Below are 230,686 nucleotides of genomic sequence, written 5' to 3' on the forward strand. Positions count from 1 at the left end.
CGGCCGCGGCGTCGGTGCGGGCACGGTCACCGGTGAGGTACCGGTCGTGGGCGATCCCGCGCAGCCCGCTGACCAGGGCGGTGGCGCGGGCCTGGGCCTGGGCGGTGCTGAGGCCGGCCCGTCGCAGGGCGTGGGCCACCGGTTTGACCCATGCGTGGATGGCGGCGGCGGCCAGAGCGCCGTACTGGTCTGGTTGGGTCAGCGCCAGGCCCATCACCTCGAGCAGCAGCCGCACCCGTGGCTCCTGCTCGCCGCCGCACATGTCCTGCCAGACCATGCGGGCAAGCGCAGTCAACGACTCTGCGCCTTCGCCCGCCGAATCCATCAGTGCCTCGATGTCCGGGCGCACGGCGGCCAGCGCCTGCGTGACGAGTTGCTCCTTGGTCCCGAAGTAGTGCACGAGCATGCGCGAGCTGGTGCTCAGCGCCGCCGCGAGCGGTCGCAGGGACAGGTCGGCGAGACCGTGTTCGACGAGGTAGTCGAAGGTCTGGCGCAGCAGTTCGGCGCGCTTGGCGGCATCGGCGGGTCGGGCCACGGGTTTGACTGTACCACTCGCTACAGTTATTGTCCCAGGCATGCCTGAAGCACTTGCTACAAGAACCGCTCGGTGGGTAGTCGTCGTCGAGCTGACGGCACTGCCGGCCTGGCTGGCTCTCGACCGGCCCACGCGTGAGTCCACCGTGGAACGCGAGGTCCACCCGGTGCTCGCGTCGGCGCCGGAGGTCGACGTTCACTGGCTCGACGTGGAGTCCTTCACGGCCAGCTGCAGCGATGTCCTGCTCGCGCAGACACCCGATTTGCTGAGCTGGAACCGGCTGTGGGAGCGGATTCGCGACACGCCGATGTTCACGGTGCCGTACTTCCGGGTCGAGCGAATCCTGCCGGGCCTGGTCGAGGGGTACCGGGACGTGACCCGATGAGGCGATGGCCGCATCGGCGTTCGAGGTCGACACAAACCTGCTGCACGTCTGGCCGGTGCCCAGCGACTCGCTAATCCTGGTCTCAGGTTGGTCGGGGACAATGAGCGGCGAAAGCATCGGCTGGTAGGGGGCGACGTGCGGATCATGATTGCGGATGATGACGTGGCTATCCGTGAATCGCTGGAGCGGGTGCTCCGGGTCGAGGGTTACGACACCAGCACGGTCGCCAACGGTCTTGCCGTGCTCGACGGGGTCGGTGGGGCCGGCGGTGAGACGCTGGATCTGCTCATCCTCGACGTGATGATGCCCCGCCTCGGCGGGTTGGAGACCTGCCGGCGGTTGCGGGCGGCGGGTCGGGATCTGCCGGTGCTGATGTTGACCGCTCGGGATCAGGTCTCCGACCGGGTCGCGGGGCTGGACGCGGGTGCCGACGACTATCTGCCCAAGCCGTTCGCCACCGAGGAGTTGCTGGCCCGGGTGCGGGCCCTGTTGCGCCGGCGTACGCCGATCGACGGGGAGTCACAGGTCCTGTCGTTCGCCGACGTCCGGCTCGATCCCGACAGGTTTGAGGCGTGGCGTGGCGGGCGGGCGCTGCGCCTGACCCGGACCGAGTTCTCCCTCCTACAGGTCCTTGTACGCAACGCGACCCGAGTGTTGACCCGCGAAGCGCTGTTCGAGGCGATCTGGGGCTTCGACATGAGCGCCACCGCCAACAACCTCCAGGTATATGTGAGCTACCTGCGCCGCAAGATGGAGGCCGAGGGTGAGCCACGATTGATCTACACGCTGCGCGGCCTGGGATACACGTTGCGGGAGACTCCTCCGTGAGTAGGCACGCGGCCCGGGAACCGCGTCGGCTGACCCGATGGTGGCGCCGGCGGTCCCTGCGGACCAGGCTGACGGTGATCGCGGCGACGGCCATCGCCGTCAGCGTGTTCATGGCCTTCCAGGTAGCCAGCGAACTGCTGGACTGGCAGCTGCGGGACACCGCCGAGAATCAGCTACGCTCCGATGCCCGCGTCGTGGCGACGAACGCGGAGCGCGCCGGTCTGGCGCAGGTACCGCTATCGCCGTACCCCGGATCCGGTCAGCTGGTGCGGGTCATCCTGCCCGACGGGTCGACCCGGACGCCGGCCGGCCAACCCGCGCTGCCCCCGGTCAGCGAGCACGCCGGGCTCGTAGCGCAGGGCGGCTTGGCCGACCTGATGGAGTCGGACGACAGCGACGAGGACGGCTACCTCGTCTACACGCTGCGGGCGGGCGACGGCGCGGTCCAGGTGGCCCGCGTCGTCGACGACAGCCCGGTCAACCAGTTCGGGTTCGGTATGCTGCTGATCGGACTGCTCTGCGTGGTCGGCGGCGCCCTTGTCGGGCGGGCCGTGGCGCGGACCGGGTTGGCACCGATCGACCGGCTGACCGCCGCCGCGGAACGTGTCGCGCACACCCAGGATCTCGACGCCCACATTCCGGATGAAGGCGGTGGGGAGATCCGGCGGCTGATCCAGTCGATCAACGACATGCTCGCCGCGCTCCGGGACTCCAGGCAGGCCCAGCGGCTGCTCGCCGAGGACGCCGCCCACGAGCTCAAGACCCCGCTCACCAGCCTGCGCCTCAACGTCGAGCTGCTGATCCGGGTCGATCGGCGCGGCACCCTGGACAGCGCACTGCCGGCGGAGAGCCGGACCCGGCTGCTCAACGATCTCGGCGCCCAGGTGGCCGAGTTGAGCACCCTCGCCGCCGAGTTGACCGACCTGGCGCGCGGCGACGTCAGCGACGAGAGCACCGAGCTGCTCGATCTCGCCGACGTGGTGGTGGCCGCCGCGACCCGGGCGCGTTCCCGCATGCCCGACGTCGAGGTCGCGCTCGACGTGACCTCCGTGTGGGTGAGCGGCCGTCCCGCTGCGCTCCAGCGGGCGGTGCTCAACCTCATCGACAACGCCGGCAAGTGGTCCCCTGCGGACCAGCCGGTCCAGGTCCGGCTCCGGGCCGAGGGCGCGTCGGCGGTGCTCGAGGTCGACGACGCCGGGCCGGGCATCGACGCCGCCGACGTACCGCGGGTGTTCGACCGGTTCTACCGTGCCGACAGCGCCCGGGCGTTGCCGGGATCCGGTCTGGGGCTGTCGATCGTGCAGCGGGTCGTTGACGCCCATGGCGGCCGGGCCACCGTCGCCCGCTCCGCACGCGGTGGCGCGCTACTTCGGGTCGACCTTCCGGTTGCAGCCCTGCCCGCCCCGATCGCGCGGCTCACCGCCGGGGAGGACACCGCGGTACGTTGACCCGCCCACGGTCTCCTCCCGGGCGGCCCGGCTGGCCAGGAAGATGTTGTAGTCGACGCAAAGCGCCGTCAGGAACACCCGCTGCCGCCGAAGGAGAGCGAGCAGCAGCGGGATCACCAGCTACCCGTCGCGGCTGGGGTCACCTCGGTGTCGAGGTTCTCCGCATTCGGCCCGCCGACGCAGGAATTGGTCCTGTTCCCGCAGTGCGCCGGTGTTGCCGGCCAGCCCGATGGCGAGCACGCCGAGGATTCCGAGCGAGCTGAGCGTCGCCACCCACCGGCGGCGGCTGATGGCGGCGCTATGCCGTCCGCACAGCCCTGGCCTCTCCTCCACGGCCCTGCTGAACCGCAGGATGGCCGGCAGACTCCGCCTGCCAAGCACCACGAGCACCGCTGGGAACAGCGTCAGCATGGCCACCAGCGCGCATCGGATGCTGGCAGCGCCACACGTAGCGGAACAGTTCGCCGAGCGCGGTGATGGACAGGGCGAGACCGAGGCCGAGGGCCAGGCCCAGCGTCGGGTTGGATTCGAAGGCGGCGCCGCCGAGGTAGCCGATCAGGCCGGAATAGCCGGCCCAGGTGACGGCGGCGATGGCGGTGAACAGGGTGAAGCGGGCAAGCGGGTAGCCGGTGGCACCGCTGGCGGTCACGATCGCGGTGCGACCGCCGGGGACGAACCGGCCCGCGATGATCAGGGCGCCGCCCCGGCGGTGCAGGTGCGGGGCGATCCTGTCGGCGGCGCGGATCAGGCGGCCGCCCGGACTGCGCTCGCGCAACAAGCGCCCGATGAGGTAGCCGATGTGATCACCGACAAAGGCGCCCAGCGCGGCGAACACGATGATCAGCGGAAGCGACGGGATGCCCGACACGGCGAAGACCGCCGCCGCGATGACGACCGACTCCGACGGCAGAAACGGCAGGAACGCGTCGAGGAGCGCCAGTGTGAGGATCGCCAGATAGATGACCGGAGAGGCCATCGCGTTCTCGATCATGGCCATCAGGTCCATCGGGGCCGCTCCTCGCCTTCGAGCACCCAGGCGCAGAGCCCGACTACGACGAACACGAGCGCCAGCAGAACCCGTTCGGCCAGGCCAGCGAACGGAAGATAGCCTTGGCCGAACAGCACCGCCGGCCCGTTCACCGCCGCGAACGCGACGCACGCGGCGAGCGCGGACCACCCGGCCGCGCGTAGCCAGCGGACCCGGGCCGGGTCGGCCCCGTGCCCGGCCCGCTTGGCGATGAGCAGGGCGAAGAGCGGCGGCAGCGCCGCCATCAGCGCCGCACCGATGCGGTGCACCCCGGCGGTGACGCCCGGTTCGGTCCCCGGCAGGTTCGTGGGGAACACCACCACCGCGACCAGGGACACGCACCACACCGACAGCAGCACGGTGAGGGGCCAGGCCGGTGGCAGCACACGCCGGGCGCCGGCCAGGAGCCAGGCGCCGGCTGCCGCGAGCCCACACGCCGCCAAGGCCAGCAGAACGGCGCCTGGCACGGTCCGGATCGATTCGCTGACCATCTCGTCCACCGGGTCGACATCGCCGACCATCAGCAGGCCCGTCCCGGCCGCCGTGCCCACGCCCAGGCTCAGCTGGACGTTGCGGTACCAGCGGGAGGTGCCCGCCCGGACGATCGTCGCTGTCATGCGGCGACCTCGACGGGCGCGGGCGCCTCACGGGCCGAACGGAGCTGGTAGAGCTGCTCGAACGCGGACACCGTGCGGGCCTGGTCGTGCTGCTCGGCCACGGCACGGGCCCGGCGCCCCAGCTCTTCCGCGTGCTTCGGATCGCAGAGTACCCTCAGCAGTCGCTCGGCGAGCGCGACAACGTCGCCGGGCGGGAACAGGTAGCCGGTCTCCTCGTCCCGTACGAGGTGGGGCAGGGCTGCGGCATCGGCACCGATCACAGGCCTTCCACTGGCCATCGCCTCGAGCGTGACCAGGCTCTGCAGCTCGGCGGTGCCCGCGTTGACGAACACCGCCGACGCCGCGTAGGCGGAGGGAAGGTCCTCGTCAGGAACGAAACCGGTGAACGTGACATGCTCGGCGACGCCCAGTTCCCCGGCGAGCGACCGCAGCGTCCGGTCCTCGGACCCGGTGCCGACCAGGAGCAACTGGACGTCGAGGGAGCCCCGCACCAGCGCGAACGCCCGCATCACGACGTCGAGGTTCTTCTCGGCGTCGAGCCGGCCCACGTACGTGATGGTGGGCTTGTGCGCAAGGCTGTAGGCCCATCGGAACTCGGCCGCGGGCGCCTGCTCGCGGAAGCGGGTGAGGTCGATGCCGCACGAAATGGGCAGGACCGGCCCGGAGACACCGGAGAACTCGGCGAGCGCCGCGGCGTACGGGGTCGGTGCCGTGACGATTTCTGCCTTGGCGAACACCCGGGCGGCGTCGCGCCATGCCCACTCGTGCGCCCTCGTCCGGCCGGCGTTGCCGATGGGCAGGTAGTGGATCAGGTTCTCGGGCATGAAGTGGTTGGTGGCGATGACGAACAGGCCGCGCTCGTGCGCCGCGTCGACCAGCGCTCGGCACAGCGGGAAGTGGCTCTGCACGTGCACCACGTCGGGCTGGACCTCGTCCAGGACCCGGCGGGCTGCCGCGCGCAGTCCCAGTGGCGGGCAGAACCGGAAAGGTGCGTGGCCCGGCACCGGCAAGGAACGCACGCGGTGCTCGACGACGCCGTCGCTGGACATGCCGGCATGGCTGCGGGTGTCCGTCGACGGCGCGGCCACGTGCACCTCGTGCCGGGCGGTCAGTGCCACGGCCAGGCGCTGGGCGAAGTAGGCCGCCCCGTTGACGTGCGGTGCGTAGGTGTCGGCACCGATGAGGATGCGCATGGGACAACTACCTTTCGTAGACGGTGGCGCTACCTTTCGTAGGTGGTAGCGCTTCATGACGAGGTGGAAGACAGCGACCGGCACGGCGACGGCCGCAGTGAGCAGGAGAATGCCGCCGGGCAGTGCGAGCAGGCCGGACAGCTGGCTACCGAGCAGAGCGCCGAGACCGATCAGCACCAGGCCGCGTACGGCGGCGGTGGCACCCACCCAGGCGACGAATCTCCGGTACGGAAGCCCGGCGAGCCCTGCCGACACGAACGCCGGGAGGGCGAAGACGTCGACGAGCTTGGCGGTGATCACCAGCCGAGGCAGTGACATCCCGGCCAGCCGGTCGAGCAGCGCCGTCGCCTTGAGCCTGTTCAGCAGGGACGCCACCCAGGGCCGCCGGGCCGACCGGCCGACGAGGTAGAGCAGGCTGTCGCCCACCACCTCGGCCAGCGCGACGATCACCCAGATCGGCCAGAACGCTGCTGCGCCGGCGCCGACCAGGGTGCCCGCAGTGATCGTCGCGGCCGGCCCTTCGATCAGCACGAAGAAACCGAGCAGCAGGTAGGGGTGATCGAGCACGGCCTGTGTCACTGCCATGCCGAGAAGCTCTGGCCGAGGGTTCCACATCGGTCGTCCCTACGCCGGGCCGACCGATGTAGCTCCGTGGTACTGAGTCCTGTCGCCAACCACGGCACCGACCAGCCGGCCAACCGACCAGCCGGTGCCTCCCCGGGCTGCGCTGCGTTGACTGCCATCACTAGCCCCCTACATACGGGTCACATCGCTTTGTCTGACGCCTAACTCCTACCGAGCGAACCTGAGGCAACCGTTAATGCGCTGCTCAGATCGGGTGGCCGAGCCAGGTGCCCAGCGCACGCACCAGCCCGGTGACGTCGAGGTCCTGCCCGGCAGACAAGGCCCAGGCGACACAGCCGTCCGGCCGGATGAGCAACGCGTCGACGTCGACCTGGTCCGTACGGACGGTGACGGTGCACGTGCATCAACAGGCTGCGGGGGGCTCGTAAAGAGGGGTTGAGGTGGGCCACAGCACCCACCACAGCAGGCCGACCCAGAGCGCGGTCAGGATCGCGGCGCCGAGCAGGTCGGTCGGTTGGTGCATGCCACGGTACATCCGGGACAGCGCGACGCCGGCCGGCATGACCACCGCGAGCACCACGGCGAGCCAGCGCCACCGGCTGCGCACCCGGCCCATGACCAGAACCGCGATCGTCACCCAGATGCACATCGTGGCGGCGATGTGCCCGGCCGGGAACGACGACGTGGGCATCGGGTCGTCGAGCTGCGTCACCGGCGGGCGGTCCCGCTGGACAGCGGCCGCAGTGCACAGGAACAAGGTCAGCTCGCCGACCATGGTAAGCGCCACGAACACCATTGGTCGCCACTGCCGCCACACGGCCAGCGCGATGGGGCAGAAGACCAGCGAGATGGCCAGAATGGCGTGGGTGTCGCCGGCCTTGCTCCACACCCAGCTCACGTCGTCCAGGGCGGGCGTACGGAACGCCTGCAGCCACCGGACCACGCCGTCGTCGAAACGCCCCAGCCAGGTGCTCTCGGTGTAGTTCTTCAGCAGGTAGCCGACGACGTACAGGATGCCGAATGTGAACACCCAGCCGGTCAGGATCTCGGCCGCCTTGACCCACCAGTGCGGGACCGGGCGGCTGGAGTCAGGCGCCGGCTTGATCGCCTCGGCGGCCGTGGGCTCCGGGCCCTCGTCGAGCGGCACCACCGGGTGTCCCGTCCCGCCTCCCGCCGCCACAACCGGAACGCGTACGCCGTGACAATCAGCCACAGTGCGCCGAGCAGCCAGCCGGCCAGCACGTCGGTCAGGTAGTGCACGCCGAGCGCGATCCGGGTGACGCCGATGGCGAACACGATCAGCCCGACCGCCGAGATGAACAGCCTGCGGTAGCGCACTGCGGGCAGGAACACCAGCAGCACGGCGCCGTAGACGACCATCGAGCCGAGCGCGTGCCCGCTCGGGAAGCTGTTGCCGGACGCGGCCGCCACCGGCACCTCCACCACCGGGCGCAGCCGGCCGACCAGCGACTTCACCGACGGGACGAGCAGCAGCGCGCCGGTGGCGGTGGCCAGCAGGTAGACCGCGAGGTGAAACCGTCGGCGCACCACCAGCAGCACCGCGGCGACGCCAACCAACCAGAGCATGACCGGCCACCCGCCCAGCCGGGTTATCCCGGTGAGCGCGTTCACCAGATACAACCGGGGCGACACGACCTCGTTGAGCTCCCGGACGACACCGCGGTCCACGCTCATCACCGGTTCGAGGTGCAGCCGGACGAGGAGCACCAGCAGCCCGAACCCGAACCCGACCGCGCCGACCACCAGCAGCGGCACCCACCGGCCGGCCGACCGACCGGGCGGCACTTCCCCGGACGGCGCCGCGTCGACTGCCATCAACAGCCTCCCAGGTACGAACTACATCGCTTTCCGATGCCGACTTCGTACCGAGCGAATCTGAGACCACGATTAATTGACATGCGGGCGGCGAAGGGGCCAGAGTCACCGCTGTTGAACAAGCGGAATACCTCAACCAGACCCCGATGCGTTAGACCTTGATGCCGAACAGATTCTCGGCATTTCGGAATGCGATCTTTTCCTTGTCCTCACGCGGAAGATTGACTGCCCGAAACCAGTCGGTCCCTTCCTTGATGCCCGCGAAGGGATAGTCGGTTGCGAACATCACTCGATCTACGCTGATGTATTTCAGCAAGAGATGGAGCAGATTATCTTGGAAGAACGCGCTGGTTGTGAACCAGAAGTTGTCCTGGAAGTATTGCCCGAAGGGCTTCTCGAGTGAGTCTTCGGTCGGCTCGCCCATGTCCCCGACGATCCGCTCGTAGTAGAAGGGAAGGCCCTCGCCCATATGGCCGATGATGACTTTCAGTTTGGGGAATCTGTCGAAAACCCCGTACGCGATCATCCGAATGCACTGGGTTAACACCTCCTGGTGCCAGCCATATCCAGACCCACTGAAAATGTAGTCCTGGTACTCTTCCGTGTATTTGGACCGTGTGGTGCTGTAGTAGATCTGGAAGATCTCGTCAGCTGGGTAGCCGGGATGCAGGTAGATCGGCACATCGAGAGCTTCGGCACGTGCCAGCACAGGCTCAAAATCGGGATGATCGAGATACTTCTTCGCGATGTGTCCGTTGGTCAGTGCGCCCAAGAAGCCGTCTTGCTTAACCGAGCGTTCCAGTTCGTCCGCCGCCGCCTCCGGGCTCTGCAGGGGCAAGGTGGCGAAAGCCTGGAAGCGGCCCGGATAACTGGCGATTGGACCGTCCACAAGTTGCCGGTTAAGACTATAGGCAAGGTCGATGCCCCTTTGCCCAGGGACGTTTTGTACGGACGGCGTATGAGCAGAGAGGATTTGAACATCAAGCCCCCCCTCGTCCATATCGCCGATACGGCGCTCGCCTAGATCCGAAAGACCAATTTCCTCAAGGAACGCTATGTGATCCTTATTGATGGAGTTCAGCTGCAACAACGTGGGAGTCGAAAAGGTCTCCTCCGTGCCGATGAACTTCAGATCTTGGTCACGAAGCGCGATGTCTTTCTCGCTGAGCGAGGTTTCCGAGTCTTCCTTGTCGTCGGTGCATGACGCGAGCGCCGTCCCGGACAATCCAACGCCAGCGCCGATTGCAGCCGCGCGAGTGATAAATCCGCGGCGCCCCATCAACGGTTTCGCTACGCCTTCTTTGATCGACCTCATGCCATGTGCTCCTTTGCTGTTTCGGTAGTGCGGGTCGGTGAGTTCGTGGAACAGGCCGAGGAGTTCGCCCTCAAGGGTCAGGACAGCTCCGCGCGGAGTTTGACGGTGCGCGGGCGTGGCGCCACATGGCCGGCCCGTTGCTGACCAGAGGTCAGGTGGTGGCGAGTGCTTCAGTACATGTCCCTTTAGTTAGGAGATGCCTTTCGGCTGTGAACGAGAACGCACGGATCGCCATCCGCCAGCGGTAGGCAGTCGGTACTCCTCCGGGAATATCTGGGCCGAACCGAACCTGGTCTCTTCGTATCCTGAACTCTAGGACCTGTTCCGTCGTATCTCGTCGTACCACGGTCGTCAATCTCGGGAGGGAGGCGGTACCGCGGTACTACCTTCACCGCGCGTACGTCCAATAGCCTCGATTCGCGCTTGACGCTGCCTCCTTTGCCTGGCGGAGCGGTTCATAGTTGATTGATGTGGCCTGGTTCCGGGCAGGGTGACGGGCCGTCTGTCGCGGCGGTGGCGGCTGCCCGCGGACCCGGCAGCGGAGCGATCGATCACGCAGAGCGGACCCGCCCGGAGCGGTGCGGTGCGGTGCGGCTGGGAACTACGGCCGTGCCCTCGACGGACGCGCGAGATGAAGCGCTATTCGGCCGGGCGATTCTCAGGTCGTAGGCGAGGGTGACGGCCTGGATCCGGTCCCGTGCGCCGATCTTGGCGAGGACCCGCCCGACGTGGGTCTTCACCGTCGACTCCGACAGCGTGAACCGTCGCGCGATCTCGCCGTTGGTGAGGCCGTGGCCGATGGCGACGAGGATCTCGCGCTCCCGGTCGGTCAGCGAGTCCAGCCGGGGATCTTCCCACGTGGGCCCGCAGAGGTCATCGTCGAGCCGGTCGGCGAACGCGTCGAGCAGCCGCCGCGTCAGCGCCGGCGCGATCACCGCGTCCCCGGCGGCGACGGCCCGGATGCCGGCGAGCAGCTCCTCCGGGCGGGTGTCCTTGAGCAGGAAACCGCTCGCCCCGGCCCGCAACGCGGCGAACGCGTACCGGTCCACGTCGAATGTCGTGAGGATCAGGATCCGCGAACGTCCACCGGCGGCGACGATGCGCCGGGTGGCCTCGATCCCGTCGACGCCCGGCATGCGGATGTCCATCAACACCACGTCGGGATGCAGCTCAGTGGCTCGCCGAACGGCGTCGGCGCCGTTCTCGGCCTCGCCGACGACCTCGGTGTCGGGAGTGCTCTCCAGCAGCATGCGGAACCCGAAGCGCTGGAGCGGCTGGTCCTCCACCACGAGCACAGTGATCATGAATGGCTGCCTTTCCGGGTCGCGTGCACGATCCAGCCGCCGTCCGGTGCGGGGCCGGGGCCGGGGCTGACCGTGCCGCCGGAGAGCAGCGCCTTCGGCCATGCCGCCGAGGCCGAGACCCGCGTCGCCCGGCGATGTCCACTTCATACCGAGCGAACCTGAGACGACTGTTAAAGCCAGTGACGTACGGTTCGCCTGCTCGACGTCGTACTCCCACACGTCTGGGTGACCGGAGCAATCTTTACCTCCACCACCAGCAGGACCTGGTGCTCTGTCGCCTGGGCCTTGCCCCCACCGGGCAGTCACCCGACGCCACCACGCTGATGAATGCGCTGGGCACCTGGTTCGGCCACCGGCCTGAGCTGCGCATTAACGGTCGCCTCAGGTTCGCTCGGTATGAATGAAGCAGGGCGTCTCGCCGGCACTGTGAACAGGGACAGCACGCGCCGGCTACCAACCCAGATCGCTCGCCGTATCCGGTTCCACGGAGCACCGTGTGAACCCTGACCAATCACTCATCGGAGATCTCGTGTCCTCACGTCCAGATTCCACGGTCGTCGACCGGCAGTCCGCGAGCGCGCTGTCAGCCAGTGTTGATGACGCTGCGGCTACGCTCGTCGGTGCCGTCAAGCGGTACGGCTCCGGCCGGTCGGCCGTCGTCGCGCTCGACGACGTCACCATCGCGTTCCCCACCGGGAAGTTCACGGCTGTGATGGGCCCGTCGGGTTCGGGAAAGTCGACGATGATGCACTGCGCCGCCGGGCTGGATCAACTGACGTCGGGCCGCGCATTCGTCGGCAGCACCGATTTGTCGACCCTTCACGATCGCGAGTTGACCAGGCTTCGCCGAGAACGGATCGGGTTCGTGTTCCAGGCGTTCAATCTCGTGGCTACGCTCACGGCCGAGGAGAACATCTGCCTGCCGATGACGTTGTCCGGGCGCCGGCCGAGTGCCGCGGTGCTCGATCAGGTCGTGTCGCTGCTGCGCCTCGGTGATCGCATGCGTCATCGGCCGACGGAGCTCTCGGGTGGGCAGCAACAACGAGTCGCCGTCGCCCGAGCGCTGGTCGCCCAGCCTCAGGTGATTTTCGCCGACGAGCCCACCGGCAATCTCGACACCCGGTCCGGCCAGGAGATCCTCGGATTCCTGCGATCAGCAGTAGACCTGCATCACCAGTCGATCGTGATGGTCACGCACGATCCCAACGCCGCTGCCTGGGCGGACCACGTCGTGTTCGTCGTCGACGGCCGAGTGCACGACGTGATGGATCACCCGTCGGCCGATTCGGTGATCGACGTGATGAAGGGTCTGGCGCGATGAGCCAGATGATGATACGGAGTGCGGCTCGAAGCGTGCTCGCGAGTCGAGGTCGCTTCGTGCTGACGGGCACGGCGATCACGCTGTCGGTGGCGTTCCTCGTCGCGACGCTGGTGCTGTCCGACTCGATGCGTGGCCGAGCGGCCGATGACATCGCCGAAGCGTTGGCCGGGACGGACGCCGTGGTGCAGGGCGTCGTCCTCGGCGAGCCCGGCGGAGGGCCCGGAGATCCGGAAAGGTCGGTTCAGCGATCACTGGATCCCGACATCACCGAGCGCGTGGCTACGGTCGATGGCGTCGACGGGGCAGCCTCGCAATGGGTCGGCTTCGCGAAGCTGGTCGTCGACGGATCGTCAGTCGGAACCGGTACGGCGAGCGACGTCGGTCGCAACTGGGTCGCCGACCCGGCGCTCAATCCCTTCCGGCTCACGAGCGGGCGAGAGCCGATCGAGGCCGGCGAGATCGTGATCGATCGGTCCCTCGCCGGTGACGCAGACCTGGCTCCGGGCGACGTCGTACAGGTCCTGACCACGACGGGGATACACGACGCGACGATCACCGGTGTCGCGACGTTCGCGTCGGCGGACGCGGCGCCGCTGCAGCGAACGGTGCTGTTGCCCGACGCAGCGGTGTCCGCCTGGCTCGACGCCGCAGCGCCGACGGAGGTGCTCGTCAACGTCGCGGAGGGCGCTGACCACGCCGAAGTGCTCGACCGATTGTCAGCGCTGACTGATGCCGAGGTCATCGACGGGCCCGACCACATCCGGACGATGCAGGACGCCGCGACGTCACCGCTGCAGTTCCTGACCGTGTTCCTTCTGGCCTTCGCCGTGGTCGCGGTGTTGATCGGTGTGACGATCATCTTCAACACGTTCACGCTCACCGTCGCCCGCCGCAGGCGGGAATCGGGGCTGCTGCGGGCGATCGGTGCGCAACGACGCCAACTGCTCGGCGCAGTGGTGATCGAGGCGGCGCTCGTCGGGACGATCGCCACGCTCGTTGGCCTCGTGTGCGGGGTCGCGGGAGTGGGCGCGCTGCGCTGGCTCGTCGGACTCTCCGGGATCACGTTGCTCACTGGGCCGTCGATCGTGAGCACCACCTCGATCGCGGTCGCCGCGACCGTCGGTATCGGCGCGACGATCCTTTCGGCATGGATCCCGGCTCGCCGCGCGGCGGCGACGCCGCCGATCGAGGCGCTGCGCGAGAGCGCGGCGGAACCCCGGCTCGTGAGCCCGGCGCGAACCGCGAGCGGGCTCGTGTTCGCCGCAGTGGCGATCGCTGGAGGAGTTGTCGCTGTGGTGCGCTCGAACGCGACGTGGGTCATGCTCGTCGCGTTCATCGTCCCGGCGCTCGTGCTGTGCGGCCCGGCGATCGTGACCGCCGCAGCGCGTGGGAGCGCTCGGGTGGCCCGCCGCGTCGCCGGTGTGGGTGGCTCGATCGCAGCGGGCAACCTGGCTGCGAGCCCTCGTCGATCGGCGTCGACGGCGCTCGCGCTCATGCTCGGCACCGCGATGGTGACGATGTTCGCGGTCTTCGCGAGCTCACTGACGAGCGCGGTCGGGACGGACGTTCGGGACGGACTGCAGGCGGACGTGGTGGTCACGTCGGCGACCGCCGACTTCGCGACGATCGACCCCACCCTGGCCGGCCGGATCGCAGAGCTGCCCGACGTCGACGCAGTCGCTGCGCTGTCCGTCACCGAAGGAATCGTGGCAGGCAAAGCCGAGGCGATCGGCGGCATCGACCCGACGACACTGCCCACCACGTTCGACCTCGACCCGATCGCCGGCGACCTCGCCGACCTGAGCGAGGGGGGCGTGGCCGTGGTCGGCGACGACCCGACGCTGCTCGGCGGCACCCTCGTGATCGAGTTCGAACGCTCGACACTCGAGGCGCCGATCGTCGCCGTGGTCGCGAGGAGCACCGGCGGTTTCGAGGCCCCTCTGTACTTCGTCGACCGTCGGACACTCGACACCCTGGTCGGTCGCCTGCTCGACGCTCGGTTGTTCGTCGACCTCGCCGACGGAGTAGGCGCAGACGCCGACGAGGACGTGCGGGCGCTGGTCCGAGCCACGCCCGGGTCGTTCTTCGAAACTCGGTCGGAACACGTCGTCAGCAGCGGGAGCGGAATCGCCGCGTTCCGGAACTTCATCGACGGGATGCTCCTCCTCGCGGGCTTCATCGCGCTGCTCGGGGTCGCCAACACCACGGCGCTCGCGATCCATGAACGCTCCGGGGAGCTCGGGCTGCTACGAGCGGTCGGCACGACTCGCCGCGAGTTGCGTCGGATCGTGCGGCTCGAGGTGGCGCTCCTGTCGTTCGTGGCAGCATCGATCGGCATCGCCGTCGCAGTCGGTCTCGGCTGGGCGCTGATCGACGTCGCCGGTGGCGCGGAGATCCCATCCGTCGTCGTACCGTGGCCCCGCCTCGCGGCAACGCTCGTCGTCGCGGTCGCAGCCGGCGTCGCAGCCGCGGCGTGGCCCGCGTTCCGGGTATCCCGGGTACCCGTGCTCAGCTGGCCGGCCGGGACCGCTGATGCCGCAGGTCCTGCGCCTGGACCGGGCGACCCTACGGATCAGAAGGTCAGGGGTTCGGGTCCCTGTGGGCGCGCGAGATCAGTAGGGGTCTGGGATCTGGAACCGCCGACTTTCAGGACCGGATCAGGCACCCAGCCGCAAATAGGTCCGTACGCCGAGCAGCACCGACAGGACGCTGATCGCCAGGGCGACCAGGACCGTCGAGAGTACGGTCAGGCTGAGCACCTCGCCCTGAAACGCGCTGCGCATCCCGTCCACGATGTACCGGAACGGGGTGAGCCGGGAGACGAGGTCCAGCCAGCGGGGGGCGAACGACATCGGCAGCAGCACCCCGGACAGCAGCAACAGCGGCATCAGGCCGGTGTTGAGCGTAGGCCCCAGCGTGTCCTCGCTCCTCACGGTCAGCGCGAGAGCGCAGGACAAGCAGGCCAGGCCCAGCGACAGCAGCGTGACCACGCCGAGAGCCACCAGTACCCCCGGTACCGACGCGCGCAGACCCAGCGGCAGCGCCACCACGATCAGCAGGACCGCCTGGACCACCAGCAGCGCGACGTCCCGCAGCACCCGGCCGAGCAGCAACGCCGCCCGGCTCACCGGAGTGACCCGCAATCGCTCGATCACCCCACCGCGCCACTCGGCGATCACACCGAATCCGACGAAGGCGGAGCCGAAGAGGCAGAGCTGCACGAGCACCCCCGGCACGTACGTCTGCCAGGCGCGCTCCGGAGCGACGCCGGTGATCGACAGGGTGCTGGTCATCAACGGGCCGTAGAGCACCAGAAAGGCTATCGGTTGGGAGAGCCCGATGGCGATCCACAGCGGGTTGCGCAGGGAGATGCGCAGGTGGCGCTGGAACACCAGGATGATGTCAACGAGCAGGGACATGATCCGCCCCCTCGGCGGTCGGGATGGGTGAAGGCCGGCCCTGCGGGTCGTCGCGCAGTTCCCGGCCGGTCAGGCTGAGGAAAACGTCGTCCAGGCTGGGACGTGCCAGTTGCAGGGCACGGACGTTGAAGCCAGCGCCGGACAGGGTGGTGATCACGTCGGTGATCCCGTGCTCGCCGTCGGCCAGGATGATCTGGATATCGCCCGCGCTCGTCACCGCTGCCTGTCGGACGCCCGGCAACCCGGCCAGGAGCCGCTGGCCGGCGTCCGGATCACCGGTCACCTCCACGGTCAGCATGTCCGCGGCCAACTGACGCTTGAGGTTCGCGGGGGTGTCCTCGGCGACGATCCGCCCGTGGTCGATCACGAGGATCCGGTCGCAGAGCGCGTCGGCCTCGTCGAGGTAGTGGGTGGTCAGGAAGACGGTGGTGCCGTTGTCGTCGCGTAGCCGGCGGGTGTGCTCCCACAGGTTGTTGCGGCTGTGCGGATCCAGGCCGGCGGTGGGTTCGTCGAGGAAGACGAGCTGCGGATCGTGGACCAGGCCCAGCGCGATGTCCAGGCGGCGGCGTTGTCCGCCGGACAGCGAGCCGACCGACCGGGCACCCAGCCCGCCGAGGTCCAACTGTTCGAGCAGGGCGGCCACCCGGCGTCGCGCCGGTGCGGCGGCGATCCGGTAGAGGCGCGCCTGTAGGAACAGTTCCTCCTTCACCAGGGCGTTGGGGTCGGTACCGCCGTACTGGGCCACGTACCCGATCCGGCGGCGTACTTCGCGGGGGGCTGTGGCCAGATCCGCGCCGACGATGCGGGCCGTGCCGCTGGTTGGGCGCAGCAGCGTGGTGAGCATCCGCAGGGTGGTGGTCTTGCCGGCACCGTTGGGCCCGAGGAATCCGACGATCTCGCCGGGCTCGACCCGCAGGTCGACCCCTCGGACCGCCGCGACGCTCTGCCGGCCGGCCCGGAACGTACGGGTAAGCCCGTTCGCCTCGATGATGGTCATGTCCCTGCCTCGCTTCCCGCCGCCGCGGACCGGCCGTTGCCCTCGGCCAGCACTGGCAGCTCCCGCCACGCCTGCGGATCGGCCGGATCGGCGGGGGCGCCCGGGTGCAGGACGTAGTGGTGTGGAGTGATCGCCGTGTATGAGTCGGCGAGCCGTCGCAGGCAGGCCAGGTGTGCCTGCGCGGGGTCGGTGATCCCGTCCGCAGCCGCCAGGTGGGCGATGATCGTCGCGCCGTCGGGCTCGTCCCCGCCGACCACGAAGGCCCGGGCAGGTCCGGTTAGCGCCGCCCGCAGCACCCGGTTGACCTCGCTGAGCTGGATCCAGCTGTGGTCGACGAAGTGCCAGTCGCCGTCGCGGGCGAACGGCTCGATGCCCGCGATGTCGCCGACGTCGTCCAGCGGGACGTTGCCGGTGGCCGCCGTGGCGAGTACCCGCTCGGTGCCGAGCAGCAGCGCCTCCATTTCCGCGTCGGGGAGGTGTCTGTTGTCACCGGTGATGAGTTCCAGGATCAGCGCCTGCTCGGTCCGTACCAGGTGAAACAGGAGCAGATTGGTGAAACCGGCCGGTGTCCACCAGTCGATGAAGGTCTCTGCTGTGGATACCTTCGGCAGGTCCGGCGGGGCGTTGCCGGAGATGTTGTTGAAAACGCCGTCACGGATCATCGGCATGCCCCGCTCGTGTGCGATGTGGTCATGCTCCCGCTGCAGCGCGTCGGCGTCGAAGACGCTGTTCCGGTTGGCCCGCAACAGCGCGGTTCCGGTGTGCCGCACCAGCGCGTCGTAGTCCGGCTGGTCGACCTCAACGCTGATCAGACCGTCCTGCGCCACGGTGCCGACATAGTCTCGGGGTCGCATGCCGAGCCGGTTGGCGGCGGGGGAATAGAGCACGACGTGCCGCTGGCCGCACCGGGTGGCGAGCACTGCGGCGAGCGCGGCGATCACCGCCATGGCCCGGCTTGCACCGGTACGTGCCGTGATCCGGTCCAGCGCTGCGGCTGCCCGTGGCGAGTAGAGGTCCGCGCTGCGCGGTGCGAGCGTCGTCGCGCCGCCGTCCTGCGCCGACGACTCGGCACCTGCGGCGCGCAGGGGCAGCACGCAGCGGGGGCGGCGCCACAGGATGCTCGACCAGTACCGCAGCGCCGCGTCGGCCTGCCGCAGGCCCTGCGGCGACCGTTCCCGCGCGGCCCGGTCCAGCGGCTGGTGGGGCGGCTCGTCCTCGTCGGTCGCGGACCCGGCGAGCAGCTCGGTGAAGCGCTCGCCCAGCACGGTCAAGCTCACGTAGTCGGCGGCCATGTGCGAGTAGACCGCGACCGCCGCGTGCACCAGATCCCCCTCGACCGCCACGGCGAACCGCAGTGGAAGATCCCTGGACAGGTCGAACGGGCGCTCGCGCAGCCGACTGATCAACTCCCGGGGCAGCGCCGTCCTGTCGGGTTGTGCCGGCCGCTGGTGTACCTCGATTGACAGTTCGACGGTGCCCGCCACACGCTGCACCGCACCGTCCGGCCCGTCGTGGTACGTAGTTCGCAGCGACTCGTACCGCCGAACCAGCGCGGCAAGGGCGGCGCAGGCACGCTCCAGTGAGGTCCCCGCCGGCACGGTGAAGATCCACTGAACCAGGCTGAGGAAATGGTCGTCGGAGAGGGCGGAGATCCATTGCAACGTGTTGGCCTGGCCCAGAGTCAGCGGGCCCTGAGCCTCGCGGTTGCCGTCGACCCGCAGGTGGACGGTCCGGACGGTCTCGCTCGGGGCGGTCATTGGTCAACCTCCGTGGATGCGCGGCCGTCACCGCTGGCCAGCACCGGCCGGGTACGCCAGGCCGCCAGGTCGGTGAGGTCGGCCGGAGCCGAGTCGTGCAGGACGTAGCGGTGCGGGGCGACCACGGCGTACCGGCCGCCGAGGCGAGCCATGCACGCCGCATGCGCCTGGCGCGGGGTCCGAACCCCGTTGGCGGCGACGAGGTGGGCGGTGAGCAAGTGCCCGTCACCGTCCGGTTCGGCGCTCGCGTAGGCCGGGGTTTCCAGTGCCTCGCGTAGCAGTGCCTGGACTCCGCTGAGCTGCACCCAACTGACTCCCACCCGGACCCAGTCGCTGTCGCGGGGCACCGGGGTCAGCCCACTGAGCTCGGGTACGTCCGCCAGACACACCTGCCCGGCACCGGCGGCGACGAGGACACGTTCCATCCCCCGCAGCAGTCCGGCGATTTCGGACCGGGGTACGTGTCGGGCGTCGCCTGTGCTGAGACCGAGCACGACGGCCGGCTGGACGCTGATCAGTTGGAGCACGAGGCGGTTGGGAAAGGGCGGCGTCGGCGTCCAGGTGAGGCTGCTTTCGCCGGCCCCGGACATGGGCGACCAGCGCAGGTCGGGGGGATCCAACGCCGGCAACTGGACATTGGCCGCCTCGCCGGCACCCGGGGGCAGGTGGGCGCTGATGTTGTTGAAGACGCAGTCCCGGCTGAAGTCCATGCCCTGTTCCTTGTTGATCTTGACGGCCTGTGTCACCAGATCGGCCACGTCGAAAATGCTGTTGCGGTTGGCTCGCAGCATGGCCGCACCGGTCCGCCGGACCAGGTCGTCGAAGTTCGGTCCGGCCACGTCCACCACCACGAGGCCGTCCTGGGCCAGCGTGCCGACGTAGTCGCGCAGACGGGCGGTGAACCGGTTGCTCGACAGCGAGGCAAACACGCAGCGGGACTGGTCGACTCGCACCGAGACCACGGCCGAGAACGCGGCCAGCACGGCGGCCACGGGTCCGGCCTGGGTCCGCGCGGCGATCCGGTCGAGGGCGGCAGCGGCAGAGGGAGAGCGCAGGGCTGCACTGGCTGGGCCGTCCTCCCTGCCGCCGGTCGGCGGCAACGCCATCAGACACTGGGGCGCCTGGCGCAGGTGCCCGGTCCAGTACCGCAGGGCCGCGTCGGCCCGGCGCCGCCCGCGCGGCGAGGCCTCCTCAGCCGCCTGGTCGAGCGGCTGGTGTCGGGCTGCCCCGACCGAGCGGTTGCCGACGGTGCCGATCAGCTCGGCGAACTCCCGGCCCAGAATGGCCATACTTCCATAATCGACTGCCATGTGGGAATAGATCGCAACAACCGAAACCACCTTATCTCCGGACAGTGCCATCGCCAAACGTACGGGCAGTTCGTTGGCCAAGTCGAAGGGCTTCTCGCGGAGCCGATCAATCATCCCCTGAGATACCACATTCGGGTCGACAGAGGTATTGACCTGGTAGATTTCGGCCGCGAGCACCCCGCTGAGCAGGACGCGTTGACGCATCTCCCCGTCGACTTCGTGGAACGTCGTACGCAGCGACTCGTGCCGGGCGAGGAGGATGGCGAAGGCATCCACAACGTCCGCTGCGGGGGTGCCGGATGGCAGCGGTAGCTTCCACTGAAGCGTGGCCATCGGGTTGGACACGTCTGCCCGCATCCACTGCCAGGTGTTTCTCTGACCGCAGGTGAGAGGCCCTTCACCGGCTCGGAGGCCGGCATACGCGATCTCCATCCGGTCGGCCAGCGTGGGACTGGACATCGTGCCTCCCGTGCGTCGGCGGTCCACGTCACTGCCGCCCCACCCTCGCCCGCACGGCACCGTTGTCGGTAGTCGGGAAAACCCCATTGTTATCCGCCCCCGGGAGTCAACCCGGCCCGTACGTCCCGTTCGGTATGGATTCCCGAGGGTTTGGCGACGAATTGCCGGCAAGCTCTTATATTGTCTGTCATGAATGACTATCGAACGCTTCAATCTTTTCTTCTTGCCTTTTCCCAGCCCTCGGGATCCTGGGGATTACCCCATTGCTAGCGCCATGATCGGCTTTTAACGTAGTGACGTCTGACGATCAGAAAGATCGGGGAGATGCTCTATGACCTCGCTGGCACCGATCCGGTCCGATGTCGTACTGCGTCGGATGGAGGCATACGCGCCGGAGCGCTCGGTCACCGTGGAGGAGATCGCGACAGGGCTGGGGCTCAACCGCTACCAGACCCGGCTGTTTCGCCGAATCCGCGGGCTGGACCGATTGCGCATCGACCCCGACCTCGGGCTCTTCGACCTGGTCCGCCCGCCCGCCGAGGCGCTGCTGGCTAGCGTCGACGAACGCGACCGCATCCGCTACCTGATCTTCGCGCACACCGCGCAGGACCTCACCCCGACCAATCTGATCGCGGCCGACGGGCTGCGTGAACGCCTCGGCCTCACCAACGCCGAGGCGTTCGCGGTGACCCAGCACGCCTGCGCCAGCGGCTTGCTCGCCGTCGAGGTCGCCGGCGAGCTGCTGCGCGCCGACGGTGAGCCGGACGCGCTCGCGCTGGTGCTCACCGGCGAACAGCCGTTCACCAGGGCGATCCAGGTGCTCTGGAACACCTCGATCATCGGCGAGGCATCCTCCGCCTGCCTGATCGGCCTTGGCGGTGCGGGCACCCGGGTGCTGTCGTACACCTCACGCACCGTGGGTGAGTTCTTCGACGGGTACCAACTCGCCGGGAAGGCACTGCACCGCTTCGGCAGCACCTACCACACCTACCTGGCAGAGGTGATCCGGGAGGCGCTGGACGCCGCCGCGCTGGAGCTGGACGACATCACAATGGTCATCCCCCACAACGTCAACGTCTCCTCCTGGGTCACCATCTGCGCCACGCTCGGGTTGGATCGGGACCGTGTCTTCCTGGACAACGTCGGCGAATACTCGCACTGCTCCTGTTCGGACCCTTTTCTCAACCTCGCGACGCTCGCCGACCGTGGCGCACTGGTCGAGGGAGGCCGCTACCTGGTGACCGCCGTCGGCCTGGGCGCCACCTACTCCGCCATGGTCGTCGAATGCGCAGGGAGTTGAGCATGTCCACCCGATACCTGCGTACGCTGAAGCGGGCCCTGACCGACTCGGCGGACACGCCGCTGGTGCTGTTGTGCAATTTCGAGGCCGAGGCGCAGTGGGCCCGAGGCCACGTGGGGCTGCCGGCGCCGCCAGCGGGTGCCACCCGTCCGCTGGTCGCCGCGATGGAGGAGTTGGGCGTACTGCTCGCCGGGACGGGCGATGCGATCGTGCTCAGCCGTCCACTCGACCCCGACTACCGGGACTACCTGACGCAACAGGGCCTGGCGTTGCCAGACGTGCTGGTGCCCGAGAACAGCCGACCCGAGCGCTCCACCACCGCAAACGCGCTCGACTCGCCGGTCTTGCTCGATCGTCTGCGCCGGCTCGGTGCGGCCGGCGCCCGTGTCCTACCCATGGGAACCACCGCGGACGAGGAAGAGCTGGCCCGCCGCTGCGGTCTCCGCCTGGCCACACCGGACTCCACTGTGGTAGAGCAGGTGAACAGCAAGATCTACGGTCGACGACTGGTTGAGGCGGCCGGCCTGCGGCCGGTGCCCGGAGCATGCTGCGAAACCCGGCAGGAACTGGCCGACGTGCTGGCCCAATACCGGCTCCGGTTGGAGTCGGGGGAGCCGCTGGTCGTCAAGGATGCCTACGGCGTCTCCGGCAAGGGACTGCTGGTGCTGGAGAACCCCGGGCGGGCGGCGCAGTTGTTGCGCATGGTGGACCGTCGGGCCGCCCGCACCGGCGACGACCGGATCCACGTGGTCGTCGAGGAGTGGTTACCCAAGCGGTGCGACCTCAACTACCAGGTCACCATCGCGCGGGACGGGCGGGCCGGGCTCGACTTCGTCAAGCAGGCGCTCACCGCGCAGGGTGTGCACCAGGGCCACCTGATGCCGGCCGAGTTGAGCGCCGAACAGTACCGGCAGATCGAGTACGCCGCCGGTGAGGTCGCGTCCCGGCTGCACGCCGATGGTTACCACGGCGTGGTGGGTGTGGACGCCATCGTTGGCGCCGACGAGACGGTCTACCCGGTGCTGGAGATCAACGCACGGCTGAACATGTCCACTTACCAGGGCGGGGTCACCGAGTTGTGCCAGCCACCCGGGGCGGTCGCGCTAGCCCGGCACTACCCTCTGCGGCTCGCCGCGTCCCTGGAGTTCGACGCCGTACGTCAGGCACTGACCACGGTGAGCGCCGCCCGGGACACGGAGCAGGTGCTGGTCACCTGCTTCGCCACCGCCAACGCCAACGCGCTGCTGCCTGTCGGCGCCGGCAGCCCGGCGGATCCGTTCGACGGCCGACTGTACGCCCTGCTGGTGGCCGCTGACCGCGACCGGCTCAGCCACCTCGACCGCGCGGTGCGCGCCGCCGTCGCCACCCTGTCCGTTCCGGAGGAGAGCCATGACTGAGCCGGCCATCGAAGGCCACACCGTCCAGGGCGTGCCCGTCGCCGAACTGGCCGACCGGTACGGCACCCCGCTGTACCTCTACGACGGTGAGGTCATCCGCGAGACGTACCGGCAGCTTCGCGGACTGCTCGACACGTCGGTCGAGATCTACTACTCGCTCAAGGCCAACCCCAACATCAGCATCTGTTCGTTGCTGCATTCCCTGGGCGCTGGCGCCGAGGTCTCGTCCCTGGCCGAACTGGTGACCGCCCGCCGGGCCGGGGTGCCGGCGAGGGAAATCATCTTCCTCGGCCCGGGCAAGTCGGCGGCGGAGCTGGCCGCCTGTATCGAGCAGGGCATCGGTGCGATCGTGTGCGAATCGATCGAGGAGGTCCACGCCGTCGACGCGATGGCGGGTGCGCTGCCCCGCAACGCAGGCGAGGCGGTACGGGTCATGTTGCGGGTCAACCCGGCGTTCGTCACCAAGGGATCGCGGCTGGCCATGGGGGGCAAACCGCGGCAGTTCGGCATCGATCAGGAACTGGTCGCCGAGGCCGGCCCGGCCCTGCGGGCGCTGCGCCACGTACGGATGATCGGCCTGCATGCCTACATGGGCACGCGCATCCTCGACGCCGCTGACATCGCGCACAACACCCGCAGCGTGCTCACCGCGGCGGCGGACCTCGCCACCGCGCTGGACCTGCGGCTGGACGTCGTCGACGTCGGTGGCGGCTTCGGCGTCCCCTACTTCGACAACGAGTCCCCCCTCGACATCGAGGCGGTGGCCGACGGCGTCAATTCCGCCGTGGCGCGGTTCCACGACGAGCACCCCCACACCCGGATCATCACCGAGCTGGGCCGCTACCTGGTCGGCGGGTCGGGGACCTACGTGGTCCGCGCGCGCTACGTGAAAGCGTCGCGAGGCGAGTGGTTCGTCGTCGCCGACGGCGGCACCAACCACCACATGGCGGCGGTCGGTATCGGCAGTTTCGTCAAACGGAACTTTCCCATCCGGTCGCTGAGCCGACCCACCGACCCGCCCGCGCGGGACTACACGGTCACCGGACCGCTCTGCACGCCCAACGACGTCGTCGGCAAGAAAGTGCCGCTGCCCGAGGTCCGCCCGGGCGACCTGATCGGCGTCGAACGCTCCGGCGCGTACGGACCCAGCGCCTCGCCGGTGCACTTTCTCAGTCACGGCCATCCGTCGGAGGTGCTCGTGCTCGACGGCCTAGCGCACCTGGTCCGCCGGGCGGACACCGTGGAGGACCTGCTCCGGCCGCAGAATCTCGTCGTTCCCGCCGCGCCGGTCCCGGGCACGCCGGCGCTGCCGGACCGACCGTCGGCTGCTGCCGTGCCGACGGTGCCGGACCCGCCGTCCATCCCGGTGCCCGCCGGACCGGCGGCCACCTGACCCGTCCAGTAGCCGTCGATGTGACCGCCGCCGGCTCAAGCAGTCCACGCCGTGTCACCCCGGTCTGCGGACCGGGTATCCCGAGAGGAAGAACCCATGGAACGTAACGAGATCGTCGAGAGCATCCAGGCCGCGCTGACCGAGGTGCTGATGCGTGACTCCGGCCCGCTGTCCGAGGGCACCCGGCTCTTCGAGGACATGCACCTCGACTCCACCGCCATCCTCGAACTACTCATGGCACTGGAGGACAACATCGGCATCGAGGTGGACCCGGAAAACCTGAACATGGACGACTTCCGCACAGTGGGCACCCTGACCGACTTCCTGGAGCGTGCCCGCAAGGTGAGTTCCTGACCGCCACGCCCACCGCCCACCATGGAGGACGTGGCGATGTCTCTGACCCTGCGCGGCGCGGCAGCCCTCGTACGTCCCGACGGCAACCCGTACGAACGTGACCAGGCGCTGTTGGCCTACCAACGGGATCTGCTCGCGCCGTACGGAATCGAGGTCGACGAGGACCTGATGAAGCAGTCCCGCAACATCGGGTTCCGCGAGATGGCCGAGGAGTTGATGGAGCGCTGCCCCAGCCCGTTCGGAACTCCCGACCTGTTGATCCTGGCCTACGGCCTGCCCGACCGCTATCCCCTCAAGACCGTCACCACCCGGCTGAACGCTCTGTTCGGCGGGCGCAGCCGCAGTTTCGCGCTCTCCGAGCAGGGCCTGCGGGCACCGTTCACCGCGTTGCGGGTCGCCGACGCATACGCCCGGTCCGGCAAGGCAGCCAGCCTGGCCCTGTTCGTCTGCGAGCAGACCACGCTGCCGTATCGGGATCCGCTGGTGCACGACACTCCCCTGCTGGACAGCGCCGTCTTGCTCTACTTCGACACCGACAACGACACCGGCGCGAGGTCCGGTTTCCGCTTCCGCACCGCCCGGGCGGCCGGCGTTGACGTACCGCTAAGTGATCTGCTGGCCGATCAACGTCCCGGCCTGCCGCCCGGGCTGGCGCTGCTGGTCGCCGGTCCGTGGCCGCCGGACGATCAGCTCGGCGGGGTCGGCCTGCCAGTGCACCGCTGCCAGCCCGGCGGCTACTCCACCAGCGTCTGGCTGGACCTGGCCCGTCACCACGACGAATGGGTCGACCGTTACGCCAGCCTGGTTCTGTGTGACACCGATCCGCGAACCGGCCGCAGCCAACTCGCCGTACTTACCAACACCTGCGCACCCGAGCTCAGGGAGGCTCGACTGTGAACCCCGCACCCCCGGCGTCGCCGAACCCGGCGGGCACGCCGTACCCGCTTGTTCTGGACGCGCTGCACCGTCGAGCGGCAGCCGGCCGGCTGGTCGCGTCTCCCACCGGCCATGTTCTCGCCTCCACTGTGGCTCTGCCCGACGCGCCGCCCGGGCCGCTGACCCGTTTCGGCCTCGCCGTCGCCGAGGCCACCCCCGAGTCCGCCTTCGGTGAGGGGCCTGCCGCCGACCGCTTCGCGTCAGCCCTGCTGCCGGCGCACCGCGAGCTGCTGGACACCACCCTCGGCCACGCACTGCGTCACCTCGAAGGCCGCACCTCAGGGGACACCACGCTGCTGGCCAAGCAGCTCGTCGTCGGCCAGCTGGCCGACATCGCGCTGCGGCTGGCCGAGGACGCGTTCGTTCCCGAGGTACGCCGGCACGCCGACCGGTACGCCCGGTGGCGCTGTCACCTGCGCCTGGTCGATATCGGCCGGGACCTGCTGCGGTTGCTGGGCGCCAGCGGCTTCCTCGCCGACGGACCTGCCGGTGACCTGCACCTCGCCGAGGTGGTCGGCAACGTCTACCTGCACCCCGATACGGAGAACGCCGATGACTGAGCTTCGCGAGGCCGCCCCGTCAGCGGGAACGGACCTACTCGACGAACGCACGCGAGAGCTGGCCGGCTACTGCGCGTCAATGATTGGTCGGCTGCGCGCGATCGGGCAGCGGCTGGACCGGGATCCGGACGCCATCACCGAGTTCCTCGACGAGCCGGAGGTGCGCTTTCCCGTTCAGGGGATGCTGCCGCCGCCGTACCGCTCGACGGGAGAGTTCCCAGCGCCGCTGGTGGAAGCGAGCAGCACCGTCCTCGGCCAGGTGGTCGCCACGGAGCAGGTGGCCTACGGCGATCCCAACGTGATCCTGGCCTCCCCCGGGCCGTCGCTGTCCGGCGGGGTCGTCCAGGCGCTGGCCGACGAGCAGCAGCGGCAGCGCTACTTCGGCCGGCTGACTGCCGCTCCCACCCACACGTTCTTCGCCCTGACCGAACCGGCCAAAGGCTCGGCTGCAGCGGAACTGGAAACAACGCTGGCCCCGGCACCGGATGGCGGCTGGCTGCTCAACGGGGTGAAGTGCTACATCGGCAACGGCGCACGCGCCCAGATCGGTGTGGTGTTCTGCCGGCGAGCACCCGGGCCATGGGGAATCGAGGCCGTGCTGCTGGACACCAGCGCGCCAGGGTTCAGCGGCGAACTGCTGCCCACCGTCGGCCTGCGCGGCGCGCGGATCAGCCGGTTGCGTTTCCAGGACGTCGTGGTGGCCCCGGAGGACCTGCTCGGCGCGCATCGGTCCCCCAGCCGGCGAGGGCTCTACGGCGCTACGTACATCCTCTACCGGTTCCGCCCTGGCATCGCGGCGATGGCGATCGGCTGTGCCCAGGCCGCCTGCGACTATCTGCGCACGCACCGCTCGACGCTGGCGCGGTGGGACCGGCACCGACTCGACGGCATTCTGGACCGCGTCGCCGCGGTCCGGCATCGGACGTACGCGGTGGCCGCCGGCATCGACGCCGGCGTGGTCGACGTGGCCGGCATCGGCGCGGTCAAGGCGCGCGCGGCGCGGATCGCCGAGGACGCCACCCGGCTGGTGGCCGAACTGTTGGGCCCCGCCTGCCTGATTGAGCATCCCTGGGTCGAGAAGACCTACCGCGACGTGCGGGCGTTCGAACTGATGGAGGGCACGACGAACCTACACGCCATGGCGGTCTTCCAGAGCCTGCTGCGGGGTCAGGCGGCCTCGCAGCCGGTGGCACAGCGGGCGGTCGACGGTGCGGCTCGGCATTGATCTGGTCGCCGTAAACGAACTGGACCGGCTCCTGCGCCGGGGCTGGTTCGTGCGGTACGTCTTCGCTGCCGAGGAACTGGCCCAGGCGGAGACGCTCGGCGACAGCCGACGCCGGGAGTACCTGGCGGGACGGTTCGCTGCGAAGGAAGCGGTGCTCAAGGTCCTGGGCACCGGCCTGTTCGAGGGGGTCGCTCCCCGGGACATCGCGTTGCTGCGCCGCCCCGGCGGGGCACCCCACGTCACGTTGCGGGGCAGCGCCGCCCAGGCAGCACGGTCGGCCTCGATCACCCACGTGACCGTCTCCGTCACCCACAAGCGGGACCTGGTCGCCGTGGTCGCTGCCGGATGGTGACTCGGCAGCGCCCGCTGGGCGATCAAGGTGACCAGCAGCGGAATCCAGGGTGGGCGTTGCTGTCCCGCCCGCCCGGCCGGTCAGCCGCAGCCGATGGCCACCGCCGGCCACTGGTGGGCCGGGAACGGGAGACCGAGGTGCTGGCGGCGGCCGTGACCGCTCTGCTCGACGGCGAAGGGCGGATCGTCGAAGTGGCGGGCGAGCCGGGGATTGGCAAGACCAGGCTGCTCGACCAGGTCGCCGTGGTGGCGCGAGGACACGGGGTGCAGGTGCTCGCCGGCCGAGCTCCGGTGCCCGGCTCGGACGTGCCGATGGCGGCGATGGTGGATGCGCTGGAGCCGTACCTGCCCCGGGTGTCACCGGCACGCCTGGCCGAGCTCCGGTCCGATCACGCGCAGTTGCTCAACGCCATCTTTCCGTCGCTGCGCTTGGCTGGCGCCCGTTCGCTGGCCCCGGCCGGCGTACCAGTGGGCGCCCGGCAAGTACGCGCCGTGCGGCTGTTGCTGGAGACGCTGGCAGCCGAACGGCCGCTGCTGATCATGTTGGACGACCTGCACAACAGCGACCGGGCCACCGTCGACCTGCTCTGCCACCTGCTCGACGCGCCCCCGCGTACACCGCTGCTTCTGGTCATGGCGCACCGCCGTCGCCAGTCACCGGCCCGGCTGCGCCTGGCACTGGACACCGCCAGGCAGGTGACCCGGATCGAGGTCGCGCCGCTCACCCGGGGCCATCTCGACGCGCTGACCGACGTGCCGCTCTCGGCCAACCAGCGTGCGATGCTGCATGAATTGTCGGGGGGCAACCCGCAGTACCTGTCGGCATTGTTGGCCGCGGTGCCACTACCTGGCACAGCGAGCGAACTGCCAGAACTGGGGACACTCCCAGCCGACGTGGATGCCGCGTTGGCCACCGAACTCGAACTGCTGTCCCGGCCGGCCGGCCTGGTGGCCTCGGCCGCCGCGGTGCTCGGGCCCGAGCCGGTCGACACCGGCCTGCTGACCGAGGTGGCCGGGATCGCCACCGAACAGGTGCCTGCGGCCATCGACGAACTCGTCGCCGCAGATCTGCTGCGCCCGGTAACCGGCAGCGGGTGTTTCGCCTTCCGGCACCGCGTGGTCCAGCACGCGGCGTACCTCACCACCGACGCCGGCTGGCGCCTGACCGCGCACGCCCGCGCGTTGGCGGAGTTGCGGCGTCGCCGGAGCCACCCCGAAGTTCAGGCACCGCACCTGCTGCGGCTGGCAGTGCCCGGTGACGTCGTAGCCGTCGAGGTGCTCAGCGAGGCGGCCGCCGCGGTGGTCGACCGGGCCCCTCACACGGCCGTCCGGTGGCTCGGCACCGCCATCCGGCTACTCCCGGGCACCGCAGAGCCCGCCGGACAGCGGGTAGCGCTCGCCGTGCAGCTCGGCCGGGCGCTGGGCGCGATCGGCCATCCGAGGGCCGGGCGAGCCGTACTGCACGACGCCCTGCGGCTGCTCGACGAGCACCCGTCCACGCATCGCACCTCGGCGACCCTGCTCTGCGCCCAGCTCGAACGTCAGCTCGGCCGCCACGGGGAGGCCGCGGCGTTGCTGCGCACCGCTTTGCCGCCACCCGCCGATGCCCGGCCGGCGGATCATGCGGCCCTGGCACTCGCGCTCAGCGCGGTGGAACTGACCAGCGGCCGGGCCGGGCAGGCGCGTCGGTGGGCGGCAGCCGCGCTGGGCGCCGCCCGCCGCGCTTCCGGAGTGCCGGGTGCGGTACAGGCGCACGCGTTGGGTCTGCTCGCGGCCGCGAACCATCTGCGGGGCAACCGTACCGCCGGAGGCGAGACCATCCGAGCGGCAGCGCTGCTCGACGCCACCCTGGACGCGGAACTCGGCGCGGAGCCGGAGAGCGCCCTGTGGGTGGGCTGGAGCGAGATCCTGCTGGACCGCTTCGACGACGCCGCACACCACCTCAGTCGTGCCATCGATGTCTCGCCCGGAGCCGCGAGCTACTTTCCCCTGTTGCACCTGTTGTGTACCCGGACCCTGGCCCACCGGTACGCCGGGCGGTTGACGGAGGCAGCCGACGACTGCGCCGAGGCGCTCCGGCTGGCGTCCGGCACACAGTTCCGCGAACTGCACGTTGCGGCCGAGGCGATGAGCCGGCTGCTGGCCGTTTGGACCGGAGCCGAGCAGGTCGGGCCGGCTGCGGATCCCGGCACCGTCGACGTGCCCGTCTCCGGTTGGCCGGGCAGGCTGGCGCTGAGCGCGTACGCCGAGACCCGGCTCGCGCTGGGGGACGCCGCCGGTTGCCTGGCCGTGGCAGCAACCGCCGGGCTGCCGGACCTCGAACCCTGGGCACAGGTCGGCTGGTACGAGATGTTGACCCGGGCCACGCTGGCCGAGGGCGACCCGGACGCGGCGGACGAGTGGGCGCAGCGCGCGTACGAGGTGGCCGAGCGACTCGGACGGCCGGGCCGCAGAGCGCTGGCTGCCTCCGCGGGCGCTCGGGTCTTGGCGCTACGGGATCCCACCGCCGCAGCGGTGGCGGCCAGGGCTGCCGCGGATGTGCTCACCCAGGTCGGAATGCCGCTGGAGGCCGCGCACGCCCACACAGTAGCCGCGAGAGCGCTGGTGGCCGACGGCGACCGAGATCGGGCCGGTGCGACGTTACGGGTTGCCGAGAAGTTCTTCGACCGTTGCGGAGCGGGGTTGTTCGCCCGCCAGGTACACACCGAACGACGGCGGCTGGCCGGTGCCTCGGGCGGCGCCCGGCGGGCCCGCCGCCAAGGCGGGTCCTCGGCCCTGACCCGGCGGGAGACCCAGGTGGCGACGTTGGTCAGCGAAGGGCTGACCAACCGGCAGGTGGCGGCCCGGCTGTTCGTCACCCAGAAGACGGTGGAGATGCATCTGTCCCACGTGTTCACCAAGCTGGGCGTCACCAACCGGGCCGCCCTGGTGCGCTGCTTCCACCTCAACGGGCTGGCCCCGGCGCAGTCCTTCTGACCTCGTCGACGCCACGGCGGCCAACGTGCGGCTTTGCCCAATCCGACGCCCATACCTACCTATTCGGGCAAGTCGAGATCGTAGGCGGCGAGCATGGCCCGGCCTGGCCTGGCAGCCGGTGTCTTCGAGGTCCCTGACCAGGTTCCGGACTACCTGGGTCGCCCAGGCTGAGGTCACGCTGTGAGCCGCCTTTGATCTCGGTAGGCGGCCTGCGGATTTCTCGAATTAGCATCAGGCTAACTGTGGGCTATGGTCTATTGATGGACGTTGTCAGTACTGCCGACGTCTCGCCGGGCGACCGGTTCGCCTTCTGGCGCGAGGTCAGCGCGAAACTCTGGGTGCCGTACGACCTGGCCCGGGAACGGCAGTCCGAGGCCGGGTTCGAGGCACGGGTCGTCATCTGCGAGTTCGGCCCGGTACAGGCGACCTTGATGACGACAAGGCCGCACTCGGTGCGCCGCACGCCCCGGCTGATCCGGCAGGCAGACCCGGAAGTGTTCAAAGTGAGCTGCATGGTCAGTGGCAGCGGCATGCTGACGCAGGACGGTAGACGCGCGGAGTTCGGCACCGGGGATCTGGTGCTCTACGACACCTCGCGGCCGTACCTGGCCGAACTCCGGCCGGACGATTCGACGAGCCGGATGCTACTCCTGCGTTTTCCACGGGCCCTGTTGCCGTTTCCTCCCCAGGAGGTGCGTGAGCTGAGTGCTGTGTGCATTACCGGCACCAGCGGCATCGGCGCATTGTCGTCGCGTTTCCTGCTGCAGCTTGCCGACCAGATGGACGAACTGACCCCGGCCGAGACCGCGCGTCTGGCCACCCTGACGCTCGATGTGCTGATCACGGCATTGGCCGATGCGCTGGACACCCAGAAGCTCGTCCCCGAAGACACGCGCCGGCAGGCACTGACCGCCCGCATCCACGCCTTCATCCGCGACAATCTCGCTGACCCGGACCTGACTCCGAACGTGATCGCCGCAGCGCACCACATTTCCGTTCGCTACCTCCACAAGCTGTTCCAGCAGGAGGAGCACACTGTCGCCGGCTGGATCCGCGAACAGCGCCTCGCAGGATGCCGACGCGACCTCGCCGAGCCCCGGCTCGCCCCCTACACGATCAACGCGATCGCCCGGCGGTGGGGATTCACCAGCAGCGCGCATTTCAGCCAGGCGTTCCGCGCCCGTTACCGCCAGTCGCCCACTGAGTTCCGCAATCAGCTCCCGACCGTACACGGAGACTAAACACCTGTGCGTCCAGGTACAACGACAGTCGTCGCCGCGGCAGGCAGTCTCGTCTCAGGAATGTCACCTCGTTCGAAGCGACAGCACTGAGAAAGGGAAGATCGTGCGCTCGTGGGCAAAGAGACTCTACCGGGCCACCGCGGTGGCTCTGGTACTCGTCATGATGCCGATCATGTCCGGACCGGCGCAGGCCGCCGACGTGGCCTACAACCAGAAGACCCAGCACCTGACTGCCATGCCCTACAGCGGGATGCCGATCGCGCTGGTGAGCCGCGAGATCAAGCTCGACGACGGCAGCTACGGCTGGTGGACCTTCCCCACATCGGCACCATGCCAGACCTACACCGGCCGCATCCTGCCCGGCACGTACACCTGGACGGATCAACTGTGGCCCGGGGTTCCCAGCGCCGGAACCTACCGGCACCACAGCTACCTCACCGAGAAGAACAACGGATGGTCATACCACATCCAGTGTGACTTCCAACTGTCCAGCACGGGTTCGTACACCTGGGGCAGCGGGCTCGATCCCCACTTCTGATCCCGCACCCACCGGCACGGCTTCAGTACATGTTCGGCCACATCGTCAAGGGAGATCCAGATGAGACTCGCAAGAATCACGATCGCCGCTGTCATGGTGGGCGGTGCCGCCGTGCTGGCGGTCGCCGCTCCGGCCCAAGCGTCCTGCCCGCAGGGGATCGCCAGCTTTGAGCCGCAGGTCAACGGCACGTTCGCCGGGACCGGCATCAACATCCGCACCGGACCCGGCACCGACTGCACCTCACTCGGCCACGGCCAGCCCGGTCAGACCGCGACGTTCCGCTGCTGGCGGACCGGGCACGATGGTGCCCGCTGGACCTACCTGCACAACCGCGCGACCGGCGTGTCGGGCTGGTCCCGAAACGACCTGCTCTCCGGCGGAGGTGCCACGGTCTCCTGCGGCATCTGATCCGCAGGACTCTGGTGTAGCTGCCGGCGGTGACCAGGATCGGTCCCACGGCGGTCGTCGACCGTCGACCTGGCGAGAATTCTGGCAGACAGCAGTGGGCCGGATCCCTGTCGAGATCCGGCCCGCCGCTTGTCCGTAGTCAACTGGTCCGGCGTGCGGCGACCAGGTCAGCAGCCCGACTGCTCCCACTTGCCCGACGACGGGCCGGCCTCAGGTCCGGCGCGGTCCGGTCCGGTACCGTTGTGCCACCGAGCTGGATGGGCGCGATTGCGGCACCCCACGGTCACGTCACGGTGCAGGACGCGCCGTTGAGGCTGAAGGATGTCGGCTTGGCCGTGTTGCCGGTGTGCGTGGCCTGGAAGCCGATGCTGACTGACGCGTTGGGTGCGATGGTGCCGTTGTAGGAGACGTTTCTGGCCGTCACCTGCCCGGAGCTGGGCGAGTAGCTGGCGTTCCACCCGTTGGTGATGTTCTGCCCGCCGGGCAGGGTGAAGGTCAGCGACCAGCCGTTGATCGTGGCCGTACCGGTGTTGGTGACGGTGATGTCCTCGGTGAGGCCGGTGTTCCATGCGTTGACGTTCGCGGTGACCCGGCAGGCTCCGCTGCCCGGCGGCGCAGTGGTCGGGCCAGGGGTCGTCGGACCGGGAGTGGTCGGACCAGGGGTCGTCGGGCCAGGGGTCGTCGGGCCAGGGGTGGCGCCTTGGAACTGGGCGAAGAACTGCCACGTCGCCTGCGGGAGCCAGGACCCCGGGGTGGGGGTGTGTCCGCCGTCGAACGCATGCCAGACGACCGGGTGGTCCGCCGTACAGCCGGTGTAGGTGGTGGTGATGTACCTGCCGCTGCCCGGTGACGGTTCCGGAGCGTTCTGCGGGGTGCAACCGTTGTTCCTGACGAACCTGTCCCGCATGGAACGCCCGCCGGCGATACTCAGAACGTTGTCACTGATGCCGTGGGCGTGCAGGTAGCCGATCGGGTCGTTACCGCCGCTGCATCCGCTGATGACGCCACCGGCGTAGACCGCCACGGCACGGAAGACGTTCGCCCGGGCGCACGCGAGCGCGTAGCTCATGCCCCCGCCGTAGCTGAAGCCCAACGAGAAGCGCTGCGAGGTGTCGACGCAGAGATCATTCTCGATCAACTGGATCATGTCGTCGGTGAAGGTCACGTCCCGGCCGCCGGAGTTGGCCCAGCCGGCGTTGAGGCCGTGGGGGGCAACGAAGATGGCACTGTTGTTCGAAAGCGGCAGCAGTCCGTAGTAGTTGCCGTTGACGACGTCTCCGGCGGAGCCGTTGAGCCAGTGGAAGCCAAAGATCAGCCGGTACTGGCGGTTCCTGTCGTACCCGTCGGGTAGCCGCAGGGTGAAGGTCCGCGTCTGGCCGCCGCTCTGAATGTTCCGCGTGCCGCTGGTCAGCGTCGGATTCTTACCGCAACCAGCACTCGCGGCGAACGCGCCGACATCGGTGGCCGAGGCGGTGGCGCCGAGGCCGCCGCCGACCATCACTGCACTCAACGCGAGGGCGATGGCCGCCACCGTCGCGACAGATCCGGCAACGGATCTCCGTTTGGACATGATCACTCCGATCCGTCGTTCGACGTGGCCGGCGAGCCCGCCACAGCCGTGAAACACAAGACACCAAGAGACTAAATAGTCAGAGACAAATAGTCAAGATCATCAATATATTCTTCCCAAAGAACCGCTGCACGACGACGTCTCAGGCGGACGCTACGCGGTGTCGCCGCTGCGGAGGCGGTCCAGCTCGGCGTGGTAAATCGCCTGTATCCGGTCGTAGTGCCGGACCAGCAGCCGGATCTCTTCGACGGTGTAGCCCTCGATGAGCCGCTGCGTCTGCTGGGCGAACCGCTCGTACGGCCGCTCCAGGTCGGCCATCCGCTCTGGCCTCAGGCTGACGATGACCCGACGCCGGTCGGCCGGATCGCGCTCGGCGCTGACGTAGCCGGCCTGCTGAAGCCGGCGGAGCATGCTGGTCACCGCCCCGGTGGTGAGGTTGGTGCGGTCGGCGATCTGCCCCGCGGTGACAGGTCCGCTGTCCGCCAGGTAGTCCAGGCATTCCAGGTCGCTCACGGTGAGGTCCAGCTGCTCGGCGATGGCGTACCGGAACACCATGGACAGCCGCGACGTCTCCCGCCCGGCGCGCATCAGGTCGGCGGTCGCGGCCGCACGGGCCGGCTCGTGGGACATGCCGGCAATCATGCCTCCGGCACGGTGACCCGGTGCAGCCGAGGTAGCACGCGGGTCAGCACCCAGTGCGGTGCGGCCGCGCCCCCGGTGAGGCGGCGCATCAGCCCGGCGGCGGTGTCGACGGCACGGAAGGCGTACGGCACCATCTCGTCCTGGTAGGCGGCGATCGCCTCCTCCACCGGGGTGCCGTCCGTCCGGGCGTCGACCAGTTTGCGGCCGAGCAGGGCGGCGTCGCGCAGCGCGGTGTTGCCGCCCTGGGCCCCGAACGGCGGCATGACGTGCACGGCGTCGCCCATCATCGTCGCCCGGGGCACCGCCCACCGGCGTGGGCGTCGGCCGGCGGCGAAGACGTTGAGCACCGTGGCGTCCAGTTCGGCCGTGTCGACCAGCCGCCGGATGAGCGGGTGGAAGTCGGTACTCGTCCGGGTGGCCAGGTCCCGCAGTGCCCGCAGGTCTCCGCGGACGACGGTGGGCACCTCCTCCTGCCGCAGCAGCACCCCCCACATGACGTAGTCGTCGCCGGTGGGCGCGTAACTGCCGGGTGCCAGGCGGGCGAACGCCTCCGGCGGGCGTTCGCCGAACCGCATGGAGGTGAAGAAGAACGCGCGGCCCGGCCGGTCGGCGATGGCCAGAACCCCGCTGGTACGCAGCGCGTCCGGGATGACGCTCTCGCCGCCCTGCCACAGTGGTGACCGGCCGTAGATGCCCACCATCGGGGTGGTCGCCGGGTCCGCGTACGGGATGAGCTGTTTGCGCAGCGCCGAGCCGACGCCGTCGGCGCCCACGACGACGGACGCCGGGGCGGACCCGCCGTCGGAGAACCGTAGCCGCAGCCCGGCCGGATCACCGTTGTCGACCGCGACGGCGGTCTTGCCGTAGTGGATGCGCCCGTCCAGCCCGTACTGCAGGATCGACCGCAGGGTCAGCCGGTCGACCTGGCGGGTCGCGTGCGGCTCGTCCTTGAAGGTGATGGTGAACGCGTCCCGCAGCCGGCGGTCGGTGAAGCGCAGGCGTCCGCCGGGCTCGTCACCGGTGGCCAGCGCCAGGCGGTACAGCGGGCGGGGCAGGCTCTCCCGCAGCGCCGCCAGCCCGTGCCGGTCGAGGATGATCCGGTAGCCCTGCCGCCTGACGTAGGGGCCCGAGTCCCGCTCGTAGACGTGCACGTCGATGCCGGCGCGCGCCAGGTACTGGGCGAGGCAGAGCCCGGCGAGCCCGGCGCCGGCGATCGCCACCGTGAAGTCAGTCGATACGCTCATCCAATTATCTTAATGACTAAGGCAATCTGGGCAAGGCCGTAGCACCGGTACGGGCCGCGCCGCTCAGGTTGAGCGGCGCGGCCCGTACGGCGGTTTCTGACTGCGGCTCGGCGCGGAACCGGCGGTGCTCAGCCCGGCATTGCCACCTGTGCCGGGGTCGACCGGTGGGTGGTGGTGCCGTCACCGAGCTGCCCGAACGTGTTGTCACCCCAGCACCACAGGCTGCCGTCGGTGCGTGCCACGCAGGCGTGGTAGGTGACGGAGAAGCCGTCCGTCCAGGTGGTCGCGGTGCCGACCTGTGCCGGGGTCGACCGGTGGGTGGTGGTGCCATCGCCGAGCTGCCCGGACGAATTCTTGCCCCAGCACCACAGGCTGCCATCGGTACGGGTCGCGCACGACGAGTCGAGGCTCGCGTCCACGCTTGCCCAGTTGCTGGCGGCGCCGATCCGCAGCGGGGTGGTCTGGGAGCCGACGCCCCCGCCGACCTGGCCGTACCCGTCCTCGCCCCAGCACCACAGCGTCCCGTCGACGCGGACCGCGCAGGTGTGTACGTAGCCGGCCGTCACCTCGGCCCACGTCGTCGCGGTGCCCACCTGCGTCGGTGTCGCCCGGTAGCTCAGGATGCCGAGACCGAGCTGGCCGTCCGAGCTACTGCCCCAGCACCACAGGGTCCCGTCGGTCCGCACCGCGCAGGTGTGGGCGTAGCCGGTCGTGACGCTCGCCCAGGTGGTCGCCGTGCCCACCTGAAGCGGGGTCGTCGCCTTGTAGGGAGACAAGCCGACGCCGAGCTGTGCGTGACGGTTCAGGCCCCAGCACCACAGGGTGCCGTCGGTCCGCACGGCGCAGGTGTGGTTGCTGCCGATGCTGACGCTCGCCCAGGTGGTGGCGGTGCCTACCTGCACCGGGCTGGTCCGTTTGGTGGTCGAGCCGTCGCCGACCTGCCCGCTGGAGTTGTTGCCCCAGCACCAGAGCGTTCCATCCGTGCGTACCCCGCAGGTGTTGCCGCTGCCGGCGTCGATACCCGCCCACGTGGTGGCGCTGCCGATCTGAACCGGACCGGTCCGGTTCGTGGTGGTCCCGTCGCCGAGCTGGCCGTAGAAGTTGTTGCCCCAGCACCACAGGGTTCCATCGGTCTGGGTCACACAGGTGTGCAGATTGCCGGCGGCGACCTGGGATACCGGCGCGGCGGCGATCGCCACCTCCCGCGCGTTCCGGTCGGCGGAGCCGACACCTGCCGTTGCTGCGCCCGCCGTGAACCCGATAGCCAATACGGTGATCCCGACGGAGGCCGCCACCGCGACGGCGGTTCGGGCTGTCCGCCGCCATCGCATCCGCAGCCAACTCTCCTTGTGTTCGTTCATGTCCTGTTCTCCCAGACATCGTCGGTTCCGGTGAGGCGGCGTTGCCCCGGCAGGTCACCAGCGACCCGCAACTACATGCCAGTGAACTATACATCGATGTACATCGAATCTTACCGAGGCCATGGGACACCGTTGCCAATGACGGGAACGCCCCGCATGAGAGCACTGTAGGAATACGTCTTATTAACGCGCTTTCCTGATGATGTACGGTCAGCCGCATCACCAGGATCACGGCGTAGTGCTGGCGGACCTGCCACTTCCACCAGTGCCTACGTGGACAGTGGCAGGCTGGTGGAGGACTGCACGACGGCACCGTCTGCCTGCCGTACGCTGAAAAATGCGACCTTGTCGGGGCACCGCGCTACGGTTTCTCCAGACACTCCCCGGACATCGACCGAATGGTCGTTGCCTGACAGGTTGGCCACTCCGTCCGGGTAACTGCGACGGCGGCGATGGTGGGCCGTGCCGGCTACCGCGCGCCGAGATGCTCGGCGGCGTACGCGGTGATCGTCTTGCCGAGGATCACGGCGAGTTCGGCGCACTCGTCGGTGCTGATGGTCAACGGCGGCAGCAGCGGCATCACGCCGTCGGAGTAGCTGGTCAGCAGCCCGTTGTCCCGGCAGGCCAGCCGGAGCCGGTAGACGTCGCGCACCGTCCACGGCGTACCGTCGTCGCGGTAGCGCAGCTCCAGGCCGAGCAGCATCCCCTCACCGCGTACGTCACCGACGTGCGGATCGTCGGCCAGCGTGTCACGCAGGATCTCGCACAGCTGCCGGCCACGGTCGCGGACGCCGTCGAGAAACCCGTCGGCGGTGAGGATCTCCAGGACGGCGAGGCCGGCGGCGGCACCGAGCGGGTGCCCGTCGGTGGTACTGCCGTTCGGGAAGCCGAGCCGGAACGGCGGCTCGGCGAGCGCGTCGAAGATCGGATCGGCGACCGCGAGCGCGGCGAGCGGGAAGTAGCCGGCGCTGAGCCCCTTGCCGAGCACGATCATGTCGGGCGGGCTGGGCAGCCGCTCGCTGACCGACATGGCCGCGACCCGGCCGGCGCCGGTGGTCACCTCGTCGGCGACGACATGGATGTCCCGGGCCCGGCAGTAGTCGATCAGCGCCGCCAACTGCTCGACGCTGGCGGCGTGCAGATAGTTGCCCATCACCGGTTCGACGATGACGGCGGTCACCTGCGACGCGCCGAGCCGGTCGACGACACCGGCGACGGCGTCGAGCAGTTCGTCGCCGCCGGCGACGTGCACCACGCGGTCGTCCAGCGGCGCCGACCACTCGTGCAGGATCTGCTCACCGGTGAGCGCGGTGGCCAACGGCCCGGTGCCGTGGTAGCTGCCGTGCACCGCGATGATCCGATCCCGGCCGGTCTCGCCGGTCATTCTGCGGTGGAAGCGGGACAGCATGCCGGCTGCCTCGGTCATCTGGCTGCCGGTGTTGCCGAACCGGATGTGCCGCAGGGTCGGCGGCAGCGTCGCGGCGAGGGCGGCGGCGTACCGCACGGTGACCCGGGGCGGATGCTCGTAGCGCATGACCGTGCCGGACGGCAGCTCGTCGAGCTGGCGGCGCATCGCCGCCTTGACCGGCTCGCACGAATAGCCGAGGGTGACGTTCCACATCGACGAGCGGGCGTCGAGGTAACGTCGGCCGGCCTGGTCGACGGCGTAGCTGCCGTCGCCGCCGACGAGGAACATGTCCGGGTCGGACTCGGCGAGGAACTCGCCCATCGGGGTGATGCCGTGCCAGGCGTGGTAGGTGGACCGGTCGATCATCGGGTGGCTCCTCGGCGGGCGGTGGACACGACGTGTTCCTCGTCCGGCAGCAGGGCGGCGCTCAGTGGCGGGCTCACCGGCGCCGGGACCGGCGCACCGGCGAGCAGGTCGAGCCGGTGCGGCGCGACCGCGCCGGCCCGCACCAGATGCAGGCCGAGCGCGGACATGACGCTGACGCCGGCCGGGGCCTCGTCGACCAGGATCACCTGACCACCGGCGGCCCGGACCATGGCGGTGACGCCGTCGAGGTCCAGCGGTGCGGCGGTACGCAGGTCGATCACCTGGGCGTGCAGCCCGTCCCGGTCAAGGACGGCGGCGGCCCGCAGGCAGGTGGCGACGGTGTTGCCGATGCCGACGAGGGTGAGGTCGCGGCCGGGGCGGGCGCGGCCGGCGACGCCGAACGGCAGTGCGGCGTCGGTCGGCTCCGGCTCGGGCAGCGACGCCCAGTCAGCGGCGTACAGCCGGGGCGATTCCAGCACCACCACCGGATCCGGGTGCACCAGCGCGGTGCGCAACAGCCCGGCGGCGGCGTTCGGTGACCCGGGCACCGCGACGACCAGCCCGGGAATCTGGCTGAGCAGGCCGTGCGCGGCGTGTTCGTGCTGCGCGCCGAGCTGCTCGCCGCCCTGGGTCAATCCGCGCACCACCACCGGTACGGTGAACTGCCCGTCGGACATGTACCGCCACTTGGTGGCCTCGTTGACCAGCTGGTCGAAGGCGGTGAACAGGAAGGCGGCGCGGGCGATGCTGACCAGCACCCGGCGGCCGAGCAGCGCCATCCCGACCGCCATGCCGAGCATGGTGTTCTCGGCGATCGGCAGCCGGACCATCCGCTCGGCGCCGAACAGCTCGATGAGGTCGGGCTGCTGGTAGGTGCAGAACATGCTCATCGTGGGCTGGTCGGCCAGGGCGCCGCGGACCGCCCCGACGGACGGGTGCCGGCGGGTCATGCCACCGGCTCCCGCACCGTGACGGCCTCCGGCCAGGTGGCACCGGGCGGCCAGGCCGCTGCGGTGACCGCGGTGACCGCGCTGGCCGGATCCGGTCGGTCGGCGGCCAGCGCGTCGGCGAAGACCTCGGCCAGCTCCGCGGTGACCTGCTCGCGGATCTCGGCGGCCCGCTGCCGGCTGGCAGCGGACGGGCTGGCGAGGGCCGGGCTGGCTGCGGACGGTCCGGCGAGGGCCGGGCTGGCGAGGGCCGCCTCGACGCGGGTCAGCGGATCCTGGGCCAGCCAGCGCTCCCGCTCGGCGGCCGGACGGTACTCACCCGGCGGCTGCGGCCCGAGCTGGGCGTGGAAATGCCGCAGGTAGGTGTGGGCGACGAGGACCTGCGGGCGGCCGGCCCGGCAGTGGGCCAGGGCCGCCGCCGCGGCCCGGTGCACCGCGGTCACGTCGTTGCCGTCCACCTCGTCGCAGTCCAGCCCCAGGCCGCGGGCGATCTCACCGGGGGTACGGTGCCGCACCAGGTCGCTCGGGGTGTGGTCCTGCCAGCCGTTCTCCTCGCAGACCAGCAGCAGCGGCAACCCGAGCACGGCGGCGACGGTGAGCGTCTCGTAGGCGGCACCGGCACCGAACGCGCCGTCCCCGCAGAACGCGACGACCGCCCGGCCGCTGCCGGCGGTCTTCTCGGCCAGCGCTGCTCCGGCCGCGATCGGCAGCTGCGCGGCCACAATAGAGCTGGCACCGAGCAGGTAGCGGGACCGGTCGGCGATGTGCATCGACCCGGCCTTGCCGCCGCAGACCCCGCCGACCCGGCCGAGGATCTCCCGGGCCAGCCCGGCGGCGGGCACCCCGGCGGCCAGCGCGTGCCCGTGGCACCGGTAGAAGCTCACCACCCACTCATCGGGCTGCCGGGCGGCCAGCACCCCGACCGCGACAGCTTCCTGCCCGGTGTACGGGTGGACCGATCCGGGCACCTGGCCGGCGGCGGCGCACCGCAGAACCTGCTCCTCGAAGACCCTGATCCGAACCATCTCGCGGTACGCGTCCGACAGGTCCATCGTCTGGGCGTTCCCCGTCCCTGCGCCGGTGGAGAACCATTCACCGGCCGCATCGGAAGCAATCATGATCACCTGCTGAATGTCGCCAATTATAGGTGAACGATCGACGCTGGTCGCAATACTGGAATTGGTCGGGGTCCGGTCAGGATGTGGTCAGGTTGTGGGTGGCCACCCGCCGGGAAACGACGGTGACGGTGCCGAGAAAAGCTATGGCAGCGAAGCAGATCAGGGTGGGCAGCACCCCCCAGAGTTGCGCCGCGACGCCAGCGAGCAGCGATCCGACCGGCACCGCCAGCACCGCGAGCGCCCGGCTCAACGCGAGCACCCGGCCCAGCAGCGGGCCGGGGACCACGGACTGCTGCAGCGACACCGAGGCGATCAGCCAGACCGTGGCGCAGTACCCGAAGATCGTCTCGTAGACGATCAGGGTCAGCACCGACGGCGTGACGGCGGCCAGCGGGATCAGCATCAGAGCGGCCCCGGCGAGCGGGGCGAACACCGGGACCACCCGGGGATGGCCGAGCCGGGCGATCACCCGTCGCGCGGTGGCCACGCCGACGACGGCGGCGACGCTGTTCACCGCGAAGGTCAACCCGAGCACCCACGGCGACAGGTCGAGGACCCGGTAGGCGTACAGCACGTAGAGGCCGCCGATCGCGGATCCGCCGAGGTTCAGCGCGGCGGCGGTGACCGCGATCCGGACCAGCTCCGGACGGCCGCGTAGCGCCGCCACCCCGTCGCGCAACGCCCGTAGTGGATGTTCCGGCACCGGCGGCGTCCCGCCCGGCCGGGGCCGCAGCGCGGCGAAACCGGCGGCGGCCAGCGCCTGCGCCGCGGCGTTCGCCGACATCGCCAGCGCCCCGCCGAGGGTCTGCACCAGCCAGCCGGCCAGCGCCGGCCCGGCGATCTGGCCGGCCGACTGGGCACCGGCCAGCGCGGCGTTCGCCGGCACCAGCCGGTCCGGTTCGACCAGTTGCGGCACGGTGGCCTGCAGGCCGATGGTGACCAGCCCACCGAGGATGCCGGACAGGCCGGCCACGGCGTACAGCAGCGGCAGCGAGAGCACTCCGGCCAGCGCGGCGACCGGTACGGCCAGCACCACGGCGGCGGTGCCGGCGCTGGCGGCCATGAGCAGCCGGCGCCGGTCGACGACCCGGTCGACGACCACCCCGAGCAGCGGTGCGGCGAGCGCCTGGGCGCCGTACTCGAGGGCGAACAGGGTGGCCGCCGCCACCGGCGAGGCGTGCAGCGCCACCACCGCGACGGTCGGCAGGGCCAGCGCGGCGACGTGGGTGCCGACGACGCTGGCGGCCTGAGCGGCGACGGCCGGGCGCAGCGGTCGATCCACCGCGATCGACGTGGCGAGACGGCCGGGCATGGGCACCACTCCTCGGCTCGGTCGGTCGAGTCACCTTCCCACAGCCGCGGCCACCATCGGAAGTCACGGTGATCAAGGTAAATACCCTTCGCCCGTTTCCCTGGTCGCGAACCGACCACCGGCCGGCACGGTAATGCTTGCCGTTCCGACGCTAGGTCATTTATGCTCATCACATCGTGCGCCGCAGACGGCGCGCATCCTCGCCGACGCACACGAATCAGCGCACCGAGAATCTCCTGCTTGTCGTAATCCCGTGACCGACGCTGGGCGGCAAGCCTGTTGGGGAGTTGCCAATGGCACTCATCGATGCCGATGATCTTGATCGCAACGAGTTGGCGTACCGCGTCTTCGGCGTGACCCGCGACAAGACGCCGTGGCGCGCCGCGGACATCATCGCCGACGGGCCGGCGGACCCCAGCTGGGAGCGGGCCGAGCTGGCCTGGCGGATGTCCTCGCGCGGCTACTACGCCGAGCAGGCCGGGCTGGTCGCCGCCGCGACGCTGGCCGCGCAGACCGAGGACGCGCCGCTGCGGTTCAGCCTCGCCCTGGCCACCGCCGACGAGGCCCGACACGCGGACGCCTTCTACCAGTACGCGAAGCTGGTCGGCGGCGGTGAGCCGGAGCCGGAGGCGCCCGAGCTGATGGAGCCGCTGGACACGGCGCTGACCCGGCTGCCGTACATGGGCCGGGCGCTGGTGCACACCATGCTGGAGGGGTTCGCCGCCGACGAGTTCATCCTGCTGCGCGAGGTGTTCGCCGGTGACCCGCTCGGCCTGCTCTACCACCACGTACGCCGCGACGAGATCCAGCACGTCGCGATCGGCCTGAACTACCTGGCCCGCGAGTCCGCCACGGGCGAGGGACGCGAGCTGTGGCGCGAGTACGGGTCGCAGTGGCATGAGATCGGCATGCGACTGACCTACCTGGACAAGATCTCGGTGTCCCTCGCCGATTTGACCGGCCGCGAGCCCGACCGGCTGCGGCACTGGTTTCTCCGCCGGCACCGGGCCCGCCTGAGCGCCGGTGGAGTCGACATGGACGGAGGGAGGTGAAGATCTTGACCATCAAGAAGGTCACCATCAAGACGCCGGCTCACGGCACCTGCAAGTACCTGGTCCCGACTCGGAAGGCCGAGAAGTGACCGCGGCCGGCGAAGCGCGGGTAAGACCGCGTGGAGGGCCGAAGACGTGATCGGCCGGATGGGGCGGTCCCGCCCCATCCGGCGCACCTCGGTACGACGCGCTCACCAACTGGAGGCCCGGCCGATGTCCGTATGTCTGGTCGCCATGCCCTGGCAGGCCATCGAATCACCATCACTGCCGATCGGGTTGCTCAAGGCGGTGACCGTCGCCAGCGGGCGGCCCGCCCCGACGGCGTACCACGGCAGCCTGCGCTGGGCCGAGTTCCTGATGGAACGCAGCGACGGCGAGCTGAGCCCGGCCGACTACACCGAGGTCGCCGAGGTGGGCCTGTTCGACGGCCTCGGTGACTGGGTCTTCGCCGGGGTGCTGCATGACGACCCCGAGTTCGGCGTGGAGACGTTGCGCCGCTACGCGGCCGAGTACGGCACCGGCATCGCCGGCCCGACCGCGATGCGCCAGTACGCCGCCGACTTCGTCGAGCTGGCCGCCGCCGAGATCCTCGCCAACGATCCCCGGCTGGTCGGCTTCACCACCACGTTCATGCAGAACGTGCCGAGCCTCGCGGTCGCCCGGCGGATCCGCCAGCTCGACCCGGGCGTACGGATCGCGTTCGGAGGTGGCAACTGCGACGGCGCGATGGGGATCGCCCTGCACCGCAACTTCCCGTTCGTCGACTTCGTGGTACGCGGCGAAGGCGAGGTCGCGTTCCCGATGCTGCTCGACGCGCTCGACGCTGGCGACGACAGCCTCGACGCCAGCGACAACCTCGGTGCCGACGACAGCCTCGACGCCCGGCTCGCCCGGATACCCGGGCTGTCCTGGCGCCGGGCCGACGGCACCGCGCGGCACAACCCGCAGGGCACGCTGCTGCCCCCGGCACGCATCCCCACCCCGGACTTCGACGACTGGTTCGACCAGCTCGCCGCCTCGCCGGTCGGCGAGTACATCGAACCCAAGCTGGTCCTGGAGGGCGCCCGGGGCTGCTGGTGGGGCGAGAAGCACCACTGCACCTTCTGCGGGCTCAACGGCACCGCGATGACGTTCCGGGCCAAGCCCGCCGAACGCATGATCGCCGAGATGACCGAGCTGGTCGGCCGGCACCAGACCCTAGACGTGATCATGGTCGACAACATCATCGACAACCACTACTACGCCGATTTCCTCCCCCGCGTCGCCGCGCTCGGCTGGGACCTGCGGCTGCACTACGAGGTCAAGTCCAACCTGCGCCCGACCGAGATCGACGCGCTGCGCGCCGCCGGCGTGGCCCACGTACAGCCCGGCATCGAATCGCTGGTCAGCCCGGTACTCAAGCTGATGGACAAGGGCGTCTCCGGCGTCCACAACGTACGGACCCTGCGCGACTGCGAGTCCGCCGGCCTCACCGTGTCGTGGAACTGGCTGTACGGGTTCCCCGGCGAACGCCGCGCCGACTACGACTCGGTGCTGCGTCAGCTCCCCCGGCTGATGCATCTGCAGCCGCCGGCCGGTTCGTCGCGGATCCTGCTCGAACGCTTCAGCCCGTACTTCGAGAACCCGGTGCTCGGCTTCCCGACCCGCCGGGCCGCCCGGCTCTACCAGCACGTCTACGACCTGCCCGAGAACGAGCTGGCCGACCTGGTCTACCTGTTCGACACCGAACCCGCCGGCCTGTCCGAGCAGGATGCCGAGCCGTTGAACGAGCTCCTCAAACGCTGGACCGACGGCTATCCGGCCAGCGCGCTGCAGCTGCTCACCGGCCTGGACGCCGATGAGATCGTGATCGCCGACCGACGCGTCGGCTGGCCGGACCGCGAACACCGCATCGCCGACCCCCGGCTGCGCCGCGCCTACGCCGAGCTGGAACACGGCCGTACCGTCCCGGCCCTGGCCGGGCGGCTCGCCGCCGCCGGGCTGCCGGTGGAGACCGACCGGCTGGCGCGGTGGCTGGCCGAACTCGACGACGCCGGGTTGGTCTTCGATGAGAACGGCCGCTGGATCACCCTGGCGACCGCCGTCGAGCCGGTCAAGGTGGCTTGAGATGGGTACGGCGACGCTGCTCACCGACCGTACTGAACTGGCCGCCTGGTCGCTGCGGACGGTGACCCTGCCGGAGCCGCTGGACTTCGGCCACTCTCCCGAGCAGGACCTGGCCCAGTTGCGGTTCCTGCGCGCGGTGACCAGCCACGCGGTACGGCTGCGCTGGACCCTGCGCGGGCGGCCGTCGTTCCCGCTGGACACCCACGTGCACCTGGTCGCGCCGTCGGCCGGCACCGATCAGGCCAGCCGGGCCTACGCCGGCGAATGGGGCCTGGCCTACCGGTACGGCAGCTGCTACTACCGTCGCGGGCCGGGAATGGTGGTGGTCAAGGACGTCCGGCCCGGGGTCGATGCCAGCCGGATGGTGATCACCGACGGCGCGGACGCGTTCCTGCGGCTGGCTGAGGACCCGTCCGGGGTGCCGGCGCCGGGCGACGTCGACGCGGCGGCCGTCGCCGTCGAAGCCGGGCTGGCCTGCGCCGCCGGCGACACGGTGCTGATCCTGCCCTACCGGATGCGGCACTGGCCGGTGCCGCACGTGGCAGTGTGAGGCGGCCCGACCGTGACCGCCTCCGCGCCGCACGACCCGCAGCCAACCGACCCGCAGCCGCACGACCCGCAGCCAACCGACCCGCAGCCGCACGAGCCGCCGCTGTACCCGTTCCGCGACTACGACGAGCTGGGGCTGGACCCGCGGCTGGCCCGGCTGCGCGCCGAGTGCCCGGTGTCCCGGATCCGGCTGCCGTACGGCGGTGACGCCTGGCTCGCCACCCGCTACTCCGACGTGACGACGGTGCTCGCCGACCCCAGGTTCAGCCGGGCCGCCGCCTGCGGCCCGGACGTGCCCCGGCAGACCGAGGCGCCGCCGGTGGCCACCACCATCCTGGACCTGGACCGGCCCGAACATGGCCGGCTGAGACGCATCGCGGCCAGCGCGTTCGCCCAGTGGCGCATCGAGCGACTACGCCCGTACGTCCGGCAGGTCGCCGCCGAACGGATCGACGCGCTGCTGGCCGGCCCGGCACCGGGCGACCTGTACGCCGCGGTCGCGTTGCCGGTGCCGCTGGCCGTGCTGTGCCACGTCCTCGGCGTACCGCTGGCCGACCGGGACCGGTTCCGCGCCTGGACGCACGCGCTGCTGATGCCCGGGCCGATGCCGGCCGACGAGTTCCGGTCGGTCGCCGCCGCGCTGGAGGACTATCTGCGGGAGCTGATCGCACACCGCCGTGAGTCGGCCACCGGCGACCTGCTGAGCATGCTGGTCCGGGCGACCGACAACGGCGACCGGATGACCGAGCAGGAGCTGGTGTCGTTCGGCGTGACCCTGCTCGCCGCCGGGTTCGAGACCACGGCCAGCCAGCTGGCCAGTTCGGCGTACCTGCTGCTGCGCCACCGCCACCTCTGGGAATTGCTTGGCCGGGAGCCGGACCGGGTGCCGGCGGTGGTCGACGAGCTGCTCCGGTTCGTGCCCCTCAACGGCGGCAGCGGGCTGCCCCGGGTGGCGACCGAGGACGTCGAGCTGGGTGGGGTGACGGTCCGGGCCGGGGAGGCGGTGTTCGCCTCGACCATCTCCGCCAACCGTGATGACGCGGTGTTCCCGGACGCGGACACCTTCGACCCGGACCGGCGCCCGACGGCCCGGCATGTCACCTTCGGCTACGGTCCGCACCGCTGCCTCGGGGCCTGGCTGGCGACGATGGAGATCCAGGAGGTGGTCGGCGCGCTGGTCGCGGCGGCGCCGGGTCTGCGGCTGGCCGACCCGGACGGGGTACGGTGGCGCGCCGGAACCATCGTGCGCGGCCCGCTCGCGCTGCCGGTCGACTGGCCGACGGGCCGGACGTCCACCGGTCAGTCCGGCGGCGCACCGCCGGCCTGACCGGTGTCAGTGGCCGACTCTGAGCTGCCCGGCGAGGGTGCCGTGGATCCGGGCGCTGGGCTGGTTCAGCTCGATGATCTCGGCGGTCTTGCCGCGACTGGCGTACTTGGTGGTGATGGCGTCGAGCGCGGCCACCGACGAGGCGTCCCAGATGTGCGCGTGCGTCATGTCGATGATCACCCGGTCCGGGTCGCCGGCGTAGTCGAACTGGTAGACGAGGTCGTTGCTGGAGGCAAAGAAGAGTTCGCCGTGCACCGAGTAGATCCGGGTGCTGCCGTCGGGGTCGAGCACGCTGGTGACCTCGACCATGTGGGCCACCCGGCGGGCGAAGATCACCATCGCGACGAGAACACCGATGATGACCCCGATCGCGAGGTTGTGGGTGACCAGCACCGCGGCGACGGTGGAGGTCATCACCGCGAGTTCCCCCCACGGCATTCGTTTGAGGGTGGCGGGGGCGACGCTGTGCCAGTCGAACGTCGACACCGCGACGATGATCATCACGGCGACCAGGGCGGCCATCGGGATCCGGGCGACGATGTCGCCCAGGGAGACGACCAGGATCAGCAGGAACACCCCGGCCAGGAAGGTCGACAGCCGGGTCCGGGCACCGGCCACCTTGACGTTGATCATCGTCTGGCCGATCATCGCGCAGCCACCCATGCCGCCGAAGAAGCCGGTGACGATGTTCGCCACCCCCTGCCCCCACGACTCGCGGGTCTTGTTCGAGTGGGTGTCGGTGATGTCGTCGACCAGCTTGGCGGTCATCAGCGACTCCATCAGCCCGACCAGCGCGATCCCGACCGCGTACGGGGCGATCACCTGCAGGGTCGCCCAGGTGTACGGGATCTGCGGCAGGACGAGCATCGGCAGGCTGTCCGGCAGGGCGCCCTGGTCACCGACGGTCGGCACGGCGAAGCCGGCGACGACCGTGACGACGGTCAGCACGACGATCGCGAACAGCGGCGCCGGCACCGCCCTCGTCAGCCGGGGCAGCCCGACAATGATCACCAACGCGACGGCGACCATCGGATAGACCAGCCACGGCACCCCGATCAGGTAGGGCATCTGCGCTGCGAAGATCAGGATCGCCAGGGCGTTGACGAAGCCGACCATCACGCTGCGCGGGACGAACCGCATCAGCCGGGCGACGCCGAGCACGGCGAGCAGCACCTGCAGCACCCCGCCGAGGATCACCGCCGCCAGCAGATAGCCGAGCCCGTGGTCGCGGGCCAACGGGGCGACGATCAACGCGATCGCGCCGGTCGCCGCAGAGATCATCGCCGGCCGGCCACCGCAGATCGCGATGGTCACCGCCATGGTGAACGACGCGAACAGCCCGACCCGTGGGTCGACCCCGGCGAGGATGGAGAACGAGATCGCCTCCGGGATCAACGCGAGCGCGACCACCAGGCCAGCGAGGACCTCGGTACGGAACACCTTCGGGGACAACCACGACGGGCGGGACAGACGCGGCCGGAACGCCGCAGGAGAGAACGCAGACATACAGCCTTTTCCGATCAGGGCGCGCGGCAGCGCGCGGGGTCTCGTGTCGGGATTCGCGGACCAGCACCGATCCCGGTGGTCGCGGCGGCACGATCCGTCACGATCACGGTGACCCGAGAAGATGACCTGGTTGTTTCCTGGCGTCGTCGCCTCGGAAACCATCCCCCGCCGTGCAGGTCGAACAGCACGGACGGCTGGGGGCAATCTACCGTCGCGGAGGGGTAGGGATGGTGCGGAGGTGGCAATCGTCACCACCTCTACGTGGTGCCGCAGCCACCCGAGCCGTGGTCGCCGCTGCGGCACTGCGCACCCTGGCCGCTCCCGGCGGGCCCGAAGCCGTCGATATTCATCTATAGTTGTCGATGTGTTCACGCGCGCGTCCCGTCCCATCCATCCGAGTCAGGACTAGACCGATGAAACGCATCCCCCTGAGAGCCATCGTCCCCGCCGGGCTCGCGGTCGCACTGATCACCGGTCCGCTGCCGGCACCGGCCGCCGCGCAGGCGACCGTCCCGATCACGCTGACCGGCACCAGCGCCACCAGCCCCAGTGCCGACGTCACGATCGCCGGGCGGGCCGTGACGATCACCGCACCGGGCACCTACGAGGTCACCGGCACCCTCAACGACGGCTACCTCGACGTCGACGCCTCGGGCACCGTCAACCTGATCCTCAACGGCGCCGCCATCACCAACTCCAGCAACGCACCGCTGCAGGTCACCGATGCCGACCAGGTCGTGATCACGCTCGCCGCCGGCACCACCAGCCGGCTCACCGACGCGACCAACTACGTCTATCCCGACCCGGACACCGACGAGCCGAACGCCGCCCTGTTCAGCCGCGCCGACCTGCGGATCACCGGCACCGGGGCGTTGACCGTACGCGGCAACGCGTACGACGGCATCACCAGCAAGGACGGCCTGGTCATCGAGTCGGGCACGATCACGGTGAACGCGGTCGACGACGGCATCCGGGGCAAGGACTTCCTCGACATCACCGGAGGGAACATCGACGTCACCGCCGGCGGTGACGGCATCAGATCCGACGACACCGAGGCGGACCGGGGCCGGCTCACCATCACCAACGGCACCGTACGGGTGAACGCCGGTGACGACGCCGTCAAGGGCGAGAACACCGTCGACATCTCCGGCGGCACGGTCACCGTCACCAACTCCTACGAGGCGATCGAGAGCCGGCAGGTGACCATCTCCGGTGGCACCGTCAACGTCACCGCCCGCGACGACGCGATCAACGCCGTCGAGGACGGGTACGGCGACTTCGAGGTGGCGCCGAACGCGTTCGCCCGGTTCACCGGCGGGACCACCCTGGTCAACTCCAGCATCGACGGCATCGACTCCAACGGCACGGTGACCTTCGCCGGCGGCACGGTCGTGGTCAGCGGGCCGAGCAGCGGCAGCCCTGGCGAGGGCGCGATCGACGCCAACGGTGCGGTCCACTTCACCGGCGGCACGATGCTCGGGGCGGGATCGACCGCGCTGGCGGTGCTGAGTCTGCCGCCGACCTCCGGCCAGGGCTGGGCCGCTCCCCAACTGTCCAGCAGCCAGCCGGCCGGCACCCTGCTGCATCTGGTCTCCGGCGGCCAGGTACTTGTCTCCTACCGCGCCCCCAAAACGTTCCGGGAGGTGGTCTTCTCCTCCAACCGGATTCAGAACGGGCAGAACTACGACGTCTACCTCGGCGGCAGCTTGTCCGGCCCGACGACCGGCGGCATGGCCACCACCGGCGGCAGCATCGCGGGAGCCAACCGGCTGATGACCGTCACCGCCGGGCAGTACCGCGGTGGTCTTGTCGGCTGGCCACCCGGCGGCCCTGGCTGGCCGCCGCCGCCGAACCCGACCACCCCGCCGCCGAACCCGACCACGCCACCACCGAACCCGACCACGCCACCGCCGAACCCGACCACGCCGCCGCCGGGCGCCGGCGGCTGCACGGCGACCTACTCCGTGGTGGGCCAGTGGCAGGGCGGCTTCCAAGGCGACGTACGGGTAACCGCCGGCTCGTCCGCGATCCGCGGTTGGCGGGTGACCTGGACCTTCGCCAACGGCCAGACGATCAGCCAGTCCTGGAACGCGACCATCAACGCCAGTGGCTCGGCGGTGACGGCGACCAACGTCTCCTTCAACGGCTCGCTCGGCGCTGGGGCCAGCACCACCTTCGGATTCATCGGCACCTGGAACGGCAGCAACGCCACTCCGAGCCTGACCTGCACCGCGACCTGACCGGAGAAACGCCGGCGCTCACCCGGCGTCCCGATCGGTGGGGCCCGACACCGCCTCGGTGTCGGGCCCCACCGGCACACCGACAGCGGATTGATTCTGCTGTGGAGGTACGCCAATATCGATCGATGGAGCAAACCCGTGAAGACGACGTGGCGGTACGGCAGTTCTACGAAACCTACGGCTGGCAGCGCGGCTCATCCGGTCAGTATCAGGACGCGGAGGCGTTCGTCGACCTAAGGCCGGTGATGGATGGCTATCATCGACGCCGTGACCAGCGGGTCGCCCGGCTGCTGGCAGGCGACGGTCCGCTGCTGGACCTGGGGTGCGGTGGAGCGCCGGTGCCGGTCGACGGCGGCGGCCTACGGGTCAATCTCGACTTCGCGGCGGCGGCGTTGCGCGGCGCACGGCAGACCCTCGGCGACACCGCCAGCTACCTGCAGGCCGACATCTGCCAGCTGCCCTTTCCGGCGGACACCTTCGGCCGGGTGCTGTGCGCCCATGTGCTCTACCACCTCACGCCGGAGCGACAGACGCTGGCGCTCACGGAGATCTGCCGGATCCTGCGGCCGGGCGGCGTCGCCGTACTCGTGTACATCCAGACGTTCGCCCGCCTCCAGAACCTGGCCCGCCGGCTACGGCTGGACTCCCGGCCGGTGGCGGACCTCCCACCGTTGCCCTACCACCCGGTCGACCATCGCCGGCTGCAGGCCGGGCTGCGGGACCGGGCGCGGATCGAGGTTCGGAGCTGGTCGGTTCTCGCGCCGGAGATCACCCGTACGGTGGTGCCCGGCGGGCGGGTCGGCCGAGCGATGGTGGCCGGAGTCGCGGCGGTCGAAGACCGGCTGCCCCGCTGGAGCGCACGGCTCGCCCGCTACCCGATGCTGATCGTCCGCAAGGACCCGGAGGGGTAGGTCCGGCAGATCCTCGCCAGGCAGCGGCGGCCCGCGATCGCGACGGTGGAGCTGCCGCGACGTCGGGGAGCGCCCCGGGGACGGTCAGGACCGCGGGTGCTCCCCGAGCGGGAGTGGTGGGGTGGCGGTGGATCGTCTACGCGACGAGCTGACCGTCTTTAACCACAATGGAGTCTACCCCGTCGTGCACCGCCGCGTCGGTAGCCGAGCTCCGTCCCGGACCAGACGAGCAGGCCCGCTCGATCGAGATCGCAGCAGCGGCCACCTCAACCAATGCGAGCAGCCAGCTCTTGACGGTACCCCGGCTGGACTGCGAAAAGGCACTATAGTCGAGCTCAGTCGCTGGCATCACTCGTGGCAGCCCAAGGGAGATAGATCGATGACTGGCTCACGCATTCTCTCCGTTGGGCACTACCAGCCCAGCCGGATCCTCACCAACGCCGACCTGTCGAAAATGGTCGACACCAGCGACGAATGGATCCAGTCCCGGGTCGGGATCCAGACCCGGCACATCGCCGAGCCGGACGAGACCGTCGACGAGATGGCGGCGCACGCCGCCCGCAAGGCACTCGCCCAGAGCGGCCTGTCCCCCGCCGACATCGACTACGTCTCGGTCGCCACCTGCACCGCCATCGACCGGTCGCCGAACATGGCCGCCCGGGTCGCCGCCCGCCTCGGGCTCAGCCACCCGGCGGTCATCGACGTCAACGTCGCCTGCACCGGGTTCACCTACGCGCTGGCCGCGACCGACCACGCAGTACGCGCCGGCGCGGCGCGTAACGCCATCGTCGTCGGGGTGGAGAAGCTGTCCGACTTCGCCGACTGGACCGACCGTACGACGTGTGTGCTGGTCGGCGACGGCGCGGGAGCCGTGGTGCTGACCGCCGCCGACCAGCCCGGGATCGGTCCGGTCGTCTGGGGCTCGGTGCCGGAGATGTCCGACGCGGTACGCATCGAGGGTCGTGCCGGCACGTTCCAGCAGGCCGGCCAGGCGGTCTACCGGTGGGCGACCACAGTGCTACCGACCATCGCCCGGCAGGTCTGCGAACGGGCCGGGGTGGCCCCGGCAGACCTCGCCGCGATCGTGCCGCACCAGGCAAACCTGCGCATCATCAGGTCGCTCGCCGAACGGATCGGCGCGCCGAACGCGATCGTGGCTGAGGACGTCGTCGAGTCCGGCAACACCTCCGCCGGCAGCATTCCGATCGCGTTGTCGAAGCTGGTGATGCGCGGCGACATACCGTCCGGCGCGCCGATCCTGCTGTTCGGCTTCGGCGGCGGCCTGTCCTACGGAGGCCAGGTCGTCCGCTGCCCGTGACCATCGACTGTCGCCGCCGGTACCGGCCACAGTCGACCCGCCGTCGGTCACGGTGCCGTTCAGCAACCGGGCCAGCTGCCGGCCAACGCCCGGACCGTGGTGCTCCCTTACCTGCGGCCCCGACGACGGGACCGGGCCAGCCGGAGCAGGCCGGCACCGGCCAGTAGCACGACCAGGACCGTGGCCAGGACGGCCGCCCCCGCCTGGTCGAGCGTGGCGGCCAGCCACCGCTGGACCATGCCGGCACCGTCGATCAGCGGGTCGCCGCCCGACCCGCCGCGCAGCAGCCGGATCTCGTACCAGCCGTACCAGGCGACGTATCCGCCGGCGGCCACCAGCAACGCGCCGCCGACGCGGGACAGCAGCGGGGCCGCGCGGCGTACCCGCCGCAGCAGCCCGTCGCGGGCCAGCGCGACGGTGACGGCCGCGACCGCGACGGTCAGCCCCATGCCGGCGGCGTACGCCACGAACAGGGCCACTCCGGACGCGACCGAACCGGCGCGGAAGCTGGCCGCCACGATCGCCAGAAATGGAGCGATCGTGCAGGACAGCGACGCGGCGGCGTATGCCATCCCGAACACCACCATGGACAGTAGTGACCGGCTGGTGGCCGGGGCACGGGACGGCATCATGCCGATCCCGGGCAGCTGCCGGCCGGCCAGCAGCACCCCGCCGAGCCCGATCAGCAGCAGCCCGATGCCGATGGTCAGCCACGGCAGGTGGCGCTGCACCGCCCCGGCCGCCGGTGCCACGACCAGGCCGAACACCCCGAAGACGACGACGAATCCGGTGGTCATCGCCGCCGTCGTGGTCAGTGCCCGACCGACGGCGGCCCCCCGACCGGTGGCGGCCGCGTCGTCGCCACTCACCAGGAAGGACAGGTACGCGGGCAGCAGCGCGAACCCGCACGGGTTGACCGCGGCGAGGGTGCCTGCCGCCAGGGCGAGTGCGAGGGGTGCGTCGGTCATCAGATTGGGTGGCGGAGGTCGGCTAGCCGGCGATCAGCCGGTCGAGCATGCCGGGCAGCGCGTCGACGTCGACATGTCCCTTGTCGACGACTTCGCCATCGGCGTCGAGGACGACGAAGGTGCTCTGCGCGGTGATCTCGAAGTGCCGCCACACCGCGCCCTGCTCGTCGGCCAGTTGCGGAAAGCCGGACAACTCGGCCAGCTCGACGAAGTCGTGCATGGCCGGCACCCCGTCGAGCCCGGCCACGCCGACCACGCTGGCGGTGTCGGCGTAGTCGGCGGCCAACGAGTTGACTCGGGCGGCCTGGCCGAGGCAGGTGGGACACCAGGGTGCCCAGAACCACAACACCGCCGGCTTCCCGGCCAGGCTGCGCCCGTCGAAGGTGTCACCGGCCAGGGTGTCTGCGGTGAAGGCATAGCTGGCGCTGACACCGCCACCGTCGGTGTCTGCACCGGTTTCGGGGTCGGTGTCCCCGGCTGGCGTGCTGGCACCGGTCCCGGTCCCGCCGGACGGTGGCGTGCCGTCCCCGTCAGCCGAAGTGGCGCAGCCGGCCAACGCCACCGAGCTGGCGACGACGAGGCTGATGATCATCGACCGCACCCGCATAATGTCCGCTCCGTCCCGACATCCGACGTCCGACGATGTTCCGGTAACCGTACCTGCCCGCCGGCTCGTTTCTCGCAGATACCCCCTGGGGGTTGCTAGCCTACGGAGATGACCAGCCAGACCACCCGCGGCTACACCGCCTCCAAGGACCAGCTCCAGGCCCGGCTGCGCCGCATCGAGGGACAGGTGCGCGGCATCGAGCGGATGGTCGACGACGACCGGTACTGCATCGACGTGCTGACCCAGATCTCCGCCATCCAGGCAGCTCTGGACAAGGTCGCCCTCGGCCTGTTGGACGGGCACGCCCGGCACTGTATGCAGGAGGGTTCCGCCGAGGGCCGGGCGGACGAGATGGCCGCCGAAATGATGGCGGCGGTCGGTCGGCTGATGAAGCGAGGTTGACCTCGTCACACCCGCTGCCCGACCCGTGACGATCTACCCCCTAGGGGTATGGTAGGTCCCGCCATCACCGCAGGCGAGGAGGACGGCATGAGCAGCACCAGACCGGGCCGGGCCACGACGGCGACCCGGATCGAGCTGAGCATCAGCGGGATGACCTGCTCGTCCTGTGCGGCAAGGATCGAGAAGAAGCTCAACCGGATCGACGGGGTGACCGCGACGGTGAACTTCGCCACCGAGAAGGCCAGCGTCACCGTCGAGAGTCCGACCGTGACCACCGACGAGCTGGTCGACGTCGTACGCCGGACCGGCTACACCGCCCAGCTGCCCGCTCCCCCGCCACCACCACCGGACCCCGACGGCGCAGCGGATTCCGACAGTTCGGCGGAAAACGCCCGGCCGGGCGTCTCCGACGACCTTCGTTCGCTGCGTACCCGGCTCTGGGTCGCACTGGCGCTCAGCGTGCCGGTGGTGGCCCTGGCGATGGTGCCCGCCTGGCAGTTCACCTACTGGCAGTGGGTCAGCCTGGCGCTGACCGTCCCGGTGGTGCTCTACGGCGGCCTGCCGTTCCACCGGGCCGCCTGGACGAATCTGCGGCACGGCGCGGCGACCATGGACACCCTGGTGTCGATGGGAACCCTCGCCGCCCTCGGCTGGTCGCTGTGGGCGCTGTTCTTCGGCACCGCCGGCACCCCCGGCATGACCCACCCGTTCAGCCTGTCCGTCGACCGGGGCATGGCCGCCGCCAACATCTACCTTGAGGTCGCCGCCGGGGTGACCGTCTTCATCCTGCTCGGCCGCTACTTCGAGAGCCGGGCCAAGCGCCGCGCCGGCGCGGCGCTGCGGGCCCTGCTCGAGCTGGGTGCCCGGGACGTCGCCGTGCTGCGCGACGGCGCGGAGAGCCGGATTCCGGTCGACCAGCTCGCGGTGGGTGACCGGTTCGTCGTCCGGCCCGGCGAGAAGATCGCCACCGACGGTGTGGTGACCGAGGGCTCCTCGGCGGTCGACGCCAGCATGGTCACCGGCGAGTCCGTGCCGGTCGAGGTCGCTCCCGGCGACCCGGTGGTCGGCGCCACCGTCAACGCCGGCGGCCGGCTGGTGGTGACGGCCACCCGGGTCGGCGCCGAGACCCAGCTCGCCCAGATGGCCCGGCTGGTGGAGCAGGCGCAGGCCGGCAAGGCGGCGGCGCAGCGGCTCGCCGACCGGATCTCCGGCGTCTTCGTGCCGATCGTCATCGCGCTCGCCGTCGGCACCCTCGGCTACTGGCTCGCCACCGGGGGCGGGGCCACCGTGGCGTTCACCGCAGCGGTCGCCGTACTGATCATCGCCTGCCCGTGCGCGCTCGGCCTGGCCACCCCGACGGCGCTGCTGGTCGGCACCGGGCGCGGTGCCCAGCTCGGGGTGCTGATCAGAGGCCCGGAGGTGCTGGAGTCCACCCGTCGGGTGGACACCGTGCTGCTGGACAAGACCGGCACGGTCACCACCGGCACCATGACGCTGGTCGACGTGCTGGTCGACGGCGCCGACCCGGATCCCGACGAGCTGCTCCGGTTGGCCGGCGCGGTCGAGGCCGGGTCGGAGCACCCGATCGGCCGGGCGGTCGCCGGGGCCGCCGCCGAGCGGGTCGGGCCGCTACCGGCGGTGACCGACTTCGCCGGCCGACACGGACTGGGCGTACGCGGCACCGTCGGCGGGCGTACCGTGCTGGTCGGTCGGCCGGCACTGCTGACCGACGACGGCCTGACCGTGGACGCGGCGCTGGCCGACCGGATGGCCGCTGCCGAGGCCGCCGGCCGGACCGCGGTCATGGTCGGCTGGGACGGCCGGGCCCGGGGCGTGCTGGCCGTCGCCGACCGGGTCAAGCCGACCAGCCGGGCGGCGATCGACGCGCTGCGTCGGCTCGGCCTGACCCCGGTCCTGCTCACCGGGGACAACGCCACCGTCGCCCGGGCGGTCGCCGCCGAGGTCGGGGTCGACGAGGTGATCGCCGGGGTGCTGCCCGCCGACAAGGTGGACGCGGTCAAGCGGCTGCAGGCCGACGGTCGGGTGGTCGCGATGGTCGGTGACGGGGTGAACGACGCCGCCGCCCTGGCCCAGGCCGATCTCGGCCTGGCGATGGGGACCGGCACCGACGCCGCCATCGAGGCCGCCGATCTCACCCTGGTGCGGGGCGACCTCACCGCCGCCGTGGACGCCGTCCGGCTGTCCCGCCGCACCCTGCGGACCATCCAGGGCAACCTGTTCTGGGCGTTCGCCTACAACGTCGCGGCGCTGCCGTTGGCGGCGGCGGGCCTGCTCAACCCGATGATCGCGGGTGCGGCGATGGTGATGTCGTCGGCGTTCGTGGTCGCCAACAGTCTGCGGCTGCGCCGGTTCCGGCCGGTGGTGCTCAGCCGGTGACCAGCTCGTAGCCGGCCTCCTCGACGGCGGCGGCCACCGCCTGGTCACTGACCGGCTGCTCGCTGGTGACGGTGACCCGGCCGGTGGCCAGGTCGACGTCCACGTCGGTGACCCCGGCGATCCCGCCGATCTCGGTGGACACCGAACCGACGCAGTGGCTGCAGGTCATCCCCTGCACGGTGTAGGTGCTGACCGCCATCGGTCTCTCCCTCGCTACTCGTTCCGATCCGACTCGACCGCCGAGCTTACCCCTACCGGGAATGCGTATGTTGGCGGATCCGGAACCGTCGTCGGCCGGCGACCGGCGAGCACCCCATAGCCAAAGACCGATCCAGCGGGTAGAAACAGATCATTCCCCGACGGCACCCGTGGGTGCCGTCGGGCGATATCGAGAGAGCGCTCTCACGCACCTCTGACCGACCCACCCCACGCCGCGCCCGGGGGCAGCCGCCACCGGCGTGACCGGAAGGAATCCGATGATCCGACGACACCCCGGCCGGCTCCGGCGGACCGCCGGCAGCCTCGCACTCGGCCTGGTCGTGACGACCGCCGCCGCCGGCCTGACCAGCGCCACGGCCGCCGCCGGCCCACCGCACCGGCCCGACCGGACCGACCTCGGCCCACACGTCACGGTCTTCCACCCGGGCATGCCGGTCGACGAGATCCAGGCCCGGCTGGACGCCGCGTACATCCGGCAGGTCGACAACGAGATGGGCCGGCAGCGGTACGCGTTCCTCTTCCGACCCGGTAGTTACGGCACCGCCGACCAGCCGCTGCACATCCGGGCCGGGTACTACACCGAGATCTCCGGCCTCGGTGCCAGCCCCACCGACGTGGTGATCAACGGCAAGATCGAGGCGTACAACCGCTGCCTGACCGACGGCGGCACCGGCAACTGCATCGCCCTGGTCAACTTCTGGCGAACGCTGTCCAACCTGTCCCTGCGCATCGACCCGACCGGGCAGGACGAGTGCCGGTCGACGGCGAACTTCTGGGCGGTGTCCCAGGCGGTCTCGATGCGGCGGGTGGACGTCAGCGGCGGCGGCCTGTCCTTGATGGACTACTGCACAGCCGGGCCGCAGTACGCCAGCGGCGGGTTCATCGCCGACTCCCGGCTGCCGGACGTCACCAACGGCTCCCAGCAGCAGTGGCTGACCCGCAACAGCGAGATCGGCAGCTGGTCCAACGGGGTGTGGAACCAGGTCTTCGCCGGCGTCGTCGGCGCACCGGACGACGCGGCGTTCCCCGACCCGCCGTACACCACCCTGGACACGACACCGTTGCGCCGGGAGAAGCCGTACCTGTTCGTCGACCGGCGCGGGGCGTACCAGGTCCGGGTGCCGGCCGTGCAGCGTGACAGCACCGGCATCTCCTGGGGCGCCGGCCTGACACCGGGCCGTACGCTGCCGATCCGCGACTTCTTCGTCGCCACCCCCGCCGACCCGGTGCACGTGATCAACAGCCAGCTCGCCCGGGGCCGCCACCTGCTGCTCACCCCCGGCGTCTACGACGTCGCCCGCAGCATCAAGGTCCGCCGACCGGACACGGTCGTGCTGGGCATCGGACACGCCACGCTGACCGCCCGGGACGGAGCGGTCCCGCTCGAGGTAGCCGGCGTACCCGGCGTGGTGGTCGCCGGGGTGACGATCGATGCCGGGGAAACCGAGTCGCCGGTCCTGCTGCGGGTCGGCCGCGAACACGGCCGCAACCTGAGTACGCCGCGCAACCCGGTCACCCTGTCGGACGTGTACTTCCGGGTCGGCGGCCCGCACATCGGCCGGACCGACACCGCGTTGCAGATCAACAGCGACCACGTGCTGATCGACCACACCTGGGTGTGGCGGGCCGACCACGGAGTCGAAGGGTTCACCGAGGGCGTCAACGGTGACACCGACCGCTGGCACACCAACACCGGACGGTACGGCGTCGTGGTCAACGGCGATCACGTGACCGCGACCGGACTGTTCGTCGAGCACTTCCAGCGGTACAACACGGTGTGGAACGGCGACCACGGCACCACCGTCCTCTACCAGAACGAGCTGCCGTACGACCCGCCGAGCCAGGCCGACTGGATGAACGGCGACACCCCCGGCTGGGCCGGCTACAAGGTCGGCGACCACGTGCGGCACCACCAGCTGTACGGCGGCGGGGTGTACGTGTTCAACCAGAACGACCCGTCGATCCGCACCCGCAACGGCTTCGAGGTGCCGCACCGTCCCGGCGTACGGCTGCGGCACATCATGACCGTCAACCTCAGCGCGGGCGCCATCGACCATGTGGTCAACGGGATCGGTGAGGCAGCCGACACGACCCGGGTCGGCGCGCCCGTCTACCTGGTCGAGTACCCGGTCCGGTAGCGGATACCCGGTCCTGCGGCGGGTACCCGGTGCCGCAGCGGGTACCCGCCCGGTCGAACGGTCACACCGAGTCGATCGGACAGGTTGCCACGAGGAGGCACGATGTCGGGGAAACGACCAGGCAGCAAGGGGTACGACAACCAGCGCGCCCGGCTGCGCAAGGACTTGGAGAATTCGGGTACGGCGAACGACGCGGGTGCCGACGAGCTCGCCAACGAGATCCTGCAGGAACAGGCCGACCGCCGGGGCGTGCTGCGTACCGAACGGGGTCTCGGCCCGAAAGGGGAACGGTCCTAGGCCGCAGACGGTGACCGGCGAGAGAGCCGACTGGTGTCGCCGGCACCTGTGAGCCGTACGGCGGTCGACGCTGTCATTATCTGCTGGTACGCACCCGGAGAGATTTCCAGGTGCGCATCCGGGGAGGATGACAGCTTTGACACAGGTCGCCGGCGAGCCGGCACGCTGGCGGGACCAGGCCGGGCAGTTGGGCCGGTCGGCGCTGATCGCGCTCTGCGTCGCCGCCGCGTACGCGCTCGGCTCCGGCTGCGCCTGGTTGCTGTTCCACGCCTCGGCCGTCGGCGCGGTGTTCTTCCCGCCGGCCGGGGTGACCCTCGGTGCGCTGGCGCTGACCCGCCGCCGACACTGGCCGTGGATCCTCGGTGCCGTCGGTCTCACCGAGTTCGGCATCGACCTGTGGCAAGGGCTCGGCCCGCTGAGCGCACTCGGCTTCGCGCTGACCAACGTCGTCGAACCGCTGGTCGGTGCCGCCGGGCTGCGGTGGCTGCGGCCGGGCCGGATCGACCTGACCCGGTACCGCGACGCGGCGGCGTTCCTGCTCTACCCGGTGGGCATCGGCCCGTTGGTCGGCGCGGTGATCGGGGCCACGACCAGCGCGGTCGGCACCGGCGGCGTCTGGTGGCCGGCGTTGGGCCGGTTCTGGGCCGGCGACGGGCTCGCGGTGCTCACCCTCGGTGCCGCCCTGGTCGGTCTCGACGCGATCCGCGGCCGGGTCCGACTGTGGCAGCTGGTCCGGGGCGGTACGGCGTTGGCCGGCACCGGAGCGCTCACCGTCGTCGGTTTCTGGCCCCGCGAGCTGCCGCTGGCCTACCTGCCGGTGCCGGTGCTGCTCGCGGTCGGCTTCCGGGGCCGGGTGGCGACCATCGGGGCGGCCGGGTTCGTGATGGCGTTCGCCGCGAACCTGCTCAGCGCCGCCGGGCACGGGCCGTGGTCGGTGCTGGCCGGACAGCCCCGGCTGGAGGCGGCATCGCTGCAGGTCTACCTGGCGGTGGTGGTACTCGGTGCCTGGGCGCTGGCGATCGCGGTGGCGGAGCGGGACCGGGCGCAAGCCGAGTCACGTCGTGAGGTGGCCGCCCGCCGGCGGTTGCAGGCGCTGCAGGACGTCACTGCCGGGCTGGCCACCGCCGCCACGTCCGACCAGGTGATCCGGGTGCTGGTCGACCGGGGCGTCGGCCTGGTCGCCGACCACGGCGCGGTGGCGCTCACCGATCAGGCCGGCGGCTCGGTCCGCTGCTGGCTGACGGCGGCCCTCGCCGAGCAGGTCACCGGAGGCTTCGCCACGTTCCCGCTCGACGGGCCGGACCGGTTGCCGGTCGTCGACGTGATCCGGACCGGCCGGCCGGTCCAACTGCCGACCCTGGCGGCGCTGGACGCGCGCTACCCCGTACTCGCCGACGCCCACCTCCGGACCGGCACCCGCAGTCTGCTGGCGGTGCCGGTCAAGGTCGGCGACCGCTGCCTCGGTGCGCTGGCGTTCGCGTTCCGTCGCGACGACGCGATCACCCCGGAGGTGGTTTCGATCGCCCGTACCCTCGCCGAACTCGCGGGTCAGGCCGTCGACCGGGCAGCCATGTACGAGTCCGAGCACGCCGCCGCGCACCAGTTGCAACGGGCGTTGCTGCCGCAGATCTCGCCGGACCTGCCCGGCGTCACCGCTGCGGTCTGCTACCGGCCGGCGGAGCACGGTCGCGACGTCGGCGGCGACTGGTACGACGTGTTCGAACTGCCCGGCAACCGGGTGGGTATCGCCGTCGGGGACGTCGTCGGCCACGGGTTGTCGTCGGCGATCACCATGGGCCGGCTGCAGCAGTCGCTGCGCTCGGTGGCGCAGACCGGTGCGTCGCCGGTCGAGGTGCTGGAGGCGCTGGACACCGCCTGCCAGACGATCGACGGGGCCGACTTCGCGACCGTCGGGTACGCCGAGTACAGCCCCACCGACCGGGTGCTCACCTACGCCTGCGCGGGTCATCTGCCGCCGCTGCTGGTGGCCGGCGGGACCAGCCGCTACCTGACCGACGCCCGGTCGCTGCCGCTGCGCCTGACCGCGCAGCCCCGGACCCAGGCCCAGATCGCGGTCCCCGACTCGGCGATGCTGGTCTGGTACTCCGACGGCCTGGTCGAGCGGCGCGGCCAGGTGATCGACGCCGGGTTGGACCGGCTGGGCCGGGCCGCCGCCGGGTTGTCCGGCACCGAGCCGCAGGTCTGGTGCGACCGGCTGCTGGACGCGATGACCGACGGCCAGGTGATCACCGACGACACGGTGGTGGCCTGCGTGCATCTGGACGGGCTGCCCACCGGCACGGACGGCTCTCCGGTGCTGCGGCTGACCCTGACCTCCCCCGCCGACCTGTCCGCCGCGCGCCGGGCGCTGCGGGACTGGTCCGCCGGAAACGACCTGACGTCGGATCAGGTCGACGCGCTGCTGGCCACCTGCAACGAGGCCCTGATCAACTCGTTGGAGCACGCCTACCACGGGCGGCCGGACGGCCCGGTCGCGTTGCAGGTGATGTTGCTGGACCGGCAGCAGGTCCGGGTCGAGGTCACCGACCGGGGACACTGGCGGGGCCACTCGCACGACGGGTCCGACCGGGGGCGCGGGATCGATCTGATCAACCGGATGGCCCGCCGGCTGGTGCTCGACCTCTCCGGTGCCGGCACCCGGGTCACCATCACCCTGCCGGGCCGGTAGTCGACCACCGGGTGGGCGGTCGACTACCGGCCCGGTGGTCAGCTCCGGTGGCCCGGTGGTCAGCTCCGGATCGCCTGGCGAATCCAGTCGGTGATGTTGTCGACCCGCGAGGTCGTCTCGACGTCGGAGTGCGGACAGCCCGGGCCGAAGCTCTCCACCGACACCAGCGCCGGGCCGTGGCGACCCCGCTCGACGAAGTACGGGGCACCGGAGTCGTACGGGCAGGCGCTGGTGTCCGGGTGCGGGTACCGGCCGGTCACGCCGATGGTCGAGTCGGCGACCTCGGTGACGGCGAACAGCCCGGTGCGCAGCACGGTCGACGGCACCGGGTCGACCGAGTTGTCGGCACCGTATCCGGTGAGCCGGACGATGGCGCCGACCCGCGGCGGCCGGTGGGCCAGGGCGATCGGCTTGATGCCGCGGACCGGCTGGTCCAGCTTTGCCAGCGCCAGGTCGTTGGTGGGCGACTGGCGTACCGCGATCACGGTGGCGACCTGGCCGCCGTCGCCGGTGAGGTCCGCCCGGCCGACGGTCGCGGTGGTCAGGTCGGCGACCGGGCGGTCGACCCGTACGCCGTCGAAGGTCCGGAAGCAGTGCCCGGCGGTGACCACCCACTGCGGGTGGATCAGGGCTCCGGAGCAGGCGCTGTTACGGCGGCCACCGTCGGCCGTCGGGATTCCGGTCATCGTCAACTTCACCGAGAACCGGTACTTGCCGTCGGGGACGATCGTGCCGTTGGCGACGGCACCGGCCGGCCCGGCGGTGACGAGGCCGAGGCCGGCCGTCACGGCCAGCGCGAGGGCCGCCGTGGCCAGGCGGGAGGCGAGGGTACGGGACACAGTGGTTCCTTGTCGGATGGCCGCACCGGACGACCGGGTCGCAGGCTGGGCGGTACCGGAGCCGGCGGGCAGCGGACGTTGGACGTCTCGACGCTAGGTCGGCCCCTGACCATCGGACATGGACATTTCCCTACATCTGTCCGGCACGCCGCGACGGCGATACCGATTCACTGTCCGGTCCTGACGGAATGGTGTCGTCAGGTGCACGCGCGGTAGACGTAGTCGGCCCGGTTGCGGTGCGGTGAGACGTCGGGCATGGTCCGGCGGGCCGTGTCGACCACGAAGAGTTTGGTGTCGGTCGGGCCGGTCTCGTCGAGGAAGGTGGTGCTGCCGTAGTTGAGGTTGTAGTGCACGGACTCGGTCCGGTTGCGCCACCCCCAGCGGCCGAGGTCCTGCCATCCGCAGTCGCTGAGCCGGCCCCGCGGATAGGTGTAGTTGGTGCCGTCGTAGAAGCAGAACCAGCCGCCGGGGCAGTCCGGTCCGGCGAGCGGCCTGGCTTCGGCGGGGCGGGCAACGCTGACGATGAACACCCCGCCGGAGTAGGCGATGTCGGTCTGGTTGATCTGGGTGCCGCCGGGGTGGGCTGCCAGGTAGGCGTCCACCCGTGACTGGACATTGGTGGGCCCGGCGGCGGCGACGCCGGACTGCAGTCCGGTGGCCAGCACGGCGACGGCCAGTAGAGCGGGCGCCAGCCGCCGGCTTAGCAGGCGGGTCCGAATGCGTTGCGTCATGGCGGGCTCCAGTTGGTCCGAGTGGCGGTCCAGAAGTGGGTTGGGCGTACCGGCCACGCCACCGTCACCCTCAGTGCTCAGTCAGAAACTTCTCGACACGACACCGCCGACGATAGCCAATCGACCAACGAGATCGCCATATCCGCGTCGGTAAATAAATGAACAGCAGTCACGTCCCTCCGACCCGGAGTGAGCTGCAACTTCCGGCCAGCAACTGCCACCACGCAAAGCGCGACTTTCTCATGTTCCACATCCTGGAACAATTGACCATGATCAACAAAAATCATCGGGCACGATCTGGCACGCTGACGCCTCTTATAAGACGGATGCCGGACCCGGCAGCTCCGATTGCGACGACGTCACCGTAACGAGCACCGAGGAGCATTGTGGATGCAGAAGATGCGGCAGAGCTCGATGCCTGGCTCGGGGAACAGGTGAGTCAGCATCATGCGCTGCTGTGGACGATATTGTTTCAGCGCCTCGAGGACACCGGAGTCGCCGAAGATCTTCTGCAGGAGACATTCGTCAGGGCATGGCTGCACCGTGCGGACGGTCACCAGATCCGGCATCCGAGGGCGTGGCTCTACCGGGTGGCCCGACGACTGGCCGAGAGACGCCTGGGCAAGGACCGTCGCAGCCAGCAGACCCGGCGTACCACCTCGCTGACCCTGGTGGTCAGCAACGACGGTGACCTGGGCGCCGGGATCCTGCGGCAGGACGTGGCCCGGCTCGGTCGGCGGCTCAGCGTCAAGGACCGGGAGTGCCTGCTGCTGACCAGCTACGGCGTCAGCACGGCCGACATCGCCGCCATGTTGCGGATGAGCCCGGCAGCGGTACGGCGATCGCTGCGCCGGACCCGCCGCGCGTTGCACAAGCTACGGGACGAGGTGCAGGGCCGGCGTACCCGGCGTACCTGGCGCATCCCGGCCAGACGTGGGAAGGACTGACCATGGATCAGGAGCCGGCCGAGGACGGGTTCCGCCGCGACGAGCTGGTGCAGCTGGCCGTCCGGGCGCTGCTGCCCAGACAGGGACGGATTCCGCCGCCACCCGAGATCGACGTCACGAACCTGATAGCCGTTGCGCATCAGCGCCGGTCGGCGCAGGAATCGACCCGCTGGCGGTGGCGGCTGTGGCGGCCGCAGCTGTGGCGGGTCCTGGTCCCCGCCGTCGTGCTGGTGGTGCTGCTGATCGTCGGGATCGAGGCCGTCCGCCCGTACAGCGTGCCCGGGACGGCCGGACCGGACCCGGCCGTGTCTGGGCCGGCCGGACCGGACCCGGCCGGGTCGGACACCACCGACCCGGTCCTCGCCGACCCGGAACAGCCGCTGCCGCTGACCGCCGGCCCGGGCACCGCCCCGGCCCGCCACCAGCTGGCGGCGATCGCCCGGCACGTCCACTCACTCGACCAACCAGCACTCGACCAACCAGCGCTGGATCAACCGGTGCCAGACCAGCCGGCCACCACCGACCGCTACACCTACGTCCACCTGCGGGCCTGGTGGCGCGACGATCCCGCCACCGGGCAGGACGGCGGAGCATACGACCGGCGACTGTGGTGGGCCGCCGACCGGTCCGGGCAGGAGACCCGGGTCGACCCGGCGGAACCGGACCGGCCCGCCGAGGTGGTCGAGTACCCGCCCGGCGCGCTCGGTGTCGCCGTACCCGCTCCCGCCGCCGACCGGACGGTGCTGGCCGGCCAGCTCGCCGAGGAGCAGCCGATGCACGAAGGCCCGCAGGCCGCGCTCCGGGCGGTGGTCGGCCTCTACCGGTTCCACGACCTGTCCCCGGCCCAGCGGGCCGCCGCTCTGGCTGTCCTCGCCGACGCGGAGCTGGTCACCCACGGTCCGGTGCTGGACCGCGTCGGCCGGTCCGGGGTCGCGGTCAGCGCGACCGGCGAGATGGACGGCCGACCGGTGCGGGACACCGCCGTGATCGACCCCGCTACCGGTCGGCTGCTCAGCTACGAGCGGGTGGCCCTACCCGCCGACGACCGCGCGGCGGCCGGCACGGTCACCCGCTACCTGGTGTTCCTGCGCTCCGGCCGGGTCGATCGACTCGGCGCCGAACCGGCCGACTGAACCGTCACCGGGTACCCGCCCAGGACGGCCGGCATGAACCTGCGGCGGGCGGGTACCCGGTGACGATGCCCGACATCGCCAGCTACGGGCTCCTCAGTGACTGCCAGGGAGCGGCGTTGCTGTCCGCAGACGGCTCCGTCGACTGGTGGTGCCCGGCCCGGTTCGACGCGCCGAGCGTCTTCGCCCGGCTGCTCGACCCCGACGCCGGACACTGGTCCATCACCCCGGTCGACGGGCACCGCACCGCCCGCCGCTACCTGGCGGACACCATGGTGCTGCAGACCGACTTCCGGACCACCAACGGCGAGCTGCGGCTCACCGACGCGCTGGCCCTCGGCCACGGCGAACGCGGCCACCACATCGGCGGTGCCTCGCCACATGTGCTGCTGCGCCGGGTCGACGTCCTCTCCGGCACGGTGGAGGTCGATGTCGACCTGGTGGTACGGCCCGAGTACGGCCGGGTCGTCCCGGTGGTGACCGGCGACGACGGGCGGATCGAGCTGGTCGGCGGCAGTGACCGGCTGATCCTGACCGGCGACCCGCTGCCGGCCGAGTTGTCCGCCGGGGTGGACCGGATCGGCGGCCGGCTCACCCGCACCGCCGGGCAGACCGTACGGTTCGCGCTGCGGCACCTGCGCGCCGACGACACCGCACCACCGGCCGACGACCGGCGGTGCGGCGTCGACGACACGGTCGCCGGCTGGCGGTCCTGGGCCGACGAGCACCACAGCTACCAGGGGCTCTACCAGGAGCAGGTACGGCGCAGCGCGCTGGTGCTGCAGGCGCTGACCTATCAGCCGACCGGTGCGGTGGTGGCCGCGCCGACCACTTCGCTGCCCGAGGAGGTCGGCGGCGGCGCGAACTGGGACTACCGGTACGCCTGGCTGCGCGACGGGGCGTTCACCATGCAGGCGCTGTGGGTGGCCGCCTGCCCCGACGAGGCGCACCGGTTCTTCGACTGGATCGCCGACTCGGTCGGCGAGTTACCGTCCGACCAGCCAGTACCGATCATGTTCGGGGTCGGCGGCGAGCGGGACCTGACCGAGCACGATCTGGAGCACCTACGTGGCTACCGGGCCTCGACGCCGGTCCGGGTCGGCAACGACGCCTGGCGGCAGCGGCAGCTCGACGTACTCGGCGAGGTGATGCACGGTGCCTGGATCCTGCGCGACCGGCTCGGCGACCTGGCGGCGGGCACCGTACACCTGCTTCGTGGCCTTGCCGAACGAGCCTGCCGCACCTGGTCCCAGCCGGATTCCGGGATCTGGGAGGGTCGGGAGGGCGAACGCCACTACCTCACCTCGAAGCTGATGTGCTGGGTGGCGCTGGACCGGGCCATCGGGCTGGCGCCGGCGCTGCACGCCGAGCGTGACGTCGACCGTTGGCAGCGGACCCGGGAACAGATCCGCGCGGCGATCCTCGACCAGGGGTGGAGCGACCGGCGCCAGGCGTTCACCGGTGCGTTCGGCTCCGACCATCTCGACGCCGGCGTCCTGATCATGCCGATCATGGGTTTCCTGCCCGGCACCGACCACAGGGTGGTCGCCACGATCGACGCCATCGAGGCGGACCTGACCCACCACGGCCTGGTCCAGCGATGGACCGGCGGCGAGGACGAAGGAGCCTTCCTGATCTGCTCCTACTGGCTGGCCGAGGCCCTCGCGCTGGCCGGCCGGCACGACCGGGCCCGCCAGGTCTTCGAGGTGGCCACCGCGTGTGCGAACGATCTCGGTCTGCTCGCCGAGGAGGTGGACCGCCGCGACGGCGGCCTGATCGGCAACTTCCCGCAGGGGCTGTCGCACATCGGCCTGATCAACGCGGCGTGGACGCTGACCCAGACCGGGGAGGCGTCGCGACCACCGGGCCCACCCGGCGGGTGACCGGGCGGTCGTCGTCCGTCGGCGGCAACGCGGCCACCGCCCTCAGGTCCAGGCCGGCGAGGCTCTCCCGGTACCGCTGGTCGTCGCGGATCCGCCGCACCGCCGCGGCGATCCGGTCGGCGCAGCCGATGTCCAGCAGCCGGTACGCGGCGTCCCGCCCGGTGCGGGCACCCGCGTCGAGGTTGATCCCGATGCCGAGTCGGGCCGCCTGCCGGGCGACCAGCGGCTGATCGCCGAAGAACGGCACGACGACCATCGGCACCCCGGCGAGGATCGCCTCGTGGAAGCTGTTGCTGCCGCCGTGGGTGACGAACACGTCTGCCCGGCTGAGCACCCGCTGCTGGTCGACGGCGTGCCGGATCACCCAGTTCGCCGGGTACCGGTCCAGGATCCGGCGGCCCCGGGTCGGGAAGACCACCGTCAGGTCGGCCGAGGACCAGTGCCGGGCCAGGCCGGCGACGCACCGGCGCAGCGCGCCGACCAGCTCCGGCTCGGCGTACCAGAGGTTGTCCAGCACCTCGGTGCCGAAGGACAGGTAGACGACCGACCGGGCCGGGCCGGTGCCCCGGCGCTGCCGGTCTGCGCCCCGGCCGTCCTGGCTGGCCGGCCGGTTCCGGGACGGCCAGCCGTCGGAGAGGTACCCGGCGAAGCGTTGACATCCTCGCCGTCCTAATCGGCGGCGATTCCAGCCACGCCGCGCGTGACACGCGCAGTGTTCTGGTGGGTTACCGTTTCACCGCGCGGTGCCGGGACGGGTCCCGGTCCTACCCGCGCTCCACGGTCGTTGAAGTCCGCCTGCCCGGCGGCCTTGATGTTGATCGCGGCGTTGACGTCCCGGTCGTGGTGACTGCCACACGGACAGACCCACGACCGGACGTCCAGCGCCATCCGCTGGTTGATCCGGCCGCAGTCCGAGCACATCCGGGTGGACGGGAGCCACCGGTCCACCCGGGCGAACGTGCGTCCGTATCTCGCCGCCTTGTACTCCAGCATGGCGACGAACGACGACCATCCGGCGTCGTGGACGGACTTCGCCAGCCGGGTCCGGCCGAGACCGACGACACACAGGTCCTCGACGTACACCGCTTGATTGTCACGGATGATCGTCGTGGACAGCTTGTGCTGCCAGTCCCGCCGGGTGTCGGCCACCCGGGCGTGTGCCCTGGCGACCTTCACGACGGCCTTCCCACGGCGGTTGCTGCCCCGCTGTTTGCGGGACAGGGCCTGTTGCAGCCGTTTGAGCTTGCGGGCCGCGCGGCGCAGGAACCTGGGTGCGGCGACCTTCGTGCCGTCGGACATGACGGCGAAGTGCGTCAGCCCCAGATCGATCCCCACCTCGGCGTCCACCTCGGGCAGCGGCTCGTCCTCGCTGGTCCGCACGACGAACGAGGCGAAGTACCTTCCGGCGGCGTCCCGGATGACCGTCACGGACGACGGGTCCGACGGCAGTGTCCGGGACCAGCGCACCGTGAGATCGCCGATCTTCGGCAGCCGCAGGCGGCCGTTGTCCAGGACCGTGAACCGGGAATTGCGGGTGAAGCGGATGGCCTGCCGGTTGTCCTTACGGGACCGGAACCTCGGCGGCGCGACCTGGCGGCCTTTACGCCTGCCCGACACGGAGTGGAAGAAGTTGCGGTACGCGGCGTTCAGGTCCGCGAGGGCCTGCTGCAACACCACCGCCGACACCTCACCCAGCCACGCCCGCTCCGGAGTCGCCTTGGCCCGCGTGATGACCCGCTTCGACAGCTCGGCGTCCGACACGTACGGCAGACCCTGCTCGTAGGCCTCCTGCCGGAGGCGCAGCCCGTCGTTGAACACCACCCGGGCGCATCCGAACGCCCGGGCCAGCGCGATCTGCTGGCCGGGTGTCGGGTAGACCCGGAACTGGTACCGGAGCTGCACGAACCACACGATATCATGTTGGTCTATGGCAGAATTTGAGGGTATCCGTACCGGCAGGCACTGCGTCTTCGCGATGCATGTTCATTTGGTTTTCGTGACGAAGTTCCGGCACACGGTGTTCGCCGACCGGCACCTGACCCGCATGGAACAGATCATGCGGGACGTATGCACGGACTTCGAGGCCGAACTGGTCGAGTTCAACGGCGGCTACAACCATGTCCACCTGCTGGTCGACCACCCACCCAAAGTCGCCGTGGCCCGCCTGGTCAACTCGCTCAGGGGCGCCTCGTCGCGCCGCCCGCGGCAGGAGTTCCCCGACCTCGCACGCCACTACTACCGGGCCAACAAGCTCTGGTCGGGCTCGTACTTCGCCGGCTCCGTCGGCGGCGCGCCACCAAGCATCGTGAAGCAGTACATCGAGCAGGAAAACCGGCCAGCTTAGAGCACTGCCCGGACCCGGGCGGCCCTCCCAGCGCGGGCCTTCACCCCCGGCCTGAAGGCCGGAGCACCGGCCCGCATTCCGGTAGCCGACCGTCGCGCGGTTGGCGCGGAAGTCGGGCGGCGTGACCGCACGGTACGACCAGAGGATGTTCTGCTCGGCCGGCAGGTGCAGACAGTTCGAGACGAGTTCCACCGTGACCGGGTCGAGCCTGACGCCGTACCGCCGGTCCAGAGCGTCCAGTGCCGCCGTGTTCGGCGGTGCCGTCAGGCAGTGCCGCAGATATCCGGCGTCCGTCATCGGTCCGACCAGTCCCGGCACCGAGCACCACGCCGGCACGCCCAGCCGGCGGGCGACCAGTGCGCCCTCGATCGCGCAGAAGTCGTACAGCACCAGGTCGGGGCGGTAGGCGCGGGCCACCGCCAGGCATTCGCCGAACAACCGGTACGCCCGGTCGAACACCCGGTCCGCCGGGGTGTTGCGGAACTCGCGGCAGCCCGGCAACGCGACGGTCGACCCGGCCAGGTCACCCAACCGGGGCACGGTGGTCTGCCGGTCGACGAGCACCAGGCGGAAGCTGTCCTCGGCCCGGTGCCGGCGGATCAGCCGTTTCAGGATGTTGAGGTGTCCCTCGTTGGGGATGCTGAATACGAGCACCCGTCGTCGCGGCATCCCGCACCTTTCCCGCCGGCCGACCCGACAAACCACCCGGATACCGGCAGAACCGCCTACCCGGCGGCGCGCACCCCGTTACCGTCGGCCCAGTGACCACCCAGCAGCCGACCGTCACCCAGCCACGGCCATCGCAGCAGCAGGCGGACGACCTGTTGGGCCGGATGAACCTGGCGGAAAAGGCCGGCCTGCTGTTCCACCCGATGATCGGCATCGGTCCGGGTGGCACCCTCGCACCGGCCGACCCGGACGCCGGGCTGCTCGCCGCCGAGGAGATCGTCCTGCACCGCCGGATCAGCCACGTCAACCTGGTCGGCGTCGCGGCACCGGCCGACCTTGCCCGCTGGCACAACCAGCTGCAGGACCTGGCCGCGTCGACCCGACTCGGCGTACCGGTGACGGTCGCCACCGATCCCCGGCACGCCCGGTCCGCCAACCCCAACACGACGGCGCTGGCCGGTGCCTTCTCCGTCTGGCCGGAACCGCTGGGGCTGGCCGCGACCGGCGACCCGGAGCTGGTCCGGCGGCACGCCGACACCGTCCGGCGGGAGTACCTGGCGGTCGGCATCCGGGCCGCGCTGCACCCGCAGGCCGACGTCGCCACGGACCCGCGCTGGCCACGGGTGCTGGGCACCTTCGGCGAGGACCCGGAGCTGGTCAGCCGGCTGACGGTCGCGTACCTGTCCGGTTTGCAGGGTCCGACGCTCGGACCGGACAGCGTCGCCGCGCTGGTCAAGCATTTCCCGGGCGGCGGCCCGGTCCGCACCGGCGAGGACCCCCATTTCCGGTACGGCGCCGAGCAGGCCTACCCGGGTGGCCGCCTCGCCGCCCACCTGGCGCCGTTCGTGGCGGCCGTGCGGGCCGGCGCCGCGCAGGTGATGCTCGGCTACGGGCTGCCGGTCGGCACCGAACTGCCGCCGGTGGCGTTCGCCTTCAACCACGAGGTGGTGACCGGGCTGCTGCGCCAGCAGCTCGGCTTCACCGGGGTGATCTGCGCCGACTGGGGCGTACTGACCGACGCCTGTTTCCGGGGCAAGGACCGGCCGGCCCGCGCCTGGGGCGTCGAACATCTCGAACCGGCGCAGCGGCTGCGTACCGCGCTGCACGCCGGGGTGGACCAGTTCGGCGGCGAGGCCCGCCCGGACCTGGTGGTCGACCTGGTCCGCAGCGGCCAGGTCACCGAGGACCGGATCGACGAGTCCGCCCGCCGCGTCCTGCACGACAAGCTGCGGCTCGGCCTGTTCGAGCACCGCTACGTCGACCCGGAGCACGCCGTGCAGCTGGTCGGTGGCCCGCCGGCCCGCGCCGCCGGGCTGGCCGCCCAACGGGCCTGTGTGACGCTGCTGCGTCAGGCTCCGTCGGACAGCCCGGCCCGGTTGCCGCTCGCCCCCGGCCTGCGGGTGTACGCCGAAGGCCCGCTGCGGGCCGCGCTGGGTGGCAGGTGGCCGGTGGTGTCGGATCCGCGCCAGGCGGACGTGGCGGTGCTGCGGCTGGCCGCGCCGTACGAGCGGCGGACCGGCCCGGTGGAGGCGTACTTCCACGCCGGACCGTTGGAGTTCCCGCCGGGCACGCTGGACCGGGTGCTGGCGGTCGCTGCGGTGGTGCCGACCGTCGCGGACGTCTACCTCGACCGGCCGGCGGTGCTCACCCCGCTCGCCGACCGGGTCGGCACCCTGCTGGTCAGTTTCGGCGTCGAGGACACCGCGCTGGTCGACGTACTCGCCGGGGAGCCGGCACCGACCGGCCGGCTGCCGGTCGACCTGCCGGCCAGCCAGCGGGCCGTGCTCGCCGGGCAGCCGGACGCCCCGTTCGACGACCCGGACCCGCTGTTCCCGTACGGCCACGGGCTGACGTACTGATCCCTGGTAGATGGGCTCAGCGGATCCCCTGGTGGATGCCTCAGCGGCGCGGTTCCCAGCGGAACAGCCGGGCTGCCAGCGCGACGGCGACGACGACCCAGCCGAGGGTGGGTGCCAGCAGGGTCAGTGAGTCCGTCACGGCGACGCCGCCGTTCCAGGCGTCGACGACCAGTTCGGTGGCCGCGCCGCCGGGGAGCAGCCGCTTGAGCAGGGTGAGTTCCTCGGTGCCGCTGATACCGACCCAGCTCATCACGGCGATGACGCCGAGGCTGACCGGCAGCGTGGTCACCTGGGCGTGCTCGGGTGAGTTCGTCAGCCCGGCGGTGGCCAGCCCCAGACCGATCAACATGGTCGTCGTCGCGACGACGGCCGCCACCAGCAGCGGAACGTTCGCCGGCTGGCCGGAGACCACGGCCAGCACGGTCAGGATCCCGGTGACCTGGAGCAGGGCGATGACGGTGGCCGGGGTGAGCAGTCCGGCGAGGATCTGCGGGTCGCTCGCCGTGGTGGAGCGCAGCCGTTTGAGGAAGAGGTTCTGCCGGCGGGAGGCCAACGTGGTCACCGTGGTGGCGTACAGCCCGAACGCGCCCACGGTGAACACCACCACCGCCGCGATGTACCCGAGGCTGCCCAGCGTCGCAAAGGCTTCGTGCTGGTAGATGAAGAACCCGCTGACCGCCACGGGCATGACGAAACTCGTGACCAGCACGAGCCGGTTGCGGAAGATCTGGGTCAGTTCACTGACGGCTATGGAGAGCATGGCGTTACGTTCCGTCCTTCAAGGATTCGGTACGGAGAGGGAGTTCGGTACGGGTTCATTCGGTGCCGATGGCGCGGAACACGTCGTCGAGCCGGGTCGGCCCGGCTTCGAGGCCACGCAGCTCCACGGCGTGGTCGTGCGCCCAGCGCAGCAGGGTGTGCAGGTCCCGCTGCAGGTCGAGGGTCTCGATGCGCAGCGCGTCGCCGTCGCCCGGCTCGGCCGGCAGCGGTAGCGCCGGGGTCGGGGCCGACGCGGACGCCGGCAGCGAGAAGCTGATCACCGCCGGCAGGGACCGGGTCAGTTCGGCGACGGTCCCCTCCCGGCGCAGGGTGCCCTGGTGCATCAGACCGATCCGGTCGGCGCGCTGCTGGGCCTCTTCCAGGTAGTGCGTGGTGAGCACGACGGTCGAGCCGTCCGCACGCAGGTTGTCGATGACGTCCCACAGTCCGTCGCGGGACTGGATGTCCAGCCCGGTGGTCGGCTCGTCCAGGAAGATCAGCTCCGGTGCCCCGTACACGGCGGTGGCGAAATCCAACCGCCGTTTCTCCCCGCCGGAGAGCTGGGCGACCAGGGTGCCGGCCTTGCCGGTGAGGTCGACCAGGTCGAGCACCCGGTCGACGTGGTCGACCCGCTGACTGAGTTTCCCGATCAGCCGGACCGACTCCCGCACAGTGAGGTCCGGGGAGAATCCGCTCTCCTGGAGCATGATGCCCATCCTGGGCCGTACGGCTGCCCGGTCATCGGGGCGCTGCCCGAAGACCCGCACCACCCCCGAGGTCGCCGTCCGGTGACCTTCGATGGTTTCCAGCGCCGAGGTCTTCCCGGCCCCGTTCGTGCCGAGCAGGGCGTAGAGCTCGCCCCGGCGTACCTGGAAGGAAAGGTCCTTGACGGCGTGAAAGTCTCCGTAGGCGACGTTGAGGCGTTCGACCTCGATAACTGGTGTGGTGGACATGCCGTCAATTTCAGCGCTGACCGCGCCCGCCGGTCAGTGCGACCACGTCACCACTTCGGGATGACATTCCCGCCGGTGCACCCGTGACGTAGTGTCACTGGTGGCCAGCCCGGAACCGGACGAATACTCAGCAGATGCCCGAGCACACCGAGCCCACGCGGCGACGGCTGCGCAAACTCAACCTCGTCATGCTGGCCCCGCCGCTCGCCGTCGGCGGGGCTATCGTGGTGGTGGCGGACTCCCGCACCTGGTGGGACGCGCTCATCCTGGCCTCGGGCGTGGTCGCGGCACTGGTGGCCTTCGAGCGGTGGACGGCACGCGACCTGCCCCGGTTCGCCCCGGCCTGTCTGATCGTCACCGCCGCCGTCTGGCCGCTCGGCGTACTGATGATCGACAGCCCGCGTGCGTTCTACGGCCTGGCCCTCGTCGGCTCCCTCGTCGTCCCCTACTTGAAGCGGCACCGGGCTGCGGCGGCCGTCGGTCTCGTCGGCTACGTCGCGGCGGTCGGCGCGACGCGGCTGCTGGTGTCGTCCGAGAGCGTCTCCGACGTCCTCCTGCAGTACGTCGTCCTTCCCGCCGGTGCCGTCGCGGTGATCACCGGCCTGATGTTTCCGAACAAGCGGTTCTACGACGTCGTCGACGAGTTGCAGGAGTCCCGCCGGCGTGAAGCGGAGCTGGCCGTCTTTCGGGAACGCGCCCGGTTCGCCAGCGACCTGCACGACATCCAGGGCCACACCTTGCACGTGGTGAAGCTGAAGATCGCGTTGGCCCGCAAACTGGTCCGTACCGACCCCGACCGGGTCGACAACGAGCTGCGGGAGATCTATTCCCTGGTCAGCGACACCATCAACCAGACGAAGGAGCTCGCCTACGCGCAGCGGCGACTCAACCTCTCCGCCGAGCTGGAGAACGCCAAGAACCTCTTCGAAGCCGCCGGCATCCGGGTCCGCGTCGACCGTGAGGCCGAAGTCGACACCCGCGCCGACGAACTGCTCGGCCAGGTCCTGCGCGAGACGACGACCAACATCCTGCGGCACGCACAGGCCACCCAGGTGAAGATCACCCTGTCCGGTTCGGGCATCACCGTGGTCAACGACGGCGCACCGCAGAGTCCGCTGCCCGAGCTGCGTGGCCTGGCCGCGCTGCGGGACCGGGTGGCCGGCAGCGCCGGTGAGCTCACCGTGGAGCAGTCCGATGGGCGTTTCCTGACGGCTGCGACCTTCCCGCGCACCGGCCCGCGCACCGGCCCGCGCACTGGCTCCGCACCGATGGAGGACCGATGACGCAGGCCGATGCCCCGGCGACCACCGTGGTGCTCGCCGACGACGAAGTCCTGCTCCGCAAGGCGATGGCCGCGCTGCTGCCGCTCGAAGGCGACATCACCGTGCTCGCCGAAGCCGCCGACGGCGCGTCGGCTGTCGAGGCGACCCTGCACCACCGGCCCGACGTCCTCGTCATCGACCTGGAGATGCCCGGCGTGGACGGGCTCGCCGCCGTCGCCCAGATCCGGCAGACCCGGCCCGAACAGGTCATCCTGATGCTGACCCGGCACGCCCGACCGGGTGTGCTGCGCCGCGCTCTCCGGCTCGGCGTACAGGGCTTCGTCAGCAAGTCGGCCGAGCCCGCGCACATCGCCTCGGTCATCGGCACCCTGCACGCGGGCAAGCGGTGGATCGATCCGGACGTTTCCGCGCTCGCCGTCATCGACGACTGCCCACTGACCGACCGGGAGGTCGACGTGCTGCGGGCCACCGGCGACGGGTACTCGGTAGCCGACATCGCCGTCCGGCTCCACCTCGCCGAGGGCACCGTACGCAACTATCTGTCCAACGCGATGCAGAAGACCCAGACCCGGACCCGGCACGACGCGGCCCGCTACGCCCGCGAACACGACTGGCTCTGAACCCGTCGGGGTACGCCGTACGGCCGCACGGCCGGGCAGGTCAGTCGCGGCGCTGCAACCGGTGCAGCACGGCGGCGGCGACCAGGCCGTACGCCAGGTGCGGCACGATGTCCGACGCCCAGTCGGCGGCGCTCCACTGCCGCGGGTCGGTCACCTTGAGCAGGGTCATCGGCGCGTCCGAGCCGGCCATCGCCAACATGGCGAGCAGGCCGGTGGCCGCCCAGACCGGGGCCCGGCGGGGTCCGGCCACGGCGTACAGCGCTCCGGCGCCGAGGCCGGTGGCGTAGCCGAGCAGCGGCCCGAGCCCGGCCCGCCGGTTGCTGGCTGTCTCCTCGTCGCCCAGGTCGACGTGCAGCGTCTCGGCGAGCCGGCCGACGCTACGCTGCGGGGTGCTGCTCGCCGGCCGGGCCCGGCCGGCCATGTCGAGGTAGGTGACCATGTTGAGGGCGCTGGTGCCGGCGGCACCGGCCAGCAGCCCACTCCAGATTCGCCGCATACGCAGGCTCGTACCCGCCCGCCGGGAGGTTGACGCAGCGGAGCAGCGGGGAATTTTGTCCGTAATTCACGATGTTGCCAAGCTTCCCACGTCCACCTTGCGAATCTTACGTTTTAATCGGACCCTAGCAGCATGACAGCTGCCAGGGTCATGGATGAGCAGACGATCCTCCCCGACGCCGCCGACAGCGCGGAAGTCGTCGACCTGCTGCAAGTGCTCCGTGATCGGGGACACCAGCCGCCGACCGGCCGCGCTCGGCTGGTGAGCGCCGATGGCAGCGCGTCCCGGCCGATTCCCGACGGCCTGCACGACATTCTCGTCAAGGCACTTGAGGCACTGGCCAGCGGCTATGCCGTGACGATCGCCCCGCAACATACGACTCTCACTACGCAGCAAGCCGCCGACATGCTCGGCATCTCGCGGCCGACCCTGACGAAACTCCTGGAGGAAGGGAAAATTCCTCACGAACGCCCGAACAGCCATCGTCGCATCAAGCTCGCGGACGTACTGCGGTATCAGGAGCAGCGGCGGGTGGAGCGTAGGCAACTGCTAGACCAACTGACAGCCGAGAGCATCGCTCTGGGGCTGTACGACCTCACCGCCGACGAATCCACTGAAGGCGATGACAACCAGGTGTGAAGCGGACGGTTTCACCGTAGGCCAGGTACGCCTAAGCTCATCTGGTGCCGTTCTCCGCCCTCCTCGATGCGAACGTCTTGGTTCCGAACCTGTTACGAGACACCCTCCTGCGGATTGCCGAAGCCGATCTCTACCGCCCCCTGTGGAGTGCTGAAATTCTCGCGGAGACGCGACGCACGATCGTGCGGCTTCGGCCGAACATTGACCACGGACGTCTCGATGCGATGTTCACGAGCATGAACAAGGCGTTCACCGACGCCCTGGTCACCGGATATGAGTCCCTCACCGTGGAGATGAAGAACGATTCCGGCGATCGACACGTCCTGGCTGCAGCCGTCGCTGGCCGAGCAGACGTCGTGGTGACGAACAACGTCAGACACTTCCCCCGTGAGGTCATGGATCCGCTCAACATCGAAACACTGACACCCGACCGCTTCCTGTGCCTTCAATACGATCTGGCGCCGGTCCTGGTGGTCGATGTGATCAAGCGGCAGAGCGCGGAAACGGGCAGAGCGGAAGGAAACCCAAAGATCAGTTTGGACGACCTGCTTGACCGGCTCAGCGCGTGCGGCGCTCCGAGATTCGCCGATCACCTGCAGAGTCTTCTCGCCGCGGCGAAGGTCCGGCCGCGTTCGCCGACCACATCGACGCCACGCTTCGTCCAGCCATAGCGCAGGCTAAGCTTCGTTGCCGTGGCAGGACGCCCCGCCGTACGGTGGCGGTGGCAGGTGATCCGAATGAGTGCCGAAGGTACGGGAGCCGGCTGGCCCGGCACGATTCACGTGGGTGAACCGCACGGCGGCGAAATCTCCACCCGGTTGAACTGGTTACGGGCCGGGGTGCTGGGCGCCAACGACGGCATTGTGTCGACGGCGGGTCTCGTCGTGGGAGTGGCCGGCGCGACCATCGCCACCGGCCCCGTCCTGACCGCGGGGGTCGCGGGAGTGGCGGCGGGCGCCGTCTCCATGGCCCTGGGTGAGTACGTGTCGGTGAGCAGCCAACGTGACTCCGAACGGGCGCTACTGGCGAAGGAACGCACCGAGCTCGAACGGTTCCCCGAGCAGGAGCTGGACGAGCTGACCGCGCTCTACGTCGCAAAGGGCCTGACGGCCGGGACCGCCCGGCTGGTGGCGGAGGAGCTGACCGCGAAGGACGCCTTCGCCGCGCACGCCGACATCGAGCTGCGGATCGACCCAGATTCGTTGACGAATCCCTGGCACGCGGCCGGCGCCTCGGCGATCGCCTTCACCCTGGGGTCGCTGCTGCCGCTGATCGCGATCCTGCTGCCACCACCCGGCGCGCGGGTCCCCGTGACGTTCGCTGTCGTGCTGCTCACGCTCGCGATGACGGGTGCGGTGAGCGCGAGACTTGGCTCCGCCCGCGTGGGTCGGGCCGTCGTCAGACTCGTCGCTGGCGGTGCCCTGGCCATGGCCGTCACCTTTGCCATCGGGCAACTCGTCGGCGCGACGGTGCTCTGAGCCAGCCGGTCACCCGCTGGAACCTGCCGACAAACGTGGGGCCAGCGGAAGCCGGATGGTGAACGTGCTGCCCTGGCCGGGCCGCGACTGCGCGTCTACGGCGCCGCCGTGTGCCGCGACGAGTTCGCGGACCACCGCGAGACCGATGCCGGCCCCGACGGCGGACCGGCTGTTCCGGCCACGCCAGAAACGGTCGAAGACGTGCGGCAGGTCGGCGGGTTCGATGCCAGGTCCGGTGTCGGCGACCCGGATGCGCGCGTGGTGGTCGACGGTGTCGACGCTGACCTGGACCTGGTCGCCCGGTCGGCAGTAGCGGGCGGCGTTGGTCAGCAGGTTGGTGACGGCCTGGTGGAGCCGATCGGGGTCGGCGTGTACCGGGACCGGGGAGCGGATGTCACGGTCGACGCGAAGGCCGGCGCTGCGCAGCCGGGGTTCCTGACCGTCGAGCGCGGCGGTGACGATGCCGGCGAGGTCGACATCGGCGCGGCGCAGCGACAGCGCCGCGGACTCGGCCGCCGACAACTCGGCGAGATCCTCCACCACCCGGCCCAGCCGCAGGCTCTGATCGTGCAGGCTGGCCAGCCGGGCCGGGTCCGGCTCGGCCAGGCCGTCGCGTAGCTCCTCCAGGCCGGCCTGCAGGGAGGCAAGTGGGGTACGCAGTTCGTGGGCGACGTCGGCCGACAGTTGCCGACGTACCTGTTCCGCCTGCGTCACCTGGTCGGCCATCGCGTCGACCGCGCTGGCGAGCTCGCCGAGTTCGCCGGGGGCGCGCAGCCGGGCGCGCACGGCCCGGTCACCGCCGGCGAAGGCACGGGCGGCCCGGGTCACCGCGACCAGCGGCACGCTGAGCCGGCAGGCGACGTACCAGCTCACGGCCAGGGCGAGCAGCAGCGCGGCAACGCCAGCGGCGGCGACCCACTGCCAGGCGACCGCGCGTCCACCGGTCACGGGTGCGCGGCCGAAGATGAGTTCGACTGTTCCCACGTCCTGACCGGCGACCCGGACGGTGGCGGTCTCCAGCGTGCCGGTCGCTGCGGTGCCGGTGGCGTCGTGGTGGGCGCCCCGCATGGGGCCGGAGCCGGCGGGTGCCCGGCCGGGCCACACCATCGCGCCGGTGGCGTCCCGGATGACCAGTTGCGCGCCGGCCGCCTCGGCGATGGCCCGTGCAGCGGTCAGGTCGGCGGCGGACCAGCCACCGGTCGCAGGGTAGCCGTCGGCGACGGCTACCGCCGTACGGGTGGCGGCCGCTTCGCGGTTGGCGCGTTCGGCGGTGGCCAGTCCCCGGTCGGTGCCGATGAGCGCGGCGATGGTCAGGATGGCGACGGAGGACAGGGCCACTGCGGCGAACGCGGCGAGCAGCCGTCGGCCGAGCGGGCCGAATACAGCGGTCGGGTCACCGGTCACGGCCGAGGACCAGCCGGTATCCGACGCCGAGCACGGTCGCGATGATCTCGCCCGGGTCGGCAGCGAGCTTGCGGCGCAGGTTCTTCACATGTGAGTCGATGGTCCGTTCGTAGCCGGCGAACTCGTAGCCTCGGACCCGGTTGACCAGTTCGTAGCGGGAGAACACCCGGCCGGGCGCGGACGCCATGGTGGTCAACAGACCCCACTCGGTCGGGGTCAGCTCCAGCAGTCGGCCGGCCAGCCACGCCTCGTGCCGGGCCTCGTCGATCCGTAGCCGACCGGCTCCGTACGAGGCCGGGCCCGGCTCGGTGGCGCCACCGCGCAGGCGGTGCAGAACGGCCTGCACCCGTAGGACGAGTTCGGTGGGGCTGAACGGCTTGGTGACGTAGTCGTCGGCGCCGTGCTGCAGTCCCCGGATGCGGTCGTCCACGCCGCTGCGGGCGGTCAGCACGATGGTCGGCACGTCGCCGTCGGCGCGGGCCGCGGCCAGCACGTCGAGGCCGTCGACGTCGGGCAGCCCCAGGTCGAGCACGACCAGATCGATGCCGCCTTCGTCGAGCAGGCGGACGGCCTCGGCTCCGGAGTGGGTGGTGTGGGCTTGCAGACCGGCCCGTTCCAGGTAGCGGCGCAGCAGCTCGCGGATTTCCCGATCGTCCTCGACGACAAGCACGGTGCCGGCCATGACTCCACCTCATCGCGGTCAGCCGGTGGGGCGGCAGAGCCGTTCGGCCTCTCCCCACCCGCCCGACGGCACGTCCTGCCGCGCGGTCGCCCCTTGCGGTGCAACGCGGAGGACCTGCGCCAGCCGACCGGCTGTGCCGGTGCGTCGACTGACGCAGGTCCGGTGCTGGACTACCGGGTAGCCCAGGTGGTGAACGCGGTCAGGTGGCGCTGCGAGGCGGCCAACAGGTGCTGGTACACCCGGTCCACGTCACCCGCGCTCAGCCCGGTGAGGGCCTGCTGCAGGCTGTCGATGTCGGCCTGCTCGACCTGCTGCCCGACGCCGAACGCAGCGCTCTGGCTGGTCAGACCTTCGGCCAGCAGCCGGTCGTAGGTCGCCTGCACGGCCGGGTCGGAGAACTGACCGGCCGGCTGGTCCGCGGTCGGGTCGTCGAGCCCGTACCGGTCCAGCAGGGTACGCACCGCCGCCAGGTGCTGGTCCTCGGCGGCGGCGATCCGGTCGAAGACCACCGCCGGGTACTCGTCGGCGAACGCCCGGTACAGATCCCCGGCAAGCTTCTCCTCCTGCGCCATGCTGGCCAGGGTGGCCTTCTGCTGCTCAGTCAACGTGCCGGACGGCACGTCCGCCGACGGGTACAGGCAGCTACCGTCACGGGAAGCCGCCCCCATGCCGTTGCCGGCCCTTCCCATGCCGTTGCCAGCGGTTCCCGGGCCCATGTGAGACATCGGGCCGGACCACGAGGCGCTCACCGACGGGTTGCCGAACGGCCCCGCCCCGGCGATCGCCGGGGCCGTCACCGCCACCGCTGCGGCGGTGAGCACACCACCGGCCACCAGCGCCGTCGCCAGCCGAGTCTTCCTGTTCATGACCCCTCCTCCGGTCGCGTCGATCACTTTCACGTTCACCGTCGCTCGCAGCGGTGCACGCGCTGTGACGCCGATGTGCAGAACGTGTGGAGACCTCAGGGTCCGTGCCGCGCGGCGAGCGGCCTCAGCCGCGGCGCGTCACCCCGTACACAGTGCGGCGTCGACGAGCGCGGCCCGCTCGGCGGCGACGGACTTGTCGGTCACCGACCCGGTGAGCGAGGTGACCGTGAGGGTCGCCGCGCGGCCGTCGTCGGTGGCACCGTTGGTGGTCGAGTAGCCCGGGATGTCGCCGCCGTGGCCCCAGGCCACCCCGCCGCAGCTCAACGGGGTACTGAAGAGTCCGAGCCCGTACCTCAGGTCCGACTGCGGGTGTACGGCGACGGTGGTACGCATCTCGGCCAGCTGCGCCGGTTTGAGCAGCTTGCCGTCGAGCAGCGCCCGCAGGAACGTGTTGAGGTCGGCCGGGGTGGAGATCAGTTGCCCGGCGGCCCAGCCCCAGCTCGGGTCCATCCGGGTGAAGTCGAGCAGTTCCTTGGTGGCGTCGTCGAGCTGGTAGCCCTTGGGGTGCCTGCCCCGGATGCCTTCCTCACCGACCTCGGGCGCGTACGTGTGCCGCAGGCCGAGCCGTTCGATGATCCGGGTGGTGACCAGCTCGTTGAACGGGCGGCCGGTGACCCGTTGGGCGATCAGCCCGGCCAGCAGGTAGTTGGTGTTGCTGTAGGACCAGGTGCCGGCCGGCCGGCCTTCCATGGCGTTGGCCATGTCGAGCAGGTCCCGGGGTTCGAGGTAGATGTGCTGGTACGGCGGGATGTCGATCATTTTCGGGAACATCGAGTCGGTGTAGTCGGGCAGTCCGCTGGTGTGCTGCAGCAGCTGGCGGACGGTGATCGCGTCGGGATCGACGCCAGGGCTGCGGACCAGGCCCGGCAGGTACGTCTCGACCGAGGCGTCGAGGTCCACTGTGCCTTCGTCGACGAGCTGCAGCACGACGACGGAGGCGAACATCTTGCTGGCGCTGCCGATGCGTACCTGGCCGTTTCTCGGCACCTTCGCGCCGGTGTGCAGATCGCCGACGCCGGCCGTGTAGTGGCGGGTCCGGCCGCGCTGGTCCCGCACGGCGGCCAGCGCGCCGGGGTGCCGGTCGGGGCCGACGAGGGCGTCGATGCGCTGCGAGATGGCGTCGGGGCGTTGCCCGATGGCGTCGGGGCGGGTCTCGGCCTGGGCGGCGGTGACCGGACCGGCGGCCGCGAGCCCGCCGGCGGCGATCGCGGCGGCCGTCGCGATGGTGACGATCCGGCGACGCGACCGGGTGGGCCGGTTCGGTAGGGAGACTGAGGTGGGCACGGTAGGTGGCTCCTTCACTCGGGGGATGGGGGGTGCCGCCCCGGCCGGGACGCGCCGAGCATCCCGGCCGGGGCGCGGGGTCACTTACCGGCGCACAGGGCGGCGTCGAACGCGTCCAGGACCTGGAAGACGCCGTCGGGGACCGGGCTCGACTCGGCGGTCATCACGATGGTCACGGCGCGACCGTCGGCGGTGATGGCGGTACGGCTGGAGTATCCGTCGATGTCACCGCCGTGTCCCCAGGCGCGACCGCCGCAGGTGAGGTCGTATCCGGTGGTGCCGAGGCCGTAGTGCCACACCAGGTCCGGGAAGGCCTCGCCGCCGGGCAGGAAGACCTTGCTGTCGCGCATCTCGGCCAGGGTCGCCGGCTTGATCAGCTTTCCGTTCTGCAGCGCCACCAGGAACTTGTTGAGGTCACTCGGGGTGGAGATCATCTGGCCGGCCGCCCAGGCGATGGAGGGGTCCACCTGGGTGGTGTCGACCCACTTCATCGTCTCCGGGTCCGGCAGGTAGCCCTTGGCGTGCGGCCGACGGATGGTCTTGTCACCGACGCTCGGCCAGTACGTCTCGTGCAGCCGGGCCGGCTTCAGGATCTTGTTGGTGATCACTTCGGACAGCGGGCGACCGGTGACCTTCTGCACCAGCAGGCCGGCCAGGATGTAGTTGGTGTTGCGGTACTGCACCTGCCCGCCGGGTGCCGGGGCGTGCGCCGGCTGGGAGAACGCCGAGTCGATCATGTCACGCGGCTCGTAGTACCGGTCGCCCCAGACGGAGACGTCGGGCAGTTCGTACTCCGGCAGGCCGCTGGTCATGCTCAGCAGGTGGCGGACGGTGATGGTGTGTCCGTCGAAGCCCTCGCCACGGACCAGCCCCGGCAGGTACGTCTCGATCGGCTCGTCCAGTTTGACCTTGCCCTCGTCGACGAGCTGCAGGACGGCGACGGCGGTGTACATCTTGGTGTTGCTCGCCATCCGCACGTACCCGTCGGTGGGCACCTTCGCCCGGGTACGTGGGTCGTTGACGCCGGCGGTGTAGTTGGTGACGCGGCCCCTGCTGTCCCGTACCGAGACCAGCGCCCCGGGGGCGACGCCGGCCTTGACCAGCGCGTCGATGCTGGTCTGGATGGAGTCCTTCTTCGGGCGGTGGTGGGCCTGCGCGGCGTCGGCGTACTGGATGCCGATGCCGGCGAACCCGACCAGCGCGACGAGCGCCAGTGCGGCGGCGCTGCGGCGACCGAGCCCGAACCGCTTGCGCGGGGTCGTGGTGTGTTGCGGTGACATTGGAACCTCCTGGTGGGTGTTCGGATCGGGCGCACGGTGCGCCGATCCACGGAGCCGACGACGGTTCGTCGGCACCTGCGGTGGACTGGCTGGCGGTTACTCCTTGACGCCGATGCTGTTGACCGGTGGCGTCCGCAGGAGTGCGCTGATGGGGGCGATGGTGGTGACCAGCGCGAGCAGCGTGGTACCGCCGATGATCGAGATCCAGCCGAGCGGCGGGACGTAGGGGACCAGCTGTCCGGTCATCATCCGGACCACCGAGACCAACGTGACGGCGGCGATGGCACCACCGATGAGCAGCGACGTGCCGAGCAGGCCGACCTGTTCGGCGTGCACCATCCGCTTGACCTGGCGGGTGGTGACGCCGACCAGGCGCAGCAGGGCCAGTTCACGGCTGCGGGTCAGCGCCGCCATGATCATGGTGTTGGCGGCGGCGAGGGCGGCGTAGCCGACCATGACCCCGATGACCAGCTTGTTCATCCAGGCGCTGAGCGCCAGGTCGGTGGCGAGCTGGGCACCGACCGCGCCGGTGTCGATCAGGCCGCTGCCCGGGTACCGCTCGACCAGGCCGGCGAGCCCGGCGACGGCCTCGGCGTTGCCCGGTTCGGTGCGGATCAGGACCTCGTCGTCGAGGTTGGTCGGGGTGTGGCCGTCGACCGTCTCCCGGTTGAGGGTCACGTCCCCGAAGGCCAGCCCGCGTTCGTAGATGGCGACCAGCCGCAACGTCACCGGGGTGCCGTCGCCGAGCCAGATCTCGACCTGGTCGCCGAGATCCACTCCCAGGGTGGATGCCTGCAGGTTGGACAGTGCCACGGTGTCGCCACGCAGGTCGGCGAGGCTGCCGTCGGTGACCGACAGGTCCATGGTCCGGTCGGCCCCGTCGGGGTCGATTGCCTGGGCTCCGAAGGGTTCGGCGCCCCCCATCACCGGCAGGATCACCGAGGTACGCCGGATCGGTGTGGCGGCGACGACGCCGGGCAGCTCGCGGGCGTCCGCTGCGGCGCTCACCGGCAGCCCGACCGCCGACATCAGGGTGTGCTGGGCCAACGTGCCGTCGCGGGTCTGGGCGATGGCCTGCCGGTCCAGGTTGTCCTGCAGGAACCAGATCGAGCCGCCGAAGCCGACCGACAGCACCAGCGCGGTCAGCACGGTCGCCATGCCCTGCGCGTTCGCCCGCAGGTTGGCCGCCGCCAGGTATCCGCTGTCGCCCCACACGGCGCGCAGCACCGGGCCGAGTACCTGTGCGGCGTACCGGTTGATCCACGGCGCGAGCAGTGCGGCGGCGAGCACGAAGACGAACAGCATGCCCAGCGCCGCACTGAGTCCGGCCTGGCCGCGCAGGGCGGTGGTGAACATGGTCAAGGTGACCCCGCCGCCGAGCGCGATCAGACCGGCGAACAGCCGCAGGATGCTGCTGCGGGCCGGCTCCACGGCGATCTCACCGAGCGCCTCGGTCGGCCGGATCCGCACCGTACGGCGGGCCGCGATCAGCGCCGCCGACACCGCCACCAGCACGGTCGCCACGCTGACCGCCACGGCGGTGAGCACCCCGCCGTCGAACGGGAAGCCGTGCGGGATGAAGCCACGGTCCATCAGCTGCCGGTGCACCCAGTCGGTCGCCCACAGCCCGGCGGGGATGCCGAGCACCACCGCGACGATGGCCAACTGTGCGACCTCGGCGACGACCAGCAGCCGTACCTGTCCCGGGGTCGCCGCGACGGCGCGCAACAGGGCCAGGTCGCGGCGGCGGTGGCGGACCGCCAGGCCGATCGTTCCGGCGACGACGAACATGACGAGCCCGGCGACGTAGCCACCGAGTACGGAACCGAGCTGGATCAGCATGTCGGCCGCCATGAGCGCCTCGGACTGTTCGAGTCCGGCCCGTTCGGTGCCGGTGTAGACCGTCGCGCCGGATTCGGCGGCCAGCCGGCCGACCTCGGCCGTCACGGCCGCCGGGTCCGCGCCGGCGGCCAGGACGATCCCGATCACTCCGGCCTGGTCCGGGTTGGCGCTGAGCGCGGCGGCGTGGTCGTCGGTGAAGAACAGCGCGGGCGGCTGGTCACCGGCGGCGGTACGGTCCACGATGCCGCTGATCCGGTACTGCTGCACCGAGCCGGCGGCGAGGACCGGAACCTGGTCGCCGGGGCGCAGCTGGCCGCCGGCCGCCGAGGCGAGCCGGGCGTCGATGGCGACCTCGTCGGTGGTGTCCGGCTGGTCGCCGTCGACGATCCGGTACGGGGTGAGCGCGGCGCTGCTCCAACCGTGCCCGAGCGCCCCCTGCGCGGTCTCGTCGATCGGCACCACTGCCTGGATCGACCGGTCGGTGGCGGCGACCGCCACGCCGGGCAGCTGCCCGATGCGTTCGGCCAGGGTGACGGGCACGCTTCCGCCGGTGGGCAGGTCCACGGTGACCGTGGACGTCTCGCCGAACTCGGTGGTCTCGATGGTCATGTCGCGATCCGCGACCAGGATGTCGGCGGCGCCGTACCGCTGCGGTTCGGGGGTGAACCGCATCCCGGATTCGACCATCACGCCCATCGACATGAGGATCATGACGCCGCAGGTGAGCGCGACGAGGGTGGCGACGGCGCTGCCGATGCGGTGGCGCAGCATCCGGAGGGCGAGCATCAGCATGGCTCAGCTCCCCTGGGTGACGAGCTGGCGGCGGCCGAGCCACGCCAACTGCTCGGCGATCTGCTCCGCACCCGGCTGGGGCATGTCCCGCACGATCCGACCGTCGGCCAGGACCATCACCCGGTCGGCGTACGAGGCCGCCACCGGGTCGTGGGTCACCATGATCACCGTCTGCTGCGCGTCGTCGACCACCGACCGCAGCAGGGCCAGCACGTCGGCGGCGGTCTGGGTGTCCAGCGCGCCGGTCGGCTCGTCACAGAAGATCACCTCGGGGCGCATCGCCAGGGCCCGGGCGATCGCCACCCGCTGCTGCTGCCCGCCGGACAGCTCGGCGGGGCGGTGGTGCAGCCGGTCGCCGAGCCCGACCCGGTCGACCACCTGGCGCAGCCAGGCGGCGTCCGGGCGTACCCCGGACAGCCGCAGCGGCAGGTGGATGTTCTCCTCGACGGTCAGCGCGCCGATCAGGTTGAAGGCCTGGAAGACGAAGCCGATCCGGCTGCGCCGGAGCTTGGTCAGCTTCGTCTCGGACAGCCGGGACAGCTCCTGGCCGCCGATCCACACCTGCCCGGAGCAGGGCCGGTCTAGGCCGGCCGCGGTCTGCAGCAGGGTGCTCTTGCCGGAACCGGACGGACCCATCACCGCCGTGAACGTGCCGCGGTGGAAATCCGCGTCGACGCCGGCGAGTGCGGTGACCGCCTGCGGTCCGGAACCATACGTACGGGCGAGCTGTATCACGCGGACCGCCGGGTCGGCAGTCTGTCCAACGCGGACGGTCATCTCGACCAACCTCCATGTCGTCAGAGGACGTTTACATGGAGAACGCTATGGTCAGACGGGCCTTCGGACGATCCAGCGTACTGGCCGACCGGGGTAGCGCAGGCTGTACCAACCGCGCCGCCGGGCGACGCCAGCTACGGCGCTGGGCGTCGCTAACCGCGCCGCTGGGCGTCTTCGAGGTAGCGCAGGACCGCCGTCACCCGCCGGTCGGCGCGGTCGTCCGGGGCGAGTCCGAGCTTGGCGAAGATGCTGCGGATGTGCTTGTGGACGGCCCCGTCGGTGACGAACAGCCGCTGCGCGATCGCCGTGTTGCCGAGTCCTTCGGCCATCAGGGCGAGCACGTCGCGTTCCCGGGCGCTGAGCCGGCTCAGGTCGCTGTCGGGACGGCTGCGGGCGAACAGCTGCCCGACCACCTCCGGGTCGATCGCCGTACCGCCGTCGGCGACCCGGTGCAGCGCGGCGAGGAACTCCTCGACCCGGCCGACCCGCTCCTTGAGCAGGTAGCCGAGCCGGACCGCGCCGCCGGCGAGCAGGTCGGTGGCGAACGCCTGCTCGACGTACGCGGACAGCACCAGCACCGCGAGGTCCGGTCGACGGCGCCGGGCCTCGACGGCGGCGACGATGCCTTCGTTGGTGTGCGTGGGCGGCATCCGGACGTCGACGATCGCGACGTCCGGCCGGAACTCGTCCACGGCGGCCAGGAACGTCGTCGGCGAGTCGGCGGTGGCGACCACGTCGAGCCCTTCGGCCCGCAGCAGCAGCGCCAGACCCTCCCGCAGCAGGGCGTCGTCCTCGGCGATCACGATCCGCATGGCAGCTCCACGAGTAGTGTCGTCGGCCCACCGGGTGGGCTGGTCAGGGTGAACCGGCCGTCGTGTGCTTCCACCCGCCGCCGGATGCCGCCGATCCCCGAGCCGCTGCCGTCACTGGCACCGCCCCGGCCGTCATCGACGACCGACACGTGCAGCCGGTCGCCGCTGCGGTGCACGGTGACCGCGGCCGAGGCGGCACCACTGTGCCGGGCGACGTTGGTCAGCGCCTCCGCGACCACGAAGTACGCCGTCGACTCGACCGACGCGGCGCACCGGCCCGCGACGTCGACCTGCACCGTGCACGGCACCCCGCAGCCGGCGGCCAGGCCGTCGAGCGCGGCGGCGAGCCCCCGGTCGTCGAGCACCGGCGGCAGGATCGAGCGGACCACGGTGCGCAGCTCCGCGAGGGCCAGTTCGGCCGAGTCGTGCGCGCGGTCCAGGATCTCCGCCGCCCGCGCCGGATCCCGGACCATCGCCCGCCGCGCGGCACCCAGCAGTACGGTGACCGCGACCAGCCGGTTCTGCGCCCCATCGTGCAGGGACCGCTCGATGCGACGCAGCTCGACGGCGTGCGCGTCCAGCGCGGCCGCCCGGGTGGCGGTCAGTTCGGCGATCCGCAGCGACGTGTCGACGTCGCGCGGTGGGGCCAGCAACCGTCGCCCCGGCAGCGCCTGCAGCCCGGCCATCGTCGGGCCGAGCGCCACGGTCGCGGCGAGCCAGCCGACCCCGATCAGCCCCACCAGCAGCGCGTCGGGCAACCCGTCGATCCGCCAGTCGATGAACCCCGGGCCGCCCGCCTCCGGCGGCAGCACCCAGTAGTACATCGGGAACAGCAGGTTCTGCACGGCGGAGATCGGCAGCGACAGCCCGAGCACACCCAGCCCGAACCCGACGGTGCCGTGCGCGGCCACGAACGCGGCCTCGCGCCGCACCCACGGATCGTGCAGGACGCCGCGCAGGCCGGTGGGGACCGGCGGCGGCAGGGGCAGATCGCGGTCCCATCGCGACAGTCGGGCCCGTTCCCGGTTGGCGGCCAGCCGGACCGCCTTCGCCGCCGACGGGACCATCACCAGGCCGATGCCGACCACGCAGGCGAGCGCCACCAGGACCAGCATCACGACGGCCGCCAGCGCCAGGATCGCCGTACCGAGGCCGCCGACGAGGTGTTCGATGGCGTCGACCGACATCCGTACGCCGCGACGGGCGTACCGCCGCACGGTGGACCCACGGCCGCCCGGCCCCGCCGCTGTCGCACGCCCGACGGTGTCTATGCGCGGCATCGCGTACCTCCCCGGCCCCAGACGATAGGCGACAAGCGCCGGATCCAGCGCTCTGCGGCCCAGGAAGTACAGCCTGCTGTACCAGGCGGTTCAGTTCGTCACCGTCGTCGGGGTACGGACGGCTGGCGGCGGTTCCCGCCAGTGCAGCGTCATGACCAGGTCTTCTTCAACTCTGTTGTGGTGGTGGTGTGGGTGCCGTCGGGGTGGAGGCGGACAGTGACAGGTTCGCCGGGCCGGGTGGCGGCGTGGCGGTGTAGCTGGGTGATGTGGTGGGTTGTGGTGTCGGGGAGGGAGCCGGTCGTCGCGGTGTGTTGTGGGACGGGTATCGGCGTGGTCGGGTCGGTGGGGATGGTGGCGCGCAGTGCGCCGTGCAGGTAGCGGTAGCAGAGTGCGGTGGCTTCGGGCAGAGCGGCGCTGGTGGGGACGGGGTCGACGGCCAAGGGCGTGGTGGGTTCGACGACCCGGACCGACCAGGAGTGGCCCTGGGACAGTTCGGGTCGGCCGATGGTGTCGCGGTGGTCGATGACGGTGATGTCGAGGGCGAGGCCGAGGCCGCGCACCAGGGCGGCGAGTTCGTCGAGGGTGGGGCCGGGCCAGCCGGTGGCGAGGACCATGATCCGGGCGCCGTCGTGGGTGGCGCCGACTTCACCGAGGTACGCGTCGAGCGGGTCGCCGCCGCCGTGGGGGACCTGGCTGACGCCGTTACGCAGGTGCTGGTCGATGCTGTGTTCGCCGTCGATGTCGGTCAGGTCGGTCGGCTGCACGCCGAACTGCGCGGCGAGCGAGCCGATCTGGTAGTGCTCGGGCAGTTGCCACACCGTGCTGCCGGACGGCCGGTCGGCGGGCACCGGTGTGGGTGGTGGTTGGTTGGTGTCGGCGGGTCGCCAGTTGCGGTGCACGGTCCGGCCGCGTAGGTCGGTGACGGTGAGCACCGCGCCGCGTCGGACCTGGCGGGTGCCGTAGCAGTCGAGGCAGTACGGCGGGTCGGGCCGGTCGGCGCACCGGGTGCAGGGGTGGGTGGGGATCGGCTCGCCCCAGTGTTTCGGGTGCGGTGGTTCCCAGCCGCGGACGAATCGGCCGGGGGTGTCGGCGGGTCGCAGGCTGGTGTGCCACCAGTGCCGGTTACGCCAGATCGCCTGCGCGCCGCCGTGCTGCCCGGCGTCGGCGACCATCCGGCGTTCGACCTGGTCCAGGTCGTGGCCGCCGGGGTGCCCGTCCAACCCGACCGGCACCGCACGCCCGGTGAGGGCGTCGTCGGTGAGGTAGTGGGCGGGTAGGTGCGGGTTGGCGACGGTCAGGCCGGTCACCGCCCGTTCGGCGGGGATGGTGGCGAGCGCGGTCGGCAGGTCGGCGATCCACCGGTGCTGGTAGTCGGGCACCGCACCGCCGGCGTGTTCGAACCGGACGTCCCAGCTCAGCCCACGCCCGATGGAGCTGGGCCGCACTTCGAGGACCAGGTCGACGTGCAACTGATCGGCGAGCGCGCACAACCGGCCGAGCAGCCGCCCCGGATCACCGGGTGGCGGCGGCTCGCTACTGCGGCCGATCAGCACCAGCCACGGCGTCACCAACCGTTCGGCGAGCGCCGCCGCTTCCCACCGCAGCCGGTCGGAATCCGGGATGCCGGGCTGCCACTGCCGGGGCAGCGTCAACCCCGACGACGGCAGCCGGCCCGGTTCGTCGGGGAAGTCCGGGTCACGCAGCGTCGCGGCGGCCACCCCGGCACGCTGGGCGAGGTCGGCGATGATCGGCGCGTACGGCAGCCACCACGTACCCCCCCGGAGTCGGCAGCGGCGTGAACGAGCCCGGAACCAAACTGGTGGAGGCGACCTGCCCGGTGTCGAGGTTCGCGACGGTGAACACGCGTTGCGCCCGCCGCCGGTCCGCGCCGACGCCGACGATGTGCAGCGAGCTGGCCGGCACCTTGTTGACGCCGTTCACGCCGCCACCCCCGCCCCGAACCGGTGCGACTGCTCGAACTGCTGCGACTGCCAGTCCCGCAACGCCTGCTTGAGCCGGGCGTTTTCGTCGCGGGTGGAGCCAAGTTCGGCGCGCAGCGCGGTCAACTCGTCGGCCACCAGGTGCAGAAACGCCCGCACCTCGACCGGGTCGCAGCCACGCCGCGTCCGGTCGCCGAACCGGCGCTCCCGGACCAGGCCGGGGCTGATCGACGGCCGCACCGCCCTGCCGTACAGGTGACCGGCAGCGTTCGGGGCAGGCGTCACCGACCGACGCGGCCCAGTCGCCACGTCGATCGGCCGCCGGTTGTGGCGGGCGATCTCAGCGAGCAACCGCCGGTTACGCCGACTCCCCACCGGAGCCCGCCGAAACAGGTCAAGGAATCCACGCACAGCAGGAACCACCTTTCACACAGTCCAGAAACCTTCAGAGGTACGGATAGAGGGCGCGCGGCTCAGGTAGCGCTGCCGCCGCCGGGGTCAGCGGTGGGGCCGGCGCGGGCGGGGAGCCCAGCGGAGACCGTCACGCTGGACGAAGATCTCCCGACGTTCACGGGCTTCACCGTCCGGTGCCAACACATACCCGGTGAGCCAGACCCAGCCCTGATAGGTCAGCTTCGTGTCCACTGTCGTCACCCGTAACCGGAAACCCCGCCCGGCCGCGAACTGCACACTCGCCCCGCCATCGATGATCAACTCGTCACCGGGGCGAGGATCCGCCGGTGACCGGTCGGCCGGCACGCTACCGATCAGCCGCCGGCACCGTCGTCCGACCGCAGTCGGGACACCACCGCGACTTGATCTTGAAACTGAACAACCCGACGAAGAACCCGAGCAGGATTCCGGAAACCAGGGCACCAAGCGCCACCATGATCAACCCTTCCAAATGGACTGGGCGGCCAATGGGCAGCCGCCGTGCTGAGCACCAATTCACCAGGCGCTACGCCAGATCTTCCGCGCCTTCTGGTTGACAATCAGATGTCGATAGAGCAACGATCTCACTCGATCTTGATAGGCGGCAGGTGTCACGGCGGTGACAGGTCAAAGTCCCCTGTCATATCACCCCCCGTGTGGTGGATACTCGAAGCCATGAGGGATGAGCTTGAGGAAGACTCCCGGCCGGCGTGGGCGCAGCGGCTTCGCTCGGAGCGGACTGCCCGGGGGTGGTCCCAGAGTGACGCGGTACGGGCGCTCAGGGCACACGCAGCCGAACCGCTGCCCTCCGACAACACCCTGTTGCGCAACTGGAAGCGGTGGGAAGCCGGCAGCTCCGAGCCCGATCTTTTTTACAAGACGCTGATCGCCAAGACCTACGGCACTGTCACGGCAGCGTTCTTCCCTCGCCAGGGTGGGGCACACGTCGAAGCGGACCTACTGGCGGACAGTGGCCTGGAGACCCTTGAGATCCTCTCCCGCATTCGCGCCTCGGATGTCTCCGCAGCCATGCTTGACGCACTCCATATTACGGCCGACCGGCTTTGCTGTGAGTACCCATACGCTCCCCCGTATCAGCTTTATGTTGAGGGAAAGGCGTGGCTTCGACGCCTCACGAGTCTCATGGACCGCCGTTTGACGCTCGCGCAGCACAAAGAGGTCCTGTCGCTTGCTGGTCTGGTTGCCTTGCTCGTCGGGTGTGTCGAATACGACTTGGGGCTGCGGCGAGAAGCGGAAAGCACCCGTAAGGCGGCGCTGGCCCTCGGCGAAGAGGCGGGCGATGCTGCAGTCGTCGGATGGGCGCACGAGATGCGCGCTTGGTACGCGCTGACACAAAGTGATTACCGGGGAGCCTTAGCCGCCGCTGAGATAGGGGTAGCGAAGGCCCCCGGTCAAAGTGTTGCTGTGCAGCTAGCAGCGCAGCAGGCCAAGGCATGGGCACGTATCGGAGACCGCAGACAAGTGGAGACTGCACTTGATCGGGGACGGTCGCTCCTAGAATCACTGCCCTATCCAGAGGATACCGACCACCATTTTGTTGTTGATCCGTCGAAGTTCGACTTCTACGCGATGGACTGCTACCGGCTGGCCCGAGAAGACCAGCTTGCCGAGATTTACGCCCATGAAGTCATACGGTCTTCCACGGATCCGGACGGCACCGAACGAAAGCCAATGAGGAACGCCGAGGCTCGTTTGACACTAGGTGTGGTATCGGCGCGCAGAGGGGAGATTGAGGAGGCCGTGGCCAACGGCCGACAAGCGCTGTCGGGCGACCGCAGGTCCCTACCGTCACTCCTCATGTGCTCCCGAGAGCTAGGGCAGCTGTTGCAGGAGCAGTACCCGAAGCACCCTGAGGCGCTAGCCTTCCTGGACGAGCTTCGAGTCCTCAGCACCCCAGCAGGCTTCCGGTAGCTCAGGAATCCATCCACGGGTGTTGCAGTCAGGGCAACAAATCCGGTTTCGCCCATCTCCGAACACAGCCTCACCGGATCCTGCACACAGCTGGCAGGTCGAAGCGGAGGACGGCCGGTCCGGCATGAGATGTCTCAATTCCGGGTAGCGGCGCGCTGCCTGGACGTGGGCGAACTCGTACTCGTTGGCATCGGCGGGGCGCAACCTACCGTCGTCTTCGTCGATGAACACCTCGCCCGACTCTGACATGAAGAAGGAGATTCCCAGGGTGCCGTAGACACCGAGCAGTCCGAGTTCCCGCGCCATCGCGGCAGCGGGATGGGCGGCCGAAGCCTGGTCCTCGACGAGCCTCGCAAAGTCCCCAGACACTTCCACGAGGCGAACATACTCTCAGACTCCACTCACCGGTCCCCATCGCATCCTGGCCGGTCGGCGTCCGAGGTCTCGTCAGCCTGGCCTGATCTGTTCATCGAGGACCCTGATGGAGGCGACGACCAGGGGCGGTCGCTGCAAGAACGACGCGAACGCATGGGCACGCCAGGCCGCCTGTGACTGGACGGTGTACGTCGAAGCCCGCGACATCCGCTACTCACGATGAGTAACGGTGGAGGTGACCCGGCTCCAGGATTGCGGCATGAGTGACGATGTGCGGCAAGTGGACTATTCGATCGCCGCTTTCAAGACCCAGGAGGTGGGTCGAGGACGGCCGGGGAGGTCAGTGCGCCCGGTGGACCACAGGAGCACCTGGACCGGATCGCCGGCCGGGGCGTGGGGAAAGAGCCGCGTCAGCACGGCGCTACAGAGTGATCTCGGCGGATGCCAGTGGATGCCGAGCCCTTCGGCGATGTCGTAGGTGTGCACCAGCGTCTCGTTCACGCCCAGTGCCGCGAAGCCGCTTGGGTCGGTCGGTCCCCAGTGCCAGGCCCGTACCGACGGGTCGGATGCGGCCAGCATGGTGCTCAACAATCGTCCTGCGCCGGTGACTGTTCGCAGCAGATCGCGGGGAGACCCGACTTGGCTCATTTAGTGCGTGCTAGGAAAGGCGTCGAGTGCACTTGGAGGCCGACGCGCAAAGGTCGGCGGCGGCGATGATCGGTCACCGCCGGAACACCGCTGGCCCTGCGGTCGAGACCGGCGCCGCGAGCACCACCCAGAATGGGAGACCGTCCTGTCCCGCCGACCACCAAGATCAAGTTTTACGACTGGCTGACCTCGCTGTTGCCTCCCCGTTGTACCGTCGCACAAATGCCGCGTCATACCCCGAGGCGCCTACGCGACCAGGTAGGCAAGCAGAGACAGGAAAGACAGCACACCAAAATCAACCTCTACGTGGAGCGCGGGGGTACCGCTGTCTTTGGTAACGCCTCTACGATCAGCACCGACACGATTAACTCGCCCGGCGAGCGCGCGACATTTGCCGATGACGTGATGCCGGCAACGCTGACCACACTGCCGATCCTCGTCGTCATCCTCTTGTTGGCCTTGACCGATCAGACGGTGCTGCTCCGATCCATCGTGCAAGAAGGCAACCCGCTGGGCCTGGTGGCCCTATTCATTCCACTATTCTCGCCGGTCATCGTGGCTTCTCTCGTCTATTTCGCGAAGGTTCGCGGATGGCTTCGCCTCAGCGCGGGCTGGACCAACGTGCTGGCGTTGGTGCCCGCCGGCGTCCTCGGGCTGTTCGTGCCGCTGAACTATCTCGGCCTGCAACTGGTCGTGTTCGGGGTCAGCCTTACCTGGCTGCGCGTACGGCATCGCCGGTCGCGCTGGCGGATCGTCGTCCTGGCGTTGGTGATTACCGGATCTTTGGCGGGGTTGGGCGCCGTGGCGGAGTGGAAATGGCCTTGGACCGACCACCTCCCCAGAGTGGCTGTCGGCCGCATCGTCGATGGTTTAACCAGGATGAATGTGCATGATCGGCCGCAAAGCCGATCTGTTCTCGTCATCAGCGTGAATGACGCGTACGCCCTCGTCGCGTCACAGGGCTATCCGCCGACTGTGGAGACCATTTCGCTCGAGACCCTGCAAGAGGGTCGTGTGTGTCAGCTCAAGCCTCGCTGGAACCAGGTCAGCCTCATCAGACACCTGACGGGCGGCGCCGACAAACTGGCCAATTCCGTCGAGGTCTGTATGAGCCAGTAGCCACTCGAAGTGCACTTGGTGCGGGTAGAGGACGGCAACCAACGCGCTGTCGTCGGCCAATTTGCGGGAGTCACGCGACGGTCGCCAGTATATGCAATGTGACCTACGGGGACCGCTGGCCGGTCCCGTAGGCGTCGACCCCACGTGGTCGTACAACTTTGTTAAGGACCTCTTAGTGCACGCCTCCCGACACAACACCCCAGTTCACAGCCCTACAGAGCCTCGAATCAGCCGACCGTGAGCCAAGTCGGGAGGCCCGTACCGACGGGTCGGATGCGGCCAGCATGGTGCTCAACAATCGTCCTGCGCCGGTGACTGTTCGCAGCAGATCGCGGGGAGACGCGTCGTCGCGTACCACCAGGTCGAACGGGAGGTACGCGGAGTCGGGCCGGGCGGCGAGTTGCCCGGCGAACGCGAGAAGGTCATGCGCGACATGGGCAGCTGTTTCCCAACAGCTCCAGTCGAGCGCGCCGGCCGGGCGTCCCCAGTCCGCCGACTCGTGCGGTGTCAGCGCCCGGACCATCTCGGCCACGGCTTGGTCGACATCACGGCTGTCCATCCGGCGCACAACCAGGAGCCTGCCAGATCCTGCGCCGCCCGGCCGTACCCCCAAACACCCCGCGCACCGGGGCATACGGCTCTATCGGCACCTGACTTTGGGCTGGTGACTCTGGGTGATCGGTGTGTTGATCGGCACATGCGGACGCCGAGCCGCTGCTGCCGTTGCGTCGAGTGGAGGGCTCAGGCACGTTATTCGCGCGAATAACGTGCCTGAGCCCTCCACTCGACGGCATACCGAGACTTGAGGGACAGAGCCGCACATCGGCATGAGGGGAAGCCGAGGCAACAGTTGGCTCAGCAACACCCGTCACGCAACGCCACCGACCTGCACCTCCAGCAGGTAGACGGCCAGACTCCGGACGTGGCCCGAACCCGGCAGGTGCGCTTGCCCGTACCCACCTCGGCGAACCGGTCTATCGACAACCGGCAACCTGGTCTTTGCCGGCCTCGTAGCGCGTATCGCGATCCACAGGACAGGCCAGATAGCCAGTAGGCAGATAGCGAAGTTGCGGCAAGACCAAGAGTTGAGTGACCTCATCCGGGGGGTTGCCTCCTTCGTGGCTGATACGAGGAAGCGCTACCAGGAAGGCCAGCAGTTCTCTGCCCTGGCGATGGAAGGCATGATCCGAGCCGCCCTCGGCGAGCCGGACCTGATCGACGACATCGACGCGGAGACCGCCTTCTCGATGCAGATCGCCGTGCTCGGCACACTGCTGCAAGACCGACAGTGGACTGAGGTCGAGCTGGAGGAGTTCATCCGCGAAGTCGAGCAGACCGCCGCTCAGTACATGTAGTCGCCACACTCGCCTGCTAATGATCCACAGCGGCTGTTCGACTTGACACGCTGAGGATGTGTCAGACCAAGCGCATCCGATCGCCCGGCTCGATCGTCCGGCTCAGCTGAGGCGGGCGGCGAGGGTGTCGAGGTCGTCGACGAACCAGACCTGGTTGCCCCGGTTCGACTCGACGACCAGGTCACGCAATGCCGTACTGCCGGCGGTGTGGCCGGTGATGTCGCCGACCACGACCAACCGCAGCCGGTAGTTGACGAACTTCTGCATGATGCTGCCGGCCAGCCCGCTGCGCAGCGCGAAGAAGCGTTCGTCCAGCCGCGCGACCGGGATCGCGACGATCTCGGCACCGGCGAACGTCTGGCCGATCACGTCCAGCGCGTCCTGCTCGCCAGCGATTGTCGGCCCGTCGGCGGCGCAGACCAGCACCGGTACGCCGGCCAGTTCGACGATCTCGTCAGCCATCGCCGCGTACCCCCTCTCCGTTGTCCGTCCGGAACAATCCGCTGCCCGGACGCGTCACCGCGTCGATGGTGGACAGGATCTCCGCGACCGCGTCCGGGCCACCGAAGACCACGATCTTCAGCCGGTCTCGCGCCGGGTCGTACCCGGTCTGCAGCCGCAGCGGCGGCGCGGCCGACGCTCGGCTGCCGCCCTGCGCGCCGGCGACCAGCAGGGTGCTCAACCGGTCGGCGTCGGCGGACGTCAAGCCGTCGATGTCGACCACCGCGGAGACCTCGACCACCGGGTCGGCCGGCTCGGCGGAGCCTGCGGACCCGGCCGGACGGCCGGTGAACGCGTCGAGGTCGGCCGGTGCGATCCGGTACTGCTTGCCGATCCGTACGGCCGGCAGCCGTCCGTCCCGGATGTAACTACGCACCGTACGCACATGCAGGTCAAGCTGCTCTGCGACTTCCTCCACCGAGAGCCACGACTTCGCCATTCTTCCCCATCAGCATCTATTCGATGTACGGCAGGGAAGTTTAGCGCATCGGTCGGCCACCGACCACGATCCGGGCCGGTCACCGCCCGCCACCCCGGTTTGTCGCACCGGGGCGATACAACTTCTCGGGTACGGATCACCGGTCCGCAGCCCCGCCGTCTGAGATGACGGCTGACGACGGCTGCGGTCGACACGCCTGGAGGGCAACCCAGTGGACGCGGACGACGCCGCCTGGCAGCGGCGAAGCATGGTACGGGTGGTGCCCACCGCACGACCCCGCAAGCTGGCGAAGGTCCCCTTCGTCGAGATGGCGGACGGACGCCTGCAGGGCGTCGTCTCCAGCGGCTCGGACATCGGGCGGGTGTACGTGTCGTCGGTCGCCGCCGGCAGCTACGAGGTCAGCTGCAGCACCAACAACAACCGGCCGTGCGGCGGGCTGCGCGGCGGCGACTACGCGTGCAACCACCTGACCGCGCTCGCCGACGAGGCCATCGTGCAGTACGGCGGCGACCGGGTCGCCCGCTTCCTGCGCCTGGAGACCAACGACGAGGTGACCATCGGCAACGAGATCTTCTGGGCGATCGGCCGGACCACCCTCGCCGGCACGTCGCCGGCGGCGGCCGTGTTCAGCCGGTTCCTGCACCACCTGTCCTACCTAGACCTGCCGGGCGCGGTCGAGCCGCTGCCCGAGCTGAGCTGGTTCCCGGCCGGGGCGGGGGCCCGCTGATGCGCGGGGCACAGCTCGACGACCTGCGCGACGGCGTACCGGCCGGGGTCGCCGAAGCGCTCGCCGTGATCGACCGGTTCGACCAGGCGATGACCGGCGGCTTCGGCCGGCTCGACCCGCAGGGTACGGCGGCCCTGGCCGAGCTGGCCGGCGCGGTCTCGGCCACCCCGCTCGGCGCGGCGGCGGCCGAAGCCGTCGACAAGGTGACCGCCGGCTCGGTCGGTGAGGAGCAGTTGCTGCTGCTGGCCGCCGCCCGTACGGCCGTGGTGGGCGCGGTGCACGACGCGCTGCGGGACCGGCTCGACGGCACGCTCGGCCGCGACCGGGCGCAGTGGACGGCGCCGACCACGGCCGCCGCCCCGGCCGACGGACGGCTGCTGGCGGCCCGTTCCTGGCTGGCCGAGCTGGCGCTCGCCGGCTGGCGCAACGTCGACCACGACCTGGTGTCGGCCAGCCAGCAGGCACTGACCGCGCTGCTCGCCGACCCGGTCCGACGCCGGATCGCGGTGCTGCTCGACGGGCTCGCCAACGAGCTGCGCTACACCAGCCCGGTGGCCACCATGGAGCGGATTCCGGCGCGTCGCTGGGCCGACCTGTGGACCCGCAGCATGCTGTTGACCAGCCCGCAGAGCGGGCCGGCAGCGCCGGAAACGGTCTCCGGCCGACTGCTGATCGTCGGTGCCGACGTGCAGGAGCACCCCACCGCCGTACAGCTGCAGGTGCACGCGGTGTTGGAGGCTGCCGGCGGGGGCGGCGACGCCGACCGGTCCCGGCTGGTCCGGGTCAACGTCTCCGCCGCCAAGGTCGACACGATCGTCGGCCCGGTGGTGTGGCAGCTGCTCGCCGACCATCCGGTGCTGCTCGCCGCCCTGGCCGGCCGGCTCAGCCTCGACGTCACCGACCTGCCGCTGCTGCCCGGCGGCGACCTGCTCTGGCGCGACGACCAGGCCCGCCCCGGCGAGCCGACCGACCCGTTCGCCGTCGCCCAGGTGCAGCTCGGTGAGGCGCTCGCCCCAGCCGTACCGCCGCTGGACCGGCACCCGGTCGCCATCGCCGAGCCGGTGCTGCTGGAGGGCTACACCGTGGTCACCGACGACGACGGGCTCGGCTTCGAGGTCGACGGCACCCGGGTGGCCGTCGACGTCGACCGGCTGCCCGGCTGCGGACCGATCACCGCCGAACTGCTGGCCAAGTCGTCGGCCTGCATCGGGCTGCTGCGCTGGGACGGTGACGCGGCGGCCGGCCCCGGCTGGTCGGTGCAGCCGATCGGCATGCAGGCGACGGTGAAGCGCAAGCAGCTCGACCTGCACACCGGCGACTGGGCGCAGGGGCCGACCGACCCCAAGGTCGCCAAGGCGGTGGCCCGCTCCGGCGACAGTGTCGCGATGCTCCGGGAGCGGGCGGGACGGTTGCTGCGCAAATGACCGATTCGATGATCAACTATCACGAGAACCGGCGCCAGGTGCTCTACTGGCGGCTGCTGGCCCGGCTGTTCGACGGGCAGGAGCAGGCCGCGCTGGAACGCACCAGCATGGCGGTGGTCGACGAGCTGGGGCTGCCGGCCGCGCTGCTCGACCCGGCGGTCGCCATCGACACCGTCGTGCAGCGTTTCCCGGAGCTGGCCGACGAGCTGCCCGGCCTGCTCGTGCCGCCGGCTGAGGGCGAGAGCACCGGCGAGCAGCCGGCTGTGGGCGAGAGCACCGGCGAGCAGCCGGCTGCGGGCGAGAGCACCGGCGAGTCGCCGGCTGCGGGCGAGAGCACCGGCGAGTCGCCGGCCGAGGACGGCTCGGCAGGCGACAAGGCCGCCGGGGAGTCGTCGGTGCAGGTCGGGGCCGACGAGGTACGCCGGGCGGCGCTGGCGTCGAAGCTGCTGCTCAACGTCTTCGCCACCGGCAGCGGTGACGTCTCCGCCGGTCAGCTGGCCGGCTGGCAGTCCGACGCCGGGTGGTACCAGCAGGCCTGCGGGGCCACACCGGGCCGCCGCGACGGGGTGCTCGGCGCCATCGAGGCCGACCTGGTACGCCGGATGCGGCTGCGCGAGGTGCTGGCCGATCCGGCGCTGGCCCGCCAGCTCACCCCGAGCATGTCGCTGATCGAGCAGCTGCTGCGGGACAAGTCGAACCTGTCCGGGGTGGCGCTGGCCAACGCCAAGGCGTTGATCCGCCGGTTCGTCGACGAGGTCGCCGAGGTGCTCAAGACCCAGGTGCAGCAGACCAGCGTCGGCACCATCGACCGGTCGGTCCCGCCGAAGCGGGTGTTCCGCAACCTCGACCTGAACCGCACCATCTGGAAGAACCTGCCGAACTGGAGTCCGCAGGACGAGCGGCTCTACGTCGACCGGCTGTACTACAAGCAGACCGCGAAGCGGACCACCCCGGCCCGCATGATCGTCGTCGTCGACCAGTCCGGCTCGATGGTCGACGCGATGGTCAACTGCACCATCCTGGCGTCGATCTTCGCCGGATTGCCCAAGGTGGACGTACACCTGGTCGCCTACGACACCCGGGCGCTGGACCTGACGCCGTGGGTGCACGACCCGTTTGAGGTGCTGCTGCGCACCCAGCTGGGCGGCGGCACCGACGGCATGGCCGCGTTGGAGCTGGCCCGGCCGAAGATCGCCGACCCGCGCAACACCGTGCTGGTGTGGATCTCCGACTTCTACGAGTGGAAGTCGCAGGAGGTCTTCGACGGGCTGCAGGCGGTGCACCGCAGCGGCGCCCGGCTGATCCCGGTCGGCTCGGTCTCCAGCGGCGGCCAGCAGAGCGTCAACCCGTGGTTCCGACAACGGCTCAAGGACCAGGGCACCCCGGTGCTGTCCGGGCACGTCCGCAAGCTCGTCGTCGAGCTCAAGAACTTCCTCACCTGACCTACCCCTTTCCACTCGCCGTACGAGCACCGTCGACTAGGAGAAACCGCATCATGACCGCAGAGATGCTGCGCGCCCCCGCCGAGATCAAGTACGCCGAGGAGCTCGACTGGCTCGAATCGATCGACGACAGCCCGAAGCCGTACTCGTGGCGGTTGAGCCCGAAGATGGTGCGCCTGTTCATCCTCGGGTCCGAGCGCGCCGACGGCCTCGACCGGGAGATCCCGCAGAAGTGGTTCGGTGACCGCAGCTTCGTCGAACGCAGCATCGTCACGCTCGCCTCCGACCGGGGTCTGCTGCTGATCGGCGACCCGGGCACCGGCAAGAGCTGGCTGGCCGAGCTGCTCGCGGCCGCGATCTGCCGCAACTCGACCCTGGTGGTGCAGGGCACCGCCGGCACCACCGAGGACCACATCAAGTACTCGTGGAACGTGTCGATGGTGATCGCCAAGGGCCAGTCCCGGCAGTCGATGATCCCGTCGCCGATCATGACCGCGATGGAGCAGGGCGTGATCGGCCGGTTCGAGGAGCTGACTCGCTCCACCAGCGACGTGCAGGACGCGCTGATCTCGATCCTGTCCGAGAAGTACGTCTCCATCCCTGAGCTGGACTCGGACAACATCGTCTTCGCCCAGCCCGGATTCTCGATCATCGCCACCGCGAACAGCCGCGACCGGGGCGTCAACGACCTGTCGTCGGCACTCAAGCGTCGGTTCAACTTCGTCCGGATCCCGGTGATCACCAACAAGCGCAGTGAAGCGGAGATCGTCCGGTTCCGCACCACCGAGCTGCTGCGTCGCCACCAGATCGAGCTGGAGGTGCCGCCCACCCTGCTGGACGTGCTGCTGCAGAGCTTCGCCGACCTGCGTAAGGCCGCCGCGTCGGCGACCAGCGACGACGAGAAGCTGGAGTCGGCGCTGTCCACCGCCGAGCAGATCGGTGTGCTGGAGGACGCGATCCTGCACAGCCAGTTCTTCGGCGACCGGACGCTGCGCGCCGAGACGCTGGCCAGCTCGATGGTCGGTTCGCTGGCCCGGCGCAGCCCGGAGGACCTGGCGATCCTGAACAAGTTCTGGCACGGGGTGATCGAGCCGCGCAGCAAGGCCGACGGCGGCGAGTGGCCGGCCTTCCTCGAAGGCGGCCGGCAGAGCATCGCGACCCTGTCATGAGCAAGCCCGTCATGAGCAAGCCCGTCATGAGCGAGCCCGTCACGGGTACGCCGGCCGCGGGTGCGTCATCGGACAGCCGGTTCGGGGCGTTGCGGGAGCAGTTGGCGGACGCCGCGACGGCGTTCGCCGACTCGCCTGACGCGTTGACCGGCATCCTCGCCGGCCTGGTCGACGACGTCGACCACGCGCTCGGCGAGGAGTTGGAGATCTTCCCGGTCTGCCACCACTCCCCGTCGTCGGCGTTGGCGATGGCCCGCCGGCTGCGCGACAAGCAGCCCAAGGTGATCTACCTGGAGCTGTGCGAGGACATGCAGCCGCTGCTGACCGAGCTGCGCAACTGCGAGCTGCCGGTGGCGTTGCAGGCCTTCGCCAGCGATCTGGACGGTTTCCCCGCCGGGTCCGGTCCGTTGAGCGTGATCGCGCCGATCACCGAGGCGTCCGCCGAATACCAGGCGATCGCGTACGCGCTGGAGACACCGGGCGTCGAACTGCTGCTGGTGGACCGCTCCACCGACCACGTCTTCCAGTGGCAGTCCGATGACCGGACGGAGCCGGCCGCCCCGGCGGACGGCGACGACGAGGCGGCGCGGCAGGACCAGCAGGGCCAGGCCGGCGGCGAGGACGACGAGAAGGCGCTGCACGGCGACGCCGTCGGTGTCGGCATCGGCGACCTGCGCCCCGGGTTCGCCGAGCTGGAGGCGTACCTGCTGCACCACGGCAAGGTGCGGCACTGGTCGGAATGGTGGGACCAGTACGTCGAGCAGCCACTGATCGGCGCCGACCACGACACGTACCGGCAGGTCATGGTCATGATCGGCAGCCTGTTCCGGCGGCTGCGGCCGAGCGACGCGGCGCGACTCGACCACGACGAGGACCGGGAACGCTACATGTGGACCCGAATGCGCGAACACCTCGCCGCCTCCGGTGCCGACCCGGCCGACTGCCTGTACGTCTGCGGCGCGTTCCACGCGGCCAGCCGGGTCGAGCAGTTCGGCGTACGGTCGACCGCACCGTTCGAGATCACCGCACGGACCGGCACCAAGTGGCGGTACGGGCTGATCCCGTCCAGCCACTCGGCGATCGAGGCACAGTTCGGGCTGGCCGGTGGCTCGGTGTCGATCGCCGCCAGCACCTGGCAGAAGGCGCTGACCGGCAGCAAGGTCACCCCGTACCGGCTGGCCGGGCAGCAGGGCGGCCGCAAGAGTTCGGCCCGCAAGCCGAAAGCGGCGGCCCGGCCGACAGCCGGCGGCGCTACGGCGGGAGCGGTCGTCAGCGACGACCGGCTCAGCGGCTTCCTGGCCGCCCCGAGCCGGCCCGGCGAGCTCGACGAGGCCGAGTTGCGCGGCTGGTCGGTCGACATCGTCCGGCTGGCCCGCCGCAACGGCTACCTGGCCAGCACCGCCGACGCGATCGCCATCTTCGAGACGGCGGTGCTGCTGGCCGGGATGCGCAACCGACGCCGGCCCACCCCGTACGACTTCGCCGACGCCGCGGTCACCTGCATCGAGAAGGACGTGGTGCCGGGCCGGCGCGACGTCCGCCGGCTCTGCGAGATCATGTTCGGCGGTGACCGGATCGGTCGGGTCGGCTACGACGCGCTGCCACCGCTGGCCCGCGACGTCTACGACCGGCTGGCGCCCCTCGGGCTGGACCCGAAGCGGCGTACCGTGCAGCGGGCGCTGCTGGACCTGCACGGGCAGCCGGAGCTGCGACCCTGCTCCGATCTGTTGTGGATGCTGCGGCGGCTGCTGCCACCGGAGGTGGTCCGGCCGATCATGGGTGAGCGGCGGCTCGGCGAGCAGTCGGTCCAGGAGAGCTGGGACGTCGCGATCGGTCGCCACCAGCGGTCGATCATCGAGCTCGGCTACGAGGGTGTGACCATCGAGCAGGTGCTCGAACAGCGGCTACGCCGGGCGGCCTGGGATCCGCAGGCCACGGCGGCACACGCCCTCGCGGCGGTCGAGGACTCACTGCTGTTCCTGAGCAATCGGCGGCTCACCGACGAGCTCGGTGCCCGTGCCGTGCAGCTGCTCGCCGCCGAGCGCACCGCCGACGGGGCACCGGAGGTGTTGCAGCGGATTCGGCAGTTGCTGGCGTACTACCGCACCAGCGGTGAGCCGGAGCTGCCAACCTGGTGCCAGGACTTCGTCAGCACCGGGTACGCGCACTACTGCACCCTGCTGCCGACCGCGTTCGTCGACGACGAGACCGGGCTGCGGCAGGTGGCGGCGATGCTGGGCTTCCTGATGACCATGGAGAGCGTCGCCATGGCGTTGGGCTGCGACCGGACCCAGCTGGAGCTGGCGGTACGCCAGTCGCATCCGGAGGCACCGGCGAAGATCGCGTTGCACTGGGCGGCGCAGTCCCAACTCGGTCAGCTGCCGCTGGCCGAGCTGCGCGACCGGTGCACGGATCTGCTGGCCAGCCCGCTCACCGTCGGGGCGTTCCCGCACTACCTGAGCGGGTTCGTGCAGGCGCTGGAGCCGGTGCCGACGCTGGCACCGTTCGTGGTGGAGGTGCTGTCGGCGGCGTTCGGCCAGCTGCCCGACCCGGTGCTGCTGCCCTGGCTGCCGACGCTGATCACCACGCTGCGGGAGCAGGCCGGCGAGTTGGTGCCGATCCTGGTCCGGGAGGCCGGCCGTACCTTCCCGGCGTCGCTGCCCGCGTTGGACTCCTGGACCCCGCCGTGGGCCGCGGCCGCCCCAACCGCCACGCGGACCGGCTCGGCGGGCGACGGCGCGGGACCGGCGGCGGAGGCCGCCCGGTACGCGATGTCCGGGCCGGTGCCGCAGCTGCTGGCCGAGTATCCGCTGGCCGCCGTGGCGGTGGCGGATCTGCTGGACTGCGCGGCCGACCCGGTAGGTGCCGCAGCCGCCGCGCCATCGACCACCGGGGATCCGGCGGTGGCCGACCTGCTGGAGCGGTTCCCGGCGAGCGCGGCCGGGGTCGCCGCGCACGTCGGACTGGTCCCCGCCGCCGGCTGACAGTGGCCCGGGGGGCGCCGGTGCCGGCGGTACGCCGCCGGCACCGGCGAGGCCGGGGCACTCGTACCCCTCGACATGCTAGGTTTGCCGCGTTGCAGTTGATTTCTTCATGCCGCCTGCCTGATCGCAGCCGGCAGCAGCCGGGCATTGGCAGATTCTGCCGGTCTCTCCGGACGGAGATTGATGAGTGCGGCAGCAGAGGTCCGCACGTCGCGGACCCGTCACCGGCTAGGAGCAGACATGGCAATCGGCACCGTGAAGTGGTTCAACGCTGACAAGGGTTTCGGCTTCATCACCCAGGACAGCGGAGAAGCTGACGTCTTCGCCCACTTCACCGCGATCGCATCCAGCGGTTTCCGTACCCTGGAAGAGAACCAGCGGGTGGAGTTCGACGTCGAGCAGGGGCAGAAGGGCCTGCAGGCGGCCAACATCCGGGTGATCTGAGGTTGTCCCCGTCCCTTGGGACGCGACCGTCGACGGCGTCGTCCCAGGGCGGGCTGGCACCGGATCCCCTGCAACGGCAACTCTTCGACGACGCCGCAGGCACCGACACCGGCGGGGCGGACCAGCTCCGGCTGACCAGGGTGCCGCTCGCGGCGGAGATCAAGCTGTTCCTCGCCGACGATCCGACGCTGCTCTGGGCCCGGCTGGAAGCCGCCGCCGGCCGGCGGCTACCGCCGCCGTACTGGGCCTCGGCGTGGGCCGGCGGCCAGGCACTGGCCCGCTACCTGCTCGACAACCCCGACGTGGTCGCCGGGCGGCGGGTGCTCGATCTCGCGTCCGGCTCCGGGCTGGTCGCCATCGCGGCGGCGATGGCCGGTGCCGCGACGGTCACCGCAAACGACATCGATCCGTACGCCGCGACGGCGATAGCGCTCAACGCCGTGGTCAACGACGCCCGGCTCACCACCACCGTCGACGACCTGCTCGACGGCACCGTGACCGAGGTGGATCTGGTGCTGGCCGGCGACGCGTTGTACAACGCCGAACTCGCCACCCGGGTGCTGCCGTTCCTCGGCCGGTGCGCCGACCGGGGCGTGCGGGTGCTGGTGGGTGACCCGGGCAGGGGCCACTGCACCTTCGACCGGCTCGAACCGGTCGTCAGCTACCACCAGCTGAACGCGGGTGCCGCCGAGGATTCGTTGCTCGACTGCACCCAGGTACTGACCCTCCTGCCCCGTCGCTGAGCTAGAGGCAGCGGATGAGCGCGGAAGCGGTGCAGGGCCGCCGAGTGGTCCCGGCACGCCGGACGGCGCAACCGGGACCACGGCCAGCGGTCGCCGTACGGCTATCCGACCGGTACCGGCCCCGCGTTGCCGGGCAGCCGGGTCACGCTGGGCGGCAGCTGGGTCGGACCGGCGGACCGGCTCGCCGACGCGTCGGTCGGGCAGAGCGCGGTCAGCAGCAGCGTCTGCCAGGCGACGTCGACCGGGTGCGCGTCCGGGAACCCGACGTCGTAGTGGCTGAGGTTGATGCCGGTGGAGAGCTGACGCGCGCCGTCCCGGCTGTGCAGCGAGATCGTCAGGTGGCCGAGCACCGCGCCGTCGTGTCCCCAGAACTCGCCGCACGGCAACGGCGCCGAGTAGATACCGAGCCCGTAGCCGCCGAACTGCGGTGCGGACGGGTCGAACGGGACCGTGGTGAGCATTTCGTCGAGGGTGTCCGCGTCGAGCAGTTCACCGCCGAGCAGCGCCCGGTAGAACGTGTTCAGGTCGGCGGTGGTGGCGATCATCTCGCCGGCGGTCCACGCCCAGCTCATGTTGAACTCGCCGAGGTCCCGCACACCGTACGACGCGAAGTAGGCGCCACCGTGCGGGCCGCGGATCGTCGGGTCGACGCCGGGGAAGTAGGTGCCGTGCAGCCGCAGCGGTCGCAGGATGCGTCGCTGCACCTCGGCGACGGGGTCGTTGCCGGTGACCGCCTCGATCAGCAGGCCGGCGAGGATGTAGTTGGTGTTGGAGTAGCTGAACATCGCGCCGGGTGCGTTGGTCGGCGGCATCGCCAGGCCCGTCGCGACCAGGTCCGCCGGCGGGTACGTGGTGACCTGCATCTGGCTGATGGCGGCGTTCGAGGTGACCATCGCGTTGGTGTAGTTGCCGATGCCGCTGGTGTGGTTGAGCAGCATCCGTACGGTGACCTGCTCGCCCACTTCACCGGGCACCGTCTCGGGCAGCCACTGCCCGATCGGGTCGTCGAGCCCGAGCCGGCCTTCGTCAACCAGCTGAAGCACCGTGGTGGCGACGAACGTCTTGGTGATGCTGCCGATCCGATGCCGCATCCACGGCTGCATCGGGCGAGGTTTGGTGGCGTACGCGTGTCCGGCGGCGGCCTGCCACTCGTGCCGGCCGTCGCGGACGGCGGCCAGGACGCCGGGTGCACCGGCTTCCGGCACGTCGTCGAGTACGGACTGCAGCTCGGCGCGGTCGATGGCGTCGCCGGGCGAGCCACCCGACGCGGATCCACCGGCGGACGGGCCGGTTGACGGGCTGGGTCGTGCTGCGGCGGAAGCCGGCACGACGGCGATCGCCGCCACCAACGTCACGCTGGTGGCGGCGACCCGGAGTGTCCTGAAAAGGCTAGACATATTTACATGTTGAGCGCCCGACGGCGGTAACGCATCGTGCTCAGGTGCGAGAGCCGGCTCCCGCTGGCGGACGACCCGGCCTCCTGCCCACCGACGGTGGTCACTCTGGAGCGGAGACCGTCACCGTTGCCCGCCGCCGTACGGTCAGCAGCAGCGCCACGCCGAGCGCCACCGCGACGGCACCGACGCCGACGACCGTGCCGACCGGCGCGCCGGTGATCGGCAGGTAGTCGCCGTCGCCGGCCCCGCCGCCACCCGGTTCACCGTCCGGGTCGTCGCCCGCACCGGTGAAGACGATGGCGACGGTGTTGTTCGACGGGTCGGACTCGGTCGACGGCCCGCCGCTGTCGGCGACGATCGTTCCGTCCGTACCCGGCGTTGATTTGATCTTCAGTTGGAGGGTGTGGGTGATCCGCCCGCCGCCGGACGCCGTGGCCGGGAAGATGCTCTCGAAGTTGCACCGCAACGCCGCCGACTCGGGCAGCCGGGTCCCCGGCTCGCCCTCGGTGTAGCACCAGTCGGACGGCAGCAGGACGGTGCCCGACGGCGCGGTGACGGTCACGCCCGGTCCACTTCCGTCGGACGGCCCGTTGTTGACGACGGTGAAGGTCAGGTCGACGGTCTCGCCCGGCTCGCCGGTCACCGGCTCGGCCGTCACCGCGATGTCGAACGTGTTCGGCTTGGTGTGGACGGTGAAGTAGTCGACGTTGTCCTCGGTGTCGATCTCCTCGATCAGCGCCGCCGCCGAACGACCGGCCGACGCCTGGGCCTTCGCCAGCGCCTCGTTGATCGACTTCCCGCCGGCCGTCGACGCCCGTGCCTGCGCCTGCGCCGGGTCCTCAGCGACCAGCCGCGCCTCGAACGACCCGCTCGTCTCGCCCGGACCAGCCAGGTTGTTGCCGAAGTACAGGTCGAACAACGACTCGCCCTGCTCGTCGACGAGGAACAGGGTCTCCCCCGGCGCCAGCGGGATGGTCAGCGCGCAGGTGACCCGGCTCGGGCCGTACGCGTACCCCTCCGTCTTCGGGTCGTTCGGCCAGTAGGAGACGTAGTCACAGTCGGTGTACTCGTCGACAAAGCCGACTCCGGTCGGCAGGTCCAGCCCGATCGTGTAGCTGTCGGCGGTGCTGTCACCCTCGTTGAGCACTGCGGCGTACAGCGGGGCGGTGTCGCCCGGTCCGACCCGGTCCTGCTCGGTGTTGATGTCGTCGACCAGGGCGACCAGGTCGGGGCCGGAGGCCAGTACGGACACCGGGAAGGTCTCGGTGTTGTTGGCCGGGATGGCGTCCTGCTCGGCCGAGCTGATGGTGACGGTCATGGTGCCGGCGTCACCCGGCGTGGCACCGGCCCGGCTGGCCAGCCGCACCGGGTAGATGTGGTCGGTCAATCCGGCGGCGAGGGCACCGTACGCGCAGCTGACGACCCGGTCGGCGATCTCGCAGCCAGGGTGGTAGCCCTCGGCCAGCTGCACCGCGTCGTCGACGCCGGTGGCGTCGACGACGATGGTCACGTCGCTCGCCGGCGCATCGCCGTAGTTGTAGACGTACATGCCGAGGGTGACGCCGGAGTTGTCCACCTCGGCGACCGGCTCCCGGTCGAACGAGACGAACAGGTCCGGCCCCGGGTTCTGGGCGGCGGCCGGAGCGGCCGCGGCGACGACGAGGGCACCGGCGAGCAGGGTGCCGGCTCCGAGCCGGCGCCAACCGGCTGCGTTCAGCATCATGATTCTCCTGTGGACGGGACAGGAGCCGGACTCTATCGACAGTCCACGAGGTCTGCCACCCCGATCACACCACCGGGATCAGATTGCGTCCGAGATTTCACCCGCGCTTCGAATTCATCCGCAGCTGCTCGAAGTCGGTGGTCAACGCGAACGGGTCGGCCACCCGTACCGGCTCCCGGCGGTGCATCTCGGCGGCCAGCTCCCGACCGGCCCGGGAGATCCGCCCGCGTAGCGCCCCGGCCTGGCCACTGCTGTCTGCGTCCTGGTCGCCGACCTTTTCCCCGGCCCAGTCCTCGGGGCCGGCGAAGACGGCGGTCGGCAGCACCACCGCACGCAGGTAGGCGAACATCGGCCGCAGGGCGTGCTCCAGCGTGAGCGAATGCCGGGCGGTGCCGCCGGTCGCACCGACCAGCACCGGCTTGTCGTACAACGCGCCCTCCGGCAGTACGTCGAAGAAGGCCTTGAACAGCCCGCTGTACGCGGCGTTGAACACCGGGCTGACCGCGACCAGTCCATCGGCGGCCGCCACCGCGTCCAACGCCTGCTTCAACGCCGGTGCCGGGAAACCGGTCAGCGTGTTGTCGACCACCTCGTGGGCGTGGTCGCGTACCTCGATCACTGTCGTCTCCAGCTGCCCGCCGAGGCCGGCCAGCTCGTCGCGGACCGCCGCGGCGAGCTGGTCGGCGAGCAGCCGGCTGGTCGACGGCTGCCGTACGCCGGCGGTGACGACCGCCAGCCGACGGCCGCCGGTGCTCGTGGCCATCGCCGTCACACCGCTGCCGGGGCGGCGGCGTCGGCGGTGCTCTCGGCCGTACTGCCGTCGGCCGCCGTGCTGGCGGACGCCGCCTCGACCAGGGAGGCGTGGGTGGGGGCGTCCGGCACGTGCGCCGGCCGGCCCACCGCGAACTCGCGCCGCAGCACCGGCACGACCTCCTCGCCGAGCATGTCCAACTGCTCCAGCACCGTCTTCAACGGCAGACCGGCGTGGTCCACCAGGAACAGCTGCCGCTGGTAGTCGCCGACGTACTCACGGAAGGTCAGCGTACGGTCGATGACCTGCTGCGGGCTGCCGACGGTGAGCGGCGTCTGCGAGCTGAAGTCCTCCAACGACGGACCGTGCCCGTACACCGGGGCGTTGTCGAAGTACGGCCGGAACTCGCGCACCGCGTCCTGCGAGTTGCGCCGCATGAACACCTGCCCGCCGAGACCGACGATCGCCTGGTCGGCGGAGCCGTGGCCGTAGTGGGCGAACCGTTCCCGGTAGAGGCCGACCATCCGCTGGGTGTGCTCCTTCGGCCAGAAGATGTGGTTGGCGAAGAAGCCGTCGCCGTAGTAAGCGGCCTGCTCGGCGATCTCCGGGCTGCGGATCGAGCCGTGCCAGACGAACGGCGGTACGCCGTCGAGCGGGCGGGGCGTCGAGGTGAAGCTCTGCAGCGGGGTACGGAACTTGCCCTGCCAGTTGACGACGTCCTCGCGCCACAGCCGGCGCAGCAGGTCGTAGTTCTCGATGGTCAGCGGGATACCGTTGCGGATGTCCTGGCCGAACCACGGGTAGACGGGGCCGGTGTTGCCGCGCCCCATCATCAGGTCGACCCGACCGCCGGCGAGGTGCTGCAGCATCGCGTAGTCCTCGGCGATCTTCACCGGATCGTTGGTGGTGATCAGCGTGGTCGCGGTGGACAGCAGCAGCCGCTCGGTCCGGGCCGCGATGTAGCCGAGCATGGTGGTCGGCGACGACGGGACGAACGGCGGGTTGTGGTGCTCGCCGGTGGCGAAGACGTCCAGGCCGACCTCTTCGGCCTTGAGCGCGATGGCGACCATGGCCTTGATCCGCTCACGCTCGGTCGGCTCCCGACCGTTGGTCGGGTCGACGGTGACGTCACCGACGGTGAAGACGCCGAACTGCATGGTCTGCTCCTCCTCGCGGCGAGGGGCCGGTTGGGATTCCCTCGGACTACCCGGCCAAACATAGTTGCTGCGTCAACTATTCCGCGAACGCCCCGTCGATGAGGTGGGCCTCCAACGCCCGCAGGAACCGCTCGACGTCGTCGGTCGAGAAGTAGGTGGTGTCGGCGGTGAGCGCCAGCCCCAGCCCGTCCGGCCGGTCGACGATCTCGATCCGGGTACGCCAGGTGAACCGCTCGATCCGCTCGGCCAGCCGGAACGTGGTGCCGGTCGTCGCGCCGCGTACCGCCGCCTCGTCGACGTCACGGCCGAACAGGTCGCTGTCCGCCGACAGCCGGATGTCGTTCAGATAGCAGTGCGGGCTCACCCCGGTCGCGTACGGCAGACCGGCCGCGCCGAACGCGTCGCTGAGCGTCTGCGGGTCGTAGTAGGCGTGCCGGTATCCGTCGAGCGCCGCCCGCCACACCCGGGGCAGCAGGTACACCATCCGGCGGTCACCGCTCAGGTCGACCGGCACCAGGGCCAGCTGGTTCAGCTTGGCGATCGCCTCCGGATAGCCGTCCAGCATCCGGTTGTTGACCATCGTGTGCATGCCGACCAGGTCGTTGCCGGAGTATTCGCCGACCACCAGCGCCGCCGCCGCGAGCAGCACCGTCGAGGTGGTCGTCCGATGCCGTACGGCGAGCATCCTGGTCGCGGTGTCCGCCGCCGCCGACGTCAGGACGCCCCGCCGGAAACGCGGCGTGACCGGCTCCCGCTGCGGCATCCGGGTGTCGCGCGACAGCCGGCGGGTCACCTCCACCCAGTACGCCGCCGCCCGCGCCGACCGCCGCCGGTGGCTCTCCCGCTGCTCCAGGTCGGCGACGTCCGCCGACTGCAGGCCGGGTGCGCTGTCGATCCGGCCCCGGGCCAGCAGCAGCCGCAGGTCGCGCAGCACCAGCTCGGCCGACCGGAAGTCGACCGTGGTGTGGCTGAACACCACCACCACCTGGTGCGGTACGCCGTCGCGGGTCACCACGGCGATGCGCTGCGGCCAGTCGTCGGCGTGCGCGAACGGCTCCGCCGCCAACCCGTCGGCGACCCGCTGCGCGACCGCCACCGGATCCGGCGAGCCGCCGCCCGCCGCGTCGCCGGAGTTGCCGCCGGATTCGGCCGGCACCACCAGCACCGGCAGGTCTCCCCGGTCGGCGACCAGTTGACGAGGGTCGTCGCCGGCCAGCTCCAGCCGGGTACGCAACGCGGTGTGCCGCACCATCAGGGCGGCGATCGCCGAGTACACCCGCTCCGGGTCGGAGCGTGCCCGGCGGGGCACGGCGACGTGCCGTTTCAACGCGAACATCGCCTGACTGGTGCCGTGCCGCCGGAGCGCCATCCACAGTGCCCGCTGACCCCAGGTGATCGGGGCGGTGCGCGCCGGATCCGGTGCGACGAACGACACCGTACGTCGGCCCACGGTCGACAGTTCGGTCACCACGTCGACCAGTATCAGTGAAGGTGCCGTTACCCGACAGGGTCGAGTAAGCGCTTTCCTATGACCGATCGGCCGATGATCGCCCCCTGGGCGGTAGTCTCCGGCAGGTGCCCCACCACACGCGCGCGCCCCACCGGGTCCGGGACCGGATCCGGCTGCTCTTCGTCAACACCCAGGAACGCGCTCTGCTGACCGCGATCGGCCTCACCAGCTATCCCCAGTGGATCGCCGCCGCCACCGGACTGGACCCGGCGCAGATCGTCACCATCGACGTCGCGGACGGTCAGCCACTGCCCGACACCATCGAGGCCGACGCGGTCATCGGCGGCGGATCCGGGCACTCCGCGTACGAGAAGCTGCCGTGGATCACCCGGACCAAGGAGTTCTTCCGCGCCGCCGCTCGAGCCGGCGTACCCGAGCTGCACATCTGCTGGTCGCATCAGGCCCGCGCCGAGTCGGTCGGCGGGCGGGCGGCGATCGGCGGGCACGGCCGCCGATTCGGCATCGACACGGTACGGCTGACCTCGGCTGGTCGGCGCGACCCGCTGTTCACCGGGCTGCCCGACGAGTTCGACCTGTTCACCTCGCACGTCGACGTGGTCGAGCAGGTGCCGGCGCGCGCCCCCGAAGGGGCGGTCGTCGAGCTGGCGTACAGCCGGGTCTACCGCAACGAAGCGCTGGCCATCGGCCCGACCGTACGGACGATCCAGGCCCACCCCGAGATCACCGCGAGCATCATTTCGGCGCTGGCCCGCAGTCGACGCGGCGCGCTGGTACGCGAAGGCTGGATCGGCCCGGACGACGCCGACCTCGACGCCTTCACCGCCACCCTGTACGCCCGTGAGGCGCAGATCGTCGCGACCTCGCGGCGGCTGATGGCCAACTGGCTGCGGTACCACGTCCGCCCGGGTGTCCGGCCTGACACCGCTCCGACCGGCACGCCGTCCACCGATGCTGGTGTCGGTGTCGTCGCCGGTGCTGGTGTCGTCGCTGGTGCTGGTGCTGGTGCTCGTGGCGAGGTGCCGGCGGCGGTCGGCGGCGTGTTGTGAGCGTCGTCCTGCCAGCGGCGCGCAGCAGCGCCGAAGCACGCCTCTACGTCGAGCTGCACCCGTGCAGCTGCGGTGAAACGCAGTTCGAGCCGCAGGTCGAGGTGGTCGCGCTCGCCGATGGCGACCTGGCCACCCGCTACCAGGGCAGCTGTGCCGGCTGTGCCACCGCACGGGAGTTCCTGTTCCGGCTGCCCGCCGACCCGCTGCACCCGCCGGCCGGCGCTGCTTTCTCGTACGGTGGCCCGGAGCCGTCGCGGCTCATCGACCCCGGCGAGTGGCTCGCCGTCGCCGACCGGTACGCCGCCCTGGTCCCCGCCGACTTCGCCACCGCCGGGCCTGCTGTTGCCGACCCGGCAGCGCTCGATCCGGTACAGCGGCGGCGGGCGATGGCGGCCCTGTCCCGGGCCGTCGCCGCTCTCGACGAGGTGCTGAAGTTCATCCCCGCCGACGCCGACGAGGTGCCGTCCGACACCGTCACCAGCGAGGTCGGGCAGCGGATGCGCCGACGCGAACCGGGCCGGTTCCGCCGCGACCGTCTCACCGCCCTCCGCGACACCTACACCGCCCTCCTGCCGGGTGATCCTGGATGAGGTCGAATCAACCGGGTAGGTCAAAGCTGTAGGTCCGCTGGTTTGTCCGGCGGTTCCGTCGTACAATTTCTTGTACGCTAGCTTGGGAGGCATCGTGCGCACCGTCACCTACTCGGAGGTCCGCCAGAACCTGGCCAAGATGCTCGACCATGTCGTGGACGATGCCGAGGAAGTTGTGGTTACCCGATCCGGCCGTGAGGCAGCAGTGATCATCTCCTTGCGTGAGTACGAATCGCTGAAGGAGACGGCGTACCTGATGGCCAGTCCCGCCAACGCGCGTCGGCTGAACGAAGCTGTCGAGGAGCTACGGAACGGTGGCGGGGAGATCCACGACTTGATTGACCCGGATAGCCGCTCGGACGAGGCGTCGGCAGCGTGAAGATCCAGTTCGCGGGCCGAGGCTGGGCGGACTACCTTTCCTGGCAACGGGACCGCCAGATGCTGAAGCGGGTGAACCTGCTGATCGAGGACATCCGACGCAACGGTCACCAGGGCATCGGCAGACCGGAGCAGCTCCGTGGCAACTGGTCGGGGTTCTGGTCGAGGCGCATTGATCAGGAGCACCGTCTGGTGTACCGGATCGTCGATGACACTGTGCAGATAGCACAGTGCCGCTACCACTACGAATGAAGCTCGGTGCAAATTCGCGTCAGTTCAGCCGCAGTAACGCCGAGTTCGTAGCGGCGCTGGTGACCAGTTCGGGACAGGGCCCACCACAGGTAGCTGGCCCTCATCACCGTGGCATACATGGCGATACTGTCGGTATGCGCGCCCGCATCATTGCCGTCGTAGCCGGGCTACTCGCTGTGCAAGGCTGCACTGCCGCTGCTCCCGCCTCCGAGGCGCCCCCGCCCACCCCGACCGTCGGACAGCCCGTGGTGTTGGATGCCCGCGTACCGGGGTGGGAGACCGCCGCCTGGCTCGCCGAAGACGCGATCTGCGTGCGCGTCGCCCGAGTCGACGGTAAGCGCAGTGAGGGCAAGGAAAACGAGTTCGCCTTCTGTGATCCGGCACCGGAGGCTCTTGACACTGTGGGTCCACCACTGCTGCCCACCAAGCCGATGCCGTACGTCGCCCCACTTGACCCGCAGCAGCGGGAGATTATCCTGGTCGGGCCTGTACGCGGTGCCGTGACCAGCGTATCCGTGACCATGTTCGGCCAGACCGCCACGGCCGCCGTACACCAACTCCCCGCCACCCGAAATCGCCAGATCGGCGCGTACGCGGTCTGGCTTCCTCGCAACGGGGGTGAGCGCGACGGGATGGACCTCTCCGACATCACCGCCGTCGTCGGCTACGACGCCGACGGCAACGTCGTGACCCAGTTGGACTGATGCCGACGCGAAAGCACTGGCCTACTTGCGCTTCCCGTGTTTCGATGGCTCCGAGTGGTCCAGGAGCGCGACGACTTCGAGCAGCTCGGCCCAGTGTCGCCTCAGCTCGGCGGCGGTGACGCCGAGTTCGTAGTGGTGGTGGTGACCGGCTCGGGACAGTGCCCACGACAGGTAGCTGGCCCCGCCCGCCAGCTGTGGCCCAGCGTAGTGGGCGAGTAGGGGCAGCTTCGGCCGCTGCACCTGGATCCGCCCGATCGCCGGACAGACCCGGGCCCAGTAACGGTCCATAGCCGCCTCAAGCTCGTGCCGTAGCAGCCCGGCACATGCCCGGGACCAGGCGCCTCGGGCGCCGCGGATCACGCTGGTGAGCATCCGGTCGGCGGTGGCGAGGAGACGGACTGGTTCATCGCAACTGCCTCACCAGCGCGGTCAGGTCCTACCGGGGCACGACACGGCAGAAGAGCCCGAGGCTGAGCACGTCCTTGACGCCGTGCCGCGTCGCCGAGCCGCTCCTGGATCTGCTGGTACGGCGTACCTGCCCGGTGCTGTGCGAGCCGGTAGCGGTCCATGCTGACCGCCTCAATCGCTGACCGGCAGTACCCAGCCACCAGTCGATCCAATCGTCGAACACCATCGACTGGTTCTCCCGTGAGCCCGTGCGTGCCAAGCTGCGCACCCACATCCGCCGCCTACTGGCCCGCTACGACTACCCGCCGGACCACGAGCGCGCCGCCGTCGACCTGGTGATCCGCCAGATGGAGACCTTCGCCGACGAGTGGGCTCCCAACGGCCGATCCGCCAACTGCTGACCGAGTAGGTCCGCCGTGGTTAGGGGTCGCAACGTTGCGGCGAAAGGTCACTTGCCAGGCAGGATGGGCAACGGCCGGACTCGCAGCCAGTTCTCACCAACCACCACGACTGCTCCGCTGGCCAGGTCGTCAGCGATCGCGTCGAGGTTCGCAGCCAGGATCGCGACGATCTGCGCAGCTCGACGGCCGCTGATTCGGCGCACCAACAACACGGACGGTTCGTCAGCCCCGGAGGATGCCAGCAGAGTGCCGAAGTCAGTATCTGCAGAGATCAGGACCCGCTGTTCCTGGCGTGCCCGCTCCAGTACGACCTCGTCCGGCGCCGCAGCCAAACCGTAGTCTCTCACGTGCTCGGCATCGTGCCCGTGAGCGTGCAAACCCGTCGCCACCGCTGGCGACAGGTTGTTGTCGACCAGGAACCTCATGCCGCGTGATGCAACGGGAGTTCCCGTTCCCGGACGGCCTCGGCCGCGAAGCGCAGCGCCTCCCAGACGTCATCAACGGTCAGGTCCGGTAGCTCCGACACGATCTCGTCCGGGCTCATGCCGTCCGCAACCATCGCCACCACCGTCGCGACCGGGATGCGCAACCCACGGATGCACGGTGCCCCACCCATCTGAGCCAGGTTGACGGTGATCCGCTCGAAGTTCATGACGGCATCGTAACCCGTGGTGACCCAACCGGCCCTGAACCGACCGGGCCAGCCCCGGTACTCTGGTCTGCGTAGACCCCGGTCGCCCCTGCCCCTCGTGGGTACGCCGCCGAGGTTTTGTCTTGTCACACTGCGGCTATTCCCGGACTGGGCAGCAGGCGAGCCTGCCCAGTCCGGGAATAGCCGAGCCTCTGAAGCTCGGCCCGCTGCCGGTTGTCGGCTCAGTGGTGCTGCTTGGCGAGCTCGACGAAGGAGCGCCAAGCGGCCGGGCCGAAGGTCAGCATCGGGCCGCTGCGGTCCTTGGTGTCCCGGACCAGAACCCGGCCGGGCAGGTTGTCGGCCACCTCGACACAGGAGCCGGCTTCGGAGTAGGTGCTGGTGCGCCAACTAGGGGCGGGGCTCAGGTCCATTTCTCAGCCGTCCTCGTGATCAGGTCAAGGCTCTGGTGGTGCGGCAGAGCGTACCCCCGGATTGTCTCCCAGGTCCCCTCCAAGTCCGCCGTGTGGTCCGGGGCCTCCACCACCCGGCCGTCCAGGTGCCCATCCAGATAGCCAACCGTCCGGCCGTCGACGTTCGCCAGCACGAACGGACCGTCCATCCCCGGGTAGACGCCAACTTCCGACGGCACGACCTGCACCTGGATGTTCGGCCGCTGGCAGGCTTCGACCAGTGCGGTCAGCTGCTCCCGCATGATCTCCGCGCTGCCCGCCCGCCGGGTCAGCACGCTCTCGTCGATGACGGCGGCGAGCTGGCAGGGCTTCTCCCGCCGCAGGATGGCCTGCCGGCCCATCCGGGTGGTCAACGCGATCGCCGCCGCGTCCTCCGGCACCCGGTACGCCGATAGCACCGCCTCCGCGTACGCCTCGGTCTGCAGCAGGCCGGGGATCAGCAGCGGCTGGAACGCCCGGATCAGCGTGGCGTTGCCTTCGTGATCGCTGAACGGCCGGAACCAGACGGGCATGTGCTCGCCGACGACGAACTCCCGGTAGAACTTCATCAACGCGGTGCCGAACGCCTTGTCGACCGAGGTCAGATAGTCCGGCAACGCCGGCCGCTCGCCACGCTCGATTGAGCCCACGTGCTTTGCCGAGAAGTGGACGCGCTCCGCCCACGACTCCTGGGTGAGCCCCAACGACTCTCGGACCCGGCGTAGCTCTAATACCAGATACTCGCTCGCAGACATAGGTCTTCACATCCCCCAGTTCGCTCGACTTTGTCCACTGGCTACCGGGCCGCTGCCGCCTGCTTTCCGTGGCCCTCACGGCATCTTGCTCCGACAGCGCCCGGAAGTCCAGGGTGGAGAACAAATCCGGATGACGAAGTTTTCATGATCAGAATTGCGGCGACGGTTCAGTTGGAAGGGATGCCGATGGTGGAAATCGGGGCGTTGTTCAGCGCGGCGCTGCTCGGCTTCTGCGCGGGGTTGTGGTCGTTCAAGGTCAAGTCCAGGTGGTGCCCGGACTGCGGGCGTACGACCTACCCGATAGCGGAACGGCCTGGTGAATAGCCGACTACTCGCCACACCCGAGCCGAAACCCGGCGACGTACTGATCATCGGCCGGCAAGCCAGCGTCCAGTTCGCCGACGACCGCGCCATCCGACTCCGAGTCATCGCCGTCGACCGCAAATGGACCTACGACGGCTGGATCTGGCTCACCGGATACGTCATCGACCGCCACGGCAACGCAGCCGAACGGCGGGAGATATTCGTCCAGCGCCACGGACTCTACCGACTACCCCGGCGCACGGAAACCTGACCATCGACCAATTGATCAAGGGAGAGAAATGATCACCGAGATGCTACGTGACTGGTGGCTACGCTGGCTCGACTGGCGCTCCGGCCGGTCCACGGCGTCCAAGCGGCTGCACCACCTGCGACGCGAGCTGCACCAACAACGGCACACGACATCTGCCCGTCACCGCCGATTCGACAGCAACCGGGGACACCACTGGTCCACCGAGGCCACCGAACTCGTCCCGACCCTGCGCCCGTTGATGACCTACGGCCAGCAACTCGGCTACCGGGTCGTCCTGCACGGCTCACCCTGACCGGCCCCCACCCCCGACACCCACCAAGCCGGGATCACCATGATCAGTTGAAGGTGAGATACCTTTCAACCGCCGGGAAAGGTATCCCACCTTCAACTCGTCGCCCCGGTGCCGGTCAACCCTGGCGGTGGCGGTGGCGTCGGTGATCCACAATGCCGGGAGGAGGAGGGAATCCTGTGCCGTCAGCTTCGTACACCTCACTGGCGGACATGCCCGATGTCGTCCTCGCAGAACTGTCCCGGGCACGCCATGGGGTGGTCATGCTGGCCGTTGACGGGTTGTCATACGACGCGGCGCTGGCGGCAGGCTGGCAGGCCGCCGAGCTGACCCAACTGGCCAGCACCTTTCCGAGCACGTCGACAACCGCGTGGCTGACCGCCATGACCGGAGTCGGGCCGGCGCAGCACGGCGTACCCGGGATGGTCTACCGCGTGCCCGGCCGTGGCTGCCTGGTGTACGCCGTCACCGGCCAGGTGCTGGCGCAGGGACCAGCCGACCCGGGCGGCGACCCCAGACTCGTGATCGAGCACCCGACCATCTTCGACCGGGCCGCAGGCGACGGCGTGCAGTGCCGCGCGGTGGCCCGGGAGATCGCCCACCTACCCGGCCCGTGGGCGCAGGCGCTGCTCCGGGGCGCGACCGTCGTCCCGGCTGCGCCGTCGGAGACGCTCGCCCGGCATGCCCGCGACCCCGCGTTGCTGGTCGACGCCGCGATGAAAGAAGTCGACGAGCAGATCGGCGGGCCGGCCGGCGACGTGCGGCGGCGGCAACCGACGCTCCTGTGGACCTACGTCAACCTCGACGACTACCTGCACCGCCACGGCTACGACGAACGAGCCGTGGCGGCCATGGCCGAGCTGGGCAGCCGGGCCGCCCGGTGGGCGCAGGCCGGCTGGACGGTCATCGGCCACTCGGACCACGGCCAGGTCCGGTGCACCCCGGATGAGGACCTGGTGCGGGCATGGTCTGCTCTGGACGATCCGGCACGGCGGTTGCTCCCGGCCGGCGGGGCGGGCCGGGTCCGGTGGCTGTACCCGGCCCCCGGCGACGAAGACGAGGCCGGCGGCCGACTCGCTGCGGCACTCGGCTCCTCGGCCCGGATCGTAGCCACCGACGAAGCACTGCGGGACCGGGTAGGCCCGGTGATCGCGATCGCCGCAGACGAACGCTTCCCCGTGCCGGACCCCAACCTTAGCTGGGAGCACGGCGCCGACTCTCCCGACGAAACGGTGGTGCCGCTGGCGATCTGGCGGGGCCGCTGAGACTGCCGTGCCGCTAAGACTGCCGGGCCGCCAGGACATGCAGCCCCCAGATAGCAGTGCCGCTAGGAGGCGGTGCCGACGGGCGAGACGTCAGCCGGGCGCTGCGGGCGCGTCTGGGCCCGGAACGGCAACAGCGCGGCCCCCACCAGGATGAAGACTGCGGCGACCACGAAGTAGATCGGCCGGTAACCTACTGTGCCGACGACCAGGGTGCCGACACCGATGCATACCGCGTACGGCGTATTGATGATCGCCTCAGACGCCACGATCGCGCGGCCCTGCAGCTCGGCGGAGGTGCGCCGCTGCACCAGGGTCACCTCGGCGACGAGGATCAGCGGCAACCCCAACCCGACCAGGACCGCCCCGGCGGCGACTCCGGTCAGGGTGGCGGTGCTGGCCGCCGCCAGTCCGACCCCGTTGAGCAGGAAGCCGGCGCAGGCGACGGTGTACTCGCCGTAGCGCCGCATCGCGGGCCCGACCAGGAGACCGGCGACGACGCTGCCGGCGCCCTGGACGCCACCGAGGATCCCGATGATGGCGGTCGGACGCTGCAGCCCGTCGCTCACGAGGGAGAACAGAGCCACGTTGATCATGCCGGCACCGCCGAACGCGACCGCGCTGGCGACGACGATCCGCCGGATGACCGGATGGTGGGCCACGTGCCGGGCCCCGGCGGCGACCTCGGTCGCGAGCGAGCCCCGCTGCGTGTCGTCGGCCGACCGAACCAGATCCCGAGGCCGGCGCAGCAACACCAGCGACGCGACGGACAGAGCGAACGTCGCGGCGTCCACCAGGATGACCGCCTCTATACCGCTGGTGGTGTAGAGCGCGGCCCCGACGACCGGCCCGATCACCCGCATCCCCTGACTGAGACTGCTGAGTACGCCGTTGGCGTTGCCGAGGCTGTCGTCGGGCAGCATCGAGTGCAGCAGTCCGCCACGGGAGGCCCGGTAGATCTGCCCGGAGCAGCCGTACAGGAAGGTGACGACGTACACCAGCCACAGGTCGGCCGTGCCGTCCACTGTCAGCAGTGCCAGGATCAGGACCGCCATCGTCCCGTCGTTGACCGTCATCAGCCACCGGCGCGGCAGCCGGTCCACCAGCAGGCCGGTCAACGGCGACAGCAGTACGGCGATCGCCATGAGCAGGAAGACCAGGCCGGCGGCGCTGGTGGATCCGGTGAGGTCCTTCATCCAGATCGCCAACACGATGACCATCATCGTGCTACCGAACATGTTGAACGCCTGACCGGCAAGGAGCAGCCGCATGTTGCGGTCACGCAGGATGACGGGTCGCATCGATCTCCTCAGCCGCGTCGAGATCCTCAGGATCGGGCACCGGGACGACCCAGCCGGCCCGGTGCAGCATGTCGAAGACCCGGTCGGCGAACGCCACCGAGATGGGGAGTTCGCCGGCCAGCGCCGCCCACCAGGCCGCGCTGCGGCGGCCACGCCGACCGTCGACAGCTCGCAACAGCGTGAGTACGCGGGCGTGGCTGCCGCCCCGATCCTCAGCCAGGCGTTCGGCGAGCCAGGCGCGGTCAGCGTCGGTGGCGGCCAGCGTCCGGGGATTGACCGGGCCGAGCGCGGCGCGGGCCAGCACCGTACCCGCTGCCTCGTCGTCGGCCGACGGCTCGGCGCACAGCGCGCGGTCGGCAGCGGTGGCGGACACGTCGGCCAGCCAGCGCGCCGTACGGACGATCTCCCCGGCCGGCACACCGGCGTACGTCAGCGTGCCGACACACCTGCCGACGATCTCGCTGCGGTGGGCCACCCGCCGGACCAACGCGGCGTCGCTGGCCGGGTCCAACACCGGGCTGCCGTCGTCACGGTACGGGTACGGTGCCGGTGGACGCTGCCGGCCGGGCAGCGCCGCCAGGATGTGCCCAGCGGCCCAGCCGGCACACGCGTCGGCGACGTCGGCGGCCAACGCCGGGTCCGCGCGTCCGCGTACCGCCGCCACGGTCGACGCCGCCACCGTGACGGTGCGACGCAGCTCAGCCGGGTCGACCATGTCGAGCGTGTCGGCCGAGGTGTGGTTGGCCCGGTCCGGCCAGTGCCCGAAGGACACCGTCGGGCACCGGGTCGGCGCGTCCGAGACGAGCGCGTGGTCGGAACCCCCGGAGAACGGCGCGGTGACCGCCGCCTGCCCCGGATCGCACGGCACCGCGCCGCTGTAGGACCGGGCCCGTGCCGGCACCAGGTCGGCGCAGCGTCCGGCCAGGGCGGGCAGAAACGACGGTACGTCGTCCGGCCCCCGCTCGATCACCAGCGAGCTGCCGCAGCGGTACGGGTCCTGCCCGGCCATGTCCACGTTGACCGCCAGGCTGGGCCGCGCCACGGCACCGCCGCCCACGAGATCGTGCAGGTACGCGGCGACACCGACGAACTCCGGTGCCCACAGGAAACGCAGATCCGGTCCGCCGGCGGGCCGGGCACCGAGCAGCCGGGCGGTCGCGAGCAGCGCGGCGACGCCGGAGGCGTTGTCGTTGGCGCTGGGCCGGGGGTGGCAAAGGTGCGCCGAGAGCAGGAACTCGTCGCCGCCGCCGTCGCCCGGCAGCACGCCGGTCACCACCGGCATGGTGGCCGTCGACCCGGCCACCGCCACATCGACGGTGACCGTCTCGCCCCGGTCGGCGGCCGCGCTGAGCCTGGCGAGTTGCGCGGCGGTGAGGCTGAAGCCGGCCAACGCCGCACCGGGCAGCAGTTCCAGCCGGCCGACCTGGTCGGCGAGCCGGTCGGTCCGGGCGCTGAGCGGGTCTGCGGCGACCGCGACGGCGCCGCCGGCCGCCGCCCGCCGGGCGCATTCCGGAAACGGTACGCGGACGTCGTCCAGCAGCACGAGCGCGCCGGTCGCGTCGGCGCCGGCGCACATCGCCGACCAGCGCAGCAGTGGTACGGCGACGCTGCCGGCGCGAGTCGGTGCCGAGTACGCCGCGAGGGTGTACGGCTGTGCCGGGTAGTCGATCAGCGTCTCGCCGCCGTGCCGGAGGCTGGCCCGCACCGGTGTCCACGACATCGGGGCCTGGTAGGTCCACCACCGCCGGGCCCCGTCTGCCGGGAACGTGTGCACGGTGACGTCGCGCAGGCCGGCGTCCACCGCCCGCTGTGCGACGTACCCGGCCGCGGCGTGAATCCCGGCCGAGGCCTGGTAGCGGTCGTGCTGGGCGACCTCGGCGACGTCGGCCATGGCGGCGTCGACGTCGATGCCGTCGTGCACCGCCGCGACCAGCTGTGACAACCTCATCGGCGGTCCGCCGGGGCAGGTCCGCCGGCGGCGGAGCCGGCAACGGCGGCTGTCGGGGCTGCGAACGCGGCGGTGAACGCGGCCAGGCGGGCCTCGGACAGCGGAACCGACAGCCGCAGCAGCGCGCCCGGTGGGCCACCGGGTGCCAGCGACGGCACCTGCTTGGCGAGCACACCTCGGGCGGCCAGGATCCGGCGTACCTCATCGTCACCGGGCAGGACCAGCCACGGCAGCCGGGGGTCGGTCGGCAGTGGGGTGAGACCGGCGGCGATCAACTGCTCCTCGACGTACGGCTTCACCTGTGCGATCCGGTCCCGCAGTGCGGCCAGCGGATCTTGCTGGGTGAGCAGCGCGGCCGCCAGGTCCAGGGCGAGTGCGCTGACCGCCAGCGGTGGCGCCACCTGCCGGACGACGTCGGCCAGGTCCGGGGCGGCGACGGCGTACCCGACCCGCAGCCCGCCGGCGCAGAACCCCTTGGACATGCTGCGGATGACGACGGTGCCGGGCAGCTCCTCGGTGAGCGGGGCGGCGCTCTGGTCGGGCGGCAGGTAGGCACCGAGCGTCTCGTCGACGACCAGCACACTGCCGACCGTGGCGCAGGCCTGCGCGACCCGGCGCAGCTGGTCCCCGGTCCACATCGGGCCGAGCAGGCCGGGCCGGTCGACGACGGTCAGCACCGGCCGGTGCTGGGTCACGGCGGCCACCGCGTCCGACGGGTCGCGCAGCGACGTGGCCCGGACCTGGCCGCCGGTGGCGCCGGGCAACTCCGGATGGCCGGCCACGTCGACCAGGACGGTGCCGCCGTCGCCCAGCCGGGCCAGCGCGTGCAGCAGGCCGGTGGCACCGGCGCCGGCGGTGACCCGTTCGGGCGGCAGCTGCCGGCCCGGCGGCCAGCGCAGGTACGCGGCGACGATGGGCGCGAGCCGCTGCCCGGCGTACGGGTCGGCGAGGTCGTAGCGGCGTGCCCGCTGGATCGCGGCCGGCCCGGCGGGCAGCGCCGCCCACGCCGCGGCCAGCGCGGGTTCGACCGGTCCGGCCTCGTCGGGGGCGGCGCGCAGGTCAAGCGGCCCTGGGGCATGGCCGTCGCCGGGCAACGGGCCTGGTGGCGCTGGCGCGCGGTGGCCGTCGAGTGCCGAGGCCACCGTCGGTGCCGGTCTGGCGACGAACTGGACGTAGCGGGTGTCCATGGTCAGCGTGGCACCTGCGGTGAAGTCCGCGTCGGTCCGGGCCACGGCGAACCCGGCACGGGTCAGCAGGGTGGCCACCTCGGTCGGGTGATAGAGCCGGACGTCGTCGGGCAGGACGGCGGTGGTGCCGTCCGGTCGGCGGACCTCGACCCGGCCGCTGCTGCGTCCGGTGGCCGGGTCGTAGCGGCGCTGGAAGTGGAACGCGGTGCCGCCGATGTCCGCGCGGGCCTCGTCGCGGTAGTGCCGGGCGATGGCGAGCACATTGGAGTGATCGAGGATGAGCAGACCGTCGGCGGGCAGCAGGCGGCGCACCGCGCGCAGCAGCCGGAGCTGGTCGGCGTCGGTTCCCCAGCCGAACGCCTGTACGCAGATGGCCGCGTCGACGTCGGGCAGCCCCCACCCGGGTGGCTGCGCGCCGAGCAGGTCCACCCGACGCAGGTCGAGGGTGACACCGGCGGCGTCGGCGGCGCTCGCGGCCCGCCGCAGCGCGTACCCGGACACGTCCACCCCGATGACGTCGAAGCCCTTGCGGGCCAGACCGACGGCGTGCCGGCCGACCCCGCAGCCCAGGTCGACCACCCGCCGGCCGGGGGCGTGGGTGGCCAGGACGTCCGCCAGGTAGGCGACCTCGGCGGCGGTGCGTTCGGCCGTGTACTCGTCGTCGGCGAACGTCCAGTAGTCGGCCGTGAAGTAGCACTCGTACCACGGGGTCGGCGGCATGCTGGTCAGGACACGGTGGTGAGTTCGCGACGGGCGAAGAAGTCGCAGACGTCGCAGAGGTCCGGTGCGTTGGCGACACCTTCCTGCTGCAGGTAGACCCCGCCGCAGACGCGGCAGGTCGCCTCCATGAAGGGGAACATGTAGCGCTGCATGTTCTCGAACGCGGAGAACATGTAGTAGTCGATGCCCGGCCACAGGTCGAGCAGATGGTCGGTCATTCCGTACGCCAGGGACCGCTCGTCGGGCCCGGTGGTGAACCGCCCCGGGGTGCCCTGTCGGTTCAGTTCCGGCGCGACCAGCTCCAGGTAGAGCGTCAGTTCCTTCTTGGTGATCCGGTACAGCGGGAAGATGTACCGCAGGCCGCCGATCTGCCGGGTCGGGATGCCACCCATCCGGAATCCGCTGGTCATCCAGGTGACCATGCTGGCCAGCAGGTCGTCGGCGTTGAAGCCGAACGCCACCACCCCGGCGCCACGCGCGTGTGCCTCCTCCTCCAGCATCCGCCGCAGCACCTGGTGGCCGATGACCATCGTCAGGTGGCTGCCCTCGTCGCTGACGATCTCGTTCATCGAGTCGACGAACGTGCCGCGTAGCCGGAACACCCGCTCCACGTCAGCCGCGGTGACGATGACCTGCTCGATTCCGAGCCGTTCGCCGGAGGCACGGGCGGCCGCGAACGTCGCCGGCTCCTCCCAGTCGGGCAGGCCGGTGATGGTCACGGCCGTCATGTTCAGTGGCGGCAGCCGGTCCCTGGTCCGCTCCAGCAGGGTCAGGTAGGCGACGCTGTCCCGCCCGCCGGACAGCCCGACGATCACGTGGTCGCCGTCGCGCATCACCTCCCGGGACAGGACACTGTCGACGAACGCTTCTTCGACGTACTGGATGAAGGCGGGAGCGTCGAACTGCTCGCCCCGGACCTCGATGGCGCCCTTGTCGTCGAAAACGATGCTCTTGGTGTAAACCGGGTTGGGTACACCGTAGACCTGCCGTTTCGGGCGGCGCATCACATTCAGATCGTAATGCCGGACCTGCCGGACTTCGATGATGTCGTCGGCGCCGACAACCGTGGTGTCCTCCGACACCACCTGCCCATCGCGCCAGCTCAACACGGAGTTGACCGGGATGCCGTTGCGGCGTAACACGTCGACCAGAGGCTGCCCCGCCGTCGCAGCCAATTCCTCGGTCGTGCCGACCTTCGTGTGGTAATAGACTGACGCCATTGTGCAACCATAGATGCCCGCCGGTGTCCGGTACAGTGCGATGATGATCCGCTCCATCGTCGTCGAGCACTACGACGACCCCCGGGCGGCGTCACGGGCCGGGTGGGATGCGGTCGCCGGCAACGGTGACACACCGGTCTTCTATCAGGACGGCTACCTGTCGGCGTACCACGATGCGCCGCTCGCGCCGCTGGAGCGGCTCGGATACCTGGTGGCACGGGAACCGGCGGGACGGCCCGTGGCCGTCCTGCCGGTCGCGCTGCACCGGTTCGCCGACCCGATCGGCGGGCTCCGCCGCCTGCATCCCGGTATCGAGCGGGACAGCGCGCTGCTCAGCCACGTCTGGCACTGCTACGACACCCAACTGCTCGGCGCGGTCACCCGCACCGACGTGGTCACCGAACTGCTGGACACCCTGCGCCGGCTCGCCGACGACTGGGGGGCCCGCTGGTACGGGTTGGTCAATGTGGACTCGTCAGGCCCGACGGCGACCGCGCTCACCGCCGCCGGGCTGACCGGGCGGCACCTGGTGGACCGCTACTCCACCGACCTGACCGGCCTCACCTCGTACGAGGACTACCTTGCCCGACTGGCTCCCCGGCCCCGGGCCAACCTGCGCCGCAACGAGCGCCGGGCGGCGGACGCCGGTTTCGTCTGCGATGTGACCACACCGGACGGTGCGGACCTGGTCGAGATCGCCGAGCTGTGCGACCGGACCGCCGCCCGCTTCGGCAACGCCGGTTTCTACCCAACCGAGACGTTCACCCGGTTCGTCACCGCCCTCGGCCCGGCCGCGCACGTGCTCCGCATCCGCCAACGGGGCACGCTGGTCGCGGCCGGGGTGTGCCTGACCGACCAGTGCCGCTTCCACACCTGGACCTGCGGTGTCGAATACCGTGTCGACGGCAACGCCAGCCCGTACGCGGCGCTGTTCACCGAGTCGGTCCGGCTGGCGCTGCGGCTGGGCCGCCCGATCCTGGAGGGCGGGCGCAGCAACGACGTGTTCAAGCGTCGGCACGGGCTGACCGCCCGCCGGCTCGACGCCTACGTGATGCGACTGTGAGCTACCGGCTGCGCGTGCATCCGGGCATCGCCCCGCAGTGGGAGCGGCTGGCCGCCGGCGGGCCGATGCTGACCACACCGGGCTGGCTGCGCGCGATGGCGGGCCGGCTCGGCGGGCGTACGCTCACCTTCGTCGTCGAACAGGGCGGCGCGGCATGCCTGGCCCTGCACGCCACCGTGCAGCCCGTCCCCCGCCCCGGTGAAGTGTTCGACCTGCACCACGTCCTGGTCAGTGAGGCTCCCGCGCTGCCGCTGACCGACGCGTCACGGGCCGCGCGAGCCGAGTTGTCGAGGCGGGCCGCACCCGAGCCGTCCCGCTGGACACCGAACCTGCTGGTGATGCTGCCCGGCTACGAATGCCTTCCCGTCGGGCCGGCGGCGACCAGCCCGGCCGCGCTCGCGGTCGCCGTCGACGGCATCCTGGACTGGGCCGCGGACGCCGGCATCGCGACGGTGGCGTTCCTCTACACCAGGCCGGAGGCGACAGCCCTGACCGGTGCCCTGTCCGCAGCCGGGTTCGTGGCGATGCCACTGTCACTGACCTGGGAGCTTCCGGTACCCAGCGGCGGGTTCGACGCCTATCTGGCGTCGCTGCCCCGCAAACGGGCAGCGGAAGCAGGGCGTGAGCTGGCCCGGCTCACCGCCAACGGCGTACGGCTGCGTCATCTGCCCGCCGATGCGATCCCCCCGGTCGTGCCGGCGCTGGCCCGGCTACGCGGCCAGTTGGTCAGCAAGTACCGGGGCGGCTGTGACGAGGTGGCCGAGCGCGGCCGGCTGGAGTCGCTGCTGCACGACGTCGCCGACGGCCGCGCCCAGGTGGTCCTCGCCGACGCCGGGGACGCCGTCGTCGGGTTCGCGCTGTTCGCGCCGTTCGGTGACGAGTGGCAGTGCCTGGCCCTCGGCTACGACTACACCGACCGCCGGTCGCGGTTCGCGTACTTCGGCACGGCGTTCTACGCGGCGGTCCCCATCGCCTCGGCACAGGGCGCCCGCCGGATCGGCTACGGACAGGGCGCGGCGCGGGCCAAACAGGACCGGGGATGCGTCGGTACGCCGCTGACGGCCTGGCTGCACTCGACCGATCCTGAGCTGATGGCCACGGCGCGGGCCGCCGCATCGGCGACCGCCCTGATCCCTGGACAGCGAACGTCCTGATCCCGGCGTCGGCGTCACCGGCGCGGCGCAAACCGCCGTGAGGTGGCGAGCACCAGGCGTTCCCACGGGTCGAGCCGGGCGCCGTGGACCGCGAGGAGGTCCTGCACCCGGGCCGGGTCGGGTCCTGGCCGGTCGGGGGTGAACTCGGCGGCCAGGATCGGCGCGAGTGGATGCCCGCCGGCCAGCAGCCCGGCGGCCTTCTCGCCGGCTCCGGCGGCGGCGAGACCGCTGAGGTCACCAGCCAGCAGGTCGGCCGCGCTGCGGCGGGCGGAATCGGACAGCTCCGGCCAGGCCAGGGCGAGGACCCGGGCGCGCAGACCGGCCAGGACCTGCGGATATCCCCGGCGCTCGGCGGGAGCGCTCCGGCTGAGCAGATCGAGCAGGGTACGCAGGTCGGCCGGGTCGCCGCCGTCGTACCCCCCGGGCCCGTCGCCGGCTCCGCCGTCGAACCCGCCGTCGGTGAAGACCGCGCTCTCCCGCTGGGAGTCGGCAGGGGTGTCGGAGCTGTGCATCAGGGCCAGCATGACGTTGATGGAGCCGAGGTCGGCACGGATCGTGCCAGCGCTCGCGTCAGCGGGGTCGCTCGCCCCTTTGGCCAGGCGCAGCCGTGCATGGCTGGGGTGTCGCGGATCGGGCCGGACGTCGCGGACCAGAAGCGCCACCGTCGGGCCGAAGTCGAAGAGCTGGTCGACGAGACGGTAGAGGTACGCCTTCCACACCTGGGTGATGTTGCGTTCGTGGAACGCGTCCAGGTTGGCCGGCCGGTGCCACAGCACCCGCCACGCCACCGGTTGGAACCCCTGGGCGACCACCCGGTCCACGATCTGCCCGCCGAGGTGGCGGGCGAGGGCATCGGGGGCGAGCAGCATGAAGACCGTACGCTCCCAGTCGACTGCTTCACTCACGCGGAGGCTCCTTCGCGGCGGTGTGGTGCCGGGTGCGGCCCCGGACCTGCCGGTTGCCGCACCCGTCGTCTGTTTCAGGTCACCGCTTCTTCTTTTTCACGACCGGGCGCCGTGTGTGGACAGCTTGGCGGTTCATCCTGGCCTCCTTCCCGGGTGAGCGCCGGGTGATCCGTCGGTTGGCGGATCAGCGAGCGGGTGTGCGGCCGGCAAGGGATGGTCACTTGCGGGTGGTCGTCTTCTTCTTCACCCGCGGCCTGCGGCCGAACTTCATGTTCCGGTTCACCCTTTCCCTCCCTTCAATCGGTAGGTGGTCTGCCGGGTGGGCCGCTGCGGGCTTTTACCCGCCAGCGGTCGCCACCACCAGTTGGTCCGCCATGGACACGGCGGCGTCGTGGACCTGCTGTGGGGTGGCAGCCGCGATCCGGTCGGCGTATTCGGCCACCGACCAGTCGACGCTGCCGCCCAGCAGAGCGTGCCGGCCCAGCAGGAGAGTCTCGTCGAGGGAAGTCTCGGCATCGAGTCGGACCAGCCCGGCAGCGCGTCGTCGGGCCACAGCCACGCGGGCGTCGCTCCAGCCGTCCGCCACCGCTGACCGTACGAGGTCGGCGGCGAGCCGGGCCACCTCGTCACGGTGCTCGACGGCGGTGGTGATCGCGATCCGCCAGACGCCGGTGTCGTGGTAACCGCTGAGGTCGCCCCAGATGTCGTAGGACAGCCCCAGATTGGTACGCAGTTGCTCGACGAGGACGGACGTGTTGCCCCCGGCGAACAGTTCCATCACCACCTCGGCGGCGGCGAGCCGCGGGTCGGCCAACGAAAACGCGGGTCCGCCGAGCACCACGGCCGCGGTGTCGCCGGGCAGCGGATGATCCAGCCGCCGGGACCGTACGCCGGGAGCCATTGCCGGCAACGGGCTGGGGAGCGGGGACGGCTCGGCCGCGGGCCGGTCGGCGCGGGCGCTCTGGTGCGTTATGGACAGGCCGGCGAGGGCGCTTCGCGCCATCGCAGCGGTCACGGCGGCGGGGGTGACGCCGCCGGTGACCACGACGGCGACTCGTCCGGCCCGGACGTGGCGGCGGGACCAGGCGGTGACCTCGGCGGCGGTGAGCCGGAGCGCGTCGGCGGGGCTGCCGCCGACCGGCCGGCCCATCGGGTGGTCGCCGTACACGGCGGCGAAGAACACGTCGTGGACGATGTCTGTGGGGTCGGCTTCAGCCAGGCGCAGCTCCTCGATGACCACCCGACGTTCGGCCTCGACGAGGACCGGGTCGAACTCGGTGGCTGTCGCGGCCTCGGCGAGCAGGTCCAGTACGGCCAGCGCGTCCGCTGTCGGTACCCGCGCGTACAGGACGACGTAGTCGCGGGCGGTGGTCGCGTTGCCCTCGCCACCGTACGACTCGATTTCGTCGATGACCCGCATCTTCCGGCCGGGCGGCACCGCCTGCATGACCAGGTGTTCGAACAGGTGGGCGGTGCCAGGTGAGGTTTCGTCGCGGGATCCGGCGAGGATCCACACCGACACGGTGGTGATCTCGGCACCCGGCCGGTGACGGGTCAGCACCCGGATGTCGTCGTCCAACGCCCGCCCGACGATCTCGGCGGCGGCGGTCACGGGTTCGCTCCGGTGGTCGCCGGACTGGGCACCGGGCCGGACAGTTCCGCCACGGTGTCTTCGTCGACCTCGTCGCCGATCGTCAACAGGAACCTGCCGACCGGAGTGTCCACCCAGGCCAGCCGATCGCGCTCGTGCAGTGTGGCGGTGGGGGCGTCACCTCGCGGGGCACCGTCCAGTGGCAGGCCGAAGGCCAGCACCCCGGCCCGGACGGACGCACCGGCGGAGAGCCGCTCGGCGGCCGCCGCCCAGGACCGCTGTTCGATCCGGGCGGAGGCACCTTTGATGTTGCGACGCTGCAGGTGGCGAGCCATGCCGGTGAGGGGACGGCGCAGCACGGCAGCACTGCGGATCACCCGACGGGCGCGGGTGTCCAACTGGTTTCGTCGAGGTGGTGGTGGCAGCGGCGGAAGGCTTGTCCGCGCGACGAGCGCGGCGAGTTCGGCGTACTCCGGCCACAACCCGAGTGCGGTCAGTGCCCGGGTGAGTGTGATCAGCTCGTCCTCGGAGGCCGAGGCCACCAGGAGGCTGGCGTCGATCAGATCCCGGGCCCGGAAGCGTTGCTCGAAGCGCTCGAACAGGAGCATCAGGGTGTTCTTCACCGCCGGTGCCCGCCACGGTTGCGGCATGGCGGTCAGCGGTGGCACACCGGCCAGGTCACCCAGCGACCACCAGGTGGCGATCTCCACCCCGTACGGCAGGACGAAGCGGGATTCGTGCGGACGTCGCAGACTCACCATCATGTGGAGACGATCGCCGAAACAGGCGAACGTGCCGGTGTGCAGGTCCCAGCCATCGTCGATGAGCAGACCTGCCGCTCGCCACAGAGCGGCTTCGGTGCCGGCGACGTAGTCGAGATCGTTCATGGTGCGACCAAGACCAGCCGGGTAGCGGTCGGCTACCTCCAGCCCTTTGATCGGGGTCAAATCGCTGACGCGTGCGGCGAGCTCGGCCGCCACGGTGCGGTAGAACGTGACCCGCGAGGTGGCCAACTCGAGATCGTAGGCAATCCCCGGGTCGAGGGTGACGCCATCCGCAGCCCACGCGGAGTACAGGGTGGCGGTCAGGGACGGCTGTCCTTGGCGCAGTGCCGCGACCGCCTCGGCCGGATCCTCGAGCTGCTCACCGCAACAGACGCTCAACGCACTAAGGACATCGTCCGCCGACAATTGGAAGGTCACGGCACGGTGCTCCTCGCGGGCTCGGCGACGCCGGCGTTCGCACCGCGCGGCGACGCCGAGCGCCCGACGGCGGTGCGCTAGTAGTTGGGCAGGCAGTCCGTGCAGGTGGTACGGAACTTGACCACCTGGACCGCCTGGCGACGCGCGAGCATCTTCTCGACCCGGCTCGGAGTGAGCAGCGTGGGCGCGACAACCGTGTCTTTCCTGACGCTAGTGGAATTCTTCACTTCATCCCCTTGCTAGGAAAAGTGGTGGCGTATTCAGCTGATCGTACGGATCTCGCCACACGCAGTCAATGCATAGATCTCAATCGCCAGCCAGGGATAGGGAATCGATCAGCACCAAACTAGTGAATGCCGGATAAAAGCTGGGAGTCACCCAAAACCGACCAATCACCGCCACCTAGGACGGAGTCCTCAAGATCAGTTGATGAGAATTCGGGCGACACGCCGACGCCAGCCCGAATTTTCGTCAAGTGATCTTCACGCTACGCCTGGCGCGTCGAGCGGGGTGAGCCGGCCAAGGAAGTCGCCGAACGACCAGCCCATGCTGGTAGTGATCACCTGTCGCTCCCGCCAGGCGATCGCATCCGCCGTACCCGGGCCGGCCAGCAGGTCCTTCGGCAGGAAGCCGACGCTGCCCGGGCGGGGTTCCTTCAGCCGAAGCAGCAGCAGACCCTCCATCGGGACCGCGATGACAACGAAGTCCGTCGGCAACTTCCCGACCCGCCACTCCCGCTCCGCGGTCAGCAGGTCGAACGACGGATACTCCGGGTGCACACCCAGCAGCGGACGCCCCGGGAGCAGCGTGAACGGCGCACCCGGCACCCACTGCGGCTCCACCGGCTGCATACCGTTCGTCTGAGACAGCCAGTCCCGGTAAGCCCAGGGCAGCGGGCGCCCCAACGCCTGCTCCAGTGCCTGCAACTGACCCTCATCGAGCGGGCCGAACGGCTGCCGCTGCGCCGGCCGCCACCCCGTCACCGCCGTCGACTCGTCCACCACCGGCGGTGCCGCGCCCGGCGCCAGCCGCCGCACCGTGACCCGCCACCGACCAGCGTTCTCGAAATGCGCCCCAGCGAAGTACCAGGTGTCCGCGCCGATCGGGAAGGTCTCACCCAGCCGCAACAGGTGCGTCGTCGAATCGGCAGACCCGGGAAGGGCCACCACCACCTGCGCGGTCACCGGCCGGCCCGGGTTCGCCCCCGCAGCACCGAGGCTGAACGCACCCATATTCATCTGTGTGTTGTTCCGGACCACCAGCACATCAGGGTACGAAGGCACAATCCTGTCCTTCCCGTCGAGAACTCAGCCACCGAGCATTCCATGCAGCGTCGGCTCGTCCGGCAACTCGAAGCCCAACTCGCTGCGGGCCACCTGCTCCGCCTCCGCCCGGTTCACCGGCCAGCGACCCCCTGCGTGGGCCGGTGCCGAAACCGTGCCGGCGCCGGGCGCAGCAGAACCGTTGTCCCAGGCTATCGAGCGCGGCCCGTCCGGTCCCACCTCGACGGCCAGCAACTGGGCCAGCTCACCGGCGGTGCCCCGGTCCGCGTAGTAGACGAAGTAGGCGCCGCCCCGCTCAGTCACCGTCCGGCCCGGCCCGGCAGCGGTCAGCGCGTTTGTCGCCACGCCCGCCGACGCGCCGACGCGAACTTCCGCCGTCGACCCGCCTGCCCGGCTGGTCTGCTTCGCGACGGGCGGCACCGGTGGGAGCGGCGGCACCACCGGCGCGCGATCCAGGTGCGCGTAGTCCCTACTCATCAGGTCGAGAAATGCCCGCACCGGGATCGGGTGCGGATGGCCATGATTCCAGGGATTGCGCAGCCAGATGTGCCCGTCCCGTGCCGCCACCACCTCGTACGCGTGTCCCGCGTGCAGTCCGTACGGCGGCGCTCCATTCGGCAGATGCTGATAGCGGTCCGGTGGCATGGTGCTGACGATCACCGGAATCCGCCGCGCCAACAACTGGGCCAGCGTCGCCTCGACCGTAGGCTCGCTGCCCGGGTGCGTGGGAAACCGGTCGGCGCGGGCCGGCTCGCCGGTGAGCTGGGTCAGCACCTCCGCCCACAGATCGGAAGTGCTGCCCGGGTTCATCCGGGCGTAACCGCGCGGCGCGGCCTGGTTCTGGTCTGACCAGCCCTGCCAGCTCTGCCACTGCTGCTGCCAGGCGACCTGCCGGGACTCGGTCCAGGTCCGGTCGACCGCCGCCAGCGCCTTCTCGAGCATGCTCGCCCATGCCGATCCGACCTGCGCCTGGTCGGCGTAGGCGGCCTGCCCCGGCATGATGGCGTGCACCGGGACGTCCGGAGTCACCGTGATCCGCAGTCGTCGGCCGGTCGGAGTGGTCCGGTCGCCAGGGAGGCTGCTTTCGTGCAGCAGGACGTCGACCGTGCCGTCCGGGTTGGGACGGAACAAATTACCGATCGTCTGCGGGCTGTGCCCGGCGACCGCGCCGATCGAGGCGAGCATGCCGCAGTCACCGAGAGCTCCCTGCGCGACCTGCTCCCGCCTGGGCAGCCCATTCCACAGGGGCGCTGCGGCACCCGAGTTCGGATCCACCGGACGGCCGTACTCCGGTGCCACCTCCCCGGGATCCGGCTCCGGCAGGGTGAGGTGGTCGGCGTACACGTGGATCTCGGTCGGGCCGACGGCGAGCGGTGCTGCTTCCGGCGCTTGCTCGACCGGCGCGCTCGGCGCCAGGTTGAGGATCGCCCGGGTCAGAGCGTCCGAGACCAGCACCATGGTGCGGGTCTGCGCCAGGTAGTGGAAGCTGTGGCTGCCGAGCAGCTGGGTGATCGCCGGGCTCGACCCGTACGTCGCGGTGATCGTCGCGTATGCCCGGCGGACGTCCTCGGCCAGCAGCGCCCGCCGGCCGGCGTCGGTCGCCAGGTCGAAACCCGGGTGTACGCCGCCAACGTCGACATGCGGCGCGTTCGCCAACACGTACGGGCCGATGTCGACCTGGCCGGTCAGGTCGACGTACACCCCGTCTCGGGCGATCCGCGCGGCCAGCTCCGGATCGACGGCCTGCAGTTGGGCGAGCTGATCGGCGCGCAGCCCGATCACCTGACCGGCGGAGGCCGGCAGCGTCGGCAGGCTCCGTTGGCCCTGCTCGGCGTCAACGGCGAGCCGGTGCAACTGCTCGGTGAGCTGCGGCGCGTACGGAACGTACCCGTTGTGGACCAGCCGGGCCCGGTAGTCGCGCTGCTGGGCGCGTTGCGGCTCGGTCAGCGTGGCCGGGTCCGCGCCGAGCACCGCCAGTACGGTCTCCGGGGCGAGCGCCGGTGAGGTGAGCCGCAGCAGCAGGTTCGCCAGGTCGGGCGGCAGCTGCGCCCACCGCGCGTACGCCTGCGGGGTGCCGCCGGTCAAGCCGAGCTGGTCGACGAGTACGCCGATCTCGGCGCGCAGCGCCAGCCGGGTCGGTGGGTCGGCGGCGGTGTAGCGGGCCGCCAGCGCCCGGATCCGGGTCAGCCGGGGATCGGCTGGTCCACCGTCCCGACTCGCGGCCAGATCTGGTGCCCGCTGATCCGGCCCTGCCGCCTCGCCGCCGCGTACTGCTTCATGACCACCGGTATCGGCAGGCTGCTGTGCACCGTCACCGTCCCCGACTGGTCGATGATGTAGCAGCCCATCCCGACGTGCGCCCCCGTCGCCCGCTGTTCGGTCGACGGTGTCTCCTTCGCCAGCCAGCCGAACTCGAACGGATGCAGCTCGATCGGATTCGCCGTCCCGACCAGCCGTTCGATCAGTTGCTGCGCTTCGTCCTCCGTCATCGCGCGGCACCTCCCCTGAGGGTACTGTCATCGACCATAGAGTGTGAGTCATCTCGACGTACTCCGGCGGCGGCTCGGTCCACACCGTCCCCTGCTGCGGGTCCCACCATATGGGCCCATCGGCATCCGCCGGGTGAACCACCACGAATGCATGCGCATCGTGCATGACGACGTTTCCGTCTTTGTCGACGGCCGGTTGTCCGGTCAGTCGGTCCAGCTTGAGCCATTCCGCTACCACCAGGGCTGCTGACCCCGGCCCACCAACTGTCAGCTGATCATGCAGTTCTTCGTACTGCCGGCCGACCCTCTCGGCCCGTTCCGCAGGTGTACCAGGCATATCAGCTGGCTGAGATGCCCACTGGCCGCCCAACCAGGCTTCTGCCCGATCGATGCCGTTCGCCTCCCCACTCGCCCAGTCCGTTCGACCGTCCGGAAGCGGGTCCGGCCAGCGCGGCAGCGCAACCTGCGGCTGGCCGTAGAAGCTGGCCAGCGCGGCCAGGGATGCATCCAGGCAGTTGTTACCCCGACCTGGCTGCGACGGCCCGCCGTCATTGATCAGCCTCCCGTACGGGTGGACGGCCGGATCCGAGCCGACCTGGTAGCCGTCAGGCGCAGTGAGGCTGTGCTCCAGTTCTGACTGGTAGCGAGGGTCTTCCAGCGGAGAGAGTCCCTGCGGACCAATCAGCCGAGTGCCCGGTAGCGGCAGTAACGCTGGTGGCGTCGCTACGCTGCGGTCATGTCCGACGCCAGCGACGGCCGGCGAGCCGTCAGCGACGCCTTGTACGCCGCCATCCTCGCCGACCCCGACGACATGGACCTGCGGCTGCGCTACGCCGACGCCATCGAACCCACCGACCCCGACCATGCCGAGCTCATCCGACTGCAGATCGAGTACGACCGGGCCAAGATCGCCGGTACCCCGATCGCGCCCGAGCTGTCCCGGCGAATGCATGGACTCGCCGTCACGCTCGAGCCGCGGCTCTGCGCGGGGATCGCCGGGCTCGTCGACGATTGCGGGGTACGCCGTGGCTTCGCCGAGCTGATCGAGTTGCCCGGTGCCGACTTCCTCGACCGGGGCCCGGGCATCTACCGCCGGGTTCCGGTCCGCCACGTCCTGCTCACCGACGTCAGTCCGGACCTGGTCGGTGAGATCGCCGCGAGCCCCATGCTGGCCCGGCTCACCAGCCTCGGACTCGACAACAACCCGATCGGCGACGACGGGCTGCGCACCCTGCTGGCCTCGCCGCACCTGCGGCGGCTCCGCTGGCTGGGGCTGGTCAACTGCGGTATTACCCCGGTCGGTGCCGACCTGTTCGCCGAACTCGCCCCCCGAGTCCTGCCCGACCTGCGATTTGTCTCCTTCGCGCGCAACCGCGCCAAACTCGTTCCCTACGGTGCCGGCTTCGACGCCGTCGGCGGGCAGGATCCGATCGACGTCTACGTCCCGGAGATCGCCGAGCGGATCACCACCATGCACGGGCCGCTGCCCTGGCTCGACCCCGCCATCGCCTGGCGGGGGGGATTCGTCGACTTCGGGGAGGTGTGACGGGGGCGGTGCCGAGCTCCGGTTGGCCTCGGCGATCCGTTGGGCATGGAACCGGATACTTGGCGGAATGTTGCGTGAGTCGTCGGGCAGCGCCGCCGCCTGATCCGACAACCGGTCCTGCAGGTAGTCGCTGAACCGGCCGAGCGAGGGCCCGAGTTGCCGCGCCACCGCCGCCGCCCCGAGGATCCGCAACTGCCCGGACCGATCGGTCAGCCCGATGACGTCCGGTGTCGACCGGTCGAGGGCCGGTGGCCCGTGCAGTGGACGCAGGCGCAGCGCGCAGGCGAGGGCGGCGACCCCGCCCGGGTATTCGGGGGCCTGGCCGATGGAGAGGACGACCCGGTCGTACTCCTGCCGGGTGCCGTCGCTGAACTCGACCAGGAACGTGCCGTCCACTGTGTGCCGGGTGGAGACGATCTCGCGCAGCGACTGGCTGATCCGGCTGTCGGTGGCGGCCACGTCGTACGCGCCGACGTCGGGCAACGTGTTGCGGCGGTTGTAGCCGCCGGAAAAGCTGCGCTGAAATTGCAGCTCGGCATCCCGGGCCGGGTCACCGGTGCGGTCCGCCGGCGGCAGTCCGACCGCGCGGGCCGACCAGTCGATGGTGGCCGCCGGTGACGCGGCGGCCTGCTCGATGTCCCAGGCGCCGGAGGCACCTGCACCGAACACCAGCACCCGGTCCCCCGGCTGGTACGCGTCGGCGAGGTTCTGCCCACCGAAGTCGACCCGGGGACGTGCCGACTGGGGAGCGGTGAACCGGCCATCGGCGTCGAAGCCGAGCCGCTGCGCGACGTCGACAGGCAGCGCCGCCGGGTCGGCCGGGGAGCCGTCCGGCGCGTGCACCTGTCCGGTCCCGGCGTCGACGGCGTACCCGCTGTCCGGATCGACCAGCACCGGATCGGTGAGCCGGCCGGCGGTGTCAGCCAGCAGCGGCAGGTCGGCGCGGATGGTGTCGGTGCCGCCGAGCACGGTACGGACCGGGGTGGGCAGCGTCGCCGGGTCGACGGCCGCCCCGGTCGGGTCCCGGAACACCGGCACCGGGCCGGACCGGTCGACCTGGTAGCCGGTCGCCGGGTCGACGTACCGGCCGGTTGTCGACGCCGGCGCGGCCGGCACCCGCGCCGGACCGGGACCGGCGGCGATGTCCACGGTGGTCGCGTAGAAACTCCGCTCGCCGACCGTGACCCGGTAGTTGGCGTCGGCCGGCCACCCAGCGGCGTCGTCGGCGCTGTTCGGGCGGGGCAGGATCGCGGTCGCGGTGCCCTGGTAGCTGGGCATCCCGGTGTACGCGCGGGCCGCGCCGACCGCTGCCGCGAAGTCGCTGGCGAGGGCAAACTGGGTGCCTTCGTCGGCGAAGTCCACCGGCTGGAACGGCAGACCGGGGATCTCCAACTCGGTGGGGACCTGCCCCATCAGCAGCTGCTGCCGGTCGGCCCATGGGTCGTGGCCCTGCGACACGGCCAGCACCGGCGGCAGGCCGTCGCCGGTGTCCGGCGGCGCGTCGAGGGTGGCGAAGTCGGCCATGGCGGCCCAGCCGCCGCCGATGACCAGCCGGTCGAAGACGTGCTGCGGGTCGGCGTCGAGTGCGGCGTCGACCCGGTCGGTCAACGCCAGGTCCGCCTGGTCGCGGGCGGCGGTCGCCTGCGCGGCCCACTGCCGGGCCGCCGCCCGTACGTCGGCCTGCACGACCCGGATCTCGTCGGCCAGGCCGGGTCGGTCGCGGGCGGCCGCGAGCAGCCCGGCGAGATCCGCGAAGGCCGGCCCCAACTGGGTACGGACGGCAGCGAACCGGGCGTCGGTGGCGGCCGACCCGACCACCGGCACGTTCGGCACCAGGCTGTGCACCCGGTGCCCCGGGTACGGCTCCAACAGCCCACTGCTGATCAGCAGGCCGACCGCTTCGGCGTGCAACTGGGCCACCTGGGCAGGGTCGGCGTGCCGGCCGGTGCCCGCCTGCGCCAACTGGTCGGCGACGGTACGCAGCTCGGCCAGCCGGCCGATGTCCCGCGCGGTCAGGTGACGCTGCCCGTCACCTTCGGGCCGGGACCCTTCGGCGAGCGCGGTCGTCGCATCGGTACGCAGCCCGTCGGCCCGCTCCTGCGCGATGGCGTCAACTTCGGCCAGTGCGGCGGCGACCGCCCGCCGGACATGGTCGGCGGAGGCCCGGTCGGACACCCGTACGGTCGCCCCGTCGGCGTGCGTCGCGATTGTGGCGACGGGTGCCATCGTCGTACCGGGCGGCAGCGAGGTCACGGCTAGGGTGACGGTCACCGGCCCGGCCGAGGTGTCGAGGGTGACCGTGCCGGCGTCCGGGTCGGCGACCGCACCGGCCGGCAGCAGTCCAGTGTCGAGCGCGTCGCGTACTGCCGCAGCGACCGCGACCGGGTCGGCGTCGTGCAGCGCACCGCCGAAGGTCGTCCCGGCGGCGGCGCTGACCAGTCCGTCCGGCACGGTGCTGAGCGACCCGTCCGGCACGGCGCTGAGCGACCCGTCCGGCCCGGCAGTGGCTAGTGGTTCGGCTCCGGCTCGTCCGTCAGCGGCCACACCTGGCGGCCGGTCGTCCGGCCCGCCCGGCGGGCCGCCGCGTACTCCTGCATGATGATCGACGGCGGCATGCTCCGGTGGGCCGTCACCGTCCCGTCGTGGTCTATCACCCAGTTCCCCTGGCCCAGACCCAGCCCCTGGGTGCGTTCCGTCTCCGAGAGGATCTCCCTCGCCACCCAGCCGAACTCGAACTCGTGCAGCGCTATCCGGTTCGGCGTCCCGACCAGCCGCTGGATCAGCTCCTGCGCGTCGTCCCGAGTCACTTCCGATCCCTCCCCGTGCCGTCGGCGGGTCCATCGACCACAACGTGTGCGTCGCCGCCAGGTACTCGGCGGGCGGCTGCGTCGCGGTTCCGCCGTACTGCGGATCCCACCACACCGGCCCGTCGGCCCCGTACGGGTAGACGATCAGGAACGCGTGCGAGCCCGCCGCCTGCGCGTTTCCGTCGGCGTCCAGGTGCAGCCGTCCGGTGTCCTGGTCGAAGCTCAGCCAATCGGCGACGACCAGGGCTGCACTACCTGGGCCGGCCGCCGCCACCCGCTGCTGCAACTGCGCGTACTGCTCGGCGACCACCGCCACCCGGTCCGCCGGTGCCCCCGGCATGTCCACCGGCGGACCGACCCACTCCCCGCCCAACCACTCCTCGGCCCGGCTGATCCCGTCGGCCTCACCCGTGACCCGGTCGATCGTCCCGTCGCCCGCCCGGTCCGGCCAGCGCGGCAACGACACCATCGGCCGGCCCAGAAACGTCGACAACCCCGCCAACGAACAATCCATACAATTGTTGCCCCGACCCGACCGCCCCGGACCACCATCATTCACCAACCCACCAAACGGATGCGACGACGGATCCGCACCCACCACAAACCCACCACCCGACCACAACACCGCCTCAAGATCAGCCTGAAAACCCACATCCTCCAACGGCGCCAAATTCAACGGACCAACCGGACGCGGACCCGACAATCCATCGGCGTCGGCGACTGCACCGGGGGTTCCGTCAGTTACTCCGGCGCCTCCGTCAGCTACTCCGTTTCCGGCGAGTCCGTCTCCGGCCACACCTGCCGACCCGAGATCCGCCCCTCCCGACGCTCCGCCGCGTACCGGCCGATCGTCACCGGTACCGGCAGACTGCCGTGCACCGTCACCGTCCCGTCCCGGTCGATGATGTAGCTCCCCAGGCCGACCCGCATCCCCGTGCCGCGTTCCTGCGGACTCAGGATCTCCTGCGCCAGCCAGCCGAACTCGAACTCGTGCAGAGCCATCCGGTTCGGCGTCCCGACCAGCCGCTGGATCAGCTCCTGCGCTTCGTCCCGAGTCACTGTTGGTCCCTCCACCTGCTGCCGGCGCGTCCATCGACCACAACGCGTGGGTGGCGGCGACGATGTGTGTCGGCGGCACCGGCCACGTCTGGCCGTCCTGCGGATCCCACCACACCGGCCTGTCGGCACCGTACGGGTAGACGATCAGGAAGGCGTGCGAGCCGTCGGCCAGGGCGTTGCCGTCGGCGTCGACCTGCACCTGACCGGTACGCTCGTCCACACTGAGCCAGTCGGCGACAACCAGGGCGGCACTACCCGGCCCGGCCGCCGCCACCCGATCCTGCAACTGCGCGTACTGCCGGGCGACCGCCACCGCCCGCTTCTGCGGCACACCGGGCATGTCAGCCGGCGGACCGACCCACTCCCCGCCCAACCACTCCTCGGCGCGGTCGACACCAGCCGCCTCGCCGGTCTGCCGGTCGACGGCGCCGTCCGGCAGGATGTCCGGCCAGCGTGGTAGCGACACCATCGGCCGACCCAGAAACGTCGACAACCCCGCCAACGAACAATCCATACAATTGTTGCCCCGACCCGACCGCCCCGGACCACCATCATTCACCAACCCACCAAACGGATGCGACGACGGATCCGCACCCACCACAAACCCACCACCCGACCACAACACCGCCTCAAGATCAGCCTGAAAACCCACATCCTCCAACGGCGCCAAATTCAACGGACCAACCGGCCGCGAGCCGGCCAGCGGCGCATCGCCGCCCGCCACGGGTACGGCCCGGTCGGCTACTCCGGTGGCGGGCCCGGCTCCGGCCACACCTGCCGACCCGAGATCCGGCCCTGCCGACGCTCCGCCGCGTACTCCTCGACCACCACCGTCGCCGGCAGGCTCGGCTGGGCGGTCACCACGCCCGTCAGGTCCACGATGAAGCTCCCCTGACCGATGTGCATCCCGGCTTGCCGTTCCTGGGTCGACAACTCCTCCCGGACCAGCCAGCCGAACTCGAACGGATACATCTCGATCGGGTTCCTGCTGCCCAACAGTCTGCTGATCAGTGCTCTGGCCTCGTCCTCGGTCATCGACTACCCCTCCCTGCTCCGGCGACGTCATCGACTCACCTGCGGCATTCGCCGACGCCAGGCTCGTTGACCCGGTATCGCGGCCCTGACCGGACACCGGCCGGGTGTCGGTCAGGTCGGGTTGGCCTCCTGGCAGATCCGGGTCAACTCCGCCTCGCTCGGCAACGGCACCGCCGTGAAGTGATGCGTCACCGACTCCGCCATCACCCGATCGACGAGCCTGGTCTGCTCCAGGTCCGGCGTCGAATAGAGAAACGCCGCTGCTACGTCCGGACGGAAGTTCCACCTCTGCGTCGGGCGATCCCAGATCACGGCCTGCACCGGTCCGCGCTCCTGAGCCAGCGCGAGCACGTTCGCCGGAGTCCCATCCAGCTCCCCTGGCGGGTACATCAGATAGTAGATGAATGTCATAGTCAGCCGAGACCCTCCCTTGCGCTATCTGATCGGCAAGTCCCACGAAGTCCACCTGATCGAGACCGAGACGGCCAGCAAACTCCGAAAACGTGATTCCTTGCTCATTCAACCATATCGCGAAATCACTGGCAACGTTGCGCCGCCTAGAATCACTTATCCATTTTGCAAATCCATTTTGGATCGAATTTCCGTAAGTTTGAGAAATCAGTTCCAGGCCGACCGGAAGTTGCGACGACAGCCCAGTCGATTTGTTCATTATTAAAATATTTAGAAACGCTTCAACCCTGCTCTCGGATGACCGAAAAGGATCTCGGACGACCTCGTACCAACCGTGGGTTTGCTTACCAACTAGCCAGCTTCGCTTCGTCGGAAACTGGATCTCGAATACGCGACCACTGGGAGATACAAGAACAGTGTTCAGCCCATAGAACCTGTTCCCCGGACTCCAATAGGACTTGACCTGTTGAACCTCATATCCCCGACCAACCAGGCCATCCAACGTCTCATTGACCGCCGAGCCATAATGTCGCTCTGGCGCCAGGAGCGAAAATCGAACTAGATCACCGACCTTGCCGAGCGCCCCTTGTAGATCAAGCCCGATAGGCTCAAATTCTACCTTGAACTTCCGCGCCAATGACTCAGCATGCTTTACCCGATTCTCGAGACCTACTGGCGTAAGCATCTCCGGCCCGACGAGTCCAATCTCCGCGCCGGCCTCGGCAGCCGCCTCAACAAGGTCTGCGAGTACGATATCGGCGTCTTGGCGAGCAGCAAGCAGAGCCGTGGCCAGGAGCTCCCGGTCGCTAGCCGAAAGGCTGTCCAGGTAGGGGATCGGCTCTAAATTCCCGACTGAATCGGACGAAGGGTCGCTTGCGACGAGAGAAGCCGTCAGGTCCCGCTGGCCTCCTGGCAGATCCGGGTCAACTCCGTTTCGCTCGGCAACGGGACCGTCGTGAAGTGATGCGTCACCGACTCCGCCGTCGCCCGGTCCACTCCTCGAAAGTTGTTGCGCTCCTGGTTCACGAACAGCACTGCTATCGCGACGTCCGGCTGGCAACTCCACTTGGCGGTCTGTCGATCCCAGGTCACCGCCATCGTCGGGCCCGGATGGTTCGCTAGGGCGATCACGTTCGCCGGGTGGTCCGACGGACGTGTCGGGTGGTACAGCAGGAAGTACTGGAACTCCAAGTCCGCCACCCACATCACCTCTCCGGTCCAGCCCGAATCCGGGCACGTCAGTGTAATCAAGTCCCCGAGCCGTAAGCACGTCGACGAGAGTCTGTTGAGTTGTAGTGAGCCACTCGCCATAGCCCTGCCGAACAGTGTTGTCCGGAGCCGTACCTGAGTCGAGCTTGCCTAGCCACGCCGCAAGTCCATTGAACTGCGCCGGCCCGAACCGGTCTGCCAGAACATCGAGGCCACCGGGTAGCCCGTCGGCCAGTCCGGCCGCCTTGTTCAGCGCGAGAATGTCGAGGAAAGCGTTGACGCGATCAGCCGAATGAGAGTCCCTGTCCCGCAGCACCTCATACAATCCGTGAGTCGCTTTTCCGACTCGCCAGCTCGCCTCGGTCGGAAACTGAATCTCGTACAGCTGACCCTCAGATGATCGAAGAGTGACGTTGAGGCCGTAGAATCTGTTGCCGAGATGCCAGAAGACCTTGCCGGTCACCACTTGATGATGAGCCGACTCAAGGCCGCTGAGGACACGGTCGACCGCGGTACCGTAGGCGGGCCCAGCGGGGCTCTGCACGGAGAAGCGGACGACGTCGTTGATCACGGCGAGCGCGGCTGGTATGTCATCGCCAACAGGGCGGTGCTCTGTCACGAACTTTCTGGCCAGCGACTCCGGATCCTTGACCCGATACTCGGTCCCGAGCAGCCTGAGTTCCTGCACACCGGTCAGGTCACCCATCATTCGTAGCCCGACGAGGACGTCGTCCAGCGTTGCCTGGATCGCCTGCGCGCTCTCCCCCGCAGCCGCCACGCCATGCTCCAGCCCCTGCCGCTCGGCGTCGGACAGCCGATCGAGATAGCTCGTCGTATCCGCAGCAGGGCCGCTAGTTATCGGCTGGCCTCCTGGCAGATCCGGGTCAGCTCCGGCTCGCTCGGCAACGGGACCGTCGTGAAGTGGTGCGTCACCGACTCCGCCGTCGCCCGGTCCGCTGCCCGTACGCTGTGGCGCTCCGGGTCGGCGTACAGGATCGACGCCGCCACGTCCGGTCGGAAGCCCCACCTCGACGTCGGACGGTCCCAGATCACCGCCTGGGTCGGCCCGGTGCCGGCCGCCACCGCTATCACGTTGACCGGCGGCTGGGTCTGGTCGTCCGTCCGATACAGCAGGTGGTAGCGGAAGGTCAGGGTCGGCATCTGTGCTTCCTATCGCATCGGGATCGAATCCGGGCAGGTCGGATGGGTCCAATCCTCGCGCAGCCAACTCCTGCCGGAAGCTGCGACTCGGGTCGGCGGCCAGCCAGTCGACGTAGTCCTGCCGCAGGCCGGCCTGGTCCTGCTTGCCGATCCACTTGGCGAAGCTGGTGTCCTTCGGGGGGCCGTACCGCTCGGTCAGCACCGGCATGCCACCCGGCATCCGGCCGGCGATGTCGTGCGCCTTGTTGACGGCGAGGATGTCGAGGAAGGCGTGCATCCGGTCGGCCGGGGTCCGCGCCGGGTCACGCATCACTTCGTACGGGCCGTGGGTCTGCTTGCCGATCGCCCAGCTGGTGGCGGTGGGGAACTGCACCTCGTATGTCCGGCCGGTGGGCGTGACGAGGGTGCAGTTCAGCCCGAAGAACCGGTTACCGGTGTGCCAGAAGCTTTTGACGTCGGTCACCTGGTGGCCGCTGGCGGTCAGCGCGTCGAGCACTCCCGCGACCGCCGGCCCGTACGCGTCGGTCTCCGGTGCCCGTACGGAGAACCGCACCACGTCGTTGATCTCGGCGAGCGCCTCCGGGAGGGAATAGCCCTTCGGCTCGAAGTCGGTGCTGAACTTGCGGGCCAGCGACTCGGCCCCTTTGACCCGGTACTCGCTGCCCAGCGGGGTCAGCGCGTCGGTGCCAGCCAGGCCAAGGTCGTTGTTGAGCCGGTCGCCGATCGCCCCCAGTTCGGCAAGGATCGTGTCGGCATCGACCTGGGCGGCGGCCAGCTCGGCGAGCAGCGTGGCCCGGTCGGGTTCGGTCAACGCATCCAGGTACGCCGCTTCACTGGTCGCCCCGGTCGTCGACACCGCAGTCGTCTGCGGGCCGTCGGCCGGCATCGGATTGCCGTCGGCGTCGAGGACGATCGACCAGACCCCGTCGACCTCGCTGCCGTAGATCGGCGCGGTGTCGGAGACCTGCCGGCTCTGCGCGTCAATCCAGATGATCTGTCCGTCGTGGTTGACGGCGTTCCAGGTGTGTGCGCCGCCGCCGGCCGCAGCGGTCCAGCTGGTGATGATCAGTGCGGCGGATCCGGGGCCGGCACGCCGCAGCTGGTCGGCGACCACGTCCAAGCCGGCCGGCCCGCGGCCGGCAGGCGCGAAGGACGCGCCCAGCCACTGTTCCTGACGCCGGGTGCTGTCCGGCTCGGCGGTCACCGACGCACCGGTCGCCGCCGCGACCTGTGGGTCGCCGTACCAGGTGGCGAGGACGGACAGGCCGACGTCGGCGCAGTTGGTGCCGCGACCGGGGTTGGCCGGGCCGCCATCGTTGACCAGCTCCGGCCAGCGACCACCGCGCGGGTCGGGGTGTCGGGCCGGGCGGCCGTCCGGCCCGACCGGCACCTCGTCGGTCAACGCCTGCTGGTCGGCGGGGTCCGGCGGCACCAGACCCTGCCTGTCGCCGGTCGGTCTGGTCTCCGGCAGCGCCCGGCCGTCACCCAGCGCCCCGGAATCCGGCGGTACGGCCGGGCCGGGCATCCGTTCGGTGTCCACCACCGGGGTGACGCCGAGTATTTCCAACATCGGCCCGCACGACCGGCAGGGTGGTCGGTAGTCGCCGCGTTCGTACACCACGTCGACGTCCTGGGCGCGGCGGAACTGGTGGGTGACGATCCGCGCCCCGGCCAGCTCCGATCGGGCGTATGCGTCGAAATCGCCGATCCGGCCGGCATCCTGCCACTGCCGTTCCAACTGATAGACCACATCAGACACCAGGGCGACCTCGGCGCACCGCCCGTGCCCGCTGCCGACCCGGCTGACCTGCTGAGCGACCTCGGCGAGCACTGTCTCGACCAGCGGGTGCGGCGTCGGCTGGGTGGCCGGGTCGGTGCTCTGGTCGGCGGTCATGCTGCTGTGTGTGGTGAGCTGCCCGCTGCGGGTCATCAACGCGCCGACCACGCCCGGCCGTTTACCCATCGAGATCTGTTCGCCGGGAGTGGCCTGCTGCTGGTGCCGGGTCACCGCACCCGTAACGGCGTCGACCAGGGCCCGGGACGCGTCGATGAGCGCCTGGTCGGCGTCCGTGCTGTTCGGATCGCCGTCGAACTGGACCGGGTCCAGCTGCCAACTGTGCGTACCGGTGCCGGTAGGGCCGGCCGACCGCTGCAGGGTCTGCGGGTCGACGGTGGTGCCGGAGGATGGTTGCCGGGGCGCCGGGCCGGACGGCTGGTCCGGCCCGCCGGTGGTCGCGGCCGGCGGCGGCGCGGACGCCGGTGGACCGATCGGTGGCAGTACCGGCGGCGTCGGGCTGGTCGTCGTGGTCGGGCTGGTCGCGGCCGACGCCGGCCCCGTGGTGGTGGTCCCGGTCGGGGTGCCGACCGACTGGCCGGGCTGAGCCGGTACGGCCGGTGCGGCCGGTACGGCCGGTACGGCCGGTGCGGCCGGTGCGGCCGGTACGGCCGGTGCGGCGACAGCCGGCCCGAAGCTGACCGACCCGGCGGAGGGTCTGGCGGCAGGTCCGGCAACCGGTGCCGGTGGCCGGACCGGTGCCGAGGTGGTGCCGGTCGACGAGCTCTGGGGAGCAGCCGTGGTGTTGCCACCGGCGGTCGACGCCGCTGTTGCCTGGGCAGTCGTCTGGGCTCCGGTCTGGACCGGCCCGGGTGGCGACGTCGCAGCCGGTGCGGACGACGCAGCCGCTATGGAAGACGCAGCCGGTGTGGACGTCGAACCCGGTGTGGACGGGGAGCTCTGCGGGCCGGCGGCGGTCACGGCCGGAGCCGCCGCCTGCGCCGACGTACCGACCCCGGCCGGAGCACCGGCGGCGACCTGTACCGGCGGCCCGTCGTCCGCCCGAGTCGGCCCTACGCCGTCCGACGCCGTGACGTCCGGCGAGGTGATGTCCGGCGAGGCGGTGCTGGTCGACGGCGCGTTCGCCGGGGTGGCGGTGTCGCCCACGCCGACCACAGACGGCTGACCCGAGGTGACCACCGGTGGAGGCTCGGCACCAACAGTCGGCTTGATGCCGGGTTGGTCGACGACCGTCGGGGCCGCCTGGGTCGTCGGGGCCGCCTGGGTCGTCGGGGCGTCCTGCGTGGTCGGGGCCAGCGAGATGGAGCCGGCCCCGGAATCCGGTACGGTCTGCGGCGTCGGGTCAGCCGTGACCGGAGCCGGGACGGCGGTACCCGTACCGCTGGCCGGGTCGGACCCGGTCGCGGTAGCGGCGCCGGACCCGGTCGCCGGACCGGTCGCGGAACCGGACCCGGTCGCGGGACCGGACCCGCCGTCACCGGCCGGGCTGCCGCCGGCCTGGCTGTCGCCGAGCGCGCCAAGGTCGAGCCCGGCGGCGTCCACGCTCGTCAACGGAGCAATGCCGGCCAGGTCGACGGTGCCGGGCACGCCGGTCGGCGGCGCGACACCACCCAGCCGGTTGGCCCAGCCGGCGGCCGCGCTGCCGGCGGACGACGCCGCCATGGTGGCACCGCCCCGACCGGCACCGCTGGTGAATCCACCGAGCGCCCCCTGCCAGCCGGGGTTGGTCCACTGCTGGTTGACGGCGAGGTTCGCGGCAACGCTGGCCGCCGGGGAGATCACCGCGTTCTGCATGCCGGCGGTGACCGACCGGCCGCCCCAGCGGACGATGCCAGCGCCCCGGAAGTTCATTGCCGGCGGCCGGAACGACACCGGCACCCGGGGCGCGACCGTGTTACGCAGCAGCCGGTTGCCGCCGAAGCCGAGCATGCCGCCGAACGCGCCGCCGACCCCGGCGGTGAGGGTCCGCCGGCCGTCCCAGTTGTCGCGGTTGCCCTGGGCGACCTGGAACGCCTGGGCGCCGATGTCGATGATCAGCTCTTCGCCGATCTCCTGAGCCAGCTCGATGCCCAGCTGGGTGCCGAGCCGCTGGGCGCCGGCGCGAGTGATGTGTGTGGTGGCGATCCGGGCCGAGCTCTGCAACGCTGCCCGCATCCCGGCCTGGGTGAGCATCCGGCGCCCGAGCTGGGCCAGCAACCGACGGAACGCGACGGTGACCGCCTGCCGGCCGGCGGCGAGAATGCCGGGGATGGCACCGGCGGAGACGCCGCCCAGCCAGGCCATCAGCAACGCCACGAACACCGCGATCACCGTGATGGCCACCGCGATGAGGATCGTCAGCTTCGCGTACTCGATCTCGGTGGCCGCGGTGTCACAGCCGTTCGCGAAGGCGGCGGCGGCCTTCTGCAGGACCGGCAGCCCGGTGTTGGGGCCGACCCCGACCTGCTGCCAGAAGTTGGCGAACTCGGCGCCCGCGTCGCCGCCCCAGCTTTCGATGACCCGCAGCGCGGCCGGATCGGCGTCGGCCAGTGCGACCCGTACCACCTCAGCGAGCTCACGCCAGGCGGCGGCGAGCTCGCGCATCTGGTCCTCGTCACCGGTCGGCCACGCCTCGCCGGCGCTCACCCAGGTGATGGCGTCCCAGACCCACCCGTACTCGCCGAACCACTCCCGGGGATTGATGATCGCCACGTCGTTTGGCCCTCCGACAGCGACCGGGCTACCTGCCGCCGCCGAAGCTGTCGCCGACCGCGCCGTCGTCGTCGACCGTGCCGTCGACCGAGGAGACGATCCGGAGCCCGGTGTCCTCGAACGCGGCGATGAGATCGTCACCGGCGTCCAGGGTCACCTTCGCCGGGGCCTCGTCACCGCCGTCCAGGTAGTGCTCGTTGAACGTCCGGCCGGCCTCGTCGTCGCCCCACGGTCGGGCCTCGTTGAGCGCCCGGATGGTGCCGGTGACGCGGGACCACTCGGCGGCCAGTGTCTCGGCCGCCGCGCCGAGCGCGTTGCCGGCCGGACGGGCCAGATCCGGGTTGAGGAAGGTGTGCTGCGGCTCGGTCATTTCCGGTCACCCCCGGGCAGGTCGGTGTCGAGCTGGCGGAAGATGCCTTCGAGGTCGAAGTCCATGTGTGCCTGGAACTGCGCGTCGGGCACCAGCGGCCGGCAGATCTGCTCCACTTCGGCCATCGCCTGGGCGGTGGCGGCCCGGATGGTCTCGGTGACCGTGGTGGACAGCTGCGCGGCGTTCGGCCGGCGGTAGATCCGCGGGTCGAGCTCCACCTTGGTGACCTGTCCTCTCGGCCCGACCGTCACGGTGACGAGCCCGTCGTCGGAGGTGACGGTGGCCGACACCGCCCGCAGTTGCTGTTGCAGGTCACCGACGCCGGACCGCATCCGGTCGAACTGTGCCATCAACTCGTCGGCACGGGCACGCAGTCCGTGCACGTCCATCGTGTCCCTCCCCGTCGCCGCGTCACACCGGGCGCTGCCGGGCACCGACGGTGAGGCGTCATGACGACGATACTGAATGTGTGCCAGCCGCACGAGCCCGCTGGTCGCCGCCGCTGGATAGGATGCCGGGCGGTACGGGAGGTCTGGAGGTCAGCTGATGCGGTCACCGACCCTGCTGCTGGGCGTACTGCTGACCGTCGCGCCGAGCGTGCTGCCGGTTGTCGCGGCGGCGCCGGCGGCTGCCGCCCCGGGCAGTTGCCGCAGCCCGGCCGACCCCGGCCCGGTGATCCCTCAGATCTCCTGGCATCAGCGCTGGTTGGCGCCCGAGCGCAGCTGGCCGGTGACCGACGGGTCGGGGGTACGGGTCGCGGTGATCGACTCCGGTGTCGACGACGACCATCCGCAACTGTCCGGTCAGGTGGCCGTCGGCGCCGACCTGACCGGCGTCGAGGCCAGCGGCACGGTGGACTGCGCCTCGCACGGCACCGCCGTGGCCAGCCTGATCGCCGCCACCAGGGTGGACGGCGTCGGCTTCCACGGCATCGCCCCAGGGGTGACGATCGTTCCGATCCGGGTCACCGAGCGGATCCAGGCGCGGCAGGACGGCTCCGCCTCACCGGCGGAGCGGCTGGCCGAGGCGATCGACCTCGCGGTGGCCAGCGACGCGAAGGTGATCAACATGTCGCTGATCATGTACCGCGCGGACCCGGCGGTACGGGCCGCGGTCGAGCGCGCCGTCCGGGCCGACGTGGTGCTGGTGGCCGCAGCCGGCAACAGCCACCAGCAGGGCGCGTCGCCGGATCCGACGCCGTACCCGGCGGCGTTCGACGGGGTGATCGGCGTCGGGGCGATCGACGAGAACGGCGTACGGCTGGCGGACTCCCAGGTCGGTGACTATGTGGACCTGGTGGCTCCGGGTGGGGCGGTGGTGGCGGCGACCCGGGTGTCCGGGCACCAGGTGGTCGCCGGCACCAGCTACGCCGCCCCGGTGGTGAGCGCGACAGCGGCGCTGCTGCGGGCCGCCGAGCCGGATCTGTCGGCGGCCGACGTGGCCCGGCGGCTGACCGCGACTGCGGATCCGGCACCCGGCGGCCGGTCTGACGGCTACGGCCACGGGGTGGTGAACCCGTACCGGGCGGTGACCGAGCGGTTGACGGCGGGCGAGCCGGTCGCCGCGCCGGCGCTGCCGACGGTCGCGCCGGATGCCGCCGCGGTCCAGCGGGTGGCCCGCTGGCAGCGGCTGACCCGGACCGCCGTGACGGTGGCCGCCGGTACGGCGTTGCTGATCCTGCTGGTCGCGGTGACCGTGGCGGCACTGCCGGGTGGCCGACGCCGCCGCTGGCAGCCGACCCGGCGGATGGTCGACCGCAGCGGCGCGGCGTCACAAGGCGGTACGCCCGCAGGCGGTGTAACCGCTACCGGCCTACCCGGTGCCGGCGGGACTGGTGCCGGCAGCCACCCGGCGGGCACCGATCCGCAGGAGGCGTACTTCGTGGTGCCTGGACCGGCTGTGCGGTGACGCCGTCGGTCACTCGAACTTGGCCCGGTTGGCCGCCTCGCGTGCCTGCATCCGTACGGCCGCTTCGCGCAGCGCCTTCTCGATCCGGTTGAGCAGGTCCTTGAGGTCGTTGGCGGCAGACTCCCACTCCGCCTGCCGGGTCAGGTACGCGGTCTGCGCGTCACCCTCCCAGGTTGCCACCAGCGGCTGGATGCCGGTCTTGAGGCCGTCGAGCTCTTGAATCATGTTCTTGGCCGCGGTGCCGCAATTGTCGGCGGCGTAGTTCAGCGCGGCGAAATCGTAGCGGATGTCCATCTCGATCCCTCCGGTCAGAGCTTCAGCGCCGCAGTGATCTGGCCGGCGGTCGCCCCCGCCGAATCCATCTCGGATTTGATCTCTTCGTCGCTGACTTCGTAGTCCTTACCGGCCGAACCGACCGCCTCGGCGATCGACCGCAACGCCAGGTTCAGCCGCGCCATGTCCTCGTCGAACGCCTGACGCACCTGCTGGAACGAGCCGGCACCGATACCCTTCCACTGGTCGTAGAGCGGCATGAGCTGGTCCATCAACTGGTTCAGGTTGCCGGTCAGCCGGTTCGCGACGTCATCGACGTCCTTCTCGGTCTGAACCATCAGCCCGGTATTGGTGTTCATCCCGGTCATGGTGGTCTTCACCCCGTCCTCTGGTGGGATGCCCCGCAATCCGAGGGGCGGTGCCGCATGGTGCGCCGACGCACCATCTGTCATCGGAAACGGTAGTTCCTTGTGTCCAGTGGCGCCAGACCGATACCGATCGACCGACGCCACCTGGCCGACGTTCGCTGATCCACAATAGTCGTTCAGGCTGGTCGTCGGGCTGCCGCCGGGTCCAGCGCCGGCCCGCCCGGCAGCCGTACCACCAGGCTGGCGGGTAGCCGCACCGGCTCCACCTCGCGGTAGCCGAGCATCGCGGCGACCGCCCGGTCCGCCAGCGGATAGCGGATGCCAAGGTCGGTCACCAGGGTCAGGGTGCCGGCCGGGGCGTCCGGCGCGGGCATCGACTCGACCAACGCGCCGTGGCCGGGCTCGATCACCACCCGGTCCGCCAGCGGTACGCCGTCGGCGGTGCGTGCCGGGGTGACGATCGCCTGTGTGGGCGGCTCGACCTGCGCGTCGACCAGCACCTGCGGCTGGTGGCTGCCGGGCGGATAGCCGGCGCAGACGCTCTGCCGGCCATCGGTCAGCCGCAGGATGTCCGGTCGGCGCTGCGGCGACCGGGCACCGGTCTCCCCGGACTCGGCCGCCCGGGGCGCGCCGACAACGGTGGCGGCGGCGACCGGCAGCGCGGTCGGCGGTTCACCGCCGTACGCGTCCCGGGTGCCCGGATCGGCGAGCAGTACCTCGGCCTGCAACTCGGTCAGCGGTGCCAGCCGGTCCCGTTCGGCAAGGTAGTACTGCCGGTCGCCGGTCTGGTTCTCGACCACGTAGATCGAGCCGGTGACCGCGTCCGGCAGTGCGGTCGACGGCTCGCCCCGGCCGGGCACCGGTCGGCTGCCGATCGGCTCCCCGGCCGGCAACGCGTTCAGCCAGGCCCCGCCGACCAGCACGACCGGCTCGGAGCGCAGCGCCAGACCTTCCAGGACGATGTCCTCGTCGACCAGCTCGTGTCGCTGATCCCGCCAGATCAGCTGCAGGTGCCCGGTGTCGGCGTCGCGGACCAGCAGCGCGCCGTCGCCGGTGGGCCGGCCACCGACCGGCGGCCGGCCGACGGTCAGCACCGTGGTGGCCACCAGCTCACCGGACTCGTCCCGGGCGGCCTGGGAGCACAGTGTCCAGCCTCCGGTCAGGATTCGCTTCGCGTCGGGCAGCGCGTCCGGTGCGTCCAGGATGCCGATCCGAGGGCCACGGGGCGTACCGGCCAGGGAGTTGCGTGACACGTCGGTCACCGGGGCGAAGGACTCCAGCGCCAGCAACGCCGATGCGTAGTTGACCACCGGGTGCAGGTGACCCTCGCGGTACAGGTACCGGGTGCCGGTCTCCTTCTCCAGGATCACCGAGGCGCCGTCCTGCCAGCTGGTCGATCCACCGGGGACGATGAAGCCGAAGACGCCGACCGCGCCGAGGCACAGCACCGCCACCATGATCCCGCCGAGGCCCGCGCCGCCAAGCCGTTGAAACGGTGCGACCGCCGGATCCGGGTCCCTGGCCACCAGCGCGGACGTCATCCGCTGGACGAAGAACTGGTACGACTGGACCTGGTCGCGCCGCGACGGCATGCCTGGCTTCCTTCCACCCGTCAGCGCCGCGCGGCTGCACCACCACGCGGCGTGCTGCCTACCATAGGGTCCGGTGACGACGGCGTACCGTGGGGTCTCGCCCGCAGCTCGGAAGGGATCATCGATGCTCGGTCGCGACGAGGCGCTGGACCTGGCCCGCCAATGGGCGACCGAGCACGGTGCCGATGCCGGCACCGACGAGCGGATCGGCCTGCACGAGTTCGAGTACGGATACGTCGCCTGGCTGATCCCCACCGACGACGCGGGAAGTCGGACGGCCGGGCCACCGTCCGCCGGACCGCCGGACGAGGCACCGTCCCCGGCCGGGTCGCCGACCGGTTCCGGGTCGCCGCGGATCGTGATCGACGGGGAGTCCGGCGAGGTCAGCCAGTGGCCGCCGGTCCCGGTGACGGTCGTCGCCGAGCGGTACGCCGCCGCCCGGGCCGCCGACCGCCGGTTCCCGCCGGACGTACGGCCGGTGCTGGAAGCCGCCGGCTGGTTCCCCGGCCGGGACGTCTCCGCGATGGTCGACCAGTGGGCCGGCCGGTGGGCGGCAGAACTCGACGGGCTGGTCATGACGCCGGTCGCCCGCGCGGCGCTGACCGAGTTCGGCGGGCTGACCATCGCCCAGTTCGGCTCGGACGGCACCGCCGACGCCGGCTTCCCGACCTTCGTCCACCCGGTACGCAGCGGCCTGGTCACCGAGGAGGCCCGGGTCTTCGTCGACGAGTACGACCATCCGGTGTTCCCGCTCGGCGGCAACTCTGACGGCCCCGCCGAGCTGGTCGTCGACGCCGCCGGCCGGGTCCTGCTGCTGCACTGGGCCGGCTACCAGTACGTCGCCGACGACGTCGACACGGCGCTAATCCGGCTGGTCCGGGGCGGCCCATTCCCACCGCTGCGCCCGGAGCAGCTCGCAGCCGGAGTCAGCCGTTGATCGCCCGCATGAAGCCGTACAGGCCGAGCACGGCGCAGGCCACCGGCACCACCGCCAGCTGCAGCACCACGTCCAGCCCGTCGCCGAGCCGGGCCAACCGGGGCGTCGGCGGACGTCGGCTGTAGACCATCCCGGCCGCCAGCACCAGCGCCACCACCAGCAGCACCACGGGCAGCAGGGCCAGCCGGGTACCGGCCGCCATCCCACCCGTACCGATCAGGGTCAGCAGACCGACGCCGACCAGGCCGCCGGCCAGCAGCGGCACCCGGTGCCGGATGGTCGAGACCAGCCGGGCCCGCAGCAGCAGACCGGCCGTCACCACCGCGACCAGCAGCACCGCGCCGACCGTCGCCGAGAAGGTCAGCACCGCCGACCCGGCGGCAGCCACCACGGCCGTACCGAACATCAGGCCGGTCAGCACCTCGTCGGCGCGGGCCGTCGCCCGGTAGATCTCCGCCCGGTCCGGCTGCGGGTCGTCGCGGACCAGGTCCTCGGCGGTACGCGGCAGCGCCGGCATCGGCAGCTTGCCGGCCCGGACCGAGATCAGCGGCAACGCCGGCAGCAGCAGGGTCACCGCGGCCACCAGGACCGCCGCGGCGCGCGGCCCGTCCAGTGGCCCGACGGCCAGCACCGCCCCGGTCGTCCCGCTGACCCCGGTGAAGATCGCCGCCACGAAGACCCGGCCGGCGTCCCCGACGCCCAGCATGCCGAGCACCCCGGTCAGGGTCAGCACCGCCGAGCCGACCAGCAGGTGCGGTGCCCCCAGTTCGGTGACCGGTTCGCCGCCGGCCAGCGCCACCGCGCCGCCGACGAAGGCGTACGGCAGGGCCAGGGCGGCGAGCACCGCGCCGGCCAGCGAGTCGGCCATCGCCCGGGACAGCAGCACGCCGACCGCGACGAGGACGGCTGCGGTGCCGAGCAGGGCCGCCCCGGCGGCCACCCCGGTGCCACCGGCGGTCACCACCGCGACCAGGGCGAGCAGCAGCAGAACGGCCCCGGTCAGCAGCCCGGTCAGCCGGGTGGCGGCCGGCGTCCAGGGCAGCCCGCGTCGGCGGGCACCGGCGGCGATCGCCTCCATCAGATCGTCGTAGGCCAGCTCCGGCCACTCGGTGCGGCGGGGCAGCAGATGCAGCGTCTCACCGTCGCGGACCTGCTGCGCGGCGAGCGTACGGTTGAGGTCCAGGGTGGATCCGTTGGTACGCCGCAGCGCCCAGCCGCCGTCGGCCGTACCGTCGGAGGGGTCTTCGTCGGCCTGCCGCAGCACCGCCGGGAGCAGCCCGACCAACGGCAGGTGTTCCGGCAGGGCGAGGTCGATGCGTCGGGTCGGCGCCACGACGGCGATCCGGGCGAGTCCGGTTCCGGCCTGGGTGACCACTGCTGACTCCTCATCAAGCCGCGCGGGCTGTCCTGACTCGAGAAGGCTACCTACCATGTGCCGGTGCCATCGGCGCCGGTAGCGACCCGGCGTCCGGGTGTGACGACGACGGGGAGGATCGATCCGTGGGTACGGTGGTGATACGGCGCCCGGCGCGCCGACCCGAGCCGGAGTACCCGTCCGGTGAGGTCCTGCTCGACGCGCCACCCGAGCTGCCGGCGCCGACCGGCCGGTCCTGGGGGCAGCTGATGATGCTGCTGCCGATGCTGGCCGGCTCGGTCGCGATGGCGTTGATGTACGCCGGCCGGGGCGGTTCGACGCTCAGCTACGTCGCCGGTGGCCTGTTCGGCCTCTCCGCGCTCGGCATGCTCGCCACCCAGCTGTCCAACCAGGCCGGTGGGCCGAGCCGGCAGGAGATGGCGCAGCGGCGGCGCGAATACCTGGCGCATCTGTCGCGGCAGCGTCGCCGGGTCCTGCGGACCGTACGCCAGCAGCGGGAAGCCGCGTTCTACCGGCACCCGGACCCGCAGACGCTGTGGTCGGTGCCGGTCGGTCCCCGGCTGTGGGAACGCCGCCGTGGCGACCCCGACTTCGCCACCGTACGGGTCGGTCTCGGGCCGCAGGAGCTGGCGACGCCGCTGGTCCCACCGCCGCCGACCGCGCTGGAGAAGCTGGAGCCGATGTGCGCGTTGGCGCTGCGCCGGTTCCTGACCAGCTACGCCACGGTGCCGCAGCTGCCGGTGGACATGGCGCTGCGCGGCTTCGCCCGGGTGCATCTGCGCGGCGACCCGGACGCCGCCCGCGCCCTGGTCAGGGCGGTGATCGCCCAGGCCACCGCGTTCCACGCGCCGGACGACATGCTGGTGGCGATCTGCCCGGCCCCGACCCGGCGGGAGCACTGGGAGTGGGTCAAGTGGCTGCCGCACGCGCTGCATCCGACCCGCACCGATGCGACCGGCGCGCTGCGGCTGGTGTCGCCGACGGTGACCGGCCTGGAGGCGATGCTCGACGACGTGCTCGCCAACCGCCCCCGGTTCAACCTGTCCGGTGGCGGCTCCGCCACCACCTCCGGCCCGCACCTGCTGGTGGTGCTCGACGGCGGTGACCCGGCCGGCTCCGATCACCTGATGACCGACGGCGGTGTGGAAGGGGTGACCATCGTCGACCTGTCCGAGCCACCGCCCCGGGTGCTCGACCGGGCCCGGCTGGTGCTCGATGTCGCCGCCGACGGGTCGATGGCCAGCGTCACCCTGGACGGCCGGGCGCAGATCGGCACCGCCGACACCTGCACGATCGCCGAGGCGGAGACGTTGGCGATGGAGCTGGCGCCGCTGCGGCTGTCCGCCGCGTCCCGTGGCGAGCAGCCGCTGCACCTGGAGCAGGACCTGGCCGACCTGCTCGACCTGGGCGATCCGTACGAGTTCGACGTGGACCGGGCGTGGACACCCCGGCCGAACCGGGACCGGCTGCGGGTGCCGCTCGGGCTGACCCCGGACGGCACCCCGGTCGAGCTGGACCTCAAGGAGTCCGCGCAGGACGGCATGGGCCCGCACGGCCTGCTGATCGGCGCCACCGGCTCCGGCAAGTCGGAGCTGCTGCGCACCCTGGTGCTGGCCCTGGCCGCCACCCACTCGTCGGAGACGCTCAACTTCGTGCTGATCGACTTCAAGGGCGGGGCGACGTTCACCCGGCTGGACAAGCTGCCGCATACCAGCGCGGTGATCACCAACCTCTCCGACGAGTTGCCGCTGGTCGACCGGATGACCGATGCGATCAACGGCGAGCTGGTCCGCCGGCAGGAGCTGCTCCGCTCGGCCGGCAACTACGCCTCACAGCGTGACTACGAGAAGGCCCGCGCGGCCGGGGCACCGCTGGAGCCGATGCCGGCGCTGCTGATCATCTGTGACGAGTTCTCCGAACTGCTGACCGCCAAACCGGACTTCATCGACATGTTCGTCCAGATCGGACGGGTCGGCCGGTCGTTGAGCGTGCATCTGCTGCTCGCCTCGCAGCGGCTGGAGGAGGGCCGGCTCCGCGGGCTGGACACCCACCTGTCGTACCGGATCGGCCTGCGAACCTTCTCCGCGATGGAGAGCCGGGTGGTGCTCGGCGCCACCGACGCGTACGAACTGCCCCGCTCCCCCGGCCACGGCTACCTGCGGTTCGGCACCGAACCGCTGGTACGGTTCCGGGCCGCGTACGTCTCCGGCACGTACCGCAGCAAGACCGCCGAGGCGGTCGCCGCTGGCGACGGCGACGACCGGGTCCAGGAATACACCACCCAGTACGTCGCACCCCGGCTGCCGGCCGACGCCCGGCAACCGGAGCCCGAACCGGCCGACGCCACTACCGGCGAGAGCCTGCTCGACATCCTGGTCAGCCGGCTCACCGGCCGCGGCAAACCGGCCCACCAGGTGTGGCTGCCGCCGCTCGGCGACCCGATGACCCTCGACCAGCTACTCTCGCCGCTGGTCGCCGACCCCGAACGCGGCATCACCGCGGCCAGCCCGACGCTGCAGGGCGAGCTGCGGGCCGCCGTCGGCCTGATCGACAAGCCGTTCGAGCAGCGCCGCGACGTGCTCTGGCTGGAACTCGGCGGCTCCGCCGGGCACACCGTCATCGTCGGCGGCCCGCAGAGCGGCAAGAGCACCCTGCTGCGTACGGTCGTGTCATCGCTCGCCCTCACCCACACCCCACGCGAGGTGCAGATCTACTGCCTCGACCTGGGCAGCGGCGCGCTCACCGCGCTGCGTGACCTGCCGCAGGTCGGCGGGGTCGCCACCCGGCTGGACGCCGGGCAGGTCCGCCGGACCATCGCCGAGCTGCGGCTGCTGATGGCCCAGCGGGAACGCCGGTTCGCCGAGAACCGGATCGACTCGATGGCCACCTACCGGCGGGAACGCCGGCACGGCGGGCACACCGACGACCCGTTCGGCGACGTGTTCCTGGTGATCGACGGCTGGGCGGCGGTACGCGCCGAGTTCGAGGACCTGGAGCCGGCAATCAACGACATCGCCAACCGAGGGCTGTCGTTCGGCGTACACCTGGTGATCAGCGCCGGCCGGTGGATGGACCTGCGACCGGCGGTACGCGACGTCTTCGGCACCCGGCTGGAGCTGCGCCTCGCCGACGCCAGCGACTCCAACCTGGACCGGCGGGCGGCGATGAACGTGCCGGACAAGTCGCCCGGCCGGGGCATCACCCCGGACGGCATGCAGTTCCTCGCCGCGCTGCCACGCACCGACGGCGACGCCGACGCGGGGACCCTCGCCGACGGTGCCCGGCGGTTCGTCACCGACGTCGCCGCTGCCTGGCAGGGCCCGGGTGCGCCACCGGTGCGGCTGCTGCCGGCCGTGGTGCCGTACGACTCGGTGCCGGACACCGGACGCCCCGGCGTGCCGATCGGCATCGCCGAGGTCGACCTGCAGCCGGTGCACCTGGACCTGAGCACCGATCCGCACTTCATCGTCTTCGGCGACGGCGAGTCCGGCAAGAGCAGCTTCCTGCGGGCGCTGGCCCGGGGCATCACCGACCGCAACGACCTGACCCAGGCCCGGCTCATCGTCGTCGACTACCGGCGCAGCCTGCTCGGCGATATCAGCGAAAAACACCAGATCGGGTACGGCACCTCGGCGGACGTCACCGCCGGCATGCTGACCGAGGTGGTCAACGTGATGCGTGACCGGCTGCCCCCGGCGGACGTGACCCCGGAGCAGCTGCGTGCCCGCAGCTGGTGGCGCGGCCCCGACCTGTACATTCTGGTCGACGACTACGACCTCGTCGCCGGTGGCGGCGGCAACCCGCTGCTGCCGCTGCTGGAGTTCCTGCCGCAGGCCCGTGACATCGGGCTGCACCTGGTGATCGCCCGGCGCAGTGGCGGCGCCAGCCGGGCACTGTACGAGCCGATCCTGATGCGACTGCGCGAGCTCAGCTCGCCGGGCCTGGTGATGTCCGGCAGCCGCGACGAGGGGGTGCTGCTCGGCAATGTACGGCCCGGTCCGCTGCCGCCGGGGCGGGGCTGGCTGGTCACCAGGCGGGAAGGCACCCGGCTCGTCCAGTTGCTACATCTACCGTCCACATCGTGACTCTCGGTCCACGACAATTGCGGTGACGCGATAGTTTTGTGGATGCCGATACACGTGTGAGGGCCCGGGGGAGGGATCTTGGCGGACGACAGCTGGCTGGTCAACGAGACGATCGACGTCGACATCGAGCAGCTTGACGACTTCGCCCAGTGCGTGATGGACGAGCTGCGGCTCAACTTCCAGCCGAGCCTGGCGAGCGGCATCAACCACATGCTCACCATCCCGGTGCCGTTCGGCGGGTCGGGGATGTCCGAGGGCCGGTTCTTCCAGGGCCGGCACGACGAGAACCGTGAGGCGGCCACCCTGCTGCTCGGCGAGGTGGCCAAGGGCCTCGCCTCACTGGCGACCGCCGCCAAGTCGATCTCCGCCGAATACCTCGACGGCGACGCCCTGGTCGCGGCCGACCAGATGACCGTTTACACCGCGTTCTCCAATCTAGAAGGCGGCGAGACGCTCGACGATCTCTGGCAGGATCCGGAAAGCGGCGTCGAGGATCCGAGTCTGGTGGTCGATCCGGACGAGGAGACCTCCTCCTACGCCCCCGAAGCGGCCGACCGGGACCTGTCGCTGTACGAGGCCGAGACGATCGGTGAGGGCGACGGTGCCTACGACATCCGCGCCGACGACGAGGACATGCACGACGGTGAGCTCGACAGTCCGTCGGCCGATCACTGAGCAGCGCGGATAGCGACGTCGAGGAGCGGGGATGTCCGACGAGTACTTCGGCTGGCAGCCGGTGTCGATCCCGTACGTGAACGCCGTGAACGACTACGTCGTCCACGACTACTCGGATCCGAACCAGCGCTACGAACCCACCGTCTGGGACAAGGAAACGACCAACATCGAGACGATGTGGGGTTGGATCCAGAACGAGAGCGACGAGCGGGTGATCGCCGTCGCCGACATGTGGCACCGGATCGGCGTGCTGCTCGACAGCACCCGCACCAACCTGCAGCGGTACGCGACGGCGCTGGCTGCCAAGTGGCAGTCACCGGCCGGTGAGTACTTCATGCAACGGGTGGGCGCCACCCTCTACTCGCTCGACGAGTGGAAGGAGGCCGCCGACAGCAACCGCCGTGGCTTGGAGCAGCTGGCCGGCAAGATCGAGTCGACCCAGCAGGAGTTCCGCACCCTCTGGGAGCAGTACACCGTGGAGGCGGCCGACCCGGACAACGGCCTGCAGTGGTCCGACACGTACGACTGGATCCCGGGCACCACCGGCCGGACCCGCAAAGACGTGATGGACGACTACTTCGAGCGCGCCCGGGACATCATCAAGCCGTTGGCCGACATGTACATCGACGTGTACCTGAGCCACATCACCCGGGGCACCACCTTCCGGGGCCCGACCGACGCAGCGGTTGTCCACCCGTCGGTCGCTCCTCCCGGCGGCCCCGGGGCACCGCCGCCCGGTGCGCCGCCGGGTGGTGCGCCGGGCGCACCACCCCGGCCGGAGTTCGCGGGGCGTGGCGAGCCGCCCACCGCTCCCGGGCTGGGCCGGAGCACGCCGTCACCCACGCCACCGCCGCCGGTGCCGGACGGGCTGCACCTGGCCGGGGGCACCGTCGCCCCGCCGACCGCGCCTCCTCCGGTGCCCAACCTCCCGCAGACCGGTGCCGGCCCGGCGCCGAGCCCGCCCCCGGCGGTAGCGCCACCCGGCGTCACCCCCGGGCCACGACCGGGGGCACCGGGGGTCAGCCGACCCGGAGCACTGCCGCCGGGTGCGAACCGCCCGAATCCTCCGCTCCGGCCGCCCGGTCCGCCCCGGCCGGCGCTGCCCGGGGCCGGTGGTCCGCCGCCGAACAACCCGGCCAGCCGACGTCCGGCACCGCAGCGCCCGTCGCTGCCCGGCAGCACCGGACCGACGCCGGGTGGCTCCCGGCCGCCGGGGCCGACCGGCCGCCCCCCGGTCCGACCCACCCCACCGGCGGCGCCACAGTTGCCGGGCAGCACTGGCGGCCGCCCGGCTGGCGGCGCTGGCCGGCCAACCGCCCCACCGCCCAGCCTGGGCGGCCCACGCAGCCGCCCCGCCGCCCCGACTACCGGCGCTGCCCGGCTACCGCAGCCGGCCGCACCCGGCTCCGCCGGTCGGCCGGCCCCGGCTGCCCCACGGCTGTCCGGCCGGGCCGGGCCGACGAAGCCCGGCGGTGCCACCAAGGGCCCGGGTCCGGTGCTGGGCGGGCAACGGGGTGCCGGCCCAGCCGGTGGCACCGGTCGCACCAGCCGCAAGACCGACGACCGGCAGCAGACCTGGGAGTACGGCGACGGTGACGACGAGCTGTGGCAGACCGACCCGGCGGCTCCCGGCACCATCGACACCCCCGACGAGAAGCCGCCGCAGCAGCAGGGCCGGAGCCTGGGCCAGCGATGAGGCCGGCAGACGGCCGAGCTGAGCCGGACGAAGCACCCGACGCAGTATCATCCGGGCACAGCGCCGGGTCGCCCGGCGACTACCCGACGGAGAGGTGTGCTCCGCCTATGCGTGCTTCCCGGCGGTCGCTCGGTCTGGTGGCAGCCGGGCTGATCGGGCTGCTCGGCACGGTCCCGCTGCCCGCCGGGCCGGCACTGGCCGGCGAGATCCGGGACCAGTCCTGGCACGTCGAAGCGATGCGGCTGCCCGAGGTGCACCGGATCACCCAGGGCGAGGGGGTGACCGTCGCGGTGGTCGACACCGGCGTCGACGCCTCCCACCCCGACCTGCGGGACAACGTACTGCCCGGGGCCGACCTTCACGACCGCGACAGCAAGGGCCACGTCGACCGGCGCAACCACGGCACCGGGATGGCGTCGCTGATCGCCGGGCACGGGCACGGGCCCGACGGCCGTGACGGGGTGCTCGGGGTGGCGCCGAAGGCCAAGATCCTGCCCATCACGCTCTCCAGCCCGAAGACTGAGATCATCCTCCCCGAGTCCATCGCGCTCGGGATCAACAGGGCGGTCAACAGCGGCGCCGACATCATCAACGTCTCGCTCACCGGATCGTCCGACCCGGCGCTGGAGCGCGCCGTCGAAAGCGCCTACCGGCGCGGCGTCATCGTCGTCGCCGGCATCGGCAACCGCCTCGACGTGCTGATCGGCCAGCCGGCCCGCAGTGAGTGGACCATCGCGGTGACCAGCAGCGGGCGGGACGGTGGGCTCAGCCCGGAGTCGATCCGCGCCGAGCAGACCCACATCGCCGCACCCGGCGAGGACATCATGCAAGCGTCCGCTGGCGGCGGCTACTACACGATGGACGGCGCCAGCTCCGCCACCGCGTTGGTGTCGGGGGCGTTCGCGCTGCTCAAGGCACGGTATCCGGACGAGGACCAGGGCAGACTGTTCCAACGCCTGGTCGGTACGGCGTACGACGCCGGGCCGCCCGGCAAGGATCTCGACTTCGGCTGGGGCATTCTGGACATTCACGCCGCGCTCACCACCGAGCCGGACGACCGGGCCAGCCCACGGCCGTCGCCGACCGCCAGCGACCCGGTCGCCTATCTGCCACCCGAGCCGGGCTACGAGTTCGGGCTCGACGAACTGATCGGCATGCTGATCTTCTTCACCATCCTCGGCACGCTGGTCACCGGTGTCGTGCTGCTGATCCGGTGGCTGCGGCGCCGGGCGAGACGTCCGGCGGCCGCCCGGGACGGCCCACCGCCGGCGGCCGACGTCGGTGCACCGGTGGTGCCGGCACCGGCCGCCCAGGCCGGGCCCGATCAGCCGACCGGGGGCGAGCCGCCGACCGCCGAGGACGATTCGGTATGGTGTCCACCGAGCCGGTGAACGTACCCGGTCCGGCTACCGCCACCCCCGCCGCCGGCCGACGGCGGCCACCTGTCGTCGTCGCCGCCGTACTGCTGACCATCCCCACCGCTGCCCTCTGGCTGGTCGCGGGTCTCGCGTTCCTGGTCGTCACCTACCGCGCCGAAGGTGACGCGAAATTCCTACTGTGGATCATCGCGTTCGCAATCTTCGGGCTCTGCCTGCTGCTGGTCTTGATGACCCTGGCCGGTATGCGGATCGTCTGGGTCGGCGGGCCGAACATGCTGCGGGCCCCGGCCGGGTTCACCGCCGGGCTGCTCCTCGTCGTGCTGGGCGGCCTGCTGCTGTTCGGCAAGGTTGAATACCACCCGACGATGCTGATGCCGATGGTCGTCGGTGCGCTGGCCGGACTGGCGGTGATCCTGCTGGCCACTCCGCCCGCACGGCGCTGGCTGGCTGACCGGTAGTCGCCGGTCAACCGATGCTCGCGGCCGCCGGCGGCTCGGCCGGCGGCGGGTCCACCGGCAGCCAGCGTCGACCGCTCCGGTCGAAGCGGGCCAGCAGCTCGTCACTGCCGTCCTGATGCAGCACGTGCAGCTCGGCCCCGTCCGGCACGGCCAGCGCCCGCTGCTGCGGCTGCTCGTCGAGCCAGGTCGCCGGGGTGTCCGGGCCGGGTTCCCACCGTACGACCGGAACCCACTCGTCGGCGGCGGTGAACGGCGACTCCGGCCCGAGCAGGCCCAACCGGGCGTACAGCCGCTTTGGGGTGTCCCGGCCCGAGCCGTGCCAGCGGTGCACCGGGCCGGCCATCCGGTCGTAGCCGTCCGCCACGTACGCGTGCAGGTGGCGGTGCGGGACGACCAGCTGCATCCGGACCGGAACGTCCGGCTCCGCCTCGGCCCGGTCAACTTCGGTGCCCTCGGCCCGGTCCGCCTCGGTCACGGTCTGGGCCACATCCGCTTGGTCCGCCTCGGTCACGGTTCGGCGCAGCTCGTCGAGCCACTGGCTGACCTGCCGGACCGCCTCCCCGGGCAGGCTTACCGCCGAGGCGGTGCCCGGGTCGACGGCGAGCTGCCAGCCCGGGTCCGGCCAGTTCGCGAAGAGTCGCACGCTGGAGGCGACGACCGATGGCGGCGGCACGTCGAAGAGCTCAGCCAGCATCGCCGGGGAGGTGAAGACCGGCACCGACGGTTGTCCCGCCTCGTCGGGCAGACACCACCAGGGGAACCGGGGGTCGGCCAGGTCGGTCGCGGCGGCATCGGGGTCGGCGTCCGGCAGCAGCGGTACGGTGAACTCGGCCCGCAGCAGGGCGGCCATCACCGCGTCCGGGTCCTCGGCCGCGACGGCGGCGCGCAGCGCCTGCGCGATGTCGCCGGCATCGGGTGCCGGTATCAGCTCCCGCAGCTGCCCGGCGGTGATCCGGTCGGCGATCGGCAGTCCCGGGTCGACCGCCAACCACCAGCTGTCGTCGGGGATCGTGGCGGCCACCTCGGCCAGGGTGACCGTCACGTACCGTACCGACTCGCCCGGTAGTCCGGCGGCGATGGCCTGCGGCGAGGTGAAGGCCAGCACGTGTGGAGCGCCGTCGTGTTCGACGGTGGGCCAGGCGAACGGTGCCTGACCGGCGGCGGTCTCTGCCGACACCGGCAGCAGCAGCGGCCCGGTGCCGAGCGCCGCCAGATAGCCCGCCAGGTCGGTGGCGGCGGCCATGCCCGACTCGGCTGCGGTGGCCGGTCGCCACCCGGCCGAGGCGAACTCGGACAGCGGCTGCGGACCTGGCTCCGGGTCGGCGGTCACCAGCTGCCGTCCTCGGCGAGCCGGTGCGGCCGCTGCCCGAGGATCAGCACGGTGACGGCCTGCTCGACCGACCGGCCGAGAAACCAGTCGCCGCCGTGGTCCAGCACGAACACCCGCTGCCGGGCGTCGATGGCCAGGATGCCGGTGCCGTCCGCCTCGACGCCGAGCGGGCTGACCGGCACGCCCAGCGTGTCGGCGAGTACGGCGAGGGTGGCGACGGTGTGCACGGCGCGCAGCGGATCGAGGTGGACCGTGCTCGGTGCGACCGCCTCGCCAGGGCCGTCCGGTTCGACGTACAGGCCGCCGAACTCGGCGTACGCCTCGATCGCGGGACCGACCACGGTGTGCTGCCGCCCGTCGGGTCCGGCGTGCCCGGCGACCCGCAGTGCCCAGTCGCGGCCCCGCTGCTCGTCGCGTCGGCCGGGCTGCCAGCCGGCCCGGGTCAGGGCGGCCAGCACCTCCGACGGGAACCGGTCGTCGCCGGGCATCAGAGCGCCTCCACTGCGAACCAGTCGAGCAGTTGGCGGCAGGACCGGCACGGGGCTACCGCCGTACCGTGGGCCGGATCGTCCGGTTCGCGGATCAGGGTGACCCGGATCCGGGCACCCCACAGCGCCGCCCGGGCCGCGGCCGGCGACAGCTCGGTGCCGGGCTGGCCCTGCTGTACGGCGTACAGCCGGTCGGAGATCAGCACCGGCTCGGCGCACCAGCCGACGAAGCGTTCCCGCTGACCGACCGGAAGTTCGTCCAGGATCCGCCGGACCAGCGGGTGCAGCTGCGGGAGGTGGTCGCCGCGGACCGAGGTGTGGGTGTGGACCTCGCCGTCGACCAGCAGAGCGGCTGCCGTCAACGGCAGCATGCGTACCGCCATCACGCTCTCCTTCGCCGTCCGGTCGGGGCCAGCCGGGGCCGGTCGGGGCCCTGGGATTCCGCCGTAGAGCGTAGACAACCGGTGCCGGTCGCTGCTGCCTGCTGCGGACCGGCGACGACGCGGTCGTTCAGACGCGGTCGGTCACCGGACACCGGGTCTGGTGGCGCTGCGATATCGTCGAAATCCCCTGTCCCGCCGCGTACGAAGCCCGGAGCCATGACGCGCACCCTCTCGGTCAGTCCGGACCAGCCAGGCGCCTATCAGTCGATCGGTGACGCGCTCGCGGCAGCGTCCGACGGGTCGGTGGTGGCCGTCGCTCCCGGCACCTACTACGAGGCATTATTCGTCAATGAGCGACAGATCACTGTGGTCGCCGCGCAGGGTGCCGGGTCGGTGACCGTCGACGCCTCCGCCGGTAACTATCCGACCGTGTCTGCCAACGGCGGCGCCCTCGAACTGCGTGACCTGGTGCTGCTGGCCGGCGACGCGCCGGCGGTGGCGGTCGACCGGGCCCGGCTGACCATGGCCGGCTGCCAACTGCGGGCCGGGTTCGGTGCTGGCGTCGTGATCGGCAACCGGTCGAGTTTCACGCTGACCCGGTGCACGGTCACCGGGGCGCGGCACGGCCTGGTGGTCGAGGATTCGGACGGCGACGTCGACGGTTGCGAGTTCACCGACCTTGCCGAGGACGGCGTCATCGTGCGGATCGGAGCCGCGCCCACCATCCGGGCGTCGTCCATCACCGGCTGCGGCAACCGGGGCGTCTACGTCTACCAGCACGGCCGCCCGGTGTTGGAGACGTGCGAGATCTCCCGGACCGGCGGGGCCGGGGTCGCAGTCGCCCACCAGAGCGCGCCGACGCTGCGGCGCTGCCGGATCCGCGACACCCGTGGGCCGGCGGTCTCCTTTGGTCGTGGCTGTGCGGGCCGCGTCGAGGAGTGCAGCACCGAGAACACGGCGACGCCGGCGTTCGACATCGCCGACGGTGCCGAGCCGACCATCGTCACCGGTACGGCGAGCCGGCGTGCGGTGTTCGGCGCGGCCGCCGCCGCGTCGGCCGGCGGGCAGGACACCGCCCGTACCGAGGAGTTGCTGGCCGAGCTCGACGCGATGGTCGGCCTGGAGTCGGTCAAGGATGAGGTGCGCGGGCTGATCGACGAGATCCAGGTGAACGAGTGGCGGCGCGGCGCGGGTCTGCCGGTGAGCGCGGTGAGCCATCACCTGATCTTCGCGGGCGCGCCGGGCACCGGTAAGACGACGGTGGCCCGGATCTACGGTGAGCTGCTGGCCGCGCTGGGGGTGCTGTCCGGCGGGCCGTTCCGTGAGGTGTCCCGGCGCGACCTGGTCGGGCAGTACCTGGGCCACACGGCGGAGAAGACGGCCGCCGTGTTCGAGCAGGCCAGAGGCGGTGTGCTCTTCGTCGATGAGGCGTACACCCTGTCCCGGTCGTTCGGCAGTGGCGGGGATTTCGGTCAGGAGGCGATCGACACGCTGGTCAAGCTGATGGAGGACCACCGGGACGAGATCGCGGTGATCGCCGCCGGCTACACCGGGGAGATGCGGCAGTTCCTCGACGCCAACCCGGGCCTGGCGTCCCGGTTCGCCAGGACGATCGAGTTCGGCAACTACACCCCGGAGCAGTTGGTGGTGATCGTCGAGCGGATGGCGGCGAACGACGAGTATCTGCTCGCCGCCGCAGTGCCGGAGGTCCTGCTCGGACACTTTTCGACGGTGCCACGGGACGAGAGCTTCGGCAACGCCCGCGAGGCGCGCAAGCTCTTCGAGGGGGTACGCAAGGCGCAGGCGCAGCGGCTGCGCCAGTCCGGCCAGCGGCCCAGCCTGGACGAGCTGCGTACGGTGACCGAGGCCGACGTCCGTACGGCGACCGGACGCTGAGCGATGGCGACCGACCCCGGCACCTCCGCCGACCAGTCTCCGGGTGCACCGGCGGGCTGGCAGCAGTGGGCACCGCCCCGACAACGCGACGCCGCGCCGATGCCCGCACCGGCACCGCCACCCGCAGCCGCACCGCCGACCGTGGGCGTGGCCGGTTCGGCCCCCACCTCGGAGCTGCCGACGGTCCGCGCTGCGGGGCTGTCCACCGGGCAGGTCGCGGCCCGGTCCGCAGCGGCTCCGGCTCCTGCGCTGGCGGCGCGGGCCGCCGTGCCGGTGCCGCCGACCGCGTCGGGTACGAGCCGGTCGCCGGCCGCCGCGACGGCCGGCGTCGTCGGCTCGGCGGCTGCCGCACTGGCCGCCTCGGCTCCCGTAGCGGCGTCGGGCAGCCGGATCCGGCCCCGGCGGGTCCGCCCCGGCACCGGCCCGTTCGCCATCGGGCAGCTGGTCTACTGGCAACTGGCGGCGACCGTGCTGCTCGTCGCGTACCAGCGGGGGCCGGTCGTGACGCTGGTGACGGCTGCGGCGCTGGCGCTGCTGCTGGCACCGACGGTGGTTCGGCTGCGCGGGCGGTGGCTCTACCAGTGGATGGCGGTGTGGTTGCGGTACCGGCTGCGGCCCCGGCGGCTGCCGGCCGGTGGCGGCAACCGGGCGACGGGCCTGCTGCGGTTCGTGGAGCCGACCGCCATAGTGGACGATGTTACGGTCAGCGGCCGGACGATGGCGACGATCAGTCACCGGGGTGGCGTCTGCGCCGTCCTGGAGCTCGACCCTGCCGACGGTTCGCTGTTCGTCGGCTCGGCACTCAGTCTGCCGTCCCCGGCGGCGCTGCTGCCGGCGCCGGATCCGGCCGCCCCGCCGACCTCGGTGCAGCTGCTCGTCCAGGTCGCGGCGGCCCCCCGCGCGCACACCGGACGAGGGCTGGTGGAGCGCTCCTACCGGGAGCTGACCGGCGGTGACGTGCCGGCCCGCCGGCGGGCCTGGTTGGTGCTCCAGGTGATGCGCACGCCGGACGGCTACACCGATCGGGAGCTGGCACCAGCGCTGATGTCGTCGGTCCGGCGGGTCCAGCGCCAGCTGAAACAGGACCGGGTGCCGGCCCGGCTGCTGGGCGGCGACGATCTGCTGACCGCCGTCGGCTACCTGGCGCAGCTGCCCAGCCGGCTGGACGGCGGCAACGTCTACGGCACCGCCAGCAACCGGGTCGCCGGCGAGGAGACCTGGCAGGCGTGGTGGAGCGGCGAGGTGCCGCAGGTCTGCCGCCGGCTGCTGCGCTGGCCGGAGCTGCCGTGGCAGCTGGACGACGTGTTGCGGCAGCTGCCGATGGTCGACACGGTGGTGTCGGTCGCCGTCGCCCGGGAGCCGGGGCATCCGACCGAGACCGCCGCCGGGGACGTGACGGTGTCGGCCGCGGTCCGGCTCACCGCCGCCGACGTGACGACGCTGGCCGTCGGCGACCAGGCACTGACCGAGGCGGTACGCGAACGCGGCGGGCTCACCGAGCGGATCGACGGTGAGCATGTCCGTGGGCTGGCCGCCACCCTGCCGCTCGGGGGGTTCCTGCCGTGACGGGTCCGTTGTCGATCATCCCGCCGACCGGCCTGCACACCGCCGGTCTCGAAGCACTCGGCGACGTACGGTTGCGGGCCGGCGGCGACGGCATGGTCGTCGGGCGCAACCGGCAGGGCGGGCCGGTCGCGGTACGGCTGTTCCGCCCGGAACCGACCCGGCTGCTGCTGGTCGGCGGGCTGCGCTGCGCGCAACTGCTGGCGCTGCGGGCGATGGCGCTCGGCGCGCACCTGTTCATCCAGACGGCCCGCGAGCCGGACTGGCACGGGTTTCTGCACCAGTGTGGTCTGGGTCGGGAGTCGGCGTCGTTTCTGCCGCCCGGCGCCCAGCCGCCACCACCGCCGTCACCGGCGCATCCCCAGCTGCTGGCGGTGGATGTCGGCCCGGCGATGGGTGGCACGCCGGAGGTGGGGGTGCCGTGGCGGACGACGATGGTGCTCCGCAACGACGTGGGCAGTTGGGATCTCGACCCGCTGGTCCGCAGCGACCTGGTGGTGCTGCAGCGGTTGACCGCCGCCGAGGCGGCGCTGGTGGCGTCGGCGTTGGGATTCACCGAGGCGCAGAGCTGGTTGACCCGAATCCATCCGGAGATGGTCGGTCTGGTCAGTCAGGGCCGGCTGCAGTGGGTGATGCTGCATCCGACGTCGATGGAGTCGGCGCTACTCGGCCCGGTCGGCCGGCCCTGACCCGGTGACCTGAACCGAGCGGGACGCCCGCTGATTGGCTTACCGGAGATAGCCGCATGCTCCCCGTGTATACACCCGGTGTATACACGGGGTGTATGGTGACCGGCATGTCCCTCGGTCAGACGTTTCTCGGCCTGCTGGAGTCCGCCCCCCGGCACGGCTACGACCTCAAACGCACCTACGACGAACGGTTCGGTCGCGGCAAACCGCTGCACTTCGGGCAGGTCTACTCGACCCTGTCCCGGCTGCTGCGCGACGGCCTCGTCGAAGTCGACGCGGTGCCCGGCGACGGCCCGGAGCGCAAGCGGTACGCGATCACCGAAGCCGGCGTCACCGACGTCGCCCGGTGGCTGAGCCAACCGGAGAAACCCGACGTCTATCTGCAGAACACCCTCTACACCAAGGTGGTGCTGGCGCTGCTCACCGGCCGGCCGGCCGCCGACCTGCTCGACGTACAGCGTGCCGAGCATCTGCGGCTGATGCGCGAGCTGACCCGCCGCAAGTCCGCCGGCGACCTGGCCGACCAGTTGATCTGCGACCACGCCCTGTTCCATCTGGAGGCAGACCTGCGCTGGCTGGAGCTGACCGCCGCCCGGCTCGACCAACTCGCCAAGGAGCTGCACGCATGACGCCCCTGCTGTACGCCGAGGAGCTGCACAAGTCGTTCGGGCCGACCCCGGCGCTGGCCGGCGCGTCGATCCGGATCGCGGCCGGCGAGGTGGTCGCGATCATGGGTCCGTCCGGGTCCGGGAAGTCCACTCTGCTGCACTGCCTGGCCGGGATCATCCGACCCGATTCGGGGCGGGTCGGCTATCGCGACCAGGACGTGACCGGCATGTCAGACGTACGGCGCAGCGCGTTGCGCCGTACCGACTTCGGGTTCGTCTTCCAGTTCGGGCAGCTGGTGCCGGAGCTGACCGCCGTGGAGAACGTCGCGTTGCCGCTGCGGCTGCGCCGGATGGGCCGCCGCGACGCCGAGCGACGGGCCGCCGAGTGGCTCGACCGACTGGAGGTCGCCGACGTGGCCGACAAGCGTCCCGGTGAGGTGTCCGGCGGGCAGGGTCAGCGGGTGGCGATCGCCCGGGCGCTGGCCGGCGACGCCTCGGTGATCTTCGCCGACGAGCCGACCGGCGCGCTCGACTCACTCAACGGGGAACGGGTGATGCAGCTGCTGACCGCCGCCGCCCGGGACACCGGCGCGGCTGTCGTGCTGGTCACCCACGAGCCCCGGGTCGCCGCGTACGCCGATCGGGAGGTCGTGGTCCGCGACGGCCGGACCCGCGACCTGGCGCTCGCCCAGTGACCGGGCAGCGGAACACCAGCTGGCTCGGCCAGGTCGGTCACGACGTCGCCTTCGGCGCGCGGCTGGCCTTCGCCGGCGGCCGGGACGGCTGGACACGGACGATTTTCACCGCCGTCGGCGTCGGCATCGGGGTGGCGATGCTGCTGCTGGCCGCCTCGGTGCCGGCCGCCATCGACGCCCGCGAGCAGCGCGGTGCCGACCGCGACTGGCAGCAGGTGCTGAGCACCGACGACGCCGGACCGGCATCACCGGCCGACGACGCGGGCGCGCCGACCGCGATGGCCGACGACACGCTGCTGATCGCGCAGGCCTACACGACCTTCCGGGGTCGGCCGGTGTGGGGGCGGGCGGTGCAGGCCGGTGGCCCGCAGGCCCCGGTGCCGCCGGGAGTAACCAAGCTGCCCGGGCCCGGCGAGGCGGTCGTCTCACCGGCGCTGGCCGAGCTGCTGGCCGGCCCGGACGGGGCGCTGCTGGCTCCCCGCATCGGCGAACGGATAATCGGCGAGATCGGCCCGGCCGGCCTGACCGGCCCCGCCGAGCTGGCCTTCTACCGGGGCGTCGACACGTTGCACGCCGAGTCGCATCAGCGGGTCGCGGCGTTCGGCGGCGGTCAGCCCGGCGAACCGTTCGGCCCCACCCTCACCCTGCTGCTGGTGGTCATCTTCGTGGTGCTGCTGCTGCCGATCGTGGTCTTCCTCGGCGCGGCGGTCCGGTTCGGCGGGGCCAGCCGGGACCGGCGGCTCGCCGCGCTGCGGCTGGCCGGCGCCGACCGGCGGATGATCACCCGGATCGCCGCCGGGGAGGCGTTGGCCGGCGCGCTGCTCGGGCTGGCCGTCGGCGCACTGCTGTTCGCCGCCGGCCGGCAGGTCGCGCCGCTGGTGCAGGTGTGGAACCTCAGCGTCTTCGCGTCGGACATCCGGCCGCCGGCCGTACTGGTGGGGCTGGTCGCCGTCGCCGCGCCGCTGGCCGCCGTCGTGGTCGGCCTGGCCGCGCTGCGCGGCGTCGTCGTCGAACCGCTCGGCGTGGTCCGCCGGGGCACGCCGCGCCGCCGCCGACCGTGGTGGCGGCTGGCCGTGCCGCTGGCCGGGCTGGCCCTGCTGTACCCGCTGCTGCGCGGCGGGATCTCCGCCTTCGAGACGGCGGCCCGCTACCAGGTGGCCGCTGGCGCGGTGCTGCTGCTGGTCGGCGTGGTTACGCTGCTGCCGTGGCTGGTCGAGGCCACCGTACGGCGACTGCGTGGCGGGCCGGTCGCCTGGCAGTTGGCGATCCGCCGGCTGCAGGTCGACGGCGGCGGCAACGCCCGGCAGGTGTGCGGGGTCGCGGTCGCGGTGGCCGGTGCCATCGCGTTGCAGGCACTGTTCACCGGGATCGACGACGACTTCGTCCGACAGACCGGTGCCGATCCGGACCGGGCGAGCCACCGCGCCCATCTCGGCGTATCGGACCGGTCGACCGGGGATGCGCTGCTGACCCGGCTGGGCGCGGTGCCGGGGGTCGAGTCGGTCGCCGGATACCGCTCCGCCATAGCGTTCACCGGCTCCGATGCCGCGCGGCGCACCGATGAGCTGGTCATCGCCGACTGCCGGGTGCTCGCCGAACTGATCGTCGCGACCGACTGCGCCGACGGTGCCGTCTTCCTGGTCCCACCGCCCCCCGACTACCAGCGGTCCGCGATGACCGTCGACGAGCAGGGCCAGCTGGTCGAGGCGTCGGTCGAACCGATCCGGGCCGGCGAGCAGGTGCAGGTCGGACCTGGTGAGTACGAGTGGATGGTCCCCGTCGACGCCCGACCGGCGGAGTCGCGCGTCGATCCGTACGGTATCGGTCGGTTCGGGATCTTCGCCACGCCGGCCGCGATCGACGTCGACGCGGCCGGGCGGCTGCCGACCATGGCCTACCTGCAAATCGACCCCGGCCAGCCGGACGCGGTCGAGCACGTCCGCAACGTTCTCGCCACCGCCGGACCGATGGACCTGCTCTCCACCCTGTCGGCGACGACCGAGGCACGGCGGTTCACCAACGTCCGCCGTGGACTCGCCGCCGGCATCGTCGTCACGTTGCTGCTGATCGCCGCCAGCATGCTGGTCACCATGCTGGAGCAGTTGCGCGAGCGGCGCCGGCTGCTGGCCATGCTGGACGCGTTCGGCACGCCCCGGCGGGCGCTCGGATGGGCGGTCGTCTGGCAGCATCTGGTGCCCGTACTGCTCGGGCTGGTCCTGGCGGTGGCCGCCGGGGTCGGGCTCGGTGCGGTGCTGCTGGGCATGGTCGGCCGCGACCTCGTGATCAGCTGGTGGACGGTGGCCGGGGCCAGCGCGGCGGGTGCCGGTGTCGTGCTGCTGGTCGCCGCCGCCGGTCTGCCGGCGCTGTGGCGGCTGATGCGCGCCGACGGGCTGCGTACCGAGTGATGCTCAGACGCCGGCAACGCGGCGGCCAAGGGATGCTCAGACGCCGGACGGGAAGGTCTCCGGTTCGCGCAGCTCGACGTGCGGGGTCCGCAGCGGGCGCACGCCTCGGCTGCGGTCGAACCAGAGGAACGCGTCGTAGCGGTCGCCGAGCACGGTCGGCACGTAGTTGCCGCGCCGTTCCATGTTCGGCTGGTAGACGACTCCGATCGCCCGGTGGTCCAGCTCGTCGGTGAGCAGATCCGGTCTGCCGTCGGTCGGGAAGACGAACAACGACTCGGTCGGGGCCGCGACGGAAAGGATCGCTTCCAGCGACCCCGGCCGGGCCGGCGGTACGGGCATCAGCCGCATCGGCGCACCCCAGGTGTCGCCGGCCACCACCGTGCCCCGGTAGGTGCCGAAACCGACCAGGACCACCCGGTCCCGGCCGTACCGCTCGCGGGCCAGCTGCCCGATGTTGACCTCGCCGAGTTCGGCCATGTCGGTGGCCCGGGCGTCGCCGACGTGCGTGTTGTGCGCCCACACCACCGCGCGGGCGTCCGGTCCGTACCGGTCGAGCAGCCGGGCGAGGGTGTCGTCCATGTGCCGGTCCCGGACGTTCCAGGACAGCCGGCCGCCGGAAACCAGCGCCCGGTAGTAGCGTTCGGCACCGGCCACCACCTCGGCGTTCTGCCAGGCACCGAAGCTGCCGGCCCCGTCGGTGGCGGCGTCGCGCCGCAGCCGGACCAGCAGGTCGATCACCTCCGCCTCGCAGCCGGCGGGCACCAGCCGCAGGGCGGTCGCGTAGTCCTGCGGGTCCTCGCCGTACGGTTCGAAGCAGCGGTACGCGTCGAGCGCCGCCGGCACCTGGTCCGGTCGATGTTCCCGCAGGTATACGAGGATCTCGCGGAGCGACTCCCACAGCGAGTAGACGTCGAGCCCGTGGAAGCCGACCCGGGCGGATTCGCTGACCGAGTCGTTGTGCCGGCGCAGCCAGCGGCAGAAGTCGACCACCTCGTCGTTGGCCCACATCCAGGTCGGCCAGCGTTCGAAGGTGGTCAGCGCGTCGCGCGGGTCGCGGGGGGCGTCGAATCGACCCCGGACGCTGCGGTCGACCCGGTCGCAGTCCGGCCAGTCCCCTTCGACGGCGACGAAGGAGAAGTCGTGCTCGGTGATCAGGCGGCGGGTGACGGCCGCCCGCCAACCGTAGAACTCGTGCGTACCGTGGCTCGCCTCGCCGAGCATCACGACCCGCGCGTCGGCGGCCCGTTCGATCAGCGGGTCGAGGTCGTCGGCGTCGACCAACGGTCGCGCCAGCGCGGTGATGTCCGCGGCATATCTGGCCACCGGGCCCGGGTACCCGGGCGTTACCGGCACAAACCCCGTCAGCCGGGGCCGCTGGAACTCGCGAGGCGGGTGTTGCGGGCGGGTTCGGGCTAGGCTGCCTGAGCATGGAGGAGCAATCGCCTGACGCTGAGCCGAGGCGGTCCCGCGCCCCACGGGCCAGGACACCGAAGGCCGGCTTCACGCCGCCCGCCGCCATCGCTCCCGTGTTGTTCCAGCCGCCACCGAGCGCGAGCGCGGCCGGCAGCACCGAGGGCCCTACCAAGAAGGCCACGCCAGCGAAGAAGGCGACTCCGACGAAGAAGACCGCCGCGCCAGCGAAGAAGACCGCCGCCAAGAAGACCGCGCCGACGAAGAAGGCGACTCCGACGAAGAAGTCCACTGCGGCGAAGAAGACCGCGCCGACGAAAAAGACCGCGTCGGCGCCGGATCCGGCCAGCGCTCCCCCGCCAGGTCCGGTGCCCGGCGGTACGCTGCGACACCTGTTGGCGCGTCCGGCGTACGCGCCGGAACTGCTCGCCCTGGCGGCGGTGGAGCGGATCGGCCCGGCGGCGCGGGACTGGGCGGCCCGGCTACGCGACGACTACCCGGCGGCCAGCGACGACGCCCTGGCCCGGCTGGCGGCGCGCCGGTTCACCCGGCTGGCCGGGGCCGGCGCGGCGGTCGCCACCGCCGGCGGGCTGCTCGGCCCCGCCCTGGAGCTGGTGACACTCAGCTGGACGCAGGCCGCTGTCACGCTGCACGTGGCGGCCGCGTACCGACATGATCCGACCGACCGGGACCGGGCGGCGGAGCTGCTGGCTCTCACCGGTATGCAGCCGGACGTCGCGGCGGCCCACGCGGCGCTGGACGCGGCGGGCCGGCCGACGGCCGACGACGACGAGGATCCGGCGTTGCGGCTGCTCGACGGCGCGCAGCGGTTCACCGAGGCGGTGAGCCGGTTGACCGACGGCGGTTGGGCGCTGCTGCGGTTGCCGGCCCGGTTCCTGCCCGGCGGGCGGGCGCTGGTCGCCTGGTCGGGCGACACGTTGCTGCTGGAGCGGCTGGCCGCGCGGGCGAGTGCGCACTACCGGCCGGTCACGCCGGCCGCGCCGGTCACAGCCAGCTGAACCAGTCGCGGGGCAGCAGCGCGTAGCCGACGAACGCGAAGACGTCCAGCAGGGTGTGCGCGATGATCAACGGCATCACCCGGCGGGTACGCAGGAAGAACAGCGACAGCACCACACCCATGATCACGTTGCCGACGAACGCCCCGAAGCCCTGGTAGAGGTGGTAGGTGCCGCGCAGCAGGCAGCTGGTGGCGATGACCGCGCCGATCCGCCAGCCGAGTTGCCGCAGCCGGGTCATCAGGTAGCCGACCACGATCACCTCTTCCAGGATGGCGTTCTGCGCGGCGGCCAGGATCAGCACCGGGACCGTCCACCACAGCTGCGGTAGCGCGGCCGGGACCAGGCTGGCGTTGAGCCCGAGCAGCGCGGCGATCCAGAACAGTCCGAGTCCGGGCAGCCCGATCGCGGCGGCCAGGGCGGCCCCCCAGGCCAGGTCGCGCAGCGGTGACCGGGCGTCGAGTCCGAGCCGGGCGCGGGCGTCGGCCCGGTCCCGGCTGAGCAGGTGGACCGCCAGCAGGACCGGCACGAGGGCGAAGAAGATCCCGAGCAGCTGGTACGTCAGGTCCAGCCAGGGGCGGGCCGACTGGGAGGCGTTCATGGTGGCGGTCTGCTGGCCCAGCGGCCGGTCGGCGGTGAGTCGCGCGGTGATGGTGACCAGGGCGTAGATGGCGGACTGGCCGAGCGACACGCCCAGGACCAGGAGCACCTCGGCGCGCAGCAGGCGCGGTGGCAGCGGGGCCGCCGGGTGGGCGTCCGGGTTGCTGCTGGCCGGTGGTGGCGTACCGGCGAGGTCGACCGTCACCGGACCACTGTGCCCGAGCAGGTACGGCAGAGCAATGTCGCACATCGTGTACGTCGGCTCACTACGAAGAGTGCTCACCCTGGAACTCAGTGATACGGCGTCAGTGGCGGCACGGTGACGGGGAAGGCCTCGATGAGCAATCTCGCGCAACTGTTGAAGGAGAGCTGGGTGCTCGTCGAGGAGGAGCACGACCAGGTGGCGGGCTACTTCTACGCCCGGCTGTTCCTGGACCGGCCGGACCTTCGCCAGCTCTTCCCGGTGCAGATGGACACCCAGCGGCGCTGCCTGATCGAAGCTATCGTCTCCGCCGTCGGCTCGATCGAGGACCCCGAGCAGTTCGCCGACTACCTGCAGTCACTCGGCCGGGCCCACCGCAAGTTCCATGTGCAAGCTGCGGACTACGCCGCGTTCGGCGGCATGATGCTGGAGGCGCTGCGTACCGTCGCCGGTGACCGGTGGAGCTTCGAGTACGACGAGGCCTGGGGCACCGCGCTGGAGATGCTCACCACCAACCTGGTCATCGGCGCAGAGACCGACCCGAACCCGGCGTTCTGGCACGCTGAGGTGCTCGACCACGAACGCCGGGGCACCGACGTCGCCGTGCTGACCTGCCGGCCGCTGCAGTACCGACTGGAGTACCAGGCGGGGCAGTACGTGAGTGTCGAGGTGCCGCGCTACCTGCCGAGGCTGTGGCGCAGCTACTCGATCGCGAACGCGCCCCGGGCGGACAACACACTGGAGTTCCACGTCCGGGCGGCCGCTGCTGGCTGGGTGTCCAGCGCGCTGGTCCGCCGGGTCCGCCCCGGCGATCTGCTGCGGGTGGCCGCCCCGATGGGCGCCATGGTGCTGGACCGGGACTCGCCACGGGACATCGTCTGCCTGGCCGGCGGGGTCGGTTTCGCCCCGGTCAAGGCCCTGATCGACGAGCTGACCCGGTACAACCGCAGCCGCTGGGTGCACGTCTACCTGGGCGGGCGGACCCGCGACGACCTGTACGACCTGGCCGAGCTGAGCCAGCTCTGCGCCGCCTACCCCTGGCTGAACGTGGTGCCGTGCTGCTCGGACGACCCTGGCTGGACCGGGGAGCACGGCGAGGTCGCCGACGTGCTGGCCCGCTACGGCCCGTGGTACGAGCACGACTTCTTCGTCGCCGGGTCGGCCGGCATGGTCCGGTCGAGTCTGCGTCGGCTGGCCGAGCTCGACGTCCCGGCCGAGCACATCCGCTACGACAGCTTCGGCGAGGTGTGACCGCTTTGCCCGGTCAGTACACCCAGGGCCGGCCGCTGTCCCGGTACTCCTCGACCGGCACCAGGCTGGTCCCCGGTGCCATCCGGTCGACGTACAGCCGGCCCTCCAGGTGGTCGATCTCGTGCGCGACCAGCCGGGCCATCGCCCGGTCGAAGGACGTGATCACCCGGCCGCCGTCGAACCTGGAGTGTTCGACGTCGATCCGCAGCGGACGCGGCACCAGCCCACGCACGTCGAAGTAGGACAGGCAACCCTCGTACTGGTCGTCGGTCTCCACCGAGGCGTCGACGACCCGTGGGTTGAGCAGCACCAGCGCCTCGGCTCCCGGTTCCGGCGGCCGGACCAGGGCAGCGGCCCAGGGCAGCCCGATCTGTGGTGCGGCCAGGCCCACCCCCTTGCCGAACGGGTGCAGCTCGTCGAGTCGGGCCAGCATGGCCCGCAGCCGGGCGACCGTGTCCAACGCCACCGCCTCGTCGGCCGGCAGCTCGAACGGCTGCACCTGCTGCCGGAGCATCTCGGCACCCCGCTGCACGATCCCGATGGCCCGCATCCGTTCGCTGGCCCGCGGCTCCGGCCGCGTCTCCGACCCGGCCGATGATCCGGCCGGGCCGCCGCCGTGCGTCGGCGGCCCGGACCGGAACCGCCACTCCAGCCGGTACCGGGCGTTGAGCAGCGGGGCGTCGGTCGACCACTCCAGCACCGACCGGCCGTTCACCCGCTGCCGGCGCACCGGCGTACGCAGCGGGGCGTCCTCCGCAGACAGGGACGTCTCGACCCCCCACACCTGGGGGTCGAACGCTTCCGGGAAGTCCAGCCGTACGGTGAGCTGCCGGGTGGGCAGCCGGACGGCGCGTTGGAACCACTGCCCCCACTTCTCCTGGCCGACCCGGTAGGTGTACTCGATGCTGGTGCGCTGCCCCGGGTACAGCGGGAACCGGCCGTCGGCGTTCTCGAACAGCAGCCAGACCTCTTTGAACGCGTCCCGGTCGTGTTTCTTGCGCCACTGCATCGGCTCCTGGTGCCCGGGGGTTCCGCAGAAGGCGTGCAGGTCCAGCTCGACGAAGGTGAGCGGGTGTTCCCGGTGGTGCCGGTTGGACCGGTCCGGGTCGTCGGGGTACCGGTCGACGGCGACCCGGACCAGGTAACGGGTGACCGGGTCGGTGCCGGCGTTGTAAAGCGCCCGCCGGATCGTGCAGTGGTAGTAGCCGTCCCGGTAGGCGAGGGTGGCCACCTCCTGCTCGACGATCAGGCCGGTGCCGGGTGGCATCCACTGTTCGGGCACCGGCGGGTCGCGCGGCGGGGTGCTGGTACGGCTGTGCCGCAGTTCGTCGTACTCCTGGTAGCGCTGCCAGATCGCGCCGCCGGCGCCGAGCACCGCTTCGGCCCGGCGGGCGAAGTCCTCGGTGGGGCGGTGCCGGCGGCCTTCGACGTGGCTGATGTACGACGGGTCGAAGCCCATCCGGGCGGCCAGTTGCTTCTTGGTCATCGCCCGGTCCAGGCGCCACTGGGCGAGCTCGGCCGCGAAGGTGTCGGCAGCGCGGTCGATGGGCGAGCTGGTCATCGCAAGGCGTCCCCTCAGGCCGGATCCACAGTCTGCTTTCCGACTCGTACGCCCGGTCGGATTTGGCGCGTTGCCGACAGAGCACTTGACAGCCCAGATCGGCCCACTCTGCGAGATTTGCCCATCACTCAACCGCCACGGAATGTCACCACCCCGGCTGGAAGTTTCGCCGATACTCTGGTTAGCCTAGCCTTAGCAAGCTAGGGTGAACCATCGGCGGCTGTCGGAAGGATCGAAAGGTGAGAACGTTGCGGCGAGGCACGTGCGACCCGGTTGACCACGGGAGCGCCACCTCCTTCTCGGTTGCCACCGCGACCTGCCCGGTTGTCGCCGCGCCGCTGGATGGTTGCTCATCGTGACCGCCGTCATAGACCCCCGGGCCCGCGCCGCCGCGCCGCTGGCCCCGATCACCGCCACGTTGCGCACCGCGTTCGGCACCGACGACCTGCCCGGCCTGCACGCCGGTCTGCTCGTCGACGACCAGACCGGCTGGCTGCCCGCCACCGAGCTGATCCACGGCGACCACCTGCCCCGGCTGCTCGACTCGGCCGCCCGACGCTGGCAGGCGAAGCGGCACGCCGCAGCCGCCCTCGCCTGGAAGGCGTACAGCTACTGGGTGGCGCTGCCGGTCGCGCTCGGCTGGGCGTCGGCCCGCCGGGTGCCGCTGATGCGCGCCGACGACGTACTGCTGCGGATGGCCGACGACGGCCCGCTGGTCGACGTCGGCCTGCGCACCGGGATCCCGGTGGCGGTGCTGCCGCACGACCCGATCGCGGCGGCCGGGCTGCCCGAGGTGCTGGTCGTTGCCGACGAGGCCGAGCTGCTGCGGGTCCTCCGGATCGCCCTGCTCGACCAGCACATGAGCCCGCTGCTGGACGAGATCCACAGCCGGGTGAAGCTCGGCCCGCGGACGCTGCTCGGCTCCCTCTCCTCCGGCATCGCCTACGCGGTGCTGCAGGCGGCCGACGCGCTGCCCGGCTCGTCCGCCGAGACGATCGGCACGCTGCTCGACGCGCTGGACATCGGCGACCTGATCGAGCTGGTGCCCGGCGAGGACGGGGCGGTCACCGTGCAGCGCCGGACCTGCTGTCTGGCGTTCACCCTGCCCGACCCGAAGATCTGCCCCGGCTGCTGCATCCGCCCGTAACCCCGCGCCGCGCGGCCGGGTCGATCCGGCCACGCGGACAAACGGTTCCGGCCCCGGCCGCGCGGGTAGCGGCCGGCCCAGTGGTCAGCCCGGCTGCTGGTAGGTGGCCGTCAGCCGCGCCCGGGCCAGGGTGTGGAAGGCCAGGTTGAAGCCGACGTACGCCGGGGTCGCCGTCGGGCCGAGGTCGAGCCCTTCGACGTCGAGGGCGTGCACCGCGAAGATGTACCGGTGCGGCCGGTCACCGGCCGGCGGTGCGGCGCCGTCGTAGCCGGGGTTACCGAAGTCGTTGCGTACGCCGAACGCGCCCGGCGCCGCCTTCTCCGGGTCACCGCCGGCACCCTGCGCCAGCTCGGTCACCGACGCCGGCAGGTTGACCAGCAGCCAGTGCCAGAACCCGCTACCGGTCGGCGCGTCCGGGTCGAAACAGGTGACCACGAACCCCTTGGTCGATGCCGGAAAGCCCGACCAGGACAGTTGCGGGGAGAGGTTCGCCCCGCCGGCTCCGGTGAAAACGTGTGCCGTCGGCAGCGGCCCGCCGTCGGCGAGGTCGGTGCTGGTCAACGTGAACGAGTCGACCGGCGGAAGCAGGTCGTACGGATCAGGTGCGATCGGTCGGTCCAGGTTCATGCCTGGCATCCTGCCGCACCCGGCACCGGTACGCAGCCCAGCGCACCGATGCCGGGTGGAATCGCATCAGGACTGCTTGGCTCCGCTGCCGACCAGCTCGGCGTCGCGCTGCGCGGCCAGCCGGGCCCGCAGCTGCTCGCCTTCGATGTCCACGTTGGGCATGATCCGGCTGAGGAAGCGCGGCAGCCACCAGGCGGCCCGGCCGAGCAGCGACATCACCGCCGGCACGATGGTCATCCGCACCACGAACGCGTCGATCAGCACGCCGATCGCCAGCGCGAAGCCCATCGACTTGATCACCGGGTCGTCGACCAGCATGAAGCCGCCGAAGACCGAGATCATGATCAGCGCGGCGGCGGTGACCACCCGAGCGCCGTGTCCCATCCCGTTGATGGTGGCCTGGGTAGCGGTGTCACCGTGCACGAAGTCCTCCCGCATCCGGGAGACCAGGAACACCTCGTAGTCCATGGCCAGGCCGAACAGGATGCCGATCAGCAGGATCGGCAGGAAGCTGACCAGCGGGCCCGGGGTGTCCAGGCCGACCAGGTCGGCGAGCCAGCCCCACTGGAAGACCGCGACGGTGATGCCGAACGCCGCGCCGACGGTCAGCAGGAAACCGAGGGCGGCCTTCACCGGCACCAGGATCGACCGGAACACCAGCATCAGCAGCAGGATCGACAGCCCGACGACCAGCAGCAGGTAGACCGGCATCGCGTCGGCGAGCTTGTCGGAGACGTCGATGCCGACGGCGGTGACACCGGTCAACGCGATCGCGGCGGGGCCGTCGTCGTCCGGGGCCAGCCCGAGCTCGGCGATCTCCACGCGGATCCGCTCGACGAGCTCCTCGGTCTCGGCCTCGGTGGGGCCGGTCGCCGGGATGACCGCCAGGATCGCGGTCTGCCCGTCCCGGCTGGGCTGCGGCGGCGCGACCATCAGTACGCCGTCGAGGGCCTGCACCGTACCGGTGATCTGGCCGGCGGCGGCGGTGGTGGCCTCCGCCGAGTCACCGGAGACCACCATGATCAGCCGGCCGTTGAAGCCGGGCCCGAACCCTTCGCTGGTCAGGTCGTACGCGGTCCGTTCGCTGCTGCCCAGCGGGGCGGTGCTGGCGTCCGGCAGGGCGATCCGCATGTCGGCGGCGGGGATCGCCAGGGCACCGAGGCCGGCCACGCCGAGCACGATCACCGGGATCCGCAGCTTCACCATCAGTCGGGCCCAGCGGAACCCGAAGGACTCCTGGTTTTCGTGGGTGGTCGGTGCCTGCGCCGGGTCGACGGCCCGCTTGCCGCGCGGCAGCACCCGGCGGCCGGCGTAGCCGAGCAGCGCCGGCTGCAGAGTGATCGCGACCAGGACGGCGACGCTGACCGTGCCGGCGGCGGCCAGACCCATCACGGTCAGGAACGGGATGCCGACGACGGACAGACCGGCGAGGGCGATGACCACGGTGGCGCCGGCGAACACCACTGCGGAGCCGGCGGTGGCGACGGCACGGGCGGCCGCCTCCTCCGGCTCCAGCCCTTCGAGCAGGTGCTGCCGGTGCCGGGAGGTGATGAACAGCGAGTAGTCGATGCCGACGGCCAGGCCGAGCATCAGCGCCAGCACCGGGGCGGTGGAGGTGAGGTCGATGACGCCGCTCAGCACGAACAGACCGGCCATGCCGGCGCCGACGCCGATCAGCGCGTTCAGCATCGTCATCCCGGCGGCGACCAGCGAACCGAAGGTGATGATCAGGACGACCAGGGCGATCGCCACGCCGATCGCCTCCTGGGAGCCGACGTGCGGCTCGGTGCTCATCACCTCGCCGCCGTGGGCCACCTGGAAGCCGGCGTCGCGGGCCGGACCACCGACCGCTTCGTACGCTTCCCGCGATTCGTCGCTGACCTCGTCGTTCGGCACAGCGAACTGGACGTTTACCAGGGCGAACCGGCCGTCGGGCGACACGCTGCCGGTCTGGAACGGGTCGAGCGCGGCGATCACGCCGGGGATCTGGTTGGCTTCGCCGACCACCTGCAGGACGGCGGCCTGACCTTCGGGGGTGGTGAGCTGCTCGCCCTCCGGCGCGGCGATCACGATCGTGCCGCCGGCCCCGCTGGCTTCCGGGAACTGCTCCTGGAGCAGCTCCAACGCCTCCTGGGATTCGGTGCCGGGGATGTTGAAGTCGCTGGCGGTCGGCCCGCGGAAGGCGAGCGCGGCGGCGCCGAGACCGACCAGGGCGATCAACCAGATCGAAACGACCAGGTGTCGCTTGCGAAAGGCGGTCCGGCCGAGCCGGTATAGCAGGGTGGCCATGCGGCATCCTCTGTCGTGTCGGTCGTTACGGAACTTCGGGTTTTCAGCTGGCGTCAGGTCTCGGTTCTTACGGCGGGCCTGGGTTCGCCGAGGGTCCGGTCGATCACCTGGGTCAGCAGCGGGCGGAGTCGGTCGGCGTCGAGGTCGAGGTGTTTGGAGCTGGCGGCGGCGACCCCGGCCAGCACCACCAGGGCGGCGAACCGGTCCTCCAGGCGCCCGGACCGGCCGGTGAGGGCGTCGAGCAGCCGGTCGATCATCTGTTCGAGGTCGCAGAAGGCGGGTTGGTGCAGCATCTGCGGGATCTCGGCGTAGAGCACCGCGATCTGCCGCTGGTAGCGAAGGCAGAGTTCGATGAAGCCGTCGATCGCGGTACGGCGGGCGGTCTCGTCGTCGAGTCCGGCCAGTTGCCGGTCGAGTTGGGCCAGGCTGGCGACCGCCGGGTTCATCAGGGCGGCGAGGATCGCGTCCTTGCTGTCGAAGTGGTAGAGCAGGGACGCCTTGGCGCAGCCCACCTCGGCGGCGATGTCCTGAAGGGAGGCGCCCCGGAAGCCGACCACCGCGAAGCGCTGGGCGGCCACGTCGAGGATCTGTTCGCGTAGCTCGGGCCGCGCTGCGCCGCCCCGGCCGGTCTGCGTCACCTTGCCCACCTCCTCTCCTCAGGTCACCTGCCGCGACCAAGGATGCCGGAGCGAACCCAGAAACCCTGACCGATCGGTCAGAAGGTGAAGCAGCTCACAGAGACGGCCCGCTCAACCTCGATCTCGACCAGCAAATCTCACCCGAAGCGGGTGGAAGCCTGACGAGAGCCTGATGAGAGTTCGTTAAGAGTCACCCGGAGCAGGGGCGACGGAAGACGGTCACCGGGCCGGCAGGACCGCGTGTTTCAGCTGGCTGGCCAGCCAGTCCCGGAAGTCGGTCTCGTTCCAGCCGCAGCGCAGCACCAGGCTGGCGTAGTGCGCCGGGTCGTTGTAGAACCAGACCAGATCCACCGACCGGTCGAGGTCGGATCCGTACCGCAGCGGTCCCAGGTCGCGCAGTCGCGCGACCACGCCGGTGGCGCCGATCCGGCGGTTACGCAGCAGCGTCTCCCAGACCTGGGCGACCTCTTCGGCGTCGTCGGCCGCCTGCCGTACGGTCTCGAAGATTCGTGCCGTCCGGCCGCCGATCAGCCGGCACACCTCCGCGTACGCGTCGAGGACACCTTCGGCGGTGTCGGCGAGACGCACCGGCTGGAACCAGGGCCGCTCGACGACCGGCACCGGTTCGTCGTCGCCGGCGAGGGCCTCGTCGAGGACCTGGCGCAGCAGGGCCGGTTTGGAGCCGAAGGCGGCGAAGACGGTGGGGCGGGCGACACCGGCCACGACGGCGACGTCGGCGAGCGAGGCACCGGCGTAGCCGCGTTCGACGAAGAGGTCCCGGGCTGCGTCGACGATCGCCCGTCGGGTCCGGCGGGCGTTCTCCTCGCGTACCGCTGATCGGTATTTCCGGGTCGGCCTGGTCTCGTTGTCGGCTGCCATAGCTCCGTCACCCTACCAAGATATTAACTAGACAGCGTCTCTGGACTAGCTGGTGTCTATTGAATATGCTCAGAGCAGCCTGACCGGCGTCGGACCGCCAGCACGGTCCCGACCGGGGCGGCTTCCCGCTGCGACGAAAGGGTCAGCCATGCCAGGACCACGCGTCGGCGCCGCGCGCCGTACGCACCGACCCGGGCCGCCTCGCCAGCTCCTGTCCGGCCTCTTCGGCCTCACGACGGCGCTGCTGGTCGTGACGGCCGCCGCCTGCTCGCCGGGCGGCACCACACAACCGGCCGAGCCCGGCGGTCAGCCGGCCGGGTCGGCCAGCCAGCCGGCGGGCGGGCAGCCCGGCGACGAGTCGCCACCGCCGGTCGACGCCTGCACGCTGCTCACCGCCGACGAGGTCACCCCGATCATCGGCGCACACGACGGCGGCGGGCCCGGCGACGGCCTCGGCGAAAGCGTCTGCGTGTGGGAGAACCCCGACACCTACCACTCCGTGACGGTCAGCATCGGCAGCCCAGGGACGGCCGCCTCCGGTGAGCTGCCCGCCGAATCGGCGTACGGCGAGACCGAACCCGGCCCGGACGGGATCCGGTTCGCTCCCGGCGGCTTCGCCGAGTTCATCGTCGACGACCGGGCCTGTGAGGTCCAGGTCGTCGCCCCGGACGACGACCGGGACGTCACCGTCGAGCTGATCGGGCTGATCAGGAGCCGGATGTGACCGGGCGGCCGATCACCGGCGGCCGGCGGGCCGCCCGGCTGACGCTGCACTGTCTGCTGGCGGCCGCCGTCGTCGCGGCCGGCACCGGATGCGGCGACACCACAGAGTCCCCGACCGGACTGCCGACCGGATTCCCGGACGACAGCGTCGCGGCCAGCCAGGCTCCACCAGCGAGTACGGAGACCGACCCGCCGGCCGCGCCGGCCGTGATCAACCCCTGTGATTTGGTGACCCAGCAGGAAGCGGAGCAGTTGGCCGGCACGCCACTCGACGCGCCCCGGCAGGTCGAGGCGACCTGCACGTTCACCTCGCCACCGACGGGGCCGACCGCCCAGGTGGAGGTCTTCGTCGGACCCGGCGCCAAGAAGATGCTCGACATCAACCGGGAGCTCGGGCACGAGTTCCGTGAGCTGCCCGGCATCGGCGACGAGGCGTACGCCGAAGACAACAACGTGTACGTCAACATCTCCGGCCAGTGGATCTCGATCCGGTTGGTGCTGCTCAACGATCCCGCCGAGAACCGGCAGGCGCTCGAAGACCTCGCCCGCGTCGTCGCCGGTCGGCTCTGAACCCCGTCCATCGTCAACCATCCACCGTCATCGGCTCACCCGAAGGGTGTCGGTCATGGGATCGAGCTTCACCAACTCCCGGCGGCTGACCGGGTCGGCCGTCGCCGTACTCCTGGCGGTGTCGGCCTGCGGCGGCGCGGGCCCGGCGGACGGTCCGCGGCCGGACGCGGCATCGCCGGTGAATGCCGAGGCCGAGCAGCGGTACGGTGCCGCACCGACGCCGCACCCGGACGTCACCTACCAACCGGACGTGGTGTTCGTCGGCGGCGGCGCGGACACGGTCCGCTCGGTCGCCGCGGACATCTTCACCTGGCGCATCGACCCGGCGGCGAAGAACGCCGACCGGCTCGCACCGGGCAAGGTCATGTTCCTTACGGGGCGGGCGGTGGGCCGGGTGCTCGACGTCCGACGCGACGGCGACGACCTGGCCGTGGCCCTCGGCCCGGTGGACATCACCGAGGTGATCCGGGACGGCACCTTCACCAGTGCCGAACCGGTCCCGTTGACGGCTGCGGTCCCGATGCCGGACGCGGCGGCCAGCTGGGCGGAGTCCGGCGACGACAGCGGCGGCGTCGGTGGTGGTGGCGCGGTCGTCGGCACCGGTGGGGGTGCAGGCGGTGGCGGTCGCACGGTGCCGGCGGCCGCCAAGGTCGGCAAGCTGGCCGCCACGCCGATCTGCTGCTCGGACGGGGTCGGCGCCAAGTTCACCTACGACAGCAACGGAGTGCGCCTGCTCGGCAAGGTTCTGCTCAAGATGACCGCACCGACCGCCGGCTTCCACCTGGAGATCCGGGGAGCGACGGTGACCCGGGCCGAGTTCATGGTGAACGGGGCCGCCGCGCTGCGGGTGGAGATCGAAGCGACGACGTCGACCGGTCACAACATCGACCCCCGCATCCCGATCCCGGTCGACTTCAGCGTCCCGATCGGCGAAGTGCTGGGTGTGCCGTTCTCCGCGACGGTGACCCAGGTCATCGGGGTGAACACGGCGTTCGGTGCCAAGGACGGCAACATCAAGGCTGCCGGCGAGTGGTCGCTGAGCCAGTCGATAGGCTTCGGCTACGCCAACGGCTCGTTCGGCGTACGGGCACCGAACTCGATCAGCGTCGACCAGAGCCTGATCGACTCGATCTCCGGCATCTCGGTCGGCGTCAACGGCGTGTGGCTCGACTACCACGCCAAGTTCCACGTCGGGCTCGGCGCGCTCGGCTTCATCGCCGGGCTGTACTTCGAGTTGACCCTTACCCTCGGAATGACCATCGGCTCCGCACTCGGCGCGCCGATCGCACTGTGCCGCAGCGCCCAACTCGGCCTCTGGGCGTCGTACGGTGTCGGCTACACCATCCCGGCCGGTCTGGCCGCAGTGATCAACACGTTTCTGCAGCTCTTCAACGCCAAACCCATTCCAAAGGAAGGCGGCGTCGGCGACACGAAAAACCTTTACGACAAGAATGTGGTGCACCCGAACGTGCCGATCTGTCGAGACTGATTGATACCCTGGGGCTGTGTCGGCCACCGTGGATCCACCGCCGCCGCGCACAGATCCGTCCACGCCCCGGCAAAAGATCAGCTGGGTCGACCGTCTCATTCAGGCGGCAGCCATCGCCGGGTCGATCGCCGGTGTCGCGTCCTTCTTCACCGAGCATCCCACGGCTGGGCTGCGGCTCATCGCGGGCAGCCTACTCGTCGGCGGGGTCGCGCTCGCTTTCAGATGGCGTACGGCCGGCGGTCCTCGCTTTGGTTTCACCGGTGCGCTGGCGTTGGCGCTGGTCGGGGCCGGCGTCTTCGGCTGGTCGGTGCGGCCGGGCGCCACACCGGACGTCGCGGCACCGGACGTCGCCGCGCCGGCACCGGGCCCGACCGGGAGCAGTTCGTCGGGTTCGTCGCCAACCACTGCCGGGCCGGATCCCGCACCCGACGGCACATCGGTGACGGTGCACCGGGCAGAAACCGTCGTCCCCCTCTCCGCGAGAACGGAGATCGACCTCGACTCACTCGCGCCGGACTGGGACGTCGCGGGCTACGACGAGACGGGCCGGGCCGATCTTCGGTTCAGCACCGTCGGCCTCGAAGCGATCAACAACGCCGAACTACGGAAGGCCGCAGGTGACGGCCCGGAGCTCTGCCAGCAGGCGACGGCGCAGTACCAACTGACGCTCGACGAGGACCTGCCCGAGACCAGGTACACCTGCGCGATCACCAACGAAGACCGCTTCGCCTCGGTGCGGTTCAACCGCGAAGACGTCCGGATGGGATACACCGTATTCAGCTCGATCAACCTGACGATCACGGTCTACAACCGCGCCGCCTGACCACCGTCCGACCCGGCCGCCGGGGAGGGTTACGACCCGTCGTGCCGGGGCAGACGATAAAGTCCGTCACGTTGCACGAATATCTCCCGCCGCTCGGCGGCATCGCCGGATTTGTCGATCACGTAACCCGTGACCCAGAGCCAGCCCTCGTACGTCGGCTTGGGGTCCACCGAGATGACCCGGAGCCGCAGCCTGCGCTCACCAGCGAACTGCACACTGGCCTCACCGCCGACCACCAGCACGTCACCCGGCCTCGGCTCGGGCGCACGGAGCAGCCGACTACCCGCCACGCCGATCCGCCAACGGATACGTCGTACGCCCGCAGTCCGGGCACCACCGCGACTTCACCTTGAACGACCACAGCCCGGCGCAGAAGCCCAGCAGCGCCGCACTGAACAGCGCCCCGACATCCCACATCGATTCGTTCCTCTCCCAAGAATCCCGACGCGGTCATCCGTCGTCAGTCGTCGAACGCCACCGGCTCGCCGCCGTTGGCCTGCCACCGGGCAAGGATCTCGGCGAGGATCCGGCGGGCACCGGCCTCACCGTGCTCGGCCTTCAAGTCCTCGAAGCTCCACCGCAGCGTGAGAGCCACCTCGGCCGCTTCATCGGTTTCGCACTCTCGGGTGACACCGGCGTCGTCGGCGTCGGCGTTCGGACCCGACTCGCCAGCACCGTCGTCCACCAGGATCACAACCCAGCCGGTACGCGGTAGCCGACCATCTGGCCGTAGGTCATCAGCGGACGCAGCGTCGGAGTGAGCATCGTCGGCTCGGACGACCAGCGGTGCCCACGGTTGCCCGCCAACCGCCGCTGCCTGGCCGCCGCCCGCTCCTGGTCGAGCCGGGCCAGGCGCTTCGACGCCGCCGACCGCCCGTCCCGCCACTCCTGCCACCGCACCACCAGTTCACGAATCATCTCGACGATCACTGCTCTCTCCCTTTCAAGATCGTTTTCGTGTTACCCAATCGATCAAGCCCACGGAGTCACACCGCAGATGTCTCGCCCGGACAGCATCCACGACCGTCCACAGGCAACCTTGCAACTGTCAAGGTTCACGGGGTGCTGGTGCTTACGTTCAGCTCGTGAGAGTCGTCGCGCTATCCGATGTCGCCGAGATGCTCGGCGGTGTATCGCGCACCCGCGCCACCGAGATCACCAACCGGGCGAGCTTCCCGGCACCAGTCGCGCTCGTCGCCTCCGGCCGGATGCGGATCTGGGACCGCGATGAGGTCGCCGAGTGGATCCGCACCCACCGCCCGACCCAACAAGAAGACTGATCGGCATCACCAGATCAAGAACCATCTCGACAATCACCGCCCACCCGATCAGGCTTCACGCTGTCCTGACTAGATACTCATCCACCGACTACGCGCAGTGAACGCATCAGGCGTACGTCTTCGCTGATGGGTCGGACGGCAACTGGTACGCGGCGTACGACTTCACTCGCCGCCCAAGGCTGCGCAGGCTCAATCCGTGAGAATGCTCAGGACCCCGCACCCAGCAGGTCAGCCAGCCCGGCCAGTTCCTGGCTCACCGGCCGACGGCGACGGGTAAGGATCGTGGTGACGATGTCCCGGGCGTACCGCTGATGCCGCAACCAGGTCGGCGACACCGCTCGGAGCCCGGACAGGATGCGCGTCGCTTCGACCAGGTCGCCGCGTTCGACGGTGGCCCAGGCCCGGTCGAGCTGGTGACGATTCCGGTTGTCCGACGTAGCCCGGCCGCTCCCCGGCGGTACGCGCCCCGCCAGCGCGAGCGCCGTGACCGGGTCGCCCGCTACGGCCGACATCTCCACCCGTTTCATTCCGACGGTCACCGGGCAGAAGGCACCCATGGTCACCGGCATGCGGAGAGCCACGTCTGCTGGTAACTGCTCGCCGATCCGGACCGCTGCCGCACCGGCGGCGTCGAGCATTTCTCCGGCGTCGGCGGCGCGGCCATCGCGGATCGCGGCGGCCGACCCGCGCAGCATGAGCCAGCCCCAGACCGCCAGCCGGGTCGGGTCCGTACGGGAGAAACGTGGCTCCACCGCGTCCGCCGTGGCGACAGCCAACCGCTCTGCCTCGCCAAACCGGCCCTGCCGAAGCAACAGCCAACACATCGTGGTGACGACTGACGCGGCGACCAGTTCGTCTCCGGATTCGTCCGCGACGTCGAGCGCGAGATTCAGCGCGTGGTAGGCAAGATCGAAACGCCGGAGCTGGATCAACGCCGTCCCGGCGATCTGGTACGCCTGAGCGAGCTGTCCGGCGCCTGCGGCCCGCTGATCGCCGCCACTCGCGTCGACAAGGCTACGAGCTTCGCCGATCAGCACCGGCAACCGGGCCAGCGCGCTGGCGTAATCGTCACCATGGTAGATCCGGTCGATCTCGGCAATCGACGTCTGCAATTCTCGCACTGTCGGCGGATCTGTCGAGACAACACCGACAGTCATCCCGCTCAAGCCACGGGCCGGAGTCAGCGCCCGCCGTAGCAGGCCAACCGCGATCTCGTCGCCATCGGCTCCGGCACCGGCCGCCGGGCTGACGTGACGGAGCCGTTCAACATCGCCGGCGGCGAAGAGGTCCGATGGCTACCCCGTAGTCGCGCAGTAGGGCTGCTCGTTCCGCGGTAGACTTCTGGATCTTCGACTAGGCTGTTGTCGTAATCAACCACTTTGACGGCTATGGCGGCAAACTGCGCCATCAGCAGCTAGACGACACAGCGCTAGCGACGCAGTACTCGCTGGCGTTCGAGGACATCTGGGATCGCGCTACCCCGCACGCGGAGTACGTGATCTAGCGCAAACGCATGATCTAGCGCAACGCATGGCTAGTCCATTTTCCGCCGCGCACGAAGCGCGTGCAGCGCTCGCCAATCGGCTTCGGGATATTTGCAACCGGGCGGGTCTCTCGGGCCGTGGAGGTTGAACCGGTGGCCGTCTACGCGACGATGCAGCGTTACGACATTGCGAGGACAGACTCGCTAACCAGCGAACGGAGCGCGCTATGCGCCTCGTCCACTCCTGGCAGGCCTTCGCCGTCGTGTCCATCGCCAGTAGAGTGGCTGCAGACGGCGGCGAGAGCTACAGCGATCGCTTCGGTGCTGGCAGGGTGCTGGCGAGCAATCGCAACCAGGGTACGTCCAACGTCAGCTCCAAACGATTGATTCTTAACGGTGAAGAGGGACACCAACCTGGCGATGATGGCTTCCGTAGGCGATGCCCGCCTCAGTGCCTCCACCGCGTGCTTCCGTACCCACCAGATGATTCCATCGTCAACAGCGATTCCCACTGCCACCTCCGCCGCCACCGGCGGCAACGACCCACCCACCGCCAACGCCCGCACCGTCTCCACCCGCACCGCCGCATCGACTTCACCATCTAACGCCAGCCTCATTGCCACCTCCACCACCACCGGCGACAAAAACCCACCCACGGCCAATGCCCGCACCGCCAACACCCGCACCGCCAGATCGACACCATCGTCCACCACGAACTCCACCAACGCCTCCACCACCACCGGCGACAAAGGCCCACCCACGGTCAATGCCCGCACCGCCGCTACCCGGTCCAATAAGCCAACGCCTGCGTTCAACACGAACCCCACCAACGCCTCCGCCACTACCGGCGGCAACGGCCCCCCCGCCACCAACACACACGCCGTCTGCCTCCGCACCCACAAGTCGACCTCTGCGTCAAGCACGAACCCCATCAGCACCTCCACCCCCGACGGCAAGAACGGCCCACTCGCCGCCAACGCCGTCAATGCACTGCCCCGCACAGGAAGTTTGGCATTATCGTCCACAACGAACTCCACCAACCGTTCAACCGCCGACGGCCGCAACACCCCACCCGCCGCCACCACAAGCGCCGCCCGACTCCGCACCCACAGTTCGACGTCAGCATCCAGCACGACCCCGACCAGCGCCTCCACCACTACCGGCGACAACGGCGAACCGGCCGCCAACGCCTCCACCGCCACAGTTGGTTCGAGCTCAGTGTCCAGCAAGAACTTCAGCGCCACCTCGACCACCGGCATCGGCAGCGACCCAACCACCGTCAGTACCCGCAACGCCGCCAGTCGCACCCACAAGTCGGAACAATCGTCCTGCACGAACTCGACCAGTACTTCCACCAGAGACGGTGACAACGACTCACCCGCTACCGACGCAGCCAAGGCCTCTAAGGCCTCCATCCGCACCAACGAGTCAACGGCTATGTCCACCGCGAACCCCGACACCGCCGGTGCCAACGACCCGCCCGCCGCCAATACCGCCACTGCCCGCGCCCGATTCAACTGATCGACGCCGGCGCCTACTACGAGTGTGGTCAGCGCTGTGTCGATGTGCGGGGTGAGTGGTCCGAGAGCTACGGCGACAGCGGCGAGCCCGGTGAACGCTGTGGGTTCAGTCTCGGCGAGAGCCGCAGCCTGCTGATCCAGGATTGCGCGGAAACGGTCGCCGGCCTTGGTGCCGGCGAGACTGCGCAGCCGTTCGAACAGGACCTCGCGGTAGCTACGGAAACGGCATCGGCTGGTCTCAGGGGTGAGCCATTCAGCTATCGCACAGTGCAGCACTGCGTCGATGGTCGCCGTCTGTAGTGGGGTATCGTCGGCCAAGACGCGGAGCATGAACAGAAAGTCGCGACCCAGCAGGTCTTCGTACCGACTCGGCGCGGCGGTCGCGGGCCAGATGGCCTCGGCCACGACGGTTTCGATCTGCTCGGTGTAGTCGGTGCCGATCAGACCCAGCGCGAGCAGGATCGGCTCGTCATAGCGGGGGTCGTGCAGCCGGCTACGGATGGCAGCGATCCGCTGCTCGGCGGTGCCTCGGAAGGCCAGGGCCCGGCCGGCGTAGTACTCCTCGAACGTCAAGTGCGGAAATCCGTACCGGCCAGGCGCCCGTTCGATGAGCAGCCCAGTGTGCCGGTCTGCTTCCTCGACGAACTCGATGACCCCGACGCCGGCATTTGTACTCAGCGGATCGGCGGCTTCCACCACGGTTGGGTCCCACTCGACGCCGTGGTGAGCAGCCCACAACGGACCCAGCACGGTCAGCAGTTCCACCTGGCTGGCCGCACCCTCGGGCCGGTGCTCGTGCATCCAGAAGCCCAACTCGGTCAGCCAACGGGTCAGCATCCGCTCGTCCGGCAGATCGGCCGCGGCTACCCCCTGCGCGGTACGCCAGGTGCGGCCCAGCGCGTTGCACACCTCCACGTACGCCTCGACCCGCCGGTGCGGCAGCCGGCCGCTGGCCCGATGGACCAGCACCAACGCGGTCAGCAGCAGCGGGTTCGCCGCCAATCGCCGTACCCCATGGTTGGTTGCCAACGCCTCGCGGATCGCTGCGGCCTCCTGCTGGCCGGCCTGCACGATCGCCGGGTCGCTCTTGTCCGGAGTCTCGGCTCGCTCCACCTCCCGGCAGTACACCTCCAGGAACCGGTCGATCGTCTCCTGGTCCATGTCCTGCAGCCGCACCGCCACGAACGGCTCCGGCAGCGGCGCTGCCTGATATCCCGCGATCCGGCTGGTCACCACGAACCGGTTGCCCTGCCGCGAATGCGCGGTGACGAACCGGGTCACCGCTTCCACCACGCCCCGACGCAGTTCGGCCGAGGCGATCTCGTCCAGGCCGTCCAGCAGGACCAGGCACCGGCCGGCGTCCAGCTCCCGCCGCAGCAGGTCGGCAAGACCAGGGGTACGGCACTCCAACCGGTTGAGGTAGCCCGGCAGAAACTCACCGATGCCCTGCTCCGGGTACCCCTGCCGGGCGTAGTCGCCGATCCGCAGATAGATCGGGAACCGCGCCGGTTTCCCTTGCACCGGCTTGCCCGATGCCAACGCCAGCGCATGCGTGAGCGCCAGGTGCTTCAGCAGGGTCGTCTTCCCGCTCCCCGGATCGCCCAGGACCAGCGACTGGGCGTGGTTGCGTACCGCGTCCAACACCGGTGCCGGCTGTGCGCGATCCGACTCGTCCGCGACGTCGAACCGGCGACCGGCCTGCAGGTGCAACCGGTCCAGGGCCGCCTCGAACCCGGTGGCGTCGAGCCGCCCCGACTCGACCATCGCGGCCAGCTTGTCGCGTTCCTGCTCGAACCAGAGCCTGGCCCGGTCGCCGGGGTGCTTCTCCGGGCGGGCACGCAGCCCGACGAACACCTCGGCCAGCGGCAGCTGCACCCTGGTCTTGCGCACCACACCGACGTTCGGCAGATAGCGGTGCTGATCGGCCAGCCAGCGCAGGTAGGCGATCAGGTCATCCTCGCCGGCCACCCCGGCCCCCGCGTGGGTGGCCAGCTGCGTTGCCGCCCGCGCCGTATCCGCGGCGTCCGTCCGCCCCAACACCACCTGCAGTACGGGCTCTCCCCGCACCTCGACTGACAGCTCGTCCAGCAACGTCGTGAACACCGGCCGCAGCAGCACGATCCGGTCGAGTCGATCGTCCTCCGATGCCTGCGGTCCCAACGAGTCGACTGCCCGACGCGCCAACCCGGCTGCAGAGGCTGCCGTCCCCGGGACCAGGACCTTCGCCAGCTCCTCGGCACCCTCGTGTTTCCAGAAGCCCGCGTTGACATCGAAGTCCGCCAGACGGCGGCCGTGACGTTTCTCGACGGTCGCAAATGCCCGTGCCAACGCCCGTGCCAGGGCCTTCTGCTCCGGGTCGCCGAAGATCCGCGCCCGCACGCCCTGCGTTGCGGAACCAGCCAGCCGCTTGGCCGCTGACGCGATGATCGACTCTGCCACCGGCACCAGCATCGACACAGGATCCACGACCGGCGAGTATAGATATCACTGTCCACTGTTGTCTTCGTGAGGATTTTTCGGATTCGCTACCTGCGTCTGAACGACCGTCGACGCCGAATTTTGGTGGCGGGTCGGCGCCGGGGTCGGCAGGATCGGGCCATGACCACCGAACCAGACCGACAGGCGGTCGGCTCACTGCGGGCCGTGGCGATCGACGCGCCGGACATCGACCGCCTGGCCACCTTCTACGAACAGCTCGCCGGCTGGCGACGCCGGCCCACCGGCGACGATGACGACGACTGGATCACCCTTGTCACCGACGACGGCTGGCAGATCGGGCTGCAACAGGCGGTTGACCACGTACCGCCGCACTGGCCCGGCCAGGACCGGCCGCAGCAGGCCCACCTCGACTTCCAGGTGTCAGACATCGACGCAGCGGCCGAACGCGCCCAGCAGCTCGGTGCCAGCCTGCTGCAACGAAACGAACGGTGGCACACCCTCGCCGACCCGGCCGGCCACCCGTTCTGCCTGTGTCTGAAAGCTGACGAGCCGCGCACCACCCTGGCGGGCGTCATGCTCGACTGCCCCGACGCCAAGGCACTGAGCCACTTCTACGCGGAGCTACTCGGCAAACCGGTGACCTATGAGGGGGACGGCATCGCCATGATCGGCGAACAGGGTGCGCAGCCCGTCCTGTTTCAGCAGGTGGAGCAGTACGCCGCGCCCCGCTGGCCGGATCCTGCGTACCCGCAGCAGATCCACCTCGACGTGCAGGTCCAGGACGTCGACACGGCCGAACGGGCTGCCCTCGCCATCGGCGCCACCCGACTCGACGGCGCAGGCCCCGGCTGGCGCGTCTACGCCGACCCCGCCGGCCACCCATTCTGCCTCGTCTGGGCGGCCTGACCAGCCGTGATCCGACGGTGGGCACAGCGCCGGTAATCACGCGAAGGAGCCTCTCCTCCGGCCAGACCTGGTCAGGCGATCAGCGGAGCGCTGGCCGAGGCGCGAGGACCTGCACCGGGATCAACTCTCTACCGGAAGCGCCATTACCGAGCTGCCCAAACTCGTTCCAGCCCCAGGCTGCCACCGTGTAGTCCGGCTGTAGCGCCAGGTTGTGTTGGTAGCTGGCGGAGACAGCTCTGATCAAGGACAAGTACTTGGTGCAAGGCGCGACCTGCCCCACCGCACACACCCGCACCGGAGTCAGGCGATTGGTGCTGGTGCCATCACCGAGTTGGCCGACCTCGTTGTAGCCCCAGGCCACGACACCACCGCTACTGAGTTGCGCGATGCCGTGGCTATCGCCGCCCGCGATGTGCCGGATCCCGTACAGGAACCGGGTGCAGGGCGCGACCTGCCCCGCCGCGCACACCCGTACGGGAGTGAGCCGACGCTCCCTGGTGCCGTCACCAAGCTGACCTGAATAATTGTCACCCCAGGTCACGGCGCTACCGTCGCCCAGCAGAGCCATGCTGTTAGACCCTTCAGCCGCCAATGCCTTCACCGCGTACAGGAACCGGGTGCAGGGCGCGACCTGCCCCACCGCACACACCGGCACCGGCGTCAGGCGATTGACGGTGGTCCCGTCACCAAGCTGACCAAAATAGTTGGCACCCCAGGCGATAGCCTGCGCGTTGTCCACCGCCGCCAAAGAGTGGGAAAGGACGGCATCGATGGATCTGACTCCGGTTAGGAACCGGGTGCAGGGCGCGACCTGCCCGACCGCGCACACCCGCACCGGAGTGACGCGGTCGACGGTAGTGCCGTCACCCAGCTGACCAGAGCTGTTGTAGCCCCAGGCAACCACAGTGCCGTCGGTCAGCTGAGCAAGGCTGTGTGCACCACCTGCGGACAGGGTCCGGACCCCACTCAGCAATCCGTCACAGGGTGGGCCCCACACCTGCACCGCGCACACCCGCACCGGACTGTATCCGTCTCCATTGGAGCGGTCACCCAGCTGACCGTAGGCGTTGTAGCCCCAGGCAACGACCGTACGGTCCCGCAGCAGAGCAAGATTGTGAAACGTGCCCGCGGCGATGGCGATCACGCCGGTGAGGAATTCGGTGCAGGGTGACCGCTGCCCGACGGCGCAGACCGGCGTCGGGGTGAGGCTCGGACGTGTCGAGCCATTGCCGAGCTGGCCCCAACTGTTCAGAGCCCCCCAAGCGACGACGGTGCCATCCGAACGCAGGGCGATACTGTGCAGGGTGCCAGCAGCGACAGCGGTCACGGAACCCAGCTCGGCCGGAACCTGTCGAGTCCCTGCGTCGCCGGCAGACACGGAAGCGGTCGCATTCTCGGCCTGTCCACTGTTCGCGTAACCGGCGGAGGCGTCACCGATCACCAAGCCCATGGCCGCAGCCAGCACCACCGCCACAGCACCGACCACCGACCACCGTCGACGACCAGTCATCACAGAAAATGAAACGTCTGACAGTCCTTGAGGGGAGTGGCAACTCATCATTTTCCTGCCTGTGATCGTGATCGACACCTGGTCGCCAATTTCACCTCCCCGCCCCACAGATAAGGCGTCAGGGATTTAGATCAGACCATAAGCCAAAACACCATGGTCAAGAAATAGGTTTCCCGAACGAGTACTTTACTCACAAGTAGGCGAGAACTGTTTTCACGTCGCCCCCAGCCCGCCGGGCTCGTCTGAGCGGCGTCGGGGTGGTCGGACCAGGAAAAATGATCACGACAAACTGGCGTACCGCTGTCACCATCAGGCCATGGCCCGGCATCGCCGACGCCAACACCCTTCGATCAGCGAGGAAGCCATGGCCGACATGTCCGGCGACCGCAGCGACGCTGCCGGTCCGCGTACCGACGAGGTAGGTCAGCCCCGGCGTGGCCGGCAGCAGGTCACCCTGCCGGCTTGGATCCGTGACCCGGAGCCGGTCCGGGTCACCTGGCGGCGGCGGGCGGCACTGGCCGCGCTGCGCCTGCCCGGCGGACGAACAGTCCGCCGGGCCTGGTGGCGCTGGCAGCGGCGGCAACGGCTACACCGCCGGTTTCCGATTCTGACAGCGTTGATCGCAGTGCCGCTGGCCTTCGTCGCGATCATGGCGCTGGTGTCGCTGGTCTACTGGCTGTGGGCCCGGATCTGGGTCATCCCGTAGGCCGACCGGCCGGCACTACTCGCAGGCGACGCCGTCGCCGTCGCGGTCCAGGTCGTAGACGTCGGGTCCGACGACCTTCACCGGCCCGCTGACGTACGCCGGACCGTTGCCGCTGCCGCCGGCACAGTCGACATCGCTGGCGAACGGCACGCAGGCGCCGGTGTAGCTGGGGTGGCACTGCTGGGTGACCTTGGTGCCGACCAGCACCACCTTGGTGACCGGCTGCTTCGTCACCTTCTCACTGATCAGCTCCTTGGCGGTCTGCACCCCGTCGGTGTACGTCACCCGGTAGGTCAGCGTCTTCACGCCGGTGACACCCGCGGTCTTCACCTTCGTCTTGCCCTTGGCGAGATTGGGGTCGTCGACCCGCTTCTCCTTGAAGGGGATCTCGCGCGTCTCGGTCACCGTCTTCGTCTCCACCTTCGGCTGCGCAACGCTCGGAGCGGCGGCCGTCGGGGACGAGGACGGGCTCGGGGTCGGGGTCGGGGAGGCGGTCGGGCTGGCCGAGGCTGAGCCGCGTGACACGGCGGAGGTGGGCGGTGCCGACCGGTCGCCGTCGGCACCGCTTCCGCTGAGCGCGGTGAGTTTGTCACCGGTGGCCTGCGGCTCCGAGGAGACCAGACTGGCCAGGAACGAACTACCGCCGCAGAGCAGGACGAAGACCGCCAGACCAATACCGAGGTAGGCGGCTGCTTTCTGGCCGGGGCCGAGCCGCCCGGCACCGGCGGCGGGCAACGGACGCTGGTTGATGTCGCGCGCTGGATAGGTCACCGGCGAAGTGTGCCGGTCGGCATCGATGGCTTACAGCAGTCGAAGAGGGACAGTTTCCTGCGACCAGGGCAATCGGGGATGTCCGATCATCCTCTCTCGGCGGCCGTCCCGCTCAGTCCAGCTCGGACCCAACGGCGGCGGCGAATGTCCAAAGCGGCAAGGTACCCGTTGGACAATCAGCCATCCTTCATGTTCAGGCCGGGACGGGCAGCGCGCCGAGGGCACGGCCGGCCTCCCGGGCGGCCTGTAGCGCTCCGGCGTGCAACTGCGCGGCCTCGTCGGTGAAGGCGTCCAGCGCGGGGTTGACCCCGACAAGGGTGAACTCACGTTCGACCACGGTGAGCTCGGCACCCCAGCAGTCGGCGATGACCCGCCGCAGGTACGGCGTGGAGTGGTCCCAGCCCTCCCGTGGGGTGCCCGGTCCGTACGCGCCGCCACGGACCGTGGCGAGCACGACCGGCTTTCCGGCGAGGAACGGGACCCCGGTCGCCCGTGGATCGGCCAGGACCACATCGAGGTACGTCTTGAAGTGCTGGGAGACGCCGTAGTTGTAGAGCGGTACGGCGAACAGGATCGCGTCGGCGGCGATCAGTTGGTCCACGAGTGTCGCGGCGAGGGCGACGGCGTCGCGCTGCTCGGCGGGCTGCTCCTCAGCCGGTGTCATGCCGGCGGTCACTGCGGCCGCCCAGACGGTCGAGGGCAGAGCGTTGACGCCGATGTGGCGGGTCACCACCGGGTCGCCGGGGTGGGCGGCGCGCCACTCCTGCTCGACGATGTCGGCGATCTCGCGGCTTGCGGAACCGTGCGTACGGATGCTGGCGTCCAGCCGGAACAGGGTCACCACTACTCCAGATGCTCGTAGGTTCAAGCTTGAAGCCCAACGGTAGCCGACATTGGTTCAAGCTTGAACCAGTTGAGACATCAGTCACTTCAACGATGAAGCCGCAGACGTACGCTTGGCCTCGTGCCGGACGAACCCCGATGGCTGACCGACCGCGAGCGCGAGGCGTGGTTGGCCCTGGCCAAGCTCATGTTCAACCTGCCCAGCGCGCTCGACGCCCAACTGCTGCGGGACAACAACCTCACGCTGTTCGACTACTTCGTGCTCAGCGTCCTGTCCATGACACCCGGCCGCACCCTGCGCCTGAGCGACCTGGCCGGTCAGCTCTCCAGCTCACTGTCCCGGCTGTCGAACGTCGTCAAGCGCCTGGAACGACGCGGTCTGCTGCGGCGCGAGCCCGACGCCGACAACCCCCGCTACACCAACGCCGTCCTCACCGACGCCGGCTGGGAGCTGGTCGTCGCCGCCGCCCCCGGGCACGTCGCCGCCGTCCGCCGGTACGTCATCGACGGCCTCACCGACCACCAGATCGACGTACTCCGCGAGATCGCCTGCCACGTCACCCGCAACCTCGCCGTGGACTAGTCCCGGTCGACGAAACGGAACAGCGTCTCGTCGAGGCGCAGACGCAACGCCGCAGGCACCCCGGCGAAGCGGTGCACGCCGACCCCGTACCCCTCAGATTTTTCGGAAAGCCAGACCTGGACGAAGCCGGCGACGGCGAACCACTCCAGGATGCGCGGCACCAGGTCCGGCTCCCGGCGGTGCCGCGTCCAGATCACCGTGCCGCCGGCAGCGGTCAGCTGCGGCGCGGCCGCGACCACCCGGGCGACATCGACGTCGGCGATGTTGCCGAACACCCCGCAGAGCAGGACCAGATCGGCGGGCACGGCACCCGCGTAGTGGGCGGATCGGGCCGCGTCCAACGTCTCCCGGATCCGGGCCTGCACCACCGCCAACCGCCGGGACAGCGCGGAGTCCGGATCCGCGTACGCCTCGTGCCAGGCACTCCAGTCAGGGTCGCCGCCCATGTCGCCAGGATACGTCCCGGTCAATCCCCCACTCTGGAGCATCGCCATACAGGCTGCGCTACCACGACGGAGCAGCAGGCAGGATTGGCCCACCCCATCCCGTCCCACATGATCGAGAGGCACCTATCGACGCTCGACAAAAACGGAGCACTATGAAAGTCCTACGCAGACTGGCCGCATTGGCCATGACCCTGACCTTGGCCGCTACCGGGCTGCTGGTCGAGACGACAGCCGCCCAGGCGATCATCGGCGGCAGCAACGCCGGCTACCTGAGGGGGCAGGTCCAGATCTGGGTCAACAGCAACTTCAGCTGCTCCGGCAGCCTCGTGCACGTACGGTGGGTACTCACCAGCAGCCACTGCGTCCCCCTCAATACACCGACTTTCAACATCGGGATCTATCTCGGCGATCGCAGGTTCGGAGAAGGGCACCGCAGCACGGTCAACTCCTGGCAGCGCCGTGGCGACGGCTACGACCTCATGCTCATCGAGCTTGCTCAGCCAGCAAGGGCGGACCAGATCATCAAGCTCGGGTACGGGTCGGCACCTGTCAATCAGGAGGTGTCGATCAGCGGCTGGGGGCAAACGAACAACGTCGGTACCGGCCCGCCTCAGGTTTCACCCGTCCTGAAGATCTGCGGCGTACGGGTCTCTGCGGAACACCAGTCCCACCACACCTACCATCTGGTCTACAAGGGCAGCGGATACCCCAGCTACGGTGACTCGGGAGCCGGGTTGATCTACCGAAACCGGGTGGTCGGCGTCTACTCGAACAGCAACCACAACCGGGACTACCAGTGGATGGGGGTCGCGTTCATGACGATCGCCCATCTCCACTGGATCCACACGTCAAGCAGAAACGAGGTAGTCCCACACGTATACGACTGACCGATATCCCTGAGCCTGCGGGGTGACCCAGCTCCCCTGCCGGGGCGTGTGCGGCCCTTGACCGGTGAGCCGGTCGAGGGCCGCTGTGTGTTGGTGGAGCGGAGGGCGTGGGATTCGAACCCACGAAGACATTGCTGCCTTACCGGTTTTCAAGACCAGCGCCATCGGCCACTAGGCGAGCCCTCCCGGTGCGAGGCGAGCCGGAGACGGTCGGCTGCCGCGCCGCTGAGCCCTAGTGTGCCATGCGCACCGCGGGCCCGCCCGGCCCCGTGGTTAACGCGGCGGTAGCCGCCCGGCAACCGGCTCGACCGGGTAAGACTTATCCCATGTACGCGATCACCGTGCCGCAGCCCGGCGGACCCGACGCCCTGGTCTGGGCCGAGGTGCCCGACCCCACCCCCTGCCCGGACGAGGTGATCGTCGACGTCGCCGCGACCGCCGTCAACCGGGCCGACCTGCTACAACGGCAGGGACACTACCCACCGCCACCGGGCGCGTCGCCGTACCTCGGATTGGAATGCTCCGGGGTGATCAGCGCGGTCGGCGCGGACGTCTCCCACCACAAGGTCGGCGACCAGGTGTGCGCGCTGCTGGCCGGCGGCGGGTACGCCGAGCGGGTCGCCGTGCCCGCCGGGCAGCTGCTGCCGGTGCCGGCCGGGTTGAGCCTGGTCGACGCCGCCGCGCTGCCCGAGGTGGCCTGCACCGTCTGGTCGAACGTGGTCAAGCTCGCTGGGCTGCGGGCCGGCGAGTCGCTGCTGGTGCACGGCGGCGGCAGCGGGATCGGCACCTTCGCCGTCCAGCTCGGTGCGGCGCTCGGCGCGACCGTGCTGACCACCGCCCGCGCCGCCAAGCATGAACAGCTGCGGGCGCTCGGCGCCCACCACACGATCGACTACACCACCGAGGATTTCGTCGCCCGCGCCCGCGAGCTGACCGGCGACGGTGACGGCGGGGTCGACGTGATCCTGGACATCGTCGGCGGCGCCTACCTGGAGCGCAACGTACGGACGCTGGCCACCGGCGGCCGGTTGACGATCATCGGGTTGCAGGGCGGCCGCACCGCCGAGCTGAACCTGGGTGCGCTGCTGGCCAAACGGGCCACGATCTTCGCGACCACGCTGCGGTCCCGGCCGCTCGCCGAGAAGGCGGAGATCGTCCGCCGGGTGCACGACCAGATCTGGCCGCTGGTCGCCTCGGGTGCGATCCGCCCGGTCATCGACCGCCGGATGCCGATGGCCCAGGCGGCGCAGGCGCACCGGATCGTCGAGAGCAGCGACCACCTGGGCAAGGTGCTGCTGGTGACCGGGGAGAGCTAGCCGCGAGTCAGCCGCCGCCGGGAAAACTAGCCGCCGTCGAGCAGGATGCGCGGGCCGGGGCCGGTGGCGGCCAGCCGGTCGGCCGGGTTGTACAGCGTGCACGACCGCAGCGACAGGCAGCCGCAGCCGATGCACCCGGTCAGGTCGTCGCGCAGCCGGGTGAGCAGCGCGATCCGCTCGTCGAGCCGGGCCTGCCAGCGCTGGGACAGCCGCGCCCAGTCGGCCTTCGTCGGGGTACGCGACTCGGGCAGCTCGTCCAGCGCTTGGCGGATCTCGTCCAGCGGCACCCCGATCTGCTGGGCGATCCGGATGAACGCCACCCGGCGCAGCTCGGAGCGTTCGTACCGGCGCTGGTTGCCGCCGGTACGCCCGGCCCGGATCAGCCCGATCCGCTCGTAGTACCGCAGCGCCGACGGTGCCACCCCGGACCGGGCGGCCAGATCGCCGATGGTCAGTGTCCGCTGCATCACACCACCCTTGAGTTGAAGTCAACTTCAACTTGCAGGGTAGGGGCATGCCAGCCTTCGTAGCCAGCCCGGTCGCGGCGCCGCACCCGCCGCCGACGACTACCGGGTCCACTGCCCACCCGCCGACGAGCACCGCAGGGTCCGCGACCCTCCCGCCGACCGACACCGGGTACGCGGCCCTTCCGCCGCTACTGCGCCGGATCACCGGCGACGAGAAACACGAGCCCAGCGCCAACTCGACGCTGGACGTGCTGTGGGTCCTCTACGACCGGATTCTGCGGATCAGCCCGCAGACCGTCGACGCCGTCGACCGCGACCGGTTCCTGCTGTCCAAGGGGCACGGGCCGGCCGCCTACTACGCCGTACTCGCCGCGAAGGGGTTCATCCCCGACGCCTGGCTCGACGACCTGGCCGGGCCGGACAGCCCGCTCGGACACCACCCGGACCGGCTGCTGGTGCCCGGGGTGGAGATCGGCTCCGGCTCGCTCGGGCACGGGCTCGGCCTCGGCGTCGGCATGCTGCTCGGCCTGCGCGCCCAGGGCCTGACCTACCAGGCCAGCGGGGCCGATCAGGCCGGCGGGGCTGGCGGGGTCGGTCGGGCCGGTCGGGTCGGCGGAGCCCGGGTCTACGTCCTGGTCGGCGACGCCGAGCTCGACGAAGGGTCGAACCACGAGGCGATCGCGTACGCCGGCAGCCGGCAGCTCGCCGAGCTGACCGCGATCGTCGTCGACAACGACTCGGCCACCCACGGCTGGCCCGGTGGGCTGGCCAGCCGGTTCAGTGTGAACGGCTGGACCACGACCATCGTCGACGGCCGCGACCACGAGGCACTGACCGACGCGTTGACCGGACACGACGGGGTACGCCCGCACCTGGTGGTCGCCCGGACCCCGGCCAAGTACGCCGCGTCGGAGCCGGGCGAGTACACCACCTCGGGTAGCAAGGAGAACGGTCATGCGTGACGCCTTCACCCGCGCCGCCACCGGCCTGCTGGACGACGACCCGCGAACCGCGTTGGTGCTGGCCGACATCTCGGCCGAGGCGTTCGCCCCGGCCGCCCGCCGGCACCCCGACCGGGTACTCAACGTCGGCATCCGCGAACAGTTGATGATCGGCGTGTCCGGCGGGCTGGCGTTGACCGGGCTGCGGGCCATCGCCCACTCCTACGCGCCGTTCCTGGTCGACCGGGCGTACGAGCAGATCAAGCTCGACCTCGACCACCAGGGCGTCGGCGCGGTGCTGGTCAGCATCGGCGGGTCGTACGACGCGGCGGCGGAGGGCCGTACCCACATGTCCCCCGGTGACGTGGCGCTGCTCGACACGGCCGGACCGTGGACGGTGCACGTACCGGGCCATCCGGACGAGGTCGGGCCGTTGCTGCGGGCGGCGGCCGGTCACGACGACGCCGTCTACCTGCGGCTGGCCGCGCGCGGTAACCACAGCCCGCATGGTGACGGGGTGTCGGGTCGGCTGGTGACGGTGCGTCGGGGCAGCGGGGGAGCCCCGGTCGTCGTCGCGGTCGGCCCGATGCTCGATGCGACGTTGGACGCGGTCGCCGGGTTGGACGTCACGGTGGCGTACACGAACACGCCGCGCCCGTTCGACGTCACCGGCCTACGGATGCTCGTCGACTATGTCGATCCGGTGGTGGTGCTGGTCGAGCCGTACCTGGCCGGCACATCCAGTCACCTGGTCGGCGCCGCGCTGGCGGACCGGCCGTACCGGCTGCTGTCGTTGGGGGTCGGCCGGGAGGACCTGCATCGGTACGGCAGCGCGGCGGACCATGACCGCTGGCACGGGCTGGACCCGGCCGGGCTGCGGGGATCGGTCACCCGGTTCGTCACCGGCTGAACGGGGCTCGTCAGCGGCTGACCGGATTCGTTGGCAGCTGGGCGGGAGACGGCAGGGCTCAGGCGCCGGGGACGGCACGCCCCTGGCGCCGGGTCCGCTCCCGACCCAGGATCCACAGTGCCTCGACCCCGTCCTTCCAGGTGATCTTCTTGCCTTCCTCGCGGCCCCGGGCCCGGTAGGAGATCGGCACCTCGTACGGGCGGATCCGGCGGCGCAGCAGCTTGCCGGTGACCTCCGCCTCCATGCCGAACCCGCGCGAGCGCACGTCGAGTGAGCGGTACAACGACAGCGGCAGCAGCTTGAAGCAGGTCTCCAGGTCGCCGATGTAGGAGTTGAACATCACATTCGCCGCCGTGGTCACGGCCTTGTTGCCCATCACGTACCAGAAGCTGTAGGCGCTGTGGCTGCCGAAGGTCCGGTTGCCGTAGACCACCGTGGCCCGACCGTCCAGCACCGGCTCGAGCAGCTTCGGGATGTCCTGCGGGTCGTACTCAAGGTCTGCGTCGAGGATCACCATGTAGTCACCCTCGGCGGAGTCCACCGCGGTCTTGATCGCCGCGCCCTTGCCGGCGTTACGCGGATGGGTGATCACCCGCAGCCGTGCGTCGTCGACGCTCTCCAGGATCGCACCGGTGCCGTCCCGGCTGCCGTCGTCGACGACCAGGAACTCGATCTCGCACGGATAGTCGACAGCGAGCGCCTGTTTGAGGGCATCGCCGACCCGCGCCTCCTCGTTGTAGACCGGCATGAGGATCGAGAGCTTCACGGTGGTCTCCGAATGCGTACGGTGGCAGTGGACCTAGACTAGCCCAACCCGTAGGGGCGTACCGGCCCGGCGAGCCGCAGGTGCACCCCCAGGTCGCCCGAAAGATTTTCGGCGGTGGTCGACTTCCACTCGCAGTAATGGTGGGCGGTAATCTCGCCCCCATGGGCGAGAAAGATGATCTGCCGGGACCGAGGAGACGGCGGCCGCCGATCTGCCCGAAATGCCTCGGTGCCGGTAAGGCCTTCACCTTCGCCCTGATCAGTGGCCGCACCCGCGAGGTGTGGTTGAAGTGCTCGGCTTGTTCCGGGTCGATCCAGTCGCCGATCGCCGGTCCGTGACCGGCTGGCCGCCGGCCGCTACGACTACGCCGCATGCCGGCGGCCGGTTACCGCCAGTCAGGCGGCGGCACCGCTGCGGGCGTCCAACGGGCGGGCCAGGAACGCGTAGCCGAACAGGGCTTCGATGTGGCTGGCCCGGGCCGGATCGCCGGCCTTGATGAGGAACCGTTCCCGGATGCCGTCGACGGCGGTGACCGCGAGCTCGACGATGCCGGCCCGCGGATCGGTGGTCCAGGTGACGTGGTCGAGGTGACGCAGTTCGCTGTTGAGGTGCAGCCGCAGCCGGCGCCACAGCAGCGTCTCCTGGGTCACCACCAGTCGCCGCCGGGTCAACAGGAGCAGGTAGTCACCCTGCATCGGCTGGTCGGGGCGTTGGCACCGGGTGACGAGCACGGTGCGTTCGTTGGGCGAGACACAGCGGCGGAACACCGGCATGTGCCGGCTGGTGGTCGAGATCGGGACGGCGGTCTCTGCCGCCGCCGGCAGGAACGTGCGGGAGAAGACGTCCATGTCGTGTTAACGACACGTCAACGCGCAATGACTCGGGGTGACGGCGAAATTTCAGCTACAGAATTTCCACGATGGTCGCGTTGGCCATCCCGCCGCCCTCGCACATCGTCTGCAGCCCGTACCGGATGCCGTTGGAGCGCATGTGGTGCAGCATCGTGGTCATGATCCGGGCGCCGCTGGCCCCGAGTGGATGGCCCAGCGCGATCGCGCCGCCACGCGGGTTCAACCGGGCCGGGTCCGCACCGGTCTCGGCCAGCCAGGCGAGCGGAACCGGCGCGAACGCCTCGTTGACCTCGTACACCCCGATGTCGGTCAGGTCGAGCCCGGACCGGCGCAACGCCTTCGCCGTCGCCGGGATCGGGGCGGTCAGCATCATCACCGGATCGTCACCGGCCACCACGGCGGTGTGCACCCGGGCCAACGGCCGTACGCCGTGCGCCCGGGCCCACTCCGACGTGGTCACCGCGAGCGCCGCCGCGCCGTCGGAGATCTGTGACGCGGAGCCTGCGGTCACCACCCCGTCGGTCCGGAACGGGGTGGCCAACTCACCGAGCTTCGCCAGTGAGGTGTCCCGGCGGATGCCCTCGTCGGCACCGAACTTGTCGGCACCGAACTTGTCGGCGTCGGGCCCGGCGGCGTCGGTGACCGGCACCGGCGCGATCTCGGCGTCGAACTCGCCGGCGTCCTGGGCGGCCGCCGCCCGCTGGTGGCTGGTCAGCGCGAACTCGTCCAACGCGGTGCGCGACAACCCCCAGCGCCGCGCGATCAGTTCGGCGCCGACCCCCTGGTTGAACGGGACGGGATCGTCCGCGACGACGCCGTCGACCCCCCGGTACCGGTCCCGCACCTGGTCGCCGAACGGCCGTCCGGCACCGGTGCTGGCCCCCATCGGCACCCGGGTCATCGACTCGACGCCACCGGCCACCACCAGGTCGGCCTGGCCGGAGATCACCGTGGCGGCCGCGAAGTGCAGCGCCTGCTGGCTGGACCCGCACTGCCGGTCGACGGTGGTGCCGGGCACCGACTCCGGCCAGCCGGCCGCGAGCACGGCGTTGCGCCCGATGTTCCAGCTCTGGTCGCCCGCCTGGAACACACAGCCCCAGACGACGTCGTCGACGTCGGCCGGATCGAGACCGGTCCGCTGGGCGAGCGCCCGCAGCACGTGGCTGGACAGTTCAACCGGGTGCACCGATGCCAGGGCACCCTTGCGTCGCCCGATCGGGGTCCGGACCGCTCCGACGATGACCGCGTCCCTCATGCCTACCTACTCCCGGGTAACTCTCGTTTCCCGAATCGTACGCCGCGATTCGCGCGACCGGCAGCCTCGCCAGGCGGCTGGCAGCCTCGGCCGGTGCGACTGGCAGCCTCGGCCGGTGCGACTGGCAGGCTCGGCCGGTGCACAGCGATCCTTGACCGGTGCACAGCGAACTCAGCGAACCCACGGAGCTGACCTGGCGGGTCGCCGGCAAGGTCCCGGCGGGCAAGATCGCGGTCGCCGTACTGATCGGCGCCGCCGGCCTGCTCCTCGGCGACGGGGATCCGGTCCGGCTGGTCCTCGCGCTGCTGGCCGCCACCGGCCTGGTCGGCTGGGCGGTCCGCGACCTGGTGGTGCCGGTACGGCTGACCGCCGGGCCGGACGGGGTCGGCGTCGTCACCGGTTTCGCCCGCCGGCACACCATCGCCTGGGACCGGATCGAGTCGATCAGCGTGGACCGCCGGGGCCACCGGGGCATCCGCAGCGAGTTGTTGGAGATCGACGCGGGCGACTCGCTGCACCTGATCGGCGGCAACGAGTTGGGTGGTGCCTCGCCGGACGACGTCGCGGCGGCGCTGCAGCGGGTGGCACTGCAGCGGTCGGCGCCGCGGAGCCTGCGCCCGGCCGCGCCCGGACCGTCAGCCGGCGTGCACCAGGGCTATCCGGGCCACCGTGACCAGGATCAGGAAGAGCAGCACGGCACCGGCACCGACCGCCTGCACGACGGTGCGGTTGGTACGCGGAGCGTAGGCCAGGATCGCCCCGATCAAACCGCCGGTGATCAGACCGCCGAGGTGACCGGCGATCGACAGGCTGGACACGGTGAAGGTCAGGATCAGGTTGATCACCAGGATGCCGACCACCGCTGAGGTGTCCCGCTTCAGCCGGCGCAGCACGATGAAGAACGCGGCGAACAGGCCGAAGACCGCGGTGGACGCGCCGGCGGACAGCGCACCCGGGTCGACCAGGTAGGCCGCGACGTTGCCGCCGAGCCCGGCGATCAGGTACAGCGCCAGGAACCGGGCCGGCCCGAGCACCGCCTCCAGGTTGCGGCCGAGCACCCACAGTGCCCACATGTTGAACAGCAGGTGCAGCAGCCCGTAGTGGATGAACATCGCGGTGATCAGCCGGTAGACGCCGCCGCCGTCGATGCCGATGAAGACGTCGCCGTACCCGGGCAGCGCCCCGGCGAGCACGGTGCCGTTGGGCCGGACGGTGACGTCCGGGCCGATGACCCCGCCGAACGCGTGCAGCCGCCCAGCCGCCGAGAAGAGTCCGGCGCCGAGCAGCGAACCGCCGCCGGAGATCGCCACCCCGATCAGTGCGACGACCGCGTTGATGCCGATCAGGACCTTGGTGACGGTGCCCTGTTGGCCGGCGGCACTGCCACCGAAGGCAGTGCGCGCCGACCGTTGGGTCCGTCGCCCTTCGGCGACGCACTCCGGGCACTGGTGCCCGACCGCCGCGTCCCGCATGCAGTCGGGGCAGATCGGCCGCTCGCACCGGGCGCACCGGACCCAGGTCTCCCGGGACGTGTGCCGGTAGCAGACCGGCACCGTCGGGGCCGGATCACTCATCACGCCACCTCACTGCGCCGGTGCCGACGACCCGCGCCGAGAGCCGGCAACCCCGGTGCTCGCTCATGAGCGCCAAGGTTACCCGGCAGGTTTCGCGCCTGCCGCCTCGTGATCGGCCGGTTTCAGCCGACCCGCTCGATCTCCACGCGGTTGATCACCACGTCGCTGAGCGGACGGTCCGCCGGGTTGGTCGGCGTGTTCGCGATCGAGTCGACGACCTTCGCCGAGTCCTGGTCCGCCACCTGACCGAAGATCGTGTGCCGGTTGTTCAGGTGGGTGGTCGCGCTGACCGTGATGAAGAACTGTGAACCGTTGGTGCCCGGTCCGGCGTTCGCCATCGCCAGCAGGTACGGCCGGTCGAAGCGCAGCTCCGGGTGGAACTCGTCGGCGAACGTGTAGCCCGGACCGCCCCGACCGGTGCCGGTCGGGTCGCCCATCTGGATCATGAACCCGCTGATCACGCGGTGCGAGATGGTGCCGTCGAAGTACGGACCGCTGCCCGGCTGACCGGTACGCGGGTCGGTGTACTCGCGGGTGCCCTCGGCGAGCTCGACGAAGTTGCGGACCGTCTTCGGTGCGTGGTTGGCGAACAGCTCCAACCGGATCGGTCCGTGATTGGTGTGCAAGGTGGCGTAGACAGCCTCAGCCACGGGTACTCCTCAGTTGTTGGTCAGTTCCATGCGGATCCTCCCATGTGCCCGATCCGGTCACACGGAGGCACCCGAAGGTGGAGGATGACGGCGTAACGACGGCACAGGAGGTAGGCAGCGGTGTTGAGGATCTCCAGGCGCGCCAGGCGGCGGGACCTCGTCCGAGCGGAGCTCGGCGAGAGCCTAGATCATTTCATGCAGGCAGCGACGCACGCGGCCGGGGGCGTGGGGGCCACCGTCGGACCCCGGATCCACGCCGCCCGGGACGCGGTGGCACCCACCGCCGACCGGGTACGCGGCTCCGCGTCCCAGGGCATGACCGCGACCATGGCCACGCTGGCACCGCTGGCGGTGGCCGCCGCCGACGGGGCCCGCCAGGCCCGCCGGGCAACCAGGAAGGCGAAGGCGAAGAACATGAAAAACATGAAGGTAGCGAAACGGACCGCGATGCCGGCGATGAAGGCGAAGCTCACCCCGTCGAAGCGTGCCAAGCACAGCCGCCGCCGCTGGCCGATGATCGTCGGCGTGCTCGCGGCGGGAGCCGCGATCGGCACCATCGCGGTACGGCGTCGCCAGGCCGCCCAGTGGGAGGAGTACGACCCGGGTCAGGCGCTGGACACGATGCGGGCGGCCGGCAGTGCCACCCACGAGTCGGTCACGCCGAAGCCGGCCGACGGCGGCAAGCCGCACGGCGACCCGATCTCCGCGATGGACAGCGACCCGACGACGACCGCCCGCAACGGGCAGGCCTGAGTACCGGCGGTCGGACCGGCGCACGGTTGGCGGGTTCAGAGCCAGCCGTTGCGCCGGAACGACCGGTACAGCACCAGTGAGATGCTCAGCATCAGGGCGAGCACGACCGGGTAGCCGAACTCCCAACCGGTCTCCGGCATGAACTCGAAGTTCATCCCGTAGATGCCGGCCAACGCGGTCCACACCGCGGCGATACCGGCCCAGGCGGCGATCTTGCGCATGTCGTTGTTCTGCGCCACGGTCACCTGCGCCAGCCGGGCCTGCAGGATCGAGTTCAGCAGATCGTCGTACGCGTTGACCTGCTCCACCACCCGGCTGAGGTGGTCCTGCACGTCCCGGAAGTAGCGGCGGATCTCGGCCGGCACGTCCTCGTTGATCTCGGCGGTCAGGGTCATCATCGGCCGCTGCAGCGGGGCGACGGTGCGCTTGAACTCCACCAGCTCCCGCTTCAGCTGGTAGATCTCGTGCACCTTGTCGCTGGCCTCGGGCGAGAAGACGTCCGCCTCGACGGTGTCCAGGTCGGTCTCCACCCGGTCCACCACCTCCAGGTAGAGGTCCACCACCCGGTCGGTGATCGCGTACGCCACCGCCCACGGCCCCTGCACCATCAGGTCCCGGTTGCGTTCCAGGTCGGCCCGCACCGGTGCCAGCCGGCAGGCGTCGCCGTGCCGCACGCTGATCACGAAGCCCTGCCCGATGAACAGCATCACCTGGCCGGTCTCCACCACCTCCGAGTCGCCGGTCAGCTTCTCGTGGTCGACGTACCGGGCGGTCCGCAGCACCAGGAAGTTGACCTCGCCGAACTGCTCCAGCTTCGGTCGCTGCTCGGCCTTGACCGCGTCCTCCACGGCCAGCTCGTGCAGCCCGTACGTGTCGGCGATGCCGGCCATCTCGGCCAGGCTCGGCTCGTGCAGCCCCAGCCAGACGAACGCGTTGCGCTCCCGACGGGCGGTGGCCAACGCCTCGGGATGCTGCCACGAGCCCGGCTGGCGGATGCCGTCGATGTAGAGCGCGCAGTCGACGACCCCGCTGCGTTCCTCGACCGGCGCCGGGTCCGGCGCGAGCGGCGTCTCGGTCGAGTTGAGCATCCGGCTGACCGCCCGGACCGGGGCCGTCCAGGCCCGCGACAACGCCCGGCTGCTCCCGCCGTCCGGCCACCGCTGCTGCCCACGGTCCTGGTCCGCCATCCGCCCGTCTCCTTCCCGGCACTCCGGCTCCCCGGCACCCGGCCGGCCGAAGCCGGCAGAGACGCCGGCCGGCTACCCCGCGCGTACCTCGTCGATCGCGGCCGCCAACCGGCGTACGCCTTCGTCGATCTGATCGACGGTGACCGCCGAGTACGCCAACCGCAGCGCGTGTTCGCCGCCGTCGAGCAGGAAGTCACTGCCCTTGACCACCGCGACACCGCGCCGCGCGGCCGCCGGCATCAGCGCGTCCACCGCCACGTCGTCCGGCAGGTCGACCCAGAGGAAGTACCCGCCGTCCGGCTCGGTGAACCGTACCCCCGGGATGTGCTTGCGCAACGACTCGGCCAGCACCCGGGCGCGCTCGGCCAGCGCGGTGCGCACCGTGGTGATCGACCGGTCCAGGTCACCGGAGACGCAGAACTGGTGCACGATCGCCTGGGCCACCATGCCCGGCGAGATGTACAGGTTGGTGGCGCGCGCCGCGATCTCCTTGATCAGCCCGGCCTCGCCGACCAGGTAGCCGACCCGGACCCCCGGGCAGACGGTCTTGGTGAAGCTGGAGGCGTGCACCACCACGCCGGCGGTGTCCAGCGAGAGCATCGACGGCAGTGCCTCGCCCCGGAACCGGATGTCGGCGTACGGGTCGTCCTCGAAGATGGTGAACCCGAACTCGGCCGCGAGCTCCAGCAACGCCCGCCGCTTCGGCAGCGACAGCGTCACCCCGGCCGGGTTCTGGTAGTTCGGGATGACGTGCGCCAGCCGCGGCCGCACCCCGGACTCCAGCAGCTTGCGCAGCTCGTCGGTGTCCAGCCCGTCCGGCTGCACCGTCACCGGGTGCACCTCGGCACCGAGCTGGCGCAGGTTGAGCAGCGTCCGGTCGTACGTCGGCCGTTCCACCACCACCGCGTCGCCCGGCTTCACCAGGTGGTCGAAGAGAAACGCGTCGGCCTGCAGCGACCCGTTCGTCACCAGCACCTGCTCCGGCGCGACCCGGTGCTTGTCGGCGATCCAGCGGCGCAACGGAACGTAGCCGACGGAGGTGCCGTAGGCGGTCACCCCGGCCGGGTCGGCGTCGAAGGCCCGGCCGGCGGCGGCCTTCAGCCCGTCGATGTCGACGATGTCCAGCGAGGGCGCCCCACGGGCGAACGAGATCAGCTGCTCGGCGCTCATGGGTGCCAGCGTACGACCTGCCCGGCCGATCACTGCCGGCTGGTGCGCCAGCACACATGCTGGTCCTGGTTCTTCCCCCGGGGTGCTCGCTAGGGTCACAGGCGTGTCCGCCCCACCCCCCGACCCTGCGGCAGCCAGCGAACCGCTGCGCTGCGTCGCGGCGCTGATCGTCGACGACGACGGCCGGATCTTCTTCCAGCGCCGGTCGCCGCAGCGTCGACTGTTCCCTGACACCTGGGACATCGCCGGCGGCCACCTCGAAGCCGGCGAGACGCCGATCGAGGCCCTGCACCGGGAGGTACGCGAGGAGACCGGGTGGACCGTCTCCCACATTCTCGCCGAGGTCGGCGAGTACACCTACGTCGGCAACGACGGCATCGCCCGGGTCGAGCTCGACTATCTGGTACGGGTCGACGGTGACCTGGCCAATCCGCAGCTCGAAGCCGGCAAGCACACCGAGTTCCGCTGGCTCGCCGCCGACGCGCTCGACGTGCTCGACGAATCGGCCCACGTCAACGACGGGCTGATCCGGCGGATCGCCGAGAACGGCTTCGCCGTACTGCGTTCCCTGGGCCTGTGAGCGCCGGCGACCAGCTGTGGCTGCCCGGTCACCGGTGCGCGGCGCTGACCGCCCCCGTCGTCGACCGGGTGCACCGGGCCGCGATGGCCGCCGCCGACACCGCCGGGGCCGAGCTGCGTCAGCGGTACGGCGGTCCGGCCGCCGTCGGCTACCTGGTCGACCTGCGGACCCGGCTGGCCGCGCCGGCCGGTCTGGTCGGCGCCGCCGGGTTCGCCGCCGTCACCCGCTACCAGGACCCGGCGAGCTGTCAGCGGGTGCTGGACAAGCAGGTCGCGTACGGGATGCTGGTGCGCCATCCGGACGGGGCGCTGCGGGCCACCGAACGCGGCGGTGCCTTCCTCACCGACCTGTACGCGCTGCATGCCACGGTCACCGGGCAGATCTGGGGTGCCGAGCACGCGGCCCGACTGGCCCGGCTGGTCGAACTGACCGGCCGACTGCTGGCCGCCGCGCTGGCCGGTAGTGACACCGTCGGGCAGGACACCGACGGGCTGGCGGCAGGCGGGCAGGACGCGTTCCGCGCGGTCGCCCCGCCGTACGAACCGGAGGGCACCCCGGCCGGGGTGCTGCTGCTCAACCGGCTCACCGTGCTGCGCTACCACCGGGCAGACGCGCACGCCGCCGCCTGGACCGCCGCCGGGCACACCGCCCGCAGCATCGTCGACCTGCCGCCCGGACCGGCCCGGCTGGCCATCGAGCAGGAGACCGACCGCCGGGCCGCCGGCCCGTACCAGTCGCTGGAGCCGGAGCAGCGGTTGACGCTGCTCGCCGACCTCGCCGCGCTTCCCGGCTGATGCCGCTATCCTCCACCGGTACCCCACCCACCCCTCACCAGGAGGACCGTCTGATGATCGGTCTCGTGCTCGCTGCCGGAGCGGGACGGCGGCTGCGGCCGTACACCGACACTCTGCCGAAAGCGCTGGTACCGGTCGACGGGGAGACCACGATCCTGGACATCGGGCTGCGCAACCTCGCCGCCGCCGGGCTCACCGACGTGGTCGTCGTCGTCGGCTACGCCGCGGACGCGGTCCGGACCCGGCAGGCCGACCTGCAGGACCGGCACGGCGTGAAACTGACCCTGGTCGACAACGACCGCGCCGAGGAATGGAACAACGCGTACTCGCTGTGGCTGGCGCGGGACCACTTCGCCGCCGGCGCGCTGCTGGTCAACGGCGACACCGTGCACCCGGCCAGCGTCGAGCAGACGCTGCTGGCCGGGCGCGGGCCGGGCATCCTGCTCGCCGTCGACACGGTCAAGAAGCTCGCCGACGAGGAGATGAAGGTCGTCTTCGACGACGCCGGGCAGCTGACCCGGATCACCAAGCTGATGGATCCGGCGCAGGCGCACGGCGAGTACATCGGCGCGACGCTGATCGAGGCGTCGGCCGCCGCCGGGCTCGCCGAGGCGCTGGAGGCGACCTGGCGTCGCGACCCCAACCTCTACTACGAGGACGGCTACCAGGAGTACGCCGACCGTGGCGGTGAGGTACGGGCAGCGCCGATCGGCGACGTCGACTGGGTCGAGGTGGACAACCACGACGACCTGATCAAGGCTCGGGACATCGCATGCCGCTACTAGCCCGTACCGTGCACACCCCGCTCGCCATCGACGTGCGCCGGGGTGCCGTCGCCGGCCTGGGCGCGCTGCTCGCCGACCGCCGGATCTCCGCCGGCGGCGAGGTCGCCGTGGTGGTCGGCCCCGGCCAGGGCGAGCGGATCGCCGAGCTGATCGCTCCCGGGCTCGGCCGGGCCGACGTCTTCACCGTCGCCGGTGGCACCCTGGAGGCCGCCCACGAGCTGGGCGAGAAGCTGCGGCAACGCTCCTACGACGCGGTCGTCGGCATCGGCGGCGGCAAGACCATCGACACCGCCAAGTACGCCGCCTCCCGGTACGCCGTACCGATGGTGAGCGTGGCGACCAGCCTGGCCAACGACGGGATCGCCTCCCCGGTGGCGTCGCTGGACCACGACGGCGGACGCGGGTCGTACGGTGTGCACATCCCGCTGGCGATCGTGGTCGATCTGGACTTCGTTGAGGACGGCCCGGACCGGCAGACCCGGGCCGGCATCGGCGACGCGTTGAGCAACCTCAGCGCGGTCGCCGACTGGGAGTTGGCGCACGCGGTCCGCGACGAGCCGATCGACGGTCTCGCCGTGACGCTGGCCCGCACCGGGGCGGAGGCGCTGATCAGCCATCCGGGCGGGCTCGGCGACGACGCGTTCCTGACCACCCTCGCCGAGGCGTTGATCCTGGGCGGGATCGCGATGGCGGTGTGCGGGTCGAGCCGGCCGGCCAGTGGCGGCTGCCACGAGATCTCGCACGCCCTCGACCTGCTGCACCCCGGTGCCGGTTCGCACGGCGAGCAGGTCGGGCTGGGCGCGCTGTTCTGCACCTTCCTGCGCGGGGACCAGCTGCGGTTCGGGCAGTTGGCGGCGGCACTGCGCCGGCACGGGCTGCCGGTACGCCCGGCTGACCTGGGGCTGACCGACGACGACTTTGTCGCCGCCGTGCTGCACGCCCCGCACACCCGGCCGGACCGGTACACCATCCTGGAACACCTGCACCTCGGTGCGGATGCCGTCCGGGAGCGGCTGGCAGAATACCTCGGTGCCCTCAGCATGCCCGCAAGGTGAACAAACAGTGTCTACCCCGTTCCTGAAAGACTTCTTTCAGGCGAACAGAGGGGGCGGGCTGTTCAGCGAGGCGGTCAGCCAGCGGCTGGGGGCGGTGTTCGCGTACGCCGCCGCCCGGCTGCGGTTGGCACCGACCGTGCTGACCGTGGCGAACCTGCTGCTCGGGCTGGCCGCGTCGGTGGTGGTGATCGCGACCGCCGACGCGGTGGCCGACGGCTCCGTCCCGGCCTGGCTGATCGGGCTGGTCGCGCTGGTCGGCTGGCAGATCGCGTACGCGCTGGACTGCGCCGACGGGCAGTTGGCCCGGGTGACCGGGCAGACCAGCGCGGCCGGTGCCCGGGTCGACGTGCTCTGCGACGTGGCCGCGCAGATCGCGCTGGTCACGGCGCTGTCCGCGGTGGCGGTGGCGCAGCTGCCGGAGACCCCGGTGTGGCTGCTCGCGGCGTTCGCCGGCACCTGGATGGTGAACCTGGTGACCTCGGTGATGCAGGCCGGCCCGAACGCGGCCAGCATGGTCACCTCGACCTCGCTGCCCGTACGGCTGGTGAAGCTGATCCGCGACTACGGCGCGGTGATCTTCGTCGCCGGGTTGGTGCTGATCGCCGCCCCGGCGCTGACGGTCTGGCTGATCGCCGCGTTCACCGTGGTCAACGGCGGTTTCCTGCTGGCCAGCATCACCTTCTCCGCCCGCTCCGCCCTGCGCTGACCGACCCTCACGGGCCGGAAGATCACCCTCGCGGGCCTGAAGATCACATGATGGAAATTCGGGATGGCACCGGCGTGTCGGCCGGTTTTTCGTCAACTGATCTTGGTGGCGACCGCGTCGTAGATCGCGAGGTGCTGCTTCATCACCACGTCGGGGTGGAAGGTGGTCTCGTAGCGGGTGCGGGCGACGCCGGCCAGCGCGGCGGCGCCAGCGCGGGCGACCGGCAGGGCGGCGGCGAGTGCGGCAGTCTCCGGCGGCACGACCCAGCCGGCAGCAGTGCCGGTGCCAGCATGGCCAGCGGTGTCGGCGCCGACCAGGTACGGGATGCCGCCGAGGGCGGTGCCGAGCACCGGCCGGCCGCTGGCCAACGCCTCGATCACCACGGTCGGCAGGACGTCGTGCCAGGTGGAGACGGCCAGCACCACGGCGCTGGCGCGCAGCGCGTCGCGTACCGCTGATCTGTCCAGCGGGCCGAGGAAGTCGATGTCGGCGCGGCCGGCGGCGGCCGAGGCGACCAGCGGCCGCAGCTCGCCGTCGCCGCCGATCCGCAGCGTGCCGAGCGACCCGTCCGGGTGCCGCTGCCAGGCGTCGAGCAGCAGGCCGATGCCCTTCTCCGGGGTGAGCCGGCCGAGGAAGAGGAAACCGTCGCCGAGCGGGGCGGGCGGGCCGGGATCGGCGATCGCGTTCGGCTTGACCACGATCCGCTCGTCGGGGATGCCGTAGTCGCGCAGGTGCCCGGCGACCGCCGAGGTGAGCGCGATGAACCGGTCGACCGAGCGCCAGGTGGGCCGGTGCAGGGCCAGGGTCGCCGCCATCACCGCGCTCTGCGCCCGGGAGCCGCGGTAGCAGCGGTGCACCACCCCGGGCAGGCCGATCGCCCGGCCCCGGCAGTCGGTGCAGATCCGGCCGTCGCGGAAGTACAGCCCGGCCGAGCAGACCTGCCGGTAGTTGTGCACGGTGTGCACCACCGGCACCCGGTGCCGGTGCGCGGTGCGGATCGCCCAGGGCGAGATCAGCGGGTACGGGTTGTGCAGGTGCAGCACGTCCGGCCGGTGCTCGGTGAGCAGCCGGTCCAGGTCGCGTTGGGCGGCCGGGGCGTAGCTGGGCGAGATCGGCAGCAGCGCCTTGCCGGTGGCCGGCAGCGCCGGGATGTCGTCGGAGCTGCGCAGGAACGGGATCACCTCGACACCGGCAGCGGCCAACTGGTCGATCTCGCTGTCGACGATGACGTTCTCGCCGGACGGCTGGGCCTGCCGGTATCGGTTGTGCGCCACGACGACTCTCACCCGGTCAACCCTCCTGCTCGACGTCGTCAGACGCTACCGTCTGAGGGTGCCCGAGTTGCCGGAGGTACAGGCGCTCGCGGCCTACCTGCGCCAGCGCGCGGTCGGCCGCCGGGTCGAGCGTGTCGAGGTGTCGGCGATCAACGCGCTCAAGACGTACGACCCGCCGCCGTCGGTGGTCGCCGGTCGGCCGGTGACCGGCGCCGGCCGGCACGGCAAGTTCCTCGACGTCGAGCTGGACGGCACCCTTCATCTGGTGGTGCATCTGGCGCGGGCCGGCTGGCTGCACTACCGGGAGTCGTTTCCCTCGGCCGCGCCGTTGAAGCCGGGCAAGGGGCCGATCGCCGTACGGGTCCGCCTCGACGACGGCTCGGGCTTCGACCTGACCGAGGCCGGTACGCAGAAGAAGCTGGCCGCGTACCTGGTGACCGATCCGGCGCAGGTGCCCGGGGTGGCCCGGCTGGGTCCGGACGCGCTCGCGGTGGACCCGGACACCTTCGCGCAGCGGCTGCGCGGTCGGCGGGGTCAGGTCAAGGGGGTGCTGACCGAGCAGGAGGTGCTGGCCGGCATCGGTAACGCGTACTCCGACGAGATCCTGCACACCGCGCGGTTGTCGCCGTTCGCGTTGACGAACCGGCTCACCGACGATCAGCTGGCGGGGTTGTACGAGGCGGCGCGGCGGGTGCTGACCGACGCGGTGGACCGGTCGGTGGGTCAGCGGGCGGCCGAGCTGAAGGGCGAGAAGCGCTCGGGGATGCGGGTGCACGGTCGAACCGGCCTGCCCTGCCCTGTTTGCGGCGATCAGGTGCGAGAAGTCTCTTTTGCAGATTCGAGCCTGCAGTACTGCCCCACCTGCCAGACCGGCGGCCGCCCACTCGCTGACCGACGGTTGTCCCGTCTTGTGCGTTAGGTGACCAAATGGGGCGCAGAAGCCCGTACGTCCCGCGCCACGGCGATCTGCACCACAACGGAGACTTCCTCGGAGACGATCCATCGGTATAGTGGCCCGGTCCCAATGCTTCAACACCACCGGAACCGCCGGTCCCCACCGTTCGGCCGGGGGGCGTAAAGTCTTTCGGGTTACCGTCCGTGTACGGGCACCGTGAGAGACTGAGCTGGTGGGCGAGCCAAGCCTTCACGGAGAGTGGGCGGCACGTGTCACGCGGGAGGACGTGGGTGAGGTGACGACAAGCCTCCAGCGCCCGGTAACCAACACCAGCCGGAGCAACAGGGTGCGCCACGTCGACAGCTTCGAGATCCAACCGCCGACACCGACACCGACCAACGGCGTACCCCGGTCCGCCTGGGCTCGGGCCCGGCGTCGCGCGTCGCGCTGGCACCGTCCGTACACCGCGATCCTGCTCGCGCTGGACTTCGCGGCGGCGGTGCTGGCCAGCTACCTGTCGATCTCGCTGTTCGAGAAGGCCACCTCCGGGTTCTCCGACGCCGATGTGGACGCCACCTGGTTCCACACCGTCACCTACCTGCTGCTGCCGCTCGGCTGGGTGGTGGTGCTCTGGGGCACCGGCGCCTACGACCGGCGCTACCTCGGCCTCGGCACCGACGAGTTCAAGCGGGTGCTGCGCGGTGGGGTGACGGTCGCCGCCAGCGTCTCGTTCCTCGCCTTCGCCACCAAGACCGACCTGTCCCGGCTCTCGGTGGCCACCGCGCTGCTCGGCGCGCTGGCGTTCATCCTGATGTTCCGCTTCCTCGCCCGGTACGCCCTGCACGTACTGCGTCGGCGGATCGGGCAGGCCACGCACCGGATGGTGCTGGTCGGCACCCTGCCGGAGACCCTGGAGGTCTTCACGGCGGTGACCCGCAGTCCCGCCGCCGGGCTGATGCCGGTCGCCATCCACCTCACCGACGGCTACGCGGCGGCCCGGGGCCTCGAGACCCCGGTGCCGGTGTACGCCGGCCGCAACGTCCTCGCGCTGGTCCGGGAGGTCGGCGCGGACACCATCGCGGTCTGCGGCTCGGCCAGCTCCGAGCCGGGCGAGCTGCGCCGGCTCGCCTGGCAACTGGAGGGCAGCGGGATCGACCTGGTGGTCGCACCGCAGCTGACCGACATCGCCGGTCCACGGGTGCACATTCGGCCGATCGAAGGTCTGCCGCTGCTGCACGTCGAGGAGCCCACCCTCTCCGGGCTGGGCTGGCTGGCCAAGAACCTGCTGGACCGGGTGGCCGCCGGGCTGGGTCTGATCATGCTGGCACCGCTGTTCCTGGCGGTGGCGATCGCGATCCGGTTCTCCGACCGGGGCCCGGTCTTCTTCCGGCAGCCCCGGGTCGGCCACGAGGGCCGGGTGTTCCGGGTCTGGAAGTTCCGGACCATGTACGTCGACGCCGAGGAGCGGCTCGCCTCCCTGGTCGACCAGAACGAGACCGACGGCATGCTGTTCAAGATCCGCAACGATCCGCGGGTCTTCCCGATCGGTCGGTTCCTGCGAGCCAGCTCGATCGACGAGCTGCCCCAGCTGATCAACGTGCTCAAGGGCGAGATGTCACTGGTCGGGCCGCGACCACTGCCCGCCGACGACGGAGACTTCCTCGGCGACGTCCGGCGGCGGCTGCTGGTCCGGCCCGGGATGACCGGGCTGTGGCAGGTCTCCGGCCGGTCCGACCTGTCCTGGGACGAAGCGGTCCGGCTGGACCTCTACTACGTCGACAACTGGTCGCTGACCTACGACCTGAGCATCCTGTGGCGCACCATCGGCGTCGTACTGGCCCGCAAGGGTGCCTACTGACCGATCCCGGATGCCGACGGATGACAGAAAGTCCGTCGAAAGCGGGCAGCCGACCGCTGACCGACCGATCGTCGCCTTCCGCTTGGCAGCACCGCCGGTAGCGGACAAGATCTGTCCGTGGCGGCAAACCTATCCGCACCACTGGCGGTCCTGGCTCTGGTGACCGCGCTGGCCGCCGCAGTGTACGCGGTCGTCCGGCTGCGCGCCCGGCGCGGGATCGCCACCGCGACGCAGCGGGCGACGTACCAGGTCCTGCACACCGCCGGCCTGGCCGCCGAACCGCTGCGCAACGGGCTGGGCGCGACCGACGCGGCCAAGGCCGTTCGGCACCTGCGGGCGCTGGTCGGCGCCCCGGGCGCGGCGCTGACCGGCAGCGAGGCGGTGCTCGCGTTCGACGGCCGCGGCCAGCACCACGCCGAGCAGTTCACCGCCGCCGCCCAGCGGGCGTTCGACGCCGGCCGCTCCCTCGTGCTGACCGCCCGGGACCTGCCCTGTGACCGGCCCGACTGTCTGGTGCGCGGGGCCGTCGTCGCCCCGCTCACCGGGCCGGACGGCGACGCCACCGTCGCGCTGGTCGCGGTGGTCGACGACGATCCGGCACCAGGGCTGGTGCAGGCGACCCTGGAGACCGCCCGGTGGGCCGGCAGCCAACTGGCGCTGGCCGAGCTGGACTCGTCCCGGGAACGGCTGGCCAGAGCCGAGGTACGGGCGCTGCGGGCGCAGATCAGCCCGCACTTCATCTACAACGCGCTGACCGCGATCGCGTCGTTCGTCCGGACCGACCCGGAACGGGCCCGGGATCTGATCCTGGAGTTCGCCGAATTCACCCGCTACTCGTTCCGGGCGCACGGCGAGTTCACCACGCTCGCCGAGGAGCTGCGGTCGATCGACCGGTACCTGACCATCGAACGGGCCCGGTTCGGCGAACGGCTCCAGGTCCGGCTGCAGATCGCCCCGGAGGTGCTGCCGGTGCATCTGCCCTTCCTCTGCCTGCAGCCACTGGTGGAGAATGCGGTACGGCACGGACTGTCGCGCAAGCCAGGGCTCGGCACGGTCAGCATCGAGGCGCGCGACGCCGGGACCGAGTGCCACATCACCGTCGAGGACGACGGGGTGGGGATGGACCCGGCGGTGCTGACCGCCGGTGCCGACCCGGTACGTCGCGGCGCCGACCCGGCCGACGACGCCGGCCAGCACGTCGGCCTGTCGAACGTCGACGAACGGCTGCGCTCGGTCTTCGGCGACGAGTTCGGGCTGGTGGTGGAGACGGCGGTGGGAGCGGGTACGAAGGTGAGCATGCGGGTGCCGAAGTTCCACCCCGACGTACGGCCGGGGGCGGGCGCGACCGGCCGGTGGGAGGTGCTGTCGTGACCCCGTTCCTGCGGGTACTCGCGGTGGACGACGAACCCCCCGCCCTCGACGAACTGGCGTACCTGCTGCGGGCCGACCCCCGGGTGGCCCGGCTGCACACCGCCGCCGACGCGACCGAGGCGCTGCGGGTGCTGCGCGACACCGACGTCGACGCCGTCTTCCTCGACATCCGGATGCCCGGGCTGGACGGCATGGAGCTGGCCCGGGTGCTGCGCCGGTTCGCCCGGCCACCGGCGATCGTCTTCGTCACCGCGTACGACGACGCCGCGGTCGACGCCTTCGACCTCGGTGTCACCGACTACGTCCGCAAGCCGGTACGCGCGGAGCGGCTGGCCGAGTCGGTCCGCCGGGTGCTGACCGCCCGGGTGGTGCCGACCCATCCGGCGGCAATCGCCCGCAACGAGGAGGACCCGGCGATCCCGGTGGAGCTGGCCGGGACCACCCGGATGCTGCCCCGGTCGGCGGTGCGCTGGGTGGAGGCGCAGGGTGACTACGCCCGGCTGCACACGGCCGACGGCTCGCACCTGGTCCGGGTGCCGCTGGCCACCCTCGGCGAACGCTGGGCCGATGCCGGCTTCGTCCGCATCCACCGGTCGTTCCTGGTCCAGCTCCGGCTGATCACCGAGCTGCGGCTGGCCAACTCCGGGTACGTGGTGGTGATCGACGGCACCGAGCTGCCGGTCTCCCGACGGCACACCCGGGAACTGAAGGACAAGCTGGTCCGGGCGGCCAAACACGACTGGAGCAGGTGACCGACGGGTCTGGCGTGCCCGGCGCGAGCCGGGGGCCGGTGTCAGCCGAGGGCCGGTGTCAGGCGGCCCGGCGGCGACGCAGCGTGGCGACCGCCGACCCGGCCAGCGTGAGCAGGCACTCCGGCAGCTGCCCGTCGGCCAGCGCGGCACCGAACAGCGCCTCCCCGGTCGAGTCGTCCGAGTTGGCGTACGCGCTGATGAACCTGGCCACCCACCGCGCGTCATAGCCCGCCTCGTCGATGCCGGGAAAGTCGAGGGCCCAGCCGCCAGCCGGTACGTCGTCGCCGACCATCGTCGCGGCCAGGCACCACGCGACGTCGTACGCCCCGGTGACCCCGCTGCGGTCCACCACCGCGTCGAAGACATCCGCGACGCCGTCGCTGTCACCGGCCAGGGCGGAGCGCAGGATCTCCGCAGCGTCGGTGAACGCCTCGTCGGACCCATCGCGTCGGTCGGTCATGAGCCGAAGGGTAGGCGGCGAGGTCAAGCCGCTGGCGGGGTCGCTGTCACCGGCAGGCCGGCTGACGTCGCGTTCCAGCCGAGGAGGCGCTAAGGTGCCCTGCGGACCTTCGGCCGATGGAGGACGTCCCCATGCTCGTGTCACGCGGCTCCCGCACCGCCGCCCTGGCGTTCTGCACAATCATGCTGGTCGGCGCGGCGAGCTGCGCCGAACCGGCGGCCACCGAGGAGTCCCAGGTCAACCCGGTGCGGCTGTACGGCACCGACGGCAACATGAGCAACTCGTTCGGGGCAGAGTTCGAGGGGCAGACCACGCTGCTGACCGGGATGAAGGGCACCAGCCCGCTCACCCCGCTGTCGGACGACTTCATCAGCAGGCTGCGCACGGTCGACCGGCAACTCAACGACTTCCTGTACGCCGGCGAGGCGTACGACGCGGTGGTGATCAGCGCGCTCGCCACCCAGTTGGCCGGCAGCACCGACCCGACCGACATCGCCGCCCAGATCAACGGGGTGACCACCGGCGGCGAGCAGTGCGACGTGGTCGCGGTATGTCTGGAGCTGGCCCGGGACGGGACGGACATCGCCTACCGGGGGGTCTCCCTGAAACGGGGTGGCTTCACCGACGCCGGGGAGCCGTCCACCGCCAGCTACGCCACCCTGCACTTCGACGGCGACGGCCAGATCAACGACGGCAAGACCGAGTTCGTCGGTGCCGGGGACGAGTCGACGACCACCACGGCCGCGCCGCCACCGGCCGAGCCGGAGACCTTCGCCACCCGCGCCGAGGCACCGCTGAAGCTGGGCGGCCTGCTGCCGCGCACCGGCGACCTGGCGTTGGCGTACCCGCCGTTGGCGGCCGGCGCGGCGCTCGCGGTCCGGGAGATCAACGAGGCCGGCGGGGTGCTCGGTGAGCCGGTCGAGTGGTTCGACGGCGACGACGGGACCAACCCGGACGTGGCCCGCCGGACCGTCGCCGGGCACGTCGACGAAGGGGTGCACGTCATCATCGGTGCCGGTGCGTCCGGCATCTCCCGCGAGGTGCTGCCGGACGTGGCGGCCGCCGGGCTGATCCTGTTCTCGCCCAGCAACACCGACGCCGGGCTGAGCGAGGTCGACGACCAGGGGCTGTACTTCCGTACCGCGCCGTCGGACCTGCTGCAGGGGCGGGCGCTCGCCGACGTGATCCTGCGGGACGGGTCGCAGCGGATCGCACTGGTGGCCCGCAGGGACTCGTACGGCGAGGGCCTGCAGGAGAACGTCCGGGCGGAGCTGGACCGGGCCGGGGTCGGACCGGACCGGCTCAAGCTGCTCAGCTACGAGCCGCCGGCTGGCGCGGACGCGCCGCCGGTGAACTTCGACAGTGAAGCCCAGGAGATCAAGGCGTTCGGCGCGGACGCGATCCTGATCATCGGTTTCGCCGAGTCGGCCGAGGTGA

At 70.7% G+C, this 230,686-nt stretch carries 201 protein-coding genes, 1 tRNA gene and 3 pseudogenes (2 of these 205 running past the window's edge); 101 read left to right on the forward strand and 104 right to left on the reverse strand.

Annotated features, from left to right (window positions below; all coding sequences use genetic code 11):
• Nucleotides 1–535, reverse strand: partial view of a TetR/AcrR family transcriptional regulator gene (locus O7629_RS25220; protein WP_278172244.1) — the 5' portion only. It extends 95 nt beyond the left edge of the window; 535 of the gene's 630 nt are visible here — the first part of the coding sequence; it begins with the start codon at nt 533–535; the stop codon falls past the left edge of the window.
• 40 nt (nt 536–575) lie between these two features.
• Between O7629_RS25220 and O7629_RS25225 the strand changes: the two genes are divergently transcribed.
• From O7629_RS25225 to O7629_RS25235, 3 genes are all read left to right on the forward strand, one after another.
• Nucleotides 576–920 carry a darcynin family protein gene (locus O7629_RS25225; protein WP_278172246.1) on the forward strand — a complete coding sequence of 115 codons (345 nt, stop codon included), beginning with the start codon at nt 576–578 and terminating at the stop codon, nt 918–920.
• A 135-nt stretch (nt 921–1,055) separates the two neighbouring features.
• Entirely contained in the window at nt 1,056–1,748 is a 693-nt protein-coding gene (locus tag O7629_RS25230; protein ID WP_347403693.1) for a response regulator transcription factor, read from the forward strand.
• On the forward strand, nt 1,745–3,196 hold the full coding sequence (locus O7629_RS25235; protein ID WP_278172248.1) for a HAMP domain-containing sensor histidine kinase: 1,452 nt from the start codon (nt 1,745–1,747) through the stop codon (nt 3,194–3,196). Before O7629_RS25230 ends, O7629_RS25235 begins: the two co-directional genes overlap by 4 nt.
• Before the next feature lie 298 nt (nt 3,197–3,494).
• Here O7629_RS25235 and O7629_RS25240 read toward each other — a convergent pair whose 3' ends face one another.
• The 8 genes and pseudogenes from O7629_RS25240 to O7629_RS25270 form a co-directional block, all read right to left on the reverse strand.
• Nucleotides 3,495–4,202 carry a DedA family protein gene (locus O7629_RS25240; RefSeq protein ID WP_278172249.1) on the reverse strand — a complete coding sequence of 236 codons (708 nt, stop codon included), beginning with the start codon at nt 4,200–4,202 and terminating at the stop codon, nt 3,495–3,497.
• The gene (locus O7629_RS25245) at nt 4,193–4,840 is read right to left on the reverse strand and encodes a DUF998 domain-containing protein (RefSeq protein ID WP_278172251.1); all 648 of its coding nucleotides are present in this window, start codon (nt 4,838–4,840) and stop codon (nt 4,193–4,195) included. Before O7629_RS25245 ends, O7629_RS25240 begins: the two co-directional genes overlap by 10 nt.
• A complete protein-coding gene (locus O7629_RS25250; protein ID WP_278172252.1) occupies nt 4,837–6,618 on the reverse strand; it encodes a glycosyltransferase in 1,782 nt (593 codons plus the stop codon). Before O7629_RS25250 ends, O7629_RS25245 begins: the two co-directional genes overlap by 4 nt.
• Before the next feature lie 244 nt (nt 6,619–6,862).
• Nucleotides 6,863–6,988 (reverse strand): annotated as a pseudogene (locus O7629_RS33660) (hypothetical protein); the annotation flags it as partial.
• 33 nt (nt 6,989–7,021) lie between these two features.
• On the reverse strand, nt 7,022–7,765 hold the full coding sequence (locus O7629_RS25255) for a phosphatase PAP2 family protein (protein ID WP_278172254.1): 744 nt from the start codon (nt 7,763–7,765) through the stop codon (nt 7,022–7,024).
• Complete coding sequence (locus O7629_RS25260; RefSeq protein WP_278172256.1) at nt 7,657–8,454, reverse strand: phosphatase PAP2 family protein; 798 nt, start codon at nt 8,452–8,454, stop codon at nt 7,657–7,659. The genes O7629_RS25255 and O7629_RS25260 overlap by 109 nt, the downstream gene beginning before the upstream one ends.
• 151 nt (nt 8,455–8,605) lie before the next feature.
• The gene (locus tag O7629_RS25265; protein WP_278172257.1) at nt 8,606–9,769 is read right to left on the reverse strand and encodes an amidohydrolase family protein; all 1,164 of its coding nucleotides are present in this window, start codon (nt 9,767–9,769) and stop codon (nt 8,606–8,608) included.
• A gap of 662 nt (nt 9,770–10,431) precedes the next feature.
• A pseudogene (locus tag O7629_RS25270) lies at nt 10,432–11,073 on the reverse strand (response regulator transcription factor); the annotation flags it as partial.
• A 580-nt stretch (nt 11,074–11,653) separates the two neighbouring features.
• Between O7629_RS25270 and O7629_RS25275 the strand changes: the two are divergent.
• Nucleotides 11,654–12,394 carry an ABC transporter ATP-binding protein gene (locus O7629_RS25275; protein WP_278174678.1) on the forward strand — a complete coding sequence of 247 codons (741 nt, stop codon included), beginning with the start codon at nt 11,654–11,656 and terminating at the stop codon, nt 12,392–12,394.
• The gene (locus O7629_RS25280) at nt 12,391–15,891 is read left to right on the forward strand and encodes an ABC transporter permease (protein ID WP_278172258.1); all 3,501 of its coding nucleotides are present in this window, start codon (nt 12,391–12,393) and stop codon (nt 15,889–15,891) included. The genes O7629_RS25275 and O7629_RS25280 overlap by 4 nt, the downstream gene beginning before the upstream one ends.
• Here the strand turns inward: O7629_RS25280 and O7629_RS25285 are convergent.
• From O7629_RS25285 to O7629_RS25295, 3 genes are read right to left on the reverse strand one after another with little or no spacing between them, the layout of a single operon-like run.
• A complete protein-coding gene (locus O7629_RS25285) occupies nt 15,797–16,804 on the reverse strand; it encodes an ABC transporter ATP-binding protein (protein WP_278174679.1) in 1,008 nt (335 codons plus the stop codon). The two genes, O7629_RS25280 and O7629_RS25285, sit on opposite strands and share 95 nt — an antisense overlap.
• Nucleotides 16,805–16,806: 2 nt before the next feature.
• Nucleotides 16,807–18,567 carry a condensation domain-containing protein gene (locus O7629_RS25290; RefSeq protein ID WP_278172259.1) on the reverse strand — a complete coding sequence of 587 codons (1,761 nt, stop codon included), beginning with the start codon at nt 18,565–18,567 and terminating at the stop codon, nt 16,807–16,809.
• A complete protein-coding gene (locus O7629_RS25295; RefSeq protein WP_278172260.1) occupies nt 18,564–20,336 on the reverse strand; it encodes a condensation domain-containing protein in 1,773 nt (590 codons plus the stop codon). Before O7629_RS25295 ends, O7629_RS25290 begins: the two co-directional genes overlap by 4 nt.
• Nucleotides 20,337–20,667: 331 nt before the next feature.
• Here O7629_RS25295 and O7629_RS25300 point away from each other — a divergent pair, with 331 nt between their 5' ends.
• The 12 genes from O7629_RS25300 (at nt 20,668) to O7629_RS25355 (ending at nt 33,015) form a co-directional block, all read left to right on the forward strand.
• Nucleotides 20,668–21,636: a 3-oxoacyl-[acyl-carrier-protein] synthase III C-terminal domain-containing protein gene (locus O7629_RS25300; protein WP_278172261.1), complete on the forward strand. Its 969-nt coding sequence runs from the start codon at nt 20,668–20,670 to the stop codon at nt 21,634–21,636.
• A 2-nt stretch (nt 21,637–21,638) separates the two neighbouring features.
• Entirely contained in the window at nt 21,639–23,033 is a 1,395-nt protein-coding gene (locus tag O7629_RS25305) for an ATP-grasp domain-containing protein (RefSeq protein ID WP_278172262.1), read from the forward strand.
• The gene (locus O7629_RS25310) at nt 23,026–24,426 is read left to right on the forward strand and encodes an alanine racemase (RefSeq protein WP_278172263.1); all 1,401 of its coding nucleotides are present in this window, start codon (nt 23,026–23,028) and stop codon (nt 24,424–24,426) included. Before O7629_RS25305 ends, O7629_RS25310 begins: the two co-directional genes overlap by 8 nt.
• Nucleotides 24,427–24,522: 96 nt before the next feature.
• Nucleotides 24,523–24,780: a phosphopantetheine-binding protein gene (locus tag O7629_RS25315; protein ID WP_278172265.1), complete on the forward strand. Its 258-nt coding sequence runs from the start codon at nt 24,523–24,525 to the stop codon at nt 24,778–24,780.
• A 30-nt stretch (nt 24,781–24,810) separates the two neighbouring features.
• On the forward strand, nt 24,811–25,677 hold the full coding sequence (locus O7629_RS25320) for a hypothetical protein (protein ID WP_278172267.1): 867 nt from the start codon (nt 24,811–24,813) through the stop codon (nt 25,675–25,677).
• Entirely contained in the window at nt 25,674–26,276 is a 603-nt protein-coding gene (locus O7629_RS25325) for a hypothetical protein (protein ID WP_278172269.1), read from the forward strand. The genes O7629_RS25320 and O7629_RS25325 overlap by 4 nt, the downstream gene beginning before the upstream one ends.
• Entirely contained in the window at nt 26,269–27,501 is a 1,233-nt protein-coding gene (locus tag O7629_RS25330) for an acyl-CoA dehydrogenase family protein (protein ID WP_278172271.1), read from the forward strand. Before O7629_RS25325 ends, O7629_RS25330 begins: the two co-directional genes overlap by 8 nt.
• A complete protein-coding gene (gene acpS / locus O7629_RS25335) occupies nt 27,485–27,853 on the forward strand; it encodes a holo-ACP synthase (RefSeq protein WP_278172272.1) in 369 nt (122 codons plus the stop codon). The genes O7629_RS25330 and acpS overlap by 17 nt, the downstream gene beginning before the upstream one ends.
• A complete protein-coding gene (locus O7629_RS25340; RefSeq protein ID WP_278172273.1) occupies nt 27,847–30,828 on the forward strand; it encodes a LuxR family transcriptional regulator in 2,982 nt (993 codons plus the stop codon). The genes acpS and O7629_RS25340 overlap by 7 nt, the downstream gene beginning before the upstream one ends.
• 260 nt (nt 30,829–31,088) lie before the next feature.
• Entirely contained in the window at nt 31,089–32,069 is a 981-nt protein-coding gene (locus O7629_RS25345) for a helix-turn-helix domain-containing protein (protein WP_278172274.1), read from the forward strand.
• Nucleotides 32,070–32,241: 172 nt separating this feature from the next.
• Nucleotides 32,242–32,607 (forward strand): hypothetical protein, encoded by a 366-nt coding sequence (locus tag O7629_RS25350; RefSeq protein ID WP_278172276.1) that lies wholly within the window; start codon nt 32,242–32,244, stop codon nt 32,605–32,607.
• Nucleotides 32,608–32,667: 60 nt separating this feature from the next.
• Nucleotides 32,668–33,015 carry a hypothetical protein gene (locus O7629_RS25355; RefSeq protein WP_278172278.1) on the forward strand — a complete coding sequence of 116 codons (348 nt, stop codon included), beginning with the start codon at nt 32,668–32,670 and terminating at the stop codon, nt 33,013–33,015.
• Between the two features lie 283 nt (nt 33,016–33,298).
• Here the strand turns inward: O7629_RS25355 and O7629_RS25360 are convergent, their stop codons facing one another.
• From O7629_RS25360 to O7629_RS25395, 8 genes are all read right to left on the reverse strand, one after another.
• Nucleotides 33,299–34,585, reverse strand: coding sequence for a cellulose binding domain-containing protein (locus tag O7629_RS25360; RefSeq protein WP_278172279.1), 1,287 nt, complete (start codon nt 34,583–34,585; stop codon nt 33,299–33,301).
• Between the two features lie 153 nt (nt 34,586–34,738).
• Entirely contained in the window at nt 34,739–35,215 is a 477-nt protein-coding gene (locus tag O7629_RS25365; RefSeq protein WP_278172280.1) for a MarR family transcriptional regulator, read from the reverse strand.
• A gap of 8 nt (nt 35,216–35,223) precedes the next feature.
• Nucleotides 35,224–36,471 (reverse strand): NAD(P)/FAD-dependent oxidoreductase, encoded by a 1,248-nt coding sequence (locus O7629_RS25370; protein WP_278172281.1) that lies wholly within the window; start codon nt 36,469–36,471, stop codon nt 35,224–35,226.
• A 128-nt stretch (nt 36,472–36,599) separates the two neighbouring features.
• The gene (locus tag O7629_RS25375) at nt 36,600–37,832 is read right to left on the reverse strand and encodes a hypothetical protein (RefSeq protein WP_278172282.1); all 1,233 of its coding nucleotides are present in this window, start codon (nt 37,830–37,832) and stop codon (nt 36,600–36,602) included.
• Between the two features lie 469 nt (nt 37,833–38,301).
• Nucleotides 38,302–39,606, reverse strand: coding sequence for an aminotransferase class III-fold pyridoxal phosphate-dependent enzyme (locus O7629_RS25380; protein ID WP_278172283.1), 1,305 nt, complete (start codon nt 39,604–39,606; stop codon nt 38,302–38,304).
• Nucleotides 39,603–40,556, reverse strand: coding sequence for a transketolase C-terminal domain-containing protein (locus tag O7629_RS25385; RefSeq protein WP_278172285.1), 954 nt, complete (start codon nt 40,554–40,556; stop codon nt 39,603–39,605). Before O7629_RS25385 ends, O7629_RS25380 begins: the two co-directional genes overlap by 4 nt.
• On the reverse strand, nt 40,553–41,671 hold the full coding sequence (locus O7629_RS25390; RefSeq protein WP_278172286.1) for a thiamine pyrophosphate-dependent dehydrogenase E1 component subunit alpha: 1,119 nt from the start codon (nt 41,669–41,671) through the stop codon (nt 40,553–40,555). The genes O7629_RS25385 and O7629_RS25390 overlap by 4 nt, the downstream gene beginning before the upstream one ends.
• 76 nt (nt 41,672–41,747) lie before the next feature.
• A complete protein-coding gene (locus tag O7629_RS25395; RefSeq protein ID WP_278172287.1) occupies nt 41,748–42,983 on the reverse strand; it encodes an MFS transporter in 1,236 nt (411 codons plus the stop codon).
• A gap of 293 nt (nt 42,984–43,276) precedes the next feature.
• Between O7629_RS25395 and O7629_RS25400 the strand changes: the two genes are divergently transcribed.
• The 4 genes from O7629_RS25400 to O7629_RS25415 all read left to right on the forward strand — a co-directional run bounded on the left by O7629_RS25400 (nt 43,277) and on the right by O7629_RS25415 (nt 48,017).
• Nucleotides 43,277–44,035, forward strand: coding sequence for a ferritin-like domain-containing protein (locus tag O7629_RS25400; protein ID WP_278172288.1), 759 nt, complete (start codon nt 43,277–43,279; stop codon nt 44,033–44,035).
• Between the two features lie 213 nt (nt 44,036–44,248).
• Nucleotides 44,249–46,141: a RiPP maturation radical SAM C-methyltransferase gene (locus O7629_RS25405; RefSeq protein ID WP_278172290.1), complete on the forward strand. Its 1,893-nt coding sequence runs from the start codon at nt 44,249–44,251 to the stop codon at nt 46,139–46,141.
• A gap of 1 nt (nt 46,142) precedes the next feature.
• Nucleotides 46,143–46,691 (forward strand): DUF5825 family protein, encoded by a 549-nt coding sequence (locus O7629_RS25410; protein ID WP_278172291.1) that lies wholly within the window; start codon nt 46,143–46,145, stop codon nt 46,689–46,691.
• 12 nt (nt 46,692–46,703) lie between these two features.
• On the forward strand, nt 46,704–48,017 hold the full coding sequence (locus tag O7629_RS25415; RefSeq protein ID WP_278172293.1) for a cytochrome P450: 1,314 nt from the start codon (nt 46,704–46,706) through the stop codon (nt 48,015–48,017).
• Nucleotides 48,018–48,023: 6 nt separating this feature from the next.
• On the opposite strand, the gene O7629_RS25420 is transcribed toward O7629_RS25415, so the two are convergent.
• A complete protein-coding gene (locus O7629_RS25420; RefSeq protein ID WP_278172294.1) occupies nt 48,024–49,523 on the reverse strand; it encodes a SulP family inorganic anion transporter in 1,500 nt (499 codons plus the stop codon).
• A gap of 413 nt (nt 49,524–49,936) precedes the next feature.
• On the opposite strand from O7629_RS25420, the gene O7629_RS25425 reads away from it, so the two are divergent.
• The 3 genes from O7629_RS25425 (at nt 49,937) to O7629_RS25435 (ending at nt 53,992) form a co-directional block, all read left to right on the forward strand.
• The gene (locus O7629_RS25425; RefSeq protein WP_278172297.1) at nt 49,937–51,763 is read left to right on the forward strand and encodes a carbohydrate-binding domain-containing protein; all 1,827 of its coding nucleotides are present in this window, start codon (nt 49,937–49,939) and stop codon (nt 51,761–51,763) included.
• Between the two features lie 125 nt (nt 51,764–51,888).
• Nucleotides 51,889–52,674: a class I SAM-dependent methyltransferase gene (locus tag O7629_RS25430; RefSeq protein WP_278172298.1), complete on the forward strand. Its 786-nt coding sequence runs from the start codon at nt 51,889–51,891 to the stop codon at nt 52,672–52,674.
• Between the two features lie 379 nt (nt 52,675–53,053).
• A complete protein-coding gene (locus O7629_RS25435; protein WP_278172300.1) occupies nt 53,054–53,992 on the forward strand; it encodes a beta-ketoacyl-ACP synthase III in 939 nt (312 codons plus the stop codon).
• A 107-nt stretch (nt 53,993–54,099) separates the two neighbouring features.
• Here the strand turns inward: O7629_RS25435 and O7629_RS25440 are convergent, their stop codons facing one another.
• Nucleotides 54,100–54,960 carry a cytochrome c biogenesis protein CcdA gene (locus O7629_RS25440; protein ID WP_278172302.1) on the reverse strand — a complete coding sequence of 287 codons (861 nt, stop codon included), beginning with the start codon at nt 54,958–54,960 and terminating at the stop codon, nt 54,100–54,102.
• 22 nt (nt 54,961–54,982) lie between these two features.
• Nucleotides 54,983–55,552, reverse strand: a complete 570-nt coding sequence (locus O7629_RS25445; protein ID WP_278174680.1) for a redoxin domain-containing protein — start codon at nt 55,550–55,552, stop codon at nt 54,983–54,985.
• Nucleotides 55,553–55,675: 123 nt separating this feature from the next.
• Here O7629_RS25445 and O7629_RS25450 point away from each other — a divergent pair, with 123 nt between their 5' ends.
• Nucleotides 55,676–55,969 (forward strand): metal-sensitive transcriptional regulator, encoded by a 294-nt coding sequence (locus O7629_RS25450; RefSeq protein WP_278172303.1) that lies wholly within the window; start codon nt 55,676–55,678, stop codon nt 55,967–55,969.
• A gap of 87 nt (nt 55,970–56,056) precedes the next feature.
• Nucleotides 56,057–58,366: a heavy metal translocating P-type ATPase gene (locus tag O7629_RS25455; protein ID WP_278172304.1), complete on the forward strand. Its 2,310-nt coding sequence runs from the start codon at nt 56,057–56,059 to the stop codon at nt 58,364–58,366.
• Here the strand turns inward: O7629_RS25455 and O7629_RS25460 are convergent.
• Nucleotides 58,356–58,565 (reverse strand): cation transporter, encoded by a 210-nt coding sequence (locus O7629_RS25460; RefSeq protein WP_278172305.1) that lies wholly within the window; start codon nt 58,563–58,565, stop codon nt 58,356–58,358. The two genes, O7629_RS25455 and O7629_RS25460, sit on opposite strands and share 11 nt — an antisense overlap.
• Nucleotides 58,566–58,842: 277 nt before the next feature.
• Between O7629_RS25460 and O7629_RS25465 the strand changes: the two genes are divergently transcribed.
• From O7629_RS25465 to O7629_RS25475, 3 genes are all read left to right on the forward strand, one after another.
• Nucleotides 58,843–60,723 carry an adenylyl cyclase gene (locus tag O7629_RS25465; protein WP_278172306.1) on the forward strand — a complete coding sequence of 627 codons (1,881 nt, stop codon included), beginning with the start codon at nt 58,843–58,845 and terminating at the stop codon, nt 60,721–60,723.
• A gap of 102 nt (nt 60,724–60,825) precedes the next feature.
• On the forward strand, nt 60,826–61,020 hold the full coding sequence (locus tag O7629_RS25470) for a phosphatidylethanolamine-binding protein (RefSeq protein WP_278172307.1): 195 nt from the start codon (nt 60,826–60,828) through the stop codon (nt 61,018–61,020).
• 136 nt (nt 61,021–61,156) lie between these two features.
• On the forward strand, nt 61,157–63,709 hold the full coding sequence (locus O7629_RS25475) for a SpoIIE family protein phosphatase (protein ID WP_278172309.1): 2,553 nt from the start codon (nt 61,157–61,159) through the stop codon (nt 63,707–63,709).
• A gap of 59 nt (nt 63,710–63,768) precedes the next feature.
• On the opposite strand, the gene O7629_RS25480 is transcribed toward O7629_RS25475, so the two are convergent.
• Complete coding sequence (locus O7629_RS25480) at nt 63,769–64,548, reverse strand: trypsin-like serine protease (protein ID WP_278172310.1); 780 nt, start codon at nt 64,546–64,548, stop codon at nt 63,769–63,771.
• A gap of 197 nt (nt 64,549–64,745) precedes the next feature.
• The gene (locus O7629_RS25485; protein WP_278172312.1) at nt 64,746–65,279 is read right to left on the reverse strand and encodes a peptidase inhibitor family I36 protein; all 534 of its coding nucleotides are present in this window, start codon (nt 65,277–65,279) and stop codon (nt 64,746–64,748) included.
• Between the two features lie 434 nt (nt 65,280–65,713).
• Between O7629_RS25485 and O7629_RS25490 the strand changes: the two genes are divergently transcribed.
• The 3 genes from O7629_RS25490 to O7629_RS25500 all read left to right on the forward strand — a co-directional run bounded on the left by O7629_RS25490 (nt 65,714) and on the right by O7629_RS25500 (nt 69,239).
• Nucleotides 65,714–66,226: an RNA polymerase sigma factor gene (locus O7629_RS25490; protein WP_278172314.1), complete on the forward strand. Its 513-nt coding sequence runs from the start codon at nt 65,714–65,716 to the stop codon at nt 66,224–66,226.
• Between the two features lie 2 nt (nt 66,227–66,228).
• Nucleotides 66,229–67,359, forward strand: coding sequence for a hypothetical protein (locus O7629_RS25495; RefSeq protein ID WP_278172316.1), 1,131 nt, complete (start codon nt 66,229–66,231; stop codon nt 67,357–67,359).
• Between the two features lie 65 nt (nt 67,360–67,424).
• Nucleotides 67,425–69,239 (forward strand): glycoside hydrolase family 15 protein, encoded by a 1,815-nt coding sequence (locus O7629_RS25500; RefSeq protein ID WP_278172318.1) that lies wholly within the window; start codon nt 67,425–67,427, stop codon nt 69,237–69,239.
• Here O7629_RS25500 and O7629_RS25505 read toward each other — a convergent pair.
• Together O7629_RS25505 and O7629_RS25510 are read right to left on the reverse strand one after the other, a co-directional pair.
• Nucleotides 69,172–69,756 (reverse strand): nucleotide disphospho-sugar-binding domain-containing protein, encoded by a 585-nt coding sequence (locus tag O7629_RS25505; RefSeq protein WP_278172319.1) that lies wholly within the window; start codon nt 69,754–69,756, stop codon nt 69,172–69,174. The two genes, O7629_RS25500 and O7629_RS25505, sit on opposite strands and share 68 nt — an antisense overlap.
• 152 nt (nt 69,757–69,908) lie before the next feature.
• Nucleotides 69,909–71,141: a transposase gene (locus O7629_RS25510; protein WP_278172320.1), complete on the reverse strand. Its 1,233-nt coding sequence runs from the start codon at nt 71,139–71,141 to the stop codon at nt 69,909–69,911.
• 25 nt (nt 71,142–71,166) lie between these two features.
• On the opposite strand from O7629_RS25510, the gene tnpA reads away from it, so the two are divergent.
• Both tnpA and O7629_RS25520 read left to right on the forward strand, forming a co-directional pair.
• Nucleotides 71,167–71,583 (forward strand): IS200/IS605 family transposase, encoded by a 417-nt coding sequence (gene tnpA / locus O7629_RS25515; RefSeq protein ID WP_278172321.1) that lies wholly within the window; start codon nt 71,167–71,169, stop codon nt 71,581–71,583.
• 761 nt (nt 71,584–72,344) lie between these two features.
• Nucleotides 72,345–74,111, forward strand: coding sequence for a glycoside hydrolase family 3 N-terminal domain-containing protein (locus O7629_RS25520; RefSeq protein ID WP_278172322.1), 1,767 nt, complete (start codon nt 72,345–72,347; stop codon nt 74,109–74,111).
• 40 nt (nt 74,112–74,151) lie between these two features.
• Here the strand turns inward: O7629_RS25520 and O7629_RS25525 are convergent, their stop codons facing one another.
• Nucleotides 74,152–74,871 carry a hypothetical protein gene (locus O7629_RS25525; RefSeq protein WP_278172323.1) on the reverse strand — a complete coding sequence of 240 codons (720 nt, stop codon included), beginning with the start codon at nt 74,869–74,871 and terminating at the stop codon, nt 74,152–74,154.
• A 55-nt stretch (nt 74,872–74,926) separates the two neighbouring features.
• Nucleotides 74,927–75,823, reverse strand: coding sequence for an ABC transporter ATP-binding protein (locus O7629_RS25530; RefSeq protein WP_278172324.1), 897 nt, complete (start codon nt 75,821–75,823; stop codon nt 74,927–74,929).
• Between the two features lie 134 nt (nt 75,824–75,957).
• On the opposite strand from O7629_RS25530, the gene O7629_RS25535 reads away from it, so the two are divergent.
• Together O7629_RS25535 and O7629_RS25540 are read left to right on the forward strand one after the other, a co-directional pair.
• Nucleotides 75,958–77,106, forward strand: a complete 1,149-nt coding sequence (locus O7629_RS25535) for a histidine kinase (RefSeq protein ID WP_278172325.1) — start codon at nt 75,958–75,960, stop codon at nt 77,104–77,106.
• Nucleotides 77,103–77,726, forward strand: coding sequence for a response regulator transcription factor (locus tag O7629_RS25540; RefSeq protein ID WP_278172326.1), 624 nt, complete (start codon nt 77,103–77,105; stop codon nt 77,724–77,726). The genes O7629_RS25535 and O7629_RS25540 overlap by 4 nt, the downstream gene beginning before the upstream one ends.
• A gap of 40 nt (nt 77,727–77,766) precedes the next feature.
• Here O7629_RS25540 and O7629_RS25545 read toward each other — a convergent pair whose 3' ends face one another.
• Complete coding sequence (locus tag O7629_RS25545; protein WP_278172327.1) at nt 77,767–78,222, reverse strand: hypothetical protein; 456 nt, start codon at nt 78,220–78,222, stop codon at nt 77,767–77,769.
• Nucleotides 78,223–78,354: 132 nt separating this feature from the next.
• On the opposite strand from O7629_RS25545, the gene O7629_RS25550 reads away from it, so the two are divergent.
• From O7629_RS25550 to O7629_RS25560, 3 genes are all read left to right on the forward strand, one after another.
• Nucleotides 78,355–78,861 (forward strand): helix-turn-helix domain-containing protein, encoded by a 507-nt coding sequence (locus tag O7629_RS25550; protein WP_278172328.1) that lies wholly within the window; start codon nt 78,355–78,357, stop codon nt 78,859–78,861.
• 44 nt (nt 78,862–78,905) lie between these two features.
• Nucleotides 78,906–79,532, forward strand: coding sequence for a PIN domain-containing protein (locus tag O7629_RS25555; RefSeq protein WP_278172329.1), 627 nt, complete (start codon nt 78,906–78,908; stop codon nt 79,530–79,532).
• Nucleotides 79,533–79,598: 66 nt separating this feature from the next.
• Nucleotides 79,599–80,339, forward strand: a complete 741-nt coding sequence (locus O7629_RS25560) for a VIT family protein (protein WP_278172330.1) — start codon at nt 79,599–79,601, stop codon at nt 80,337–80,339.
• Nucleotides 80,340–80,348: 9 nt separating this feature from the next.
• Here O7629_RS25560 and O7629_RS25565 read toward each other — a convergent pair whose 3' ends face one another.
• The 13 genes from O7629_RS25565 to O7629_RS25625 form a co-directional block, all read right to left on the reverse strand.
• The gene (locus O7629_RS25565) at nt 80,349–81,743 is read right to left on the reverse strand and encodes a HAMP domain-containing sensor histidine kinase (protein WP_278172331.1); all 1,395 of its coding nucleotides are present in this window, start codon (nt 81,741–81,743) and stop codon (nt 80,349–80,351) included.
• Nucleotides 81,733–82,425, reverse strand: a complete 693-nt coding sequence (locus tag O7629_RS25570) for a response regulator transcription factor (RefSeq protein ID WP_278172332.1) — start codon at nt 82,423–82,425, stop codon at nt 81,733–81,735. Before O7629_RS25570 ends, O7629_RS25565 begins: the two co-directional genes overlap by 11 nt.
• Nucleotides 82,426–82,595: 170 nt before the next feature.
• Nucleotides 82,596–83,291, reverse strand: coding sequence for a DUF2202 domain-containing protein (locus O7629_RS25575; RefSeq protein ID WP_278172333.1), 696 nt, complete (start codon nt 83,289–83,291; stop codon nt 82,596–82,598).
• A 138-nt stretch (nt 83,292–83,429) separates the two neighbouring features.
• On the reverse strand, nt 83,430–84,635 hold the full coding sequence (locus O7629_RS25580; RefSeq protein ID WP_278172334.1) for a serine hydrolase domain-containing protein: 1,206 nt from the start codon (nt 84,633–84,635) through the stop codon (nt 83,430–83,432).
• Between the two features lie 80 nt (nt 84,636–84,715).
• On the reverse strand, nt 84,716–85,915 hold the full coding sequence (locus O7629_RS25585; protein WP_278172335.1) for a serine hydrolase domain-containing protein: 1,200 nt from the start codon (nt 85,913–85,915) through the stop codon (nt 84,716–84,718).
• Between the two features lie 96 nt (nt 85,916–86,011).
• A complete protein-coding gene (locus O7629_RS25590) occupies nt 86,012–88,549 on the reverse strand; it encodes an FtsX-like permease family protein (RefSeq protein ID WP_278172336.1) in 2,538 nt (845 codons plus the stop codon).
• A gap of 3 nt (nt 88,550–88,552) precedes the next feature.
• A complete protein-coding gene (locus O7629_RS25595) occupies nt 88,553–89,326 on the reverse strand; it encodes an ABC transporter ATP-binding protein (protein WP_278172337.1) in 774 nt (257 codons plus the stop codon).
• A 152-nt stretch (nt 89,327–89,478) separates the two neighbouring features.
• Nucleotides 89,479–90,138 (reverse strand): response regulator transcription factor, encoded by a 660-nt coding sequence (locus tag O7629_RS25600; RefSeq protein ID WP_278172338.1) that lies wholly within the window; start codon nt 90,136–90,138, stop codon nt 89,479–89,481.
• Nucleotides 90,126–91,418: a sensor histidine kinase gene (locus O7629_RS25605; RefSeq protein ID WP_278172339.1), complete on the reverse strand. Its 1,293-nt coding sequence runs from the start codon at nt 91,416–91,418 to the stop codon at nt 90,126–90,128. Before O7629_RS25605 ends, O7629_RS25600 begins: the two co-directional genes overlap by 13 nt.
• A gap of 149 nt (nt 91,419–91,567) precedes the next feature.
• Nucleotides 91,568–93,136, reverse strand: a complete 1,569-nt coding sequence (locus tag O7629_RS25610; protein WP_278172340.1) for a hypothetical protein — start codon at nt 93,134–93,136, stop codon at nt 91,568–91,570.
• Nucleotides 93,114–93,359: a hypothetical protein gene (locus O7629_RS25615; RefSeq protein ID WP_278172341.1), complete on the reverse strand. Its 246-nt coding sequence runs from the start codon at nt 93,357–93,359 to the stop codon at nt 93,114–93,116. The genes O7629_RS25610 and O7629_RS25615 overlap by 23 nt, the downstream gene beginning before the upstream one ends.
• The gene (locus tag O7629_RS25620; protein WP_278172343.1) at nt 93,356–93,643 is read right to left on the reverse strand and encodes a DivIVA domain-containing protein; all 288 of its coding nucleotides are present in this window, start codon (nt 93,641–93,643) and stop codon (nt 93,356–93,358) included. The genes O7629_RS25615 and O7629_RS25620 overlap by 4 nt, the downstream gene beginning before the upstream one ends.
• Before the next feature lie 213 nt (nt 93,644–93,856).
• The gene (locus O7629_RS25625; protein ID WP_278172344.1) at nt 93,857–94,117 is read right to left on the reverse strand and encodes a hypothetical protein; all 261 of its coding nucleotides are present in this window, start codon (nt 94,115–94,117) and stop codon (nt 93,857–93,859) included.
• A gap of 348 nt (nt 94,118–94,465) precedes the next feature.
• On the opposite strand from O7629_RS25625, the gene O7629_RS25630 reads away from it, so the two are divergent.
• Nucleotides 94,466–95,722 (forward strand): XRE family transcriptional regulator, encoded by a 1,257-nt coding sequence (locus O7629_RS25630; RefSeq protein ID WP_278172346.1) that lies wholly within the window; start codon nt 94,466–94,468, stop codon nt 95,720–95,722.
• A gap of 660 nt (nt 95,723–96,382) precedes the next feature.
• Here O7629_RS25630 and O7629_RS25635 read toward each other — a convergent pair.
• Entirely contained in the window at nt 96,383–96,685 is a 303-nt protein-coding gene (locus O7629_RS25635) for a hypothetical protein (RefSeq protein ID WP_278172347.1), read from the reverse strand.
• A gap of 282 nt (nt 96,686–96,967) precedes the next feature.
• Between O7629_RS25635 and O7629_RS25640 the strand changes: the two genes are divergently transcribed.
• Together O7629_RS25640 and O7629_RS25645 are read left to right on the forward strand one after the other, a co-directional pair.
• The gene (locus tag O7629_RS25640) at nt 96,968–97,864 is read left to right on the forward strand and encodes a hypothetical protein (protein ID WP_278172348.1); all 897 of its coding nucleotides are present in this window, start codon (nt 96,968–96,970) and stop codon (nt 97,862–97,864) included.
• 1,118 nt (nt 97,865–98,982) lie between these two features.
• Complete coding sequence (locus tag O7629_RS25645; RefSeq protein WP_278172349.1) at nt 98,983–99,219, forward strand: hypothetical protein; 237 nt, start codon at nt 98,983–98,985, stop codon at nt 99,217–99,219.
• Between the two features lie 102 nt (nt 99,220–99,321).
• On the opposite strand, the gene O7629_RS25650 is transcribed toward O7629_RS25645, so the two are convergent.
• Complete coding sequence (locus tag O7629_RS25650) at nt 99,322–99,681, reverse strand: DUF4180 domain-containing protein (RefSeq protein ID WP_278172350.1); 360 nt, start codon at nt 99,679–99,681, stop codon at nt 99,322–99,324.
• On the reverse strand, nt 99,674–100,138 hold the full coding sequence (locus O7629_RS25655) for a helix-turn-helix domain-containing protein (RefSeq protein ID WP_278172351.1): 465 nt from the start codon (nt 100,136–100,138) through the stop codon (nt 99,674–99,676). Before O7629_RS25655 ends, O7629_RS25650 begins: the two co-directional genes overlap by 8 nt.
• 268 nt (nt 100,139–100,406) lie before the next feature.
• On the opposite strand from O7629_RS25655, the gene O7629_RS25660 reads away from it, so the two are divergent.
• The 7 genes from O7629_RS25660 (at nt 100,407) to O7629_RS25690 (ending at nt 109,092) form a co-directional block, all read left to right on the forward strand.
• Nucleotides 100,407–100,886 carry a hypothetical protein gene (locus O7629_RS25660; protein WP_278174681.1) on the forward strand — a complete coding sequence of 160 codons (480 nt, stop codon included), beginning with the start codon at nt 100,407–100,409 and terminating at the stop codon, nt 100,884–100,886.
• Nucleotides 100,886–102,310 carry a hypothetical protein gene (locus tag O7629_RS25665; protein WP_278172353.1) on the forward strand — a complete coding sequence of 475 codons (1,425 nt, stop codon included), beginning with the start codon at nt 100,886–100,888 and terminating at the stop codon, nt 102,308–102,310. Before O7629_RS25660 ends, O7629_RS25665 begins: the two co-directional genes overlap by 1 nt.
• Nucleotides 102,307–103,752 carry a VWA domain-containing protein gene (locus tag O7629_RS25670; RefSeq protein WP_278172354.1) on the forward strand — a complete coding sequence of 482 codons (1,446 nt, stop codon included), beginning with the start codon at nt 102,307–102,309 and terminating at the stop codon, nt 103,750–103,752. Before O7629_RS25665 ends, O7629_RS25670 begins: the two co-directional genes overlap by 4 nt.
• A 53-nt stretch (nt 103,753–103,805) precedes the next feature.
• Entirely contained in the window at nt 103,806–104,921 is a 1,116-nt protein-coding gene (locus O7629_RS25675; RefSeq protein WP_123604239.1) for an AAA family ATPase, read from the forward strand.
• Between the two features lie 26 nt (nt 104,922–104,947).
• Nucleotides 104,948–107,905: a DUF5682 family protein gene (locus O7629_RS25680; protein WP_278172355.1), complete on the forward strand. Its 2,958-nt coding sequence runs from the start codon at nt 104,948–104,950 to the stop codon at nt 107,903–107,905.
• A 240-nt stretch (nt 107,906–108,145) separates the two neighbouring features.
• A complete protein-coding gene (locus O7629_RS25685) occupies nt 108,146–108,349 on the forward strand; it encodes a cold-shock protein (RefSeq protein ID WP_123604240.1) in 204 nt (67 codons plus the stop codon).
• A gap of 53 nt (nt 108,350–108,402) precedes the next feature.
• Entirely contained in the window at nt 108,403–109,092 is a 690-nt protein-coding gene (locus O7629_RS25690; protein WP_278174682.1) for a 50S ribosomal protein L11 methyltransferase, read from the forward strand.
• Nucleotides 109,093–109,193: 101 nt separating this feature from the next.
• Here O7629_RS25690 and O7629_RS25695 read toward each other — a convergent pair whose 3' ends face one another.
• From O7629_RS25695 to O7629_RS25715, 5 genes are all read right to left on the reverse strand, one after another.
• On the reverse strand, nt 109,194–110,318 hold the full coding sequence (locus tag O7629_RS25695) for a serine hydrolase domain-containing protein (RefSeq protein WP_278174683.1): 1,125 nt from the start codon (nt 110,316–110,318) through the stop codon (nt 109,194–109,196).
• A gap of 271 nt (nt 110,319–110,589) precedes the next feature.
• A complete protein-coding gene (locus tag O7629_RS25700) occupies nt 110,590–112,209 on the reverse strand; it encodes a peptidase (protein WP_278172358.1) in 1,620 nt (539 codons plus the stop codon).
• Between the two features lie 100 nt (nt 112,210–112,309).
• Entirely contained in the window at nt 112,310–112,975 is a 666-nt protein-coding gene (locus O7629_RS25705) for an FMN reductase (RefSeq protein WP_278172360.1), read from the reverse strand.
• Nucleotides 112,976–112,980: 5 nt separating this feature from the next.
• Nucleotides 112,981–114,120: an LLM class flavin-dependent oxidoreductase gene (locus O7629_RS25710; RefSeq protein WP_278172362.1), complete on the reverse strand. Its 1,140-nt coding sequence runs from the start codon at nt 114,118–114,120 to the stop codon at nt 112,981–112,983.
• A gap of 76 nt (nt 114,121–114,196) precedes the next feature.
• Nucleotides 114,197–115,591, reverse strand: a complete 1,395-nt coding sequence (locus O7629_RS25715; RefSeq protein ID WP_278172364.1) for a condensation domain-containing protein — start codon at nt 115,589–115,591, stop codon at nt 114,197–114,199.
• 104 nt (nt 115,592–115,695) lie between these two features.
• Here O7629_RS25715 and O7629_RS25720 point away from each other — a divergent pair, with 104 nt between their 5' ends.
• The 5 genes from O7629_RS25720 to O7629_RS25740 all read left to right on the forward strand — a co-directional run bounded on the left by O7629_RS25720 (nt 115,696) and on the right by O7629_RS25740 (nt 118,561).
• The gene (locus tag O7629_RS25720) at nt 115,696–116,637 is read left to right on the forward strand and encodes a type 1 glutamine amidotransferase (protein ID WP_278172366.1); all 942 of its coding nucleotides are present in this window, start codon (nt 115,696–115,698) and stop codon (nt 116,635–116,637) included.
• Nucleotides 116,634–117,227 (forward strand): hypothetical protein, encoded by a 594-nt coding sequence (locus tag O7629_RS25725; protein WP_278172367.1) that lies wholly within the window; start codon nt 116,634–116,636, stop codon nt 117,225–117,227. The genes O7629_RS25720 and O7629_RS25725 overlap by 4 nt, the downstream gene beginning before the upstream one ends.
• Nucleotides 117,228–117,321: 94 nt before the next feature.
• Nucleotides 117,322–117,606 carry a type II toxin-antitoxin system prevent-host-death family antitoxin gene (locus O7629_RS25730; RefSeq protein WP_278172369.1) on the forward strand — a complete coding sequence of 95 codons (285 nt, stop codon included), beginning with the start codon at nt 117,322–117,324 and terminating at the stop codon, nt 117,604–117,606.
• Nucleotides 117,603–117,857, forward strand: coding sequence for a Txe/YoeB family addiction module toxin (locus tag O7629_RS25735; protein ID WP_278172370.1), 255 nt, complete (start codon nt 117,603–117,605; stop codon nt 117,855–117,857). The genes O7629_RS25730 and O7629_RS25735 overlap by 4 nt, the downstream gene beginning before the upstream one ends.
• Before the next feature lie 134 nt (nt 117,858–117,991).
• Nucleotides 117,992–118,561, forward strand: a complete 570-nt coding sequence (locus O7629_RS25740; protein WP_278172371.1) for a hypothetical protein — start codon at nt 117,992–117,994, stop codon at nt 118,559–118,561.
• 21 nt (nt 118,562–118,582) lie between these two features.
• Here O7629_RS25740 and O7629_RS25745 read toward each other — a convergent pair whose 3' ends face one another.
• Entirely contained in the window at nt 118,583–118,933 is a 351-nt protein-coding gene (locus O7629_RS25745; RefSeq protein WP_278172373.1) for a hypothetical protein, read from the reverse strand.
• Between the two features lie 242 nt (nt 118,934–119,175).
• Between O7629_RS25745 and O7629_RS25750 the strand changes: the two genes are divergently transcribed.
• Nucleotides 119,176–119,370, forward strand: a complete 195-nt coding sequence (locus O7629_RS25750) for a type I restriction enzyme endonuclease domain-containing protein (protein WP_278174684.1) — start codon at nt 119,176–119,178, stop codon at nt 119,368–119,370.
• A gap of 47 nt (nt 119,371–119,417) precedes the next feature.
• Here O7629_RS25750 and O7629_RS25755 read toward each other — a convergent pair whose 3' ends face one another.
• The 4 genes from O7629_RS25755 to O7629_RS25770 all read right to left on the reverse strand — a co-directional run bounded on the left by O7629_RS25755 (nt 119,418) and on the right by O7629_RS25770 (nt 121,205).
• Nucleotides 119,418–119,795, reverse strand: coding sequence for a DUF5615 family PIN-like protein (locus O7629_RS25755; protein WP_278172374.1), 378 nt, complete (start codon nt 119,793–119,795; stop codon nt 119,418–119,420).
• Complete coding sequence (locus O7629_RS25760; RefSeq protein ID WP_278172375.1) at nt 119,792–120,022, reverse strand: DUF433 domain-containing protein; 231 nt, start codon at nt 120,020–120,022, stop codon at nt 119,792–119,794. The genes O7629_RS25755 and O7629_RS25760 overlap by 4 nt, the downstream gene beginning before the upstream one ends.
• A gap of 221 nt (nt 120,023–120,243) precedes the next feature.
• Nucleotides 120,244–120,432 carry a DUF397 domain-containing protein gene (locus O7629_RS25765; RefSeq protein ID WP_278172376.1) on the reverse strand — a complete coding sequence of 63 codons (189 nt, stop codon included), beginning with the start codon at nt 120,430–120,432 and terminating at the stop codon, nt 120,244–120,246.
• A complete protein-coding gene (locus O7629_RS25770) occupies nt 120,423–121,205 on the reverse strand; it encodes a helix-turn-helix transcriptional regulator (protein ID WP_278172377.1) in 783 nt (260 codons plus the stop codon). Before O7629_RS25770 ends, O7629_RS25765 begins: the two co-directional genes overlap by 10 nt.
• A gap of 144 nt (nt 121,206–121,349) precedes the next feature.
• Between O7629_RS25770 and O7629_RS25775 the strand changes: the two genes are divergently transcribed.
• The 4 genes from O7629_RS25775 to O7629_RS25790 all read left to right on the forward strand — a co-directional run bounded on the left by O7629_RS25775 (nt 121,350) and on the right by O7629_RS25790 (nt 123,333).
• Nucleotides 121,350–121,529: a hypothetical protein gene (locus O7629_RS25775; protein WP_278172378.1), complete on the forward strand. Its 180-nt coding sequence runs from the start codon at nt 121,350–121,352 to the stop codon at nt 121,527–121,529.
• On the forward strand, nt 121,522–121,779 hold the full coding sequence (locus O7629_RS25780; protein WP_278172379.1) for a hypothetical protein: 258 nt from the start codon (nt 121,522–121,524) through the stop codon (nt 121,777–121,779). Before O7629_RS25775 ends, O7629_RS25780 begins: the two co-directional genes overlap by 8 nt.
• Before the next feature lie 28 nt (nt 121,780–121,807).
• Nucleotides 121,808–122,071 (forward strand): hypothetical protein, encoded by a 264-nt coding sequence (locus O7629_RS25785; RefSeq protein ID WP_278172380.1) that lies wholly within the window; start codon nt 121,808–121,810, stop codon nt 122,069–122,071.
• Between the two features lie 176 nt (nt 122,072–122,247).
• On the forward strand, nt 122,248–123,333 hold the full coding sequence (locus O7629_RS25790) for an alkaline phosphatase family protein (RefSeq protein ID WP_278172381.1): 1,086 nt from the start codon (nt 122,248–122,250) through the stop codon (nt 123,331–123,333).
• A 62-nt stretch (nt 123,334–123,395) separates the two neighbouring features.
• On the opposite strand, the gene O7629_RS25795 is transcribed toward O7629_RS25790, so the two are convergent.
• Genes O7629_RS25795 through O7629_RS25810 form a run of 4 tightly spaced genes read right to left on the reverse strand, consistent with a single transcriptional unit; the run spans nt 123,396 to nt 129,706 of the window.
• A complete protein-coding gene (locus O7629_RS25795) occupies nt 123,396–124,631 on the reverse strand; it encodes an MFS transporter (protein WP_278172383.1) in 1,236 nt (411 codons plus the stop codon).
• Nucleotides 124,609–126,579, reverse strand: a complete 1,971-nt coding sequence (locus O7629_RS25800) for a DUF4910 domain-containing protein (RefSeq protein WP_278172385.1) — start codon at nt 126,577–126,579, stop codon at nt 124,609–124,611. The genes O7629_RS25795 and O7629_RS25800 overlap by 23 nt, the downstream gene beginning before the upstream one ends.
• Nucleotides 126,576–128,486 carry an aminotransferase class I/II-fold pyridoxal phosphate-dependent enzyme gene (locus tag O7629_RS25805; RefSeq protein WP_278172387.1) on the reverse strand — a complete coding sequence of 637 codons (1,911 nt, stop codon included), beginning with the start codon at nt 128,484–128,486 and terminating at the stop codon, nt 126,576–126,578. Before O7629_RS25805 ends, O7629_RS25800 begins: the two co-directional genes overlap by 4 nt.
• Before the next feature lie 5 nt (nt 128,487–128,491).
• Nucleotides 128,492–129,706 (reverse strand): hypothetical protein, encoded by a 1,215-nt coding sequence (locus O7629_RS25810; protein WP_278172389.1) that lies wholly within the window; start codon nt 129,704–129,706, stop codon nt 128,492–128,494.
• Nucleotides 129,707–129,749: 43 nt separating this feature from the next.
• On the opposite strand from O7629_RS25810, the gene O7629_RS25815 reads away from it, so the two are divergent.
• The gene (locus O7629_RS25815) at nt 129,750–130,769 is read left to right on the forward strand and encodes a GNAT family N-acetyltransferase (RefSeq protein WP_278172391.1); all 1,020 of its coding nucleotides are present in this window, start codon (nt 129,750–129,752) and stop codon (nt 130,767–130,769) included.
• The gene (locus tag O7629_RS25820) at nt 130,766–131,923 is read left to right on the forward strand and encodes a hypothetical protein (protein WP_278172393.1); all 1,158 of its coding nucleotides are present in this window, start codon (nt 130,766–130,768) and stop codon (nt 131,921–131,923) included. The genes O7629_RS25815 and O7629_RS25820 overlap by 4 nt, the downstream gene beginning before the upstream one ends.
• Nucleotides 131,924–131,937: 14 nt before the next feature.
• Here the strand turns inward: O7629_RS25820 and O7629_RS25825 are convergent, their stop codons facing one another.
• From O7629_RS25825 to O7629_RS25860, 8 genes are all read right to left on the reverse strand, one after another.
• Entirely contained in the window at nt 131,938–132,828 is an 891-nt protein-coding gene (locus O7629_RS25825) for a nucleoside-diphosphate kinase (protein ID WP_278172395.1), read from the reverse strand.
• A 337-nt stretch (nt 132,829–133,165) separates the two neighbouring features.
• Nucleotides 133,166–134,440, reverse strand: coding sequence for a pitrilysin family protein (locus tag O7629_RS25830; protein ID WP_278172396.1), 1,275 nt, complete (start codon nt 134,438–134,440; stop codon nt 133,166–133,168).
• Nucleotides 134,437–135,621 (reverse strand): hypothetical protein, encoded by a 1,185-nt coding sequence (locus tag O7629_RS25835; RefSeq protein ID WP_278172397.1) that lies wholly within the window; start codon nt 135,619–135,621, stop codon nt 134,437–134,439. The genes O7629_RS25830 and O7629_RS25835 overlap by 4 nt, the downstream gene beginning before the upstream one ends.
• A gap of 77 nt (nt 135,622–135,698) precedes the next feature.
• The gene (locus O7629_RS25840; protein ID WP_278172398.1) at nt 135,699–135,848 is read right to left on the reverse strand and encodes a hypothetical protein; all 150 of its coding nucleotides are present in this window, start codon (nt 135,846–135,848) and stop codon (nt 135,699–135,701) included.
• 255 nt (nt 135,849–136,103) lie between these two features.
• Complete coding sequence (locus O7629_RS25845; protein WP_347403694.1) at nt 136,104–136,904, reverse strand: DUF6406 domain-containing protein; 801 nt, start codon at nt 136,902–136,904, stop codon at nt 136,104–136,106.
• Nucleotides 136,905–136,928: 24 nt separating this feature from the next.
• The gene (locus tag O7629_RS25850; protein WP_278172400.1) at nt 136,929–153,107 is read right to left on the reverse strand and encodes a toxin glutamine deamidase domain-containing protein; all 16,179 of its coding nucleotides are present in this window, start codon (nt 153,105–153,107) and stop codon (nt 136,929–136,931) included.
• Nucleotides 153,108–153,135: 28 nt separating this feature from the next.
• A complete protein-coding gene (locus O7629_RS25855; RefSeq protein WP_278172401.1) occupies nt 153,136–153,477 on the reverse strand; it encodes a hypothetical protein in 342 nt (113 codons plus the stop codon).
• On the reverse strand, nt 153,474–153,866 hold the full coding sequence (locus tag O7629_RS25860) for a YbaB/EbfC family nucleoid-associated protein (RefSeq protein ID WP_278172402.1): 393 nt from the start codon (nt 153,864–153,866) through the stop codon (nt 153,474–153,476). The genes O7629_RS25855 and O7629_RS25860 overlap by 4 nt, the downstream gene beginning before the upstream one ends.
• A gap of 157 nt (nt 153,867–154,023) precedes the next feature.
• Here O7629_RS25860 and mycP point away from each other — a divergent pair, with 157 nt between their 5' ends.
• The gene (gene mycP, locus O7629_RS25865) at nt 154,024–155,385 is read left to right on the forward strand and encodes a type VII secretion-associated serine protease mycosin (protein ID WP_278172403.1); all 1,362 of its coding nucleotides are present in this window, start codon (nt 154,024–154,026) and stop codon (nt 155,383–155,385) included.
• 9 nt (nt 155,386–155,394) lie between these two features.
• Here the strand turns inward: mycP and O7629_RS25870 are convergent, their stop codons facing one another.
• From O7629_RS25870 to eccB, 3 genes are all read right to left on the reverse strand, one after another.
• Nucleotides 155,395–155,679 carry a WXG100 family type VII secretion target gene (locus O7629_RS25870; protein ID WP_278172405.1) on the reverse strand — a complete coding sequence of 95 codons (285 nt, stop codon included), beginning with the start codon at nt 155,677–155,679 and terminating at the stop codon, nt 155,395–155,397.
• 14 nt (nt 155,680–155,693) lie between these two features.
• Nucleotides 155,694–156,026, reverse strand: coding sequence for a WXG100 family type VII secretion target (locus O7629_RS25875; protein WP_278174686.1), 333 nt, complete (start codon nt 156,024–156,026; stop codon nt 155,694–155,696).
• Between the two features lie 176 nt (nt 156,027–156,202).
• Nucleotides 156,203–157,618, reverse strand: a complete 1,416-nt coding sequence (gene eccB, locus O7629_RS25880) for a type VII secretion protein EccB (RefSeq protein ID WP_278172407.1) — start codon at nt 157,616–157,618, stop codon at nt 156,203–156,205.
• Nucleotides 157,619–157,742: 124 nt separating this feature from the next.
• Between eccB and O7629_RS25885 the strand changes: the two genes are divergently transcribed.
• Nucleotides 157,743–158,555, forward strand: coding sequence for an SUKH-3 domain-containing protein (locus tag O7629_RS25885; protein WP_278172409.1), 813 nt, complete (start codon nt 157,743–157,745; stop codon nt 158,553–158,555).
• Here the strand turns inward: O7629_RS25885 and eccD are convergent.
• Nucleotides 158,545–159,930 (reverse strand): type VII secretion integral membrane protein EccD, encoded by a 1,386-nt coding sequence (gene eccD, locus O7629_RS25890; RefSeq protein WP_278172411.1) that lies wholly within the window; start codon nt 159,928–159,930, stop codon nt 158,545–158,547. The two genes, O7629_RS25885 and eccD, sit on opposite strands and share 11 nt — an antisense overlap.
• A 125-nt stretch (nt 159,931–160,055) precedes the next feature.
• On the opposite strand from eccD, the gene eccCa reads away from it, so the two are divergent.
• The 5 genes from eccCa to O7629_RS25915 all read left to right on the forward strand — a co-directional run bounded on the left by eccCa (nt 160,056) and on the right by O7629_RS25915 (nt 168,223).
• On the forward strand, nt 160,056–164,015 hold the full coding sequence (eccCa, locus tag O7629_RS25895; RefSeq protein ID WP_278172412.1) for a type VII secretion protein EccCa: 3,960 nt from the start codon (nt 160,056–160,058) through the stop codon (nt 164,013–164,015).
• A 78-nt stretch (nt 164,016–164,093) separates the two neighbouring features.
• Nucleotides 164,094–164,690, forward strand: coding sequence for a hypothetical protein (locus O7629_RS25900; RefSeq protein WP_278172413.1), 597 nt, complete (start codon nt 164,094–164,096; stop codon nt 164,688–164,690).
• A 31-nt stretch (nt 164,691–164,721) separates the two neighbouring features.
• Nucleotides 164,722–166,386, forward strand: a complete 1,665-nt coding sequence (locus tag O7629_RS25905) for a hypothetical protein (protein ID WP_278172415.1) — start codon at nt 164,722–164,724, stop codon at nt 166,384–166,386.
• A 107-nt stretch (nt 166,387–166,493) separates the two neighbouring features.
• Nucleotides 166,494–167,777, forward strand: a complete 1,284-nt coding sequence (locus tag O7629_RS25910) for a S8 family serine peptidase (protein WP_278172417.1) — start codon at nt 166,494–166,496, stop codon at nt 167,775–167,777.
• On the forward strand, nt 167,756–168,223 hold the full coding sequence (locus O7629_RS25915; protein WP_278172419.1) for a hypothetical protein: 468 nt from the start codon (nt 167,756–167,758) through the stop codon (nt 168,221–168,223). The genes O7629_RS25910 and O7629_RS25915 overlap by 22 nt, the downstream gene beginning before the upstream one ends.
• A gap of 7 nt (nt 168,224–168,230) precedes the next feature.
• Here O7629_RS25915 and O7629_RS25920 read toward each other — a convergent pair whose 3' ends face one another.
• From O7629_RS25920 to O7629_RS25930, 3 genes are read right to left on the reverse strand one after another with little or no spacing between them, the layout of a single operon-like run.
• The gene (locus O7629_RS25920) at nt 168,231–169,553 is read right to left on the reverse strand and encodes an SseB family protein (protein WP_278172421.1); all 1,323 of its coding nucleotides are present in this window, start codon (nt 169,551–169,553) and stop codon (nt 168,231–168,233) included.
• Entirely contained in the window at nt 169,550–170,041 is a 492-nt protein-coding gene (locus tag O7629_RS25925) for an SUKH-3 domain-containing protein (protein ID WP_278172423.1), read from the reverse strand. The genes O7629_RS25920 and O7629_RS25925 overlap by 4 nt, the downstream gene beginning before the upstream one ends.
• Nucleotides 170,041–170,424, reverse strand: a complete 384-nt coding sequence (locus O7629_RS25930; RefSeq protein ID WP_278172425.1) for a YwqJ-related putative deaminase — start codon at nt 170,422–170,424, stop codon at nt 170,041–170,043. Before O7629_RS25930 ends, O7629_RS25925 begins: the two co-directional genes overlap by 1 nt.
• A gap of 216 nt (nt 170,425–170,640) precedes the next feature.
• On the opposite strand from O7629_RS25930, the gene O7629_RS25935 reads away from it, so the two are divergent.
• From O7629_RS25935 to O7629_RS25960, 6 genes are all read left to right on the forward strand, one after another.
• Entirely contained in the window at nt 170,641–172,320 is a 1,680-nt protein-coding gene (locus tag O7629_RS25935; protein WP_278172427.1) for a right-handed parallel beta-helix repeat-containing protein, read from the forward strand.
• Nucleotides 172,321–172,323: 3 nt separating this feature from the next.
• Nucleotides 172,324–173,886: a type VII secretion protein EccE gene (gene eccE / locus O7629_RS25940; protein ID WP_278172428.1), complete on the forward strand. Its 1,563-nt coding sequence runs from the start codon at nt 172,324–172,326 to the stop codon at nt 173,884–173,886.
• Nucleotides 173,883–174,572: a hypothetical protein gene (locus O7629_RS25945; protein ID WP_278172429.1), complete on the forward strand. Its 690-nt coding sequence runs from the start codon at nt 173,883–173,885 to the stop codon at nt 174,570–174,572. The genes eccE and O7629_RS25945 overlap by 4 nt, the downstream gene beginning before the upstream one ends.
• Nucleotides 174,573–174,679: 107 nt before the next feature.
• A complete protein-coding gene (locus O7629_RS25950) occupies nt 174,680–175,201 on the forward strand; it encodes a PadR family transcriptional regulator (RefSeq protein WP_278172431.1) in 522 nt (173 codons plus the stop codon).
• On the forward strand, nt 175,198–175,875 hold the full coding sequence (locus tag O7629_RS25955; protein ID WP_278172433.1) for an ABC transporter ATP-binding protein: 678 nt from the start codon (nt 175,198–175,200) through the stop codon (nt 175,873–175,875). The genes O7629_RS25950 and O7629_RS25955 overlap by 4 nt, the downstream gene beginning before the upstream one ends.
• Nucleotides 175,872–178,280, forward strand: a complete 2,409-nt coding sequence (locus O7629_RS25960; protein WP_278172435.1) for an FtsX-like permease family protein — start codon at nt 175,872–175,874, stop codon at nt 178,278–178,280. The genes O7629_RS25955 and O7629_RS25960 overlap by 4 nt, the downstream gene beginning before the upstream one ends.
• A gap of 36 nt (nt 178,281–178,316) precedes the next feature.
• On the opposite strand, the gene O7629_RS25965 is transcribed toward O7629_RS25960, so the two are convergent.
• On the reverse strand, nt 178,317–179,501 hold the full coding sequence (locus O7629_RS25965; RefSeq protein WP_278174687.1) for an erythromycin esterase family protein: 1,185 nt from the start codon (nt 179,499–179,501) through the stop codon (nt 178,317–178,319).
• A gap of 206 nt (nt 179,502–179,707) precedes the next feature.
• On the opposite strand from O7629_RS25965, the gene O7629_RS25970 reads away from it, so the two are divergent.
• A complete protein-coding gene (locus O7629_RS25970) occupies nt 179,708–180,709 on the forward strand; it encodes a hypothetical protein (protein WP_278172437.1) in 1,002 nt (333 codons plus the stop codon).
• Here O7629_RS25970 and O7629_RS25975 read toward each other — a convergent pair.
• Nucleotides 180,696–181,589, reverse strand: coding sequence for a CPBP family intramembrane glutamic endopeptidase (locus tag O7629_RS25975; RefSeq protein WP_278172438.1), 894 nt, complete (start codon nt 181,587–181,589; stop codon nt 180,696–180,698). The two genes, O7629_RS25970 and O7629_RS25975, sit on opposite strands and share 14 nt — an antisense overlap.
• 54 nt (nt 181,590–181,643) lie before the next feature.
• Between O7629_RS25975 and O7629_RS25980 the strand changes: the two genes are divergently transcribed.
• On the forward strand, nt 181,644–182,759 hold the full coding sequence (locus O7629_RS25980) for an FAD-binding oxidoreductase (RefSeq protein ID WP_278172439.1): 1,116 nt from the start codon (nt 181,644–181,646) through the stop codon (nt 182,757–182,759).
• Nucleotides 182,760–182,772: 13 nt separating this feature from the next.
• Here O7629_RS25980 and O7629_RS25985 read toward each other — a convergent pair whose 3' ends face one another.
• Nucleotides 182,773–184,320: a peptide deformylase gene (locus tag O7629_RS25985; RefSeq protein ID WP_278172440.1), complete on the reverse strand. Its 1,548-nt coding sequence runs from the start codon at nt 184,318–184,320 to the stop codon at nt 182,773–182,775.
• 355 nt (nt 184,321–184,675) lie between these two features.
• Here O7629_RS25985 and O7629_RS25990 point away from each other — a divergent pair, with 355 nt between their 5' ends.
• Nucleotides 184,676–185,467, forward strand: coding sequence for a hypothetical protein (locus O7629_RS25990; protein WP_278172441.1), 792 nt, complete (start codon nt 184,676–184,678; stop codon nt 185,465–185,467).
• A gap of 84 nt (nt 185,468–185,551) precedes the next feature.
• Here the strand turns inward: O7629_RS25990 and O7629_RS25995 are convergent, their stop codons facing one another.
• The 4 genes from O7629_RS25995 to O7629_RS26010 form a co-directional block, all read right to left on the reverse strand.
• Nucleotides 185,552–186,094 (reverse strand): YbhB/YbcL family Raf kinase inhibitor-like protein, encoded by a 543-nt coding sequence (locus O7629_RS25995; protein ID WP_278172442.1) that lies wholly within the window; start codon nt 186,092–186,094, stop codon nt 185,552–185,554.
• 66 nt (nt 186,095–186,160) lie between these two features.
• Nucleotides 186,161–188,383 (reverse strand): MMPL family transporter, encoded by a 2,223-nt coding sequence (locus O7629_RS26000; protein WP_278172443.1) that lies wholly within the window; start codon nt 188,381–188,383, stop codon nt 186,161–186,163.
• A 53-nt stretch (nt 188,384–188,436) separates the two neighbouring features.
• On the reverse strand, nt 188,437–189,030 hold the full coding sequence (locus tag O7629_RS26005; RefSeq protein ID WP_278172445.1) for a TetR/AcrR family transcriptional regulator: 594 nt from the start codon (nt 189,028–189,030) through the stop codon (nt 188,437–188,439).
• Nucleotides 189,031–189,240: 210 nt separating this feature from the next.
• The gene (locus tag O7629_RS26010) at nt 189,241–189,900 is read right to left on the reverse strand and encodes a TetR/AcrR family transcriptional regulator (protein WP_278172447.1); all 660 of its coding nucleotides are present in this window, start codon (nt 189,898–189,900) and stop codon (nt 189,241–189,243) included.
• Between the two features lie 148 nt (nt 189,901–190,048).
• On the opposite strand from O7629_RS26010, the gene O7629_RS26015 reads away from it, so the two are divergent.
• Genes O7629_RS26015 through O7629_RS26030 form a run of 4 tightly spaced genes read left to right on the forward strand, consistent with a single transcriptional unit; the run spans nt 190,049 to nt 193,505 of the window.
• Nucleotides 190,049–190,624 carry a DUF3558 family protein gene (locus O7629_RS26015; RefSeq protein WP_278172448.1) on the forward strand — a complete coding sequence of 192 codons (576 nt, stop codon included), beginning with the start codon at nt 190,049–190,051 and terminating at the stop codon, nt 190,622–190,624.
• On the forward strand, nt 190,621–191,193 hold the full coding sequence (locus tag O7629_RS26020; protein WP_278172449.1) for a DUF3558 family protein: 573 nt from the start codon (nt 190,621–190,623) through the stop codon (nt 191,191–191,193). The genes O7629_RS26015 and O7629_RS26020 overlap by 4 nt, the downstream gene beginning before the upstream one ends.
• Before the next feature lie 55 nt (nt 191,194–191,248).
• Nucleotides 191,249–192,682, forward strand: coding sequence for a hypothetical protein (locus O7629_RS26025; protein WP_278172450.1), 1,434 nt, complete (start codon nt 191,249–191,251; stop codon nt 192,680–192,682).
• A 16-nt stretch (nt 192,683–192,698) separates the two neighbouring features.
• Entirely contained in the window at nt 192,699–193,505 is an 807-nt protein-coding gene (locus O7629_RS26030) for a hypothetical protein (RefSeq protein ID WP_278172452.1), read from the forward strand.
• 29 nt (nt 193,506–193,534) lie between these two features.
• Here O7629_RS26030 and O7629_RS26035 read toward each other — a convergent pair whose 3' ends face one another.
• Genes O7629_RS26035 through O7629_RS26050 form a run of 4 tightly spaced genes read right to left on the reverse strand, consistent with a single transcriptional unit; the run spans nt 193,535 to nt 194,435 of the window.
• Nucleotides 193,535–193,795 (reverse strand): hypothetical protein, encoded by a 261-nt coding sequence (locus tag O7629_RS26035; RefSeq protein WP_278172454.1) that lies wholly within the window; start codon nt 193,793–193,795, stop codon nt 193,535–193,537.
• Nucleotides 193,785–193,922, reverse strand: coding sequence for a hypothetical protein (locus tag O7629_RS26040; RefSeq protein ID WP_278172456.1), 138 nt, complete (start codon nt 193,920–193,922; stop codon nt 193,785–193,787). Before O7629_RS26040 ends, O7629_RS26035 begins: the two co-directional genes overlap by 11 nt.
• 43 nt (nt 193,923–193,965) lie before the next feature.
• Nucleotides 193,966–194,190, reverse strand: coding sequence for a hypothetical protein (locus O7629_RS26045; RefSeq protein ID WP_278172458.1), 225 nt, complete (start codon nt 194,188–194,190; stop codon nt 193,966–193,968).
• A gap of 5 nt (nt 194,191–194,195) precedes the next feature.
• The gene (locus O7629_RS26050) at nt 194,196–194,435 is read right to left on the reverse strand and encodes a hypothetical protein (protein ID WP_278172460.1); all 240 of its coding nucleotides are present in this window, start codon (nt 194,433–194,435) and stop codon (nt 194,196–194,198) included.
• Between the two features lie 155 nt (nt 194,436–194,590).
• Between O7629_RS26050 and O7629_RS26055 the strand changes: the two genes are divergently transcribed.
• Entirely contained in the window at nt 194,591–194,785 is a 195-nt protein-coding gene (locus O7629_RS26055; protein ID WP_123604313.1) for an AlpA family phage regulatory protein, read from the forward strand.
• 206 nt (nt 194,786–194,991) lie between these two features.
• On the opposite strand, the gene O7629_RS26060 is transcribed toward O7629_RS26055, so the two are convergent.
• Complete coding sequence (locus tag O7629_RS26060) at nt 194,992–195,897, reverse strand: hypothetical protein (protein WP_278172462.1); 906 nt, start codon at nt 195,895–195,897, stop codon at nt 194,992–194,994.
• A gap of 550 nt (nt 195,898–196,447) precedes the next feature.
• Nucleotides 196,448–200,254 (reverse strand): NACHT domain-containing protein, encoded by a 3,807-nt coding sequence (locus tag O7629_RS26065; protein WP_278172463.1) that lies wholly within the window; start codon nt 200,252–200,254, stop codon nt 196,448–196,450.
• Nucleotides 200,255–200,386: 132 nt separating this feature from the next.
• Here O7629_RS26065 and O7629_RS26070 point away from each other — a divergent pair, with 132 nt between their 5' ends.
• Nucleotides 200,387–201,133 carry a VOC family protein gene (locus O7629_RS26070; protein WP_278172465.1) on the forward strand — a complete coding sequence of 249 codons (747 nt, stop codon included), beginning with the start codon at nt 200,387–200,389 and terminating at the stop codon, nt 201,131–201,133.
• A gap of 79 nt (nt 201,134–201,212) precedes the next feature.
• Here the strand turns inward: O7629_RS26070 and O7629_RS26075 are convergent, their stop codons facing one another.
• Complete coding sequence (locus O7629_RS26075; protein WP_278172466.1) at nt 201,213–202,607, reverse strand: RCC1 domain-containing protein; 1,395 nt, start codon at nt 202,605–202,607, stop codon at nt 201,213–201,215.
• Nucleotides 202,608–202,959: 352 nt separating this feature from the next.
• Between O7629_RS26075 and O7629_RS26080 the strand changes: the two genes are divergently transcribed.
• A complete protein-coding gene (locus O7629_RS26080; protein WP_278172468.1) occupies nt 202,960–203,349 on the forward strand; it encodes a hypothetical protein in 390 nt (129 codons plus the stop codon).
• A 15-nt stretch (nt 203,350–203,364) separates the two neighbouring features.
• Here the strand turns inward: O7629_RS26080 and O7629_RS26085 are convergent, their stop codons facing one another.
• Complete coding sequence (locus O7629_RS26085; RefSeq protein ID WP_278172469.1) at nt 203,365–204,120, reverse strand: G5 domain-containing protein; 756 nt, start codon at nt 204,118–204,120, stop codon at nt 203,365–203,367.
• Nucleotides 204,121–204,313: 193 nt separating this feature from the next.
• On the reverse strand, nt 204,314–204,961 hold the full coding sequence (locus tag O7629_RS26090; protein WP_278172471.1) for an NAD(P)H-dependent oxidoreductase: 648 nt from the start codon (nt 204,959–204,961) through the stop codon (nt 204,314–204,316).
• Between the two features lie 123 nt (nt 204,962–205,084).
• Here O7629_RS26090 and O7629_RS26095 point away from each other — a divergent pair, with 123 nt between their 5' ends.
• Nucleotides 205,085–205,546, forward strand: a complete 462-nt coding sequence (locus tag O7629_RS26095) for a MarR family transcriptional regulator (RefSeq protein WP_278172473.1) — start codon at nt 205,085–205,087, stop codon at nt 205,544–205,546.
• Here O7629_RS26095 and O7629_RS26100 read toward each other — a convergent pair.
• On the reverse strand, nt 205,543–205,992 hold the full coding sequence (locus O7629_RS26100) for a hypothetical protein (RefSeq protein WP_278172475.1): 450 nt from the start codon (nt 205,990–205,992) through the stop codon (nt 205,543–205,545). The two genes, O7629_RS26095 and O7629_RS26100, sit on opposite strands and share 4 nt — an antisense overlap.
• Nucleotides 205,993–206,177: 185 nt before the next feature.
• Between O7629_RS26100 and O7629_RS26105 the strand changes: the two genes are divergently transcribed.
• On the forward strand, nt 206,178–206,879 hold the full coding sequence (locus O7629_RS26105; RefSeq protein ID WP_278172476.1) for a trypsin-like serine protease: 702 nt from the start codon (nt 206,178–206,180) through the stop codon (nt 206,877–206,879).
• Nucleotides 206,880–206,978: 99 nt separating this feature from the next.
• Here the strand turns inward: O7629_RS26105 and O7629_RS26110 are convergent.
• Nucleotides 206,979–207,065 (reverse strand) — tRNA-Ser (locus tag O7629_RS26110).
• Between the two features lie 140 nt (nt 207,066–207,205).
• Between O7629_RS26110 and O7629_RS26115 the strand changes: the two genes are divergently transcribed.
• Nucleotides 207,206–208,195 carry an NAD(P)H-quinone oxidoreductase gene (locus O7629_RS26115; protein ID WP_278172477.1) on the forward strand — a complete coding sequence of 330 codons (990 nt, stop codon included), beginning with the start codon at nt 207,206–207,208 and terminating at the stop codon, nt 208,193–208,195.
• 26 nt (nt 208,196–208,221) lie between these two features.
• On the opposite strand, the gene soxR is transcribed toward O7629_RS26115, so the two are convergent.
• Nucleotides 208,222–208,662 (reverse strand): redox-sensitive transcriptional activator SoxR, encoded by a 441-nt coding sequence (gene soxR, locus O7629_RS26120; RefSeq protein WP_278172479.1) that lies wholly within the window; start codon nt 208,660–208,662, stop codon nt 208,222–208,224.
• A gap of 47 nt (nt 208,663–208,709) precedes the next feature.
• Between soxR and O7629_RS26125 the strand changes: the two genes are divergently transcribed.
• The gene (locus O7629_RS26125; RefSeq protein ID WP_278172480.1) at nt 208,710–209,624 is read left to right on the forward strand and encodes a transketolase; all 915 of its coding nucleotides are present in this window, start codon (nt 208,710–208,712) and stop codon (nt 209,622–209,624) included.
• Nucleotides 209,617–210,513, forward strand: a complete 897-nt coding sequence (locus O7629_RS26130) for a transketolase (protein ID WP_278172482.1) — start codon at nt 209,617–209,619, stop codon at nt 210,511–210,513. Before O7629_RS26125 ends, O7629_RS26130 begins: the two co-directional genes overlap by 8 nt.
• A gap of 58 nt (nt 210,514–210,571) precedes the next feature.
• Here O7629_RS26130 and O7629_RS26135 read toward each other — a convergent pair whose 3' ends face one another.
• The 3 genes from O7629_RS26135 to O7629_RS26145 form a co-directional block, all read right to left on the reverse strand.
• The gene (locus O7629_RS26135; protein ID WP_123606422.1) at nt 210,572–211,279 is read right to left on the reverse strand and encodes a glycosyltransferase family 2 protein; all 708 of its coding nucleotides are present in this window, start codon (nt 211,277–211,279) and stop codon (nt 210,572–210,574) included.
• 395 nt (nt 211,280–211,674) lie between these two features.
• Complete coding sequence (locus O7629_RS26140) at nt 211,675–212,127, reverse strand: hypothetical protein (protein ID WP_278172483.1); 453 nt, start codon at nt 212,125–212,127, stop codon at nt 211,675–211,677.
• A 55-nt stretch (nt 212,128–212,182) separates the two neighbouring features.
• Entirely contained in the window at nt 212,183–213,385 is a 1,203-nt protein-coding gene (locus O7629_RS26145) for a thiolase family protein (protein WP_278172484.1), read from the reverse strand.
• Nucleotides 213,386–213,573: 188 nt separating this feature from the next.
• On the opposite strand from O7629_RS26145, the pseudogene O7629_RS26150 reads away from it, so the two are divergent.
• Nucleotides 213,574–213,963: pseudogene (locus O7629_RS26150) on the forward strand (PH domain-containing protein); the annotation flags it as partial.
• 57 nt (nt 213,964–214,020) lie between these two features.
• On the opposite strand, the gene O7629_RS26155 reads toward O7629_RS26150, so the two are convergent.
• Together O7629_RS26155 and O7629_RS26160 are read right to left on the reverse strand one after the other, a co-directional pair.
• Nucleotides 214,021–214,959, reverse strand: a complete 939-nt coding sequence (locus tag O7629_RS26155; protein ID WP_278172486.1) for a rhomboid family intramembrane serine protease — start codon at nt 214,957–214,959, stop codon at nt 214,021–214,023.
• A 122-nt stretch (nt 214,960–215,081) separates the two neighbouring features.
• Nucleotides 215,082–215,609, reverse strand: a complete 528-nt coding sequence (locus O7629_RS26160) for a peptidylprolyl isomerase (protein WP_278172488.1) — start codon at nt 215,607–215,609, stop codon at nt 215,082–215,084.
• Between the two features lie 195 nt (nt 215,610–215,804).
• Here O7629_RS26160 and O7629_RS26165 point away from each other — a divergent pair, with 195 nt between their 5' ends.
• Nucleotides 215,805–216,362 (forward strand): hypothetical protein, encoded by a 558-nt coding sequence (locus O7629_RS26165; protein ID WP_278172490.1) that lies wholly within the window; start codon nt 215,805–215,807, stop codon nt 216,360–216,362.
• Between the two features lie 35 nt (nt 216,363–216,397).
• On the opposite strand, the gene corA is transcribed toward O7629_RS26165, so the two are convergent.
• Both corA and O7629_RS26175 read right to left on the reverse strand, forming a co-directional pair.
• A complete protein-coding gene (gene corA, locus O7629_RS26170; protein ID WP_278174688.1) occupies nt 216,398–217,450 on the reverse strand; it encodes a magnesium/cobalt transporter CorA in 1,053 nt (350 codons plus the stop codon).
• Nucleotides 217,451–217,621: 171 nt separating this feature from the next.
• On the reverse strand, nt 217,622–218,719 hold the full coding sequence (locus O7629_RS26175) for a PLP-dependent aminotransferase family protein (protein ID WP_278172492.1): 1,098 nt from the start codon (nt 218,717–218,719) through the stop codon (nt 217,622–217,624).
• Nucleotides 218,720–218,822: 103 nt separating this feature from the next.
• Here O7629_RS26175 and O7629_RS26180 point away from each other — a divergent pair, with 103 nt between their 5' ends.
• From O7629_RS26180 to O7629_RS26200, 5 genes are read left to right on the forward strand one after another with little or no spacing between them, the layout of a single operon-like run.
• Nucleotides 218,823–219,299 (forward strand): NUDIX domain-containing protein, encoded by a 477-nt coding sequence (locus tag O7629_RS26180; protein ID WP_278172494.1) that lies wholly within the window; start codon nt 218,823–218,825, stop codon nt 219,297–219,299.
• Complete coding sequence (locus O7629_RS26185; protein WP_278172495.1) at nt 219,296–220,093, forward strand: hypothetical protein; 798 nt, start codon at nt 219,296–219,298, stop codon at nt 220,091–220,093. Before O7629_RS26180 ends, O7629_RS26185 begins: the two co-directional genes overlap by 4 nt.
• A gap of 53 nt (nt 220,094–220,146) precedes the next feature.
• Entirely contained in the window at nt 220,147–220,878 is a 732-nt protein-coding gene (locus O7629_RS26190) for a phosphocholine cytidylyltransferase family protein (protein WP_123606432.1), read from the forward strand.
• Nucleotides 220,866–221,933, forward strand: a complete 1,068-nt coding sequence (locus O7629_RS26195) for an iron-containing alcohol dehydrogenase family protein (RefSeq protein WP_278172496.1) — start codon at nt 220,866–220,868, stop codon at nt 221,931–221,933. Before O7629_RS26190 ends, O7629_RS26195 begins: the two co-directional genes overlap by 13 nt.
• Nucleotides 221,934–221,940: 7 nt before the next feature.
• Nucleotides 221,941–222,639 (forward strand): CDP-alcohol phosphatidyltransferase family protein, encoded by a 699-nt coding sequence (locus O7629_RS26200; protein ID WP_278172497.1) that lies wholly within the window; start codon nt 221,941–221,943, stop codon nt 222,637–222,639.
• 92 nt (nt 222,640–222,731) lie between these two features.
• On the opposite strand, the gene O7629_RS26205 is transcribed toward O7629_RS26200, so the two are convergent.
• Nucleotides 222,732–223,925 (reverse strand): glycosyltransferase family 4 protein, encoded by a 1,194-nt coding sequence (locus O7629_RS26205; protein ID WP_278172499.1) that lies wholly within the window; start codon nt 223,923–223,925, stop codon nt 222,732–222,734.
• A 46-nt stretch (nt 223,926–223,971) separates the two neighbouring features.
• Between O7629_RS26205 and O7629_RS26210 the strand changes: the two genes are divergently transcribed.
• From O7629_RS26210 to O7629_RS26225, 4 genes are all read left to right on the forward strand, one after another.
• Entirely contained in the window at nt 223,972–224,832 is an 861-nt protein-coding gene (locus O7629_RS26210; protein WP_278172500.1) for a DNA-formamidopyrimidine glycosylase family protein, read from the forward strand.
• 322 nt (nt 224,833–225,154) lie between these two features.
• On the forward strand, nt 225,155–226,666 hold the full coding sequence (locus O7629_RS26215; protein WP_278172501.1) for a sugar transferase: 1,512 nt from the start codon (nt 225,155–225,157) through the stop codon (nt 226,664–226,666).
• Nucleotides 226,667–226,783: 117 nt separating this feature from the next.
• The gene (locus O7629_RS26220; protein ID WP_278172502.1) at nt 226,784–228,037 is read left to right on the forward strand and encodes a histidine kinase; all 1,254 of its coding nucleotides are present in this window, start codon (nt 226,784–226,786) and stop codon (nt 228,035–228,037) included.
• Nucleotides 228,034–228,789, forward strand: a complete 756-nt coding sequence (locus O7629_RS26225) for a LytTR family DNA-binding domain-containing protein (protein ID WP_278172503.1) — start codon at nt 228,034–228,036, stop codon at nt 228,787–228,789. Before O7629_RS26220 ends, O7629_RS26225 begins: the two co-directional genes overlap by 4 nt.
• Before the next feature lie 58 nt (nt 228,790–228,847).
• Here O7629_RS26225 and O7629_RS26230 read toward each other — a convergent pair whose 3' ends face one another.
• Complete coding sequence (locus O7629_RS26230; protein ID WP_278172505.1) at nt 228,848–229,249, reverse strand: hypothetical protein; 402 nt, start codon at nt 229,247–229,249, stop codon at nt 228,848–228,850.
• Nucleotides 229,250–229,380: 131 nt separating this feature from the next.
• Between O7629_RS26230 and O7629_RS26235 the strand changes: the two genes are divergently transcribed.
• Nucleotides 229,381–230,686, forward strand: the 5' portion of a protein-coding gene (locus O7629_RS26235; protein ID WP_278174689.1) for an ABC transporter substrate-binding protein. The gene runs 41 nt beyond the window's last position; 1,306 of the gene's 1,347 nt are visible here — the first part of the coding sequence; its start codon is at nt 229,381–229,383; its stop codon lies beyond the right edge, outside the window.

The sequence above is a fragment of the Solwaraspora sp. WMMD792 genome, assembly GCF_029626105.1.
Lineage (GTDB): Bacteria > Actinomycetota > Actinomycetes > Mycobacteriales > Micromonosporaceae > Micromonospora_E.

Coding starts and splice junctions, on each gene's coding strand:
- O7629_RS25435 (WP_278172300.1), top strand. CDS start 53,054: ATGACTGGCTCACGCATTCTCTCCGTTGGGCACTACCAGCCCAGCCGG.
- O7629_RS25495 (WP_278172316.1), top strand. CDS start 66,229: ATGGATCAGGAGCCGGCCGAGGACGGGTTCCGCCGCGACGAGCTGGTG.
- O7629_RS25345 (WP_278172274.1), top strand. CDS start 31,089: ATGGACGTTGTCAGTACTGCCGACGTCTCGCCGGGCGACCGGTTCGCC.
- O7629_RS25420 (WP_278172294.1), bottom strand. CDS start 49,523: ATGTCTGCGTTCTCTCCTGCGGCGTTCCGGCCGCGTCTGTCCCGCCCG.
- eccE (WP_278172428.1), top strand. CDS start 172,324: ATGGCGACCGACCCCGGCACCTCCGCCGACCAGTCTCCGGGTGCACCG.
- O7629_RS25290 (WP_278172259.1), bottom strand. CDS start 18,567: ATGACCGCCCCGAGCGAGACCGTCCGGACCGTCCACCTGCGGGTCGAC.
- O7629_RS25685 (WP_123604240.1), top strand. CDS start 108,146: ATGGCAATCGGCACCGTGAAGTGGTTCAACGCTGACAAGGGTTTCGGC.
- O7629_RS25405 (WP_278172290.1), top strand. CDS start 44,249: ATGTCCGTATGTCTGGTCGCCATGCCCTGGCAGGCCATCGAATCACCA.
- O7629_RS25390 (WP_278172286.1), bottom strand. CDS start 41,671: ATGATTGCTTCCGATGCGGCCGGTGAATGGTTCTCCACCGGCGCAGGG.
- O7629_RS25855 (WP_278172401.1), bottom strand. CDS start 153,477: ATGACCGAGCCGCAGCACACCTTCCTCAACCCGGATCTGGCCCGTCCG.
- O7629_RS25470 (WP_278172307.1), top strand. CDS start 60,826: ATGTCGGGGAAACGACCAGGCAGCAAGGGGTACGACAACCAGCGCGCC.
- O7629_RS25925 (WP_278172423.1), bottom strand. CDS start 170,041: ATGCCCGGCGACGACCGGTTCCCGTCGGAGGTGCTGGCCGCCCTGACC.
- O7629_RS25425 (WP_278172297.1), top strand. CDS start 49,937: ATGAAACGCATCCCCCTGAGAGCCATCGTCCCCGCCGGGCTCGCGGTC.
- tnpA (WP_278172321.1), top strand. CDS start 71,167: ATGGCAGAATTTGAGGGTATCCGTACCGGCAGGCACTGCGTCTTCGCG.
- O7629_RS25545 (WP_278172327.1), bottom strand. CDS start 78,222: ATGCGGCGAATCTGGAGTGGGCTGCTGGCCGGTGCCGCCGGCACCAGC.
- O7629_RS25810 (WP_278172389.1), bottom strand. CDS start 129,706: ATGGCGTCAGTCTATTACCACACGAAGGTCGGCACGACCGAGGAATTG.
- O7629_RS25225 (WP_278172246.1), top strand. CDS start 576: ATGCCTGAAGCACTTGCTACAAGAACCGCTCGGTGGGTAGTCGTCGTC.
- O7629_RS25700 (WP_278172358.1), bottom strand. CDS start 112,209: ATGCTGAACGCAGCCGGTTGGCGCCGGCTCGGAGCCGGCACCCTGCTC.
- O7629_RS25675 (WP_123604239.1), top strand. CDS start 103,806: ATGACCGCAGAGATGCTGCGCGCCCCCGCCGAGATCAAGTACGCCGAG.
- O7629_RS25775 (WP_278172378.1), top strand. CDS start 121,350: ATGATCAGAATTGCGGCGACGGTTCAGTTGGAAGGGATGCCGATGGTG.
- eccB (WP_278172407.1), bottom strand. CDS start 157,618: ATGCCGTCGCGGCGCGACCAGGTCCAGTCGTACCAGTTCTTCGTCCAG.
- O7629_RS25575 (WP_278172333.1), bottom strand. CDS start 83,291: ATGAACAGGAAGACTCGGCTGGCGACGGCGCTGGTGGCCGGTGGTGTG.
- soxR (WP_278172479.1), bottom strand. CDS start 208,662: ATGCAGCGGACACTGACCATCGGCGATCTGGCCGCCCGGTCCGGGGTG.
- O7629_RS25660 (WP_278174681.1), top strand. CDS start 100,407: ATGGTACGGGTGGTGCCCACCGCACGACCCCGCAAGCTGGCGAAGGTC.
- O7629_RS25680 (WP_278172355.1), top strand. CDS start 104,948: ATGAGCGAGCCCGTCACGGGTACGCCGGCCGCGGGTGCGTCATCGGAC.
- O7629_RS25765 (WP_278172376.1), bottom strand. CDS start 120,432: ATGGACCTGAGCCCCGCCCCTAGTTGGCGCACCAGCACCTACTCCGAA.
- O7629_RS25710 (WP_278172362.1), bottom strand. CDS start 114,120: ATGCAGTTCGGCGTCTTCACCGTCGGTGACGTCACCGTCGACCCGACC.
- O7629_RS25440 (WP_278172302.1), bottom strand. CDS start 54,960: ATGACCGACGCACCCCTCGCACTCGCCCTGGCGGCAGGCACCCTCGCC.
- O7629_RS25875 (WP_278174686.1), bottom strand. CDS start 156,026: ATGACCGGGATGAACACCAATACCGGGCTGATGGTTCAGACCGAGAAG.
- O7629_RS25770 (WP_278172377.1), bottom strand. CDS start 121,205: ATGTCTGCGAGCGAGTATCTGGTATTAGAGCTACGCCGGGTCCGAGAG.
- O7629_RS25870 (WP_278172405.1), bottom strand. CDS start 155,679: ATGGACATCCGCTACGATTTCGCCGCGCTGAACTACGCCGCCGACAAT.
- O7629_RS26190 (WP_123606432.1), top strand. CDS start 220,147: ATGATCGGTCTCGTGCTCGCTGCCGGAGCGGGACGGCGGCTGCGGCCG.
- O7629_RS25485 (WP_278172312.1), bottom strand. CDS start 65,279: ATGACGCAACGCATTCGGACCCGCCTGCTAAGCCGGCGGCTGGCGCCC.
- O7629_RS26155 (WP_278172486.1), bottom strand. CDS start 214,959: ATGAGTGATCCGGCCCCGACGGTGCCGGTCTGCTACCGGCACACGTCC.
- O7629_RS25585 (WP_278172335.1), bottom strand. CDS start 85,915: ATGTCACCGCAACACACCACGACCCCGCGCAAGCGGTTCGGGCTCGGT.
- O7629_RS26025 (WP_278172450.1), top strand. CDS start 191,249: ATGGGATCGAGCTTCACCAACTCCCGGCGGCTGACCGGGTCGGCCGTC.
- O7629_RS25370 (WP_278172281.1), bottom strand. CDS start 36,471: ATGAGCGTATCGACTGACTTCACGGTGGCGATCGCCGGCGCCGGGCTC.
- O7629_RS25410 (WP_278172291.1), top strand. CDS start 46,143: ATGGGTACGGCGACGCTGCTCACCGACCGTACTGAACTGGCCGCCTGG.
- O7629_RS25245 (WP_278172251.1), bottom strand. CDS start 4,840: ATGACAGCGACGATCGTCCGGGCGGGCACCTCCCGCTGGTACCGCAAC.
- O7629_RS25500 (WP_278172318.1), top strand. CDS start 67,425: ATGCCCGACATCGCCAGCTACGGGCTCCTCAGTGACTGCCAGGGAGCG.
- O7629_RS26115 (WP_278172477.1), top strand. CDS start 207,206: ATGTACGCGATCACCGTGCCGCAGCCCGGCGGACCCGACGCCCTGGTC.
- O7629_RS25355 (WP_278172278.1), top strand. CDS start 32,668: ATGAGACTCGCAAGAATCACGATCGCCGCTGTCATGGTGGGCGGTGCC.
- O7629_RS25905 (WP_278172415.1), top strand. CDS start 164,722: ATGTCCGACGAGTACTTCGGCTGGCAGCCGGTGTCGATCCCGTACGTG.
- O7629_RS25930 (WP_278172425.1), bottom strand. CDS start 170,424: ATGGCGGTACGCATGCTGCCGTTGACGGCAGCCGCTCTGCTGGTCGAC.
- O7629_RS25785 (WP_278172380.1), top strand. CDS start 121,808: ATGATCACCGAGATGCTACGTGACTGGTGGCTACGCTGGCTCGACTGG.
- O7629_RS25445 (WP_278174680.1), bottom strand. CDS start 55,552: ATGATCATCAGCCTCGTCGTCGCCAGCTCGGTGGCGTTGGCCGGCTGC.
- O7629_RS25640 (WP_278172348.1), top strand. CDS start 96,968: ATGCCGCGTCATACCCCGAGGCGCCTACGCGACCAGGTAGGCAAGCAG.
- O7629_RS25650 (WP_278172350.1), bottom strand. CDS start 99,681: ATGGCTGACGAGATCGTCGAACTGGCCGGCGTACCGGTGCTGGTCTGC.
- O7629_RS25385 (WP_278172285.1), bottom strand. CDS start 40,556: ATGACCCGCCGGCACCCGTCCGTCGGGGCGGTCCGCGGCGCCCTGGCC.
- O7629_RS25450 (WP_278172303.1), top strand. CDS start 55,676: ATGACCAGCCAGACCACCCGCGGCTACACCGCCTCCAAGGACCAGCTC.
- O7629_RS25550 (WP_278172328.1), top strand. CDS start 78,355: ATGACAGCTGCCAGGGTCATGGATGAGCAGACGATCCTCCCCGACGCC.
- O7629_RS26070 (WP_278172465.1), top strand. CDS start 200,387: ATGACCACCGAACCAGACCGACAGGCGGTCGGCTCACTGCGGGCCGTG.
- O7629_RS25465 (WP_278172306.1), top strand. CDS start 58,843: ATGATCCGACGACACCCCGGCCGGCTCCGGCGGACCGCCGGCAGCCTC.
- O7629_RS25280 (WP_278172258.1), top strand. CDS start 12,391: ATGAGCCAGATGATGATACGGAGTGCGGCTCGAAGCGTGCTCGCGAGT.
- O7629_RS25985 (WP_278172440.1), bottom strand. CDS start 184,320: ATGACCAGCTCGCCCATCGACCGCGCTGCCGACACCTTCGCGGCCGAG.
- O7629_RS25815 (WP_278172391.1), top strand. CDS start 129,750: ATGATCCGCTCCATCGTCGTCGAGCACTACGACGACCCCCGGGCGGCG.
- O7629_RS25395 (WP_278172287.1), bottom strand. CDS start 42,983: ATGCCCGGCCGTCTCGCCACGTCGATCGCGGTGGATCGACCGCTGCGC.
- O7629_RS25400 (WP_278172288.1), top strand. CDS start 43,277: ATGGCACTCATCGATGCCGATGATCTTGATCGCAACGAGTTGGCGTAC.
- O7629_RS25295 (WP_278172260.1), bottom strand. CDS start 20,336: ATGTCCAGTCCCACGCTGGCCGACCGGATGGAGATCGCGTATGCCGGC.
- O7629_RS25305 (WP_278172262.1), top strand. CDS start 21,639: ATGTCCACCCGATACCTGCGTACGCTGAAGCGGGCCCTGACCGACTCG.
- O7629_RS25340 (WP_278172273.1), top strand. CDS start 27,847: ATGGTGACTCGGCAGCGCCCGCTGGGCGATCAAGGTGACCAGCAGCGG.
- O7629_RS25240 (WP_278172249.1), bottom strand. CDS start 4,202: ATGGACCTGATGGCCATGATCGAGAACGCGATGGCCTCTCCGGTCATC.
- O7629_RS25795 (WP_278172383.1), bottom strand. CDS start 124,631: ATGCGACCCGTCATCCTGCGTGACCGCAACATGCGGCTGCTCCTTGCC.
- O7629_RS25365 (WP_278172280.1), bottom strand. CDS start 35,215: ATGTCCCACGAGCCGGCCCGTGCGGCCGCGACCGCCGACCTGATGCGC.
- O7629_RS25995 (WP_278172442.1), bottom strand. CDS start 186,094: ATGAACCTGGACCGACCGATCGCACCTGATCCGTACGACCTGCTTCCG.
- O7629_RS26130 (WP_278172482.1), top strand. CDS start 209,617: ATGCGTGACGCCTTCACCCGCGCCGCCACCGGCCTGCTGGACGACGAC.
- O7629_RS25805 (WP_278172387.1), bottom strand. CDS start 128,486: ATGCCGCCGACCCCGTGGTACGAGTGCTACTTCACGGCCGACTACTGG.
- corA (WP_278174688.1), bottom strand. CDS start 217,450: ATGCTCAACTCGACCGAGACGCCGCTCGCGCCGGACCCGGCGCCGGTC.
- O7629_RS25885 (WP_278172409.1), top strand. CDS start 157,743: ATGCTCGGTCGCGACGAGGCGCTGGACCTGGCCCGCCAATGGGCGACC.
- O7629_RS25800 (WP_278172385.1), bottom strand. CDS start 126,579: ATGAGGTTGTCACAGCTGGTCGCGGCGGTGCACGACGGCATCGACGTC.
- O7629_RS25595 (WP_278172337.1), bottom strand. CDS start 89,326: ATGACCGTCCGCGTTGGACAGACTGCCGACCCGGCGGTCCGCGTGATA.
- O7629_RS25250 (WP_278172252.1), bottom strand. CDS start 6,618: ATGGCAGTGACACAGGCCGTGCTCGATCACCCCTACCTGCTGCTCGGT.
- O7629_RS25535 (WP_278172325.1), top strand. CDS start 75,958: ATGCCCGAGCACACCGAGCCCACGCGGCGACGGCTGCGCAAACTCAAC.
- O7629_RS26195 (WP_278172496.1), top strand. CDS start 220,866: ATGCCGCTACTAGCCCGTACCGTGCACACCCCGCTCGCCATCGACGTG.
- O7629_RS25310 (WP_278172263.1), top strand. CDS start 23,026: ATGACTGAGCCGGCCATCGAAGGCCACACCGTCCAGGGCGTGCCCGTC.
- O7629_RS25965 (WP_278174687.1), bottom strand. CDS start 179,501: ATGCTCGGCGAGGCGAGCCACGGTACGCACGAGTTCTACGGTTGGCGG.
- O7629_RS25970 (WP_278172437.1), top strand. CDS start 179,708: ATGGAGGAGCAATCGCCTGACGCTGAGCCGAGGCGGTCCCGCGCCCCA.
- O7629_RS25300 (WP_278172261.1), top strand. CDS start 20,668: ATGACCTCGCTGGCACCGATCCGGTCCGATGTCGTACTGCGTCGGATG.
- O7629_RS26105 (WP_278172476.1), top strand. CDS start 206,178: ATGACCCTGACCTTGGCCGCTACCGGGCTGCTGGTCGAGACGACAGCC.
- O7629_RS25630 (WP_278172346.1), top strand. CDS start 94,466: ATGAGGGATGAGCTTGAGGAAGACTCCCGGCCGGCGTGGGCGCAGCGG.
- O7629_RS25910 (WP_278172417.1), top strand. CDS start 166,494: ATGCGTGCTTCCCGGCGGTCGCTCGGTCTGGTGGCAGCCGGGCTGATC.
- O7629_RS25260 (WP_278172256.1), bottom strand. CDS start 8,454: ATGGCAGTCGACGCGGCGCCGTCCGGGGAAGTGCCGCCCGGTCGGTCG.
- O7629_RS25860 (WP_278172402.1), bottom strand. CDS start 153,866: ATGGACGTGCACGGACTGCGTGCCCGTGCCGACGAGTTGATGGCACAG.
- O7629_RS25315 (WP_278172265.1), top strand. CDS start 24,523: ATGGAACGTAACGAGATCGTCGAGAGCATCCAGGCCGCGCTGACCGAG.
- O7629_RS26100 (WP_278172475.1), bottom strand. CDS start 205,992: ATGGGCGGCGACCCTGACTGGAGTGCCTGGCACGAGGCGTACGCGGAT.
- O7629_RS25980 (WP_278172439.1), top strand. CDS start 181,644: ATGAGCAATCTCGCGCAACTGTTGAAGGAGAGCTGGGTGCTCGTCGAG.
- O7629_RS26010 (WP_278172447.1), bottom strand. CDS start 189,900: ATGGCAGCCGACAACGAGACCAGGCCGACCCGGAAATACCGATCAGCG.
- O7629_RS25935 (WP_278172427.1), top strand. CDS start 170,641: ATGACGCGCACCCTCTCGGTCAGTCCGGACCAGCCAGGCGCCTATCAG.
- mycP (WP_278172403.1), top strand. CDS start 154,024: ATGCGGTCACCGACCCTGCTGCTGGGCGTACTGCTGACCGTCGCGCCG.
- O7629_RS26125 (WP_278172480.1), top strand. CDS start 208,710: ATGCCAGCCTTCGTAGCCAGCCCGGTCGCGGCGCCGCACCCGCCGCCG.
- O7629_RS25600 (WP_278172338.1), bottom strand. CDS start 90,138: ATGCGGATCGTGATCGCCGAGGACGACGCCCTGCTGCGGGAGGGTCTG.
- O7629_RS25560 (WP_278172330.1), top strand. CDS start 79,599: ATGAGTGCCGAAGGTACGGGAGCCGGCTGGCCCGGCACGATTCACGTG.
- O7629_RS26015 (WP_278172448.1), top strand. CDS start 190,049: ATGCCAGGACCACGCGTCGGCGCCGCGCGCCGTACGCACCGACCCGGG.
- O7629_RS25570 (WP_278172332.1), bottom strand. CDS start 82,425: ATGGCCGGCACCGTGCTTGTCGTCGAGGACGATCGGGAAATCCGCGAG.
- O7629_RS25455 (WP_278172304.1), top strand. CDS start 56,057: ATGAGCAGCACCAGACCGGGCCGGGCCACGACGGCGACCCGGATCGAG.
- O7629_RS25530 (WP_278172324.1), bottom strand. CDS start 75,823: ATGTCCACCACACCAGTTATCGAGGTCGAACGCCTCAACGTCGCCTAC.
- O7629_RS26040 (WP_278172456.1), bottom strand. CDS start 193,922: ATGTGGGATGTCGGGGCGCTGTTCAGTGCGGCGCTGCTGGGCTTCTGC.
- O7629_RS25705 (WP_278172360.1), bottom strand. CDS start 112,975: ATGGCCACGAGCACCGGCGGCCGTCGGCTGGCGGTCGTCACCGCCGGC.
- O7629_RS25265 (WP_278172257.1), bottom strand. CDS start 9,769: ATGAGGTCGATCAAAGAAGGCGTAGCGAAACCGTTGATGGGGCGCCGC.
- O7629_RS25330 (WP_278172271.1), top strand. CDS start 26,269: ATGACTGAGCTTCGCGAGGCCGCCCCGTCAGCGGGAACGGACCTACTC.
- O7629_RS25955 (WP_278172433.1), top strand. CDS start 175,198: ATGACGCCCCTGCTGTACGCCGAGGAGCTGCACAAGTCGTTCGGGCCG.
- O7629_RS25590 (WP_278172336.1), bottom strand. CDS start 88,549: ATGCTGATGCTCGCCCTCCGGATGCTGCGCCACCGCATCGGCAGCGCC.
- O7629_RS26140 (WP_278172483.1), bottom strand. CDS start 212,127: ATGGACGTCTTCTCCCGCACGTTCCTGCCGGCGGCGGCAGAGACCGCC.
- O7629_RS25760 (WP_278172375.1), bottom strand. CDS start 120,022: ATGAACTTCGAGCGGATCACCGTCAACCTGGCTCAGATGGGTGGGGCA.
- O7629_RS25605 (WP_278172339.1), bottom strand. CDS start 91,418: ATGCCGCGCATAGACACCGTCGGGCGTGCGACAGCGGCGGGGCCGGGC.
- O7629_RS26230 (WP_278172505.1), bottom strand. CDS start 229,249: ATGACCGACCGACGCGATGGGTCCGACGAGGCGTTCACCGACGCTGCG.
- O7629_RS25380 (WP_278172283.1), bottom strand. CDS start 39,606: ATGATCGACCGGTCCACCTACCACGCCTGGCACGGCATCACCCCGATG.
- O7629_RS26165 (WP_278172490.1), top strand. CDS start 215,805: ATGCAGGCAGCGACGCACGCGGCCGGGGGCGTGGGGGCCACCGTCGGA.
- O7629_RS26080 (WP_278172468.1), top strand. CDS start 202,960: ATGGCCCGGCATCGCCGACGCCAACACCCTTCGATCAGCGAGGAAGCC.
- O7629_RS26145 (WP_278172484.1), bottom strand. CDS start 213,385: ATGAGGGACGCGGTCATCGTCGGAGCGGTCCGGACCCCGATCGGGCGA.
- O7629_RS25360 (WP_278172279.1), bottom strand. CDS start 34,585: ATGTCCAAACGGAGATCCGTTGCCGGATCTGTCGCGACGGTGGCGGCC.
- O7629_RS25950 (WP_278172431.1), top strand. CDS start 174,680: ATGTCCCTCGGTCAGACGTTTCTCGGCCTGCTGGAGTCCGCCCCCCGG.
- O7629_RS26000 (WP_278172443.1), bottom strand. CDS start 188,383: ATGGCCACCCTGCTATACCGGCTCGGCCGGACCGCCTTTCGCAAGCGA.
- O7629_RS25740 (WP_278172371.1), top strand. CDS start 117,992: ATGCGCGCCCGCATCATTGCCGTCGTAGCCGGGCTACTCGCTGTGCAA.
- O7629_RS25915 (WP_278172419.1), top strand. CDS start 167,756: ATGGTGTCCACCGAGCCGGTGAACGTACCCGGTCCGGCTACCGCCACC.
- O7629_RS25665 (WP_278172353.1), top strand. CDS start 100,886: ATGCGCGGGGCACAGCTCGACGACCTGCGCGACGGCGTACCGGCCGGG.
- O7629_RS25375 (WP_278172282.1), bottom strand. CDS start 37,832: ATGAACGAACACAAGGAGAGTTGGCTGCGGATGCGATGGCGGCGGACA.
- O7629_RS25350 (WP_278172276.1), top strand. CDS start 32,242: ATGTCCGGACCGGCGCAGGCCGCCGACGTGGCCTACAACCAGAAGACC.
- O7629_RS25525 (WP_278172323.1), bottom strand. CDS start 74,871: ATGCTCTCCATAGCCGTCAGTGAACTGACCCAGATCTTCCGCAACCGG.
- O7629_RS25430 (WP_278172298.1), top strand. CDS start 51,889: ATGGAGCAAACCCGTGAAGACGACGTGGCGGTACGGCAGTTCTACGAA.
- O7629_RS25745 (WP_278172373.1), bottom strand. CDS start 118,933: ATGCTCACCAGCGTGATCCGCGGCGCCCGAGGCGCCTGGTCCCGGGCA.
- O7629_RS25540 (WP_278172326.1), top strand. CDS start 77,103: ATGACGCAGGCCGATGCCCCGGCGACCACCGTGGTGCTCGCCGACGAC.
- O7629_RS25460 (WP_278172305.1), bottom strand. CDS start 58,565: ATGGCGGTCAGCACCTACACCGTGCAGGGGATGACCTGCAGCCACTGC.
- O7629_RS26175 (WP_278172492.1), bottom strand. CDS start 218,719: ATGAGCGCCGAGCAGCTGATCTCGTTCGCCCGTGGGGCGCCCTCGCTG.
- O7629_RS25755 (WP_278172374.1), bottom strand. CDS start 119,795: ATGAGGTTCCTGGTCGACAACAACCTGTCGCCAGCGGTGGCGACGGGT.
- O7629_RS25670 (WP_278172354.1), top strand. CDS start 102,307: ATGACCGATTCGATGATCAACTATCACGAGAACCGGCGCCAGGTGCTC.